This window comes from Halalkalibacter nanhaiisediminis (assembly GCF_007830185.1).
In the GTDB taxonomy this organism is placed as follows: domain Bacteria; phylum Bacillota; class Bacilli; order Bacillales; family Bacillaceae_D; genus Halalkalibacter; species Halalkalibacter nanhaiisediminis.
Genome location: NZ_VLKZ01000002.1, coordinates 57,672 through 288,357 on the forward strand (window position 1 = coordinate 57,672; position 230,686 = coordinate 288,357).

Here is a 230,686-nt window from a genome sequence, read left to right on the forward strand (position 1 = left end):
AAAGGTCGTCTTGGGCGAAAATGGCATTCGCGTTCTGGTACAAGCATTTCGATGAGTATCATATTGCGTCCGAATCTTCCACCGCATCAAGCTCCGCAGTTGACATTACTAACAGCTGTCGCAGTTGTTCGAGCTATTAAGCAAGAAGTGGGGATCCATTGTCAGATCAAATGGCCAAATGATATTTTAATTAATGGCAAGAAGCTTGTTGGAATTTTAACGGAAATGCAAGCTGAGACGGACCGAGTTCAATCGGTTATTATTGGAATTGGCATTAATGTAAATCAACAAGCTAATGAAATGGCACCTGATATTCGCGAAATCGCCACATCTCTAGCGATTGAAAAAGGAGAAGGAATAGAGCGGGCTCGGCTTATCGCAGCGATATTTCAAGAATTTGAACAATTATATGATCTCTATTTAGAATCTGGATTTTCAGCAATACGGCCGCTATGGGAAGCAGAAGCAATCAGCGTAGGTACATATTTGTATGCGAGAACGATGCACGAGGTCATTTTTGGCTATGCGAAGGGAATTACAGACGAAGGCATTCTGTTACTCGTCGATGAAAATGGGAAAACTCATCATATTTATTCAGCAGATATCGAAATTGCTACCCAACCGTAAGTGATTTCTGTTATACTTTTTTTGTAATGGGCGGTATCCAATTAATTGGAGCTGCACCGAATCTTTAAAAAGTAAATGAATAACAGATCTGCCTTGATCTATATCGGACTAGGACAGAGGGATTTCAAAACACAGACGTCAATTTCTATCATTTTCATGTAGAGAAATTGAATATTTTCGTATGCACATCCTTCTTTTCATTTTGAAAGAGGGATTTTTATGTCGAATCAGAAAGAAACTGCGAATTCTATCTGAGTGTGTAATGAAGCCCTCCTCTAAAATAAGGGGGAAATGAAGTGAAGACAACATCAGGTTTACTAAGGATGAAACAAAAGAAAGAAAAGATCACGATGATGACTGCTTATGATGCGCCAGCAGCGCGATTGGTGGAGGAAGCTGGTATGGATATGATTCTTGTCGGCGATTCGCTGGGCATGGTCGTACTTGGATATGACTCTACGATCCCTGTTACGGTTGACGATATGATTATGCACACAAAAGCTGTTCGTCGCGGTGCGAAAGATACGTTTATCGTCTGTGATCTACCATTTCTTTCTTACCATACGGATTTAAAAGAAACGTTTCATTATGCGAAACGAATCATGCAAGAGGCAGGAGCAAATGCTGTGAAGCTAGAAGGTGCTGGTGAAGTCGTTGAGACGATTGCCAAACTGACCTCAGCTGGTGTTCCAGTTATGGGCCATTTAGGCTTAACACCTCAATCGGTAGCTGTGCTAGGTGGGTACCGTGTTCAAGGGAGGAATGCCAGCGAAGCGAAGCAATTGATTGCCGATGCGAAGGCGCTAGAAGCAGCAGGAGTGTTCGCGATTGTCGTAGAATGTGTACCTGAACAAGTCGGGGCCCTACTAGCTGAATCCTGTCAAGTTCCGATAATTGGTATTGGGGCGGGTGTTGATACAGATGGACAGGTGCTTGTTTATCATGATGTTCTTGGTTATGGCGACGTTCATGTACCAAAGTTTGTTAAAAGCTATGCACATTTATCTCCTATTATTTTAGAAGCAATGAAATCATATGTAAAAGAAGTAAAAGAGCGTGAATTCCCTGCACCAGAACATCAATTTACAATGGATGAAAAGGAACTAAAGGGCTTATACGGGGGAGAGAGCTCATGAAAATAATTGAAACGATTCAAGCGATTCGAAAAGAAGTCAAGCAAGCAAAAAAGGAAGACAAGTCAATTGGCTTCGTACCAACGATGGGCTATTTACATGAAGGGCATTTAAGCTTGATTTCAGAAGCTAGAAAAAAACATGATCTAGTTATTATCAGTATTTTCGTGAACCCTCTACAATTTGGACCGAACGAAGATTTTGAACGCTATCCACGTGATTTTGAGCGTGATGAAAGGCTTGCTCGAAAGGCAGGAGCAGATGTGATTTTTTATCCATCTGTAACGGAGATGTATCCGAAAGAAACACCAATGACCATCCGCGTGACAAAGGGTGTAGATGTTTTATGTGGGGCGAGTCGACCTGGTCATTTTGACGGGGTTGCTACAGTTGTCATGAAGCTGTTTCAACTTGTTCAGCCTGATGAAGCGTTTTTTGGCCAGAAAGACGCCCAGCAAGTAGCAATCATCATGAATATGGTTGAAACCTTTGATATACCAGTAACAATTGTAGCTTGTCCAACGATACGTGAGGAAGATGGACTAGCAAAAAGCTCAAGAAATGTCTATTTGACGGAGGATGAACGTGAGGAAGCCCCGTTTTTATATGAAACATTGCAATATGGTGTGAAGCTTATTCGATCTGGTGAGTATAATCGGCAAACGGTCATTCACAAAATGCTTGCAAAATTAGAAGGGGGCAGTGGGACTGTTGATTATTTAGACATCTTTTTGTACCCTAGCTTAGAAAAAGTCGAAGAGCTATCAGGGCAAATCATTTTGGCGATTGCCTATCAGTATAAGCATGCTCGTTTAATCGACAATCTTATCATGAAGGTAGATCAGTAAAGAGGAGGAGTCGAATATGTTTCGAACAATGATGAAAGCGAAAATTCACCGGGCGCGTGTGACAGAATCAAACTTAAATTATGTAGGTAGCATTACGATAGATGAAGATATTATGGATGCCGTTGATATTGCAGAAAATGAAAAGGTGCAAATTGTTAATAATAACAATGGTGCCCGTTTTGAAACATATGTCATTAAAGGGCCTCGCGGAAGCAACGTATTTTGCCTAAACGGGGCGGCTGCAAGACTTGTACAAGAAGGCGATGTTGTCATTGTTATTTCTTACGCATTAGTTGCTGAGGAAAAGGTAAAAGATCACCATCCAAAAGTGGCGATCATGGACGAAAATAATCAAATTGTTGAAATGTTACGTACTGAGCCAGCTTCTACCGTCTTGTAGTTTGCATATTCCCCTCCTTCTCGTTAAACACTTTGATTAAGGTGTAAACCTGGAGGAGGGGTTTTTTTGAATGATTGGCTTACGTCATGGCATGCCATTTATCAAAAGACAAAAACACAATGGCCACTAATGACTGCTCATAATCAAGAAAAGCATTTACGTTATTTAGAAGAGATAGCTGGAGTTCTTATTGACCAGTGGAGTGAATTAGATGAGATGCTTAATCATCTTAGAGTAGATAAGGAGCAACTTGATTCATTGGTTGATTATCACTCCGTTGGGACGGTTTATTATCAATTAGAGATGTTTGGCCAAGCCGCTGATTTGTTAGCTACAGAAAAAACAATTGGTGTGCAAGACGAGTTACGTCAATTGTATGTAGGATTTGCTTGTTTATTTTCCAATCGCTTACAAAAAGCGAAGGAAACATTTTTATATCTGATTCAAGTTAGTCAACATTTCTATATAAAACACTTTGCATTTGTCGGTCTCGGCTGTGTTCATACTCGTCTCATGCGGATAGAGGATGCAATTGAGGCATTCGAAAATGCAAAGCGACTTACCACAACGAACGATGTCGTGTATAATTTAGGCGTATGTTATTTTGCGATCGAAGCTTTTCATCTTGCCGAGCCTTATTTGGTCGATTATTTAAGACAGGTTCCAGATGACGGACAAGCGTTATTTTTACTTGGCTGCTGTCAATGGGAAAATGGAGCGATCGATGCGGCATGGACATCGTGGCTGACAAGTGTGAACTTACTCGATTCTGTACATGCTTTGCTCGCTTTAGCGTATGTATGCGAATGGCATGGACATCATCAGGCTGCGATTCACTGTTACAAGCGAATCCAAACAAAAGATCACGATCAAGGAAATATTCTTCACGCAATAGCATGGAATTATGCATTATTAGAAGATAAAACAAATGCAATCAAAACGTTTCGTGAGGCTCTCAGGATTGATCCAAGGAATGTTAATATCCAAAAATCCCTTTTCTGGTTAAGCGAATATTGGCCAGAGCTTTATGCGGAGTTACGTGTTTAATTAGTGTTGTTTGAATAATAGAGGTGGAAGTATGAGTTTAGGCTTGAATGAACGATATGTTGTTGTAGATGTTGAAACGACTGGTCACGCTGTTTCAAAAGGTGATCGAGTGATTCAAATAGGGGCAGTTGTCATTGAAGATGGCAAAATCATTGAATCCTTTTCTTCTTTTGTGAATCCTGGTAAGCCCATTCCAGCTTTTATTGAAGAATTGACAGGGATTACAGATGAAACGGTTGCTGATGCCCCTTCTTTTCATGAAATGATTCCAGTATTGCTAAATTTGCTAGAAGGTGGTGCCTTCGTAGCGCATAATGTGCATTTTGATCGTTCATTTTTAGCGAGTCAGTTAGAGCTTGAAGGATATGAGTTTCCAAAGATGCCTCTATTTGATACCGTAGAGTTAGCGCGAATTTTAATGCCGCAGCAAGAAAGCTACAAGCTGGGTCAGTTAGCTGAGCAATTGGGATTTGATCATGACAGGCCACATCAAGCTGATAGTGATGCGGAAGTAACAGCAACGTTATTTATCGCTTTATTACATAAATTAAAACAGTTACCATTGTTAACCTTACAGCAGCTTGCTTTAATGTCACGCAAATTTAAAAGTGACTTAGAGCCACTTTTGCAAACCTTTATCCAAGAAAAACTTGAAGCAGGCGTAGATGATACTAAGTCATACGATTGTTACAGGCAACTAGCGCTAAAGAAAAGTGAGCAAAAAGAAGAGGATGAGCGTAAACAGGCTGAGCAAGCTCTTACGTTTGCAGAATATGCTGATTCATTATTTGAGGACGGGAAAATGAAGTCAGCTTTTAATCACTACGAGCTTCGTCTCGGTCAACAGCAAATGATGAAAGAAGTAGATGAGGCTTTTCAAGAATCTGAGCATAAAATGATTGAAGCGGGGACAGGTACTGGAAAATCCCTAGCTTATTTAATCCCAGCCGCTTTTTATGCTCATTCAAAAAAGGAGTCTGTTGTCATTAGTACACAGACAATTCCATTACAGGAGCAGCTACTCGCGCGTGACTTACCATTGTTACAAAAAATGCTGCCTTTTAACGTCAAAGTGGCACTGCTTAAAGGAAGAAGTCATTACTTATGCTTGCGTAAGTTTGAACAGTCGCTCAAAACGATTGCCACAGATAGTTATGATGTCCTTTTGACAAAAGCTTTATTACTTATTTGGCTAACAGAAACGGATCACGGGGATATTGAAGAATTAAATCTGCCTTCTGGGGGACGAGGATTTTGGTATGAGGTTCAAAGCGATGCGGCATCGGACTTAGGGCGTTTCAGTCCATGGTTTTCTAGATGTTTTTACCACAGAGCAAGACGTAGAGCTCAAGAGGCTCACTTAATTATTACGAACCATGCTCTTTTGTGTACGGATCTTGTTCATGAGCAAAGGCTACTACCTGCTTATACCCATGCAGTTATAGATGAAGCGCATCATCTTGAAGAAACCGCTAGTGATCATTTAGGAGAACATACGGACTACCTTACTTTTTCTTATTTATTTCAACGTCTTGGTTTAAATCAAGAAGGCGGTGTGCTAGAACATTTGTATCGATTAGTAACAGATCACAATGTTGAAACACGAATCTCACCAAAACAATTAGATGAGCAGTGTCTTAAGACGAAAGAAGAAGTAGATGAGCTTTTTCGCATGCTGAATAGTTTTGTGATGCAAACAAGGAAAAAGAGTTCAACTGATATTGGCCGTATTAGCTATCGATACGAAAGCTATAATGAGAAAGGTTCAATATGGCAGGCGATTCTTGAATGTGCGATGCGTGTTCATATGCAGGCAAAAGACTTCATTGCAATATTTCGTGAGCTAGTACAGCCCTTAGTTGAGAAAAAGGACGAGTTGTCATATAGTGACCGTGGCTTTATTGCCGATGTAGAACGGATGATCCATTCACTATATGAACAAGAGCAAACACTATATCGTTTATTACTGGAATATGATCCGAATGTCGTCTATTGGATTGAAGTCGAGCCAAAGGGTGCTAAAAATGCAACGTACCTTTATAGTAAGCCAATTGATGTTTCAGATTTACTTGCTGATAAATTTTTTATGAAGAAAAAAAGTGTGATCTTAACGTCAGCGACCTTATCTGTCAACGGGACATTTACTTACCAAGAAAAACGCTTAGGTTTAACTGATTTCGGCGCCAAGCAGTGTGTGATCCCATCACCTTTTTCTTATCATGATCAAGTGAGGCTCCTTCTGCCATCAGATTTACCAAACATTAAAGACGTTTCAGATGATGAATTTGCAGTAGAGGTTGCGGTGAAATTATGGCGAATGGCAGAGATATCGAGTGGGAAAATGCTCGTTTTATTTACGTCCTACGAAATGTTGAAGCAAGTTTATCAGCATGTGAAAGATTTTAATGAGTTTGGTTCGTTGCACTTAATTGGCCAAGGGGTCACAAGTGGAAGCCGAGCGAAATTAATGAAAATGTTCAAACAAAGTGAGCATGCTATTTTGTTTGGGACAAGTAGCTTCTGGGAAGGGATTGATTTACCAGGCGATCAATTAAAGACACTTGTTATTGTTCGTCTGCCGTTTTCACCTCCTGATCAGCCGTTACTTGCCGCACAATATGAAAAGGCTAAGGAAGAAGGACGTAATCCATTCATGGAAATTTCTTTGCCACAAGCCATTATCAGGTTTAAGCAAGGCTTTGGCCGTTTAATTCGGACGACACAAGATAAGGGATGTGTGTTTGTGTTTGACCGACGCATTTCGACGACGCGTTATGGAAAACAGTTTATTCGTTCATTACCAGATGTTCCTGTCCATGAGGGAAAGCTTGAAACATTACTTGAGAAGTTTAACGATTACTTATAATCGATAACATAACCTATCGTCTCCTAACGTAAACTAAGCTGAGATTTCGAAGCTGGAGGGAATACGATATGCGTATAAGTCTAGTCGGACTAGTATGCTTTTTTGTTTTGGCAACAATGCTTGGCTGTGAAGTTCAAGAGGTAATGACGACAATCGAGGAGGAACAAGCTGAGCTCCATCTTCAATTGGATGATGATGAGATTGGTTTTGTGTTTCTTGACTTACCAAATGGTGAGGCGACCTATATTGATATACCCGAAAAAGAGTCGATTCTGATCGGTACTGGAGCAAAAGACTCATGGGAATCCTTACGTTTGCGCTTAAAAAAGCTTGCCATCACCTCAATAGACACGATCGTCCTACCGAGATTTGAATCTGAGTATAGTGCAAATACTGAGAAGCTTATTGCCCAATATAATGTCAAAACCGTTGTTGTACCAATTCAAGGCCAAAAACAGGCTCAAGAACTTTTACAAAAAGATAATGTAGAGATCATAAGCTGGAAAAATGATCAATCGTACGAACTGTCTGACCATTTTCAGGTAAAAACCGTTTCAAGTGAAGTGTCTCTAATACCGATGTTATCTTTTATGATTATGGTTCATGATACACACTCCTTTTTCTTTGCTGCAGAGGCGAGTGAGACGATCGAAGAAAAATGGTTGGAAAAGGGGCTACCTGCTGTTGAAGTGTTAAAGGTTGCTGAGTTCGGAACTGGAAATGGCACAACTGAATCGTTTTTAAGTAAAATCGATCCACAGGTCGCCATTCTTTTTTCAAAACAGAATGCAAAGCCTAGTAGTCAATTATTAGAACGCCTTCAAGAGACATGGATTGATACGTATGAAACGAGTCAAAATGGTTCTGTTATCATAAAAGCAAATAAAGATGATTATCAACTCGTTACAGTGCGATTTCAAGATTTGGATTCGTAGCAGTAAGTATGAAAAGGATGGTGAAATCGTGACGATTTTAGTCAAAGATGCAACAATTGTAACGATGAATAGAGATAAACCACTAATTAAACATGGATATGCTTTTGTGAAGGATGGTCAATTTGAACAGGTAACAGAAGGTGATCCGTCGGCTGAATGGCTATCTAAGGCAGAGCGCGTGATTTCGGCAAAGGGCAAATGGATGCTTCCTGGTTTAGTTAATACACATGGTCATACAGGCATGGCATTGCTTAGAGGACATTCTGATGATTTACCATTACACCGCTGGTTAGAAGAGAAAATGTGGCCATTTGAAGCGAAGCAAGACCAAAAAGCTGTCAAGGCAGGTCGTGCATTAGCCCTTGTTGAAATGATTCAGTCTGGGACAACGACTTTTTTAGAAATGTATCATCTTTTTATGGATGATTTTGCAGAAATGATTGAAAAAGTCGGAATGCGCGCAACATTAATGCGTTCGATGATTGGTTTATGTTCAAAGGAGGAACAGGAAACAAAGCTAAAAGAGGCTGTCTCCTTTGCAAAAACATGGCATAAACAAGCAAACGGGCGAATTCAGACGATGCTTGCTCCCCACGCACCGTATACGTGTCCACCTCCGTTTATTTCTCGGATTGTTGAGGAGGCAAAGCAATTAGACTTACCTGTTCATATGCACCTTGCGGAAACAAAAAAAGAAGTCGATGATCACAGGCAGCAATATGGCTTTCACCCGTTAGAGCATTTAGAACAAATAAATGTATTAAGTGCTGTACCGTGGTTGTTTGCTCATGGAGTCCATATGCCTAAAAGGGAAATCGAACGACTTTCTTTATATGATACGGCCATTAGCTATAATCCTAAGAGTAATTTAAAACTTGGCTCAGGCATTGCGCCAATCCATGACATGCATGAAAAAGGGATTACAATTGGATTTGGAACAGATAGTGTAGCCTCTAACAATACACTTGATTTATTTGAGGAAATGAGGCTCGGCAATTTGGTGCAAAAAGGCATTAATCAGGATTCAACGTTAATGCCAGCAGCTTTAACTCTAGAGTTTGCCACAATAAATGGAGCTAAAGCGTTACGATTTGCGGATATTGGAGAAATAAACATCGGTCAGCAAGCTGATTTTATTTTACTTGATGCGGACAAGGCTCACTTACAGCCTGATATTCACGTACAATCACATCTTGTATATGCCGCAAAAGGATCTGATGTGACTGATGTGTATGTACAAGGAAAGCCTTTAATGGAGCAATCAACACTGTTAACATTAGACGAAGAGAAAATACGCTTTGAAGCGAAAGAACAGTATCAACGTATCTGCAAGCTTACGTAGTGTAGAGGAAAATGTTCTGCACTGGGCTTGTGCAGAACATCGATTGAGGTGTGAGTAGGATTGATGTTAAATATCATTGTTATACAGCCTAATCTTTGCGTTCTAATTGGAAAACAGTAGGGAACATCGTTTGGTGAATCGAAAGTGGTAAAACTTGATGCCAAATGAAGCCATCTCTGCGAAGTAAAGCAACTTCCTCTTTATCTTGTTGAAACCTACAGGCAATATGATTAGTCTCGTTTGTGTGTAACAAAAGTACGCCTCCTTTCTTTTGGCGTACTTATAGTATCGCCCCAAGTGCTCTTATTATAATTAGTAATACTTGTTGATCAAGGAAGTACCTAATGTGAATGGAGGAATGATTGATGGATCAAAAAATGGAAGTATTATCAACTGTTCGTGTTCAAAAAGCTGCAGAACTTTATAAAATTGTTGACTCATTAAATCGGACATTAAAAGAGCAGGACTTAATGTTTGGACTTTCACTTGATGAGACAGACCAAGAAAAAATGGTCTTCACCATTTATCGGACGTAATCAAGATGAAGAAATGGCTTTTTATTTCACTCTTCGTTGTGGCTGTTATATTTATCAGTGCGAGTGTGTTCGCTTATCAAACGGTCCGAAGCCCATTATTGAACGGTTTTGAGCAAGCCGAGCAATTTGTAAGGGACCAAACCTTACTAGCAACAATAAGCGATATTGATTATTATCATGGAACAACTGCTTATTATGTGCTTCAAGGAGAGAATCAAGCTGGGGAAGAGACAATCGTTTGGATTCGAGATGACTTTGATTCTTATCATATAGAACTTAGCTCGGATGGTATTTCAGAAGATGAAGCGTTAGCGATTTGGCAAAACGAAGTAAATGATATTTCGCGATTGAAATCAATTCGGCTCGGTATTGAGCGAGGTATTCCTATCTATGAAGTCGTTTATACAACAGTACAAAACAGTAAAGGGTATTATTATATACGATTTGAAGATGGAGAATTTGTGAAAAGATATCAATTACGGGCAAATTAATTAAAAATGAACGAATAAATTTTTGTCTATTCAGAATTGACACTTGAATGATTAATGCACACACACTATAGTAGAATATATGAAAAGATTTTGGAGGGACAATAGTCATGAAACTAGCTAAGAGAGTATCGACACTAACACCATCTTCTACGCTTGCTATTACAGCAAAAGCGAAGGAGCTAAAAGAACAAGGGCATGATGTGATTGGTTTAGGAGCTGGTGAGCCAGACTTTAATACACCTCAGTACATAATTGATGCAGCTGTACGTTCTATGGAAGAGGGCCACACAAAATATACGCCATCTGCTGGTTTACCTAAGTTAAAAGAAGCGATTATTGGTAAATTCAAACAAGATCAAGGAATCACTTACACTCCTGCAGAAATTATTGTAGGATCTGGTGCTAAGCATATTCTTTACACATTATTTCAAGCGATTTTAGATGAAGGCGATGAAGTCATCATCCCAACGCCTTATTGGGTGAGCTATCCAGAGCAAGTGAAGCTTGCAGACGGAGAGCCAGTATATATTGAAGGTCTTGAAGCTAATGGCTTTAAAGTAACAGCTGAACAATTAGAATCAGCGATTAACGAGAAGACAAAAGCGTTCATTTTGAATTCACCAAGTAATCCTACAGGTGCAATGTATACAGATGAAGAGCTTCGCGAACTTGGTGAAGTGTGTATCAAGCATGATGTATTAATTGTGTCCGATGAAATTTATGAAAAGCTTGTCTACGAGGGAGCAACTCACACGTCAGTTGCAGAATTATCACCTGAGTTAAAAGCACAAACAATTGTCGTCAATGGTGTTTCGAAATCGCATTCAATGACTGGTTGGAGAATTGGGTATGCAGCTGGTAATGCAGAGATCATTAAAGCGATGACAAATCTTGCTAGCCATTCAACATCTAATCCAACGACAACAGCTCAATACGGTACAATTGCTGCTTACACAGTAGATGATGGTTCTGTTGAAACGATGCGTGCAGCGTTTGAAGAGCGCTTAAATGGTATCTTTGAAAAGCTTGTGTCTATTCCAGGTGTAACGTGCGTGAAACCTAAAGGTGCATTTTATTTGTTCCCGAATGTTAGCGAAGCTGTGAAATTAAATGGCTACGATAACGTCGATGCATGGGTAGAAGCTATTTTAGAAGAGGAAAAGGTTGCGCTTGTACCAGGATCAGGATTTGGCGCACCTGATAATGTTCGCCTTTCTTATGCAACATCATTTGAGGCATTAGAGGAAGCATTAACTCGAGTAGAGCGTTTTGTACGTGCAAAATTAAAATAATTGATTAAGACGTACGCTTGCTTGGCGTGCGTCTTTTTCTTGGCAGGAAAACGAGTTGGTATTGTCAAATGTTTCTGTGAATTCGGGATTTACGACATGGCGTTGACTTCAAAAAAAGCAGAAGGGTATAATGAATCATGTTATCGATAGGGTGATTTATTATACTTTCATAATGTTAAAAGGTGTGAAGGATTGATTGAAAAACCACTTCAGTACTGTATGGAGATGTTAGTACGTTTATCCAAGAGGAAATGGATTAGAGAGTGGTACTATGGTTTTTACAACTAAAGGGCGGTAAAAAGCCTAGTTTTTTATTGGAGGGAATAGAGTGAAAACAACGATTGCAAAAGTTGGTCAATTTGTAGACCAAGAAGTTACGATAGGCGCTTGGCTTGCTGGTAAGCGTTCAAGTGGGAAAATTGCTTTTTTACAATTGCGTGATGGAACAGGATTCATCCAAGGGGTTGTCGTCAAAGCTGAGGTCGGCGATGATATTTTCCAACAAGCGAAAAATGTAACACAAGAAAGCTCATTATACGTTACAGGTGTTGTTCGCGCCGAGGAACGTGCACCATCTGGATTTGAATTAACGGTGACAAAGGTCGAGGTTCTACACGTTGCCGTAGATTACCCAATTACACCGAAAGAACACGGCACCGAATTTTTAATGGATCATCGCCACTTATGGTTACGTTCGAAGCGTCAACACGCTGTCATGAAAATTAGAAATGAAATTATTCGTGCAACATATGAATTTTTCAATGATAATGACTTTGTGAAAGTGGATCCACCAATTTTAACAGGTAGTGCGCCAGAAGGTACATCTGAGCTTTTTGCAACTAAGTATTTTGATGAGGATGCCTATTTGTCACAAAGCGGTCAGTTATACATGGAAGCTGCTGCTATGGCGTTAGGACGTGTCTTTTCTTTTGGTCCAACCTTCCGTGCAGAAAAATCAAAAACACGTCGTCATTTAATTGAATTTTGGATGATCGAACCAGAAATGGCTTTCGTGGAATTTGAAGAAAACCTTGAAATCCAAGAACAGTTTGTCTCCTATATTGTCCAATCTGTCCTCAAAAATTGTGCACTTGAGCTAAAGACTCTTGGTCGAGATACATCTAAGCTTGAAAACATTAAAGCGCCATTCCCGCGCATTACGTATGATGATGCGATCACATTTTTACAAGAGAAGGGCTTCGGCGATATTTCTTGGGGTGATGACTTTGGAGCTCCACATGAAACAGCGATTGCTGAGCATTATGACAAGCCAGTGTTCATTACAAAATACCCAACGTCATTAAAACCATTTTATATGCAGCCTGATGAAAGTCGTGAGGAAGTCGTATTATGTGCAGACCTCATTGCTCCAGAAGGATATGGAGAAATTATTGGTGGTTCACAGCGTATTCATGATGATCACCTGTTAAAACAAAGAATTGAAGAACATAAATTATCGCAAGACGCATATCAATGGTATTTGGATTTACGAAAGTACGGATCTGTTCCACATTCTGGTTTTGGTTTAGGTCTTGAACGTACAGTCGCATGGATATCTGGTGTTGAACATGTTCGGGAAACCATTCCATTCCCGCGTCTGCTTAACCGCCTATATCCTTAATACATTTATTTCATAAAGGGTGACTCATAATCAAAGTTTTTGCCCACTAGTTTCCATGATGATGCAAAGGATTCTAGTTAGGTTTAAAACTATTTAGAGTCATCTTTTTCTATTTTGAACTGATGAAAAGAAAACGACGATTACACAGTTGCGTGTTATACTAATAGGTAGAGGTGTTTGAAGATGGAACAGGAACAGAAGCTATTACTTCAATGGACGACACAACGACAGCTATCGATCCCAACAATCCTTTTGAAGCATTACAAAGAGATTGGATTAAAAGAAGATGAACTTGTTGCTCTTCTGCATGTTCAATCTTTTATCGAACAAGGTAATGGATTTCCAACACCAGAGTTGTTAAGTGAGCGAATGACGCACACGCATAGTGATTGTGCTGATATGTTTGGTCGACTTGTTCGAAATCGCTTTTTATCATTAGAAAAAAAGTGGGATGAACAAGGCATTTTATATGAATATTTAACCCTTGAGCCATTATGGTTAAAATTAATTCAGCTTTTAAAAGGGGAAGAAGTGCAAGCGAAGGAACAAGAAAAGCATGTTCAGGAAGGGCAATTATTTAAGCGATTTGAAGAAGAATTTGCCCGGCCTCTTTCACCAATTGAAGCCGAAACGCTTTCGATGTGGCTTGACCAAGATCATCATTCCCCAGCTTTAATTATGGCAGCTCTTCGCGAAGCTGTTGTTTCAGCCAAATTAAATTTCCGATACATTGATCGCATTTTATTTGAATGGAAACGAAATGGTGTGAAAAGTCTCGATCAAGCTAAAGCACATGGTGAAAAGTTTCGAAAATATAATCAACCACAAAAAGTTGAACAAAAGCAGCGAGCCAGACGAGAATCATACCCTGGCTTTAGCTGGCTAGAACAGTCGTAAAGTATCTAAGGAGAGAGTTAGTAGCATGATGTCAAAGAAGCAAACAATGGAAGCACTCGATGTAATTGCTAGCATGTATCCAGATGCTGAGTGTGAGCTAACACATGAGAATCCGTTTGAGCTATTGATTGCTGTTGTATTATCAGCACAATGTACGGATGCGCTTGTCAATAAAGTAACACCAGGATTATTTGCCAAATATAAAAAACCAGAAGATTATGTAGTTGTTCCACTTGAAGAATTAGAGCAAGATATTCGTTCTATTGGTCTTTTTCGAAGTAAAGCGAAAAACATTAAAAAGCTTTCGCAATCGTTAATTGAGCTGCATAATGGAGAAGTACCAAAAACGAGAGAAGAACTCGTTGAACTAGCTGGGGTTGGACGAAAGACAGCGAATGTAGTGACCTCTGTAGCCTTTAACATACCAGCGATTGCTGTTGATACCCATGTTGAACGAGTTTCTAAAAGACTAGGTATTTGCAGGTGGAAAGATAGCGTCATGGAAGTGGAAAAAACATTAATGAAAAAAATTCCTGAAGAGCGTTGGTCAGATGCTCATCATCAGCTGATTTTTTTTGGTCGATATCATTGTAAGGCTCAGTCGCCGCGCTGTGAAACGTGTCCACTACTTGAAATGTGCCGTGAAGGGCAGAAGCGGATGAAAGCCAGAGTGAAAGGATGAATATTCACATTCCTGACTCATTTAGGTTTGCGCCGTTTTATCAGACAAAGACTGTTTTTATCGACATGACAGTTTGTTCTTTTCCAACGATATTACGGTATATTCCCTTTTATTATGAATTGACAGATGAGCTATCACCTTGGCAACAGAAACATTTATACGTTCCTTCCTTGTTTGATTTATGGAAGGACGAAGAACAAAAGCTCGCTGTTCATTATCGAAATCGTAATCCCCAAGCAGCAAAAGGTCTGATGATCGCTATGATTGCTGTTTATCTTAATACGCTTTTTTGGAGTCACGATAAACCAGTTCCTTCTTTAAGCAGAGCTACAATGCTTGAGGAACTTGAGTTTAAGCCGATCAACTGCGAGGAGAGATTATTCTTTCTCCTTGCAGCTCCAGAAAAATATGCAACGTACGTTCAACTGAAAGCGCTTTTTACAGAACAAGAAAAAATATTTGCAAAAATGCTTATATTAGAACAAAAAAGACGTCAAACAAATGATTAGGTGGTGGTAAGGATGGCTATTAAATATCTTGAAAAAGAAACTAAGGTAGTGGAGCTTACGGAAAAAGAGCTTGAAAGAGCGGAAATTGTTGAAGAAAAACGAAAAGGACACACCTTTCAAGTGGCATTTTGTGGTCATTTTTCTGCAGGGAAGTCGACAATTTTAAATCATTTACTTGGAGCAGAGATGCTGCCAACAAGTCCGATTCCAACGAGTGCCAATATTATTGGTATTCAAAACGGAGATCTTGGCTTAACTGTTCATTCGATAGATGGATCAGAGAAAAACTGGGAAGGTGAAATTCCTTGGGAACGAGTAAGAGAATGGGGGATGAATGGAGGAGAAATTGCTTCCCTTATGATCCAAGCACCTCTTCCATTTTTAGGTGAGGAAAGTGTGATCTATGACACACCTGGTGTTGATTCAACAGACCCAACGCATCAAGCAGTAACACTTGAAGCTTTATACACAACAGACTTTATCGTCTATGTGATGGATTATAATCATGTGCAATCTGAAACGAATTTAACGTTTTTAAAACAGCTATCAGATGAAAAGAAGCCACTTTATTTAATTATCAATCAAGTTGACAAGCATGATGAAAAGGAGCTTTCGTTTGAAGCATTTGATCAGTCAGTACGCGATACGTTCGCGTCTTGGGGCATTAACATTTTAAAGCTTTGCTATACAAGTATGAAAATGCGAGATCACAAGTTAAATCAACTTGCTGAATTTGAGCGAGATATGAAAGCGATGCTTTATCATGGAGCTGAGCTACTTCCTTATGCGAAACAACGCTTGCAGCAGGGCTATTATTTAAGTATTGTTCACCGTCTTATTGAGGATAAAGAAGATGAGATTGACGGCGTAAAAGAAAAAATGAAAGGAGAAGGACATGATCTTCTTCAACTGGATAAAAGGGAAGAAGTGGCTCAAGCATATGAACATGCTCTAAAAGCAAAGCACCTTTTTGAAGAGTCTTTCGAGACTGAGTGGAAGAAGGTTACAAAAGATGTGACAATTTTTCCTTATACTACGACAGAGCTTGCCAGAGTTTGGCTTGAAAGTATGGCACCTAATTTTAAAGTAGGATTGTTTTTTTCTAAAAAGAAAACGGCTGAGGAGCAAGAAAGAAGACTGAATCTTCTAATGGAGGAAGTGGAAGATAAAGTGAAAAGTCAGCTTGAATTTCATCTCCATCGTCTCTTTCAGTCTTATGATTTTACGTTGCTTACGAACAGAGAGCAAGTTGAGCAGGAAATCGAACAATTCCATTTAAAGCTAAAGCCTGCTTTCTTTATAGAAGCTGTTCAAACAGGACCTAAAAATCGTGAATATGTTTATACATATACGAAGGATCGTACGGCAGCTATAGTGAGAGATTTACGTCAAAAAGCTGCAACTATTATTACTTTAATGACAAAAGGGATGGAGGCTCATTGGGAGAAAAATCAAATCAAATTACAGCAAGAGCTCCAACAGCTACAGGAAATTGATACATATGTGCAAGAAATGAAAGAAATTGAGCAAATCTATTCAAATGTAACAGATCAATTTCTAGAAAAAGCACGTCAATTTCAAGATGCTGGTGGATATGAGCGTGTATTGATAGAATCGATGCAAAAGGAAATTCCAGTATTTGATCAAGTTTCGATATTTGCAGGGATTACGTTACCAACAGAAACAGTGATAGATACAAACTGGGATAATGATTTTTCGAAGTCAGATGACCAATTTGATGAAAAAGAGGCACAAGCTTGGGTCAAACGTTTATCTGAGTTGCTTGATCAATACCGTAATGATGAGCGCCTGCAACATGAACGAACTGAGTTAATAAAGAGAAAAGAAAGATTTGAACAGCAAACGTTTACAATTTCTCTATTTGGTGCATTTAGTGCTGGTAAATCTAGCTTTGCTAATGCTCTGCTTGGAGATGATGTTCTTCCTGTTTCGCCACACCCAACAACGGCAACAGTAAACACGGTTAAGCACTCAGAAGAAGGGCATCGCTCTCATACAGCTATTGTTAAAGTGAAGACAAGAGCTCAATTAGATCAAGAAATACAAGTTGTAGCCGAGCAACTGGACTTGAAGCTGACAATTGATAGCCTAGGAGGATGGAAAGCTGATCCGAAGTCAGCAACGACAAGCTGGCAAAAAACGTATCAAGCTTATTTAACAACGTTAAAGGATAGTTTGGCTACAACAACGAGAGAGCTAGGTTCAAGCTTCGAGGTTGAGCTTAACGAGCTTCAACCATTTGTTGCTAATGAACACAACGCTTGTTTAATTGAGCAAGTAACACTTTATTATGACTGTCCATTAACGGAAAAAGGAATTGTTTTAGTCGATACTCCTGGTGTGAATTCGATCCATGGACGCCATACAAATGTGGCTTTCAAGCAGCTGCGTGATTCGGATGCGATCTTTTATTTAAGTTACTATAATCATGCATTTTCGAAAGCGGATCAAACATTCCTTTCGCAAATGGCAAAGGTTAACGAAGGCTTCCGTACCGACAAGCTTTATTTCATTTTAAATGCAGCGGATTTAGCAAGCAGTGAACTTGAATTAAATGGCGTGAGAAAGCATGTCTATGACCAGCTTGTTCAATGTGGAATTGATCAGCCGAGACTTTATCCGTTATCAAGTAAAAAAGGTCTAAAAGGGAAACAAGCTGGAGAAGATGAGGATTTGTTATTTGTGACCTTTGAGCGTGCATTTTATGAGCAAACAATTTCAGAATTGAAACGTTTAAGCTATGAATTGCTCCGAGAAGAAGCAAAACGTTATGAATTAACGCTGGCAAATGGAGTGGAGTATGCTACAGGTGAAGAGTCAACAAAGCAAGAGAAGCGGATTAAATTAGAAGAAAACGTTCAGGCATGGAAAAGGAAAGTAAGTGAACTAAAACCTTTAACGGCTTATCAAATGAGCAGTCAAGAAGTGACTCAGCTGTTTTTATATTTACGTGAACGTATGCGTTATGTGTTAGGTGATCGTTTTCAAGATGCTGTCAATGTCACAACAGTAGTTGGCGCTAGTAAACGTGCTCAGCAACAAGCGTTATTGTCAGCATTAAAAGAATGGCGAAGTGAAGCCGAGCATTTCCTCCAACAGGAAATTCAAGCAACCTTTGTCCGAATTGAATTAGCGTTGTCCCGAGCAATTGATGAGTGGGTGGCAGAGACAGTTAATGCTATTCGCGAGGATTTCCCAGCATTCTCACATTCGTTTGAACAACCAGAGTATGGATTAAAAATGGATGTATCCAATCGTTTCCTACCTCTTGCACCAGAGGACTATGCAGCAACGTTCCAATCGCTTAAATCTTTCTTTGAACAACAGCAAGTAAGAAAATTGAAAAATGAGCTTGTTGAGAAGGGAACAGAACTCGCAAGTAGTAGCCTTAGAGAATTGGAAAAAAATACACTAGTACAATTAGAAACGGTCTTTGAAGATGTGATTCAAGTAGCGAAAGCGACATTTAATGAAGCACTTGAAAGAGAAATTGAGCGTTTTGATACGTTAATGGATCCAAAAAATCATCAAGCTCTTAAGCAAGAGTACAGTGAGATGCAAGAGCTTTTGCATTAAAAGGTATAAACAAACACCCCCCGATGACTGGATCGGGGGGTGTGATTATTATGCGTTATCTTCTTCTGATGTTTCTTCTTCGTCAGTGCCCGTATCAGGAGTCGGTTGTTCGCTGCCTTCATCATCATCTTCAGGTAACGTTCCTTCTCCATCAGTAGGGTTATTTCCATCCTCAACAGGAGGCTGTTCTGGCTCTAGCTCTTGTTCAGGTTCATCAACTTCTTCAAGAGGATCTGGCAACGTTTCTTCTTCCTCCATTACTTCACCAGCCACAACTTGGACTGTCGCTGGATCACTTCTTAAGTTTGCTGTTTCATCTGAAATCGCAATGACTGTAAAGACATAGCTTCTTCCTCGTTCTGGAGAACCGAAGACAAATTGCATGTCTTTTGTTCGATCAAGTGATTGTGCACTACCGCCATCAACACTAACCTGCAGTTCAAATGTAACATTGTCAGCACTCTCTTGTGGGTAGTTCCAGCTAAGAAGAATTTGATTTGCTGCTTCATTATAACTTCCCATAAAATTAGACGGAGATGCCAAGTTAATAAATTCTTCTGATACACGAGTAGGCTCATTTCCACGAACAAATAACTCATAGATAATTTCGCTTCGTGGAGTATAGGCACTTGGTAAGAGCCCAGTGGATCTTTCCACACCAACTTCTACGACTGAATTTGGTCTTGTGAAATCTGGCGTTTCTTTTCCTTCTGAGACTTTTCCAACGATTTCTTTAAAGATTTGCTGAGCAAGCTGTCGATCTTGGCCGCTCCTTAGATAGTTATTAGGACCATTTTCATTAAAACCTGTCCACACTGCAGCGGTATAGTTTGTCGTGTAGCCTGCAAACCATACATCGGGAACTTCTCCTTCAGGAATGCCAAGTGAAGTACGTACATCTTCAGGAAAGTTTGTCGTACCTGTTTTACCTGCCATTGGTAGTCCTGAAATATTTGCTGTAGTTCCAGTTCCATTAGTAACAGCTGTTTTAAGCATGTCTGTAATCATATAAGCCGTATAATCACTCATTGCTTGAGTAGATTCTGGCTCCATATTAATTTCGCGACCATCTGGAAAGACGATTTTACGAACTGTATAAGGTTTTGTATATGTTCCGTTATTACCAAATGCAGCATAGGCACCTGCTAAATGAAGCGTTGAAATACCATTTGTAAACCCGCCTAGCCCGAATGCTTCTGGCATTTGACCATCAGGGTATTCAATTGGAATTCCGAGACCTTCTGCAAACGCTTCTGCACGATCAACTCCGACCTCTTGCAGTGCTTTTATGGCTGTGACATTTCGTGAGCGAGCTAACGCAGTACGCATCGAAATTGCACCATTGTAAGAACGATCAAAGTTACGGATTGGCACACCAACTGAATAATTATGTGGCTCATCAACAATGATGCGACCGGTTGACCATTGTAAATACTCAATTGCTGGACCATAATCTAAAATAGGCTTAATTGTCGAACCAGGTTGTTTGCGAATATCTGTTGCAAAGTTGAATCCACGTTTGATATTTGTGTCTTGAAGTCCACTTCCAATAGCTTTAATTTGACCTGTTCTTGTATCAAGTAATGTTACCCCAGCTTGAAAGTCCTCGTTATCTGGATAATTTGAAATAAACTCATCCGTTTGTAGCACCTTTTCAACATGCTCTTGCGCTTCTACGTCAAGGGTTGTATAAACTTTTAAACCAGCGTTATATAAATCACTAACCGCGATACCTTCCAATTGCTCTAATTCAGCTAAAACTTGATCATAAAAAGCTTCGTAAGGGTATGATTCGCGTTCAGTTAACTCAATTTGATCTTCAAGTGGCACAGCCTTTGCAGCTGCAGCTTCTTCGCTCGTGATTTTTCCATGTCGTTCCATCAAATCTAGAACTAGGTTACGTCTACTTTCTGCAGCTTCAGGGTTTTTAGTTGGGTCGTAGAAGCTTGGACGACGTGGGATACCAGCAAGTAATGCAGCATCAGCAAGTGATAAGTCTTCAACAGACTTATTAAAATAAGTCTGAGAGGCTAATTCAATGCCGTAGACGCCAGAACCAAGATAAATTTGATTTAAATACATTTCAAGAATTTGGTCTTTCGAATATTGCTGCTCAAGCTTCACTGCCAAATATTGCTCTTGAACTTTTCTTGTTATCGCCTTTTCATGGTTCAAAAACAAATTTTTAACGAGCTGTTGAGTAATGGTACTGGCTCCTTCAGCCCCGAAACCTTCTGTAATATTGGCAGCGACGGCTCCAAACAGGCGGCGGATATCGATTCCAAAGTGCTCACGAAAACGAATGTCCTCAACAGAGATAAATGCATCTTCAACAACTTGAGGAACATCTTGAATGCTGACATTCACTCGGCGTTCTTCTGAATCAAGCTGGGAGACTAATTCATCATTTTGATCATACATTTGCGCTGCTTGAGAGAGAGTAAGCTTTTCTGCATCAAGAGGAGGTGCTCCAGAAATCATCACAAATGCTGTTATACCTCCTGCGATAATCGCAATGATCCCAAGTGTTACAATAGAAAGCAATATTTTTTTCCACAGGCCTTTTTTAGGTTTCTTATTTTTTGGTTTTGTTTTTTGGCGGGCTTGACGACGCCCTTGTCTTGTACTTGTTTCTTCTGACATCGTGTTTCTTCCTTTCTTCATCCACTATAATTTGTCTGAAAAATAGACGGCATCTACAATGTGCAAATAATCGATACGTGGATGATATCCTATTTTAATAGAATGACCAATTTTTTCAATATCTGATTTACGGATCGATTTTCGTGTCTCATCTTTTTGATTATAGAAATAAAGCAAGTGCAAAGCATCAAGTAAATAAATTTCATCTGTAAGTGAGAAACGAAGGATGACAAAAGCAATACCATCTTGTTTGAGAACTTGCCTCATATGCTCGATTTGATGTGCATGAAAATTACTTAGTGGAAACGACGTTTTATTTTTCGTTTCTTTTGCTTCAAAGTCAATGTAACGACCTCTGTACACACCATTATAATCGGTAGTCGATGCTTGTTTAAAGTAGGCTTCTTTAATGACAGCTGCGCTTCGTTTCGGATAATCAACTTGAACGATTTGGACTGGTGTTGGCTTTTTATGAATCACAGCGATAGCTTTCTCTAAATAATAGAGATTGGTTTCATTTAAATCTTCCTCTAATGTCATACCGCGATTGCTATACGTTAATTCTTTTTGTCGATTTGGCTTTTTGTTTGGTTCACGTCCTACATAACTTCGCCCATTTGGATAACGTATTGCCATTGCATTCACAAACCTTTCCAAACAAATTCATATGCGTGCATGGAATCTGTAAGAACTAGAAATAGTAAAGAAAGTAGATTCCATCATATTATCTTATCACAAACACACTAGGAAGAGATACTTCATTTTTATGGCAATTAATTGAAGAAGGAGCAAAATGCCAATGAAAGAATATCAATTATTAAATGAAATGAGAAACAAAACAATTCAAGCCAACAAAGATAATATTTCACGTACCGTAATGTATGAACAATTTTTTAAGGCCAACAAAGAAATTAAATGGTCCTTACTAGCAGGAATGGTGTCAAGAAATGCTGGCTGGAATATGACGGATTTAGAGAGCGAATGGTTTCAAACTTTGCTAAAAAAAAGAGAGCGTCAACTTTTGTTTCAAACATTCGAACGGGCAAATTGGACGATTTTTGCGGATGCTTACCCACAGTTGTTGTGGTATGAAGCTGAAAAACAGAGGAGGGAACCACGTTATCAGTACCTTGCTAAACTTGGTGTTAGTCAATTCATGCAAGATGAATGGAGATGTTTTTTTGAAAGAGGAGACGAGGATCGTTTATGTACAGCACTAATCATTAATGAGCAGTATATGCTTGAGCAAACGGTGATGAAATATCCTATATATCGAGACGAAGTATTTGGAACGTTTCGGTATTTCTTAGAGGAACATGCGCATATGAGTTATGTGTTGTTTCCTACGATTAACGGAAAAATATACGGATTGTATGTAAGGAATTTTAAGGATGTTCGTGCGCGTATTTGGTTAGGAAAACAGTTGCAGCGACTTCTTTTTCATCCTTCTATTTATGAGCTCATTTTCACATTTGCTTTGAAAACACCTCCTACTGGTTCGAGAAATGACTATTATCAATATATGGGCTGGGCAACTAGAAATACGAGTCCAGTACTTCGAAAAACGTATCCGATTGTACCGCATTCTTGGCACGTAAAAGAAGATTGGTCCATGCAAGAAAATAATGTCGAGGTACTATTTACACCTATTCGAGCAACAAAGCCAGTTGAACGGACGAATTGGTTAAAACGAAAGTATTATGAACTTTATATAACGATGAAGGTAAAGGAATGGTTTAGCACAATCTTAAACAGAGAGAAGGGTGTCTCAAAAGGTAAAGCCTAATCCTTTGAAACACCCTGACATTATTATTTCCTTTATTCAGCAGGCCGATTTGGTCCCCCTAATTTTTTATCACCCGTGTATTTTTTTTCTTCTTTTTGATGAGTGGTATTCGTTGCATTCGTTGCATTCGTTTTCTTTTGCTGAGATTGTGTACGATCATGCTCCATTGAATGATACCTCCTTTACGTTTCTCTTTCTAGTGTGTGATGTCGACTTTCTGTTTATGCGGATCGAGATCTAACTTTCTTCACTTTTTTTGTCAAAATACCGTTCTTTTTTTGAAAAATAAGGAAATGTCACTTTCTTTGGCGAATAGATTCTAGTTTTGTCACCAGTGAAGGGAAGACAGGTAGGGAGAACGAAATCGTTGAGACAACTTTAATTTTAGGGAGGGAATCAAAATGGAAAAGATATTAAAAACTAAGGAAGTTTCTGAACGATTAGGGGTTAATCCTACAACTGTGCAGCGCTGGGCGAAATACTTTGGACTTACTTGCGAAACGAATGAACATGGCCATTATTTGTTTACAGAGAGACATGTTGAAGTCATGACATTTGTTCAAGAGCAACTTCAAGAAGGAAAACGAATGAAGGAGATCGATCTTAGCCTTTTCCCAGAAGTCATTTTACAAGAGGGGAAAAAGGATCTACAAATGGTCGATACAATCAAATATGAAGTGAAGCTTGAGGAAGTGATGCAGCGTGTACAAGAGCTAGAGCATAGAATCTCTCAAAAAGCTGACGAGGTGGTGAGCTATCAACTTTTAAAACATCGCTCGGAGTTAGAAGACATGATTAAGATGATAAAAAATCTTGAAGGGCGTTTAACAGAAATGGAAAGAAAAATTGAATTACGAGAGCCTACAAAGGAAGAAGAGCTCCCGTTAGCTGTAGGGGGAGTACCAAAAAAGAAGTGGCGCTCCTTTATGCAGCTATTTTCCTTTTAAGTTTTGGGTTCATTTGCTAAGATGGGAGCGGAGGTGCACTAATGGACAACCAATCCCGTTCTGATTTAAGAAATTGGACAAATGAATTAAAACGATTAAATAAGGAAGCAGAAACATTTTATACAAAAATAGCAAGAAAAGAAGGATACGAACCCGATTTCTTTGGGAAAGTTAAACCTTTCGCTGATGAAGTAAAGGATATTCGCGATAAATGGCTCCCACTAGCGATGGCATTTGTTCAACAAGCAAAGCCATTGCATTTGCATCCGAGCCAGCTTCAGCAAACAGAAGAGAATTTAGAAATCGTAGCAATCAAATCGTTCTATCCAAAAACAAGTTTGAAACGGCAAATGGAAACATTTAAATCAGTGGATTACGTACTTGATCAAATCCTTCAAGCTATTGAAAGTGAACAATAAGACGAGTGCCACCCTTAGCTAGTCTGTATCTTACCTTAAAGCTAAGGGTAGGACCTCTAAGAAAAGATCAAATTCGATAATATTTAGCGCTAGCAGCCTAGCCGCTCGAGGTTGCTTCAGCCAGTAAATGGTTGCCAAAAATCCGGCAACACATTGACAGGCCTCCAGCACTTGTCACGGCTGAACGAGGCGCTTTCGCTTTTCTGGATGTCTAGCTCCAGCGCCTAGCCGCTCGAGGTTGCTTCAGCCAGTAAATGGTTGCCTAAAATCCGGCAACACATTGACAGGCCTCCAGTACTTGTCACGGCTGGTCAAGGCGCTTTCGCTTTTCTTATTAAGGAGATTGAAACTGTTCAAGTTTACGATGAGGTAATTGCCACTGATAATAAACAGATAACATCCTTAGGACAACAACTGCGACAAATAATATTCCAAGTCCGATCACACCTGAAACAAGATTAAGACCAATAACTAGACCTGCAATCATCGTCCAACCTATATAAATTTCCTTCCGCAGAAAAAGTGGCTTTCGGCCCGCAAGGACATCACGTACCATGCCTCCTCCTGTTCCTGTAAGGGCTGCAGCGACAATGACCGCACTAAGTGGATGTCCCATCTCGGTCGCATATAAGGCACCTTGTATCGCAAATGCAGCAAGACCCATCGCATCAAATAGAAGCCCGAATCTCATCCAACGGTTTACCCAAAGGCTGGGAAATAAAAAGGCAATTGTCATCACAATAATGGCAATCGTAAATAACGTACCTTGATCCCATAGGGCAGAGACAGGTACTCCTATGAGCAAGTTTCGAATCGCCCCTCCGCCAAAAGCAGTCACTAGACCTAAAATGTATACACCGATCAAGTCATAATCTTCTTCCATAGCGACAATAACACCACTTAATGCGAAAGCGATTGTTCCAATAATATTTAAAATATCCCACGTCATCACCAAGTCTCTCCTTCGTTTATCCTTTGGTGTTGAAATCATTTATTATCCATCAAAAAAGCGCAGACTCAAATGGTCCACGCTTCATTTGCATTAGCCGTTATCACGGAATGAAAAATAAATCATTGAGATCAGTGTCGCAAAAGACATGATTGCTAAAGCCGTAAGTAGCAAGCCAGATGGTTCTGCGTGCGCTGCTTCTTCAGCACCTTCAGCCGCACCAGCTGCTAGTACCTGAACTGGTACGAATAATAAAGTGAAAACACATGCTCCAATTAATGACATTAATTTACCCATAATCAACCCTCCTTACTGAAAACAACAGACATTAAAAAACAAAACATATAAATTGTCTGATGATACCAAATCTCTATCTTCTTTATTATAGATATCCGATAAAAAATAATCAATCCAAAAAATAGTCGATTCCAAGACTAAGTAACCGTATACATCATTTTATTATCCCACATGCCGTGGCATAGGGGTTCGCAAACGAAAAGGGTTGTGATAAGATAAACATATTGTACATTTTCTGACTGCAATGAACGTAATTAGAATCGTATTTAAATTGAATGAGTATGAAATGAAGGGATTAAATTATGGGAACCGTACATATCGAAGACATCATCATTGCTAACCAACGACTTAAAGACGTTGTCACACATACTCCACTACAAAAGAATCAAGTACTCTCAGAACGATATGACTGTAATGTCTATTTGAAAAGAGAAGACTTGCAAGTGGTTCGCTCATTTAAGATTCGTGGGGCATTTCATCAAATTTCTAGTTTAACGAATGAGGAGTTAAATAATGGAGTTGTTTGTGCTAGCGCGGGTAATCATGCGCAAGGCGTCGCATACTCTTGCCAAACGCTAAAAATAAAAGGCAAGATTTTTATGCCTTCAACAACACCTCGTCAGAAAGTAGATCAGGTTAAATTCTTTGGCAAAGAGTATGTAGAAGTCATTTTAACAGGTGACACATTTGACGATTCTTTTAATGAAGCAATGAGTTATTGTAATGAACATCAAATGGCATTTATTCATCCTTTTGATCAAGAAAAGATTGTAGCAGGTCAAGGGACTGTTGGGATGGAAATTATGAATGACATTGATGAAAATATTGATTATTTATTTTCTTCTATTGGTGGAGGTGGCCTCATTAGTGGAGTTGGCACGTATATTAAAAGTATTAGCCCTCGTACAAAAATTATTGGTTGTGAACCAAAAGGCGCCGCATCAATGAAAGAATCATTGCGCCAAGGAAAGGTTGTCGAGCTTGAAAAAATTGATAAGTTCGTAGATGGGGCAGCTGTTAAAAAGGTAGGGGAGCTTCCTTTTGAAATTTGTCAAAAGATTCTTGATGATATCGTTTTAGTTCCAGAGGGTAAAATTTGTACAACTATATTAGAATTATATAATCAAAATGCGATTGTGGCAGAACCAGCAGGAGCAATGTCCATCTCAGCACTTGATTTTTATAAAGAAGAGATTAAGGGGAAGACTGTGGTCTGTGTCGTAAGTGGGGGAAACAATGATATTGGTAGGATGCAGGAAATGAGAGAGCGTTCACTTATTTATGAAGGACTTCAATATTATTTTATCGTCCAATTCCCGCAACGCTCTGGTGCGTTAAGAGAATTTATTACGGATGTAGTAGGGCCAGATGATGACATTACTCGGTTTGAATACACAAAGAAAAACAATAAATCAAATGGACCTGTTTTAATTGGCATAGAATTAAAAAGTGTAGAGGACTACGAGCCACTCATTAATCGCTTAAAGAAAAAAGGATTCGATTATCAAGAAATAAATAAGGATGAGAATTTATTTAATTTACTTATTTAAAAGCTACCTTTTATAAGAGTGGATTTCATACATACTTATTTAAGGAGGCGGTTATGAGTGAGAGAAGAACAAAAAGGGATTTTACTTGAAAGTGGAACGAATGAACTAGAAGTAATTGTCTTCCAAGTTGGATCTGGCATATTTGGTATAAATGTTATGAAAGTGCGTGAGATTATTCAAGCACCATCTGTGACATCAATGCCTAATAGTCATCCGCATATCGAAGGAATTATTCGTCTGCGCGATGAGGTTCTGACTGTTGTCAATTTAACAAAAGTATTAGGCTTTCCTCCTTCTGAAAATCCAAATCAGGACAAGCTCATTGTATCAGAGTTGAATCAAATAAAAGTCGCTTTCCGTGTTCAAGGAGTATCACGGATTCATCGTATTTCATGGGAGCAAATCGAAAAGCCTACTGAGCTATCTCAAGGTTTAGAAAATGCGACTACTGGTGTCGTGAAAATGGATGAGCAAATGATTTTATTGCTTGATTTTGAGAAAATCGTGGTTGATATAAATCCAGATAAGGGCATTAATGTGAAGCAAGTTCAAACACTTGGGAGAAGAGAGCGTAGTAATAAGAAAATAGTTGTGGCTGAAGACTCAGCGATGCTGCGTAAGCTATTGCACGAAACATTAGCAGAGGCAGGATATGATCAAGTCACTTTTTTTGATGATGGGAAAGAAGCTTGGGCATATTTAGAATTTCTAAAACAAGATGAAAATCACAACATTGAGGATGAAGTTCAGTTGATCATTACTGACTTAGAAATGCCTAAAATGGACGGCCATCACTTAACAAAACGAATTAAAAGTGATGAACAATTACAATCACTACCAGTTGTGATCTTTTCTTCACTTATTACAGATGACCTTTATCACAAAGGAAAAGGTGTCGGTGCAGATGGACAAATCAGCAAACCTGAAATAGTCAAGTTAATCAAAATGATTGATAAGCTTGTTTTATGAGAGAAAGGAGAGGATACGAGTTATCCTCTCCTTTTTTTGCATAAAATCATGCATTATATTTCGATGAGAACTGTAATAACACCTTCATAATAACTTATCAGATAATTCGGATGAATAAAAATACATCTGTATACATTGACGGTAGCTGTTATTTTTTGTATGGTAGAACAGTGAGGTGAGTGAATTGTGTGATAAATTAAAGAAGGTTTCATTTGTATTCTTAGGGTTAGTTTTAACATCTTTTGGGCTGAAATTGCTCGGTGTGTATGACCTTACATTTGGTGGAACAGCAGGACTTGCGACAGTGTTAACATTTGCAAGCTCACTGTCGTGGGGTGTGCTGTTTTTCCTAGTAAACTTACCGTTTTTTTGGATGTCTGTGAAAAAGCTCGGTATGTGGTTTACGATTTCAAGTTTAATGTCGATAACCACAATTTCGATTATTCGTGATGGTCTCGCTTTTCTGCCTTTTATAACCCTTCCGATTTGGCTAGTACCCATTCTTGCGGGACTGTGTATCGGTTTTGGTGTAACACTCGTTCTTAATAATGGATCTTCACTTGGAGGGATTCATATTTTTGCTCTTTACCTTGATCAAAAATGGAGAATTAATCGCGGTTTGACAATTTTTATGAGTGATTTTCTGATCATTGTTTTTGCTGGTTTATTTGTAGGTTGGGGTAATGCGATGTTATCTGTATGTACAATTTTCATTGCTAGTTTAATTATTGGTCGATACAAAAAATCACCAATTAAAGTTCCAGATGCACAAGTAGTTGCCGAATCTATAAATGAAGCCTCATAATGTGAATGGTAAAAAGGAAGGTTACAATTGTGACCTTCCTTTTGTGTTTGTTTTTTCAACTCAAAGAGAAAAGTTTGGCAGTCAGTTTATTGCGATATAGCTTTGTTTTCATTTTGCAGAGGCCACAAACGTGCTATACTTTAGTTTATATGAATGAAATAGGAGTGATGAGATGCGTTTACAAAATAAAAAAGTGATGACCGTTCTAGACCATGATTTTGAAGATTTGGAGCTATGGTATCCAGTCATTAGGTTACAAGAGGAAGGAGCAACGGTTCACTTTATCGGAAACGAACGAAATCAAACGTACATAGGGAAATATGGAGTGCCTGCGACTTCTGATTTTGCGTTTGCAGATATTAAAGCAGATGATTATGACGGAATTCTTGTACCAGGGGGATGGGCACCAGATAAACTGAGACGTTATCCTGAAGTGCTTGAATATGTGAAGCAAATGGATCAAGCTAAAAAGCCGATTGGACAAATTTGTCATGCGGGTTGGGTGCTTATTTCTGCTAAGATTCTTCATGGAAGAACGGTAACGAGTACGCCGGGTATTCGAGATGATATGGAGAATGCAGGAGCAACATGGGTTGATGAAGCTGTTGTCGTAGATGAAAATCTTATCTCAAGCCGTCGTCCACCAGATTTAGCACCGTATGCTAAAGCATTTGCTGATGCTCTTGCAAAATAATCGAAGTTGAGCAAATAAAAGAATAGGTGACGTATCATGGAATTTCATTTTTTAGGAACTGGTTCAGGTGTGCCAGCAACAAAGCGAAATGTGAGTGGATTGGTTGTTCGCTTTTTACAAAAAAAGAGCACACAATGGCTTTTTGATTGTGGAGAGGCGACGCAGCACCAAATCCTGAATAGCCCAGTCACGTTATCGAAAATCGATCGAATTTTTATCAGTCATTTGCATGGAGACCATATATTTGGGTTACCTGGTCTTTTGTGCTCAAGATCGGCACAAGGAGCCAAGTCGAAGCTCACTATTTATGGTCCGGAAGGGATTCAGACATTTGTAGAAACGACATTATCTGTATCCCAATCTTATTTAGCATATGAGATTGAGTATGTCGTGACGCAAGAAGGCATGATCTATTCTGATAAGACGATAACAGTCCAAGCACTTCACGTCGATCATGTTATGCCAGGTTTTGCATATAAACTGATTGAAGCTGATCAACCTGGTACACTACAAGTCGACCTTCTAAAAGAAAAAGGAATCGAACCAGGGCCTATTTATCAACAGATAAAACGGGGAGAAGTGATTGAATTACCAGATGGTAGTTATTTAAACGGGGCAGAATTTATTGGTGAGGCAAAAAAAGGTCGGATTGTCGTCATTTCGGGTGATACCAGACCAATGGAAACAATGTGTGAATTTGCAAAAGATGCTGATTTGTTGATTCACGAAGCGACATTTAGGTCAGATAAAAAAAGCCATGCGGATCAATTTGGTCATTCTACGATTTGCGATGTGGCAAAGCTTGCTAAACAAGCAAACGTAAAATCCCTTATCCTTACTCATATTAGTTCTCGTTATGTAGATGTGGAAGAAGAGTTGAAAGCTGAAGCCGAGCCATTTTTTCCTAATACGCTCATAGCTTATGATTTTATGGTTCATGAGCTATAATGTATAAGGCTGTTTGATCGTGCGCAAAGTAATATCATTGCTTCACTTACATGAGGAGGAATGATCAATGGCAGAGCGTAAAATCGTTGCAGAATGGCTAGAGAAAGCAGAAGAAATAATTGAACAAGCAAAGCAGACGTTTGACAACTCACAGCGTGTTCAACCAGGAGATCCAGATGAATACATTGAAGCGCAAAGGCATCTTGAAGAGATGAGTATTGAACTGGATGTGATCATGCGTGCAGCCACGAAAGAGCAGCGAAACCAATTAAATCGAACACAACAGCAATTACGTCAATTACAAAATCATTTTATTTTACGACGCTAAAAAGTAAGCGAGTCCACTTTTATCATTTAGGTGAGACTCGCTTTTTATTTTAAAGGGATTAGTCTGTCGCTATGATTCTTCATACTATGCACTACTATCTAATTTCTGATACAATAATAGTTGATGAAATGAGGGACTTAATATGAAAGATATTACGATCAACGAAGTAGAAGAAATGCTCCGAGAACGACCACCACTTACTATTGTCTTTGTTCAGACTCCACTTTGTGGGACTTGTAAAATGGCTAAGCGAATGCTCGAAGTGATTGGCGTTTCTTTTGACTCGTTACCGATGTATTCTTTAAACATTAATCATGCTCCGTCTTTTGCACAAAAATGGAAGATTGAGAGTGTGCCATGCCTACTCTTGTTTCAAAAAGGTTTGGGTGTTGAACGTATTTACGCTTTTAGATCATTTGAATATTTGCATGGGGTGTTAAAGCCATATGCGGCTATTGCGTCAATGCATTCATCAATAGAAAAATAGAAAAGGGGTATTATTATGTCAATGGCTTATGAAGAATATATGCGTCAAGTTGTACTACCTATGCGTTCAGAATTAACAGAAGCAGGCTTTTCAGAATTAACAACAGCCGAAGAAGTTGAACAATATATGGAACAGGCTGAAGGAACGACACTTGTTGTTATCAATTCTGTTTGTGGTTGTGCTGCTGGTCTTGCTCGTCCGTCAGTCGTTACTTCATTACAGCACGATCACACACCAGATCATTTTGTAACCGTATTTGCTGGTCAAGATAAAGAGGCAACGGCGAAAATGCGTTCTTATTTCGAAGAGTATCCACCATCTTCACCATCAATGGTTTTACTAAAAGGTAAAGAAGTCGTTCACTTTATTCCAAGAGAGCATATAGAAGGTTCAACATCTGAAACGATTATTCGGAATCTTGCCTTAGCGTATAATGAACATTGCAGCAAATAAATCTAAAAAAAGAGGCTGACTCTAAAATAAGAGCCTGAACCACATTCTTGCTCACTCTCATACTTGAGGGCGTTAGCAGGGAATAATGGATCAGACCTTTATGAGTCAGTCTCTTCTTTTATTTTTTAGTATAAGCACAATACAGAGATTGCCGATATGTACGATGACAAAGCGACGTTAATCAATATGATGAGAGGATTAACGTCGTTATGATCAAAATGATTAAGGTCTAACGCCGTAGAAAACAACACGACCCATCGTTTCAATATTTGGATATCCGCCTTGCTTATAAATTTCAACAACGTGTTCTCTATTGTAAGGGACACGATTTATTTGGAGACGGTGTCTGCCTTCTTCAATCTCTGCAAGAAGATATGAAGCTAATGGATGACCATCGAATGGTAAGCCGACACTACCTGTATTTACGACATTTTTACCGTGCATAGAGCGGATAAATGGTTGATGAATATGGGCATATACGTAAAGATCAGCATCATCACGTCTCATAATCGTATCTTCAATTTCTTTTGTGTTATCAGGTAAGACAACATCAAATAAACTTGTAGGCGTTGCATGAAACGCGTGAACGATTGAATCAAGACCGTCTTCAAGTACAAGCTCTGTCGGTAAATTTTTTAAATACTCTAAGTCATCTTCATTTAAACGTTGTAATGCCCAATCGCGTTCTAGTTGCATGATTTCAAGAGCTTCATCAGAAACCTCACCTTTTTTTATACCGCGAGTAAGCCATTCATCAGCATTACCTTTAATTACATCACAATTGAGGCTTCGAACGATATCAAGTGCTCGTTTAGGCTCTGGACCACGGAAAGAAATGTCTCCTAAAACACAAATCTTATCTACCCGCTGTTGTGAAATATCGTGCAATACTGCTTCTAATGCAGTTGCGTTACCATGAATATCAGCTAAAAAAGCAATTCTCATCAATTAAAACCTCCTTTTTTCTTTATTATAACAGACAAGTGCAAAGGTTGCTGTTTCAATTTTATTAAATTGAATAACTATTCATGTTTTGTGTTAAACAGATGGCTAGATACATAGAATGTTCGTGCGGTTTGCGTCTTATTGGCACGAATGAAAGTCGTATGATAAGATCAAATAGAAGCTATAAATAGGAAACAAGTGATAGGAGGTATACAGATATGAACATTACATCAATTGAACCAACGCCAAGTCCAAATACCATGAAATTAACGCTAAGTGAAACTTTAGGTGGAGGTTCGAGAAGTAGCTATACAGAAAAAAATAAGAATGAGGCTCCGTCATACATACAAGCATTATTTGAGATTGAAGGAGTAAAAAGCGTATACCATGTAGCTGATTTTATTGCGATTGATCGTCATCCAAAAGTAGATTGGAAGGTGATTTTACCACAGGTTCGCGCTGTTTTTGGTGAAGACAGTGAGAACCAAGCAGAAGTGAATGCACAAATCAATGATCATTTTGGTGAGGTAAACGTTTCTGTACAAATGTTTAAAGGGATTCCAATGCAAATCAAGCTAACGGACGGTGAGCAAGAAAAGAGAGAAGGGCTACCAGAGCGATTTGTTGAAGCGATTGCGAAAGCGCAAAAGCCAGAAGATAATGTTGTAATGGAGCGTAAGTGGGTCGATAAGGGCGTGCGCTACGGTGAGCTTGAGGATGTGGCAAAAGAAGTAGCTGATGAAATTTCGGCTGCTTACACAAATGAACGTCTTGCTGGACTTGTCGCATTAGCTAATGGTAGGGAATCAGATGTTCAAGCAGCAGGGGCAGAGAGATTCATTGATGTTACCCTTGATATGCTTGATAAAGAGGACTGGCGTGAACGTTATGCGGTACTTGAACGACTTGATCCGAAAGAAAAAGACATTCCTGTACTTGAAAAAGCATTAGAGGATGAAAAAGCATCGATTCGTCGTTTGGCAACCGTTTATTTTGGAATGATCGAAACAGAAGCTGTCCTACCTTATTTATATAAGGCATTAAAAGATTCATCCGTAACTGTACGCCGAACCGCAGGTGATTGTTTATCTGATTTAGGAAACCCTGATGCGATTCCTGCGATGATCGAAGCATTAAAAGATAAAAATAAACTCGTTCGTTGGAGAGCGGCAATGTTTTTATATGAAGTCGGTGACGAACGAGCAATTGAAGCATTACGAGCTGCTGAATCAGACCCAGAATTTGAAGTAGCCCTTCAAGTGAAAATGGCCCTTGAGCGAATTGAAGGTGGGGAAGAGGCAAAAGGTTCAGTTTGGAAGCAAATGACTGAATCTCGTAAAAATGAAGAATAGAGGTATCATGATGACAAAGGAACAACTGATCCGGGAACTGCAAGAAAAAGGGATGACAGAAATGCTAGAATTGATTGAAGATGCCGAGACTGGTCACCTTCAAGAATTGGAGCTTGTAGAATCGATTGGGCTTGTTTATGGCCGAGAATTGAATGAAGCCCTTCTGAATGTCCTTAAGGAATTAGGTGTAACATTGATATATGTAACAGAGGAAGATGAGTAGTCTAATCATCTTTTAAGGAGGAAAGGTATTGCGTCCTGAGCCAACTCAGTCTCTATCACCGAAAGCACTGCCGGTGTGGAGACTCCATGCATTTTTTGAAAGTTTATTTGTGGCACTGATCCCTATTGGATATGGTGTCTTCCTTTATTTTTTTTCGATTCCTGTTTGGATTTTATGGGTGTTAATCGCATGCTACTTAGTTTATCTCATTTTAACAGTTGTCATTATTCCACCGATTCGTTGGAAGCGTTGGCGTTATGATGTATTAACAAATGAAATCGACCTTATGCATGGTGTCTTTGTTGTTAAGCGGACTCTCATTCCAATGACACGTGTACAACATGTTGATACGGAGCAAGGTCCATTGCTTAGGAAGTATAAATTAGCAGTCGTATCCATTTCGACAGCCGCCACGGTTCACCGGATTCCATCTTTAACTATCGAAGTGGCTGATGAATTAAGAGATCGTATTGCCGAACTTGCAACGGTGGCAGAAGATGAGTAATCTTAAACGTCTCCATGTAGCGGCGATTTTTGTTTCCTTTTTTAAAGCATTGAAGGATTTTCTGATCCCATTAATTATCAGTCTTTTCATCGGTGGAACGAGAGAAGCAGGCGGTTTTATTCGATTTGAATTTATTTGGATTGGTATTATTATTTTGATCTTTATAACAGGTATATTGCATTGGTTCTCGTTCCGTTATCGTATTGAAAATGAAGAGCTATACGTTCAACAAGGTATTTTTATTAAGAAAAAACGCTACATTCAACAGAAGCGTGTTCAAAGCATCGATATTTCTGCTGGACTCTTTCAACGGTTGTTTGGCCTGGTAAAGGTCAAAATTGAAACAGCTGGGGGAGGTGCGGAGCCAGAAGTCAGTCTAATTGCCATTAGTCGTGATGAGGCTGAAGATATCCGTTCAGAACTTTTACGTAAGAAAGTAGTTGAGCCATTAATCGATTCGCACGATGTAAAACAGGATTTAAGCGAGAAGGAATGGGTGGAAGAAGAGAAGGTAAAAGAAGCTGACTATACATGGAAATTAGATAAAAATCAACTATTTATTGCAGCTTTGACTTCAAGTGGTCTTGGTCTTGCTATATCAGCAGTGGCTGCGCTTTTTAGTCAGGTTGAACAATTTTTACCTGAAACGATTTATGAACAAGTATTTGGCTTCTTGTCAGGGTCAGGAGTATTGTTAGTCATTGTAATAGCTGTACTCATTGCATTGATTGGATGGCTCATGTCTTTTATTGGAACTGTCTTAAAATATGGCGGTTTTAAAATTGAGAAATATGGCGATGAATTAGTCATTTCAAGAGGTTTGGTTGAAACGAGGCAGTTGACGATTCATATTACTCGTGTGACAGCAGTAAGAATTGTTTCAAACGTTTTTCGGCAACCATTTGGCTATACAGCGGTGTATGTCGAAAGCGCTGGAGGTGGTTCAAATGATGAGCAACTTTCAACCGTATTATTGCCAATTGTGAAAAAAGCTGATTTAATCAAGCTGTTTACTGAAGTATTGCCTGATTATGCGACTGAGCACACTATAAAAGCTGTACCTAGAAGAGCGCTTATAAGATTTTTACTACGTGTAGCACTTATTCCTTTTGTTGCGTCGCTTTTCATTGGTATCTTTTTGACTCCTTTGGCTTATTACGGTTTTATCATTGCTCTGATTTGCCTCATACTCGGCTATTTTCAATATCGTGATGCAGGATCAGGCTTAAATCATACACATCTTTGGATTCGCTATAGGCAGGTAAGCCAACAGACTGTTATTTCTGCCCGCAATAAAATTCAAGCGGCTGAAGTTATGATTTCACCGATGCAAAAGAGAAATAGACTGGCAAGCTTCAAGTTTTCTGTTTTATCGAGTGTCGTCGGAAAATCATTTACAGTACTCGATCTTGAAAGACAACAAGCTGAACATATGAGGTTGTGGCTTTCAACAGAGTCGAAAAGAGAAGAGAAATAAGAAAAATCTGACCATAGTATGGCCAGATTTTTCTTGTGTTAAAAGATCAGAACGTATAAAATTCAATGAAGTCTAGCGCAAGCAGCCTAGCCGCCTTTGTTTATCTTATTACCTCGAAAACTCATTCGTATACGTAACAATTGCTCGTTTTCCTTGTTCGGTTGTAAATTCAAAACGGTCATAAATTTCATCATTAGAATGATCATGTAACGTACGATTAAAATGATGCTGAACCATTACAACTCCTTGCTTTCCTCTAAATGTTAGGAAATTAACACCTTGGAACGTATTATTCCCTTCAGCATTCAAAAGCTGGCCGAGTAAAGCGTTATGACAGTCAACAATGTTCTCATGTGTTAGCCCATGAGACTGAAGACTTTTCTCAAATGATTCTAGAGCAGCTGGTTCTAATTCATTTCGTAAAATGAAATAAGGGTCAAATTGTTTTTTATCGATTGAAAAAGCAGCGCCAATTTTAGGTGAGTAACGTTCACCATCTTTTGAAATAAACGTGCCAGCTTCTTCATAAAAACCAATGAATGATTTTCCATTATGAGTCCATTCAAATTCAAAAGGACAGCCTTCTAGTTCAAGGACTTCATTTTGTCCGTCGATGAGGATATATTGATTACGTTGTTTCTTAAATGTATACGTAACAACATGTTCTTGTTCTTGTTCATTCTCACGTATGTCAACACGCGCAGCATGATAATCATCCTGAAGAGTGAGATCTAACCCATGTATTGATACAAATGACGTTAGAGCATGTTGTTGTCGTTTCATTTTATTTTGCTCTTTGTCGAGCTCATTCCAACGTTGCATCGTAGCACGTGTGAGACTTTCTTTGTACGAACACTCGATTTCCTCATCAACAATTGATAATTTTGAACCATTGCATTCAATGATTTCATTTTCCGTATACTTTAATGACTCGAGCTCTATGATACTTCCTTCCTCTTTAAAAATAGGAAGTTCAGCAACAGCTTTAATTTCGATTTTTCCGCGCCAAGTTTTACGAGGGGGGGCGATTACTTCAATTAAAGTTCCAAAAAAACGTCCTTCCTGATTCTCGTCAATCATGACCATTTTTCCAATTAGAGATTGTGCTTGTTTGCGATCCATGAAAACCCTCACTTCTACATTCTCGGTGTCAAATCCATGCATCCGAGTTCATTATTACTATTATTATAGACAGGACTTGATTCATTTCGCAAGTATCGCAACTGGTATTAGTTTAAATTCGCTTTTTCTGAGAAGAAGTTGGTTCGTTTCTAGTTGGAAAGAAAAAGAATAGTGCTTTTTCATTCTAGGTTGAGAGTAGTAGCTCATGAAAGTTTTACTTACGTTTTGATAAGTAATCAAATATACCCATTGCACTTACACTTATGTCTACCTTAATGTGTTCATACACACGGTGACCTCGATCAACTCCTACGCGGTCAAGCTCTTCTAAAACTAGCAGGAATAATTGATCAGCTAAATCTTCATGCGTTCCCTCCTTTTGATGAATACTAGTCCCAACATCCATAAATAGTGGTAACCATTTTCTTATATGTGCATAAACGTTGGCTGGGTTGGTTGAAGTATTAAAATGGCTAAAATAAATCTTTTCTACTCCAAGTGCTTCAATTTGATTTAACGAGTTTAACATTGCTTCAGGATCAAATTGATTAGGTGAAGTAGAAGGGAGGACGAACTCATCATATCCATCAAGCGTTAGTGGTTCATAGCGAACACCGATTGTATCTCCCGTAAAAATCCCGTTTGATATCGGATCATAAATACTAAAGTGGTGAGCAGCATGGCCTGGTGTATCATAAAAGGTAAGTTTACACTCTTTTCCAATTTGTAACGTATCTAAGTTGTCCTTAATGATTATTCTTTCTTCAGGTATAGGTAAAATTGGATCAAATAATCTGTCAAATTGATCGCCGTATATCGCCTTGGCTCCTGCAATCAATCGAGAAGGATCAATTAGGTGACGAGCTCCTCGTCGATGTACAATCATTTTTGCGTTAGGACAATGTGTAAGTAGGAGACCTGCTCCACCAGCATGGTCGAGATGGATATGAGTGACAATAAGATATTTAATATCTGCTGGATCAATCTTTAATGACTCTAACCCTTTTAGCACATGGTCGACTGAAGGACTTGGACCACTTTCAATTAGCGTGTATTCCTCTTCATGCAAAACGTATGTACCAGTACGATCATCCATTCCTAGATCATACCCATCAATTAAACTAATTCTTGGAGAAATGGTTTTAATTGCAGCCATAATAGAACCCTCCCATTAATAATATATGAAAACCTTTACAAATAGTGTACGGTTGTATGAAGGTTGTGACAAGAAAAATATTTCTGGGAAGAGGGGAATGAGGAAAGGTAATCAATCAAAAAAATTGATTGATTACCTTTCATGCTTTTTATCGATTTAGGACGAGCTTTATTTCATTATAATTGTCTGTCATAGCGTAGGGCCTGGAGTTTAAGAAGATAATCCATTCGCTCTACTCTTAACTTTTCAAGCTGTTCGACATAGTCAATCAATGTCAATTCCATTTTTGACAAAGCAACATAAACATTTTCTTTTTGTTCTAATTGATGCTTCATAGAAAGTGATAAGAACGTATGAATAAGAGTAGGAATGTCTTCACGAAACATTCTTCTTACTGTATGCCGTTCTTCAAAATCTAGTAATTGAAAGTCATCTTGTAATTTATGAGCTTGGGCAATAATGCGTTGCAGACGATTCGATATGGCTGGATCGACAGTAAATTGCTTGACGGTATCAATATATCTTCTTGCTTCTTCCACAAATAATGTGACATCATTGGCGCTAGTTGTCTGTAAAAGCTGTTGCTGATTTGCGAGTAATTCCTTTGATGTTTGAGCTGAGCCGACACGTTCATTGGAATAAGCTAAATCAAGATGGTGGATCCTGTAAAACAGACTGTGTAGTAAAGGAGACTCGCGGATGGAGCGAGTTTGGGCTCGCCCATCCTTTATATAGCGAATAGAAGCTTCCTTGCATACACCCACACCGTCGATCGCTTTCATATATCTTCGATAGCAAGTGATCACCATTCGTTTGTTTATCGGAGAAGTGGAATGTTTTAGGTCCATCATGGTAACTGTGATAAATGTATGGCTTACTTTTACCTTAATGAACCATTCTTTTTGCTTTCTTTTAATCGTACGTTTTTTATTGTAAGATGGTGCATTTTTGACCATTCGAACGAGTAGTTCCTCCGTATCTTCAATTAGGTTTCTAGTCGTTCGATCACGAAGAATATGGTCATCAACAGGCTTTTTATGTGATGGTGTAAAAAAAAACTGGATTTTGTTCATCCATGATGCTTGCATGCTAACCCTCCAATCGACCAATCATTCTTCACTCTCGCTCTATTAATCGAGTAATTTTGTTTTCATTTCCTTATTTAATGTATCTAACTCAAGAATGAATTCTTTTCCACTTTGAACAATCCGCTCATTGGATTTCTCCGTAAGTTCAATTGCTTCAAAAACGTTATTATAGGCTTTTTTAAATGTTTCGATTGCAATAGCAGGCTCTTCTAATGTTTTTAACGTATCCTCTGTATTTTGCTTTAGAAGCTCAGCATTTGAGAGAAGCATTGATTCTGTTGCTTCGTTAACATTTTTTACAGCTTTGATCACTTTCTGTTGGTTAGAAAGGGCTAATTGAATAGAAGCTGAAACAGTGATCACATTTTTCGTCATAGTAATCGCATTGAAAATGGCTTCTTCTAGCTTATCGTTATTTTCAACGATTAAATCGACTGAAGCTAGTGATTGTTGTAAGACCATTACAGCTTGCGACATATTTTTAATCCGTGTAATGACTTTTAGTTGGCCTTTTTTGATTTCATTTGGATTATCTGCCCAGCGTTCTGACTTCATTTCTTGTTCAAGCATTTCATTTAATTGATTGCCATATTGAATTTGCTCATTTAAATTATTGATTCGTTCTTTGGCGACATCTTTGAGCTGATGAAGCATTAATGTGTCCTCTTGAAGTTTGTCTTTCCCACTGAGAAGCCCTTCAATAATATTTTCGACTTGTGCCTCAACCGTTTGGTATTTACGGGCATATTGTTCCATTGGATTACGTCTTAACACCTTGTTTAACCATTTCTTTGTTGTACTCTCTCTTAAGTGGCTCGGTTCTAGCTGACTGACCGTCTCTTTTAATTGAAGAAGCTGGCTAGGTAGTTGGTTGGACTGATCCTGCATCATTTCTTTTACAGGTCTTTTTAGTGCTTCTAATGATTCACCTGCTTCACGCTGCTCTTCTTCTCCTAAAGTTTCTAATGCTCGAAGTAATTTGGTAAGGTCTTCATCTTTTTTATATTGTTCAATCGCCTTCTCGTTTTTGTTTAGAACATCATTCATCCTAATTCCTCCTTCGTTACCCATTTATCTATTACCCGAATTATGTGTAAGCTATCTATATATACGGATTATCGAATACTTTTGTTTCATTTTTGTAGAATGGTGTCATTTCTATTATGATTGATTTTAGAGTGGAACACAATCATCCTGCAGAAGGAGTGAATAGCTTACCTAGTCAGTCTTAAGAAGGAAGAAAATTGTTTTAGCATAAAAATGATAGAATCACTAGGCATAAGGGGTTGTTTGTAAATGTGTTTAATTATCCTTGCGATCGATCAGCATCCTGACTATCCGTTCATCCTTTGTGGAAATAGAGATGAATTTCATCAAAGACCAACGAAACAAGCCGATTATTGGTCAGATGTAAAGCACATATTTGCAGGAAGAGATCTTGAAAAGGGAGGAACGTGGCTTGGTGTGACCACAACGGGAAAAATAGCCGCTGTAACAAATGTTCGAGACAAGATTGATATTGGTACCGATTTTCTCTCAAGGGGAGAGCTTGTCACAGATTTTTTAAAAGGAGATATCAGTCCTAAGCATTTCATAGAGGAGGTGAAAACAAAGGAACATGATTATCAAGGCTATAACGTCATTGTAGGTGAAAACAAAGACTTTCACTATTCATCTAATCGTGTGAGTGATTCTGTCAAACTTGATCAAGGATTTCATGTGATCAGCAACGCAAAGTTGAATACAAGTTGGCCGAAAGCAGAGCAATTGAAGAAAAATTTTACTGATAGTTTACGTAACGAGCTGTTTGAAGCAGAGTATATTGAAAAATGGCTCATGATTCTCCGTGATCAAACAACTTTCCCCGATGAAGAGCTTCCTCATACAGGAGTGGGGCTAGAGCTTGAAAGAATGCTTTCACCAATATTTATTAATGGAGAGCATTATGGGACGAGAGCATCAACGATTATTCTCCTCAGACGAGATGGTCAGATTCACTTTGTTGAACAAAGCTATGGACCTAATGCTGTTCTACAAGGGAGAAAGGATGAAATGATTCATTTAAAATAGCAAGTTCTACTATTTTTGATGAATATTTATGTTGAGATAAGTAGTAGTTATGCTCTTTTGTTTGTAATTGAGCCAGTGACGATTAAAAATATAGAATATCATATTGTCGAACGAGGCTTTCAGAAAGGGTGGATTATTGCCGAGCCATAAAAGGTCCGCATGCCAATTCGAAGAACAGAAAAAGTGTGGAAGGCTGATCTCATTTTATTGGCTGTTGGTTTTATAGGTCCAAAAGAACAAATCCTTAAAGAGCTCACTATAAAAACATCACCTCGATCAACCATTGAAGTAGAGTACGGGAAGAACGCATTAAATGTAGAGGATGTATTTGCGGCTAGGGATAATCATCGTCGGGAAAAGTCTTATCGTATGGGCAATTCATGAAGGAAGAGAAGCGTCGAGAGAATGTGATCGATATTTAATAGGTAGTACGAATTTACCATAGGATTACACAAGGTTGTAACGGTTTTGTAATAGTTTTTTCATAGATTTCATGAGAAACTAGAAGTAGATAGAAAATTGAAACTATGAAAGGGCGTATGAACGTGTTGCAGTGGATGAAACGTGGACTCGTCATTTCATCAGCTCTTTTATCGATTGGACTTTGCGTGCCAACAGATTTTGTAAGGGATGTGCACGCTGAACAGCCAGATAAAACGCAAGATGAAAAAACTGAGAATCCACTCATTTATAAAGTAAATCAAGAGAGTTACGAGCTTTTTCATGAAGTATTGCCTTCTAAAACGGACGATTACATTCATCGTAATGCGTCATCAGCTGATCTTATTAACCATTTTATTGTCAAACAAGCTCATGAACAAAGTATGAGAAAATTTGGTGATACGATAAGTGGAAAAATAAGCAATCCATTTGAGGAGTCCATTCTGCCTCTCTTACAAACAGTTATTAGAGAAACGACAAAAACGTTACCTGAAGAAGAATGGGCTCATCTAAAAGTTTCTACTAATCCAGCTGGTGGTCTTGGTGAGAAAATTTTGCATCTTTATAATGAAGAAAACGGAAAAGATATTTTTCGGTTTCACGTTCGCCGAGATCAGCCGCCAAAGCAAGGATATTACTTTAATTTTCATTATCATACCTATCTTGACCACTATGAAAACCATCATAATCTGGGAACCATCTATTGGGGAAAGGATATGCCGCCAAGATGGAATGGAGAGGACCGCGTATAAAGACGTGGTCTTTTCTATGTAAAAGTTGGTTAGTTCCTAGTCGGATAGAAAAATAGGACTTTTTTAACCTATGGAAGTTTGTTGAACGTAAGTCTTTTGGCGATGACAATGATCGTTTATCATGATAAGATAGACCTACTTTAAAATATGTATTCATTACTGGAGTTCTGTGCAAGAATTACCGTAATGAAAGTATATATATTACATTTGGAGTGGGAAGAATGATTAAACAATTAACTTTAGTAGGACTTGTGGCGACTATGTTTATAGGTGTTTGGGTTCTTGTTATTTTTCAATTTGATAATAGTCGATACGTTGATCCAATTTCTATAGAAAATAATCAAAGTGAAAGAGCCATTGATTTGCCAGAATCCATTACAAGTCAAGATGAAAATAGAACGGATATTTCAAACAATGAACCTGAATCGACTAAATCAACTGAACCACAATCTGAAACTAGGGTAGCAGTGGTTGAAGAAAAGGAAAGTGAAACAAAAAGAAGTCGAGTTGATGATGAACCAGTAAAAGAAGTTGATTTGCGGGATTATGATTTTAGTGATATCTCGACATCAGATGGGGTACCAATTGATGGTATTTTGACAAAACTTGAATTAGAGTAACAAGTTCACGATTTTTTCGTAAATACCTCTCTAAATGGATCTGTGAATTTGATAGGATAAAGATAGATTTGTTTTAAGGATTGACGGGAGGGATTTGCGTGGAATCGCAAACTGAACAAAAAAAGCGTCCTGCATGGTTAAAATGGACATTACGTGTTGTCCTAGGTTACGCGGCGCTACTAGCCGTTATTTTGGCTATTACAATTATTGTCATTTTAATAACATTTGCATTAATTGTGATTGATGGATTTACAGATTCTACTTCATTAGGAATGTTCTCTGAGACGTATCTTGTACCAATTTCAGAGTTCATGTGGAGCCTTTTTACATGGCTGATTCCTGGATTGTGATGGGTGTATGATGGAACAAGAAATAATCATAATTTTATCGGTGTTTTTTCTTTTTATTCTTACAGGGGTGTTTGGGGCAATAGGAATTTATAGTGTTCTTCATCACAACAAAAAGCGGGCAATTTGGAGCTTTAGCATTGGATTTCTTTTCATTTTAGTCTATTTATTAATTATGTTTTCATTTGGATTAATTTGATTGTAGACCATTAGGAGGTAAGTGCAGTGAAGAACGAGACATATGTTCGTGCATTTTATAAAACGGGTGTGTATGTGGCCGAGCTGATCGAAATGCAAGAAGAAAACCAGCGCGCATTAGTGAAAGTGCTAGCGGTTTTAAGGCATCCAACACAAGGGGATCTTCATAATCCAAAGATGACAAATGTTCCTTTTTTTCATCAGCGTAAGGCTTTGGCGCAGTTTGAGAAAACATGGGTGCCACTTTCTTCATTAAAATCTTATGACGAGCAGGTGCCTGATTACAAAACATCGCTCAAAAAAGCTTTAGAAAAGCAAATCAGTGAACTTGAGTCTCAAGACACAGATTGGTCAAGAGCTTGTTTAGAAAAATTAAAAGAATGTCAAAATGAGTACGGCCTTTAAAAGCCGTACTCATTTTCTTTTTGGTCGATCCCATTTAACCATAGTCTGACGCTCAAATCTAAGAGAAATAAATCATCAGCATCATCAAGCGAACAGCCAGTCAATGATTCAATTTTACGTAATCTATAGAGTAACGATTGTCTGTGTAAATTTAATTCACGTGCTGTCTGACTCACATTGCTGCGATTACGATGATATATAGTAAAAGTATGCAATAAATCAATTTGACGCTCGTTTGCATAGTGTAACAAGGAACTGAGGACTGACTCTGCCATTTCAATTAACTCTCTGTTCTGAACGATGCTTTCGATGACGCGATCGACTTTTGTATCAGCATAAATCGAAATAGACGCTGGACCTATTCGTTTACGCCCAATTTCAAGAGCCCTTTTGGCTTCTTGATAGCTACTATCAAAGCAGGAGTAGCCATATTGCTTAGCAATTCCCCACGTTAAAGATAATGAAGGATAAAGCAATTGCAGACGTTCTGCCAGTTTTGAAATATAGACACGAGCTTGCTCTGTTGCTTCGTAATGAGTAACTTCAAGGAAAATAATTAATTCATGCTGTTGATAGGTGACCATTGATTTTAATGCCATCGACTTAGCCATGCTTTCAGCCTCTTCTTCGATATAACGAATACATTCATGTAACCAGTGATCAAATGAAATAGAGAGATGTTCCATTGAACGAAAGCTTTTCTCAAGCTGTTCAGGTTTAGCGACAAGACTGATATAGGGAAGATTAATGTGATAGCCTAGTGATTTTGCTCTAGATAGCATGGCTTCTTTTGATGGAATAGAGTTACGTGATAGCTCCCAGACAAAATCATCACGCAAGCGCCATTCGGTTTCTTTAGCTGCTTGCTCATGAAGAAAATGGATCGCAACCGCAGTCGTCACGTGCTCAAGTAGCATCACCCACTCATTATGTTCTTGTTCACTAAACGGTTCTGCTCCAAAGCCTCCGACGATGATATACCCTTGAATATTTCCAGCAGAATGAATCTTTAATTGCAAGGCAAACCCACCCTCATAATGAAGCCAATCGAATATATGATCAAAGGATTGATAGATGCCGTCATCCTCAAGTTGTTTATGCAGAAACAATAACCATTTATCTTGCAAATCAGAATTAACATTTGGCGATTTGCCGAGAATAACGCCACGTTTATCCGCGATTAAAACATCACAATCAATCTCTTTTGATACATGGTTTGCCACAACATCAAGCGATTCTCCAGCGAGAATATATTCAAGCAAAGATTTGCGGATATTTTCAATTTTTTCAAGATACTCTCGTTTTTTATCATGTATTTCTTCAATGACAGCAGCTAAAATGTCTGAAAATCGGATCTTCCAATCGAGGGTTAAGAGAATAAATTGGTGTTGATTTGCTAGATGAAGGACTGAAGCGGGGATCGCTTTTATGTAAGGTCCAAGAGCAATTGCAAGCCCAGAAGCCCCTGATTGAATCACATCATTGACAAAGGACTCCAATTGATCTGGACTTTCGCTACATCCAACACCCGATGTTAAAACGAATTCATTTTCTTTGACAAATGATTCGACTGGTGTTTCGATGACTGATACCCATTCAACCTGTCGTTCTTCTACATATACTTCCCCAGTACAAACGTCAGCGTTTTTTAATAGATTTAATGCCAAGACATCCTTCATCAAAATTGTCAAGAAATCACCTCCTAATTTTTAAGCAAACTCTAATGAATATAAATAGATGTTTGTTTTATTGTAAAAGAAGCCTATTGATTCAGCAATACTAGTCAGAACATTTGTGAAATTTAGATGATGAAAGGTATTTATTTTTCATACAAAGTGATGAATGTTTTTATGGTTGTTTCAGAGTAGGATGAAGATAAGAACAGAAAGGGAGTGGTACCATGGTAAAAAACAAAAAAATAAACGAGGCAACAATGGCCGTCTGGTCTGGTGAGAGGGACTATCTAGCATTTGGAGCCACTCAAGTACCAGTCGTCCATAGTGTTGCTTATAGTTATGATGATATTGATGAATGGTATGAAGTCGCGATCGGAAAGCGTAAAGGTCATATTTATGGTCGGAATACGAATCCGACCGTGCAATCATTTGAAGATAAAGTAAAGGAACTAGAAGGAGCAGAGGCTGCAACAAGCTTTTCAACAGGAATGGCAGCTATATCAAATTCGCTGCTAACAATTCTAAAACCAGGAGATCGAATTGTTTCTATTAAAGATACGTACGGTGGAACAAATAAAATTTTCTCAGAGTTTTTACCACGTCTTAACATTGAAGTCACACTCGTTGAAACAGGTAACCATGAAGAAATGGAGTCTGAGATCGAAAAAGGATGTACGATTGTTTATTTAGAAACACCAACGAATCCAACAGTGAAAATTACCGATATTACACGAATCAGCAAAGCGGCTAAAGCAGTCGGTGCCTTAGTCTTCGTTGATAATACATTTGCCACACCAATTAATCAAAATCCGCTTCAATTAGGCGCAGACTTAGTGATTCACAGTGCAACGAAATTCCTCGGTGGCCATGCTGACGCGTTAGGTGGAGTCGTTTGTGGAGATTCAACGCTTGTGCATAGCATTTATCATTACCGTGAAATTAACGGAGCGACGTTAGATCCAATGGCTGCTTATCTACTACTAAGAGGTATGAAAACTTTGAAGCTACGAATCGAAAAGCAGCAGGAAAATGCATTAGCTGTTGCTAGGTATTTAGCAAAGCATGACAAGGTCGCAGAGGTTTTCTATCCAGGTCTCGAATCTCATAAAAATCACGAGATTGCAAAAGAACAAATGCGTGGTTTTGGGGGAATGCTTAGTTTCGCTTTAAAAGGGGAGCTTGAAGCTGTTAGACAATTCCTACCTCGCTTACAATTTGCGAATCGAGCAGCCAATCTAGGGTCTGTTGAAACGACGGTAGGGCCAGCAAGAACAACAAGTCATGTTGAAAATACGCCTGAAGAACGTGCTGCACTCGGGATCCCAGAAGGACTTGTCCGTTATTCAGCTGGAATTGAAGACATTGATGATTTACTAGCTGATTTAACTCAAGCACTTGATGCGATCGATAATTAAGTGATGACTATGAATACTTGGTATGAGCGACTCACAAAATGGAGAAGGCATCTTCATCGTTATCCAGAGCTGAGCTTTCAAGAGGTGCAGACGACAGCTTATATCATCGAGCAGTTAGCTGGATTACCTGGAGTAAAGGTAGAATACGGGGTTGATGTTCTCGGAATCAATACGGGTGTACTTGCGACAATCGGAACAGGTCAAAAGCCTGTAGTCGGGCTACGAGCTGATATTGATGCGCTACCGATAACAGAAGAGACCAATGCAGACTATCAATCTCTTCATTCAGGTGTGATGCATGCATGTGGCCATGACGGACACACGGCAATGCTTATTGGAGTCATACACCGGTTATCAGAGATGTATGAAGCAGGTCAAATTCGTGGCACGGTCAAATGTTTATTTCAACCAGCGGAAGAGACGGAAGATTCATACGGCAAAACGGGTGCCCAATATGTTCTTCAGTCAAATGCTCTTGATGATGTTGAATCGCTTATTGCGCTCCATCTTGATCCTGAAATCCCTCTTGGGGAAGTAAAGCTTAAGGCAGGAACAGTGATGGCGAATGTTGATACCTTCTCTATAACCATTAGCGGAACGGGAGGCCACGGGGCATATCCAGAGCAAACAGTCGATCCTATTTGGCTTTCGTCTATCGTTCTACCTGCTCTTTATAGTTTACCAGCTCGTAAAATCTCACCACTTGAGCCAGCGGTACTAAGTGTATGTGAAATCAAAGGGGGAGCATCCACAAATGTGATCCCTTCCACAGTTACCATTAGAGGGACGATGAGAACTTATTCTCAAGAGGCGAGAAAAAGTCTTGCTAATGAATTAGCACTAGTTTTAAGCACAGTAAAAGGATTGGGCGGATCTTATGAATTAAAGCTACATCACGGCGAGCCTGCTCTTTACAATGATCATACAATCGTATCCATTTTTGAAGAAGCTATTCGTGCTGTTGAACCAAATGTCATCATTCATAATGATTCATACGGTATGGGTGGCGAGGACTTTAGTCATCTAACGAAAAAGATTCCTGGTGCGATGATGTTTCTTGGTGCGAAAGATCTGACAAAACCGAACACGAGTTTACATCAACCACGTTTTACTATTGATGAAAAAGCACTTGTCCTTGGGATGGAAGCACTTATTTGTGCAACAGAAAAGATGCTTTTAAAAGGAGGGAATGTGAATGACACATAAGCTTGCCTTAATCGGTTTTGGAGGAGTTGGCCAAGGGTTTGTGAACATTCTTCGTGAAAAATTCGTTGAATTACACGTTAAGCATCAGCTGTCTTTTCAAGTCGTATCGATCTCTGACTTGTACAAAGGTTCTTTGCATCATCCTGATGGTCTTGATCTTGATTTAGTGATGGCCTCCATTCGTGAAACAGGAACGCTTGAACACTACCCTGATCAACCAGACTTAGTTCGAGGATTGTCGAGCTTAGAAACAATTGAGCAAACGAATGCACATTCGATTGTTGAAATGACATTTACTGATGTCTTGACAGGTCAACCGGCGATAGATCACTGCATAAGAGCATTTGCCAATAAGCGAAATGTCGTCATGACAAACAAAGGTCCTGTGGCACTTGCTTATGAAACATTATCAAAACAAGCGCGTGAGAATGGGGTGCGCTGGCTCTTTGAAGGAGCCGTCATGAGTGGTACACCAGCCTTACGCCTACCACAGACAACGCTTGTTGGAAATGAAATAACGGAGATAAAAGGGATTCTGAACGGTACGACTAATTATATGCTCATGAGAATGGAAGATGGATTGGATTATGAAACAGCGTTAGAAGAGGCTCAGAAATTAGGATATGCTGAAGCGGATCCAACTGCTGATGTAGAAGGATTCGACGTCATGTATAAAGTTTTAATCTTAGCAAATGTTGTACTCGGTTTTCCTTTGAAACCAGCTGATGTTCACCGTGAAGGCATATCGTCATTAACACCAACACAAATTGAAGAAGCAAAAGCCGAGCAGAAGCGGTGGAAACTGATCGGCTCGATTCAAAAAACAGGTGAAGGTGTGAAAGCTTCCGTTAGACCTGAAAAGCTTGCTTTAGATGATCCGCTTGCAGGTGTATCAGGTGCGATGAATGCGATAACGTACTCTTGTGATTTATCTGGCCCGATTACACTCGTTGGTGCAGGTGCAGGGATAAAGGAAACAGGTTTTGCAGTGTTAATTGATTTAATCCAGATCGAACGCGATTACCTTTAAGTAAATGGAGGGATGATCATGGCAAAGCAAATTATTCAAGAACGGATGCTTATTGGAGGACGTTGGATGGAAGGCAAGGATTCGATTTCTGTCTATGATCCAGGCACTGCTGAGTTAATTGCAACAGTACCAGCAGCAACAACTCAAGATGTCAAGTTAGCGATCTCCCAAGCGAAACACGGAGCAAAGCTAAGCAAGAATTTACCTGTTCATGAACGAATGAGAATTCTTCATGAGGCAGCTGCTTATATTGAGGAACAGAGTGATCTCTTTACTCGAACGATTGTCCTTGAAAGCAGTAAAACAATACGTGAAGCAAGAAAAGAAGTGAAAAGGTGTATTGAGACGTTACGTTTAAGTGCCGAGGAAGCGAGGAGAATTCAGGGAGAGACGCTTCCGTTTTCGCAAATGCCAGGGCATGAGAGTCGCGTAGGTTATGTCTATCGCTTTCCAATTGGAATTGTCGCAGCTATTACGCCATTTAATGATCCGTTAAATCTTGTTGCTCACAAAGTCGGACCAGCGATTGCTTGTGGAAATGCGGTTATTGTCAAGCCTGCTTCTCAAACGCCATTAAGCACACTTCGCTTAGCCGAAGCGTTCGAACATGCTGGTCTGCCAGCAGGAATTTTATCTGTTATCACAGGTCGTGGAGCTGACATTTGTGATCCATTAGTTGAACATGAAGATGTACGCTTTGTCTCTTTTACTGGTGGGTATGAAACTGGAAAGTCAATATCTCATAAGGCAGGTGCTAAGAAAATCGCGATGGAATTAGGTTCTAATTCTCCAACGATCGTACTGAAAGACGCCGATATCGAAGAAGCTATTTTATCCACTGTTTCTGGAGCTTTCGGAGTTGCAGGCCAAAATTGCATCGGAGTGCAGCGCATTTACGTTGAAAGCTCTGTTTATGAACATTTTTTAAATCGATTTATTTTTGAAACTAAGAAGCTAAAGGTCGGTCCTAAAACAGATGAGAGTACTGATGTCGGTCCAATGATATCAGAAAAAGAAGCAAAAAGAGTAGAGCAATGGATTGAGGAAGCGCGTGAGCTAGGAGCAACCATCTGCTATGGTGGCAGACGAACAAGAGCCTTTTTAGAGCCGACTGTCCTCACTGAGGTTCCACAAACAGCGACTATTGCCACACAAGAAGTATTTGGTCCAGTTGTCACCATTGAAACCGTTGATTCATTAGATGAAGCAATAGAACTCTCTAATAACACGGTATATGGCTTACATGCAGGTATTTTTACGGCTAATGTAGATCAAGCTTTTCATGCCGTTCATCATTTAGATTTTGGAGGTGTGATGGTAAATGATAGCAGTGATGTGCGAATTGACGGGATGCCATTTGGCGGTGTGAAGCGTTCTGGTGTAGGACGTGAGGGAGTCAAATACGCAATTGACTCGATGACAGAGCAGAAAGTTGTCGCATTTCGCTTAAAGCAATCTCTATTTTAAAAGATGAAAAGGATGAAAAGCAAAAGAAAGAGGGTGAAGCGATTGTTCGCATTACAAGAATACAAGCAAAGGTTAGAAGAGACAAAAAAGCGAATGGTCGATGTAGGTGTAGATGTGCTCCTTATCTCAAACCCATCAAACATGTATTATTTAACGAATTATTCCGCTTGGAGCTTTTATGTTCATCAAATGATGGTTGTCACGTTAGATGATGATCAACCACTTTGGATCGGCAGACAAATGGACGCGAGCGGCGTGGCGAAGACGACTTGGCTAGATGAGCATCATATTATTGCCTATCCTGATTATTTCGTACAGTCAACCGAGCGACATCCGATTGATTTTGTAGCAAATATTTTATCGGAAATTGGTCAAAGTAAAAGAGTAATAGGAATTGAAATGGATGTTCATTATTTTACTGGCTTGTGCTATGAACGGTTAAAACACGGATTACCTGATGCCAGGTTTAAGGACACTTCAAGCATTGTGAATGGTGTTCGTTTAATCAAATCAGACCAAGAAATCGAATATATGAAAAAAGCGGCTAAGATCGTGGAAAGAGCTATGAAAGCAGCTTATGATCGAGTTCATATTGGCGTAAGAGAATGTGATGTTGCTGCAGCTATTGCTCATGCTCAAATTCAAGGAACCCCAGATTTTGGTGGGGATTACACATCAATTGTGCCGATGCTACCAACAAATGAAAACACGTCATCTCCTCATTTAACTTGGACGGATCGACAGTATTGTGAAGGAGATTTTCTAACGATTGAAATTGCTGGTGCTTATAAACGTTATCATGCGCCGATGGCAAGAACAATGTCAGTAGGGCATGCACCTCATGAGGTTAAAGAACTTTCAAAAGTAGTTCAAGAAGGGATAGAAGCGACTCTTGAAATTATTGCTCCAGGCATAATGGCAGAGGAAGTGGAACGTAAATGGAATCAAACAATTGGCAGGTATGGTCATCATAAAAGCTCTAGACTTGGTTACTCTGTCGGTTTAAGTTTCCCCCCAGATTGGGGTGAGCATACCGTTAGTTTCCGACCTGGAGATAAAACGATTCTGAAGCCGAATATGACCTTTCATCTTATGCCAGGCATTTGGTATCAGGATTATGGGGTTGAAATTACAGAAACGATACGTCTTACAGACACTGGAGTTGAAACGTTAACGAATTTTCCGCGTGAGCTATATGAAAAGCCAATGCTTTCTATCATCCCTGAAGAATATACGTCTTAAAAGCCGCAAGCCCGCGGCTTTTTTCTTTTTTAATATAATAATAAGGAGATAAAAGACGTGACGTATTAGCAAGGTAGGTGTAAAATGACAAATAATGAGAGCGAGAAAGGAGTGTGCCAATGAAAGAAAAATCGCTTCTTTTTACATATAGCGTTGTCTTTTTTGTCATGATTATTTGGGGGTTAAACGTTGTAATGTTGAAATTACTTGTTGAACAATTTCCTCCAGCAACGATGACAGCCTTTCGCATTATGACGGCAGGTGTTGTTACAATTGGAATTGTGTTGTTAAGTAAGAAAATGAAAAAAATGACAAAAAAGCAGTGGTATTATACAGCGATGGGTACCCTGTTTGGTGTGGTTGGTCATCATACATTTTTAGCGCAAGGGTTAACATTAACAAATGCTTCAAATGCGGTTTTAATTTTAGCGCTTCTACCATTAACAACCTTTCTTTTTGCGGTTATCTTTTTAGGAGATCGCCTAACAAAATGGCGCTTATTCGGTGTTGGTCTTGCTTTTATAGGTGTTATGTTCATCCAAGGTGGTGGTGGAAACTGGTCGGTTCAGCTTGGTGAACTTTATGTTTTTATTGCGATGGTCGTGCAAGCGATTAGTTTTATCTATATTAAGAAAGTAACTCAAACACTTGATTCCAAACAAGTCACTGCGTTGATGTTGGTGATTGGTTCTGCTGGTCTTCTTGTTATTAGTTTTATTATGGAACCAGCGAGTGTTGGCCAGATGGTTGGAGCTCCATTCTTTATGTATGTTGTCTTTTTTGTTTCTGCTATTATCGCAACAGCCCTTGGACACTTTTTATTTAATGCAGCGATTCAGCGAATTGGTGCAGGACAGACAGCAATATTTAATAATTTTGTTCCTTTTTTTGGTTTAGTAAGCTCTGCCCTTTTTTTAGGAGAGCAAATTTATTGGTATCAATCACTTGGATTTGTCATCATTGTGCTTGGTGTCTTATTTGGAACAGGATATGCTGAACGAACATGGTTTAAAACAAATATCATTCATCAAAAAAGCATGTAGCCTCGGCCACATGCTTTTAAACGTTAGCTGACGAAAAAGTTCATCGTTGGATTAATGATTGTTTGAAGCTCTTGATGCTGCTCAGCTGTTAATGGAACGAGTGGCAAGCGAACAGAGCCTGCTTTGACGCCTTTCATTTCAAGTGCAGCTTTCACTGGCGTTGGGTTAGGAGCTGTGAATAAAGACTTCATCACAGGTACGAGCTGACGATGCTGCATTGCAGCTGCTTGTACTTGCCCTGCTTGAAAATTGCGAACCATTTGCTGCATCTCATTACCGACGATATGAGCGGCAACAGAGACAACACCAATACCACCAATTGCAAGAATAGGGAGCGCTAAACTGTCATCTCCGCTATAAAGAGAAAACCCTTCAGGAGCATGTTCGATAATCGCTGCCATTGCATCAAGGTCAGCACTTGCTTCTTTTGTTGCAACGATATTAGGGATTTGTGCAAGACGCAGAGTCGTCTCTACAGTCATGTTCACACCTGTGCGTCCTGGGATGTTATAAAGCATCACGGGAAGGCTCGTTGCCTCAGCAATCGTACTAAAATGAGCATAAAGGCCTTCTTGGGACGGCTTATTATAATAAGGAGTTACAAGCATAATGGCATCTACGCCAAGTTGCTCAGCTTGTTTCGTCAATTCAACTGATGCATATGTGTTGTTTGATCCAGTTCCAGCAATAACAGGTACTTGACCAGCTGCCGCTTCAACCACTGTTTGAAAAAGCAGCAACTTCTCATCTGTGGAAAGAGTTGGTGATTCTCCTGTTGTTCCTGCTACTACTAATGCATCAGATCCGTTTGAAATTAAATACTTTACAAGTTCTTTCGTTGCTTCTACATCCACTTGTCCATGCTGATTAAATGGTGTCACCATCGCTGTTACAATACGTCCAAAATTCATCCTATTCACCCTCAATTCTCTATATTTTCTCTGTGCGTTTGGGCTACTTTTGGGAGGCACAAAAAAACAACAATGAGGCCTCTACTCATTGTTGTATGGATAGCAAATGCTAAACCAAATCAATGTGAGATAGCCCTCCATATAGCAACGCAGCTATATGACAGTACTGTACTTATTTAGCACAGTCCCAGCTAATGGGAAATGAGGATCCATTAGCTTCGGCAAATACCCCTTTTAGCTTGGTTCAATAGAGCTCATTCTCCTCCCGCAAGCTTACTGATGACATTTGCACCTCTACCCTCACTTCAATGTATGAAGTAAGTTATTACGTGAATTTGTGTCTACCTTAACAGATGTTGGCTTTAATTGCAATGGTTTGGCTAAAATTTAGGCGATTTCATTCAATTTTTCTATTCTTCTGAATTCATTTGAAAGCAATTAAGCAGTTTATCGAGCTCCTGACTACATTTCACAGTAATCTCAGCTGTGAAACCATATTTTTCTGCAAAGTCTAACATTTGTTTTCGTTTAAGTTCGATTCTGTCACAATACATATTCTTCCACTCCATTATAATAATTTTAATCATAAAGACAACTTATATTGGGTAGATGAGAGTATTCTACAGAGCTGAAAAAATAAGCAATGTCTTTATACAATGTTAATATTATACCCATGTAAAAAAAGTTGAAAAGTGTTTCTACTAAAGTAGCCATAATTAGAATAAATCTGTAATAATTCGACAATTTTCACACGTAGAAAATGATGAATAAATGAAAGCAAAATGCCTTATTATTGTTAGATTGAAATAAAAGAACATGTCGCAAACTAAACGTAGGAGGTGATTCGAATTAAACAGCTACGTTTTTTATTGATCATGATGATCCTAATGAGTGGTTGTCAGGTCGATCAGAAGCAGACAATGGGTGCAAATAGTAATCGAAGTCAAGGTTTTAGTGGTTATGGAGTAGACAATGTACGGCAAATGGAAGGTCCTCTTTCTGATATGATGATTCCAGACCAAGCACCAAGTGGATTAACGGATGCAGCTAGATATTTAGACAAAACAGGTACGTCAATAAATGCCAAGCGTAATGTTAGTGAAAAGCATCACGGAAAGCGATATGTAGGGACAAAAATTTTAAATAATCGACTTGGTGTCATACGAGATAAGTATGTTCTCGGGGATAAACCGTATTTGGAAAAAAGACAAGATACGCACACGTTTGAACGGCAAGCAACACTGCCTTTAACAAAACAAATTGAGAGACGAGTGGAATCATTGGAACATGTTGCTGATGCGCATGTTATGACAGATGGAGACTTGATTGTAATAGGTGTCGAATCAAATGAATCAGATCGTAAAAAGCTCATTCAATCTATTCAAAAAGAAATAGAGGATATCGTTAATCCGACTAGCGTGTCCATTACAACAAATCGCAGAATTCTTAATCGAATGAAAGCAATCGAGCATCATGTGCATGTACCGTCGCCTTTTAAATCACAGGGTGGTACGATTGGTGAATTTGTTGATTTAGTGGATGATACAGTTTCTGGCCGTAAATAAAGAAAAAGGGGATGACTCATCGATTAAACGATAAGTCATCTTTTTTAAAAACATTAAATAAACGTTTTTTCTAATACATACCATACTCTTCCATAAGTGTAAGGTATTCGCGCTCCATTAATTTATGTGACATAATGGCATTTTCGTAATGCACTCTTGCGTTATCGATCTGTAAGGGATGTGTCGGGGATCTCATATCTCGAAAAATACGTTCTAGCGCATCAATTTCCATAAGAGTACTTAAGTGAACATTGTGGAAGCCTTCAAATGCTCGAGGTCTTTCAAGATTTATAAAGGCATCCCTTTCGTTTCTAATTGTAGTAAGAATGGATAGCACATCATTAAGATCAGAGGTTGAAAGCTCAGCTCGGTCAAAATAAGGGCTTAATTGCATCAATAAGGTTGCTGATTGATTTAAATAATAGCCAGCCTCATCTGCATAGTTTTCCAACTGCTCGCTTTTTTGGACACGTCGTTTATTTTGATCTGTATCATTTGTAAGTATTTTCATACCAGTGGATGTAGCAGATTGCTGTGCTTCTACATCTTCTACAATGTCAGCTTCAGAATCAGCTCCACAAGCTGTTATAATCACTAAAAGGACCGCTAACCATATTGACAATCTTATGTTCGCCATGTTTCTCAACCTCCGTTTAAGCATCTTCATGTTAGTATGAGAGATTAAGGAAAAAATATACATTAACCCCATGCTTTCTCCGTATAGATAGTAGAAAGGAGATAGGGGGACGTTCTATGATAGTGGTCATAATGGTTAGCGTCTTTTTCTTACTTTTTCTCAGTGTAATGATGCTCGGTAATCATCTTTCTCATCAATTCGAAAAAACACTGAACAAGCAAGCCGATCAAGAATTGGCAGATCGTAGTCTACATTTAAATGAAAAACAAGACGAGATGAAATAGAAAAAACGCGCCAATTGTGTGGCGCGCTTTTTTATTAAGCTTTTACTTTCCTTTGATTTACAATTGTTGGTAGATTGGGTGTTCTTACAGAAAAGTAACTGTGCAACATCATGCCAATCATAATTAAAAAGATGCCAAAGAATGCGAGAGAATTTGGCCATGGGCTTGAAAGTAAAAAGACCTCTCCAAGAATAACCCAAATAATTTGAATCGATAAAGTTGCTTCGACTGCAGCTAAATGCTCTGGTGAGTTGCGAACAAGGTCTGTCGCAAAGAAAAACAAAATGGTTGCAATAACACCTGAGCTTAAACCAACGAGTAGGCTTTGGATGACTTGATTCATACTTGGTAATCCGACTGTGGTCAATCCATAAATGGAAAGAACAAACCAATAAGGCAAGCTTGCTAAAGTCATCCCGAGTACACGTTGAAACGTATCAAGTCGATCACTGCAAAAAGCCATCATCTTTCGGTTTCCTAAAGGATAGGCAAAGCAAGCAACGATAACTGGTAAAAAACCAAGCAAAAGCATCGATAGTGAGACGGATTGAACATGTTGAAATTGAATAAGAACAATGCCAATTAATATAATCGAAGAAATAGCTAATGCTTTTAAGGGAATCTTTAGGCGATTCGACTCATGGTCCTTGCTTTTAAAAAAAGGTGTTAATAAGACACCAGCAATAATGGTGAATTGCCATGTTCCAGCAATAAGCCAGCCAGGACCATATGCTGCGGCAAATGTTAATGGCGCATAAAAAAGAACAAAACCAACAAAGCTCCAGATTAACCAAGGTTTTGGGTTACGCTTTAATTCCAGCCACAATTGAATAAAGTTCTTTCTCCATAGAACGAGGAAGAGGAGAAAGGGGACCATAAAGAAAAAGCGTAAAGATGAACTCCACACCCAGCTACCACCTGATAATTCCATTGAACGATTTAATACAAATGTAACGGCAAAAAAAAGTGATGAAAATGTTCCGAGCAAAATTGCTTTCATGATTGACTCACCTGTTTCGTTTAATCTTAATTTGGACCATTCTGAATGAAAACATTGGATTAGGACATCTCGTCTTAATAGGTGACGATCTTGGAAATAAGTCATATACATCGTATGTTATAGTAAAAAGAATGGAAATGAAAGCAAATTTTCTTAGTTGAGAAGGTATGGATGAAGAAGTTTGTTTAAATTCGTTATATAAAAGGTATAAAAATGGATGAAGTCTATTTTCAGATAAAGTCTTTTAAGTGTCCTAATTATTTGCGTAAAAAAGGCATAATTGATTAAAATAGTTGTAAACAGTAGTGGAGAGGACTTATAGACAGATGAAATTAATTGCGATCGATATGGATGGGACTTTACTAAGTGATGCAAGACAGGTAACCCTTGAGAATGCAAAGGCAGTCAAAGAAGCGCAAGAACAGGGAATTACAGTTGTAGTGGCAACGGGTAGAGACGAAAGAGAAGCACGAAAGCCACTAAGAGAGGCTGGTCTTACATTGCCAGTTATTAGTGTGAATGGAGCAGAAACACGTGATGAAAATGGGGGAGTACTTGCGAATTTCCCATTAGAGAAACAAGAGGTTTTTAACATCATAAATATTTTAAGAGAGCATGATGTTTATTTAGAATTGTACACAAATCATGGTGCTTACACAGATCATTATGAGCTAGGCATTCAAGTTGTCATTGATGTGTTAATCTCATCTGGCTCAAAGGACGATATTGAAACAATGCGCGCGATAGCTCGTGAACGTTTTGATACTGGTGCAGTGGTCCTAACGAAAAGTTATGAGGAACTGATCGAACAAGAAAATACGGTTTTAATGAAAGTCCTAGCTTTCTCTCAAAATGATGTCAATCGAGAGGCGGCAAAACAAGCTTTAATCAATCTTGGTGGTTTAGCGATTAGTGCCTCTGCATCAGATAATATTGAGATTACAAGCATTGAAGCACAAAAAGGGAAAGCAGTAGCAGCTTTTGCAAAAACAAAGAACATACCAATGGATGAAGTGATGGTCATTGGCGATAGCTTTAATGATATCTCAATGTTTGAAGTAGCTGCGATTAAAGTCGCAATGGGAAATGCCAATCCAGAAATTAAGGAATTAGCAAGTTTTGTTACGAAAACGAATGAAGAAGATGGAGTGGCTTTCGCGATTCAACAGTTACTAGCTAATAAGCTGGTATAAAGAACGAGGTGAAATGATGAGAGCATTTACAAGGCCAAAAATTGTTGTTAGTAAATGTTTAGGATTTGAAGCCTGTCGTCATAATGGTGCTCAAATTAATGAAGAAATCATGCCGATGCTAGAAAAGTATGTTGATTTTTTTCCCGTTTGTCCAGAAGTTGAAATTGGCTTAGGAACGCCAAGAGAGGCAATTAGATTAGTAGCAAATGGGGACGAAGATCAATTAATACAACCAAAGTCCAATAGAGATTTGACAACTACTATGAACCAATTTGCTGACCGTTTCTTAACTGAAGTAGAAGAAATTGATGGGTTTATTTTAAAAAATCGATCACCAAGCTGTGGCGTAACAGATGCAAAAGTGTACAATGGTGTTGAAAAAGCACCGGTCGTTCGTACTGGTAGTGGTACGTTCACGAAAAAGGTGGTTCAATTTTTTCCTGAAACGGCACTCGAAGATGAAGGTCGATTAAAGAACTTTATGATCCGTGAGCATTTTCTAACGAGAATTTTCACAATGGCTGAGTTTCGTGTGATCAAGAAAGATCCAAGTTCATCGAAGTTAATGGATTTCCATGCTCGAAATAAATATTTGTTTATGGCCTGTCATCAGGATACAATGCGAGAACTTGGTCGTATTACGGCAAATCACGAGAAGAAACCAATGACTGAAGTATTTGAACAGTATGAACAAGGACTAAGACAGTTGTTTGCAAGACCAGTATCGGTTGGTGATCATATTAATGTTTGTCAGCATGTATTTGGTTATTTTTCGAAGTATTTAACATCAGCTGAAAAAAAGCATTTTCTTCACCTGCTTGATCAATTACGAAAAAAGAAGATGCCTTTAAGCAGTATTCTTGGGGTTTTACGCTCTTGGTGCTATCGATTTGAAAATAAATACTTATTGCAGCAGAGTTATTTTGAACCTTATCCAGAGGGCTTAGTAGCCATAAGCGACTCAGGGAAAGGAAGAGAATTGTCTTAATCATTAAAATCATTATTTAAAAGAATGACTCATAAGGGTCTGACTTTAGTTCATATTAATAAACGCTTATTCTGCGTTTATTAGTACTGGCACTAGTGGTCAAACTCCTTACTTTGAGTCATTTTTTTTATGTTGAAAACAGGTTCTGTATAAACTTCAAAAAAGTTAAATATTGTATTAATACAATATTTAAAAAAATGTTGACTATTATAGTACAGTCGCATATACTATAAACAAGATAAAGAGAAGGAACATTCAACCAATTAAAATCGAAAGGGTGTTAAATGATGAAAAAAGCACAAACAAACAATGAGAACAATCCGATGGAAGTAAATGAAGAACCGTCAATTCTTGAATCAATTAACGATTACTATAGCCGTAACTAGTCAAAAGACGTTTCAAACATTTGAACAAAAGAAGTTCTTTGATTGTAAAGAACTTCTTTTGTTGCATACATGATCTGTTGTGATACAGGAGTAGTTAAAATAAAATTCAGAAGAAAATGACTTATTCAATGTAATGAATGAGTAGAAGACGAACTTATGTTTGATTTTCTGGTGAGAAATAATTCTTTATCACTTGCAATTTCAATTTAAATAAGGTATATTTATCTCATCGGTTGTCAATTTTATTAGTGAATAGCACTTTTCATTCACCTGGCGCGGCCAAGGAGCCGCAAGGATGAACGAGAGGTAGGGCTTTCATTGTTTGGAGATTGATACTCTAGATCCTTGTTTACCAATTATATGATTTGCTCATCAATATGCAACACTTGAAAAGAGTTCGGTATTCACATGTTATAAGGGATATTCACTCAATTGGTGGTTGATGTTCCTTATAATATGTGAATTTTTATTTACCTCAGATTGTAAATATGATTGGCATATTAAGTAAATAATTTTAAGATTGGGGTTTTAAGCATGACACAAACTGGTACAGTTAAATGGTTCAACGCAGAAAAAGGATTCGGTTTCATTGAAGTAGAAGGCGGAAACGACGTATTCGTACACTTCAGTGCTATTACTGGCGATGGTTTCAAATCTCTTGACGAAGGTCAATCAGTTGAATTTGAAATCGTTGATGGCGACCGTGGACCACAAGCAGCTAACGTTGTAAAACTTTAATTTGCTTAATATAAAGGCAGTGTCTCATTTGAGGCATTGCCTTTTTTGTGTTTACTAACTAAATAGATCATTCATGTTACATCTGTGAAAGAAGTAAAATACATCCACTAATGAAAATGAATGAGTATTCTAAAATGGCTAGAGAACCTGAACCTGATGGTACGGAATTAAAAAATAAAATCGAAATGATGAAGGAAGATAAAGATCAATATATGCGGGAAGCATTTATAAAGGTGTACGTTGAATACCCAGAAATCCTTGAAAAAGAAATCAATAACTTTATATAGTAGGACTTCCATATAAGTGTGAATATCCATTTCGCTCATTATATTTTTAAAGCTACTGAAATGAATCTTTGAAAATAATGATTATAGTTTTATATAATTATATTATGTTAACAAATTTTGAATTATTTATTCTCATAGTTAAAAAGGATTTGAAGTGAGTAGAAAAAAGCGTTATAATAAAAATATAGAAGATTGAAAATTCAAAATTATGTGAGAGGTGAACCCATTGGCTATCATTTTAGAAATAAAGAAACAACTTCAAAAAGAAGGTTGGAAAGAAAGTGACATCACCTCAGAAGTAATCTGTGATCGATTAAACAAGTTGGGTATTCCTTTTGTCGGTTACCACGGTTAGAGAAAATGAAGCTTTAAGTGAAAATATTTATGTAAGGGCTTACATTATGGTTATTTGTTTATCCAGTTTGCTTTGGCTTGAAAGTGAAAGGAAGGTGAACGAAATGAAGACAATCAATTTTAGCGATCTATCACTTGAAGTTACAAAAAAGCAATTACATTCAATGGTTGCGACAGTGTTAGAGGGTAATTACCAAATATTTTGGGGATTTAGTAAAGGGAAAATGATTCTTAATATTTATAATAAAGATGTTAATAATAAACTTACTTTTATAAGACATAAAGGTTTTCTTGAATTAGTAGATGTTCATATTTTAAGCCAACCCTTGATTCAAACATTAGATACATGTATAGATTTCTCGGTTAAGGTATATCAGAAATCAGTTGATAATAATAAGACAAAGAAAGACTTCATTTATCAAGAAATAGACGATTGTTTATTAGAATTGCACAGACAAAAGAAATTAAATAATGTAACAAATATAGAGAAGCTTAAAATGAAATTAGCTGAGCTGTATGAAGAATGGCAGGCTTGTCAATAAAAAGGGGAGAGAAGTAGTGAGTGTTCTGCTACTTCTTTTTATTTGTTAAAACGAGGCCATGTACTTTTTAAGGGTTGTCAGAATTATTTAAATTATTGTTGACGAATATTTAAGTTGCTTATATGATTACTATTAAGTTAACTGATTAGTCAGTAAGGTTAAAATGTTTAAGAAGCTTTGCTAAATCCAATCACGTTCTGAAGACAAAAAGGAGTAACATGAGTCACACGTACACAAATGAAGACGAATATATTGTAGAAACAACTGTTAAAGACCAAGAGTTAGTAAAAAAAAGAAGAGCTGAAATCATTGACGTTGCTGTCCAGATTTTTTCAGAAAAAGGCTATCATGCTACAACAACTAAGGAAATTGCAGATGCTGCTGGTATGAATGTTGGGACAATGTTTCAATATGTGAAAAATAAGCAGGATATTTTATATTTAGTTTGTTGCCATATTCATTCACTAATTGAACAAGCGTTATTTGCTGTTACAACTGATGATACAGACCCAATGAATATCATCTCAAATGATGTGAAGGCTCTGTATCAAGTAGTGGACCAAGTGTCAGATTATGTAGTTCTCATGTATCAAGAAACATCGTCATTAGACAAAGCGGCGAGAAGCTCTTTTCTAAGACGTGAACAACGATTATGTAACCATCTAGAAAAGCAAATTAGAAAAGGGATTGAAGTTGGTTCTTTTAAGGTAAAAAAAGAGTCTGTTTCCCTTATTGCAGAAGATATTCTTGTCCAAGCTCAAATGTGGGCTTTCCGCAGATGGTCTTTATCGAAAAGATTTAGTTTAGAAGAATATAGCCAAAAAAGAATAGCATTACTAAAAACTCTTTTACAGTAATATGTAAGAGTTTTTCATTACATATTTGCTGACTAACTAGTCAGTAAGAAGAGGTTTTTTCTAGAAAGATGTAATGAAGCTACAAAAATTAGAGGAGGCATTATGATGAAATTAATGACTGGTAATGAATATGTAGAGAGTTTGAGAGAATATAATCCTGATATTCAAGTAAAGGGAAAAAAGGTTACGAGTGTTGCAGATGAGCCACTATTTAAACCAGGTATTAATGCGATAGCTGTTACGTATGAGTTGGCCCATCAAAAGAAACATCAGGATATCATGCTTGCTACGTTAGCTGATGGAACAAGGGTTAATCGTTTGAATGCATTGGATTATAGCGCAGATGATTTGTTAAAAAAATTAGAAATGACTCGATTAATTTGTAAGTGGACAGGATGTGGGCAGCGTTATTTGATGCATGACGCGCTTAGTGCATTAGCTGAAATCACAGCAATGATGGATGCAGAGAAGAAAACGGATTATCATGCCGTATTCAATGATTATTTGACGCATGTCCAAAGATTTGACTTAACATGTGGAACGGCTGTGACTGATGCCAAAGGTGACAGAAGCAAGCGACCTCATGAGCAAGCGGATCGTGATTTGTATGTGCGTGTCACTGAAAAAAATGAAAAAGGAATTATTGTAAGTGGTGCAAAGGCGAATATTACAGGAGCTCCTTATGTGCATGAATTTATTGTATTACCAACACGTGCAATGAAAAAAGAAGATGTCGATTACGCCGTCTCATTCGCTGTGCCTGTTGATGCACCAGGTTTAAAAATGATCGCCAAGCCAGCGGGACGACCTGGTGATAGCGAAGCTCCGTTTAGCTCTAATTTTGGGCAGTCGACAGCGCTAGTTATTTTTAATAATGTCTTTATCCCATGGGACAAAGTCTTTTTATGTGGAGAATGGGAATACACCGGCAAATTAGCAGAGGCATTTGCCAATCATCATCGTCATTCCTGTATCGGTGCTCGTGCCGGGCTAGGAGATATGATTATTGGAGCATCGGCTCTTATGTCTGAATATAACGGTCTTCCTCCTGTTGAAGTCCCACATATTCGCAGAAACATGGGCGAATTAATCAGGATTACCGAAGGATTTTACGCAACTGGTGTCGCAGCTTCTGTTTATGGTCGTAAAACGGTAGCTGGGAATGTCGTACCTGATTCGGTTCAATCGAATATCGGAAAGCTCATGTTAGCAGAACAAGTTTATGACATTTTCCGGATTGCTCACGAAATTAGTGGAGGTATTGTCGTTACAGCGCCAACACCAGAAGATATTAGCGTAGAAGAATCAGGAGAGTTAATCGAGCGCTATTTAGTTGGCAAACATGGCACAACAGCAAATGAAAGAATCAATATGGCGCGTCTTCTTGAAGATTTAACGGCTTCTAAGGAAGGTGGATTCTATTCTGTTATTAGTCTTCATGGCGGCGGTTCACCAGAAGCTATGAGAATGTCTGCAGTCAGAAATTATGATCTTGAAAGCCAGAAGGTTCATATTTTAGAAAAGCTAAAATGCTTTGCGAAAGTTGAAGGTACTTGCAAGGATTGTGTGACATGTGTGAATGACGAACCTTGTGAAGAAACATGTGACTAAAAAATCTCTACAATTTCGAAAATGGAGGACTGATCATGCTAAAAGGAGATCAAACGGTATTTGTTTTAGTTGACGTACAAGGGAAATTAGCACGAATTGTTCATGAAAGCGAAAAGCTTGTTAAAAATCTAACAGACTTAATACAAGGATTACAGATTTTAAATATTCCAATCATTTGGGTTGAACAATATCCAGAAGGCTTGGGGCCAACACTTGAAGAAGTGTCACAACATTTAGAAGGAATGAAGCCAATTCCTAAATTGACATTTGATGCCTGTAAAAATGAATCCTTTATTCAAGCATTAAAGAAATCTGGCCGCACACAAATTCTTGTTGCTGGAATTGAAGGTCACATTTGTGTCCATCAAACATCAATGGGATTACATGATATGGGTTATGAAGTCCAAGTTGTGGCGGATGCAATATCTTCACGGACACTCGAAAATAAAGAGATAGGCCTTGCAAAAATGAAGGCAGCAGGAATGACGATAACGAGTGTTGAAACCGCTTTATTTGAGATCATGCATAGTGCTGAAGGTGAGCAGTTTAAGCAATTAATAAAATTATTGAAATAATATTTAAAGACTATATAATTTCACTTACCACAATAGAATGTGGTATAAGCTAAACCGCAAATCACCAAAATAAACATAAAATCATGTTAGTAAAAGTTTAAGCTTTCTTAAAAAAATGTATATACTAGTTGTAGCAGATCCATATATTTGCTGGATTACGACAAGGTACATAAAAGTTAAGAAAGAAAACGAGGTAGTAAAATGAAAGCACTTATTTTTGAAAAGTTTGGTGGACCAGAAGTATTGCAATATAAAGAGATCAGTACGCCATCTTATGGAACGAATGAAATACTAGTAAAAATGAAGGCAATTGGACTCAATTTTGCTGATATATATCGTAGGCGAGGAAATTATCATTTGTCAGGTAATCCCCCGTACATTTTAGGATATGAAGGTTCAGGTGTTGTTGAAGAAATAGGAAGTAACGTAACGGAAATAAAAGTCGGTGATCGAATCTCCTTCGCTGATGTGCCCTTTTCTAATGCAGAGTATGTCGTTGTTCCAAAGGATAAAGTAATTCCACTTCCAAATGAAATCTCATTTGAAACAGCAGCTTCTGTTCTGTTGCAAGGGTTAACGGCGCATTATTTGACGAAAGATAGTTATCAAGTAAACACTGGGGACACTGTGTTGATCCATGCAGCAGCTGGTGGGGTTGGTCAATTGTTAGTCCAAATTGTAAAATTCCTCGGTGGGAAGGTAATTGGGCTAACATCTTCTTTGCAAAAAGCAGAAATAGCCAAAAATGTAAGAGCAGACTACGTATTTTTATATGAAGAGGATTGGGTTACAAAAATTCTTGAAATGACCGACAGGCGTGGTGTTGATGTGGTGTATGAATCTGTCGGCTCCACTTTATCCTCAAGCTTTCAAGCAACAAAAATAGCTGGAACCGTTGTTTTTTACGGAATGGCAGGAGGAGACCCAGAGCCAGTTGATCCAAGAATGTTAATGGACACTTCGAAAACCATTACAGGAGGGGATCTTTGGAATGTTCTTACAACTCATGAAGAAAGAGTGAAACGTTCAAACGAGCTGTTTCATTGGATAACAAAGGGGCACATTCAGGTGAGCGAACCTGCTATTTTCCAATTAAGGGACGGGAAATTAGCCCATGAATTATTAGAAAGCCGAAAGAGCACAGGTAAGATTTTACTAATACCATAAAAATTACTTTTATTAACACCGTTCTCTTGTCCGAACGGTGTTAATCGTTTTTAAAGCATAAAATGAAACAAACTCATTGCGAGTATACTTGGTTACATACATAAATAATAAAAACCTACCAACAATAAGAATAATAAATGTTGGAGGGATATTGTAATGGCCGAGCTTCCTGAAATGGAAAGATATCGAACAGTTTTAACTCCTCATCTTACAGCAATTGAAATGACTCACATTGAGGTACACAGAGAAAAATCGATTAATATACCTGTTTCTAAGTTCATCTCCCACTTACAGGGTAACCATATAACCACAATAAATAGGAGAGCAAAGCATTTAATATTTGACTTACATTCTGGTGAGCATTTGCTCCTTCATTTAATGATTGGAGGCTGGCTGTTTTTAGGCGATTTCGGTATCCAACCTAAAAGCAAAGCACAAATTATTTTATCTTTCGGGGAGAGGAAGCTATACTTTGTTGGATTAAGACTTGGCTATCTCCATTTATTATCTACAGAAGAATTACATACGAAACTAGAAAAATTAGGTCCTGAGCCTTTAAATGACGCATTTCAGTTTCATGATTTTTATGAGCGGATCAGGAACAAGAGAGGGACATTAAAATCTATTCTAGTTGATCCGACGTTTATTGCAGGGATAGGCAGCTGTTATTCTGATGAAATATGCTTTGAGGCAAGACTAAAGCCAACGAGAAAAGCAAATGAATTAATGAATGCAGAGATAGAGACTCTTTTTCAAGCCATTAAGCCTGTTTTAATAAGAGCGATCGAGATAGGTGGATACATGGATTACCCGCTCTACGCAGGTGACGAGAAAACAGGTCAATACAATCATCATTTCCTCGTATATGAGCGCGAAAATGAATCATGTGATCGCTGTGGTCATAGGATTGAAATGCTCGAGGTCTCATCTCGTAAATCGTTTGCTTGTTCAGGTTGTCAGGTGTGATGAATCGACTAAATTTAAGAACCAGGCTCATTTTAAGGCTTGGTTCATTTTTAAATTTGAAAATTTGATCTCAGAACAGCAAAATGACTATTTTCAAGATCTCAATGATATGGGAACAGCATCGGATAGCTTAGTGGGAATAATGGAACGAATAACGATCACGAAACTTTTTCCAGGTATAAAAAAGCCTGAAGAGGTAATAGCAGAGATAGTGAATCTTTTTTTGTACAGCATGTTTACCAAATCTAACTAGTCCTATATAAATATCAAAATAATAGGAGGAGAAAAAATATATATATAAAAGGAAGAGGACAGTTAGTAAAACTTGATGAGGAATGGGTTGTTCTTATAAAAAAAGCAAGAAAGATTGGATTCACGCTTGATGAATTAAGAAAGTTTCTTTGAGGTGGGACCAAATGAAGATAACTGAAATAACTCCTTGTCCTACATAAATTCGATAACGTCTTATCATGTTTTTTTCTTCGTTGCCCAATTAGAACGAGTAGGGTATAAAGTTCCCTTTTTCTAATCAAATTTAAATTTCACGTACCATAATTTATATAGAAACTTAAAAACAAAACTACTAAACAATTCTGACACATTGTATACTTAAAGCAACATAAAAAAGTAAGGAGTTGGGGTACATATGAAATTTCTTATTGTAGGTGCAGGAGCTGTTGGCGGTTATTTTGGTGCACGTCTTCTTGAAAAAGGAGAAGATGTCACGTTCTTAGTACGTGCAAAACGTAAAGAACAGTTAGATCGTGATGGTCTTGTCATTGAAAGTGTGAATGGAAATACGATCGTTCAACCAAAAACCGTTATGGCTGGTGAGGATGAAACGTTTGATGTCATTTTAATTGGAACGAAAGCGTATCATCTTGATCAAGCAATTGAAGAAGTAAAGCCTTTCACAAATGAAAAAAGCGTGATTATTCCGATGTTAAATGGAATGGCTCATCTAAGGCAATTACAAAATGCATTTTCAAAGGAACAAGTAATCGGCGGACTATGCTTTATTGAATCCACTGTTACTACTGAGGGTGTGATTAAACAAACAAGTAAAGCGCACATCTTTATGTTTGGTGAATTAAATGGTGAATATACAGAGCGAATTCAGAAAATCGAGAAAGCCTTTTTAGATACAAATGCAATGGTTAAAGTAAGTAACTCGATTTTGGAAGACATGTGGCATAAATATTTATTTATTACGACAATGTCAGGTGTGACAACATTGTTCCATAAGCCTGTTGGTCCGATTCGCGAGTTGCCAGAAGGAGAGGAAGTTGTTAAAGGTTTAATCAAAGAGATAGCAGATGTTATGCGTGCTGAGGAAGCACCAATTGCTAGTCATGTAGAAGAAATTCAATTTAAACGTTTCCAAGAGCAAGGGTATAAAATGAAGTCGTCCATGCAGCGAGATATGGAAAAAGGAGCCGCTGTTGAAGTTGATCATTTACAAGGGTATTTATTAAAAAAAGCTCGACTCCATCAGATTGAGACACCGATTTTAAAAAGCATTTACGTGAACTTGAAACTCTATGAACAAGCTCTTTAATACGAAACAGCTGATCTTTTGATAAAAAGAGATCAGCTGTTTTCTTTCGAATAACGTGAGGATTTTTCTAGTGCAAATACCTAGAAAAACAAACAAACATTCGGTACAATGAGCGTAATCGATAATTGAGGTGGAACGGATGTTTAAACAAAGCTTACAGGATTTATTAACAGAATTACGTACAAATGAAGAATTTAAAGAGAGAATTGTTCATTGGCATGAAATTGAAGCGGTTCCTGCTGTCACAAAGCCTTTTCCAGAAGAAATAGACGTAAGAATTCAGCATGCATTTCAAAAAAGAGGGATCGGTGAACTATATATTCATCAATACGACGCTATTAAGTATGCGGCAAAAGGTGAAAGTTTTGTAGCAGTTACTCCAACAGCCTCTGGCAAAACCCTTTGCTATAACTTACCTGTACTGCAAAAAATTTTAGAAAATGAAGAAAATCGAGCGTTATATTTATTCCCAACAAAAGCATTAGCCCAAGATCAAAAAAGTGAATTAAATGAAATCATTAATGAAATCGGTATAGATGTGAAATGCTTCACGTATGATGGAGATACAGCACCAACGATTCGGCAAGCTGTTCGAAAAGCTGGACATGTAGTCATAACGAACCCAGATATGCTCCATTCTGCTATTTTACCTCATCATACAAAATGGGTTGCTTTCTTTGAAAATTTAAAATACATCGTGATCGATGAACTGCATACGTATCGAGGTGTGTTCGGCAGTCATGTGGCAAATGTGATTCGAAGATTAAAACGGATTGCTAATTATTATGGAAGCAATCCGACTTTTATTTGTACATCGGCTACGATTGCTAATCCACTAGAGTTAGCGGAAGAATTAACTGGTACTTCCATGCGTTTAATTGACAAAAACGGGGCACCGCGTGGAAAAAAACATTTTTTATTTTATAACCCACCATTACTGAATCAAGCGCTAAATATTCGCCAAAGTGCAACAGTTGAAGTCAACCAACTGGCAAAACGATTTTTAGAAAACCAGATTCAAACCATTGTCTTTGCTCGTAGTCGTGTTCGTGTTGAGATTATTTTAAGTCATTTACAAAACCTGACGAAAAAAGAATTAGGTCCAAAAACGATTCGCGGCTATCGTGGTGGTTATTTACCAAAACAGCGTCGTGAAATTGAACGTGGATTGAGACAAGGTGAGATTATCGGAGTAGTAAGTACAAATGCGCTTGAACTCGGTGTTGATATCGGTCAGCTTCAAGTATGTATCATGACAGGATACCCTGGGTCTGTCGCAAGTGCATGGCAGCAGGCTGGAAGAGCTGGGAGAAGGCAAAATGAATCAGTCATTATTATGGTAGCTAGTTCGACACCACTTGATCAATACATTGTTCAACATCCTGAGTATTTCTTCGAACGAAGTCCTGAATCTGCACGAATTAATCCTGACAACTTGATAATTCTTGTCGATCATTTAAAATGTGCTGCTTATGAATTGCCTTTTAAACGTGGTGAAACGTTTGATGGCGTCGATATCGAAGACATTTTAGAGTTCTTGACAGAAGAACAAGTCCTTCACGCTAGGGGAAATAAATGGTTTTGGATGAACGATGCCTTTCCTGCTCATGGAATCAGTCTTCGTTCAGCATCGCAGGAAAATGTCGTGATTATTGATCAAAGTGATGTCGCTAATCCAACAATTATTGGTGAAATGGATCGTTTTAGCGCAATGACACTTCTCCATGATGAAGCAATTTATTTACATCAAGGAATCCAATACCAAGTTGAATACCTTGACTGGGATGAAAAGAAGGCTTTTGTACGTGAGGTTGCTGTTGAATATTTTACTGATGCTAATCTTGCGGTTCAACTACGGGTATTAGAAGAAGATCAAACACGCGCTGAAGAAAACACAACTGTGAGTTACGGAGATGTCATGGTTAATGCTAAGGCGACTATTTTTAAAAAAATCCGTTTATCAACATTTGAAAATATCGGGTCTGGACCAATTCATTTACCTGAAGAAGAGCTTCATACCAATGCCATGTGGATAAGCTTTTCGGAAGAGCTCGTTGAACAATTCGGAGAAGGGCCATTTGATCAAGCGTTAACGGGCTTAGCCCAATTATTGCAGCAAGTTGCTCCCGTTTTTGTCATGTGTGATCGGAGTGACTTGCATGTTGTCCCGCAAGTGAAAGCAGAGCATTCTGAGCAACCGACGATTTTTCTCTATGATCGGTATCCTGGTGGAATTGGTTTAGCGAAAGAAGTATATCGACATTTACCGACAATTCTTGACCAAGTTTCGAAGCTCATCTCTTCTTGTCCTTGTCAAAATGGTTGTCCAGCATGCGTGGGCTCTACAGGTGAAACGGATACCAAATCACTAGTGAAACGCTTTATCCATCTTTTGCAAGAGAGAAGAGAGGTGTAATGAAGCGATGATGAAACAAAAACTTCTTCGTATGAAACAGCATATGGGGATAGAGAAAGAACAACAAAGTACCTTGTCACCTCCCCCTGTTGAAGAGATTAAAACGAATTCTAAAACGATTCCGTTTGAAGAAGAATGGCGAGCATATGATACCAATCCACTTTGGTTTGAAGAAGATTATACATTGATGCGAGAAAAAGAATATTCTCTCGACCATAAACATGGACGCTATTTATTCTCTGAATTATGTGAAGTAGTAAAGAGATGGCAGGATCATATTTATGAGCACCCACTTTCAGCAAAAGGACGTCGCGCTGAAGATTTGTTATTTTTCGATACGGAGACAACAGGTCTCAGTAGTGGGGTAGGCAATACGATTTTTATGCTAGGCTATTGCCAAATTCAAGAAGAACAAGTTCGCGTAAAGCAATATTTTTTGCCAGGTCCAGAAGCAGAAGTGGCTCTCTATCATCATTTTTTAACGGACGTAGGGAATACAGGTAATCTTGTCACATTCAATGGTAAAGCATTTGATTGGCCTCAAGTGAAGACACGTCATACGTTCGTTCGTGATCAAGTTCCAAAGCTGCCTAAGTTCGGTCATTTTGACTTGCTTCATGCATCAAGACGATTCTGGAAGAATACGCTACCTTCTTGTAAGTTGTCAATTGTCGAACAGGAGATTTTACAATTTGAGCGAATTGAGGATACACCTAGTTATATGGCACCTATGTTGTATTTTGATTTTTTACAGGAACAAGATCCAGATTTCGTGAAAGGGATTTTTCAACATCATGAGTGGGATGTTCTTTCTTTAATGACGCTATATACTCATCTTTCTTCATTGCTTCTTAACTCAGTTCACAGTACACAGTATTTGCAACGAAGAGAAGCATTTGAAATAGCTAGATGGTATGAAGCGATGGGTGAAAAAGAGCTTTCTCAAGGTTTATATGAACAACTCCTTAGAGAAGATGATGAGGTTGCCCATTTAAGTCAGTTTGCTTTTGCAAAAGCAAAGAAACAAAGCGGTGATTGGCGACTAGCTTTGTTTCTATTTGAAGAGCTTGTAGGTAAGAATCACTTTATTTTTGAAGCTGCCATTGAATGCGCGAAGATTTATGAACATCAATATAAAGATATAGAAAAAGCACTATACTTTACCGAGGTTGCTAGAGCAAATACTTCATCTTTAGCTCCTCACAAAAATGAAAAAAAACAGCAAATAGCTTTAGAACTTCAACAAAGGAAATTAAGACTTGAAAAGAAATATAATAAGAAATAATCAAGTTCTATTTCCTGGGTAAGCGCATAAAACTTTATTTTGTTACAATAACCAACAATTTTGTGAACCAATCGATATGAGCTTTATCATTTTCATAAAATGATTGTCATTTTGTGGTGAAAATATTACAATATGATCGATATTGAAAATAGAAAGAGTGAACAATAATGTATCGTGCTATTTTATTGTTGTTTTTTGTAATGATTGGGCTTACTTTGTTTGTCATGAGTGGAATTCGTGATGGTGCTATTGCTCTATTGTAGAAGGTAAACTTGAGTGAAATTTGTGGTTATAGCTGATAAATAGGTGAAACAACTAGTACATCAAGTCTTATACAGGCATAGGTTAATATTGACTCAATTATAAAAGGAGGAATTAACTTATGCATTGTAGACCACGACCAACTGTTTGTAAATTACCGACAACAACGCAAATGATGCCTGCACAAGTTGCGCCAACTCAACATAATATTGTCGAAAAAACGTGTGAGTATATTGTTCCAGAAGTGTTTCCATCTCATACAACGAACGTAACAAATCATGTTTATAAGCATGTAAAAAGCTTCCCACAGACACAATCATTTGAAGAGAATATTAGTCATCAGCAATTTGTCGATCCAACAGCTGGAAGACCACCAGTAGCAGGAGCGATGGCAGGCCCTGGAATGGGAGCACCAGTAGCGGGCGCAATGTACGGTCCACAAGCTGGAGCTATGTATGGTCCACAAGCTGGAGGTCCAGTAGCAGGAGCTATGTATGGTCCACAAGCTGGAGGTCCAGTAGCGGGCGCTATGGCACCACCACGACCAAATATGATGGGGCCAATGGGTGGTTATGGCATGCCCAATGCACCTGTGATGGGAGCAATGTCTCCAATGCATCATGGAAAACATCATAAGTCATGTGGTTGCAAGCGTTAAGAAGCGAGAGAAAAGCGAGCTGAATGAGTCCAGTTCGCTTTTTTTGAAGGTTTGAATTTTATAGTAAGATTGACATTCAACTCCTTCCGTTTAGAAAAGAGGTGATCGTGTGAAAACAATAGCTGTTTCAGGTTATAAAGCGCACGAGCTTGGTATTTTTGATCAAAAGCATAAAGGGATTTACTTTATAAAAAAAGCATTAGAACAACGTTTGCGGTCATTTGCTGAAGAGGGTCTCGAATGGGTCATTATAAGTGGTCAACTTGGTGTAGAGTTATGGGCAGCAGAAGTCGTATATTCTTTGAAAGAAAATTTCCCTCATTTACAATTGGCGATCTTAACACCTTTTTTAAAGCAAGAAGAAAAATGGCAAGAATCTACAAGGGACTATTATCTAGACATTCTTAACCAAGCTGATTTTGTTGATAGTATCACAAAACGTCCATATGATAGTCCTGCTCAGCTTAGACTTAAAAATGAATTTATTATTTCAAAAGCTGATGGCTTATTATTACTATATGATGAGGAAAAGCCAGGTTCTCCTACATATTATTTAGAAATTGCAAAAAAACGACAAATGACAGATGAATTTCCTATTTATACCATTACACCAACTGACCTTGATTTACTCGTTCAAGAAGAACAAGCTGATTTTTAAATTCCGAGAGTATGAAGAGTGTTAGGAAGACAGATAAAGCGAAAATATTATTAATTGAAATTGACAAGTTCACGATCTTTTGAAAAAATAGAGGAAAAGCTGTACGTACACGTCGCATAATAGAGGTGATGAAAATGAGTCAACAGGATATTCGATTTACAGCCAAAGAAATTCTTGAAAAAGATTTTAAAACAAGCATGAGAGGGTACAATCCAGATGAAGTGGATAAATTTCTAGATGCTATTATTCAAGATTATGAGGCTTTTCAAAACAAAGTAGCAAACCTTGAAAGAGAAAATGAGCAATTAAAGCGTGAAATGAAAAAGCTCTCTGAACGATCGCAAAGACAGACTCCGACACAAACAGTTGGAAGTACGAACTATGATATTCTTCAACGTTTATCGAACTTAGAGAAAAAAGTATTTGGAAGTAAACTTTACGAGTAGGGGATTTGCATATGGTTGATGTTTATATTGATGGGGCAAGTGCTGGAGATCCTGGACCATCTGGTGCGGGAGTATTCATCAATTATAAAAATGGGCAAGTCGAGAACCATTCGATTCCATTAGGAGAGATGTCCAATCATGAAGCAGAGTACGAGGCCTTAATCCATGCACTAGATTTATGTCTAGAGCGTCGATTAAGCATCGTCTCATTTCGAACAGATTCCAAACTAATTGATGAAGCAATTGAGAAGCGCTATGTCAAAAATAAACGATTCCAACCTTATTTAGAAAAAGCACTAAAAAGAACAGATCAATTTGATTTGTTTTTTATGAAGTGGATTCCGAGTAGTCAAAACAAAAGTGCAGATGCACTAGCAAGGCAAGCAATACAAAAAAATGGAAAATAATTATCTCCTTGAATTATATCATGATTCGAGGTATAATTATTTTTGTCGCTTAAGACAACTTTAAGCATTCAGGTGACCGCTGCACGCTTGTCGTGTAGAGGAAAGTCCATGCTCGCACGGGCTGAGATGCTCGTAGTGTTCGTGCCTAGCCAATTCATAAGCTAGGGTAGTCTGGTTTTGACTGGGCTAACGGCAAGGTAAGCACCTAAGTCGATTGATATGGTGTGAGGCCTTTGAAAGTGCCACAGTGACGTAGTCCGTTTGGAAACAAACGGAGTGGAACGCGGTAAACCCCTCGAGCGAGAAACCCAAAACATGGTAGGGGCATCTTCTTAACTGGAAATGAACAGGTGAGAAGAACAAGGGTATCCTTGTAGATAGATGGTTACCACTGGAGTACGAGGCTCATCACCGTTTGCAGTACAAAGGTACAGAACATGGCTTATCGAATGCTTAATGGATGAAATAAACTAAAAACATTTTATAGAAATCAGACCCAATTCTCCTTATAGAGAATTGGGTCTTTTTCTTGTAAATTGGAGCAAATGAAAAAAAAGTAGAACGGTGTAGACAAGCTATTAATATACCTTTACTGAAAGCCCTTTCATATTAAAACCCTTTATTCCTAAACGCTTTAAAGCGATAAAATTTCTTGTTTACTTTCCAATAATATTGTTTTAAGATAATACTAAACTATTAGAAAAATAAAAAGGGGTATTGTTATGAAAAAAACATTGAAATATTGGATTGGGATTGGAGCTATTGGTTTGGCTTTAACTGCATGTGGAACGGAAGAATCCGCATCGCCTGCTGAAGAAAATGAGCCTGCACCTTCGGAAGAAACAACTCAGTTTAAAATTGGGGCTACGCAAATTGTTGAGCACCCATCGCTTGACCTAGCCTATGAAGGATTCCAACAAGCTCTTGAAGATGCTGGACTTGATGTGAACTATGATTTCCAAAGTGCGCAAGGTGATCAAAATAACACAAGTGCCATTGCAAACAACTTTGTTGCCGATCAAGTCGATCTTATTTTTGCTAACTCGACACCGAGTGCTCTAGGTGCGTTGCAAGCAACGAGTGACATTCCGATCCTATTTACTTCTGTAACAGATGCAGTTGGATCAGGATTAGTCACAGCAATGGATCAACCAGGAGAAAACATTACTGGTGTAGTTGATTTACACCCTGAAACAATCGAAAATACCGTTAGCTTTATTGATCAATATTTTCCAGACTCAAGTGTAGGACTTATTTACAATGCTGGTGAGTCAAATTCGGTTGCTCAAATGGAAGCAATTGAAGCTGCTGCCGAGGGAACGAGCTTAACTCTTATGACAAGAACTGTAGCTACATCAGCTGAAGTACAACAAGCCGCAGCATCACTAGTCAGCGAAGTAGATGTCTTATACATTTTCACAGATAATACAGTTGTTTCAGCATTTGCAACAGTTGTAGCCGCTGCAAATGATCAACAAATTCCATTGATTGTCGGAGAACCCAATTCATTAGCAGCAGGTGGGTTTGCAACTTATGGTATTGACTATCACTCAATTGGTTACCGTACTGGGGAAATGGCTGTTGAAGTATTGACTGGTGAGAAAACAACGACAGAAATTCCGGTTGAGTATCCAGCAGAAATGCAGTTATTTATTAATAAAGAGGCTGCTGAAGCTCAAGGAGTGGAATGGAATTCTGAATGGGACGAAATTGCTGAATTTTACGAAGCTGAAGAAGCTGAATAAAGAAATAGGGACCGACCTGTCACTAACGGCAAGTCGGTTTCCATGTTTTAAAAAAGTGTTTACAAGTAATGCCTAAATAGTTTATCTAGCTACTACAAGTTTGGTAGGTGTTTTGGCATTTTTATGGGAGGGTTCATATGTTTTTATCAATTTTTAGCGCAATTGAATCAGGAATTATTTACGCTATTATGGCGCTTGGTGTTTATTTAACGTTTCGGATTTTGGACTTTCCCGATTTAACAGTGGATGGTAGTTTTGTAACAGGTGCTGCAGTGGCTGCGGTGTCAATTGTTAATGGCATTAATCCTTTTGTCGCAACGGCTTTTGCTGTGATCGCAGGTTTTATTGCTGGTTGCTTTACGGGACTGCTTCATACAAAAGGAAAAATCAATCCACTTTTAGCTGGGATTCTCATGATGATTGCCCTTTATTCGATTAATTTACGAATTATGGGTAGACCGAATATTCCATTACTAAATGAATCAACTGTTTTTAATCAAATTGCTGGTTGGTGGGAAATGATCGGTGTTGACCGAGCATTTAATGGCATGCTGCAAATGATGGGACTTGCTCAAGTACCACGTACATGGGCGATTTTGATTGTTATGGCTATTTTGACGATAGCTATCAAATATGCAACTGATTATTTCTTGAAAACTGAAGCTGGCTTGGCCTTGCGTGCAACAGGGGATAATCAAAAAATGATTCGCAGTTTTTCAGCGAACACGGACTCATATATTATTTTCGGCTTAGGTCTTTCTAATGGTTTAGTTGCCTTATCGGGTGCTTTAATTGCTCAGCTAGGTGGTTTTGCTGATGCTGGTATGGGAATTGGTTTAATTATCATTGGTCTAGCATCTGTTATTATTGGTGAAGCTCTTTTTGGAACGAAAACTATTTTCAGAACGACATTAGCCGTTATTGCTGGAGCGATTATTTACCGTATCGTCGTCACATTGGCATTGAGAGTTGATTTTCTTGAAGCTGGAGATATGAGGTTGATTACAGCTGTTCTTGTTATCGCAGCATTAGTATCACCAAAAATCATCGATGCTCGGAAAGAAAAGATTAGAAGAAGACATAAACGTGCTGCTGGAAAAGGAGGGAATCAACATGCTTCATCTACGTGATATTTCACTAACATTTAACGAAGGAACTCCTGATGAGAAAAAAGCATTGCAAAACACGAATCTCTCTTTAAACAAAGGCGATTTTGTCACGATTATTGGAAGTAATGGAGCTGGGAAATCGACATTAATGAACATTATTTCAGGCTCTCTTACACCAGATGTTGGCGATGTACTTATTGATCAAAAAGAGGTAACGTACTTACCAGAATACAAACGTTCTCAATTAATTGGCCGTGTATTTCAAGATCCAATGGCAGGAACAGCACCAACAATGACAATTGAGGAAAACCTCGCTATTGCTTATTCAAGAAATAAAAAGCGTACGTTTAAAGTCGGCGTAACAAAGAAACGGAAGGATATGTTTCGAACTCATTTAGAATCGTTAAATCTTGGTTTAGAGAATCGATTAACAGCGAAGGTTGGCTTATTATCTGGTGGTGAGAGGCAAGCCCTTTCCCTCTTAATGGCTACCTTTACTGAACCGAAAATCCTTTTGTTAGATGAGCATACAGCTGCACTTGATCCATCTCGAGCTGAGTTAATTACAAATTTAACTCATGATATAGTTGAAAAATTTCAGCTAACAACGCTTATGGTTACACATAATATGCAACAGGCGCTCGATCTTGGAAATCGGTTAATTATGATGGATAAAGGTCAAATTATTTTAGATGTAGACAGCGACAAGAAGAGTCAATTGACAATCGAGAAGCTCCTGCAAGAGTTTCAACGTATTCGCGGTAAGCAAATGGAAAGTGATCGAGCAGTACTTGGTTAATATAACGGGGTATCTCTAAAACTTTTAGAGATACCCTATTTCTTATGTCAGAAGATGTTGTTTGCCAGCCTATTTACTCGTATAATGAAAGATACATGTCCGTTGATAAGGAGTTTATTCATAATGGAAAAAGTAACGTTAATTGCAACAGCAACAATGGGTTTAGAAGCAATTGTTGCACGAGAAGTGAAAGATTTAGGATACGAAGATGTACAGGTGGAAAATGGAAAAGTCACGTTCACAGCTGACGTATCAGCTATTCCACGTGCGAATCTTTGGTTACGTACTGCAGACCGAGTGAAAATCAAGATTGGGGAATTTAAGGCTTATACATTTGATGAGCTCTTTGAAAAAACGAAAGCTCTTCCTTGGCCTGATTTCATTCCTGTTCATGCTGAGTTTCCTGTTATCGGGAGATCAGTAAAGTCAAAATTATTTAGTGTCTCTGATTGTCAGGCGATCGTGAAAAAAGCAGTTGTTGAAAGCATGAAAAAACGCTATAAGAGAGGCTGGTTTGATGAAGATGGTCCATTCTATCGAATCGAAGTAGCTCTTCATAATGATGTTGCCACATTGACAATTGATTCAAGTGGAACAGGTCTTCACAAACGTGGATATCGCTATTTACATAATGAAGCGCCATTAAAAGAAACGTTAGCTGCGGCATTAATTAAGCTTACCCCATGGAAACCAGATCGCCCATTTGCTGATCCGTTCTGTGGATCTGGAACCATTCCGATTGAAGCTGCGATGATCGGTCAAAATATTGCACCCGGCTTTAATCGTGAATTCGTATCTGAGGACTGGCACTGGATTGGCAAAGAGCGTTGGAATAAAGCGCGACAAGAAGTAGAAGATTTAGCAAACTATGATCAGCCTCTTGATATTTTAGGCTCAGATATCGATCACCGAAGTGTAGAACTAGCCCAAAATAATGCCATGGAAGCTGGTTTTGGTGATATGATTACATTTAAACAAATGCAAGTGAAGGATTTCCGTCACCGCGGTGAATATGGCATTCTAATTGGCAACCCACCATACGGGGAAAGACTTGGTGAACGTGCCGAAGTTGAACAAATGTATCGAGATATGGGAGAGACATTCAAGCTATTAGATACATGGTCTGTTTACATGCTCACCTCTCATGAAGGCTTTGAAGAGCTTTACGGGAAGAAAGCAACGAAAAAGCGGAAGCTGTATAATGGGAATTTGAAGACAGATTATTATCAATTCTTTGGACCAAGGCCTCCGAGGAAAGAGTAAGATCGTACAAGTTTAAATCATACTTGGTTTGAGTTCAGTCATACCGACATTGACATAGCAGTTGCATGGTGACATGGTTAAAGTTATAAAAGTAAATGTTAGAGATAATAAATATGTTTATTTAATATTGATTGAAGATATCATTCACGAGAGACTTAAAGCAGCTATTCATTGGATCATTGAAGTCAGAATCTGATAGAGAATGGGGATTTAAATTACTTGTAGGTAATGTTGACCGAGTTGACCTCGCTAATTATATGGAAAGTTGGAAACAGGGACAGAAGAGATAGAATTAGATCACTGGTTAGACATGGTGAATATGTTAAAATGAAAGGCTCATTAATTTGGCTAAGAAACTGGCTAAGTTAGTGAGCCTTTTATTTGAAATATTATTTTCATCGCAAATAAATGATCATAATATTATTATGTAAACTAATTTGATTCACCCGCATATTTTTCTTATTGACTGGATAAACTTAACATGAACGGTAACAGCTAAAGGAGGAACTAGTATGGCTAATCAGGAACATTTTCAATCTGGATATAATGATCTTAAACAAGTCGAAATGGCGATAAAATCTGCAGAGCATATGGTCGGACAAGCGACTCGTAGCATGGATGAAGAACAGTTGCAAGCTGCTACAAATGCATTACAAGATGCAAAAGAAAAATTGAATAAAGCTGTTGCTTATCAAACGGGAGTTGACGACATGTTTTTAGAAATGTCATCAGAGTTGATCGAAAAAGCCGATCATCAATTAAAAGAAGCGAAGAATAACGAATAGAAAAAAAGATTGGCTTACACTGCATTTTTTCGAGTGTAAGCCAGTCTTTTTTTATTTTGCATCTGGGTGATCTAGCTGTTCAAATACAGGATTTGAAAAGTCCAAATATCCTAAATCCTCCTTATAATCAATTGTCATTCCATCCATATACCAAAAATCATCTTCCGTTATGAAAAATGTGACTCCGTTTTTCTCAATTTTATAAGAAGAGGTGGTTGGTTCGTCCTTCATGACACCTACTGAGAATCCTCCAGATCCAATTCCGCCTACACGAACATAAAGGCGCAGGGTATCTCCTTTTGAAAGAGGTATTTCTTCTATATATAAAGCTGCCGCTGAATCAGTGATTGTTACGTTCAATTTGCATTCCTCCTTATTCACTTCACACAATAGCATAGCATTCAACGTATTTCTAGGTAAATGATTTTTATAAGAAATAAATCATCCGTTATTCATAAAAATAAAAATGTGAATCAATTGATTATTTTGGATGCTCTCGATATGATTACATTAGCATGACTATGACTAAAGAGGTGGATATTTAGAATGACAGAACGAATACAGCAAATCGAATCTGAATTTAGACAATTTGTGAAGAAAATTGAAGATTATAAGCAAGCACTTGCTGTTCTTGCATGGGATTCACGTACAGGAGCACCAAAGAAAGGAATTGTGCAGCGCTCTGAAGTCATTGGAACGCTATCATCTGAAGTATTTGCCCTTTCGACAGCAGAAGAAATGGCAAGTTTTTTAGGAGAGTTACGTGAAGAGAGTGTCTATAATAACCTTTCAGAAATTACGCAAAAGACAGTTGATGAATGTCATAAAGACTTTGAGCGTAACGTCAAAATCCCTAAAGACGAATTTAAAGAATACGTGATGCTGCAATCACAATCAGAAGCATTATGGGAAGAAGCAAAAGAAAAAGCAGACTTCGAAATGTTCCGTCCGAATCTTGAAAAGCTAGTTGCATTTAAAAAGAAGTTTGTTGGCTACTGGGGCTATGAGAAGCATCCTTATAACACCCTTTTAGATGATTATGAGCCTGGCGTATTTGTGGAGACAATTGATAAAGTATTTGGCGAGTTGCGCGATCAATTAATTCCACTTGTCAAAGGGGTAACAGAATCAACGCATCAGCCAAAAACAGATTTCTTGTTCAAAACGTTCCCGAAAGAAAATCAAAAAGCGCTCAACTTAGATATTTTAACCGAGATTGGCTATGACTTTGAGGCAGGCCGTCTAGATGAAACGGTGCATCCATTTGCAATCGGCATTAATCCAAATGATGTTCGCGTGACGACAAAATACAATGAAAACGATTTTCGTGTTGCGATCTTTGGTACAATCCATGAATGTGGGCATGCTCTGTATGAACAAAATATCTCACAAGATTTAATTGGTACACCGCTTTGTGACGGCACATCGATGGGTATTCATGAGTCTCAATCACTTTTCTGGGAGAAATTCGTCGGTCAAAATGTTGGTTTTTGGGAGCGAAATTATGATTTAATGAAAAAGCATTCAAGTGGTCAGTTTGATAATGTATCATTAGAAGATTTTTATTTTGCGATCAATGAGTCAAAACCATCATTAATTCGTATTGAAAGTGATGAACTCACGTATTGTCTACATATCATCATTCGTTATGAGCTGGAAAAAGCCCTTATGGAAGATAAAATTACAGTAAAAGAACTGCCACAAGCCTGGAATGATAAGATGGAAGAATATTTAGGTATTCGACCGTCGCATGATGGTGAAGGTGTTCTTCAAGATGTTCACTGGTCATTTGGTGCTTTTGGCTATTTCCCGTCTTATGCACTAGGATACATTTATGCTGCTCAAATCAAAGAAGCCATGCTAGCTGATCTGCCTTATTTTGACGAGCTTGTTCGTAACGGTGACTTTGCTCCGATTCGTGAATGGTTAACCACACATGTGCATCAATATGGAAAAATGAAGCAACCTGGAGAGATTATTAAAAATATTACAGGTGGTGGGATTGATTCCAAACCGCTCGTGCGTTATTTGGAAGAAAAGTATCGTCGTCTTTACAAGTTTTAAGTTCAACATCTACTACCAAGAGAAGAAGAGCCCATCACTCTTCTTCTCTTTACTGTTTATAAACAAAGAAAAACAACTTAAATCACCATTTCTTTTTATGATGTTTAACATAGAATGGAAAATATAGGATGAAAAACATTAGCAGAGCAATGACTTCTAAAAAGAGAATATACCACGGATAAGGTCCAAGAACATCCAAAATACTTGGATTTTCTGGCTTTCGAGCAAGAAACATGTAGTTTGCCCCTGTAGCGATGTTAACTAAAAAGGCAACTAACGCAAATATATTTAACGCTACAAATGATTTTATCATTGAGCGCAAGGTAATCGTCATCCGCTCCACCCATACCATATGTAAGATCGCTAAAATAATCGCAAAATGCGCAATAAAGAAATGCAGAAAGCGGTAATGTGGAAAGGTATAGTACAATTCAGGTGTCACAATCGCTTGAAATGCGCCAGCAAGACCGAAGAAATAGACAATCTCAAAGATGAAGCGCTGCTTGATTAAAAGCATAATCACGCAAAGGTATAAACTAATCGTACATAGCTGAAGAGGCAAGTTAAATCTAAGATCCCATTGCCCCACATATATACTCCAAATGATTAAACTAACCTCAGATAAAAATAAGGCAGCTACAAGTGCCCATCTTCCGTATGTTTTCATCAACGGATGCTTCCGAAAACGATACTGGAACCATAGAAGAATTAAAAATAAAAAAATCGTGATCAAATGAACTGGTGAAAGAAAAAGCGCTGTTTCTACATAGGATTCACGGGCAAAGATTGAATTCACTAAGTACCCTCCTCAATGTCTTACCGTATCACACGTTTAAGCGAGCGAAGATCTTCATCAACCCCACCAAATAATTGCTCAACTCTTTCACGCGCGTCCTCTACTCCTTTGTTTTAAATAGTGGGAGCTAATTTTTCTAACATAAAATCTAGGATTTGCTCGGCTGCAATATAACCTAATTCTTCCCCGCGTTCAACCTCATAATAATACTGTAAATCGTCCATCATTAATTTCTTTTCTTCCTTTGTAAAATGAATATGCATCATATAAACTCTCCCTTTTACGAATAAGTAAGCTGCTCAATTGCTTGTTCTCTCGCACGGTCTTGAACGTGAGCGTATACTTGCGTTGTGGCAATGGACTCGTGCCCAAGTAAGCTTTGAATCGTTAACACGTCAACGCCATTTTCAATCAAAGCTGTTGCAAATGTATGCCTAAGCTTATGAGCAGTGATTTGTTTGTTTTGAAGCGATGCAATGGTTTGTGAAGCTCGTTTTATTTGTCGTTGAATCATTTTCTGTAACGCATTTAAGCTAACAGACTTTATATAGGAACCTTTTTTGAAATCATAACCTATAAATAAGGCATCATCAGGATATTGTGGGCGGGCGTCTTTTGGCAATGAACGTAAATAGTCTTCGATCATATTGATTGTTTCTGTTGCAAGAGGGATCGTCCGTTCTTTATTCCCTTTTCCGCGAACGGATAATGTTCTTCGCTCAACATTCACTTGCTTAAGTTTCAAGGAAGAGAGCTCAGAAATACGTAGTCCTGTAGAAATCAATAAATAAAAGACTAGGAAATCACGTGAGTTTAATTTTTCTTGATACATCTTTTGGCGAAGACTGACATGATGATCCTCGGTTGCTCGAATAGCATTGAGTAACTGTTTTACTTCTTTTTGTGTTAAATAGACAGGTTCTCTTTTACCGAGTTTCGGTCGTTCCACGCCAACAACTGGATTCGTTGCTGTTAATCCTTCTTTTATCAAATAATCGAAAAGAGACTGGAGAGCTGACAATTTTCGATTAATGGTTCTTGGTTCATTTTCAACCTCTAAGGCTAGATACGATATGTAATGCTGAATCCCTGCTTTTTCAAGCTGTAAAAAATCTACTAATTGTATGGAAGAAGCTGAGAATGCCGGATCGTCTGTGTGACGCTTGACATACGAAAAGAAAAAATAGAAATCATAAATGTAACGCTGAATCGTAGATGGTGAATAACCAAGTGACATTCGGCTTACTAAATAGTCTTGTATAAAAGAAGGAAGTTCATTCGCTTTTTTATATGTAGAAAAAAGCTGAGCTTTATGTGTAGAAGTTGTATTTTCAATGCTTGTTTGAATGTGGTTTAATTTTGCAAATAACGACATATGATTCACCTCTCTATTAGTTTAACGCAAAATTAACGTTCTGTGAAATTGATATTTCACGGAACGTTAAAAGGTAGAGAAAAATAAGTGAAGTTGTATTGTTTGATTTACCCATTTGGCTGTAATACAATACCACAATAATACTTAGTAACACGAAATGTATCCTTCATTTATAAGGGATAAAAGTTTAATAGGAGGGTAAATATGAACACGAATCAAACGAACAATAAAAGTAAAAAACAAATTAGCGATATTCCTTTATCCGTTTTAGATCTTTCTCCAATCATTGAAGGGGGAACGATAAAAGAATCATTTAAAAACACACTTGATCTTGCTCAGTATGTTGAAAAATGGGGATACAATCGCTTTTGGTTAGCCGAACACCATAATATGCCTGGCATTGCTAGTTCAGCAACGTCTGTGTTGATAGCTCACGTTGCAGGAGGGACTTCGAAAATTCGTGTTGGTTCTGGTGGGATTATGTTACCAAACCATGCTCCATTAGTAATCGCTGAACAATTCGGTACACTGGAAACACTTTATCCTGGGCGTATTGATCTTGGTCTTGGACGAGCACCTGGAACGGATCAAAATACTGTTATTGCTCTACGAAGAGATGCACGCGCAGGTCAAGATTTTCCTGAAGACTTAGCAGAATTAAAATCATTTTTTGCCCCACTTTCAGAATCCATGTATCGTGGTTTAGTTCGTGCGGTTCCTGGCGAAGATTTAAATATTCCTATTTGGTTACTTGGTTCAAGTGGATTTAGTGCTCAATTAGCTGGCGAACTCGGTTTACCTTTTGCTTTTGCCAGTCATTTTTCGCCAGATAATACTTTAGGAGCCTTGCAAGTGTATCGTGACCATTTCAAACCTTCGGAAGTGTTAGATAAGCCATATGCAATGGTGGGAGTAAATGTCATTGCTGCAGAGACAGATGAAAAAGCACAATGGTTAGCTACTTCTTTCCAGCAGCAATTTTTAAATCTCGTTCGCGGACGTCCAGGCCAGTTGCAGCCACCAGTAGAAAGCATGAATGAGCTTTGGACAGAGGGTGAGCGACATGCTGTTGAGCAACAGCTTCGTTCTTCCATTGTTGGAAACCCCGAAACGGTAAAAGGAAAATTACAAGCCTTTTTAGATGCTACGCAAGCAGATGAATTTATGATTAATACACATGTATACGATCATCAAGAACGTTTGAAGTCGTATGAGCTAGTAAGTGAACTGGTTAAAGAAAAATAAACAAGAAAAGGAGCTGACAGATAAAAATCAGCTCCTTTTGCTATTCTAGACAAGATCCAATAAATGAATTAAAGCAAAACCTAATACAGACAATAAAATCGAACCAATAAGCGCTGCAGCAAATGTCCGTAATCCAAGTTGTCTAAACGTAGTCATATTGACACTTAAACCAAGACCAGCCATCGCCATTGCAATTAAGACATAAGAGAGTGAAACAAGCAGCTCTGCGATCGTTGACGGAATCAACTCAAATGAATGCACGGCACTCATTATTAGAAACCCGACGATAAACCAAGGAACTGGAATCAACCTCCATGTACCCTTTTCATCGGAACTATTTTTCTGTAATTCAGTGTGGTTGATCCATATTCCTATCACAATCGCTACTGGTACGAGCAATGCCACTCGTGTTAATTTAACAATAACGGCCGTATCAACCGCTTGATTACCTCCTGGTGCAGCCGCTGCAATTACATGCGCTAATTCATGTAAAGTTGCCCCTGAAAAAATTCCATACCCATTTGCTGAGAGACCAATAAAGGGGAACATAAGCGTATACATGATGGTAAACATTGTTCCAAGTATCGCAACAGTTGCGGCTCCTATGGCAATTTCCTCATCTTTCGCTTTTATTTGTGGTGCGATAGCTACAACAGCTGCAGCCCCGCAAATGGCGGTCCCACATGCTGTTAAAATCCCAAGCCTTTTCTCTACTTTAAATAGTTTTGTTAATAAAAACACTACAATCAACGTAAAAAAGAGACTAACACTCGCAATGATAAACACATCTGCGCCAGCTTGAAAAATAGCAAAAAGATCAAGCCGCATACCCAGTAAAATGATTCCAACTCGTAAAAGCTTTTTACTAGAAAAATTGGTCCCTGGTGCTAGTTGATTAGGTAGGCCGATCGAAGCCCTCCATATCATCCCGATCATAATAGCAAGAACTAATTCACCAGTTATATTCAGAAAAGGGAGGTCAGCCAAGTACTTTGCTATAATAGCTATTCCCAGTGTAAGCATGATTCCAAGGGTGAAATATAGATAATTTTTGTATCTGTCTTCCATTGCTCATCACTCCGTACATGTGTCATTTCTCGTTGTTTTCTTTTTTACTATAATGACGATTCAACAATAAGTAAAATACATATTTGTAATCATAATCATTTGAAAAACTTATGATAAAATAAAAGAAGCATGGAAGGAGACAAACTCGTCATGATTGATCATTTGAAAATTTTTGTAACAGTAGTTGAACAACGTCATTTTTCAAGGGCAGCGAGCTTACTGAATCTTTCGCAACCAAATGTAAGCTTACATATACGAAATCTTGAAAACGAGCTAGATACGACTCTTTTTATTCGCTCACCTAAAAAAGTAACGGTCACAGAAGCAGGAGAAATTCTTTATATCCGCGCCAAAAAAATGTTAGAGCTTTACGAAGAAGCAAAGCAGGAGCTTAATGCCCAAAAACATACCGTTCAAGGAACATTAAAAGTTGGAGCAAGCTTTACAATCGGAGAGTATATCTTACCAAGAATGCTAGGGGCATTTGCTCAAGAATATCCACTAGTAAAAGTAGAAGTAATGGTAGGCAATACGGAAGAAATTATTGAGAAGGCACGTTTAAACGAGCTTGATATTGGCCTGATAGAGGGGGAAGTGACACAAAAAGAAGTGAAAGCAGAACCCTTTATGCAAGATGAAATGATTATTATAGCTCCTCTTACTCATCCTTTGGCGCAACTACGTACGGTTAAGCCTGATATGCTACAAGATCAAGTCTGGATTTGGCGAGAAAGCGGTTCAGGAACGCGCGCTTATAGTGATCAATTAATGGCTAATTTACAGCTTAATGTAGCACATTTCTTTATCTTTAGTAGTAGTCAAGGAATAAAGGAAGCCGTCTCAGCAGGGCTAGGGATTGCGATGATTTCTAAATTAACTGTTCGTAAAGAATTGGAAGCAGGCGACATCAAGCGAATAAATATCCAGAATCGTACCTTTACGAGAAACCTTTCGATTATACAAGGAAATGAAGGATTTCACTCAAATGCACGTGAGCTATTCATTGATAAGATTTTGAATGCGGAAGAGAGAGGCACTTAATAAAACAAATTACAAGAAGAGTTGGCATAAAACTTACTTGTTTATATTGTGCAGGATTTAGCCATAAAAGAGTCGAAAGAGTGTCTATTAAGAAAGCGGATACAAGATTTCGCAATCATGAAGGAGGAACTAAAAAATGAGAGAAGTTGTTATTGTTAGTGCCGTACGCACACCAGTTGGAACGTTTGGAGGAGCATTATCGTCTGTATCGGCGGTAGATTTAGGAGTGGTCGCAACAAAAGAAGCGATCGCTCGTGCTGGGATACAGCCAGAGCAAATCGATGAAGTATTAATCGGAAATATTTTATCAGCAGGGTTAGGCCAAAACGTCGCTCGACAAGTGGCGATCTATGCAGGACTTCCACAAACGACGCCTGCACTTGCTATTAATAAACTCTGTGGATCAGGCTTACGGACAGTGAGTATGGGAGCTCAGTTTATCGCATTAGGTGATGCGGATGTCATTTTAGCTGGTGGAATTGAAAGCATGAGTAATGCTCCGTACGTACTACCTAAAGCACGCTGGGGACAACGTATGGGTAACGGGGAGTTAATTGATATGATGATTTATGATGCTTTAACGGATAAATTTAATGATTATCATATGGGAATGACTGCAGAAAATATTGCTGAGAAATGGGAGTTAACTCGCGAAATGCAGGACGAATTTGCATTACGTAGTCAACAAAGAGCAGAAGCAGCCCAAAAAGAAGGGCGTTTCCAAGCTGAAATCGTTCCTGTTGAGATTCCTCAACGAAAAGGCGAACCAATTATTGTCGATACAGATGAACATCCAAAACACAGAATGACAATGGAAAAACTATCCAAATTGAGACCAGCTTTTAAAAATGACGGGACCGTAACGGCTGGAAATGCTTCAGGCATTAATGATGGTGCTGCTATGGTTGTTTTAATGGCCAAGGAAAAAGCTGAAGAGCTTGGCATTACACCACTTGCAACGATTAAATCATACGGAAATGCAGCATTGGATCCAAGCATTATGGGCTATGGACCTGTGCCAGCTACTAAGAAGGCACTTGAACGTGCTGGGATGACTGTTAAAGATTTAGATCTTATTGAAGCGAATGAAGCATTCGCAGCACAGTCTCTTGCTGTTGTAAAAGATTTAGGTCTAGATCCTGATAAAGTAAACGTGAACGGAGGAGCAATTGCACTAGGTCACCCCGTAGGTGCGTCAGGAACACGCGTTCTAGTTACGCTTTTATATGAAATGGAGCGACGGGATGCCAAGCACGGACTAGCAACGCTTTGTATTGGTGGAGGTCAAGGAACAGCCTTAATTGTTGAACGTCCATAAGTAAGAGAAATAGTAAAGTACATACATGTCAAATGTCTAGTTGTATTAGCTTTTGTCATGATGTGAGGAGGATTTCAATTGAGACTACAGGATAAAGTAGCGATTATTACAGGAGCAGGTCAAGGAATTGGTCAAGCAACTGCATTGAAGTTTGCAGCTGAGGGAGCCAAGGTTGTGATTTCTGATATGAATGAAGCAGCTATAGAGGATACGGTTGCTGCTGTAAAAGAGAAGGGTGCTGAAGCTATTGGACTGCTTGTCAATGTAACCAAACGAGCAGACGTGAAACAACTAATGAAGAAGACGGTCGAAACCTTTGGTCGCATTGATATCGTTATAAACAATGCTGGCATTACAGCAGATGCGCAGTTGTTGAAAATGACAGATGAAGAGTGGGATCGCGTTATTGATGTAAATTTAAAAGGCGTATTTCTTGTATCTCAAGAAGCAGCAGCAATCATGAAGATGCAAAATAGCGGTGTGATTTTAAATGCCTCTTCTGTTGTTGGTTCATACGGTAATTTTGGGCAAACGAACTATGCTGCCACGAAATGGGGAGTAAACGGGATGACGAAAACATGGGCGAAGGAATTAGGGCGTTACAATATTCGTGTGAACGCTATTGCTCCAGGTTTTATCCTTACCCCCATGACAGAAAAAATGCCTGAAAAGGTCTTAACAATCATGAAAGATAAAGCCGTTTTAAAGGACCTTGGAACTCCAGAAGACATCGCTAACGGATATGCCTTTCTTGCATCTGATGAAGCGAGGTTTATCACTGGGACGATTTTAAGTATTGATGGTGGCGTAGTTTTGTAATGGTTGAATTGAGACTAGCTTTATAAAAAGCTTGTTTTTCACCTGAAACACAAGTTAAACGGAGCAAAATTTCCGCATGAGTCAAATATAGAGATCAAATCCCCCAAAAAGGGTAAACTAATTAAAACAGGCTATTTCATTGCATATAGCCTGTTTTATTATTCTAACACAACGAACTACCTACCTCTAAATGTTTATAAATTTACGAAAAAGGGTATAAGATTCTGTTAAGAAAGTATAATTGATTGGAAGTGAAAAAGAGAATGATCACGTTTCAAAATGTATCAAAAGCTTACCCAGATGGGACACAAGCTGTTCAGCAATTTAATTTAACAGTAGCAGAAGGAGAATTTTTTGTCTTAATTGGTCCATCTGGCTGTGGGAAAACAACGACGCTGAAAATGGTGAATCGTCTTATTGAACCAACTGATGGAACCATTGAAATGAATGGAAAACCTATTTCATCAATAAATATCCACGAACTGCGTTGGAACATTGGCTATGTTCTTCAACAAATTGCGCTATTTCCTAATATGACAGTGGCAGAAAATATTTCAGTCGTGCCTGAAATGATGAAATGGTCAAAAGAATTGATAGAAGCACGTGTCAATGAATTACTAGAAATGGTTGGACTTGAACCATCACAATTTCGCGAGCGGAAACCTTCTGAGCTCTCAGGTGGTCAACAACAGCGAATTGGTGTTGCGAGAGCACTAGCTGCCAATCCTGACATTTTATTAATGGACGAGCCTTTTAGTGCATTAGACCCGATTAGTAGAGAACAGCTTCAAGAAGATATTATAAATCTCAAAAAAAACATTAAGAAAACCATCATTTTTGTCACTCATGACATGGATGAAGCATTAAAGCTTGGAGACCGTATTTGTATGATGAGAGAGGGTAAAATTGTCCAAGTAGGCACACCAGAAGAACTCCTTTCAAGTCCGAAAGATGAGTTTGTTGCGACTTTTATCGGTGATCGCAAGCATACGATTGTTGATAAGTCAACCGTAAACATGGTGATGAAATCAATTGACAATGTTCAAGCTGAAATAAATGAACAGTCAGCTATTATCCCTATAACAGCCACACTTGATGAAGCTTTTATACAACTTTCTACATCAGAGGATACAATTCTTTATGTAGAAGACGAACAGCAAATTGTTGGGACAGTTTCGTACAAAGAATTAGCCCAACTTGCTGTTAAAGGAGGAGTGAATTAATGGAAGGAATCCAACGTTTGATTGATTTATTTCTCCTCAGACAAGACTTAGTGTGGTCTTCTTTATGGCAGCATTTGCAATTATCCCTTATTTCTTTATTAATTGCCGTTTTTATCGCGGTTCCATTAGGTGTCATTCTTTCTCGTAAAAAACGTTTTGCAGAGTTTATTATTGGTGTTACTGCTGTTTTGCAGACCATTCCAAGCCTTGCTCTACTTGGGTTTATGATTCTTTTTGTTGGTATCGGAACAACACCTGCGATTATTGCATTAACAGCCTATGCCCTTTTACCTATATTGCGTAATACATATACAGGAATTAATGAAGTGGATCCAGCTATCCGAGAAGCAGCAACAGGGATGGGGATGAACTCGATTAGACGTTTGCTAAAAGTTGAGCTTCCTATCGCTATGCCTACTGTTATGGCTGGTGTAAGGACATCAATGGTGCTTATTGTTGGAACAGCCACTCTTGCTGCACTCATCGGGGCAGGTGGTCTCGGTGATTTAATCATGATTGGCATCCAGCGTGCAAACAATGAGTATATTTTACTAGGTGCCATTCCAGCCGCTTTACTTGCTCTTTTCTTTGATTTCATCCTTCGAGTAACTCAAAATAAGACAAGAGGATCATCGTACAAACCAATTATTGCTCTTGTCACACTTGCAATAGCTTTCATAATTGTTCCTCCTTTATTTGCAGAAGATGATGGCTATGATCTTGTGATTGGTGGGAAATTAAATGCCGAACCAGAAATTGTCGCAAATATGTACAAGCATTTAATTGAAGAAGAGACAGACCTACGGGTAGATGTTCAAGCAGGACTTGGTGGAACGGATATTGTCTTTAATGCTCTTCGCGTCGGTGATATTGACATGTACCTTGAATTTTCCGGGACTATTTTAGGGGGCATTTTGAATGTTGAAGATTTTAGTTATGAACCGAGAGAGGCCTATGAGCAAGCTCGTGATCTGATTTATGAAGCAGAGCAATTCGTCTTTCTAGAACCGATGGCCTACCAAAATACATATGCGATTGCGGTGACAAATGAATTTGCTGAAGAAACGGGCGTCGAGACGATCTCAGACTTACGACCATTTCGCGATCAACTTACAGCAGGTTTCACGTTTGAATTCATTGATCGACAAGATGGTTATGCTGGCTTTGAAGAGTTGTATGGCTTCCGCTTTGCAGATGTGCAAACGATGGACGCGTCTCTTCGTGCTCGTGCTCTTGTTTCAGAAGATGTTCAAGTGATTGATGCCTATTCAACAGATTCTCAATTAGTCAAATATAACCTGAAAGTATTAGAGGATGATCAACAGTTATTTCCTCCTTATCAAGGAGCGCCACTTGTACGAGAAGAAACACTTATCCGTTATCCAGAGCTTGAAAGCATTCTTGAACAACTAGCAGGTCAAGTAACAGAAGAAGAAATTCAACGTCTTAATTATCTTGTCGATTATGAAGATCAAAGTGCAGAAGCAGTTGCACGCGACTATTTAGAAGAACATGGCTATATTCATTAACTACACTTAACGGTTAATTTTCATGAAATAAAGGAATAAATGATTAAAAAGGAGAAGTACACTATATAGAGATTATCAAAGGAGTTGTTTTTAGGCATGAGTATTCAGAATCCATCAGATGAGCAAATAAAAGAATTATTACAGAAAAGTAAACGAATTGCAGTTGTTGGATTATCAGCTAACCCTGAGCGAACGTCTTATATGGTGTCTGAGGCAATGCAGAAAGCTGGTTATGAAATTATTCCTGTCAATCCAGCTATTGATGAAGCACTTGGCGTCAAGTCTGTTGCTTCTCTTAAAGACATTCAAGGAGATATTGATATTGTCAACGTCTTTAGACGAAGCGAGTTTCTTCCTGAAATTGCTCGCGAATCAGTAGAAGTTGGAGCAAAGGCATTTTGGGCTCAACTCGGTGTCGAAAATGAAGAGGCTTATAACTATTTAAAAGAAAATAATGTGACAACGATTATGGATCGTTGCATTAAAGTGGAACATGCTAAATGGAAATAACATTTCTTGCGTACCTCTATTGATAAAGGGGTACGCTTTTTCATATATTGAATCTTTGTGAAAATGCAGGATAATCGAAAAGAGGTTGCGAATACTGAAATAATCGCTACAATAGAAAAAGCAAGGAAAAGGCACGATGGAAACATTTGTTCGTTTATGCTACAATGAGCGTAGCATGTTGAAAGGAGCACCAATTTTGGCAAAGAAACAGCACTTGGATTATAACGATGATGCAATACAAGTACTAGAAGGTCTTGAAGCCGTTCGAAAACGACCTGGTATGTATATTGGGAGTACGGATAGTCGTGGACTTCATCATCTAGTCTATGAAATTGTTGATAATTCCGTTGATGAGGCGTTAGCTGGATACGGAAACTACATAAATGTGACCGTGCACCGTGATAACAGCATCTCCGTTTCTGATGAAGGACGTGGGATGCCAACAGGTATGCACAAATCAGGGAAACCTACTCCTGAAGTGATTTTAACGGTTCTTCACGCAGGAGGTAAGTTTGGCCAAGGAGGCTATGCAACAAGCGGTGGACTTCACGGTGTTGGGGCCTCTGTTGTAAATGCCTTATCAGAATGGCTTGTTGTTGAAATTAAGCGGGATGGTCAAATTTTTAAGCAACGATTTGAAAATGGTGGAAAGCCTGTTACTACTCTTGAATACGTCGGAAAAACGAAGAAAACTGGAACGACGATTCATTTTAAACCTGACACGACTATTTTTAGCACGACAACGTATAACGTTGAAACGCTAACAGAACGTTTACGTGAAGCCGCTTTCTTGTTAAAGGGGTTAAAAATTGCGCTTGTTGACCTTCGTGGAGACGGGTCTCGTGAAGAATTTCATTTCGAGAATGGAATTGAGGCGTTTGTTGAATATTTAAACGAAGATAAAGAAACGATTAGTCCAGTTGTTTTCTTTTCAGGGGAACAAAATGATATTGAAGTTGAATTTGCGTTTCAATTTAATGATGGCTATACAGAGAATGTTCTGTCCTTCGTTAACAATGTCCGAACAAAGGACGGGGGGACACATGAACTAGGAGCTAAGGCTGGTATGACTCGGGCTTTTAATGAATATGCTCGAAAAGTGAAGTTACTTAAGGAAAAAGACAAGAACTTAGATGGATCTGATATTCGTGAAGGCTTTACCTCTATTATCTCAGTTCGTGTTCCCGAAGCGAAATTACAATTTGAAGGTCAAACAAAAGGCAAGCTAGGTACTTCAGAAGCTCGCTCAGCCGTTGATGGACTTATCTCTGAAAAGTTATCCTATTTTTTCGAGGAAAACCCAGAAGTCAGTACGATGTTAATTAAAAAAGCAGTCAAAGCAGCGCAAGCTCGTGAAGCAGCAAGAAAAGCTCGTGAAGACGCTCGTAATGGAAAAAAAAGCAAGCGGAAAGATGTCTTGTTGAGTGGTAAGCTAACACCAGCTCAATCAAAAAATCCGCAGCGCAACGAATTGTATTTAGTGGAGGGGGATTCAGCAGGAGGATCTGCCAAACAAGGGCGTGATCGTAAATTCCAAGCGGTCTTACCATTACGAGGAAAAGTCATCAATACGGAAAAAGCGAAATTAGATGACATCATGAAGAACGAAGAAATCCGGACGATTATTTATACGATTGGAGCAGGAGTTGGTGCAGACTTCGCATTAGAGGATGTCAACTATGACAAAATCGTCATCATGACCGATGCGGATACCGATGGTGCACATATTCAAGTTCTATTACTGACATTTTTCTATCGCTATATGCGTCCTCTTTTCGATGCAGGTAAAATTTATATTGCCCTTCCACCACTTTACAAAGTAAGTAAAGGATCTGGAAAAAAAGAGGTAGTTGAATATGCCTGGGATGAGCGAGAATTAGCAAGCGTTACAAAGAAAGTTGGACGTGGGTATACCCTTCAGCGTTATAAGGGTCTTGGGGAAATGAATGCAATTCAGCTTTGGGAAACGACGATGGACCCAGAAACAAGAACGCTTATCCGTGTCAAATTAGACGATGCAGCACGAGCTGAAAAACGTGTCACTACTTTAATGGGTGATAAAGTCGAACCGAGACGAAAGTGGATTGAAGCTAATGTTGCTTTTGGTCTTGATGAAGAATCAAACATCTTAGAAAACGAAAATTTAGCAGTTGTTGAGGAGGAGTAAGCTTGGCACAAACAGAGCGTTACTTAGACCTTCCTTTAGAAGATGTCATAGGTGACCGATTTGGTCGCTATAGTAAATATATTATTCAAGAACGGGCCCTACCTGACGCAAGAGACGGTTTGAAGCCTGTTCAACGACGGATTTTGTATGCCATGTATAAAGATGGCAATACAGCAGATAAACCTTTCCGAAAGTCAGCGAAAACGGTTGGTAATGTCATCGGGAATTATCATCCACACGGTGATTCGTCTGTCTATGAAGCAATGATTCGTATGAGTCAGGAATGGAAGGTACGTAATCTGCTAGTTGATATGCACGGAAATAATGGATCGATTGATGGAGATCCTCCAGCAGCCATGCGTTATACAGAAGCACGTCTGTCATCTATTGCCGCGCAGCTTCTACGCGATATTGATCGAGATACAGTTGAGTTCATTCCAAACTTTGATGATTCAGAAGAAGAACCTGTCGTCTTTCCAGCGATGTTTCCTAACCTACTCGTCAATGGATCAACAGGAATTTCGGCTGGTTATGCAACTGATATTCCACCACATCATTTAGGGGAAATCATAGATGGTGTGATCATGCAAATGGAGAAGCCTAACACGACCCTTGATGACCTTCTGCAAGTCATTCAAGGACCTGATTTTCCAACAGGTGGTATCGTTCAAGGACTTGATGGGATTCGTCAAGCTTACCGAACAGGAAAAGGGAAAGTCATCGTTCGAGCAAAAACAGAAATCGAAGAACTACGCGGTGGTCGAAAGCAAATTACGATTCATGAGATTCCATATGAAATCGTGAAATCAAATCTTGTCAAGAAAATGGATGAGCTTCGTTTTGATAAAAAAGTAGACGGCATTGCTGAAGTCCGTGATGATACGGATAGAACTGGCTTACGTATCGTTGTGGAACTGAAAAAAGAAGCAGATGCACAAGCCATTTTACACTATTTATTTAAAAATACGGATCTACAAGTTACATATAACTTTAATATGGTCGCTATTCACAACAAAGCTCCTAAATTAATGGGGCTTCAAGCTTTGATTCAAGCGTATATTGACCATCAGAAAATTGTTTTCACAAGACGGGCAAATTACGATCTAAAAAAAGCGCAAGATCGTCAACACATTGTTAAAGGACTTATTAAGGCCATTTCCATTCTCGATGAAGTAATCGCAACAATTCGTTCATCGACAGATAAAAAGGATGCCAAAAATAATCTGATTGAGCGTTATCAATTCACTGAAGAACAAGCTGAAGCGATCGTTACTTTGCAGCTTTACCGTTTAACAAATACGGACATTACTACATTAGAAGAGGAAGCAGCTGAACTTGAACGTCGTATCCATGAGCTAGAGGCAATCCTCGAGAGCGAAAAGAAGCTTATTAAAGTCATCAAAAATGACTTACTTAGTATCAAAAAGCAATTCGCAGATCCAAGACGAACAGTGATTAAAGCAGAAATTGAAGAAATTAAAATCAATATGGACGTTTTGATCGCTTCAGAAGATGTTATGGTTACTGTAACAAAAGAAGGATACGTTAAACGGACAAGCATCCGCTCCTATACAGCTTCAAATGGAGAGCTACCTGGAATGAAAGAAGGAGACTATCTCCTTGGCTATTATCCAGCAAATACAATCAATACAATCCTCTTGTTCACAAAATTAGGGAACTATTTATATATTCCTATTCATCAATTACCAGATATTCGCTGGAAAGATAATGGGCAGCATGTAGCTAACCTAGTAAGCGGACTTGATCGAGAGGATGAGATTATTTCAGCTATGCCGATCGTTGAATTTAAAGAGGATGAATCACTGCTCTTTATTACAAAAGAAGGGATGGCAAAACGCTCACAACTTTCTTTATATCAAGCACAGCGTTTCTCTAAACCATTAATGGCTGTTAAATTAAAAGAAAATGATGAAGTTATTAGTATTATGAAAACAGATGGGAACCAAGAGTTATTTCTTGCCACTAATTTTGGTTATGGACTGTGGTTTAGTGAGGAAGAAGTCAGCCTTGTTGGTCAGCGAGCAGCAGGTGTGAAAGCTATTAATTTAAAAGAAGGCGACTCCGTGATTGATGCATCTACATTCTCACTAGATGAAAAGATCGAATTTATTATCGTCACACACCGAGGCGGAGTCAAAAAAATCTCGATTACAGAGTTTGAAAAGTCATCTCGTGCAAAGCGTGGCTTAGTTATGTTAAGAGAACTCAAGTCAAATCCTCATCGAGTAGTGGCATGCAAACGCTTGTTAAAACCAAAAGAAATGTTCATTATCATAACTGAAAAAGACAAAGAAATCATTTTAGATAGCAGCGCATATCGCAATAGTGACCGCTACAGCAATGGTTCGTTTATTGTCGATACAGCAGCAGAAGGTTCGATCAATCAAGTAAGACGTACTGTAGAGAAAGAATTGAACGATGATGAGTCTTAAGCACTCATCATCGTTTTATTTTAAACTTTACAACTGTTAAAAAGGGGTTAGCTAAAATTAACTTAAAAAGAAATACAATAAGTAAACCATAATAACGTTATGTAAACTGTTGTTTATAGAGAACTTAGAGCGAGGTGCAGCATGAAGGGAACAACTCATATTATAGGCGGATTAGCCGCAGCAGCAATAACAACTCATACATTCAATGTACCTGTACAAGAGCCAATCATTTTCTATACGGCTGCATTATTTGGTTCAGTTATTCCAGATATATGTCATCCAAAATCAATGGTTGGACGAATGATCCCAATCATATCTATTAGTTTAGGCCGAATTTTTGGTCATAGAACAATAACACATAGTCTTTTATTCGTATTAGTAACTATGTGGCTATTAAGTCTAGTTACATTTCAAAATGCAGCAGACATCCAAACTGGACTCGTCGCAGGTATCATTAGCCATATTATATTAGATGCTATGACACCACGAGGAGTGAAACTATTATATCCAATCCAAACAAGCTTTCGATTTCCATTTTCTTCACAGACAGGATCAGTAATTGGAGAGACAGCTGTATGTTTGGTCTTATTAGGGGTTGTGGTGATGATGTATATTTAAATTTATTGATCATTTGTTATAAAGAACTAAATTGTATGTTTAAGTTTTAATAATTGGTGCTATAAGACATATCGTAATTTAGACATTCCTACGATTTAAACTTTAAGAATGATCTAATCGGACAGAATCATTAATAATTACTACGATCTATACGAAATAAAATTTTACTAACACTTAAAGACATTTTATATTTTAATTAGCTCAATAAAAACTTTTCCGTCTCAAAATTAAGAGTAAACTCATAATACGAGACGGATTTATTTTATTTTCATTTGGTTCCGATAATATATATTATGTAAACTAGGATTAATTTGCGTCATGATTAGAGTTATCCCCTAAAGTTCCTATAATATCTGTACTTTGGAACTTAATCACCTCAAGTTCCTTATAATTTTAGTCTTTTTTCTTGTGAACGATAATTCTCCTTTTGAACGATAATGGTTTATATTTTTACGGATAATGAATTATCGTCTAATCTAATTGATTTAGGAGGTTTTTGACTTGCATCTAAAAGCTGTTGTGCTGCCGCCAATTCCTGTTTGGCTATATGGAAAATGACTTTCTGTCTTTCTAAGAATGCTCTAACGAACCCCCTTTTTCTAGTTCACTGAAGAAAACCTATAAGCATTTCCATAATAAAAAGCCTTGTATCATGATTACAAGGCTACATTTCCACACTATATTCTTTAATCATCACCACGATTTCATTAATTTCATATTTTTGATTAACGACATCTATAACAAAATCCTTAGCTTGCTTTTGACTCATGTTAAATTGAAAACCGTTGTAGGCAAGGAATTGAATCAATGCCAAAAAGGCCGTTCGTTTGTTTGCGTTATGAAAGGTATGATTTTTTACTCATGACTCAAACAAAGCTCTCTCTTTTCAGAAAATGCTTGGGTAAGCCTCTTCACTAAAAGCGGATTGTTTTGGTCGAGTAATGGCGGAATTAAGAAGATCCGGCAATTTGACACCTTTATTGTTCATTAAATTAATAGCAATCACTTCTTGTTCGGTTAAATAACGCATTAACGGTCTACCAACCCTTTAATGGTTTCATCATACTGTTTCATGTTCTTATCTAGAATATCAAAGAAATCGTCACTAACACCTTTTGGCAAATGTACTTTTTGACTTTTGCGAATCACAATTGTACCATCTTGTTCCTCAATAAAAACGTCATCACCGTGCGCTACACCAAGACGTTTTAATAATTTTGCTGGAAACGTCATGCCTAAACTATTTCCGATTTTCGTTACTTTACGTTCCATTTTTTTCACCACCATTCTTCTTGAAAAAAACAAGCTAATTGTTCCGTTGTTTTATTCATTTCTAACCCCTTCTAAATTGCGCGTTGTCGTTCAGTTGCTGGTTCAAAAAGATTAAGGAAGCCAAAAGTCGGGAAAGAATCCCCAAGTTCCTCACAGAAAGAGAGATTGGACATCTTAGGGAAGCTTGTAAAATGTCAATGGAGAAATCGCTTTTACATGTAAACAGGCTCCTTATTAAAAATCACTTCTTCCCCATTCTCTAGTTTATAGATGAATTCTTGCTTTTCTTTATTGGCCACCATTAAGAAGTTCCAGGCAAATAAGCTGTCTGTGCAAAATTAGACCTTTACTGAGCCACGGAAACCTCTTGCAGCATAGTAGGAATCTGCGCCATTGTGGTACACAAACACAGTGTCGTAACGACAATCACAAAAGATGGCCCCGCCAAGTTTTCTAATATTAACAGGAGTTTGCACCCAACTCGACGTTTTCATATCGAATTTTTCAAGTTTTTGCAGCTCCCGGTATTGTTCTTCCGTTAACAGTTCAATGCCCATGGCAGCTGCCATATCAATAGCATTATTTTCTGGTTTATGTTTTTTCCTTGACTCTAGCGCTTCACGGTCGTAACAAACACTTCTTCGACCTTTAGGACTTTCCGCTGAACAATCATAAAAAATGTATTCGCCTGTCTTTTTATCATGGCCAATAACATCTGGTTCACCGCCCGTAGCTTCCATCTCATTAAGTGACCACAGTTTTTCGGTATTAGCTTCGAGCTTAGCTTGTACTTTAGCCCATTCAAGACCTTTATGTCGATTCATATTTTTCTCAAAACGGGCTTCCAAAATTCTAAGTAGTTCTTCACGTTGTTCTAGAGACAACTCATTATTTTTCTTTGTCATATTAGTTTCCCCCTTGTTTTTTACTCTTAATTGAGTAAGGACTAAACTGCTCCGTTATTATAAAAACTAATGTGCTGCCCTCCTAGGATAACCGCACTAGTTTGTTGGTCATTATATTTATCTTCTAGAAAATTATGTACTAACGATTCGGTAACTATCGAACTTTTTGTAGATGCGTCGATATAGAATAAGTGAAAAAAGTTATTTGCCCTTTTATTTAAGAAGATTTAGTTGCCATGAAACTCCGAAACGATCATTTAGCCAACCAAATTTTTTGCTGAAGCCATAATCATTTAATGGCATAAGTGCTTGTCCACCTTCGTTTAGTTTCTGATAAAGTTGCTCTATCTCCTCCTCAGTATCACAAACAATATAAATTGAGAACGAAGGTGTAAAAGAGAACTCATGCTTCACATTACTATCAATGCACATAAACTCTTGCCCTTTTAAGGTAAAAGTTGCTTGCATTACAGTTCCTTCATCTCCAGATTCATTAGCTCCATATCGAACTATGTTTGTAATTTCTGAATCCTCAATTAAAGATGTATAAAATTTCATTGCCTCTTCTGCTTTACCTTCTTGAAACATTAAGAATGGTATTACCTTTTTCATTAAAAACCTACTCCTTTCACTTTATAATCTCTTAAGGATCATTCAACCCGTAATATATTATCCCTTTCTCACTTTACTACTTCTTTACTTACAGGCTTATAGCTTATTAAGGGCGTTTAGGATCCAAGTTTCTTTTTCGGTTTTATTCGTTACCATCATTATTTTGTGGATATGACATAATATCCTTCTCTCTGCTCGCTCATCTTTGGTGTTTCATCAACACTTTTTACAACTGCAATCATGGCATAATGTTCATCGTTTCTATCGTCTATCGAAATTTCACAAGGACTATTGCCACTTATCCCTACATTCGCTAATGTATACAGATGATCATCTTCTAAAAGATATTGCGTGATATCCAAAAGGACTTTCAAATGAGAGTATCCGAACCAATTATTAATAATTCGATATAACACAATATTAATATCAGCTATGAGTTCAATTATATACCTTAGAGCTATTTTTAGTTACTTCCATTTCATCATTTAAATCATTTATCAGACCGTTGTATTGTTCTTTTTCTTCTTTTTCACTTTTTAATTCTTTGTTTCCTTGTTTCCTTGTCTAAATTCACTTTTATCTTGATTAAATTGTTCTGTTACCATTTTCATTATTGCGTGTTCATCTTCCTGCTTAGTCAGTCACCCCTGTGTAACAAAATCATATAAACCTATAAATGAAAGTGAGTTATCTCCGAGAAACATACTAAATATATCGTATTCCGTAGAGCAGAACTTCCTATAAGCTCCTATACGAAAATGATCTTCTTCTGTGATTGATAACATTTTCAAGAAATAACGAGGTATCCTAAATAAAAACAGTAATATGTATAAAGCAACCCCACTGCGTGTCATTATCCAATTATTCAATTCAAAAAGTAACGATGTCATTATTAAGCTATTAGATTTTTCACACGCGAAAATAGCACGCTAACCAACCAAACGGGCATAATTCTTTACTATTTAATTTATATAAAAAAAGAGAAAAACTTACGGACACTAATAACACTGCACAGGAAAATGCCCGTTTAGTCACCACGGCAGCGCTACTAGTCAATTTCATCATGAAGATTTCCATTAAGTTATGTCTTCAAACATCATTTATTTTATAGTGTTTAAAACTGTACTTTTAAGCTATGAGTTTCGGCATTAATACTCTCAAAGCACTTAAACAACCTTTAAATAATAATTGGATATAAAAAAACCGCACCTCAAATTGTTAGACTTAACTAAAATTAGAGGTGCAGTTCAGTATTCTTTTTTCAGTTGAGACAAACACTTTATTAGAGATTTGCCTACAGTCTAAAAGGTTTCTCTAATAATCAAATGTACCTTTTATAATCTAACTTATTTTGACGCTGGGGCCAAATTAGCTTCAGGTGTCGTTACCTTGTCATAGAAATCTACAAATTTGTCACGATCAGCACTATCACGGTATGCCATAGCGACACGTGGATGTTCATTAAGAGCACCAGAGATCATGTAAGGAATGATATAGCCCCACTCCCACTTTTGACGCATTTCTAACATATGTTTTTCAATTACGCCAAGTACAGGCTTAATTTCGTAGCTTGGTTTTTGTATGTAGCTAACGAGAAGCTCTGTGTTACAGTTACCAGCTGCACGCCCCATGCCATAGACAGACGAGTCAAGGAAGGTAACCCCATTTTGTAAAGCAGTTAATGTATTGGCGAATGCTAACTGCATGTTGTTATGCGTATGAATACCGAGCTGTTTGTTAGGAATCATCGACTTGAACTTTTTCACTTGATGCTCAATTCCAGCAGGATCTAAGCTTCCAAAAGAGTCAACGATATATACAACATCTACAGGACTTTCTTTCAGAAGTTCAAACGCTTCAATAAGCTGATGTTCAGGTACACTAGATAAAGCCATAATGTTAAGTGAAGTCTCATACCCCAAATCATGAAACATCTGTACAAGCTCTAATCCTTTATCCACTTCACGGATATAACATGCCACTCGAATCATATCTAAAACACTTTCCTCACGTGGCAGGATGTCATTTGGATCTACACGTCCAATATCTACTAGAGCTGATAGCTTCGTGAACTTTTTCTCAGGAATGATTTCTTTAAGGAAGTTATCGTCAAGAAATCTCCATGGATTGGGCTCAGTAGCGTTAAGTAGCTTAGCTGAATTTTTGTAGCCGATTTCCATGTATTCCACACCAGCAGCACTTAGTCCATTATACAAGTCCTGAACGAATTCGACACTGAAATCCCAATTGTTAACTAAACCTCCATCACGAATGGTGCAATCTAAAATTTTATTGCGATGTTCCATAGTAGTAACTTCCCCCAATTTATTCTGCTTATTAGCAAACTTATTTTTCAACTATCATGCTTTCGTGCTTTTATGCTTTTATGTACTAAAATGTCTTGTTCTTTTTATATCATGATTCATTCTCAGGTGTCAAATTTTTTTCGAAAATCGATAAAATCCACCAAAATTTAAGTTGTTTTTTTACTATCTTCAACTGATATTAGGAATCATTTTATTATCATTTCCTTTAATTAAATTCGCTTGCGTTATACTTTTTCAACAAAATTGATCGAACGAATTGTCTGCATTCTGAAGATAAGGAAGACCTTTCAGGGTGAATTAAGTCTCCAAATGGTGTGTCACGAACAAATTTGACTTCCCCTTCAAATTTTTTCCCTAAAACAGCATCGTATCCAGAAAATTTTACAAAAGTGGTATTATGTTCAGTGTTTTCGAAATCAATTACACTAAATACGTGATGTTGTTCTTGTTCCATTTTGTATGCCTCCTCATCTAGTGTATACCTATATCAAAAGCTGTTTAAGAGAATATGTCAAGTCAATACATAATATAAGAAGGTTACATGAAGAAAAATGAAGCGTCTTACAAAAAAGAGCTATTCCAGTTAAGGAATAAGCTCTTTTTTGTAAAGGGAAATAGATTAATGATGCGCAAGTGCCAATAGCTCGCTTTCTGTTACCCATTTGTGATTTTTAATTTCTTCTCCACTAGTAGTTAAAGTGAAATCAATCATATATACCGTTGTTTGTTCAGCTGAATCAATTTCAGCAGTTACACCCTGCATTCCTTCCATATGATCAGCATCAAGTGTTACTTCCCATCCAGGCTCTAATGTTTCTTCACCAGGATCAATTAATTCTTCATGAATGACCCATTTGTGATTTTCTATTCTCTCTCCACCAGTTGTAGGTGTGTATGAAACAGCATAAGCGGTTGTGTCATAAGCACCAACGATTGTCGCTTCTGCTCCCTCCATTCCTTCCATGTGACCTCTTTCGATAATCGCTTGACTGCCAACTTCAAAAGTTGGATTCTCTGCCTCTCTCAAATTATTTGGAACCTCACCTGAGCTAGAATGGTCCATATCAGAATGATCCATTTCGGAACCATCCATATCAGAATGGTCCATTTCCATGTTCTCTTCAGTATTAGTATCCATGTGCATATTTTCTCCTGTACTCATTTCCTCATTATCACTACCACACGCAGATAATATAATTGCTGAGACTAAAGAGACCATTCCTATCACGATTCTTTTCTTTTTCATCTACTATCACCTCATCTTTTATTTTAAGAACTTTCATTATCGAGTGTTTATAAATAAGATTTGCCTACATGATAACCACCTATAACTTAGTTCTTAATTGATGAAACATCATTATCGTTTACATTAAACGATAAATGTCTAGAAAGTATGAAGATTGGTAAAAAGATTTCATTTTATCATACGAAATATTTTTTAATAAAAAGTTGATATTCTACAAAATGACATATAAAAGTATTCTAAAAAAACTTTAATTTCTCTATTTCGTGATTTTTATAGCTTTTATACTTAAAAATTGTTATACTACTCATTATTTTATTAAGGAGATAAAGATGAATAAGTTAAGCTATAAGGATCAAATTTTTATTAGTTTTATGTTGTTCTCAATGTTTTTTGGGGCAGGTAATTTGATTTTCCCAACATTTTTAGGGCGTTCTTCAGGTGATGAATTATGGTTGTCTCTTTTGGGCTTTATCATTACAGCTGTAGGTTTACCTATTCTGGGAGTTATTACGGTTGCAAGGGCAGGTAGTTTTCATACGCTCGCTACTCGTGTTCATCCTTGGTTCGCTCTTATTTTTCCATTTTTAATTTATGTTTCAATCGGACCTGGTTTAGCGATTCCGAGAGCTGGAACAATTGCTTTTGAGATGGGACTAAAGCCTTTTTTACCGACATCATTTTCGGATTTACCTATTATGCTGTTACTTTACACAATCGTTTTCTTTTCAATTGCGCTTTGGTTTAGTTTATCACCGTCAAAACTTGTTGATCGGTTTGGCAAGTTGTTGACACCACTCTTATTAACATTAATTATGGTTATATTTATAAAAAGTATCATTTCCCCGCTTGGGACATTCACATCTGCTACTGAAACTTATCAAAACAATCCTTTCTTTCAAGGATTTTTAGATGGCTACTTAACAATGGATGCCCTTGCTTCCCTTGTGTTTGGAATTGTCGTAGCTAATACGATTCGTGCTAAAGGGGTAAATGATTCAAAACTAATATCGAAATATATGATATTTGCAGGGGGAGGAGCAGGCATTTTACTCGCAACGATTTATGGCATTTTAGCTTATCTTGGGGCGACTAGTGCATCAATTGGTCAAGCTGAAAACGGAGCACAAGCATTGACAATCATTATGAATTCATTGTTTGGTCAAAGTGGGATTCTTTTATTAGGTGTCTTATTTACTCTAGCTTGCTTATGTGTTTCGATTGGTTTAATTATTTCTTGTAGTCAATATTTTTCAAATTTATTTGGATTTTTATCTTACAAAGGGTGGGCAATACTTCTATCTCTTATTAGCCTAGTTATTGCAAATTTAGGATTGACCCATATTTTGGCTATATCAGTTCCTATTTTAGGTGCCATATATCCATTAGCAGTTGTTTTAATCACACTAGGTTTGCTAAACCGTTACGTGAATAACACCATGTACCTTACGACTATTCTTTTTACTGGGGTATTTAGTATTCTAGATACATTGACTCATCTCTTATCACTAAACTCTCTAAAGACGCTATTAGGGCAGCTTCCTCTTAATCCAGAAGGCGTTGGTTGGATAATTCCAGCGCTTATTGGAGTAATTCTAGGCTACTTGATCAGCCACTTTAAAAAAACAGAAATAGTAAAAAACTGATTTAACCCGTTTATATAAAACAAAGTAAGCAGGTAGCTGAGACACCTCTTAGCTACCTGCTTTTAATTCAAAATATGTAGCGGTAAGCTGTACTTTTAGGTGTACATATTTATAAATAGAATAAGTTGTAGACAACAAAGAACTCTATCCGTATAATTAACAATAATTTCATATTAATGATTACAGGTGTTGTACGCACAATTTGAGTGTATAGCTTAAAAGGGAAGATCGGTGAAATTCCGAGACGGTTCCCGCCACTGTGATTCGGAGTAACCTGCATGTTGTCACTGTTTTTAAAATGGGAAGGCGCAGGAAGCTATGAAGATGAGTCAGGATACCTGCCTGTATAATGAAACACAAAATAACCTACGGGAGATAGGGAGGTGTGTGCCGAGAATATAATAAAAGTATGCATTATTTTTAGCTACTTCTCACTTAAGTAATTTTTATTATTCTGTGCATTCAAACTCTTTATGTTTGAATGCTCTTTTTTTATTATTCAATTATTTAAATTGGAGGAAAAGACATGAAGAAACAATCACTATTGCTTTTACTTATATCTGTATTTGCAATCACAAGTTATTTTTGGATGAATTCGTATCAGCCTGCTTATGCTATGCACATTATGGAAGGATTTCTACCTGTTGGCTGGGCTCTTTTTTGGTGGGCATTAACCATTCCTTTTCTTTTTGTTGGTTTCCGCTCTATCCAAAAAAAATTAAAGGAAAATCCTCAACTTAAAACGTTGCTAGCACTGTCTGGGGCTTTTGCTTTTATTTTATCTGCTTTAAAAATTCCATCAGTAACAGGCAGTACGTCCCATCCTACAGGCGTAGGGTTAGGAACGATTCTTTTTGGACCAGCAGTAATGACTGTCTTAGGAACGATCGTTCTGTTATTTCAATCATTATTATTAGCTCATGGTGGTTTAACGACGCTTGGTGCCAACGCCTTTTCAATGGCTGTCGCAGGACCTATGATAACGTATGTTGTATTTAAAGCGGCTCAATCTATTAAACTATCTTTTTCCATTTCTGTATTTTTAGCAGCTTTTATTGGTGGGCTAGCTACTTATGTTGTGACTTCCTTACAATTAGCACTTGCATTTCCAGCAGAAATTGGTGGCGTACTGGCTTCATTTGTAAAATTTTCAAGTGTTTTTGCATTAACTCAAATTCCACTATCAATTAGTGAAGGGCTTTTAACTGTTATTGTGATGAATGTCATCCGAAATTATCATTTAGCTGAACTTAGCGTATTAAATTTACCTACTACTAAGGAGGCTCATAAAGCATGAAAAATATCGTGTTGTTCATTTTTGTTATCTTACTAGCAGTCACTCCATTATTTCTTCAGAAAGATGCTGCATTTGAAGGAGCAGACGGACAAGCTGAAGAAGTTATTGGAGAAATCGCACCAACATATGAACCTTGGTTTCATACGATTTGGGAGCCTCCAAGTGGAGAAATTGAAAGCTTACTTTTTTCCATTCAAGCAGCAATTGGTGCTATTGTAATTGGATATGTTATTGGTTACGGCCGTGCTAGAAAAAAATATTCATCTAACACGGAAAGAAAATAATCTTATGCTACAAATTGATAAGTATGCGATCATGAATGGATGGCATCATATCCATCCTTTAGAAAAAATAATCTTTTCATTCTCTTTTTTACTTTTCACAATCCTAACGAAGAGCATCATAATCGCACTCATTACGTTTTTCGTTATGAGTGTGAGTATCCTATATGGAGCAAAAATTCCGCTCCGTTATTATGTAAAGCTACTTACACTCCCACTCATTTTTCTGTTGACGAGCTTATTAGTGATGATAATGTCAATTGTACCAATTGAAAGTAACATACAAGGTTTTCTTTGGCAAATTGAACTAGGAGAATGGCAACTATTCGTTAGCCCAAATGGTTTATATCAGGCAGTTCAGATCTTTTTTACTGTGATGGCAAGTGTTAGCTGTATGTATTTTTTTATATTAACGACACCTATTCATCAAATTACTTGGTTGCTACAAAAATTGAAACTACCTACTCTATTTATTGAATTACTAGTGTTTATCTACCGCTTCATTTTTGTACTTTTTGAGAAAATGACTGAAATCTATTTAGCACAGTCTAGTAGACTAGGCTATCAAAAGTACCGACTTTGGCTCACATCACTAGGACAACTCATAGTATCGCTACTTATAAAATCTATGCAATCTGCCAAGGAGTTGCAAATCGCACTAGATAGTCGTGCTGGTGAAGAAGGGCTACATGAGATCGAATTAACTCATACATATAAGAAAAAACATTGGATAGGAATTAGCATTTCAAATGTTTTTCTTTTCGCTATCTTCAATCTGTTAGAGATAGTAATCAAGGTTTAATGAAAGGAGTCATAAGAAATGAATATACCAATCCTCACCTTTGAAAAGGTTTCTTATAAATATTCGGATGGAACTGTTGCATTAAAAGACATTACATTAAATATCGAAAAGGGAAAGAAAATTGCTTTATTAGGGAACAATGGTGCGGGAAAGTCAACGCTTTTTTTACTTTTTAATGGAATTCTAAAAGCCACAAATGGTCAAATCAAATATAAAGGGAACGATCTATCCTATAAACGACATGAGCTTCGCCAATTACGTAAGCAGGTCGGGATCGTTTTTCAAAATCCTGATGCTCAGCTCTTTTCTTCGAGCGTTCATGAGGATATTAAATTCGGTCCTAATAATCTAGGACTCTCCCGTGAGGAAGTGGAACAAGCTGTTAATCAAGCAATGGCATTAACAGATACGGAATCGTTAAAAGATAAGCCTCCCCATTTTTTAAGCATTGGTCAAAAAAAGCGGGTCGCTATTGCAGGCATTGTAGCGATGAATCCTGAGTTAATGGTCTTAGACGAACCGACAGCAGGGCTTGATCCTTATTATGCAAGAAAGATTATGGATGTACTAGAGGATGTACGTAAAAAAGATCAAACCGTCATTCTCTCAACTCACGATGTGAATCTTGCCTTTGAGTGGGCAGATGAGGTTATTTTAATGAACAATGGTCAAATTGCTGCAAAAGGAAATCCAATAGACGTTTTTAAAAATGTTGATGTTATCACACATTGCCATCTAGAACAGCCATGGGTTATGGAAGTATATGAAAAATTTCGTCAAACAACGGTTTCTAACCATACAACCTATCCTAGAACAAAAAATGAGCTATTTGAAATCATGTTTTAAATTTTAAGCAGATGCGAAAATGATAACTGTAATAATTAGGAGCATAACAAAAAGACTGTTAATTAATTGATACCGTCTTTTTGTTGTTGCTTTTAAAGTATTTAAAAAAGGCACTTCACCCTTATCATTTCCTTTTGATTTCTTCATATTTTTAAAACCATTCAGGATATGCTTTTTTAAATTGAACTGGTTTGAATTGGTCTCCCTCTTTCTTCACAACAATATGCCTCGTACTTCCTTCTGCACAAATGTCTCCTTCTCCATTGACAATTTGAAAGCCATACGCCGTTTTCAATCCTTGATTAAGATCAATCCATGCTTTCTCAAATATCTGGTCAACTAGCTTGATTGACTTTTTGTATGTAATGACTACATTATAGACAGGGCCATAATACCCTGCCTCTTCCATATTAAGATAGTTGTACCCGACTTCTTCAATCAACTGTATTCTATCTAGCCCAAGTCATTTTATGTAGTTTCCGTGATAAATAATCTCCATCATATCCGTGTCTGCGTATGAAATTTGAATTTCCTTCGTTGCTACATAGAACATGTCTATACTTACCTAAATCCTTTCAACTATCCTCTTTCTCTCTCTACTCTTATTAGACGAATCAAAATGGAAAGTGCATGTCAGACACTTTTTACCTTTTAAAAGTATAGGTTCAAAATTTCCACATTATTTTTGAGGCTTCCACAAAATAATGGCACCAAAATAGTGATGATCATACAAATATATACCATTTTCAAATCGTACAAAATCACGAAGCGCTTCTTCTACGTCAGATTCTTTATACGTTGCTGTAAGAATTTTACTAGCATTTTTACTAATTAATTCTTCATAACTAGAAAATTGATACGTTCTTTTTAAAGGAATGATTTTACATTCTGCATATATTCCTAATTCATATAATAGGTTAAGCAAATCAATATAATCTCGACGTGGAAATTTTATATCATAACCGTAATGTTCGTGAAGCTTGGTATAATGAGGTTGGATAGGCCCTGTCGTCATCCCAAGGACTGCTAATCTATTCGCATGTTGATTAATTAGAGATAATGCCTTTTTAATTTCATACATGCGATAGAAGCAATTTATTCCAAAAACAACATCATAATTTTTTTCGAGTTTCACTTCCTCCCATTTCTCATGCAAAAACTCTACATTATCTAATTTACGCGTTTTTGTCGCATCTTTTAAATATTCGAGTACAGCCAACGAACTATCTACAACAGTTAGCTGCTTTGTACGTTCGGCTAATGGAAACGTATAATTCCCCCAACCAGGTCCTATTTCTAAAACATGATCTTCAGAAGAAAAAAGGGAAGATATTTCTTTAAATATTTCTTTTGCATATGGATCAGGAACGTCTTTATGCTTCCTTTCTGTTATTAGACGTTTCCAAAAATCCTCTTCGCATTCATCATTAACCATTCTTTGAGGAAGCTTGCCCTCCAAATCTTTCATTCCTTCTTGCCATTTTTCTTCATAACTCATAAAGGAGTTAACCTGTAATTTCATTAATTTCGACCTCTTTCTTTGTTTGGCCTTTCCGTTTAACTAACTCGCAAATTTTTATAGATGGTAAGAAACGATCTCGATCTGTATGATCACTTTAACATAAATACTCAGTATAGTAGTCTTGTCTATTAACTTTCATGAAAAAATAATAAGGTCTTTTGGGAAGATTATGATAATCAGTCCAAAAGACCAGATTTATCGGCATAAGTCATTTCTTAATTAAGCAGAATTTTCTTGCTGCTGTTCTTGATTTTCTGATTCTGAAGGTTGATTACTCTTACCAATTAGTATGAGGTATAGAAGAAGACCTGCTCCAATTCCCCAGATTGGTCCTTGAACCGCCGTCAACATTCCAATCGCCAGGGCTAAACCTCTTGATGTATTATCAGTAACCATCGACATGGCCACATATGCACATGCAAAACCTGTCAACAAAAGAGTCAACGAGAGAGCGACTGGTAGTAAAGGAGCCATGATTCCAATCATAGGTGTTAAAAATGCAAGAGGAAAAGCCAACCAATACCAATTAATCGTCCCAGTAAAGATAGAATCTAGCGCTTTTTTACTCGATTTGTACCGTTCAATGATATAAACTTGAACCCCTGTCCATATCGGTCCGTGAAGAGGAATTAACACACCAGCTGTAAATAATTGACCTAAGTTACGAAAAACGAGGGCAAAATGTGTCCGTGTATGATTAACATCAATTTTTTCATCTGGACGTGCTTTATCTGCGCCTTTTAAAAGGGTATCAGCCACTAAAAGATCTCCAAAAACGAGAATGTAAATCATAATAGATATTGGGATAGCAGCTATAAACATTGAGAATGTTGGCATTCCCACTCCCCATGGAGAGATCGTTGCTAACATTTCACCATATTGTGGAATAAAAATACCCCATTCAATGTCAAAGGTTAGCTCACCACTGATTAATCCTGCGATTGCTGCAAATGCAAATCCTGCAAGTATCGCATTTGATGTAACAATTAATTTTATTTTTGAATTCGGAAGTTTTTTAAATGGAATGGAGAACATAATTGTCAGAACCACGATCCAAGCAGTAATAAGTGTAATCGGTAATGTCTGAACTCGAGTTAGTTCGGACTGAAAAGCAGCAATCGCCGCTCCCATTATAATTCCTGCTTTGAGAGGTACAGGAATAATGCTATTAAATTTCGCTCCTAAACCTGTCAAACCAAAAAACAAGAATAAAGCACAAACAATAAATGTAATGGCTATCATTGCTTGCACAGCTTCGGTTCCAGGTGCGTAATTCCCTAAAAAGACTAAAGTAAGTGGCAAACTTGGTGTAATCCAACCTGCTGTATATGCATCACCAAATAAAAAAGTTTGAGTCCATACCCAAAATAAATGAATGGCAACAATTGACCAAGCTACTTCAAAAGAAATATCAAAATATTGCATCATAAGCGGAGCAAGTGCTCCTCCAGTAGCTAGAGATAGAACACCACCTTGCAAGACTTCTGGCCATGAAATACCAACATGAACACCAGGTAATCGTAAAACAAAGGGTCCCCACTTAATTCCAGGTTGAATCTCTCCGTATTTCCTTTTTTTAGCCACTTTCATCCCTCTCTTTACAATCGTTTTTTCTTCATCTTTTAATGCTTTTTCCATGGTTTATTATAAATTGTAAATTATAACTTTCACCTCCTTTATTAGAAAGCGCTTTCGTCATAATCTACGTACAAAATAGTAGGTAGATACATAAAGTTTATAAAGTTTTCCAGCTTGCGTCAATAAATAATTTTAATTTTCTGACTTTTAAACGGTGTTAAAAGTAAAGTTAGAAAATATAAAAATCCTGTATTTACGACTTTATACAGGATTCAGTAACTATTTTTCTATTATTACAGTTGCTCAGTTATTTTTCTATATAACTGGTCATACTCTTCAATAAGCTTTAAATCAAGTTCTGTAATTCCATTTGCACGCCATGATGAGAGTTTTAACGTTATGACAACATAATCAATTGAAATAAAAGGATGATGATTTTCTTTTTCAGATAACTCAGCGATTTTATTCACAAATGAAATTCCATCTAAATATGATCGAAAACGATATTTTTTAAGAAGCCATTTTTCTTCCTCTATTTTCCATCCGTCCATTTCTTCTAACTTTTTATGTACAATAAGAAGGTCGAGTTTCTCTGTTTTCATTCTTAATCCCTCCATTATTTTAAAAATGATACTAATCAGCAACTTCTCTCGTTAACATGTCAAAAATAGAGCTCACTCCACGCCACCAGTTTTTATCTTCTGCATATTTTCGATTGATCCATTGGATAGGGTCAGTCCCCTCTGGTCGATCTTTACTTAAATTCACGATGGTTCTTGCTGCTATTTGGCTCGAATTTAAAATGTCCGTATTATAATCCTCCCAACTGTGAAACACATTAAAAGGGTTGTTAGCAATTTCAACTGCGTTTTGATTAGACCGTGGAACATAACTTTGTTCTTGTCCAGTAATCGCAAACAGTAGAAATGGATGAATATTAAATTCCTTAGCGACAGAAAGGATTGTTGAAAAGTATGGTTCATCAGCTAATAGTGAATCTCTGTTATTGAGCCAATTCCTTAAACTCGTTTCATTAACTTGCTCGTATTGCAAATAGCCAGTTAGATCATTAGGCGGCCCATTATATTCTTTCATTTCTCCTGAATTTGTATCTTTTAATCCTTCTTCTATTTGCAATTCTTCTTTAAAAAGGTGTGAACTTATCTCCTTATTCCCTACTATGTATACACTGCCAACAATCATGATAGTCACTAATGTCAAATGGGATTTTTTCCATTTTTTACCCCGAGGCTCTACTTCATTTCGAACAGAATCATTCAATGGATTTAAAATAGTCATAGGACTAGGTGAATCAATATCATCAGTAGCTGCTATTTCACTATTAATATTATATGAACTTTCTATAAGCTTTTTAATATATGTTTCTACTTCTTCTATTTCCCCAGCTAGCTTATCGGTTAACCAAAGTGGCAGATGGTTAACTATGTCATTTTCATCTACTAGTTCTATACTTACTTCTACAATATCTTGCACATTAATAGAAAACGACGTAGAGGATAGCTTTTGCTGCAGGAGCCTGTTACGAATTTTTGTTTTTGTTTCTTGGTCATAGTTTGGTAGTGCTGCATCAATCATTTTGTGAAGGGCATCTGCTAGTATACGTGCTTTTTGTTGCGACAAAAAGTCTGGGTTTTTCTTATAAATATATTGCTGCACTGTAAGGATAGTATTAGCATTCATAATTTCTGTTCTCTTAATTTGTTCAAAGATAGAATCCATTTTGCTACCAACCATTCTATTATAAATGAATACATGAACTATTAGTCCAATTTTGACCTTAAACAACATGTTTACATTGTAAATATCGGTAATAATTAAACTAACTTTCAATTATACGTTTTAACGATTGTAGCCATTTAACAACCTGTACATATAAATATAAAAAGGAGTGATGAGAATGAGCGGTTTTATATTTTTAATGTTAGCTGGAATTCTTGCTGGTTTTGCACTAATTAATATTACCTTACCAGCATTTTTAACTAGTTTGGGACCAGTTGCAACTGGAATTGCAATTTTAGCTATTTCGCTTTTTTCTTTCGTTCTTATTGTAAAAGGTATAATAGCCCTTTTAAAAAAGTGTTAATTGTATAGACCACATTGTAAATAAACACAGCCATGGATTAATTCTATTGACTGTGTTTGATATACATAAATCAGTTCATTATTCGGATAAAGTTTGTTATAAAATTTTTAGAATACTTCTTTGTTGCATACATGTATCATACTTTTATTTTTTAAAATCTGTATTGAGTTAAAAAAAATAAAAACCAAACGGCATGGTTTTGTTCATCTGCAGCTGCTCTTCTAAATGATTGTTGAATAGTAGGGTCCGTTGTTTTATCTGCAATTTCTAGGTAAAAGTCAACGGTTTCTTGTTCGTCTTTAAAAGATGCTAGTGATCCAGAGTTGAAATCTGGTGCACACTCTTCTGTTATTTGTGGTGTTGGTTGACTTCCAGTTAGTGAAGTATAAATTCGAGAAAATTCATGATAATGTCTTATTTCATCATTTCTTATTTCCATTATTTGATTCCTTGCCACTTGTGTCTGAGCCATTCTTGCTAATTGTTCGTAGCATGCAATCGCAGAATACTCACCATTTATTGCTTTAATGATATCTTGAATAATCGTATTTTCTGGACGGACATAATAATCGTAATATTGCATTTCCTCTCACCTCTTTTAAGTCTTTCTTGCAATATATGATAGTGAATAGGCACATGATAATTGTCCAATAAAAATTTTTAACGATTTATGTTTGTTTATCTATTTTTGATAAGGATATGGTATATTATTAGATTTTGTTCAAGTTATTTTTTAAAATAAATACGGTATGTGAAATTATTTATTTGTTGTCATTTTTATCTATCCTTAATCCAAAAGATTTCTTAATAACTGGCCTAGCATAGCTTTAATTTTCATTAAAACTCCTTTTCATATTCGATTAGAATAAGTTTATCGTTGACTTGTAGCTCTCCTATTTTTTGATAGCCTATTCGTTCATAGAAATATCGATTTCTCACATTATCCTTTGGGGTGTTTAAGCTCCATTTTTGCGCTTCTGGGAATTGATGTTCTACTAGCCGCATAATTTCAGAGCCATATCCTCTATTTTGAAAATGTTCTTTTAGGAAAATGCGGAACAGTCCCATATGAGTACTGGTTATTTTCCAGATGTTTATACCACCTGCTAATTCTCCTTCAATGAAGATTGTATAGTGAAAAGATTCATTTATCCGTTGAATAAATGAATCATGTGATTCAGTTGCTGGACTTGACTCGTAATCTTTGTATCTTTGTAAATCAGCTTGAAAAACCTCTTTTTGAATCTTTAGCAATTCTGACACTTCACCCTTGGTTGTTCTTTGTATCCTTATATCCATAACATTCACCCCAAATGTTATTTCAACTATTATATGATTTCATTTTCATTATGGTTATATTTAAATATGATCCAGCATTATAAAAATCATGTATAATTATCTCGTACAAAAAATACCACCGTTTCATTTAAATGAGACGGTGGTATTTTTAATATATGTTGTACATGAATTATTAGCTTGTTGCAGGTTGAGACTTTTGATTTTCTTCTCGTATTTTTCTAATATTTACACGAATTAGTAGTGAGATGACAAGGGCAACTACAAAGGCTGCTGTAAAAATATACATTGTCAGCGAATAGCTGTTTGTTGCTTCTTGTATTCTCGATACGACTATTGGCCCCACTAGTCCTGCAGCTGCCCATGCTGTAAGAATATAACCATGAATTGCACCAAGCTGCTTTGTCCCAAAAAGATCACCAATATAGGCAGGAATAGATGCAAACCCTCCGCCGTAGCATGATAAAATAATAAAAATCAATAACTGGAAAACAAACGCATTCGTTACGTTAGGTAAAAGAACAAAAGCAACGGTTTGAATAGCAAAAAATGCTGTATATACATTTGGCCTTCCAATATAATCAGAAATCGATGCCCATCCAATTCTTCCTAGACCATTAAATAATCCCATAATCCCTACCATAGTTGCGGCCGTTACTGCAGAAAGTCCTGCGACATCTTGTGCCATCGGTGAGGCGACAGCAATAATCGCAATTCCACAAGTGACATTAATAAATAGCATTGCCCAGAGTGCCCAAAAACGAATCGTCTTAATAGCTTCATTTGCTGTTAGCTGTGAAAGATCTTCAGAATGTTTTTTCTCGTTCTTTTCTTTCATCTCCGCTTCTTTTTCCTTCATGCCTGATGGTAACCAGCCTTTTGGAGGTGGAGCAAGATAAAACGAAGAAGAAATCATCAGTACGAAATAAATAGATCCTAAAAGATAAAATGTATTAGAAATTCCCACACTGCTGATTAAAGACGCAATGACTGGACTTGCTATTAATGAAGCAAAACCAAATCCCATAATAGCTAATCCTGTCGCAAGTCCCCTACGGTCTGGAAACCATTTTACAAGTGAAGATACTGGTGTTATGTACCCAATACCCAGACCTATACCACCAAGAACTCCGTAAAAAAAGTATAATAAATAAAGAGAGCCTATACTGTCGGCAAATCCCGAACCAATCATTCCAAGACCAAAACAAATTGATGCAATCATTCCAGCTCTTTTTGGTCCATACTTCTCAACAAAGTGGCCCATAAATGCCGCGGATAATCCAAGAAATAATATGGCTATACTAAACGTTATTGATATCTCACTTAATCCCCAGTTATGTTTTTCACTCAATGGATTGGTAAATACACTCCAGGAATATACCGAACCAATTGATATATGAATACCAACTGCAGCCGCAGCAATTAACCAGCGGTTTTTCGTTTTAGCCATTGAAAATCCCCCTTATATAATTCTGACTATTCAGAAATTAATTCAAATGGTTGTTGAAGTGACGAAATAAATCCTTCATTAACAATTGTGCCAGCGTGGTATATGCTACGCTGGCACAATTAAGAATTTTACTCTATAGACCTTATTTATTTATTTTTCTTGAACATCATTGAAAGTGGTATGGATAACAGCGTCACTCCAGCTACAACAAGCATCCAACTGTTTCCACCTTTACTTGTTGAAGGTGGTTTTTTTTGAGAAGATGAGGTTACTTCTTTCGTACTATCATCAGCCGTAATGTCTGATCCTTCCATACTTTCATGTAGTTGCTCTGTTTGGTTTTCAGGCCTTTGTGTTGTTCGTTCTAGATCATCTTGCTTTTCACCAAGGCCTTTTAAAAATGTAGTAGCAACAGCTATTGATCTTTTGAATTCTGGATCATTTAAGGACTTAAGCAAAGTCATGTAACCTGCTTTTTCTTCAGATTCGCTAAGCTCAGCAACTCTTGCTATACCTGTATTCAATTTGAGAATCATTGGCTCAAGTTGTTGCACATTCAGCGTTCCTAGTGTGCCAAACATTAGCAGGAGGTTCTTGATTGAATTAGCTGTTTCAGGCTTATCAGCTGTTTTAACAAGGATGTCTAATACTTTATCACCTTGTCCAAACATTCCGTTAAGTAAAGTCAAGACGCCTTTATCTTGCATGTGTTTTAAAATCTCAAACGTTTCTTCGATGACTTCCTTATTTTCCAACAAGGTGTTTTCAATACTTTCTAAATCTCTTTTTCGTTTTTCTTCCTCACTGAGCTCAATTCGATGGATTACTTTCGTCGCTTTAGCCATTTTACTTCGACTCCTTTTTCACTAGATCTCCAGGGAAAATGTAGTCTTTACGAGCCCATTTTTTCTCAACCTGTACACCCAATTGAGGCTGAGGATTTCCAAAGCGATGGTTAATGTCAGGTAACGGACTATCGCCTTTTGCTCTTAGAATTTCCATCTTAGCACTTACTTCTTTATATGCAGGTGTGTCTGTGTCTTTATCTGCGTGACTGCTCGTTAAATAGTTGATTGCTCCTTCACCAGTATCATTCATTGGTAGGTAGACTTCTTTCCCCCTGACTCGATCTGTGATTAAACATTCCACTTTTACATTTCCAAATGGTGAAGTTAGACGAACGAGCGTACCATCTTCAAGACCTCGCTCACTAGCAAGCTCTGGTGATACCTCAAGGAACACATTTGGTATTTTAGATGTAATACCTTTTGATTTATACGTCATATTCCCTTCATGGAAGTGTTCAAGCAAACGTCCATTGTTAACGTGAATGTCATACTCTTCATCAAATTCTAATGGCTTTGTCCATTTAACTGGAAATAAACGAGCTTTCCCATCAGGAAAAGGAAATTTATCAATAAAGAGTAATGGTGAATCTGTACCATCTTTGGCCACAGGCCATTGCAAGCTCTTATAACCCTCTAGTCGTTCATACGAAACACCAGAGTAAAGCGGAGCTAGTGAAGCTGCTTCTGCCATGATTTCACTAGGATGAGAATAGCTCCATCCAGCATTAAGACGATTGGCAACTTCCATAATAATTTCCCAATCAGGCTTTGAATCTCCAAGTGGCTCAAGAGCTTGGTACAAGCGTTGAACTCGTCGCTCTGTATTTGTAAATGTTCCTTCTTTTTCAAGACTTGGAGCAGCTGGAAGGACCACATCAGCAAATTCAGCTGTTTTCGATAAGAAAATATCCTGCACCACAAAGAAATCTAGCTTCTCAAATGCTTCATGCACATAGTTAATATTTGAATCAACTAAGCCCATATCTTCCCCTTTTAAATACATCACTTTCAGGTTTCCTTCGTGAACAGCCGAAATCATCTCATGATTGTTAAGACCAGGCTCTTTCGGTATTGTAACTCCCCAGTTTTTCTCATATTTCGAACGGACCTCATCATCTGTTACTTTCTCGTATCCTGGGAAGCGATCTGGCATACTACCAAAATCACTAGCACCTTGTACATTGTTATGCCCACGTAACGGATAGCTTCCAGCTCCAGGTTTGCCGTAGTTACCTGTAATGAGGAGTAGATTGGAAATAGCGGTACTTGTATCACTACCACCAAGATGCTGAGTGACACCCATTGCCCATAAAACCGATACAGTATTTGAGTTAGAAATATCTTCTGCAATTTTAATGAGCACATCTTTTTTAATACCAGTTGCCTCTTCTGCATATTCCAATGTAAATGGCTCGAGGCTTTTAATATAATCATCTAATCCATTTACACGATTATTTAAGAAGCTCTCATCTGCCCAGCCTTGATCGACGATATACTTTGTAACAGCTGAAAGCCAAACAATATCACTTCCTGGTGAAGGTTGAATAAAAATATCTGAACGATCAGCCATCTCATTCTTTCTAAGGTCTGCGACAATTAGTTTTTGACCTTTTAGCTTATGAGAACGTTTTACTCTAGTTGCTAAAACAGGATGCGATTCTGATGTGTTTGAGCCAATGATGATGACAAGCTCTGCCATTTCAATATCTGTGATCGATCCAGAATCCCCTCCATATCCGACTGTTCTAAAAAGCCCCAGCGTAGCTGGAGTTTGACAGTATCTTGAACAATTATCAACATTATTTGTTCCAATCACGCCTCTAGCAAGCTTCTGCATTAAATAGGATTCTTCGTTCGTACATTTTGAAGAACTAATAAATGCTAATGCATCTGGACCATACTCTTTTTTCGTTTCGGTAAATTTCCGAGTAATTAGTTCAAGTGCTTCTTCCCATTCCGCTTCACGGAAAGAATCTCCTTCACGGATTAACGGCTTTGTTAAGCGTTCCTCGCTATTAACATAATCCCAACCGAACTTCCCTTTTACACAGGTTGAAATTCCATTAGCTGGTGCTTCAACTTGAGGCTCTACTTTAAGGATTTTTCGGTCTTTTGTCCACACATCAAAACTACAACCTACACCACAATACGTACAGACAGTTTTCGTCTTTTTAATTCGATCTTCTCGCATTGCTGCTTCCATATCAGAAATCGCGAGGATTGATCCATATCCAGTTTCAACATTTTTTGTGAGTTCAATCATTGGGCGGAGAGTTTCTTTATTTATGCCCGTGAGATAACCAGCTTCTCCTTCCATACCTTTTTCCATCATGGCATTACAAGGACAAACCGTTGAACAGTGTCCACATGAGACACAGGAGGACTCATTTATCGGAGTATCTTTATCCCAAATGACTCGAGGTTTTTCACGTTCCCAATCAATCGTTAACGTTTCCGTTACTTGGACATCCTGACATGCTTCAACACAACGTCCACAAAGAATACACTGATCTGGATCATAACGATAAAATGGATTAGAGTTATCAATTTCATAAGGTTTATGCTCAAAGGGAATACTTTGGTGGTTGATTTTCATTTCTTTTACGGTGTTATGTACTTCACAGCCACCGTTATTGAAGTCACAAACGGTACAGTAAAGCTCGTGGTTATTTAATATTCGGTCCATTCCAATGATTTGTGCTTCTTTTACATGAGGCGAATCACTATCAATGACATCACCATCTTTAATTTGCGTAGAACAGGAACGAACCAACTCCCCATTCACGCTCACTATACAGGTATCGCATGTTTCAATTGCACCAAGACTAGGATGATAACAAACATTGGGAACTTCTTGATTGCTTTCTGTCAGAACTTGAAGAACGCTCTTGTCTTCTGCTAAAGTTACGTCTGCACCATTTACTTTAATTTTCATATTATCGGACAAGATTGACTCTCCTCTCTTATATTGAAATGTCAAAAAACTGTTAAAAGATTCAGTTTTTTGTTTTATACCCTTAACATTCGGATTTTAAACAATCTACTATTCGAGCTCTTTTATTAACAACTAGATAATATATAATTTAAAAAATCACTAACAAAATTAAACCAGCTATTCAAAATAAATTGAACAGCTTGTTTAAACTCAATCTGATTGTCTACGGATTATCAACTTTTACTATAAATTCTTAAGACAATAGGAAGAAGAAAGGTTAAACAAGCAATTAGAGTGACGCCAACTGCTCCTCTGTAATTTTTCTGATGCCAAAGCCTTGGAGCAAGACTCCCAATATAAATGCTAGCCCACATCGAAATCACTAAAAGTAATGCCATTTTCGCAAATTCTATCATAAAATTATTTTATCTCCCTTCGATGGCTGGACCTACTTGGTCACCATGACGACGTATTTTAAAATTAATATTTAATTCATATTCGATATCTTTAACATGCTCTTCCCAGTGATAATCTTGCCATTCTTTTAATGTCGAAAAGTATGATTTAAAATCATTGTTAATTTCAAAGCAATCGATTTCCCATTCATAAAGAGTCTTATTAAGTAAATTAGATGACTGTTCTTTAAGTTGATTTTGAATTGCTTCTTCTAATTTTTTTCTGTTTTTTGGTGTGGTGTAATCTACTAGAGACTGAACACTAATCAAATCACCTTCCATTGCTATATCGAAAGTGACTAAAATTCGATCGTTTTTTCGTTCCACTTTCATTTTGGTTTGATCTTGAGCATTCATACTAATTGATAAATTTAATTTATTATCAGATGGATCAGAAAAATCCCAAGTTGTTCTCGTAAACTCACCACGAAGCATGTTAAGAACACGTGTTTCTGCACCGTTTAAGTAACCTGTTAGAAGATCACCTTTATAAACAGCACTACCAAAAAATTCAACAGGAACTTCACCAACTCTATGAATGTGTCCTGCCTCTTGGTTCCCTACAAACAGTTGGTCTGCTTCTGAATAGTAGTTCTCAGAAGGCAAACTTGCAGTCCCAGTTTTAATATCGGGTCTTGGCGCTGTTTGCATGGTAATAGCTCCTGTGCCTGGGCTTTCAATCTCCATGGTAAAGTTATGAAATCGAGAATTTTTTGGTAACATCGCCCCCATATTATTTGGATCTGTTTCCAATTCAAACCATAAACTGATATCAGTTTCTGTTGTAGGTTTAATATTATTTATATATGTTTGTGCCTTACCTCTTGTTGTCATAACATGAAATGAACGTCGAAATTCACGATTACGAACAACTTCTCCCATAATTGGTATTATTCCATTACGAGCAAGATCTTCCCCAATGATAAAAGCTTTTGCGTGGGAGACGTTTAGCCTACGCGCTATAAAGCTTTGACTTACAAGTAAAGCAGAAGTAATATTTGATCCTTCGACAGTATGTACAGCAAGGGATTTACTTCCTGAGCTACTTCCTCCCCCACTAGTCCCACCCCCTACAGGTTTTGGTACAGCCAAAGCAAAAGTGAATAAATAATCATTTCTTGGTCCAGGATCAACACCAATAGCGATCACAAATGCCATATTTTCAGGGTCTAGTCTATCCCAGCAGCCACTTAAAATAGGAAGCAATAAAACAATGACTAATGCTAATCTGAAAAAAGGTGGTATATGTTTCACGTTGTCCTCCTTTTCTTTCTTAATATACCGACTCCCCAAGTTAATAATGGTAAACAAATCGAAAAGATTGAACCGTATACTCGAAGAAAATCTTGGTCCCAATTAACTGCAGACATTTCACTTGTTGGTAATATCGCAAAACTATAAATGCAAATCATTAATGGGAAAATGAGAGGCTGATGTGTAGGCAACTTCAGCATTTGTGAAAGAGTAACAGTACTGCAATAAACAGCTATAGAAAGTTTGATTACCGTACATATTAACCAAACAATTAGAAATATACTTTCGACCCTTTGAATCCATCGTCCAAAAATAATAATTCGACTGATTTCTAATAAAGGAAAGTTGACTCTTATAGCGGTCGGATAAGGAAAGATAAAAAGGTATGCTATAATGGTACATAATAAGATGAGAAAAGAAATCGTTATACACCACCATGCAGCTTTAGCCCATTCTTCTTGTTTTCGCATTCTCGGTATAAGGAAACCAAATACAAGAAACTCTGAAAATAGAGAGCTTTTTACGACTCCACTTGAAATTACTTGTGACTTACCAGTTCCCCAAAAAGGTACTAATGCATTTGGTTCTGAATGGGTTAATACACCTCCAAATAATAATATGGCTAAACTTGAAACAACTAACCCAATCGTAATCCAAGAAATGCGCCCTAGCACCTCTATTCCAGAGTGAGCGACTACAGAAGCAGGTATAAGAAGAGACAATAAAATGAAGCTTAGCGGGGTTCTCGGTATAATATCAGTTGCTAGCACTTCCGAAAATTCACGTAAAATCATAAACGCTACCATAAAGAAAAAGCTAAAATAAGAAAGATTGATTAGGCTCCCAAGGTATGGACCCATTATCTCTTCGGTTGCTGTAATAAGAGATGAACCAGGTTTGGCATTGGTCATTACTCCTTTTATTCCCCACCAACACAACGGGCAAAAAAGTGCTGCGATAAGAATAATCATCCAAGCTGCCGTCCCCCCGATTTCCACCATCGCTCTAGGTAATGGGAGGAATATTTTTGTTATAATAAAAATAATGCCGACAGAAGCCACCTCATGAATGCCAATATGATGCTTTTTCACTTCTACTCCTCCTGAAAATTCCAAATGTTTTACCGTTTATCTTGTATTTTTTTTCTTAGCTTAGGGCGAATCGAGAGCGGGCGATATTTTTGTTTTTTTATTGCTTTTCTAATCACCTTGTCCTCACTTTTTCGATCTAGTGCTTTTTGAGAAAGTACAGGCACACCAAATGTACGGCTTGAAACCCTAAAAGAGATGAGAGTGATCCATACTAGAACAATTCCTACTAAACCTAAAATAGAGGCAGCAATTAAATAAACAAAACGAAGAATACGTGTCGCAAACTGCATGTTATAGTTAGGAATCGAATAGGACGCTAAAGCTGTAATGGCTGTAATAATAACAACTATCGGACTGACAAGGTTGGCTTGAACTGCAGCTTGACCGAGAATTAACGCTCCAACAATTCCTATGGTTGGACCAATTACACTCGGGATGCGAACACCTGCTTCTCGGATCAATTCAAACATGCACTCGAGCATAACCGTCTCTGCAGCCACTGGAAGCGGAACCGTCTCACGAGTTGCTGCAATAGCAAGAATAAGAGTAGTTGGAATCATTTCTTGATGATAGTTTGCGATAGCTACATATACGGCAGGTAAATATAATGATAAAAAGTATCCAACTATTCGAACAATCCGTAGAAAAGAACTATATGGCCAGCGAAGATATGAGTCCTCTGCGGTTTGCAGGAATACGAAAAATTGTGCAGGAACGATTAAGGCAAATGGTGAATTATTAACAATAATACTTACATAACCGTCTGCAAGCTGCGCCGAAACCCGGTCTGGGCGTTCTGTGCTTAATATGCTCGGATAGATCGCATTGGGATGATCTTCGATAAGCTGTTCAATCATTCCACTATCCCCAATGTAATCATAATCTATAGTAGCGATTCTCTTACGTACTTCTCCAACAAGATCACTATTCGCAATCGATTTTAAATAAACGATAGCAATATCAGTTCGTGAGAGATTTCCAACAGAACCTAATTCAATCATGAGATCTGGTGTTCTAAGTCTACGCCTGATCATTGACAAATTGGTTTGAATATCTTCTGTAAAAGCTTCCTGTGAACCCCGAATGACAACCTCTGTTTTCGGGTTTTCTATGGATCTTTTTTCCCAACCTTTTACTTCAACAATGATCGAGACATTTAATCCCTCTGCTAACACTGCTGCAGAACCCATTAAAATATCATTAACAATCTGGCCTAGCTTTTCTTTTTTAGATGTCTGACCCTTCGTTAAAATCTGCTCTTTTAGCAAATCTGCACTAATTTGATCTATTTGCTCATCCATTGTCATTAATGGTGTTAAAACTGTTTGATTTAGATGTTCCCAGTTTACTTGTCCGTCTACATATAAAATGGCACCTTTTATCGCTAACTGACCAATCGTAATTTCTCGGATAATGACTCCTGTATTTTTTGGAATAGAAAAATGATTTTTAAACCAGTTGATATTTGTCTTTAAGTCAGATGATAAAAAACCATAATCTTTAATTAGGTTGTCTACTTTGGGCATACTTGTTAATGTTTCATTTTCACTTCTCTCTTCCTTAGAATTTTCTCCCCAACTTCCTAAAGAGAAAAAATCTTCGTCCTTGGATAGATCTGGTATAAGGTATTTTTTGAATTTTTTCCATTTACTCATATATTCAATCTCCTGTTATGAAAGCCATTATCAATGAATGCTTAAGATTTACAATTCATTTCAAAGGTAGTATTTACCTTTACTAATTTGTTATGCTGATTAGTAAGCAAACAACAATTCTTTATAACAAAAAAGACCCGCTTCTATTATAAATAGAAACGAGTCTTAATAAATTTATTGTCATGTTGTCTTTATGGTAAAACTGAAGCTCCCATCAAGTAGCGATCCACTTCACGAGCTACTTCTCGACCTTCATTGATCGCCCAAACAATTAAACTTTGGCCACGTCTAGCGTCTCCTGCGGCGAATACACCTTCCACATTTGTTCTGTACTCACCATATTTTGCATCAATTTTTTGATTTGTACTGTTAACACCGAATTGAGATAATAGTGGCATCTCTGTACCTTCAAATCCAATTGCAATAAAGACGAATTGTGCTGGCCATACTTTTTCTGATCCTGGTATTTCTTTAAAGTAAAACTTGCCATTTTCATCTTTTAATTTTTCCATTTGAATCGTATGCAATTCTTTCAAGTTGCCATTTTCATCAGCGACCATTTTCTTAGTTTGAATCGAGTATTGACGCGGATCTTCTCCGTGCTTTGCTTCCGCTTCCTCATAAGCATACTCAAGCGTAAATACTTGAGGGTATGCTGGCCACATATTATCTGCAGCACGCTCTGTAGGTAATTGAGGATGTTTACCAAATTGAACGACACTATTAGCATTTTGACGAAGTGCAGTAGCGACACAGTCTGCACCTGTATCACCGCCACCAATAACGATAACATCTTTACCTTTCGTATCAATAAACTTACCATCTTTAAAATTAGAGTCTAATAAGCTTTTAGTAGAGGTTGTTAAATAGTCCATTGCAAAGTGAATGCCTTTTGCTTCTCTTCCTTCAATGACTAGATCACGTTGCTTCTGTGCACCTGTACATAAAATAACAGAATCATACTGACTTTTCAGCTCTTCTGCTGTAATGTCTTTTCCGATCTCTGTATTTGTAATAAAATCAATACCTTCTTGAGTTAATAAGTTAATACGGCGTTCTACGATTTCTTTTTCTAATTTCATGTTAGGAATACCGTATGTTAAAAGTCCACCAGCACGGTCTGCACGTTCATAAACCGTTACATTGTGTCCAGCTTGATTAAGTTGATCAGCAGCTGCCAAACCTGCAGGGCCTGAACCAACAATCGCAATTTTCTTTCCAGTACGCTTCACTGGAATACGTGGTTCAATCCAGCCATTTTCAAAACCTTTATCAATAATCGTTCGCTCAATACTTTTAATTGCTACGGCAGGGTCAGAAATTGCAACCGTACAGGAGCCTTCACAAGGGGCTGGACAAACACGCCCCGTGAATTCTGGAAAATTATTAGTTTTTAGCAACCGCTCAAGAGCTTCTTTCCATCTTCCGCGGTAAACTAAATCATTCCATTCTGGAATTAAGTTATGGATCGGACAGCCAGTTGTTACTCCATTTATTTCTGTACCCATATGACAGAAAGGAGTAGCACAGTCCATACATCTTGCTCCTTGTCTACTTAACGCTTCATCCGATAAAGGAGCTGAATATTCTTTCCAATCACTTAAACGTTCGAGAGGATTCCGTTCTTTTGACTTTTCACGAGAATACTCCATAAATCCTGTTGCTTTCCCCATATTCCTCTCTCCTTTCTTATTGCGAAACTGTTTCTAATTGTTTTTTAGCTTGTTTCTCTTGTGTTGAATTTGCTTGAAAAGCACTCATAATTGCTTGTTCATTTGATAATCCAGCCTGCTTTTGATCTTGGATAAGTTCTACCATTCGCTTATAATCGTGTGGGATTACTTTAACAAATTTCTTTGCCATCTCATCCCAATTTTTCAACACATAATCTGCTTTTGCACTCTCTGTGTATTTGAAATGATTTGAAATTAATTGTTTCACTTCATTCACTTCTTGCTTATCTTCAAGTGATTCAAATCCAATCATTTCTGTATTGCACAAAGCTTTAAATTCCTCTTCATTATCAGCAAGAATGTAGGCCATTCCTCCTGACATACCTGCGCCGAAATTTTTACCAACTTCTCCCAATACAACAACCCGTCCACCAGTCATGTACTCGCAGCCATGGTCACCGATACCTTCAACGACCACATCAGCACCACTGTTACGAACTGCAAAACGTTCTCCAGCCTTACCGTTAATATACGCTTGACCGCTTGTAGCACCATATAAAGCAACGTTTCCTGCAATAACATTTTCACTAGAGACGAAAGTAGAAACAGATGGTGTCTTTACAACGAGCTTACCACCTGATAATCCTTTTCCAAGATAATCATTTACATCTCCTGTTAAGTAAAGAGACATTCCTTTAGGAACAAATGCACCAAAGCTTTGACCAGCTGAACCGATGAAACGAAGATTAATCGTATCTTCAGGTAAGCCTTCTTCTCCGTAACGTTTCGATACTTCACTTCCAACAATTGTTCCAGTAACACGGTTCACATTCGTGATTGGTAGTGTCAGATCAACAGCTTTCTGCTCCATTAAAGCTTGTTGTACAGCAGGAAGGATCTCTTGCATGTCTAGAGATTCATTGATTTTATGATTTTGCGGTGTTTTAAATGTACGGAATCCTTTTGGTTGATAAAGTAATGTTGACAGGTCTAAATGCTTTGCTTTCCAGTGCTGTTTTGCACGTTCACTTACTTGTAACACATCTGTACGACCTACCATTTCTTCAACCGTTTTGAAGCCTAATTCCGCCATGATTTCACGAACTTCTTGCGCAATAAATTTCATATAGTTAACGACATGATCGGCATTACCCGTGAACTTATCACGAAGCTCTGGATTTTGTGTCGCAACTCCTACTGGACATGTATCTAAATGACATGCACGCATCATAATGCATCCTAAAACAATTAACGGCGCTGTTGCAAAACCAAATTCTTCTGCTCCAAAAATCGCTGCCATTACGACATCTTTACCAGTCATCAACTTTCCATCTGTTTCTAAAACAACACGATCTCTCAAACCATTTAGCATTAATGTTTGGTGTGCCTCAGCAAGTCCAAGCTCCCAAGGTAGTCCTGTATGCTTAATACTTGTTTTAGGAGATGCTCCTGTTCCACCATCGTAACCACTAATCACAATAAGATCAGCAGAACCTTTAGCTACACCAGCAGCAATCGTACCAACACCCGCTTTTGATACTAGCTTTACACTAATTCGCGCATCGCGATTTGCATTTTTCAAATCATGAATCAATTGTGCCAAATCTTCAATTGAATAAATGTCATGGTGTGGAGGAGGTGAAATCAATCCAACACCTGGAGTTGATCCACGGACATCAGCAACCCACGGATATACTTTGTTACCAGGAAGCTGTCCACCTTCACCAGGTTTTGCCCCTTGTGCCATTTTAATCTGTAATTCGTCTGCGTTTACAAGATAATGACCTTTTACTCCGAAACGACCTGATGCAATTTGCTTAATACCACTGCGACGGTTATCACCATTTTCATCAGGGATATAGCGTTTCGCATCTTCTCCACCTTCACCACTGTTGCTCTTACCACCTAAACGATTCATTGCGATTGCTAATGTTTCATGTGCTTCTTTGCTCAATGAACCAAACGACATTGCACCAGATTTAAAGCGACGAACAATTGAATCAACTGATTCTACATCTTCAATCGGTACAGATTGACGTGATTTATCAAACGAGAATAAATTACGCAAAAATCCGATTCTCTCTTCATTTGCTGCTTGCGAGAATTCCTTAAATAATTTGTAATCGCCTTTACGAGTAGCCCATTGAAGTGTATGAATTGTCTTTGGATTAAAAGCGTGATGTTCACCTGTTTTTCTCCATTGGAAATCACTTCCAGAATCTAAAGGTTGATTCAAATAGTCAGCATAAGCGGTTTTGTGACGAATCTTCGTTTCTTCGCCGATAGTGTCTAATTCAATACCACCAATCTGAGAAGCTGTTCCAGTAAAGTAACGATCAATGACGTTTGCACTAATCCCAACTGCTTCAAAAATTTGAGCTCCACGATAGCTTTGTACAGTGGAAATACCCATTTTCGACATGACCTTTACTACGCCTTCAGCAACTGCTTTAACGTACTTGTTAACAGTATCTTGATAACTAACTGAAAGGCTACCATCATTAATAGCTTGCTTATATGTTTCAAAAACAAGGTAAGGGTTAATCGCGTCAACACCATAGCCAATTAACGCTGCAAATTGATGAACTTCTCTTGCTTCTCCTGTTTCTACAATGATGCTGACCTTTGTACGATTTCCTTGTCGAACAAGATACTGATGTAGTGCACTTGCAGCAAGTAACATAGGAATCGCTACTTCATTTTCGCTCATCTTACGGTCTGATAAAATAAGTAGACTTGCACCTTCTTTAATTGCTTCTTCAGCTTTTTGACAAACTTGATCAAGTCCAGCTTGTAAATCATCAGAGAATAATGTTTCAATCACTTTACTTGTAAAGTCTTTTTTCACATTTTGTTTCACCTGCTCTAACTGACCGTTCGTTAGGATTGGTGTTTCAAGTTGAATTCGACGGCAATTTTCTGCATTAGGGTGAAGTAAGTTCCCCTCAGCTCCGAGTAAAGTCATTGTTGACGTAACAATTTGTTCACGGATCGAATCAATTGGCGGATTTGTTACTTGCGCAAATAATTGCTTAAAGTAATTGAACAATGATTGCGGGCGCTCTGATAATACAGCAAGAGGAATATCGTTACCCATTGATCCAAGTGGGTCTTTACCTTCTGTGATCATTGGAAGCAAATATTTATGAATATCTTCATATGTGTAACCGAATGCTTTTTGACGAAGAGATAGATCATTAAATATCAGTTCTGAGCTTTCTTTCTCTCCATCATTCAATCTTACAAGTTGCTCATCAAGCCACTTCTGGTACGGTTCGGCACTAGCCATTTCTGTTTTGATTTCTTCGTCTGAAATAATGCGCCCTTCTTCTAAATTGATTAAAAGCATTTTCCCAGGACTTAAACGATCTTTATATAATACATTCTCTGGCTCAATGTCGACTACTCCGACTTCAGATGAGAAAACAATGTAATCATCTTTTGTTACGTAATAACGTGCTGGACGTAATCCATTACGGTCTAAAATAGCACCGATTTGTTTACCATCTGTAAAAGAAATTGCCGTTGGACCATCCCATGGTTCCATTAAACAACTGTGATATTCATAAAAAGCTTTCTTTTCTTTTGTCATATGTGGATTTTCTGTCCATGGCTCAGGAATAAGCATCATCGCTGCATGAGCAGGCTTTCGACCAGAAAGCACTAAGAATTCAAAAGCATTATCCAAAGTAGATGAGTCACTTCCGTCTGTATCTAAGATTGGCAACGTCTTTTGCAAATCTTCCCCAAAAGCATCAGATACAAATTGTTGTTCACGTGCTTTCATCCAATTAATATTTCCTCTTAAAGTATTGATCTCGCCATTGTGAATTAAATAGCGGTTTGGATGCGCTCGTTCCCAACTTGGGAATGTATTTGTGCTAAAACGAGAATGCACTAATGAAAAAGCCGAAACAAACAATTCATTTTGCAAATCAAGATAAAAGGCATCAACCTGCTCTGGCGTTAATAAACCTTTATAGACGATTGTTTTGCTTGATAGACTTGCAAAATAAAAACGATACTCACGTTCACTGGCCCAATGTTCAGCTTGCTTTCTAATAACAAATAATTTTCGTTCAAATGCTAAATCATCATTTATTTCTTCATTTGCACCGATAAATACTTGTCGAATAGTCGGACAGGTTTGTTTCCCGACCATTCCTAATTTTTCGACATCAACAGGCACAGTTCTCCATCCAAGAATTTTCTGTCCCTCTTGTTCAATCAATTTATTTAAATTAGCTTCTATTTCTTTTTGTTCGTTAGTATCATTTGAAAAGAAAAGCATCCCTACACCATATCGCCCTTTATTAGGTAAATTCATCTCTGGGCACTCTAGGCGGAAAAATTCATCTGGAATTTGCACCATTAAACCTGCACCATCACCTGTAAGTGGATCACTCCCCTGTCCACCACGATGATCTAATTTACAAAGCATGTTTAATCCTTTTTTTACAATGTCATGTGTTGCATATCCTTTTAAATGAGCATATAAGCCGATTCCACATGCATCATGTTCAAATTCAGGACGATAAAGACCTTGCGCTTTTGGTATTTGATTATATGTCATCTTTCTCTCCCCGTTTCTCTTTTTTTCTTCCCGATATCTATTTTAAAATCTATGCTACATTTAAACAATATAAGGTTTAGAATGAATCAATCTGTTTTTGAGATGAATTGTTTCATCAAGAGAGCCTTAATGACAGGAAGTTCAGCATATAATAAAAGAAATGCATATACATACCTATACATATTTATTCGTATTTTATTCACCGAAAAACTTTTTGTTATTTCTGAAAATCATCTAATTTTGAGAAGAAATCTGAAAGAAAGTCATGGAATACTTTTTCTGTAGGGAGCAATTGTCTTTCATTAGGAATAATAACACCAACAGTTCGTGTAACTTGAGGCTCGACTACTGGTATTTTCACTGTCGATCGTGGCAACCCATCAATTAAAGTTATTTCTGGAATAAGCGTAACACCAAGACCAGCTGATACTAATCCTTTAATTGCATCAATATCCTCTCCTTCAAATGATACGTTAGGTTGGAAACCAAGCTGTTGACATGCATCAACAATGACTTCACGTAAAATAAATCCTTTAGGGAATAATACAAATGATTCATTTCGAAACTCATTAAGCTTTAACGAGGTTTTATTTGAAAATGGATGGCTAAATGGCAGCAGCGCGACAAGTTTTTCGGTAAATAATGTTGTACCTTCTACTTTTTTCTCATGCCTAGGTACAGGACCAAGTAACGCCAAATCTATCTCACCTTTTATAACATCATCAATTAGATTATGGTAAGATCCTTGCTTCAGATGATATTTAACTTCAGGATAAGATTCACGAAAAGCAGATATAGCAGTTGGCAAAGTGTAGGCAGCTAAACTACTGGGAAATCCAATCCGAATGGTACCTCGTTCAGGATCTAAATACTCTTCAACCTCTCGCTTTGCATTATCAATTACTTTTATTGCCTGTTTCATTTTGTTTAGAAAAACACGACCAATCGGCGTTAATTTAACATTTCGGCCTTCTCGAATAAATAAATCGACACCTAATTCTGCTTCTAGATTAAAGATTTGCCTGCTTACAGCAGATTGTGCAACATGTAACTCTTGCGCAGCTTCTGTCACATGCTCTCTCTTGGCCACTTCAATGAAGTACTGAATCTGTCTTATCTCCATATATATCAAACCTTCCTATTTCATCTAATATCGGCATGAATATCATCTTATTTTTAGATTGATTAGATTATTACAAAGTATTAAAATACACCTTAGTAGAAAATCTAACAACTTTTTTGTCAGATTTTCTAACAATAAATAAATTTAATTATTTTCAACAAAATTAATTAAATTAAAGGGGATTAACTAATATGAGTACAACTTTAGTTAAACAAGACTCATTGCTAGAAGCAAAAAAATATGTAAATAAAGTATACGAAACAGTCATTAAAAGAAACCCTAATGAAAGTGAATTTCATCAAGCAGTGAAAGAAATTTTCGATTCGCTTGTCCCAGTTTTTGCAAAGCATCCAAAATATATGGAAAACGGCATCCTTGAAAGAATCTCTGAGCCAGAACGAATTATTTCTTTCAGAGTTCCTTGGGTAGATGATCAAGGAAAAGTACAAGTAAACCGTGGCTTCCGTGTTCAGTTTAACAGTAATCTCGGGCCATATAAAGGCGGATTAAGATTCCATCCTTCTGTTAACGCTAGTATCATTAAATTCTTAGGTTTTGAACAAATTTTCAAAAACTCACTTACTGGCCAACCAATTGGTGGCGGTAAAGGTGGATCGGATTTTGATCCAAAAGGAAAATCAGACGGTGAAGTAATGAGATTTACTCAAAGTTTTATGACAGAGCTTTCAAAGTACATTGGGCCAGATGTTGACGTCCCTGCTGGTGACATCGGTGTAGGTGCAAGAGAAATCGGATTTATGTTTGGACAGTATAAAAAAATCCGCGGCGGCTTCGAAGCAGGTATCCTAACTGGTAAAGGTGTTGGCTACGGCGGAAGTTTAGCTAGAACAGAAGCAACAGGCTACGGCACTGTATATTTCGTTGAAGAAATGTTAAAAGACAAAGGACTTGGCTTCAATGGTAGCACAGTTGTTGTATCTGGTTCTGGTAATGTTTCAATCTACGCAATCGAAAAAGCAACTCAATTAGGTGCTAAAGTTGTTGCTTGTAGTGATTCGAATGGATATATTTATGATGAAAATGGAATCAATCTTGACACAGTTAAGAGACTGAAAGAAGTTGAAAGAAAGAGAATTTCTGAATATGTTATTGAACATCCACACGCAACTTATTCAGATAAAGGATTTGAAATTTGGCAGATCCCTTGTGATATCGCTCTTCCATGCGCGACACAAAATGAAATTGATGCAGTATCAGCTCAGTTATTAGTAGCAAATGGAGTCAAAGCAGTTGGTGAAGGTGCAAACATGCCTTCTTCACTAGAAGCAATTGATGTATTCCTTCATAATAACGTTCTATTTGGTCCAGCAAAAGCAGTAAATGCTGGAGGAGTAGCAGTTTCTGCTTTAGAAATGGCTCAAAACAGCATGAGACTTTCTTGGACTTTTGAAGAAGTTGATGCAAAATTACACGAAATTATGAAAGATATTTATCGCAACAGTGTTGCAGCTGCAAAAGAATATGGTCACCCAGGAAACTTAGTTGTAGGTGCTAATATCGCAGGATTCACAAAAGTTGCTGATGCAATGATGACACAAGGTATCGTTTAATTTTACCTATCGGTGAAGATTTTAGTATAACCTAAAATCTTCACCCTTTTTATTCTCTAAATTTGCTCTTAACTCGTTTGATAGTCTATTTTCTTTTGCTTCGTTACCTGCTAATTTTTCACATAGATATAGTCCTAAATCAATCGACGAACTTCCCCTTCTTGCAGTAATAATTTCTCCTTCAATTAAAATACGATAATCAACGACCAAATAATACTTTTTCAAGTTCTCAAAAAGCATTTGGATGTGTGGTTGCCTTTTTCCCATTCAAAAATTCCGCTGTACCAAATGATAAAGAGCCCGTACAAACTGAAGCTTTTACTTTACAGTTTTCATCTATTTGTAACCATGAAATAAATTTAACTTTAAATTCCTCTTTTTTACTCCTCTTTAAAGTATACAATATTTTCGAACTTTTTTACTAATTGAGTAGATTTTAAGTCATTTGGGGTATATAAAATATAGCTATTTTATTAATAAAAAAGGAGAGATAACATGACAGCTTCTGTTAAAGCATTTGTATTTGATGTATATGGAACATTATTTGATGTTTATTCGGTAAAAGAAAAGGCTGATGAACTATATAATGGGAAAGGGTATGAAATCAGTATGCTATGGAGGCAAAAGCAGCTGGAATATTCTTTTCTACGTCAATTAATGGGAAAATACGATACGTTCTCAAATATAACACGAGATTCGTTAAGGTATACTCTATACTACTTAAATATACAATCTGACTCTGAGAAAGAACAGCTATTAATTGATGCCTACAAGCACCTCTCATTATTCCCTGAAGTGAAAGATGTACTAACCCAGCTGAAACATAAAAAGCTTGCTGTTTTCTCAAATGGATCTAGAGACATGTTAGATCCTCTTATTGAATATTCTAGTTTAAGACAACTATTTGATAAAATAATAAGCGTCGATGATATCAAGCAATATAAACCCACTCCTGCATCCTATGGACATGCGTTACATACGTTAGGATTAGAGCGGGAAGAGATTCTATTTATGTCTTCGAATGGCTGGGATATTTCAGGAGCAAGGAATTTTGGTTTTAAAACAGCATGGATCAATCGCAAAAAGCTCCCACTAGAAGAGTTAGATGTAAATCCTCACCATATCTATTCAGATTTATCACACATATTGGAGTGGGTGAATTAACAAAGTTGTAAGAATAAATAAAAAGAAGATTGTATCAGTTCAATACACCCTTCTTCCAAAGACGACGAATCTTTCTCGCATAATCAAATTACTCTCTCTTATGCACGGCGAAATACCCAGCTATTTAAGTAAAAAAACAGTGTAGGTAATCCACCAAAACTAATAAATCGTTTCGCTGTATGTTTTATTTTTTTATCTTCATGAACTTTCCTATCTGCTAAATAAATAGCGATAAGACCTCTATTAATTAGTTTGTGGAACTGCCAGTCAGGTAAGCTTCTTATACTTTCGTCAGCTTTTTCTTTTATATGTCTTATCCTTTGAACCATCATTTCTTCATTATCATAATAAAAAATGAAATTAAGATCATTTGCCTCTCGATCTTCTTCTTGATCAATAAAATAATCAAGTAAAATATGAAGACCCTGAACCCATGGGAAGTAACCATTTTTGAGAAGAGTCACCTGTTCTTTTTCCATTTTTCCATTAGACGCATAGGCGACCATACAAAAAATCCCTAAAGTAGACCCTGAGCACGCAGAAAATTCGTACCAGGTCATTTCAGGTAACTCATGCTTATGCTGTTCAAACCAATTTTCAAGTAATTCTACTCGTTTATCATTTTCAACATGTTTAAATACCTGCAAATTACAATAATAATTTGCTAGTTGAAGCATTGCATCTTTGACATCTTTATAGCCTGGCAATTCATTAAGGACATCCTGACACTCCATAACAAGGGAAACTAAATATCCCTCATCATCTTGATCATTCCGATGCCGATAGTAGTTTTCAGGCTTTTCCCCAGGAGTTAAAGCATGAAGCATCGATAAATGAAGGGCGCGAAAGTCTTCTTGGTCTATAGAAGTACTTCTATCACATAAATTATCTAAATAATCACTAATTGTTTGATATGCAACAATAAACCGAATGACTTTTTTACGCTCTTTTCTTGCTAGTAACCCATACACGGCTCCACCCTCACAGTGAAATGCTTTATCGTTAATACTAGCAAGCGCTTGTTGGCGCAATTCTTCGTTAGGGATACTCTTTGCTTTTTCTTTCCATTTATCTAAGTATTGATAAACGTCAGGATGCACATCTTTGTATATTTTATATAACAATGTCCATGGTTTAGTTGGAACTTTCAATTTACACCCTCCTAACGAAACTGTTATTCACTTATAAAACTAGCTTTCCTCATAACTGTGATTAAATACCCTAAATGATGCATATGCTAATATATTTCAACATAATCAAATAATTACCTTTTTTATCCATGCTTATTTTGTGGGATTATTCATCCTTTTATCAACCTTAAATAAAAAACCTCGGCTCTTTTTTAGAAGAGACGAGGTTACCTACCATAAATTCGAAAATTATTCTTCCCTGATTGCTTAGCTTGATACATAGCGATATCTGCTTCTCTAATCAAAGATTCGCCATTTTTATCTTCATCTAAGAAGAAACTAATGCCAATACTTGGAGTAACATGAACATTTTCATTTTTAAATTCAATTGGTAAACTTAATATTTCAAGTATTTTTTTCGCTTTTGTTACCACTGTGTCCTCCTCACTATCAACTAAGAGAACTGTAAATTCATCCCCTGCTAAACGAGCCACTGTATCGTTTATTCGGACACAGCTTGTTAATTTCTGTGCGACACTAATTAATACAATATCTCCCGCTTCATGACCATATGTATCATTCACTTGTTTAAATCCATCTAAATCAATAAACATTACAGCAGCTGTGTTTGTCTTTGTATTGGCTTGTTTTAATGCCTTTTCAAGACGTTGTTCAAATAAGCGACGATTCGGAAGTCCTGTTAATGAATCATGATAAGCTAATTGATGTGTCACATTTTCTATCTTTTTTCGTTCTGTTATATCTTGAAATATAACTTGAACATAGGCTTCACCATTAATTGTAATAGGTAATCCCATTATTTCAACATCAATAATTTCGTTATCCAAGCGAATCATTTTTTCCTCTAAAAGTCCAACATGTGTGTTAATTTGATGCATTGTTTTCCAACGTTCTTTAACAATTTCATGATAATCTGGATGAATAAAAGTTAAGAAGTTTTTACCTATTACATCCTTTTTTGAGTTAGCACCTAAAACTTTCATTCCTGCTGGATTAATATAACTAAACTCTCCGTATTGATGAATCCCTATGGCTACAGGAGATAGTTCAACTAATTTTCGATAACGCTCTTCGCTTTCCTGTAACTTTATAGATGATCGCCGGTCGATATGACGACTTATTAAGATAAACAATTGAATAATAAATATCGTAATCCCGATGCTAAGGGCTAAAGCATTACTCCCTACATGATCATGTGTTCCACTAAAATCATGATTAGGTTCTATTACAAAGCTTGTTGCCTTCATTCCCGTGTAATGCATACCAGAAATAGCAATACCTAATAAAATGGCAATAACTATTTTCAACCAGGTTTTGTCAAACGTATGATTATCTCTAAATTTAACAAATGTTTGAATAGCTACGATGGAAGAAATGAGAGCAACAAGAATAGAGATCGACACCCAAAAAGGATCGTACTGTATATCAGCTTGTATAATCATCGATTCCATCCCTATATAGTGCATGAGTAAAATACCAGCCGCTAAAACGGTACCACTTATGATCAGTAACTCCTGACTAACAAATCGACTTAACATATAAAATGCAAGCCCTGACGTAAGAATAGGCAAAATCATGGTGACGATAACTAAAAGTGTATGATACCGAACATCTATATTTATATCGTAAGCTAGCATCCCTACAAAATGCATTGCCCATATGCCACTACCCATTGCGATGGAAGCACTAACAAACCAGTATTTTCCTATAATAAACCTTTTTGAGAAACGATATCTGCTTATTAAATCGAGTGCTGTATAGGAAGAAAATATAGCTAGAATGATCGAGAATACAACCAATGTCATATTATGGGTACCATGTGTATGAATGATATTTAACATGATAAATGCTCCTTACTTTTTGTATTGCTACTATACTATAGATTAAGAACAACAGAGATAATTCACCGTCCCTAATAGATATTAAAGGTTACTAATATCACTTAAGAATGTTTTAAAATGTACGATCATCTATTGACGTCATCGCACAAATAAGTGAATTCAAATCACATAATGATTATTGTACTTTCTCTTAGAAACAAAACAGCACTTATCGCTTTTCATTTGAAATTTGTAACATCCCTTATTATTTTTTGAGTAGCAGTTAATCCTTGATAATGGATTGGAGCAGCAGTTGTTTCAACATCTATGCATTTAAGATCTAATCGAATAATTTTACTCATATAAGGATCTAACGTAATACCTAATTGCTCAACCTGGTGGATCCGTTCTTTCAACCTTATATGGTCATTTTTTGGAATGAATTCATAAAAAGACTTACCTAAAATATCTTTTGAAGATTTAGCTCCCAAAAGTTTAATACCTGCTCGATTAATATACAGAATGTCCCTATTTTGATGAACGACAATAGCATCTGGACTATTTTCAACTAATTGTCGGTATCTTTCTTCACTTTCCCTCACTTCTTCCTCAAGTTGTTTACGTTCTGTAATATCTACACATGAAGCAATGACCTCTACTACCTGTCCACCTCGAGTAATAGGTCTGAGTGCTGCTAAATAATAGATTCCATTTATTTCTCCTTCATATGTGATGTTCTCTCCTGCCCAAGCCCTTTTATAATATACTAATTTCTCACTCGCTTTTTCATAAGAAAATAAGTCAAATAAACTTTTACCAAACATCGTTTGCGGAGAAAGCCCCATACGGTATAGTAATTCTCCATCAGCTAAAGTATGAATAAATTGTCCATCTTCTTCCTGATATTTAAATGTCATTCCTTGTTGTAACCGGATCGTATCTTGAAAATTTTGTCTAGCAATTCTTAAGGCCTCTTCCATCCACATCTGGTCATTTCTTTGTTCAGAAATACCATATTTAGCAAGTGTGTTTTCAATTTTGGGAAACATTTTTTCTAAATCTTCAAATACTAAGGGCTTACTAATGAAATATCCTTGAGCGTCATGACAAAGTTGCTCCTGGAGAAACAACAATTGTTCCTGCGTTTCTACACCTTCTGCAATAACACGAAGATGGAGGTTCTTAGCCATCGAGATGATTGTCTGAACAATCGTTGCATCACTTGCATCTTTTAAACAATCCCGAACGAATGATTGATCGATCTTCAACTTATCAATAGGGAATTTTTTTAAGTAAGCAAGCGAACTATAGCCCGTCCCAAAATCATCAATGCTAATTTTTACGCCTAACTTTTTTAAATCGCTTAGAATCTTAATCGATCTTCCAACATCCATCGTCACGCTCTCTGTAATTTCTAATTCTAAATAGGCTGGGTTAAGTTTTGTTTCCTTCAGAACCTCACAAACCATTTCAACTAAATTCGGTTGGTAAAACTGACGAGCAGACAGGTTGACCGAAACAACTAGTGGAGGAAAACCCTTTTCTTGCCACTTCATAGTCTGTTTACAAGCTGTATGAAGGACCCATTCCCCAATAGGAACAATCAGCCCTGTCTCTTCTGCTAGTGGAATGAATTCTGCTGGTGAGATAAATCCTAGATGAGGGTGATTCCATCGAATCAAAGCTTCAATACCATATATTTTTCCTGATTGTAAGTCGATTTGAGGTTGATAGTGTAAAATAAATTCATTGCGCTCTAACGCTTTATGCAATTTTGTTTCCATTTCTAGCGAGGTAGGTGTCTTAGATTTAATAGTTTCTGAGTAAAATCTATAGGTGTTTTTCCCTTCTCGTTTTGCCTGATACATCGCAATATCCGCAAATTTAACGAACTCCTGTGCAGAAGTATTAGACCCTACATGATTGGCTAAACAAATTCCAATACTAGGAGATATATAGATTTCATGCCCTTCTAAATCAAAAGGATCGTTCAACTGGTGAATGATTTTTTCTGCTAGTTCCTTCACTTCTACTTCGTTTGTATGAGGAATGAGTAAGATAAATTCGTCTCCTGAATGACGGAAAACCACCCCTTTTGTCGCACATGCCTCTAGCCTATTTGACACTTTTTGTAACAATAGATCACCAGTCAAGTGGCCTAGAGAGTCATTTATCATTTTAAAGCGGTCCAAATCTAGGAATAAGATTGCCATATTACTAGATTGTAATAATTCCTCTGTTAATACTTCATAGAGATGACGGCGATTGGGTAACCCTGTAAGTTCATCATGATAAGCCAAATGCTTAGTATGCTTTTCTGCTATTTTACTTTCTGTTATATCGCGACCTATCACTATAAGCCCTTTACGTTTCCCATCATGATTAAAAAGTGGCACTTTAATGAAATCAAAAACCTTTGCCAGACCATCAGGTTGTGGAATGACCGCTTCCTCGCGTGAGACGGTTTTAGATTCCCATACTTTTTTATCTGATTCAACACAATTTAAAAGGACATCCTTATAAAAGGGCGAACAATTAGCTAATTCATCATCCGTTTTCCCTTGATAAGATATATGCTCAAGTTGAAAAAGACGAAGAGAGAATGGATTTGTTTGAATCCACCTTCCTTCCCCATCTTTGAAACAAATAAAATCAGGCATTTCCTGAATTAGAGCACTTAATTGTTGTATATTTTCTTCAGCATGATGTTGATCCATTATAAAACTCCCAACAGTCGTGGTCTAGTAAAAAACAAAAAAACTATTCCCAAAATGAAATAGTTTCAACTTTACCATTCTTTGGAAACTCTATTTCTATAGCTCTAAAAACATTTACAATTGTTGCTTCTTACTATATTAATAGTGTTTCGTATTATGTACTAAGAACATACATTTATTATTATGTTAATTGTCAAAAAAGTCAAAGGTTAATCATTCTATTAACAAATAAAATAGACAGGTTGATGCTATAGTACTATTCAGAAGTAAGCCAATCTTTATTCTTTGTCACTGTAAAAAATATGCTGCGTTCGTAATTCATCATCGATTGTTAAAATACCAAAAGAATAAAAAGGAGATTTCCGTTTATCCGTCGCTGATCCAGGGTTAAAAAGCAAAGTCTTCTTTGCATATTTCACGTAAGGAATATGCGAATGACCAAAAATGATACAATCAAGAAACTCTTCAAATGCTTCTAACGCTCTTTTTTCTGTTGTTTTCTTTTCTCCATGCCCGTGAACAATGCCAATCTTAAATCCTGAGATGGTCATAATCTTTTTATCAGGCATCACTTGCTTTATTTCCTCACCATCAACATTCCCATACACACCATCAACTGGAGCGTATTGTTTTAGTTCTTCATACACCGCAAGAGTTTGCCAGTCTCCAGCATGGATAATCCGATCAGCCGTTTCTAATTCTTTGACCAGACGAGAAGGAAGCTGACGGGCTTTCTTTGGAATATGCGTATCTGACAAAACAATAATTTTCATCAAGGTCCCTCCCTTCTTTTTATTTATAAAGGGCGCTACCGTTAATCTTCGGTGCGTCCTTTCATTATGTATATTCTTTCGTTGTGGCATTTCTATGTTTTTTATTATTTAAGCTATAATTTGCTCATTTCCTCTTCTTCATTTAAGACTACTTCAACTAAAATTGTCGGTTGTTCATTTAAATCGATTTCCTTTTGTAATTGATGGAGTCTTACAACTGGTCGATGAGGATTAGATTGTATTCTAGTAACAATCCCTTTACCAATATTTAATTGAACATTCGTACCAGGAGGATAGCTAATAATTCCTTTACTGAAGGCTACGACAATATGGTGACCATATTTCTTATCTGAGAGGGTCATAATCTTCTCAAGAGCAACGTGTGGTAATAAGCCTTCAAGCGAGATAAAATTATCATAATCATTAGCGATACTACAGATTTGTGCCAATTCTAATACTTGATCTTGTGCAAGCTTTCTAGGAAAACCTTCTCCATCTAATGTTTCATGATGTTGATAAGCAATATGAGCCGACATTAAACTAATTTCCCTATTAGCTCTAATAATATTAAACCCGGATTCAGGATGATCTTCTCTAATAGATGTTTTTACTTTTCCAATATCATGTAACAAGCAACCGATACCAAGATCGTTAAGCTGTGAGTTCGTGTATCCTAATTTTTTACCTATTTGTAAGGCAATAAGCGTAACATTCACCATATGAGCAAATGGGATCAATGCACGATCAACTGCTGTTGTTGGAATAAGAACAATGGCATTACGTTGCTTTACTTCCTCGATTAACTTTTTGACAGCTTTTTGGATCTCTAGTAAAGGTAAAAATTCATCTTTTGCTGCGGCCTCGAATGCTTGTTCAACAATGGAAATCATATCAATCCAAGTAGGCATATCCATCATTTCATCTAGAGAAATTCCCTTTGATTTTACATCATCTACAAATAAATATTTAACCCCAATTTGATCAAGCTTCTCTAAATACTTTAGGTGAACTTTACTCCCAACTCCTAATAAAATTCGCCTTTTTGAATCATAAACTGGTTTCGCCAGTTCCATCATACTCTCCTGGTAATCATTTATGTGAACCATTCTCATATTTTATCACCTTCTTAATAAATAAAATAAAAGGGAGTGAACTCAAAGACTGAGTCAACTCCCTTTTTTAGTCTTCAATTATAATAAATTATACAATATTACGATATTGAATGATAGCCTAATTGACTAAGGAAACACTATGATATTTCTACTAGCAAACAGAATCAGTTGGTTTTGGATTTTTAAGGCCAAATAATGGACGAATAAATAATGCAAGTAATGTTCCAAGCATTGCCATAACCATCCAAACCCAGCCGTGAAGACTAAATGAGGCAATACCACCGAAGTAAGCACCTATATTACAGCCAAATGCAAGACGAGCCCCGTATCCCATCAGTAATCCACCAATAATTGAAGCACCTGCAACACCAAGTTTCATTCTTTTTGGTTTAAACGTTCCTTGAACAGCTGCAGAAATAAACGCTCCTAAAATGATTCCGAAATTCAGAACACTTGTAGAATCAGCTAAAACAGTTTGGCTTAATGCTTCTCCGTTCGCACCAGTGAAATAACCCCAGCTAGTTACATCAATACCAACTGCCATTAATGCCTTTCCACCCCATAAGGCGAAAGCTGATGTTATGCCCCACGGAGTACCACGGACTGCTAATACTAAAGCATTTAAAAGCGCTAAAATGATAGCTGCTGCAAATAAAGGCCATGCTCCGCGAAATACTTTTTTCCATCCTGCAGTTGTCGCAAGTGGTTTCATCATTGGAGGATTTTTCTTTTTCGCAATTTGAACGGTAATCCAATAAATGACAGCAAATAGTACCATTTGAACAAGCCAACCACCAAAATAGCCAAGACCAGTGGATTCAGCAAGAGAGATTGGTGGAAGAGACGGTGTATCTTCCATCCAAAATGTGAAATGATAGGCACCAATAACAGAACCCCCAATAAAAGCAAGAAGAGTTAAAATCATTGAGGATGCTCCGCCACCAACAGAATAAAGGGTCCCTGAAGCACATCCATTACCAAGTTGCATCCCAATCCCAAAAATAAATGAGCCAACTAACACACTCATTCCCACTGGGAAAACATATCCTTGAGGAGTCACCCCTGTAAAACTAAAACCAGTACCTAAAATGATGGCAAATAACGTGGTCGCAATTGCAAGCATCAGCATATGTGCCTGCAATCCTTGTACGTTTCCGACTGACATTAATCGTCTAAAAGCAGATGTAAATCCAAAACGGGCATGAAGTAATGTAGCCCCAAGCGCAAGACCAATGATAAATAGAACACCTTGCACGATGTCTATCACTGTGACAATCGAGATAAATAGAATAATAGCAGCAAGAATTCCAAGTATCGTATAAGGCTTTTGCATTGGACTAAGCTTTGTCACAACAGTCGTCGATTTACGATCCCATTGAGATGTTGTATCCATAGTTGTTTCTGCCAACGTAAACACTCCTTTTCTGATCATATTTGTTGGATTAGGACCTAAGTGATACTAAACCAAATTATGATGATTGTAAACAGATTTGCTTAATGTTTAAATAAAATTTCAATTCAATGCAAATGCACAACAAAAATTCCATTAAATGAATTTTTTACTGTTAGATTAGTGATTTATTAATCAATCATCAGCTATCCATGCAACCAAGAAAAAAGCGACTTTAATTAGCCGCTTCACAAAAAAATTTTATTTATATAAGCTCTCCAATTTTTTCCAAACTAGGTAGATCTTTAAAATGATGAACTTGAATCTCACCATTATTACCAATATACGATGGGATGGTCCAAATTTTTTTATCCTCAGCTTCTTGAATATCTTCCTCTACTTGTTGCACGTAATTAGGATCGACTAATGCATTTTTAAAAATTTCTTTAGATAACCCTACCTCTTCAGCGATCTGACTTAATACATCTCTATCTTCAATGTTTTCATCCTTATTCCAAATCGCTTGGAAAATTCGTTTATGATACGCTTCAAAGCAGCCATTGTCTTTTGCGAATTTGGCTCCGATATGAGCTAAACGTGTATTTCTTTTCTCAGAAGGAGGTTTGATGGTGACTGCTTTACGTTTAGCTAACTCTTTTAAATACTGTTTTGCTTCTTCCATATAACCTGTAGGCTTTTCAGGAGGATTCGCATTTACTGGCATTCGCCAAGTCTTCCATTCAATTTCAACATTATTCCCTTTAAAATCATCTATTAAGCTTACTTCCGTATAACAAAATGGACAATTATAATCGAAAAAAATTTCTAGTTTTCTCATGTTGAGCTCCTTAGATTGAAGAATGTTTTTATCTGCTAGTTGACTATTGAAAATGTATATTGTCCCAAGATAAGCTCAAAATTATTTCAACTTGCATGATTAGAAATATTTCTTCTGATGCCTGTAATTACGATAGGGATGCTTTTAAATAACATTCCTAAGTTAAATGAATACTCTTCAATTGAAAATGACGGTTTTGCTGGTTGACCGGGCTTTGGTTCCCGTCTGCCCCTTTTGAAAATAATCAAGCCGTTTAGGAACGATTCAAGCTTGTTGTTGTTGATAGGCAGAATTTCTTCTTCCCCAAGGGCCTGTTCGTACTCTTCCTCGGTGTCATAGTCATAGCTATCTATCTCTTTAGTAAGCATCATTTGTACTTCTTCTCTCGTTACATCAATATCACCAAGTTTAAAGATCTCAACCATATCGTTGTCCTTAATGTCTAGTGCGTATCTTAGTCTTATTAGTATATCGTTGTTAGTCATGTATAAACTCCTTTTTTGTATTGCTCATTCCCTATATTTGTTACCATTTACCAATAAATTTAGCATTTATTTTGCCAAGGGAATTTCTATCGTGACAACAGTTCCTTCCTCGATCTGTGATGTTATTCTTATATCTCCATCATGTGCATGGATAATTTCTTTCACAATAGACAAGCCGAGTCCTGTTCCCCCAATTTTTCTCAGGTCGGAATTGTCAACCCGATAAAACTTCGTAAATAGATGAGGAATTGCTTCTTTCGGAATTCCAATACCACGGTCCCTTATTGTTACCTGTAACATTTCAGCCTTAGAAGAGACCGTTATATGAATTCTACCGCCATCAGGAGAATATTTAATCGCATTGCTAAGCAAATTAGCCATTACCTGTGCAAGCTTTTCCCTGTCAGCTTCCACTTTCGTCTGTCCCGTCATTACTTCAAGAAGTATTGGATGCGTATTGGCGTTGTGTTGGAAAATATCACTTGCTTCCTGAATAATCTCTACTACATCTTCCGTTGTTTTGTGGTAAATTTGTTTCCCAGCTTCCATTTTCTGTACATCAAGAAAGTCATTAATTAAAGCTGTCAGACGCTTTGCTTCCTGATAGATTGTTTTCAGGTAGGTTTTTTTACGTTCTTCGGATAACTCTTTGTAGATCATTCTTTCTGTAAAGCCTAGAACACTAGCTAATGGCGTACGTAATTCATGGCTTACGGTACTAACAAATTCCGATTTCATCCTATCCACTTCATAATCTTGTGTCATATCTCGGAATACCAAGATGTATCCGTAGGAAAGGTCTTGTCGTGATACTTTTTCCTTATACATTTTAAAGACACATCTTTCATGCCTTTGATACAACTCAAATATTAAGGCATCATCAGCAAACTCTTTCTCACTAAAAGTAGTGAATAAATCTGATCGCAGTTTTTCTTTGTCGACTGCCATTTCAACCAGGACTGTTGTCCATTCTTCAAACGATAATTGCAACAGCCGATTAGGCGTTGGGAAGTTCATTAAGGAACTCATTTTGGTGTTGGCCTGAAGTACACTACCTCTTTCATCCACTAATAGGACACCCTCCTGTATGGTGTTTAGAATGTCCTGGTAAAAAAGGCGATTCTCTTCCGAATCCTCATACAAATCAACTTTTTCCAAAGCCATACTGACCTGCATGGCCAATGCTTCCCCTGTTTCAATTTCTCTTTCAGTAAAAGGTGCATCATATCTTGTGAACTGTATGTAAGCCGCTATTATACCATTAGATGTAAGGACGGGTATAAATAAATCAAAGGCTGCCATATCTTCCGAATGGTAGGTTGCCTCCATGCGACTGCATTTTCTATCCACCTTAAATGCTTTTTGTACATCCAATAATTGTTGGAGGAATACATTATTCTCTTCTAATCTTAATTGTTCTACCGAATTCTTTGGTAGACCAATAGAAGCAGCTGTTTTTTTTTCATTAAGCATCATCATGATGCCCACTTTTGCCCCTAATACTTTCCCCATATTACGGACAACATTTTCTAACAGACGCTCTCTGCTTAACGTCTCTGCCATATCATGAATAAACTTATTCCTTACCTCAAGTTGCTCATTACTTTCTTCAATTATTGAGATATTTTCTTCTAATTGTACTTGTTGTGCTTGAAGTTCGTCTTGTTGTGCTTGAAGTTCATCCTGCTGTGCAAGTAGTTCTTCATTTTGCGCTATCAACTCTTCTTCTTTGTATTGTAACGTATTAACCATCGTATGGAGCGCGTTGGTTAATACACCTATCTCATCCGAGCTTTTCTGATAAGAAGGCAGTACTGTTATTTTCCCATTAGTAATATCATCTGCAGCCTCTGAAAGTTCTCGCAACGGTCTTCCCACCTGTTTTATAAGCACCCAAGTTATGATGAACAGTAGGGAAATCACAAACAGAAAATACAAGGAAAATAAAAGCTGATTGACTTGTATTTTATCTGACATGAGGTCCACATTGTTTTCTATTTCCTGGTCTACTTCATACCGGTAATCTTTCATATAATCCATAAAATCAAAGATTCTATTGGACGCTCCCTGGTTAAACACATAGTCCTGAAGCTCATTCATGTTTCCCTGTTCATATAAAACCTCAATTTTCGGAAGATATATATCAAAAAAGAATTGATGAAAATCCGTTACTTCACTTACAAACTGTTCGTCATTCTTGTTTTGCTCCATCTTCGCAAGGCTATCAATATCATTTTCGATTTCATCTTTATACCCTTCCGCTTTTTCTAACATCTTGCGGTTAGAAAATGCCACATACCCACGATAATTCAGAAACGAACTATTAATATTATCATCAATATCTTGTATTAGCTTCTCCTTATCTTCCAGCGCTCCATTCCTTTTCTTGAACTCTTCAGATAGGGAATACTCATACACCAACAGTGTTATAATCCCAGTGACCAAAACCAGAAAAAATATACCATTTATCGTTAAAAATTTTGCAGATATACTATTTTTCCACTTCATTTAGCATTGCCTCTACTTTTCCTGCCAGCTCCATCGGACTGAACGGCTTGGACATAAATCCTGAAGCTCCCGAGGCAACGACCTCCTCACGAACGGATTGTTGACTTTTAGCTGTAAGAATAAGGACTGGTGGAACAGGTTTCAGCCCCATCGTTTTCATTTTTGTTAACACTTCTAATCCTGTGTATACAGGCATCATATAATCGAGGATGACCAGATCATAAGTATTCCCCGCCATCAAAATATCCATCGCTTCTTTTCCGCTACTTGCCTCAACTATCTGGTGTCCTTCATCTTCCAGTGTATCTGTTATGAGCATGCGAAGAACACTCTCGTCCTCAGCAAGTAATATATTTGCCATATTTGACCCCTCCATTTATCATTTGTTTCCAGATTATTGGGATACTCCTTTTCGTTGCATTTCTCCCCAACCTCTCTTCTTCCTTAATACATCCAAGATGCCTTGACATCTCCAGATTATGGTTAAAGGTCTGTACCAGAAGGTTTCTGTAAGAGAATAGAAGAATAAAACAACAATATGCCTTGCTTTAGGGTATCGTTTGAGACTCCACTCTTCCATCAAAACAGCCAACATGGAATAGATAGAACCATAGATGACAAAAAGCAAGAATAGGAGCAACGCTATTTCTTCATTCATACCACCAAGAAAAAAAGAGAGGATTATATATAAATATCCTGTTAATTCCACAACTGGACCCAAAAACTCTATAAAGATAAAATATGGCATGGATACCATACCAATGGATCCATATTTAGGATTGAACGCCATTGAGCGGTGCATCCACAAACTTTCAAATAGCCCCCTGTGCCATCGATTCCGCTGTCTTTTTAAAAAGGTCATTTCTTCCGGAGCTTCTGTCCAGCATACTGGATCTGCAACATATACAATTTTCTTGTTGGACTTCTTTTCCTTTATATACCGGTGCAGCCTTACGACCAATTCCATATCCTCTCCTACGGTATGAGAATAGCCCCCTGCATCCATTACCCACTTTTTAGAGAAAACCCCAAAGGCACCTGATACAATCAATAAAAGATTGTGTCTGCTTAACCCGATTCTCCCCACTAAAAATGCGCGCAAATATTCAATAACCTGCATGATGACTAGTGGATTTGAGGAAAGGCCCACCTTCATGATGGATCCGTTTTCGATAGCAGAACCGTTTGCGATTCTTACACTTCCACCTGTGGCAATAACGTCTCCATCAGAATCTATGATAGGCTTCATTACTTTTAAGAAAGCGTCCCTCTCCAGAATAGAATCGCCGTCCACTGAACAGAAATAGGGATAGGTGCATAAGTTAATTCCAACGTTTAGTGCATCCGACTTCCCACCATTCTCCTTATCTATCACAAATAAATAATCATAAATAGAAGACTGGTAGATACCTTTTACTTCTTTTGTCTTCAACTTTTGTTTTACTATTTTCTTTATTTTTTTCAATTGAAATTCCTCGATGAGCTTTTCCATCGTATCATCTTTTGAACCGTCATTAATTACAATGATTTCATACTGCGGATATTCTATGCTAAGTAGAGAACGAACAGATGGAACAATCCCAAGTGATTCATTGTAGGCCGGCACCAATATAGATAACGGTTTAGAATAACTTACATCCAATAGGTCCTCATATGGCTCTGTATTGTCCAGCTGATAGTTCTTCCTAACTTGGAACAGAGAAACCAGCAACATAAAAAGATAAAAAAGAATGACAAATCCCATATAAGCTATAACAAACCAACCAATTCCCTGTAATAGCAAATAAACAAAATTACCGTCCACGAATTTGCCCTCCTCTCTGCAACCATTCTTCCGCCATGTCTCTTGCAAAGCGGTCTGCTGAAGTTTCAAGGACCTGATGGAGATGGTTTGCCCCTCCTTCAATGGATAAGATGTATTTGGCAGCGTTATTTCTGACATCATAATTTGTGTCACTAAGAAACTCTGTCAAAATAAGAAGGCTCTCCTTACGGTTGGTTCTGCCAAGTAATTTACTAAGCATTAATCGCTCTTCCCATGAGCTCTCTTTGAGATCTACATGCCCAATCCATTCTAGGACCTTTGAATACCCTAATTCATTCAGTGCTTTTAGAATTCTTATTTTCTTTTCTCCTGAAGAAATCCGAAGTATGTCCTCAAGAAAGGGCATAAACTCCCTTTTCCCCTCAATCCCTATCATATCTAGCACTGGAAGCTGAATGTATTCAGGGAAGGCATCAAAATTTGTAACCATCTCCTGAAACTGTCTCTCTGTCATTACTCCCAATAAAGACCTATACATAAATTCCGATAGACGCCAATTTGATTCTTTTACTAATTCCTCCCAGTGATTTGTTTGAAACCGCACTAGGATTTTTAATAATTGTCTTCTTTCTTCCTGAGACAGAGTTCTCTTCTCATAAGTATTAAGAAGATAAGGCACCATGCTTTTTAGTTGGAAATCCTCAATTGCATACAAACTATTCATCCTAATGCTCCAACGACGATGAAGAACGTTCCGCTTATATTTCTCCATAAAATGAGTGTTTGCAAAAAGCGTAATTCGCTCCTGCACTTCATCCCCTTGGACGACATCTGCAAAATCGCTAAACAGTTCTTCCATTGCTTTCCACTGTTTCCCGCTCCATTCCTGTTCAAGAATGTCCTGGTTTTGCCTGTATAAGTATTCAAAAACTTTAGCCCTTAATTCTTCTTTATGTTGGTCAATTTTTTGACGTAGGCTGTTCTGTATCATTTTGGTGACAAGCATATAGATAAATAAAATCGATAGCAAAATAAAAAAAGAAAGAATGATAACCAGTACAATAGAAACAAGACTACTAATCAATGTCACATCCCCCGCTTTATCAGGTGCTGAAGTCTTGCTTCCACTTCAAGAAGCTTAAAAGGTTTTGTTACATAGTCATCCGCTCCAAGCTGTAACGCTTTTTGTATGTCCCTTTCGCTTTTCCTAGAAGTTAACATCATCACTCTAAACTGGTCATGACGTCTTTCCGAACGAAGTCTTTGTAACACTTCCAGTCCGTCCATTTTCGGCATCATTCCATCAAGAATGACCACATAGCGATCCTGACTCAGTAGCCACTCCGATTGCAAAAAGCTTTTTCCATCCGGGAATGTTTCTATTTCAATGATTCTATTCGCAGGAAGGGACAGCTTTCCTATCACTTCAGAAAGCATCATTCTTACAATCTCATCATCATCGACAATAGCTACCTTAACTTTCTGTGTAACAACCTCCTGGCCTCCCTCATATACCTCCACTCTTGCCTTTCCTTTCTTTTTCGCTCCATAAAGGGCCTTGTCTGCACGCTCCATTACTCTTTCCAATGCCAAGCCACCCTCTGTTACTTGTACAACTCCTCCTGAAAAGGAACAAGTAAAAGATACTTGATCTGCTTGAAAATTCAATTTCATAAAACCATTCAGTAGCCGTTCAACCAGCTTTTTTGCTTGTTCTATAGCGATATTTGGCAGCAACATAGCAAACTCATCGCCTCCATATCTGGCAAATACATCACCTGAGCGCATATTTTGTTTCATGTACGATGCTAGCTGCTTCAACACCTCATCACCAACCACATGCCCGTAAGTATCATTTACTTGTTTAAAATAATCGAGATCAATGACTCCTACACTAAACGGCTCTTTGACTCCTGTAAGAATTGACTGCTGTTTCGCAAAAAACGACTGGAAGTACTTCCGGTTATACGCCTTTGTGAGCTCATCCATCAACAACAAATCGTCATATTGCTTTTTTCTCCCCACTTGCCTCGAGACCCTTACTTCAAACTCCTCCAGATCCAAAGGTTTGGACATAAAATCATCGGCTCCCGCACGGTAAGCGTCTAATCTGCTTTCCCTACTTGGATTGTCACCAATTACCATAACTGGTGTCAACATTTGCTGACCGCTTGCTTGGAGTCTCCCTAATAACGGAAGCCCTTTTTCATCTTTTAGCCCTGCGTCCATTATCAAACAATCCGGTTTCACGTCATAGAAGGTATCGATGGTCTTTTCAACGTCTGTACTGACCAATACATGGAAAGCCTTCCTCTCCAGGTACTCTTTAAATTCTACAAGTAGAGCTGGATCACGATCTGCGATGACGATCCTTGGTTGATCTTTTGTTTGTTCTGTATGTGCGCCTACCTTTTTGCAATACACGATAACTTCCTGCAAAAAGGATTGGCATTCTCCCAACTGCCACGTACTCTTTTCAACCACGTTTATCTTTTCATATAGCGCTTCTGTTAAATCTCCCAACTCATCCAGCCCGACTGTCCTAGCTGTTCCTTTTATAGAGTGAACAAACCGATATACTTCTTCATGGGGAATATCGCTAGCTTGAACTTCCCACTGATCTATTTGATTTAAAATGGTAGCAATTAATTTCGTTTTATATTTATCCAACACAGCACAACCTTCCGATGAGACGCTCAAGATGAATAGCCTCTAAACTACATACTTTATATTAATTATAAAGAGGAATGATTATGATGTCATGGATAAATTTTTAGAATCACCGATTTGTATCAATTCAAGGAAGCAACTAAAAAAAGACACCACTCGTTTATATAAGTGGCGCCTTTTTATGAAATATCAAAGCCTTTATTTACGTATGAACCTAACAACACTCTCAACATGACTGATGAGCGGGAACATATCGACCTTTTTTACAAATTTAAAGTCTTGCAAAAAACACTTGTTTATTATCCTTTTACTAGAGTTTTTAGCTTGCTTTCTAGTTGTTTATGGTTTTCCTCAACATTTAGAACTTTTGCAGACCAGTCCCAACTATGGATATTTATGCTCACTTAACCGTTGATATGGAAGAAAAAGCTTCCCACCAGTTCAGTGAACTTATGAAAAACTTGTTCTAAACTATTTAATAAAATGTGGTCAAAATGTGGTCATGCACCATATTTGTTATAAAGAAAGCTATTCTCAGATATTAAAAATGGTTACTCGCATACAAGAACTTCCCTCGAAAACGTTCCTTTTTTCGCAACGCATCGATCAACGATCTCAAAGCCAGCCTCTTGAATCGCTGAATCCATAGGCTCTATCGTAACGACAACGAGTTTTTTGGAAAAGCGACGAGCGCTTTGAATCATTTCTAGCTTTTCTTGCACTGTTATGACAGAACAAAGATTATAAGGCATGTCGACAATCGCTACATCATACTTACCAGTTACGTTTCGTATATCTCTTAAAGCGACTTCTGTTTGAAAGCCAAAGTGAGCTATATTTTCTCTCGCCCCCAGGAGCACAAGTGGGTTTAAATCGCTACCAACAATGTCTATGCCCATCGACAGTGCCTCAATCAGAACTGTCCCAATCCCGCAGCAAGGATCAATCGCTTTTATCCCTAATGGATTTGGAATAGCAATATTTACCACAGCTCTTGCTACACGAGTGCTCAGTGCCGTTGAGTATTGTTGCGGCTTGCTTTGGTGCCTTAACCAAATGGCTTCACTCTTGAAATATTGACCCAATATCCAACCATTTTTGCCTTTCATGATGGCAAACAACAATTCAGGATTAACGAGATCGACCTTTCCCTTGATCAGTAATCCAATTTTACGCTCAATCGAACGTCTCTCTTCAAAACCTACTTTTTCACTTACATCCAATTCATCATTTTTCATAAAAATCACTCTAAACGTAGATCCTACAATATGTAACTTCTTAACTTGTCTCGCAATATCCTCTACTGTATTTTCTTTATACAACACATCAATTCGTTCTTTAATAAACGGGCTTCGACTTGGATCGATTCGTAATGAACTTTCCAATATACTAGATTCCGTATCAAATCCAAATAATGAGCGCATTTCTAATCGACATAAAGAAAGTTCATCCTCATGACAGGAATAGGTGTATAAATAATTTATTGGTTTCACATTAAATTCATCCAAGTTATCTTTCATCCTTTACTAAGCTATTTATTCTCATTTGATCATTATATATGAAAAATCATTCTTTTACCGTGTATGCTTTCATAAAAATAGGCGCACCCCGATTAGAGGAATGCGCTTATAAAGAAATGAACTTGGATTACTCGAATAGTAGCTTAGTAGGACTAGCGAAAGCTTTCTCAATTCCTAATGCTATTTCTAGATCAATTGCATGTTCTTGTTCAGTAGCCACAACTTCTCTGGTTTTTTTGAGAAGAGTCATACAAACCGAGTGCTTCAAGTTGGTGGATACGTTGCAAATAGCGATGAATGGCGTCGTATTCAACTTGTAAATCTTGTCGTACATCTCATCATTATCCATAGAAATAGATACAAGAGCAACTTGTGTAGTAGAAATCCCATTTAAATATTTAATAAGTTTGCTTAGAACGATTCCTGTTGAAATGACAGATTTTTTTGAAGAAAACAAAAAAACTTAAAAGACTAAATGTCAATCAAGAAACTTACTTTCATCTGTCTAACTACATAATTAGTTTTCAAGGTCATCATATGCATAACCAATTAAAAAATTCATCATACTCATTTCGTTTTCAGCTTTTAAAGCTCTCTGCTAAAATTAGTTTGCAAAAAGTAAAAGCCAGCATTTAACTGGCTCCTACTCATTTCTTCACTCTATCTCGTTGTTATTCCTTTTACATAATTTGCTTCACGTTTTTCTAAGAAGGCTGAAATTCCTTCTTTGCCCTCTTCACTACTTGCTCTTTGTGCAATGTATTCAGTCTCCATAGCCATTTGAGATTCAAGGCTCTCTCGGTCAGAATGATAAAATAATTTTTTCGTTGCTCCAAAAGCATTCATTGGTCCGCTCGCTAACTTTTCTGCCAAATCCTTCACCACAGGCATTAATTCATCTTCAGATACAACCTGATTAACGATTCCCCATTCATTTGCTTCTTCTGCGTTTAATAATCGATTCGTATACATTAACTCAAATGCTCGTTTCACCCCTACAATACGTGGCAGAAAATAACTTCCTGATCCATCTGGCGTTAAACCAATCTTATTGTAAGCCATTACAAATTTTGAATTAGGTGTAGCATATGTAAGGTCACATGCACATGCAAGGCTCATGCCTGCACCTGCCGCTACTCCATTGACCGCACCAATAAAAGGTTTATTCATTCTAGCAAAAAGAGAAATTGCTTGATGTAAATAACCTGTTACACTTTTTAAAAGCGAGCTAATATCTTCCCCTTCATTTGCAAAACTCTTTAAATCTCCGCCAACTGAAAACTTATTATCTGCTCCAGTAATAACGACTGCACGTACTTTCTCACTTTCCGAACAAAAGATTGCAACATCTAATAACTCTTTTGCCATATCTAAATCTAGTGCATTTCCTACCTCTGGACGGTTTAATGTAATGAATCCTACATAATTTTCAATTGATAAAAGTACACGGTTATTTTCCAACGTTATCTTCCCCCTTGTATCTAAAAGAATTTATAACATTTCTACCTCATTTGTATTCTCTAGCCATAAACCACTATCCTGCCTTAATTGTTCATAAAATGACGAAAAAGTAAAAATAGTCGAATAATGAAGAAAAAATCCATGCGATTCCACAAAGAAAATAATTAAAATTCCTATCATACAGAATATATAAAATGAGGTGAACATTATGCTAGCACATGCTTTTGAAGCATTAACTGAAGTATTGCATAGTTTATTTGATGAAGAGCCGAAACCCGTCTTACATGTAGGGGAAGTCATCATTTGTTGGACTTATTTAGCTTTATTAGAAGAAGCCGTCTCTTTAGAACAACTCGGCCTTCATACAACTGTAAATCCAGCGTTGAAAGAAATTGTTCACAAAACAATGGATGGTGCAAGCTCACAAGCAAGCAGACTAAAAGAATTCCTCCAAAATGAAGGTGTTTCCCTTCCACCAGTTTCAGAACCAAAGCCGATATCAGATCCAAGTTCAATCCCCTTAGGAGCAAAAATGACAGATGCTGAAATTGCAAATGCTGTCAACCTAAAGCTAGCATCCGCGATCACAATGTGCGCAACGCGACTTCGAACGGTTGTTGAGGGATAAGTGTCAGCTATAAAGCATGATGTATTTCAAGCTATCTCTAACCTAGAAATATGAATAGCCAAGACCGCCTGTAAAAGATTTACCTGCAAATAAATACTAATAATGTACCAGTTTCCAATCTAAAAAGGCACTGAGATTTTAATCTCAGATGCCTTTTTTAAAAATAACTGTTTACACATCACACTCAACTTCAACTCCAAAATGATCAGAAACAATAGCCTTATTCAATCCATTAAAGATAACATTCGATCTATCGACATTAACTAGAGAATTCGCAAAGATGTAATCAATTCTCAAATTCTGCTTATTCTCATCCCAACCAGCAATTTTTCCTTTTACAGTCGTACCTTCATCTTTTTCTTTTGCTAAATAGTAGGTATCATAAAGACCTTTAGCCATCAAATAGTCATAACCTTCATCTTTAATTTGAGCGCTATTATTGAAATCACCCATTAGAAAATACGTTTCGTCTCTTTGTACATATGAGTACAACGCATCTACTTGTTTTTTAAATGGTTCTTCTTTATCTTCCCACCAACCAAGATGACAAGAATAGAAGGAGAATAGCTTATTGTTGAAGCGGATCGTTGCACCGACAATTCTTCTTGTTTTCCAGTTATTTGTATCTTCAGATTGAGTAATGAAAAAACTGTGTTCTTTTTCGATCTTGTGCTTTGTTAAAATAGCAAGGCCTTCTTCATAGATTTCAAATCCGATATGAGAAAAGCCCCATACATAATCATAGTCTTCTACGCCGAGCTCTTTAAGTTCATTTAGTAATATGAGTAAGTAATTGTCTTTCTTAACTTCTCCTTCAACCTTTTCTCCATTTATAGACTGGCTAACTTCTTGGAGGGCGATCACATCATACGATTTTTCTTTGATGGTTTTCGCTAAAATTTTGATTTTATCTAGTTGATTCACTTCTTGCCATGAGTGACAATTTAATGTCAATAGTTTCATATATTACGCTCCTAAGTGGTCTTGAATATCAGATTTTAATACGTCTGCTTTCGGACCGTAAATGGCTTGTACCCCTTTATCTTTGAGAATTAAGCCTAATGCGCCGTTTTTCTTCCACTCTTGTTCAAGAGCGACAGCGGAAACATCTTTTATTGTTACACGTAGACGAGTCATACACGCATCAACTTCTTCAATGTTTTCTTTACCACCGAGTAATCCAATAATCGTCGTTGCTAAACTTCCATCGTTCTCGTTAGATGCAGCCTTTTTATCACCTTGTGCGCTTGTACCAGTATCTTCTTCAATATAGTTCCCAAATCGACCAGGAGTAGCAAATTTAAACTTTTTGATCATAAAATTAGCAACTGTGAAGTTTAAAACGAAAAATACTAAACAAGCAACGATAAAATTAACAATATCTATCCACAAACCTGCTCTAATAATCATCGGTGTTCTTGTTAAAAACTCAAGGAATCCAAATGAATGAACACGTATATGAACTAAATCAACAACCGCAAAAGCAAGCCCAGTCATAATGGCATAGACAATATAAAGAACAGGAGCTACAAACATGAACATAAATTCAATTGGTTCTGTTACCCCTGTTAAAAATACTGCTAGTCCAGCAGAGAAGAACATTGATTTGTACTTGGTACGCTTATCTTTATCAACATTACGGTACATCGCTAATGCAATACCAATTAATGCTGGACTTGAAAGGATCATTTGACCAACTTTAAAACGTGCAGGTGTCACTTCATTTAATAATTGATTGTAAGCCGTCATATCACCCGCTGCACGTAAATTATTCAAATCAGCAACCCACGCTAACCATAACGGGTCTTGTCCTGCAACAATTTGACCAGCACTTGTACCAGTTAAAATTGTATACGTTCCACCAAGTGCAGTATAATTCATTGGAACTGTTAACATATGATGCAAACCAAAAGGTAGTAATAATCGTTCTACCGCACCAAAAATAAATGGAGCAATGAATGGAGCTGTCTCTCTTGATGTAGCAATCCAACGACCGAAATCATTCAACGAACTTTGAATAAATGGCCAGACGATTGCTAAAATTACAGCGGTTACAATTGACCATACAATGACAACAAATGGGACAAAACGTTTCCCATTAAAGAAAGATAGGGATTGTGGTAGTTTACTATAATTGTAGTATTTATTAAATAAAGTAGCCCCAAGGAAACCTGAGATAATCCCAACAAATACCCCCATATTTAAAGCTGGGGCACCAAGTACTCCTGTAAAATAATCTTGAACAGCTAATTCACTGCCAAACAAGGATGTAACCGTTGCTTCAGGATCACCTAGCATATCATTATTGATACCAAATATGGCACCAGTGATACGATTAATTAAGATAAATGCAATTAACGCGGCAAAAGCTCCACCAGCACGTTCTTTTGCCCAAGATCCCCCAATTGCTACTGCGAATAATATATGGAGATTACTAATCAGTGCCCAACCAATTTGTTCGATGACTGAAGCGCTTGTTTGTACCAAAGCAAGATCGGCTTCCATCATTCCTATTAACTTACCAAGAGAGATCATAATCCCAGCAGCTGGCATAACAGCGACAACGACAATTAAGGCTTTACCGAATTTTTGCCAAAAATCAAAAGAAGTGATTTTCATATTCTTACCCCTTTAACTGTTTTAATGATATTTTAAGTGAGCAAACGTTTGCATGAAATGATAAAAAATTATGTTAATTTATATACTCTAGCTTCATAAGGCTCTAACAAGATAACATTATTATCGTCTTCAGCAGCAACTTGATAATTGTTTATACATAAATCCTTTGTCTTATTCTTCAAATCTTTTGGCATTTCAAAAAGAGCTTCTTCTTCAAATAGGTTCGTGATGATTAAAAACATCTCATTGCCCAATGTTCTTGTATAAGCATAAATCTTCTCATGATTTTTTAAAATGAGATCATAGCTTCCATAAACCAAAGCAGATTGTTCTTTTCTAAGTTTAATCAGTTTTTTATAATAATGATAAATCGAATCGGGATCTTTCATAGCTTGTTGAACATTAATTTCTATATAATTCGAATTAACTTTCAACCATGGTTTTCCTTGAGTAAAACCGGCATTTTTACCGTTTGTCCACTGCATAGGAGTGCGTGAATTATCTCGACCATTTTTCCAAATCATCTCCATGATTTCTTCGTGCGACTTTCCATCTTCAATTTCATTGTAATATAAATTTTTTATGGCGACATCATTATAATCATCAATCGAATTAAACTTTACATTCGTCATGCCAATTTCTTGACCTTGATAAATAAACGGGGTTCCCTGCATTAAGAAATACATTGTAGCAAGAGCTTTTGCAGATTTATCACGGTATGTCTCACTATTGCCCCATGTCGAAACGGAACGAGGTTGGTCATGATTTTCAAGAAATATTGCATTCCATCCCATACCATCTAATCCTTTTTGCCATCTCGTTAACGTTTCTTTCAAAGCTGCAAGATCTAATCCTCCATCTGCACTTTTTCCCCAAAGGTCTAAATGTTCAAATTGGAAAATCATATCAAAACAGCCTTCTTCAGCACCAACCCATTTATCTGCTTGCTCGACCTTTACGCCGTTAGCTTCACCTACTGTCATTACATCATACAGATCAAATGTTTCTCGTTTCAGTTCCTCAAGAAATAGATGAATGCCTTCTTGATTCATATGCCCATCAAATGAAGGAACATACTTCTTCTTCTTTGGATTAGGCAAGTCAGGAAAACCATCTACCTTTTTAATATGGGAAATCGCATCTACTCTAAAACCATCAATTCCCTTATCTAACCACCAGTTAACCATTTCGTATAAGTCTTTGCGAACGTTTTCATTTTCCCAATTTAAATCTGGTTGTCTACGAGAAAATACGTGCATAAAATATTCCTTTGTCACCGTGTCATATTCCCAAGCAGAACCCCCGAAGATGGATTCCCAGTTATTCGGTTCTTGACCATTTCTACCAGAGTGCCAAATATAATAATCCCTATATGGGTTGTCTTTTGATGAACGAGATTCAATAAACCAAGGATGCTCGTCAGACGTATGATTGATCACTAGATCCAAAATGAGTTTCATATTTCGACTATGTACTTCCTCAAGTAGTTGGTCAAAATCAGCCATCGTTCCAAAATCAGCCATAATCCCTTTATAATCACTAATATCGTAACCGTTATCATCATTTGGCGAAGTGAAAATTGGACAAATCCAAATAACATCTATACCTAGATCTTTTAAATAATCCAGTTTCGTAATGACTCCTTGGATATCACCAATCCCGTCACCATTTGAATCCATAAAGCTACGTGGATAGATTTGATAAGCTACTGCTTCCTTCCACCATCTTTTTTTCATAAATATCTTCCTCCCTATCTATTACTAAAATATCACAGTTTTTAAGTTTGTGCAATCGGTTGCATAAACTTTTAGTTTTTTAAAAAGTTTATAAATGACACGAGGAATACTTTTTTATCATCGATCAAAAAAGCCTTTATTACGTCATATAGGCACGTAATAAAGGCTTACTAGCATTTAACAAATATCTTGCTAACATTGTAATAAACTACTTAAAATTACTAATTTATCAGTTAAGCTTTAATCTGAGAAACTTTATTCACTTTTAGATGTAATGATTCATTCATAAAATGTTCAACCTCACTAAAGAAACTAGACTTTTCCTCATTGTATTCTCTAGTCATAGACAACCATCCTGCCTAATCAGTTTACAAAAATGGTGGACATGCAACTATAACCGAAAAAATCGAGTGAAAAAATCACTACGATTTCACACTCGATTTACAATATGAATGAAATTCTCAACTTTAAATGGATTAAATCACACACGTTCTTCTTGCTTATTACATGTTTGTCTTTTAATGAATCTGTGTGGGATGATTATCTTTCTTTCACCAGAAGTCGGATGATGAATCTTATTTATTAAGCAATCAGTTGCTTCAAATCCTAAATCATAAATATGAATATCTACTGTACTCATTGGTGGAGACGATAATTCAGAAATCATCACATTATTAAAGCTAACAATAGACATGTCATGCGGAACTTGAACACCCATATCCGCAAGCATTCTCAATACACCAAATGTCATAATATCATCAGAGACTACAAGAGCCGTCGGGCGGTTCACAAGCGACATGAGCTCAATAATCGCGTTTTGTCCACCCTCTTTTACTTCCTCATGATGCACAATAAATTCTTCACGTATTGGAATATTAACGTTGGTTAACGCTTGCTCGTACCCTTTCATATGGTCAATTGTCACCACATAATCTAAATGACCACCAATAAAACCGATTCGTTCATGTCCTAGTAATAGCAGATACTCTGTAACTGTTTTTGCAGCTTTAAAGTTATCATTATTAACAAAGGTAACTCGGTCTTCATCTATCTTATATGGTCTGCCGATTAGAACAAACGGAAAGCCCTCTTCAATTAAAAATGGCATGATTTTATCGTTGATTCGAGAATAAAGCAGTAAAATTCCATCTACACGACCTCCGTAGACCATATTCTTCACTTCTTGAAGAATTTCGTCTTCTGTTTGTCCTGTCGATAAATAAAGACCATATCCTTCTTGATAAGCCTTCATACTTATCCCACGAATAACCTCTGGAAAAAAAGGATTTTGAAAAGCGATTTTAGCAGAGTTCGGCATAATAATTCCAATTGTTTTCGTGCTCTTATTCGCAAGACTTCTTGCATTAAAATTAGGATGATAACCTAACTCATTCATCGCTTCCCTAACACGTTCTTTTGTTTTTTCGCTAATACGAGAGCTATTAGCGATCACACGAGATACCGTGGACGGTGCTACATTCGCCATCTTAGCAACATCTTTTATCGTGGCCGCCATCGGTATCCACCTCCTGTATGCTTCGTTATTTTTGAATGGTTATATGTTTTTTAGACACACGTTTGCATTATATATGAAGCAAGAATTATTCATTAATTATTAATTTACTATTATTTATAAAATTAGTCTAACTTTTATCCCGAGCTATGTCTCTTTTCTTTTTTAAAAAGATGTAAACAATTCTAATAAGCCAGTGTGTCCTGAAACACACTGGCTACTTATTAAAGAAAAATGTCTCGTTCAATTAACGATAATTAATAAATTGCACATCAATCGACAAATCCGCACCGCGAATCGCTGCAATGATCGCTTGTAAATCGTCTCGATTTTTACCAGTGACACGAACTTGATCATCTTGGATTTGACTTTTCACTTTTACACCACTATTTTTAATGATCGTATTGATTTTTTTCGCTGATTCTTTATCAATTCCTTGAATTAACTTGGCACGTTGACGAACGGTTCCACCTGAGGCACCTTCAATCTTTCCGTAATCAAGGCTTTTGATTGATACATCGCGTTTAATTAGTTTGCTGAGTAATACATCTTTTAATTGCTCTAGCTTGTATTCATCATCAGAGACTAACACGATTTCTTCTTTATCAAGAGTTAAGCTGCTCTTGCTGCCTTTAAAGTCATAACGAGTTTGGATTTCCTTTGTTGCCATTGTCACAGCGTTTGTAACTTCTGAAAAATCAACCTTTGAAACAATATCAAATGAACTTTCTTTTGCCATTATATACCTCCAACTTATCGTTTCTTTTATTATAGAAAAAGCCTTTTACTAATTCAAGAGATGACACCAACATTCACTTTAACAGACCAAAATCATAACATTGTCGTTTTCGCTGAAATGGATTTAAAAAAACTAAAACCTGAAAGCTCAAGAGTGATTTTATCTTTTAAGAGGATATTTCTATGTACATGAACAGAGATATTATCAATTTTAAACTCATTAAAGTTTTGTGGTTTGTTTGGTTTTTTTGGTGAAGTCATAAATTCCTCATACCCACCACAGCAGGCATTCATTGACACCGCTTCAACTGTTAAATGACTTCCCTTTGATTCAATCCACTTTTTAACGTTATCATTTAATTCAATATCCAATGCCATTTTCACTCCTTTCTTAACATAGATTAATGGGTTGAAATATTACTATCTGTGATATTAACTTGATCAGCTGGAGTTTGATCTTGCTCTTTTCTATCGTTTGTGATCAATAGATTAATACCGATAAATAGTACAATAGCAAGCCATAGCCACCATTTTTTCCAGATCGGTGTTTTCTTCATCTAGGTATCATTCCTTTTTTGATATGTATCTTCTATGGGTATCATTTTATCATAATTTATTGTCATTATTATGTATTATGCTTATTGTAAGCAGCATACGCAAATAAAAAAACAGAACCAATGACGCACTAAATGCGTATTGATTCTGTCTATTAATTACATAAGCACACTTTTTTCAATTTGCTTCATTTCAAAGAAGTAGCCCTTTTTCTCTATAAGTTCATCAAACGTGCCTGATTCAATAATCTCTCCATTTTCCATAACAATAATTTGATCCATCCTCTCTAAACCTGTTAAGCGATGACTAACGAGGATAACAGTATCATCTTTCGCTTGTTCGAAAAGATGTCCGAAGATAAATTGTTCTGTTAAGGCGTCCACTGATGATGTCGGCTCATCCATCAACCATACATGTGAGCCTTTTAGCATCGCACGCGCAATCGCTAAACGTTGCTTTTCCCCGCCTGAAAGATTTTCACCTTTTTCCAATACTTGATCATCTAGAGAAAATCTCTCAAGCTTCACTTTCATCAAAGCCTCTTTCATTTCTTCATCCGTTAGTTCATCTTTTGCTAAAAGCAGGTTTTCCCGAATCGTTCCATAGAAAAAGTGATTTTCCTGTAAGATGACATTTGTTTCTGTCCAAATGCTTTCTTTAGCAATATCGTCGGTGGACATTCTAGCTAAACGAATCTCGCCTTGATCAGCTAATTGAATCTTTAACAGAAGCTGTAACAATGTCGATTTGCTTGAACCACTAGGTCCGACTATCGCTGCTTTTGATCCAGCTGGTAAATTCAATGAAATCTCTTTTAATGTTAATCTACTCTCATTTGGAAAAGAAAACGTGACATCTTTCATTTCTATTGAAAAAGACTTTCCATCTGGTATGGTTAAAGATGGTTCTTCTTTAACCAATTCTCCTTCTTCACGAACAACAGAATAAAGACGTGTCGCCGCTCTTCTGCTATCTTCAAAATGTCCTGGTAAAATCGCCATTGGTGTGGCATTTTCAAATACAGTCAGTGAAATCATGACGAGCATCGCTAAAAATAATCCGTCTAGTTGATCACCAATTACTAAATAAGCTCCTAATGCAAGAACAAACCAAGAAACGATGAGTGAAACTGCTGTGTTCATTGAAAAATTAAACATCGCCTGAATACCTTCTCGCTCTTGTTCTTTTATATACGAATCAGAGGATTGCATTAACTGTTTTTCTTTTACTTCGATCTTTTGATAAATCTTCAAATCACGATAACCGTATAAAAACTCGGTCACTTCTGTTGATAATGCGCCTCTTCCTTCTCTTACTTTGCTCTCGATTTTTCTTTGGCTTAGTGCAAACCATGCAGGAATGATAAACCCTGTCAAAATAAGCCCGACAAGTAAGACGAGCGCAATATACATAGAAAAAAAGGAAGTAAAGGCGATCGTACTTAGAAAGACGATCACAAGGACAATCGGTGGATAATAGACTCTTAGGAAAAAATGTTGCAAGCTTTCTACATCCCCAACTATCCGCGCAAGTAAGTCTCCGCTACGATACTTTTGAAAAATATTCGGCGCTAATGGCTCGAGTTTTTCAAAAAAGGAAACACGTAAATTGCTTAAAATGGTGAATGTTGCTCTATGGGAAAAATAACGTTCCCCGTAACGACTTACAGCTCTTACGATACTAAAAGTCTTTAATAACGCAATCATCACTGTTAACGCATATAAAGGAGGCATCAGGGCCCCTTTTGAAATCAAGTAGCCGCTTGAAGCAAAGAGACCGACTGCCGCTATTCCCGTTAGAAAACCTAAAATGATGGAAATAAGAATATCCTTTTTTTCGACCATCATTAGCTTAATCACAGTAACTAGATCTTTCATGACGCATCGCCTCCTTGCTGAACAGTCACCATATTACGATATTCTGGAACCGATTCAATCAATTCCGCGTGAGTACCTTGTGCAACCATCTCCCCGTTTTCTAAGAACATAATCTTATCAGCTTTTTTGATTGTATGCAGACGGTGTGCAACAGTGATCACAGTTGAGGACTTGGATAACTCTTTCATTGATGCTTGCAAAATCTGTTCTGTATAAAGATCAAGTCCAGTTGTCGGTTCATCAAAAAGAATCACAGATGGTCGTTTTAGAAACGCTCTTGCTATTGCAATCCGCTGCTTTTCTCCTCCAGATAGACCTCTCCCTGCTTCCCCAATAACTGTGTCAAATCCGTTTTCTAATGATTGAATCATATCAATAATTCCAGCTTTTTTTGCCGCTTCTTCAATTTCTTCACGGCTAGCGTCTGCTTTTCCCCCAATTGCAATATTTTCTGCAATAGTTCCTGAAAAAAGATAAGGCTGTTGCGAGATATAACTCAATTGATTAAACCAATCGTTTTCTTTGTAATCAGACAATGGACGACCATCGACGATTAGTTCTCCTTCCGTTGGCGGAACTAGACCTGCAATAAGGTGCAACAGTGTCGTTTTTCCTGCCCCACTACGTCCAACAATCGCGATTTGCTTATATGGTCGAATATCCGCATGAATATTTTTCAAAGCAAAACCATCTTCTCTGTATCGAAATCCTGTATGACGTAATAAAATTGTTGGTGGAGTTGTTGTTGAAGCTAAACTTGCTTCTCCCCACTCAACCGCTTTTTCTGTTTCCTCTAATTCCTCTGTCACTTTTTTAGCTGCTGCCATACTACCTCGACCAGTATGAAATGCACTTCCTAATTCTTTCAAAGATAAATAGAATTCAGGTGCAAGAACAAGGACGAAGAAAGCCGCAAAAAATGTCACACTTTGGAAAACAACAAGACGTAGCCCTACTTCAAGAGCAATTAACCCAATACTCAGCATTGAAATAAACTCGAGCATTAATGAAGATAGAAAAGCTATCTTTAATACTTCCATCGTTGCTTCACGAAATCCGATACTACTGCTATGAATGGATTCTTTTTGCTGCTTAGCACGTCCGAATAATTTAAGTGTTGTAAGTCCCTGTAATGTATCGAGGAAACGCCCAGAAAAGGCTGTTAGCTTCTCAAGCTGCTCTTCTGATTTCTTTTTTGTTTTCTCCCCGAAAATGATCATAAATAACGGGATGAAGGGGGCAGTGACCAACATAATCAAGCCCGTATATACATGTTGTGTAAAAACAGCTATAAGAATCATTATTGGGACGATCGATGTTTGGATCATCTGAGGAATATATTTGCTAAAATAACTATCAATCTCATCGACAGCGTCCATCATCACACTTACTTTTTGACCTGATTGCCCTGTTAATGATGCTTGTACGGGATTACGTGAAAATTTCGTTAACAAGGCGATACGAAAATCCCTCTTGACCTTTGATGCCATTTTCACTCCTGCACGCCCATTTAAATACGTAAATAGAGCTCTTGCAAAAAGAACAAGCAATAACCCAATTAAATATGGAATAATCTCCGCCAACGTGTGCCCCTTTAAGAAGACACGATCGACAATCGTCACAAAGAAATAAGCTTGGCCGATAATGATCGCGCCAGTCATTATTCCTGAAAAATAAAGAAATCGTTTCGTAGCTTTATGTTCGTTTGCAATCTTTTTTAATTCTTTCATTTGTGATTAGCTCCCAACCTAAAATAGCGATAGTCGAAACCATAAGTTAGTGAAACACTTCACATAATTATAAACGATTTATCAAAAAAATACTCGTTTTGAGATTGACTGTTTTATGACATTTCTCTAATTAAATATCTTTTAAACCTTTCCCTTTTCTGATTCATATGATGACTGTGAAGAGTATCGAAAATAAAGTAAGAGATTTAAAGGAGAGAAATAAAATGGTAAAAATAACATTAAGCATTGCGAAACAATTAATTGAAGCGGCAGAATATAAAGCAAAGACTCTCGGTGTTTCTCAAGTTATTTCTATCGTTGATGAAGGAGGTAATTTAGTTGCTTTAACTAGAATGGACGGTGCCTGGCTTGCTAGCATTGATATTGCTCAAAATAAGGCTTGGACAGCTGTTTCATTGCAAATGCCGACATCAGCCTTAGCTAAAATAGCCCTGCCAACCGGAGAATTATTTGGTATTAATACAACAAATCAAGGACGTGTCGTTGTGTTGGGCGGTGGTATTCCTCTTAGACAAAATGGAAACGTTGTGGGAGCTGTAGGTGTTAGTGGCAGTACAATTATCAACGATGTAAAAGTCGCAAAAGCGGCTGTTCAAGCATTTGAACATTTATACGGATTCAACGTCCAACCATTTCCACATCAAGCTTATTACTATTAAAAATGGGTAGAGAAGACTCCCTTTTCATAGGAAAGTTGAGACTCCTCTACATTATTTACTCCTTTAAGCCACACCATTCAACTAACGTCAACGCAATAATTTCTGCTGCTTCTATCATCTTATCAATCTCGATATACTCATTTGGAAAGTGAGCCATTTTCGTTACTCCAGGACCAAATACAATCGATGGTGTTTCGCCGACAGTTGTGAGTAGCCCCCCGTCTGTTCCCCATGGCGAGGCTTCAATCACTGGATCATCCTTTAAAACAGTCCGATAGCTCTTTGTAAGGATCTTCATTAAATCATGCTCTACATCAATCGATCCTGGAAGCCATCGTGCCCCGTACCACTCAAGTATATGAGGATGATCTTGAAACCATGGATCAACATTCTTTAGATTTTTTAACCAATTTTCCATTTCGACTTTTGCCTCTTCGATGGTTTCATCAGGGGATATTCCCATTCTTCCTTCCATTGTGACTAAGTCTGCAACGGAGGATGGCCAGTCTCCTCCTGTTATTTTTCCAATGTTTATTGGGATCGGAATTGGAATATTTCGATAAAGAGGATCTATCATTCTTTCATTCCTTATTTCCTCAAGTTTTCTAATATGCTCAATGACTAAATAACTTTTTTCAATTGCACTAACACCTTCATAACGTGTGCCGCCATGTGCCGCTCTACCTTTGACATGAATTTTAAACCATTGTGATCCTTGCTGCTTAGGAAAAATCTTCAAATTTGTTGGCTCAGGAATAATCGCTGCATCAGCCTGGTATCCTCTGAGTATCGCTGCTAGTGTACCAGATCCCCCACTCTCTTCTTCTATCACACTTTGAAAAATCACATCTCCTTTAAGTCGGATTCCGATTTCTTGCAGCGCTTTTATCGCCATTAGTAAAGCGACATTTCCACCCTTCATATCTGTTACACCACGCCCATACATCTTTCCGTCGACTACTTTCCCACTAAAAGGATCATCTTGCCACTGCGTTCGATCTCCAGCTGGGACGACATCAATATGCCCATTCAAAATAATTGACCGTCCTCCACCAGCTCCACGTAAAACCCCCACAACATTCGAGCTCCCCTTAAAATCATGTCGAGACGAAGCAAAATATGGATGATTAATTAATTGCTCTCCTTCTGGCTGCCAACTATCCACAATAAGACCGATATCATGTAATGCTTTAATAACAATGTGTTGGGCTTGAGCTTCATTGCCTTGCGTACTAGCTACCTGAACCAATTGTTGTAATAGGGAGATACCATATTCACGGTTAGTAGAAAGCCATTGCTTAATCCGCTCTTGTAAACCTTCCATCGCCTCTTCCCTCCTCTACATTAGCATGCAATGTTCTTACTAATAAACAGTTTCCACGTTTTCAGATATTAAGAGTTTTGCTCCTGTTTTTTCGATCACCTCTTCAACAGTAAATGGAGCCATGACTTCTGTTAAAATTAACCCTCCCTCCGTTACTTCAATAATAGCCATATCTGTTATGATCATATTTACACACCTTTCTGCAGTAAGAGGAAGGGTACAGGTTGGTACAATTTTAGGTTCTCCGTTTTTGTTCAAATGGCTCAAAAGAACAATCACCCTTTTCGCTTTTCTTGCAAGCTCCATCGCCCCACCAATACCAGGTACTCTTTTACCTGGTATAATCCAGTTCGCTAAATCACCTTTTTCACTGACTTCTAGCCCTCCTAAAATGGTAATATCTAAGAGCCCTGCCCGAATGATGCTAAAAGCGGTTGTACTATCAAAATAAGATGCACCAGGTACAATCGTGACAGGATATCCAGCTGCATTACACAACATAGGGTTCTCTTTTCCTTTTTCAGGTGATGCCCCCATACCTAAAACTCCATTTTCTGAATGGAACATGACATTATGATCTCGAGAAAGATGATTAGAAACTAAAGAAGGAATACCAATGCCAAGATTGACGATCATTCCATCCTTTATTTCTTTGGCTGCTCTTCTTGCCATTCGGTTTCGCACATCTATTCCCAAGCCCATTTCCAGTCCACTCCTTCACTCTGAATCACCATATTAACAAAAACACCTGGTGTAACAATCGCATTAGGATCAAGCTGCCCGACTGGGACAATTTCCTCGACCTCTGCAATCGTAATTTTTCCTGCCATCGCTACTAACGGATTCGTGTTACGAGCACTTGTATCATAAATAAGATTTCCAAACGTATCCGCTTTTTTTGCATGTACAATCGAAACATCAGCCGTTAAAGCTGTTTCGATTACATATTCTTCACCCTTCACATATACTTTTTCTTTCCCTTCCTCAACCATCGAACCAATTCCGACATCAACTAAGATGCCCCCAAGACCAACTCCACCTGCACGAATACGTTCAGCTAATGTCCCTTGCGGTGAAAACTCGACATCCATTTTCCCTTCCACCATCAACTTTCCAGCGACAGGATTAGAGCCAATATGTGAAGTAATTAACTTCTTTACCCGACCTTGACTGACTACTTTACCAATCCCGATAGTAGGAAATGCTGTATCATTCGCTATTAACGTTAAATCTCTAATATCTTTTTTAATCATACCTTTTATAAGTGTCGGAGGATTTCCGATTCCACCAAATCCCCCACACATTAATACGCAGCCATTATGAATGTGCATCAGTGCCTCATCTAAAGTACCGACTTTATTCATCGTCCTTCTCACCTCGGTTCTGAGGAATTAATTGACCTTGCACGTCTTGTATCGTTTCTTCAAACAAGGTAACAAGATGATCGATTTCATCTCTCGTAATGACAAGCGGAGGTGCAATCATTACAGCATCTCCGTCACCCCCATTACTCCCTGCAGCTGCTGGGTAAACGAGAAGACCTTTTTCCATTGCCGTATCAATAACAAGTTTTGTTACTCCGACATTTTTAGTAAAAGGAACCTTTGTCGTTTTATCAGCGACAAATTCAACACCAATCATTAATCCTTTTCCACGAACGTCTCCAACCATTTGATATTTAAATTGAATCTGTTTAAGTTTTTGTAATAAATATTCGCCATGTTTCGCTGATTTTTTCACTAGCTGATGTTTTTCAATATAGTTAAGGACTTCCAAAGCTACTGCTGCAGATTGTGGATTTGCACTGTATGTGTGTCCACTCATAATCGATTTTGATCCTTGTAAAATGGGTTCCATTACGCTTTCACTTGCAAGCGTTGCGGCTATTGGTGTATAACCTGCACTCATTCCTTTCCCGAGCGCGATTATATCGGGTTTCACTCCCCAATGGTCGATCCCAAACATTTTCCCCGTTCGCCCAAGACCAGTCATCACTTCATCTGTAATAAATAAAATGTGATGATGATCACAGATCTCTTTTATTTTTTCATAATAGCTAGTTGGTGGAATGATCACAGCTCCTGCAGCACCAACAATCGGTTCTGCCATAAAAGCAGCGATATGTTCAGATCCAATTCGACGAATGACCGTATCTAGTTCATTTGCACACATTAATTGACAACTTGGGTATGTTTGCTGAAATGGACAACGATAACAATACGGCGCCGAGACACTTGGGTATTGTTCTAATAATGGGATGAACCGTTTTCGTCTTTCAACATGTCCAGATAGAGAAAGAGCTCCTAATGTGATACCGTGATAGCTGGACCAGCGTGAGAGGATTTTATTTTTTGTTGAGAACCCTTTTTCCTGCCAATGTTGAATGGCCGTTTTCATAGCTGTTTCGGTAGCCTCTGAACCACTATTCACAAAAAAAGAATAATAGTCTTGATTTGCATGAACGAGCTTATTTAGTTTGTCAGCAAGCTTTTCAGCAGGAGCAGAAGTAAATTGAGAGCGATAAACAAATGAAATATGCTGGGCTTGTTCTGTCATTGAGTTCATAATTTCAGGAACAGCGTGGCCAATGCTAGCCACAACTGCCCCTGACGATCCATCTAAATATTTCTTCCCTTTATTATCGAAAATATATATACCTTGCCCATGGCTAACAGTTGGATAATGATCATCCATATTCGGTTTGATTAATAATGATCGTTTCACCTTTAAAGCCTCCTTGGAAGCCATGTTATGAATCTTCCTTATTGGATCAAGAGCCTATGAAATAAGGAAAACTGCCTTCAATATGACAACAGCTTTCCTTTTCGTTATGCTAATCATACCTAAAATAATTCCGCTTTAAGAGCCGCGGTTGCTTCATCAGAATTTTAAACGTTGTACTACTTCCAATTTTTAATGTGTCAATAAGTAGAAGTTGATCCTCAAGGCTTTGGATCGTATTCTCCGCTTGATATTCCATTCCGCACAAATCACATTTCACTCCTGGCGTTTCTTTTATTTCAATCGCTCTTGATCCATCAGGCAGCTCCCAATAGACAGTACTAGACACTTCTTTAGCACCTTGTTCCCCGCACCATTCACACCTCATTTTTGCCCTCCTGTTCAAATTGTTTCAATTGGGCTTTAAATTTCTTTTCTTTTAATTGATCTCGCTGTTCCCTCTTATCCTTTAAAGTTGCGTGTGCAGGATCACTTTTAAAGTTAGCTCTTCGACTGTAGCGTAACAGCGACTCAGGAATGAGATTAGATTGTTCACTATTTAATAACGACGCTACGCCATTCTTGGAATTTTCACTATCATAATTAGGATATATATCTTTAAAATAATCGTCGGCACGCCCTGAAATATAATGTTCTGGTTCAGGATAGGTCGTAATCACTCCTTCAAAGTTACGAAGAACTATTTTTTCTGGACTATGTGAAAGAACATAATTCGGTTGTAAGGCGATTTTCCCGCCTCCACCAGGAGCATCGATTACATAAGTGGGTACTGCATAGCCAGAAGTATGCCCCCGTAATCCCTCAATAATTTCTAATCCTTTTGATACAGGGGCACGGAAATGACCAATCCCTTCTGATAAATCACATTGATAAATATAATAAGGTCTAACACGAATTTTGACTAAATCATGCATTAACTTCTTCGTGATCGCAACACTGTCGTTAATCCCTGCTAATATGACAGATTGATTCCCTACTGGAACACCAGCATCGATCAGCATCTCACAGGCACGTTTTGCTTCTTCTGTAATTTCAATCGACGTATTAAAATGGGTATTTAGCCAGACTGGATGATATTTTTTTAAGATCGTACAAAGATTTTCTGTAATTCGTTGTGGAAAGACAACGGGAGCTCGTGTACCAATGCGAATAATTTCTACATGAGGAATGTCTCGTAAGTTTTTTAATATATATTCAAGAATGTTGTCATTAATTAATAAGCCATCGCCACCTGAAATTAATACATCGCGTACGTCAGTCGCCTGGCGGATATAGTTTATTGCTCCATCTAATTGTTTTTTGGGAACACCCATTCCAATTTGTCCTGAGAAACGTCGGCGTGTACAGTAACGGCAATACATCGAACATTGATTCGTTACAAGGAACAAGACACGATCAGGGTAACGGTGGGTTAAGCCAGGAACTGGAGAATCTTCATCTTCATCAAGTGGGTCTTCCAGATCATATTTGGTTTTCTGGATTTCTTTTCCTATAGGAACTGACTGCATGCGGATCGGACAGCGTTCATCATCTGGATTCATTAATGATGCGTAGTAAGGGGTAATGTTAAGTGGAATCGTTTTTGTGGAAATTTTTACTCCTTCTTCCTCGTCAGGAGTAAGGTTTATCACTTTTTTTAAATCATCAAGTGTGCGAATGGTATTGGTAAGCTGCCAAATCCAATCATTCCACTTTTCCTCGGGTACATCTTTCCATAACTCAATGTCTTTCCAGTGACGCTTTGGTTTATACAAGTCATGTAACATATGAATTCCCCTTTCTGTCAATATTTCTAAGTGTTACAGGTTCAAAAAGAGGGAGAAGTTTAATTTTATAGAGATCTTCCTACTCATTCATACGGGTAAATCTTTTGTCCATACATTCATATCCTCCATTTTGTCAAAAATATAACAATTATTTATCATTCTCCCTCCGTACTCATAGCCTAGCTGATAAAGAGCAGCATTCATCCCGTACGAAAGTGCCCTTGCAATTGAAAAGACACATGTAATTCCTTGCTGTTTTAAGTCAGCTTCTAGAAAGCTTAGAATTTTCTTCATTAAACCGTACTTTCTATGCTCTGGCAATGTCGCGCAATCCGTTAATTCTGCATGGTTAAACGTTTTATTTATATCAGCTGAGGCTGCACTTACAATTTGCTTATTGTGTTCAACGAGATAAAAAATGTTGCCACTGTTCATTTGATAATGAATATATTCAGGCTGGTTCATCGGTGTTGGATATAGTTTGAAAATATGATCGTAAAGTGAGGAAAGCTGGACTACATCCTCTTTGGTTGCTCTTCTAAAATGATAAGTAGATGGAGGCGTAGTCAAAAATGACTGCCTATCTTTTTCTAAAATAGATATCAAAATGTCATTTTCCTGCACCCAGTAATGACTAGTTCGACGTTTGGTCTCTTTATAAAAGACCATCGCATAGCAATCTATTCCATTAAAATAACTTTTAAAAATAGCTTCTAATTCAAGTCCTTTTGATAATAATTCCTGCCAATGTTGTGGCCTAGTTTTAATAATGATTTTCGTAAAAGAATATTTCTCGACATATTTATTAATAGCACGTAACAAATCATCGATATTTCCACTAAAATCATTAACAAGAAGACGTTCGTTCGAATAATCAAAAAAGAGTTGAGCTTCAAATTCGGGCTGTTTAATTGTTTTTGCTTCATAACCAAAATTCATCTCTTCACTCCTCTCCTTAGTATATTTTGCAATTAAGAAAATGTGCCCACGTGACGTGAGTACTTGACGTTGGCCTTTAGCAAAGTTTCTTTCTCTCGTGACCGTGGGTACTTGCCTACAGGATGCAGGTACTTGGCGTTATCCACTCGACGTGGGTGAATTTAGCGAAGATACATTGATTTTACGGACGTGGACGCGAGCGCCTTTAGCAAAATTTCCTCACCTATCACAGCGATCAAGCAAAGTTTTATACAAAAAGTACGTGCTTATTAACTCACAAGTACTTTTCCACGTATCACTGGACGTTTTCTATCACTTCACCAATTGTTTTTACAATAAAATTTAAATCTGTTTCTTCAAGGCATAGTGGTGGTGCCAATGTCAATATATTGTTAAAGCCAGCAACTGTTGCACCGTTCTTCCCAATGATCAATCCTTTTTCTTTACAATTGGCGATGATTTTATTTAAAATACTTACCTCAATGGGCTCTTTTGTCTCCTTATTTTTCACGAGTTCAATTCCAATTAGTAGACCTTTTCCACGGACGTCACCTATATATGGATGCTGTTGCAACTGTTCTTGTAGTTCACTTAGTAATTGGGAACCGACGTCGAGAGAACGATTAAACAATTTTTCTTTCTCCATAATCTCAATGTTTTTTAATGCTAGTGCACAAGACGCTGGACTTCCACCAAATGTATTGACATGACGGAAATAATCATATTCTTCAGTACCTTTAAACGCTTCATAAATGTCCCTTCGTACAGCCGTGGCAGATAGAGGTAGATAAGCACTGGTAATTCCTTTCGCCATTGTAATAATGTCTGGCTTCACTCCGTAATGCATAAAACCGAACGGCTTACCTGTTCTGCCAAAACCACAAATGACTTCATCTACTATAAGAAGTGCACCATGTTCCTCGCAAATTTCTTTCACTGCCTTCAAATAGCCATCAGGAGGAATAAGAATACCGCCACCTGTAATAATCGGTTCCATGATCACACCAGCAATTGTCTCACTTAATTCCCATGTCATCACACGTTCAATCTCTTGAACTGAGTCTAACTGTCTTGTTGGTACATCATGATCTTCTGGCCGACGGTAAGAATCTGGTGGGGCAACTTGAATAAAACCAGGCGCAAGAGGCTCATATTTATGCTTTCTTTGCGCTTGACCTGTAGCTGATAATGCGCCAAATGAATTGCCATGATAAGCCCTGTACCTGGAAATGAACTTATGTCGTTGATGTTCTCCCTTTTGTTGATGATATTGTCTAGCTATTTTAAAAGCTGTTTCATTAGCTTCAGAACCACTATTTGAGAAAAAGATGACATACTCATCGCCTAGTAGTTCATTTAATTTTTCACCTAAATGAATGGCAGGAAGATGACTGTGCGTAAGCGGATAATAAGCCATCTCTTTTAACTGCTCATATGCAGCCTCTGCCAATTCTGTTCTTCCATATCCGACATTTACACACCAAAGACCTGACATGCCATCCAAATAATGATTTCCGTCGATATCTGTAATCCAAGCACCCTTACCACTTGCCACTACCATTGTTCCTTGAGGGTTATACGGCTTCATAGAATGCCAAATATACTTTTCATCTTTTTCAAAAGCTTCGTGTTGTTGCTCGGTATGTGTCACATGACCCCTCCTACTTAAGCTTTCTTATTTGCATAATTACTACGTGCCTATCCAATTATCCATTATTTATTATTCTTCTATTATTATATGTGGCACAATTTAAGGTATATGACTAATCAATAAACAGGTTTACATATAAAAACCCAACTCGGCTTGAGTCGGGTTAGCCGCCAAAAAGAGGCAACAACTTTTCTAAACTTAACTTGGCTTGACGATCAACTTTTCAATCTCTTCTAACAAACTTTGCTTGATTTGATCAACCTTTGCAAAATCCATCGCTCCAATATAATAGGCTTCTAATTGATCACGCAGGCCTTTTGCTTCTTTCAAATACGAAATAGCCTCTTTCATTTTATCTTTATAAGCACTGGTTGTTCGTTCAATATCTTCAGCAAATGTCTCATCTGTTCCTGGGGTCACGCATCTTTCATAAATATCAACGATTTCATCTGTTTCTCGTACAGGGAAATACTCATGAGGTGCTGTACTATCAAAAATGGCGATATTTTTCTCTCGCACAATGACCATATCTAGACTATGTGGATCAAAGCCACAATGGTACACTTCTACATCAAAACCTCTTTCTTCTCCTTCAGCTGCAATCTTTTTCAACATTGTCGACTTACCCGTTCCTGCTCTTCCCTTTAGAAAGTAACGTTTATTTAGATCCTCGGTTAGATTTTGAATAAAATCTACAGCACCATTAGGCGTTGCTGCACCTAGAAAACGGTGTTTCACAACAGCCTTTTTATCAAGAGAATCATCATTGTAAAAAAAAGAAATCATTTCTGCGGTCAATCTATTGGCTTCTTCAAAATCCATATTGCTTATATAAATATCCTCGATATCATCGTGCGCTCTTAACGCAGCCGCAAATGTGTCATAAGCTCTCTCAAATGTGGCAGAAATGGTCTCATTAAGTCTAAGAATCTCTTCTTTATAATGAGAAAGCTTTTCTGAATTCCATGCTATCCCTAGATTTACATATTCTTCGATTACACCAGGTGCTTTGGGTTCAATGACATGAGGTGCTGTCCCATCAACAATCCCAATTTGAAATTCAGGAATGATCATACCGTCAATTGAGTTATTATCAGATGAACAGTGTAAATACTCAATATCGAGGCCTTTACCTTCCATTTTCTCACCAATTGATTTCATTAACGATGACTTTCCAGTTCCAGGTCCTCCTTTTAAAATAAAAAGACGCTCCAAACCTTCTAATGCAGAATCATACAGATTATAAAAACCTTTCGCTGTATTTCCTCCTGCATAATAGTTGCGCACCTTCCCTTTCATGAAACCACCCTTTCATTCCTTTTCCTAAAACATATGTAGACTTTCTTACAAGGGTGAATGCCTATTTTCAATATATTCAAAAAAACGCTCACTTCTTAATAAATTAGAAGTGAGCGTTTATTCAACATGTTGCTGCCAATTGATCGCTTGAAGCTTGAAGATAATTTTTCCAAAATGAAGTCTCTTGTGTAATCTGTTGTTCCTGTTGTTTTTCAATTTCATCTCGTCTCAACTCTTCAAATTCTTTTAGGCGCTCTGCTGTCGTGTTCTTTCCTAAAATGGCGTTAACGAGCACATTTGCTAATACATGAGCGTCTTTCATCGCTGAATTAATACCAATCGCACCAGTCGGGGTCATAGTATGCGCTGCATCACCAATCATGACTAATCCATCTTGTACCCATGTTTTTAAACGAGAGCTTTCTACTTTTAAACAAACAAAGTCTTTCCATGATTGAAGGTACTGCAAAGCGATCTCTCTCAGTTGTGGAAAGCTTTCCAAAAGAGGTTCGAGAAATGGCTTTAATGAATTCTTAGTTAATGACGAGAATGAACCTTCGTCAATATTCCAACCAATTTGAATAAACCCGCCAGCTTGTGTAAATAATGCAAGCTGATGACCATTAACTAATGCCATTCGTGTCGTTGGCTCCCACCCTTGTGGAGCTGGAATTTTCGTCCACAATACATCATAACCATGCTTCGTAATTGTGACAGGTATGTTAGCAAGCTTTCTCACTGTAGAATAACGACCATCTGCCCCGACGATTACAGAACTATTCACGATAATCTCTTTTCCATCTTTTTTAGCTTTCACACCTATATAGCAACCTTTTTTATCACGAAGTAATTCCGTGACCGTTGTATTTAATAGAAAATGATAATGCTCATGGTGTTCTGATTCAGAAACAAGTGTATTTAATAAATGAGCTTGGGGAACATGAATCCCCACATGTCCTTGATCAGATGTAGGTGTAATGGTTTTTACAACCACGTTCCCGTTAAAAAACTCCACCTTCTCCATTTTCAGAATCCCTTGTTCTGCAATTTTTTCAAATAACCTATAATTCTTTAACAGGCTTTCCGTTTCAGCATTGATATGTTCTCCCCTAAATTTCCTTCCTGTTAGTGTAGCTCGCTCAATGATGACAGTTGAAATTCCCTTTTGGGCAAGGATATAGCCAAGGAAAGCACCTGCAGGACCACCGCCGACAATACAAACATCCGTTTGTAAATTCATCTACTCCACCTTCTCTTATTCCTTACTTTTCACCTATCACTCTGTTTAACTAATAATAGCTGTTGCAGCGTCGTACAAATGCCCTGACTTATTGATTTTTGTTTGTAAATATTTTTTATTATGATCTGATATATCTCCCCATAATGGAACATGAATATCGGCATCGATACCATAATTACGTATGGAAGCTAGTTTTCTTGGGTTATTCGTGATTAGACTAACTGGCTTCGTCCGTAATGATTTTAGAACTCGAATCGCTTCTTCATATGAGCGCATATCATCTTCAAAACCTAAGCTATGGTTAGCTTCTACTGTATCTAAGCCCTCTTGCTGCAAAAGATACGCTAACGATTTTGAAAAAAGCCCGATTCCACGACCTTCATGATCAGCTAGATAAAAGAGCGCGCCACTACCATGTTCTGCAATCATCTTCATTGATTGATGTAATTGAAAACCACAATCGCATCGCTTACTTCCAAATATATCGCCAGTATGACAAATACTATGAAATCTGATTAACGAATGATCAGATTCTGCAAAATCACCATAAACTAAAACCGATGATTGCTGCAGTGAAGCAAGATTCGCTTCAGGCAAAGCTTCTAACAATTCTTCTTTATCAGATGGTAAATCCTTAAGGTTTAACCATGTATACCATTTAAATGTTATCTCTTGTTCTCCAAGCTTTACTGGTAGTTTAATTGGACCAACAAGCGCAAGATCAGGACTGCCTTGTTGCTTAATAATGTCTATTTTTTGTTTAAGAATCTGCTTCACTTGTACATCCATTTGTCTTCTCTCCCTCTTCTAATCAATGGGCACAATTCTAACTCTATATAAAAATAAAATCATTTCATTTGTTTGAGCAAAAAAAATATTTAATTCTGTCAAACTAGAAACTAACAAATTTTTCTTAGAATAAAAAACCAGCTTTAAATATTTTCTATATGATAAAAAGTTATTTAAAGAGTAACAAATTCGACATTGTAGGTCAATAAAATTTTTGTTATTATGAAAATAAGTTTTCTATAAAGAATATTTCGAGGTGACAAAAATGGATATAGGTTCTACAATTCGTTCAATACGAAAAAGAAAAAAAATAACAATTGCCCAAATGAGTGAAGGTACAGGCCTCTCTAAAGGGTTTATTAGTAATGTAGAAAATAACAACACTTCCCCTTCAATTAGTACATTAGAAACGATTTCTAATTTCCTAAATATACCTTTACCTTACCTTTTATTAAAGAAGAACGATCGGATGCAAGTGGTTAGAAAAAACGAACGAACATACACTACCTATACGGATCGAAATATGAAGGTGGAAAATTTAATATCAAAAGATGGATTACGAGTAATGAACGTTGAGCTTGCTCCAGGGGCTTCAACAGGACTTGAACCACATTCTCATGAAGGAGAAGAATGTCATGTCATTGTGAAAGGAACCATTCTTGCTGAGCAATGTGAAGAGTCAATGATATTAGAAGAGGGAGACTCCTTTAGTTGGAATGCCAGTGTCCCTCATTTCGTGAAAAACATTGGAGATGAACCTGCTGTTATTTTAATTGCGGTTTATTCAGAATCAGAGGATACCGACTTATAGAGAAATCAAAAGAAAGGTTTTTAATGATGAACATAACCAGTTTTGGCAACGGAGAACCGATCATATTTTTACATGGGTTGGTTGGGAATCAACATGTTTTCAAAATGGAAGTGAAGCAATTAAGTGAGAAATATAAAACGATCTCATATGATTATTTGGGGCATGGTTCTGATCTCGGGGAAGAGGTTGTCTTTACGATTGAAAACTTAGTCAGTCAACTGTACAAAGTATATGAATCAGAGCAAATCAAAAAGGCTCATATATGCGCCTTAAGCTTTGGGTGTTATATTGCTCATGCATTTGCAGAAAAATATCCTGATAAGGTGATAAGCATTTGTAATATCGGCGGACATTATAATAATCTTTCCTTCTTATTCGATCAATTTACGCAATCTTTCCAAGAGCCAATAAACGACTACCCCACATGGCTAAAGAAGTATGCTGAAAGGGTCAAGCCAAACACAAAAGAAATGCCGAACCCTTACAATGAAAAATCAAAAGACATTTTCTTAACATACGGTGCTCTTCTTCATCCATCTATTATCAAGCAATCGCTTAAAATCAGACTTCACTTTGATTTAAAGGCAGTGTTAAAGACATATAAAAAACCTTTACTTTGGATTAGCGGCGAATATGATTCTTTATATCGCACTTGTACGTATGATCTAAAAGAAATCATCCCACATGTAAACTATGTAGAAATACCTGATGCAGGTCATCTTGTGAATCTAAATCAAAGTGCTTTATTTCTTAAAGAGTATGAACGATTTTTATCTCGTCTTGTAAATAGAAAAGATAAGGATATTGCTTAGATTTGCAGAAAAAACTTTATATCAAAATTCAGGCTAAGGATTTTCTCTTAGCCTTTTTGTTTATATTCGTATATAAATTTATTCACAAATGCCTAAGAGCTGAAGTAGGAAGAAATGATGATGCATAATTATCCAGCAAATCCAATAATGTATGGTAGTAATCTACAGGTGCAGCAACCCCAAGCAATGGATCCTTCTACTCCCCACTGTCTTTAATGATTATTCTTTTTAAATTAAAAACGAAGATATTTATTGCAAAAAACCGCTAAGAAAACGTCATACGAAAGCTGTAATCTTTTGTTGCTATTTCTTAGACTTCATACAAAAAAAGAGCCACCTATTGTAGCCCTCTAAGTAATAATTATTAACTTTTAGATTGAGTTTTTAATAAATCCCGAATTTCCGTTAACAATACTTCTTCTTTCGTTAAAGCTGGTGCTTTCACTTCTTCTTTTTTCTCTTCTTTTCTTTTGAACTTATTGAATAACTTAATAAATAAAAATATAGAGAAGGCAATGAGTACAAAATCAACGATTGATTGTATAAATACGCCGTAATGAATGACAGCATCCCCGAATACGATTTGCAAACTTCCAAAATCAATACCACCGATGATTAACCCGACTAATGGCATGATCATGTCCTCAACTAGAGACGATACGATTTGATTAAATGCCGTCCCTAAAACGACGGCAATTGCTAAATCAAATACATTGCCTCTCATAGCAAATTCTTTAAATTCTTTTAACATGTCTAATCCCCCCATACGATAAGAAAATCATACTACATGTGAAAAGAACAAATCAAATATCCTTATAACAATGCATCGGCCTCGACAATTTCCACTGTTAAATGTTCATTTGCTGATAAATCAATTTCGTAAGGTGATATTTCTTGCTGCTCTTCGTCACTAAAAATCCTTATCACTGGTCTTCCGACTGCGTTAAAATTATATTGAGAGACGATTCCTGTTCTTCCATCATTCAATTTAACAGTCAACCCTTGAGGATAGATCGCTATACAATTACTAAACAACTCTACCTGTTTGCTTTCGAATTGTGTTCCACTACCAGCATAAAGTAACTCTAGACCTTTATGTGGTAGCATTGACGATCTGTAGACTCTATGAGTAGTAACTGCATCAAATACATCCGCTACACTTATTATTTTTGCATATTTATGAATTTCTTCATCCTTTAACCCTCTTGGATAACCTGTCCCATCGATTCTTTCATGATGTTGAAGCGCACAATGAGCTACAGGTAATGGGATTTCATGAATCTTTCTAAGTAGCTCAAAGCCTAATTCACTATGAGCCTTCACTTGCTCAAATTCTTCTTTTGTTAGCTTTCCTGGTTTATTTAAGATTTGAGGTGAAATATACATTTTCCCAAGGTCATGTAACATTGCCCCTAATCCAATTTCTTCAATATTTTTAAGTGGTAATCCATTCTCAAGTGCTAACTGACAAGTATAAATCGTTACATTTAGGCTGTGAGTATAGACGTAGTTTTCATGGATCTTTGTTGATGCTAATAAATTAAGCGCCATTTGGTTTCCATTAAGACAACTCAATATATCTCTAAAGATTTTTTGGAAACTTCGAATGGCTCTTCCAGATTTCATCATTCCTTGAATATTTGAGTTAGCTGTACTTAAACCAGCAATTGTATCCAATCCATCTGTAATGACATTTACCGCTTCAGCACGCAATGTTTCAGGGATAGCTTCGACTATTTCAATTCCCTCAGATACTTCATCCTCTATGTATATTGTGAAAATACTATACTCTTCCAATTTATTGATCAAATTGGTTGTCAGCTCTGTCCCCTGATTCAAAAGTACTCTTCCATTTTCATGATAGAGTGATTTTCCTAATTTAACTCCTGGCTGGCATCTATCTAACGTAATTAATCGCATTCTTTATTGATCTCCTCTTTCAATACGTATAAACCTTTAGTCTTAATTTAGAATACTTGCAAAATGATCTTAAGTAAACCTTGTTCATGTCAAAAGAACTCTAATTTTGTAGAAAATAGTACATATTTCTCAATTATTTGTATTAGAAAGAAAAAATAAGTTCACTTATCATTACTAAAGAATTATATAGAAAAAGAACTGCGCTAACGCAGTCCTTTAGTCATTCTATGCTTTTGCAAACCCACCTCGTTGTCATCTTCAAGATGGTCGCTTTTAAGCAATTGATTCATTCATTTGCTATTTAAATACTCCACTCTCTTTTAACATATGTATAGCGTTTTTCAAAACCTCTTCACTTTGAGCTAGAGAAATACGTAAATACCCTTCACCTTCTGTACCAAATGCAATTCCAGGTGTTGTCACAATACCTGCTTCGTTCATTAACTTGTACGCAAACTCGGTAGACGTAAAAGGCGTTGGAACCTTAGCCCATAAAAACATAGATGCCTTTGGTGAATGAACATTCCAACCAAGACTACGTAACCCATCTACTAAAATATCTCTTCGCTTCTTATAGATGTCCCGCAAATCATCACTGAAACTAGAGGACATACTTAAAGCGCGAATCGCGGCATTCTGAATTGGTAAGAAAACACCGTAATCAAGATTTGATTTTAACCGATTCAATCCTTCAATCACTGTACTATTTCCAACAACATAACCTATGCGCGCACCTGCCATATTAAAGCTTTTCGAAAGTGAATTAAATTCAATCCCAATCTCTTTGGCTCCGTCTATTTCTAAAAAACTTATTGGCTTCTCTTCGTAATATAATTCAGAATAAGCAAAATCATGAAGAACGACAATATGATACTTTCTAGCAAATTGAACGACCTTTTCAAAGAAATCCTTTGTTGCTAACGCTGGTACAGGGTTACCAGGAAAATTTAAAATCATCATTTTTGCTTTTTTACGAATATCTTCTGGAATAAGCTCTAGATCTGGTAGAAATTCATGCTCTTCTTGAAGTGGCATATAATAAGACGTTGCCTCGGCTAAAGCAATACCAGCAGCATAAGCTGTATAGCCAGGATTAGGGACAAGAACGACATCACCTGGGTTAGTAAGAACTAATGGCAAATGGACAAGCCCGTCCTGCGACCCCATAAGCATTAAAGCCTCATTTTCAGGAGATAGATGAACATGATATTGCCGATCATAATATCCAGATATCGCTTGAAGTAGCTCTGATGTTCCAACCAAAGAATAACGATAAAGCGAAGGATCTTTTGCACTATTAGATAGCTCTTCCATCACCACATCTGGTGGAGGTAAATCAGGACTACCAATACTCAAATCGATCATACTGTGACCTTCTTGAATTTTTTGTTTTTTATAAGCAGCTAACTCGTTAAAAATACTCGTTTGAAATGAATTCATTTTCTTAGAAAGCGTTATTGCCATACTATTTACCCCTTTTGCTATTACTTAATATTTCTATCTATTATTATATCAATAATAGGGTAATTTTGGAGTCCAATCTTTCAATTGATACCTAGCTAAATTCCTTTGGTATTTTTTTAATGATCATTAATACTAGCACCACTAATGCGATTTTTCCAAACAGTGGATAGAGAAAAGTAAGCAATGAGCTGTATCCAACCTGACTAATGATGACAGAAATAAGAAGAATTAGGGTAATCATAACCATTCGTGGAACATTAACGTATTGTAACAACTGTCTTTCTAATCCAAATAAATTGCCTATGACCGATGTAAACACCTCTCCGAATATGACAGTGATATAGATGAAATAAAAAGCAAAAAAAGTTGTTTTCATCACTTCTGCCATCGGTATGTCGTAACTCGCAACATTTGGAAGAGTCGAAAGAGAAATGTGGCTAGTTAATAAAATAAGTGTTAATAAAGCCCCACCAAGCACTCCTCCTCTTATTAACACAACTTCATCTTTCACTTCTTTTGCTAAAGGAACTAGAACAGCTGCTGCTAATGTGAGATTAAAAGCTGCATAGGATAAAGCTGAAACAATCCAATGAACTGTACGAGGAGTTTCGATGACTATGAATTGAAATTCATGAATATGTAATGATTGAGCAGCAATCATTACACTAAATAAAATCAACATTGGAACAACTACGACATTTACTCTAAAAAGCCCTTTAATACCATATAACATGACAAATATTGTTAATATGATCGTTAGTATCATTCCTAGCTGCTTTGATAAACCCAGTTGTTCTTCAAAAATAGCTCCTGCACCCGAAAGCATAACCGATGTTATTCCGAGTAGAACGATTAGCATTAATAGATTAACAAATCTGCCTATAAAACGGCCAAAGAGAAAAATAGTGAGTTCTTGATATGAATTTGCGTCTATTCTTTTTGATAAAATCATCATTTTTGTGCCCAGAAGTATAAATAGTAATCCAGCTATTGAGATGCCAGCTATACCAAAAAGCCCATATTGAGTGAAAAACTCTACAATTTCTCTTCCTGTTGCAAACCCTGCTCCAACTACCGTTCCAACATAAACGGCTGCTACTTGAATTGAGAGAATCCAGCCTCGTCCCATTGACTACACCTTCTTTTAGAAACAGTCACTTCTCTTATTTATATGAAACAAGTTTCGGAAAAGAAGAGATTGTATGAAAAAAGGCGAGCATGTTTATTTTGCTCGCCTTTTTTCATATAAGATTTTTCATTTAGATGACTTATTATTAAACACACACATTTTCCAAGGTGCTTTACATTCTTTCTATTTTATTGCCTGATGGACTTTTAACTGCTTACCTTTTATTGTCGTTGTCTTCATCGTTTTTAAAACAATTGGTCCTTTACCATTTAATATTTCAACATAAGAAACATTGTCTTGAATGGTAATGATTCCAATATCATCAGCTGTTATTCCTTCAATTTTTGCAATCGTCCCGACAAAATCTACAGCTCGAATCTTCTTTTTCTTTCCACCATTAAAATAAAGCTTCATAATATCTTTATTTAATTGCTCACTTTTATCTTTTTTGATTTCAGGTTCAACATTCATTTTTTCTTGAAAAGCGTTTTTTCTCCTTGCCACTTCTACCTTTGATGGAGTAGTCATTTTAGGGATTTGAAAGCCTATATATGCCTCTATATCTGGTATGAATTTCCCTTCATCTGACGTTATAAAAGTGATGGCTTTACCTGTTTTCCCAGCACGTCCAGTTCTACCTGTTCGATGGACATAGCTTTCTTTTTCAAGTGGTAGATCATAATTGATCACAAGGGTAATATTATCAATATCAATCCCTCTTGCCGCCACATCTGTCGCTACTAAATAACGAAACTTCCCTCTTTTAAAATCATCCATGACCGCAAATCGATCTTCTTGAACGAGACCTCCGTGAATTTTATCACAAGAATAATTCAAACGATGTAACTGTCTAAACAGTTGGTCTACCTGCTCCTGTGTCCGACAAAAAATCATACAACTATCTGGATTCTCAATGATTGTAATATCTTTAAGAAGAGAAAATTTATCTTCTTCACTTACTTCTATAAGAGAGTGATCAATTTTATTTTTTGTTTTCTCTGTCATTTTGATTTCGATTTCAATTAGATCTTTCATATATTTATGTGAGAGGGCTTCAACATCTTCTGGCAATGTAGCAGAAAATAGCATCGTTATTCTATTAGTAGGTAGTTGTTGAATAATCGCTTCTACTTGATCAATGAACCCCATATTAAGCATTTCATCTGCTTCATCAATGATAAAATAGGTTAAACGATCTAAAGACAGCGTTCCTTTTTCGATATGATCTAACACTCTTCCTGGAGTGCCCACGACGACATGTGTTTTCTGCTTTAATTGTAATTTTTGTCGATCAAAAGATTGTTTTCCGAATATGGCCGTTGCTTTAATTCGTTTAAATCTCCCAATATTCGTTATATCATCTCTTACTTGTGCAGCTAGTTCCCTCGTTGGCGTAAGGATTAACGCTTGAGGCTTGTTTTCTTCCCACTTGATCATCTCACAAATCGGTATCCCAAAAGATGCCGTCTTCCCACTTCCCGTTTGTGATTTCACAACAAGATCTTTCTTTTTCAATGCTACTGGAATGACTTTACTTTGTACTTCTGTTGGTATGGCATAATGTAAATGATCAAGCGCTCTTACGATGTCCTCACTTAAGTGATAATTTTTGAAACTTCCGTTGCTCATGTAGTAACCTCATTTATTTCGAATTAGTTGGCTCGTTTATCAAACATTTTAAACTGTATTATAGCTACAGCATTTCTTATTATACTTGAATTACATAGTTAATGGGAAACATCATGTAAATCAATATAAGCGTACACATTTTACTCGTTGACCTATTTGATAGTCGTTTATCTCTTTCTATTTGTCTAGAAATTGAATTAAAGCTTGATACGTTTCTTCGGGTGCTTCTTCTGGCAAAAAATGACCGCATGTAAATGCTTGTCCAATCACGTTTTCCGCTCGCTTGCGCCACAGTTTTAACACATCATATAGTTGCCCAACAGTTCCTTTACTGCCCCAAAGTACTTGAACTGGCTGTTTTGTTTTCACATGTAAATCCTGTTCATCATGTTCAAGATCTATTGATGCTCCTGCACGATAATCTTCACGTCAACGACCCACCACTTAACGACCTTGCGGACTGTTTGAAGTGGGGGCTTACGTCTGTCGGAGTTCGACAGTGCTTCTACCCTCGTAGAGAGCAACTACGCTTATTCCTACCCAGTAGTGCGAACGAGCCATGCTCTCCTACCTTAGCGTGATGGAACATAAGGACGGTTGACTTCGCCCCTACCGCAAGAGTTATACTCCTATGGTACCTACACCAATATGTTCAATTCCCTTACGGTGTAGATTCATTGCACCAATACGGTCATCGTTTGATTGATATTGGCAATTTTTACACTTGAAAATGTGTAGCTTTTTATTGCGATTTGCTTTTTCAATGTGTCCACATTTAGGGCAAGTTTGAGAAGTGTATTTGGGGTCTACTACAATGACCTTCTGTCCATTCAATTCAGCTTTATACTCAAGCATTTGACGGAACTGGTAGAAAGCCCAAGACACAGAAACATAGCGATTTTTCACTCGCACTTTTTCTGTTGCAGAACGAACACCTGTTAAATCTTCTAAAACAAACATTGTACCTCTAGGGTATTGATCAACGAGTGCCTTTGTCATTTGATGGTTTACATCAGTGACATAACGGTTTTCTCTTGAACCGATTTGTTTTAGTTTCTTACGAGCAGATGGTGTTTGTCGCATTTGTAACTGCTTGCGAGTGGCTTTACATGCACCACGCTTATGCTTCACAACATTTCCGTTGTAAAAAGTGGTTTTACCTTGACTATCATAAGTAGTCGCAAGAAAGTTAATGCCTACATCAACACCAACGATAGTGCTTACATTTTCAAAAACGATCTTTTGATACTCTTTTGTCATGGGGATGTGTAAGAACCACTTCTTGTGCTTATTCACTAATTTAGCAGTACCGAATTTCCAAGTGCCATTGAAGTATTTCTTCATAGCCTTTCGCTCATAGTTTAGCTTTAACCGACCATCAAGTGTATTCACGCTAAATTGATTTTGGGTTAGAGAGTAATCACGATTCCACACAAGATTATATTCTGGACGTTTACATTCAATCAAAGACCATTCATGCCCATTCGATTTAGCTGACTTGTAACGAGCGATGACGGTTTTCATCACAGATTGAGCCATTTGACTTTTTAGATCAAATAGATTGCGTAATGGTTTATAATACAAGTCATTCAGTTTTACTTGATTTAGATTTTTCGTTTCGAATATGTGTTTCGATAACCAGTTACAAGCCTTACGATAAGCATTAGTTGTTATTTTTAGACTTTCAGTTTGATTGTCAGACACATAGATTTGTATTTTTGCAGTAAGTGTAGCCGTTATTTCCACCACCTTTCACCAACTAAATGATACCAAATTTTTAGTGAAAGGTTAGTAACTGAAATAGAGAAAGGAGGGGCAAGGTGGCAGCTTCAGATACTTAATTACGATTTTAACGTACCATACCGTATCTGACGGCAATTCCTCCCCCACTTATCGTTGCACACGATTGAAGTGGGGGAGGAATTGCCGATTTTAGATGAAGAATGAATAATGTCTGTTCTTGAGAAATAACGAATATATTCTTCCATTAATGGCTCAGAAATGGCTCCAGGCGTTTTACACCAAGATTGAAATATATGTTTGAAAAAAACGTTAGGTTCAGCATGAATTAGCTTCTCAGGCATGGGTGATGGCTGAATTAAAAAGAACCAATGATAGTACTTCTTAGCAAACTCCATATTAGTCATATTGTACATCGCGTGTGTCGGTGCTATATCAAGTAAGGTGCAACTTTTTACCTGTTCTGGATAATCCAAAGCCATTCGATGAGCAACTCGTGCACCTCGATCATGCCCTACTACATCAAAGCTATCAAAACCAAGTTCTCTCATGACATGAACCTGATCAAATGCCATTTCTCTTTTCGAATAAGTGGAATGGTCAACTGCTCCTATAGGACAGGAACTGTCTCCATATCCTCTCAAGTCTGTCAATACGACAGTATATGTTTCTGAGAGCTTCGGGGCAACTTTATGCCACATTTTATGAGTTTGCGGATAGCCGTGAAGAAATAAAACAGGCTTCCCATTACCCGCTATTTTAACGTTTATCTTCACATCTTCAACTTGTATCGTTGTATGTTTAAAATTTCCTAACAAAATGATCACTCCTTTTCAACTATGTTCTTTCAATATTCGAATTATTTAAGGAATAGTCGTTTTGATGTTCATTAAGTTTAGGAGGATGTTTCATATCAGTTCGTTTAAAAGTCGCTTGAACTTGAAGATCATTCCAAGGAGATCGTTGAATTAAACCACGATTTTTATTATAAATAGATGTGACAACTTCATTTATTTCATACACAGGAGAGAGGCAGCAATCAACAGATTCACTGAATACTATCCATTCAGCAAAAGTGCGAGATTGAAACAGATTACACATCTCTTCGTATGCAATGTTTCCCTCTTCTGCTTTTTCAACATGCCAAGCAAGCCACTCCTCTTTATCAATTGCCAAGCAAAAGTTAGCCCAAAATTTTGATTCCAGCGCACCAAGACTGATATATCGACTATCTTTTGTTTTATACAAATGGTATGAGATCACGCTGCCATCTAATCCTGATATGCCGCGACCCTCTGGATACTGTACATGCGTCGTTAATAGCGAAATAACTGCGTCCATAATCGCAAAATCAATAAAGCCACCTTCCCCCGTTTTTTCTCGTTTGAACAGCGCTGCTAAAATCGCTTCCGACGCCGCCATCCCCCCAATTAGATCGGCAAAGGTCAATGAGGGATGAACAGGTTTACCATTCCCATCTTTCATCTGTGAAAGCAAACCGCTTAGTGCCATATAATTTATATCATGACTTCCTAGTTTACTTAGTGGTCCTGATTGTCCATACCCAGTTAGCGAGCAATAAATTAATTCGGGATTTGATTTTTTAAGCTCATTAAACCCGAGACCAAGGCTATCCATTATACCAGGACGAAAACTCTCAACAACTACATCAGCTGATACTAATAAGTCCTTAAGCTGCTCTTTGTCTATTTCATCTTTTAAATCAAAGGATAGGCTTCGTTTATTTCGATTGTTTGCTTGAAAAACGTTTCCATCAGCTAACGTTCTTGCGGGGTCGCCTTCAGGTCGTTCAATTTTAATCACTTCTGCTCCGAAATCGGACAATCTTAAAGTGGCAAACGGTCCTGGAAGGTACTGAGTAAAGTCAAACACTTTAATACCTTGAAGCATCATTGTGACCAACCTCCATCTCTTTTAAATGAGGACGCAAAACTATACGTTGTACTAAACAAACGCTCAATCATCATATGAATATTTATATTATGTTATCTCTTCTTCGACCAAGTTTTTTTAATTGAAGTAATCGTATTCAATAGTTGCTTTCATTTTAGACAAATCATAACAATCCATCAATGTTTTTTTAGATTTAAAATCACGTTATTCTTATTTAAAAATGATACAACGCTAGGATAAGACATCCTAGCGTTGTATCATTTTTAAACAGACTCTTTAAAGATTTTTTTATTTAATTTATGATAATGCTTTTTACCTGTTTTTGATTTGATCAGTTCTCCATCTATTAAAGTAATTGGACATTGCTTGCATGTCTTACACTTACCAAGGCACCCTTTTTGTTTAATATCTAACTCTGGATAAGATGCTTTTAAGTTTTTGTATATTTTTTTCGTTTTAAACTTATTATCTCCACAAAAATAAATTTTTTTCATTTTTTCATTCACCCCAAAAAAAATCTAGTTGTAAATAATAATCATTATCACTATTTCTATATTATCAGAGTTACAGCAATTCGTGAAGTCATAAAAATAAAGAATGTTCAAATAAAAAAATATAGTTGATAATTGATCGTCTATTTATTGCCATCAATCTAAGAAATTCATCGATTGTTTTCCAACTATTGCTTTCATGAAATGAGCAGAAATGGCAATTCTATAATAAGGATGCATTAATATGTGTCTTATCATTTCTAAGGGGGAGATCTCATGTCTAAAAAAGACGGCGGCACAAAACAAAAATCAAAAAAGAAACCGAAGCATAAGACAAGTAGTTCAGCAAATGGTCAAAATGGTTATCATTAAACACAAATAAGGTTAGATCTCTATTGGATCTAACCTTATTTTTAAAACATTTTCATCACAGTCATTAAATTTAATGATTGTGATCATGCCATCCTTTTAATGAATTGGTAATTTCAAATCCTGCTTGCGGGACATAAAAATATTTAATCCAGACACCGTCTAAAAATTCTTCACGAGAATCAAGTAATACATCTATGTCCTTATCTGTTTTGACGATTTCATCATGTTCAGTTGGTGTATCAAGAACGACGTCATAGTGCGCGTGATCACCGTGCATATGTGTAATGATGACGCGGATCATCTTTCCTTGTCCTTCTTCACTTTCTAACATTTGTTTTAAAACCTTCGCTGCATTTTTGTTAATTTTGCAATTCATGTTTGACTTCCTCCTCTTTTCATCACTTAACATATACACCTCTTAATATAGATTGTCCAATAAAATGCTTAAGAAACATACATTTAGTGAGCAACACCAACCACTTTCGTTGTGAGGACGTAAGAGCAAATATCTTTTTTTATTTAGCTTATTGAACCTACTGTCTTTCATATTTCTTAAGACTTACTGGTAAGAATGAAGAGTATTAACATAACTTGCCATCTCATCAATCGTCCATTGCGGAACTAAAATCCCCCCAACAATCGCGATACTTGAAATATCTTTTAACCATTCTATCTTTACGTCTTCTTTTGAACTAACCCGATAAACCGTGTCATTCACGCTTGAACAGACTTCAAATACACTAGTAGATGCCCCGCCTCCATCATCTACGACAAGAACAATGTCAGCTTCTTTTGAAAGTTGACTTGCCTCATCTTGTCTTTTGAAAGAATCTCTACAAACGGTTTCAACTATTTTGATTTCAATTTCATTCTCATTTAATTTAGAAACGACAGCTTTCCATAAAACTGTATTTCCCGTTACAGAACCAACACAGGCCCACTTATTTTCTGCATTAAAATTAATATGATTAATATCTTCCGGTTTTTCAACTGTGACGCATGTTCGACCATATGCTTTTGCAACACTTTGTGCATCCAAGCAATGATGATCATCTTTTCGACCAAAAGCAATTAGATTATATCCCTCTGAAGTTAATTCCTCTAATGTAGAGTTGTATCTTGAAATAAACGGACATTGCAGATCTTCTATATCGACATTTTTAGTCAATAGTTCCTCTTTCACTGGTTTTTCAATACCATGAAAACCAAGTACAACATCGTCCCCGCTTTTGATCATAGACGGATTATCAATAACTGATACATTAACAAGATTAGGATATTCTTCGAAAAGTTCAGAGTCTTCTTTTTCAATTCTTCTTAACGTATCCCATTCACGCGCTTGTGCTGATGTACTTACTCTATGGAAGACGTTAACCTTCTCTCTAGTCTTTGCTATCCGGTTCATTCCATTATATGCTCGTTTAATCCCTACACAAAATCCACTTTTGGCTGTTTTAATTTCCAAAACAAACCCTCCTCTTAATATGACGGTTTAGTGCTTCACCGTATCAATTTTTTTTAAATAACAAACTAATCAAATTCCAGTAAACATGATATTGTGACCATACTATCATTAATACGACTCTAATCCATGAAATCACACTCAGTTAATCATTAACAATAAACTCCCGACACCTTTTAAAGGGGACACATATGCCAGCATCTAATAATTCTTTTGTGTATGCTTCTTTAGGATCATTGAAAAGATTATTAGTTCTTTTCATCTCAATAAGCCTTCCTTGTTGCATAACGCCGACACGATCAGAAATCGAACGTACAATGTCCAAATCATGCGTGATTAAAAGAATGCTAATGCCTATTTCTTTGTTAAGACTCCTTAATAAATGAATGATCTGGTTTTCTGTAATCGCATCTAAGGATGACGTTGCTTCATCTGCTACTAACAATTGCGGTTGTAAGGCTAATGATCTTGCAATCGCCACCCGTTGTTTTTGTCCTCCCGATAATTCACTCGGATGACGTTTCGTTAATGAAATAGGAAGTTTAACTATTTCCATTAGGTTTAATAATTTATTTCTTTTACTTTCCAAAGGAATGCGATTGATAACCAATGGTTCAAAAATTAATTCCTCAACGGTCATCCGAGGATTAAGAGAACGATCTGGATTTTGAAAAATCATTTGAACCTTTCGATGATAGTCAAAAGCTTTTGGTGGATGAAAAATATTGATCTCATTAAAATAGATACTGCCCTTATTAGGTTTCTCGAGCGTCATAATCAGACGAGCCAATGTAGACTTACCAGATCCACTTTCACCAACAAGAGCTATTATTTCACCTTTATTCACTGTAAAGTCAATATGGTTAATTGCCGTAATTGTTTTCCTTCTATGTTTATACAGTTTACTTACTTGGCTCACTTGAAGCATTTGCGCCCTCCTTTTCAATAACCTCTGGTTTCAAGTAATTTTTTTGTATAAAAATGATCAGGATGATTAAAGACTTTCCACACAGGTGCTTGCTCGACAATTTGCCCACCCTTTAACACAGCGACTGTATGTGCTATTTTAGATACTACAGTCATATCATGAGTAATAAATATCATTGAAAGGTCAAATTGCTTTGCTTTTTCTTGAAGCAACTCGATGACCTTTTGTCTCGTTATTGCATCCAATGAACTTGTTGGTTCATCAGCAATTAGTAACTTAGGCTCACAAGCGACCGCCATTGCAATGACAACTCGCGTACACATGCCCCCACTTAATTCGTGAGGATGCATAGTTAAGATGTGAGGAGCCAGTCCAACATCATGCAATAAAGACTTTGTTCTTTCACGTGCAGCTTGTTTATTCATTCCTAGATGATGTATTAACACCTCATCGATTTGTTCACCAATTTTCAGTACAGGATTTAGCGCCTGTTTCGAATCTTGAAAGATAATTGAAATGTCAATCCATCTTTTTTGATTTCGTTTCTTCGTTTCTAGATCCATTAAACTTTCACCTTGAAAATAAATGGCTCCCTTTATCTCAGCATTAGGTACCATACCTAAAATAGCTTTTGCTAATGTTGTCTTACCCGACCCAGACTCACCAATTAAGGTTAGAATCTCTCCCTTATAGAGTGTAAGTGAAATATCATTAAGAGCTGGTTCAAATTGATATTGATTCTTTTGATGAATTCTTTTTTCTAAGTAGCGTACTTGTAGATTTGTAACTTGTAGAAGAACATTTGGGTTATTTTCTTGCTTGGTTATCTCTTTGTATAGCAACTCATTTTTTCGATTAGCTTGTTTTTTAATCCCTCTCCATTGCTTATAAGGCTCACTTTCTCCTTTATATCCAAGAAAAGAAAAACATAATGTCAACAAGATAATACATAGTGTTGGAGGAAGGACCCACCACTGCCAAGCTGAGCTAATGAAAATGCTATCTGATTGAAAAGCATAATGTAGCATCATCCCCCAACTAAGTTCTGTTACATCACCTAAGCCTAAAAAAGAAAGACTAGCTTCGGCAACAATGGCTGACTTTGCTGTTGTAATAAATTTCACGCTCGCCAATGGATGGATATTTGGAAGGATATGCTTATATAAAATATAAAGTTGCTTAGCTCCAAACATTTGTGCAGCCTTTACATACTCTCTTTCTTGCAATGATAATACTTGAGAGCGAATGATTCTTGCATACGCAGGCCATGATAATAAGCTGAGTACCAAAATGACATTCCATAAGTCAGATCCAGAAAAAGCGACGACGATAATGACGATTAATAACTGAGGAATCGTTAAAAGCATGTTGCAAAGACCCATTAAATAAGGATCTAATCGACGGTTATATCCAGAAAGTAAACCGATTACAACACTAATCATCGTACTAATAATCGCAACCACTGCTCCAACTAGGAGAGACGTTCTCGTACTATGAATTAATTGACTGAATAAGTCCTGCCCTAAATCATTTGTTCCTAAAATAAATTCCTCATTAGGAGGAGAAAGCGACGGACCATCATAGGAACTAGGATCATGGGTACTTATGACAGGAGCAAAGATTGCTACAGCAAGAAAAATAAGTAAGCCAATGGTTCCAACATATCTATGCATAGTCCTTCATTTCCTTTCTCCGAATACGAGGATCAAGCATTGGATAGAGCAGATCAGTTAACAAATTAATCAAAACAATAGTCGCTGTAAAGACTAAAAAAAGTCCATGCATCAAAGGATAATCTCTCGTTGTAATTGCGGTGTACATCAAGTTCCCCATTCCAGGATATGAAAATACAGTTTCAACCAGAATTGCACCAGTAAACAAAAAAGCAATCCGCAAGCTAATACTTGTCACAACTGGAAGTAGAGCATTTCTTAACGTGTGATAAAAAAGGATACGCGTCGTTGTAAGCCCTTTAGCTTCCGCTGTAAAAATATAAGGATCTCTTAGAACTGTTAACATAGATCCTCGTATTAATAGATAAATACTAGGAGTGTTGACTAATGTCAAAGTAAGTACTGGCAGCGTCGCATGGTAGAGAATATCTCCTACATTTCTAAGTAATCCAATTATTCCATCACCGTAATCTGCAAAGGCAGTCGCATTCCCACTCAACGGAAACCAATCCCATTGAATGCTAAAAATCAGCAATAATATCGTTGCTAATACAAATGTTGGGATCGCACCTATACTAATAAGGGTTGAGTATAAGACAGAGTCTCCTCTAGTCCCTTGAAACCAAGCAGATATTACTCCAAGAAACATGCCGATGAAAACAGATAGGAGAATCGAAACCCCCACTAAAAGAAAAGTCCATTGCGCGTGGGAAAAAATGATCTCACTGACTGATGTTTTAAAATGAATAGATGTTCCTAAATCTAAGTTGAACACACCAGAAATAAAATGGACGAATTGCATGTAGAGAGGTTGGTCCAATTGGTAATAGGCCAACAATTGTTGTTTCTGCTCTTCACTCATCATAAGCATCATCGAATCTTCTCCGCCACCTTCAAGGTAAGCAGTAGGTCCGCCTGGCATTAGCCTAGGGAGTAAAAAATTAAGCGTGATGATTAGAAAAAACAAGACGAGATGATAGATTAGCTTTCTACTCTTCATTTGGCAAAAACGCCGCCTTGTTTTCCCAAGACGTTATACCATTGGCAATTCCGCCCCAAGTATTGAACCAACCATTAAAATATTCTTCATCATACATCCAATAAAATGGACGATGGTAGATTACGAGAGTTGGAACCTCTTCAGCCAACACATCTTGAAGTTGATCAACGACTTCCTTCCTCTGGTCAAAATCAGCTATCATCAGTTGTTTCTCAGCAAGACTTTTAAATTGTTCATTCTCTAAAACGGATCCACGGGAAGCCTTTGCATTGTATTCTGTACCCATGAACCAACGGCGCAAGAAATCAGGATCTCCACTTACACCAATATGACTCGTAATGGCCATATCATAATTACTTTCACTCATTGAAGCAGTAAAAGTAGCAATATCTACTTTGTGAATATTCACTTTAATCCCTGCCTGTTTCAACATATCTTGAATGAGTTGCGCATCTCGTTCATCTGTTGAGACCATTAAATTAAATTCGAGACTTTCCCCGCCACTCGTTTCTCTGATACCGTCCTGATTACGATCGACATATCCAAGTTTATCTAGCATTTTCATTGCGTTATCTAAATCAAAATCGTATTGCTTTGTATTAGGATTGTACCAAGGTGATCCTGGAGGAATGATTCCAGCACTTCCAACCACACCATTACCCCCTAACACTCTATCGGCAATGGTAGCTCGATCAAGCGCATAAGCAATCGCTTGTCGTAGTTCTTTCTTCCCAAGAAAATCATTCTCCATATTAAATACCACCCGTACAATGCTGCCATGCGGATCACTTTCCATTACTTGAAATCCTACATTTTTCAATTCCTGCATGTCGTGATAATTGTTTGTCCAAATTGCATCAATATCATTATTTTTAAGAGCTAATGCCCTGTTACCAACCATAATATAAGAAATTTCATCTACTTCTGGTTTCCCCTTAAAATAATTTGCGTTGGCTTGAAATAGATACTGGCCTGATTCTTGATTATAGCTTTTCAGAATATAGGGACCCGTTCCGACCACAGCCCCGTCTTCTCGAAACGATTTAGGATCTTCAACATTGGACCAAATATGCTCAGGAATAATAGGAACTATCCCCATCACTTCTTCAACAAATGGAGAATAAGGCTTGTCCAAATGAAAAACAACTGTCGCTTCATCTTTTACTTCAACAGCGTTTATCATACTAATATCTCCCCAAAGAAACGCATGCTGAGATAAATAACGAATTGTAAATTCAACATCGGAAGCAGTTAATGGCTCGCCGTCGTGCCAGTTCACTCCTTCATTAAGATGAACCGTATAGGTTAATCCATCATCAGAAATTTCCCAATTTTTAGCTAACCATGGAACGACACCCTGTTCATTTTTCCAAGTCAAAGTATCATAAAGGTAACTGACTCTTAAAAATCCTGCTGGACCTGATGTATTAAAAGCAAATGGAGAAGGAAAGCCTGCATCTGTCGGCCAACCAAGACGTAAAGTTTTCACCTCATCTTGTTCTTGGTCAACTGCTTGATCTACAGAATCAGCATTCGAATTTACATCTGACACCGTCTGCGAATTACAACCGATAAGTAACGTACTGAATAGTAAGTAAAATAAACTATGAGTTATAAAATTGAATCTTTTTTTCATACACACTCTACTCCTCTCTGCAAAAATAATCTCATTTTCAAAGTGACTAGATATTTTTTAACTATAAATTTTTTCACAAATTACTAAATTATGATTCAGCTTTTCGCATAAAAAAAGGCATTTCTAACGATTCAAATGAAAGAATGTTAGAAATGCCTTAGTATATGAGAATATTCCTCAACACGTATGCCACCTCAACACCTCCCTATCCCCCGTAGGTTAAACAGTGCAATCGAAGTAGGCAGGTCTCCTGGCTTAAGGATCATGATTCATACCCACCTTCCCAACTCGAAAGTTAGTGGTATCTCGGATATGAATTACTCTTTTACAGTGGCGGGACCGCGTCGGACTTTCACCGAACTTCCCTTTTAAGCCTTGATTAATACGATAATCAAGGCACCTACTTGCAACAATATCTAATTAGTCTTTTTAAATATATATGAATAACTAATAAGTGTCAAAAACTTATTTTAAACCACTCATTTGACAAATATTCTACTGAAAAAATTTTTGACTCTATTTAACCCGTACGTTCATCATTCTCTGCAGAGTTTAACAATAAACGCTTATCGTAAATTGGCGTGATGTCTTTCTTTTTCAGTAAATACTGCAAATGTTGAATCGGCATAGAACCATATCCTTTTTCATTACCAAGAGTAAATTGAACAATATTTCCCTTCTGTCCAATAATCGTTAACATTTCTGCCGAATTAAAGTGACTTGTAATCCCTTGAGAAATTTGATAATTCATTCCTTTTTCAATTAACATGATCATTTCTCCTTTTGATAGTCTATCCTAAGTATTCCTAAAAAGAATTTCATACATACATAATTATTACCAATTAAGAGAAAAGAGGTTTCTCTTTAGCTGAATTAATACACTTATTGTAAATGTGAACACATTACACTTTTCTTACTATTTACATAGGTAGGAAAACAAGTGAAGTTAAAAACCATGTTAAGTTTCCTAACATACCCAAAGACATTTATAAATAACAGATGCTAATGTAAGACGTGAGGATAAAATGTAACAAACCAATATCTAAAGAAAACAGAGTATTCATATTGAGAGAAGAGAATATTTACCACAATATTGAACATTTTGAGGAGGAGCATATGTACGCAGATTCATTAACGTTAATAACAAAAAATGCATTAAATCAACTAAAAAGAATGGAAGAAAGTATTCCGAAATATCTGGTCTCTTCTGGATTGGCTGGTGCATATATCGGTTTAGCCGTTGTTCTAGTCATGATCATTGGCGGTCAGTTATCTCAAGCTTCTTCTCCTTATACGAGTCTTTTTATGGGAGCTGCATTTGGCCTTGCCCTTACACTTGTCATATTTGCTGGAGCAGACTTGTTTACAGGTAATAATATGTTCTTTACGGTCAGTACACTAGCTGGTGCAACAAGTATAAAGGACACAATTAAAAATTGGTTTTGGTGTTATACAGGGAATTTTCTTGGAGCCTTTCTTTTTTGCTTAATCATTTTTGGCTCTGGTATTTTTGCAACAATTACCCCTGATCATATATTGATGACAATTGCTAGTACAAAAATGAATTTAAGCTATTCAGAGGCATTTTTTCGGGGCATCCTTTGTAACTGGATCGTCTGTTTAGCGATATGGATGGGCCTTCGAACAAAAAGTGAACCTGTCAAACTGATCATCATTTATGCTTGTTTATTTGCTTTCTTTGTATCTGGATTTGAACATAGTATCGCAAACATGAGTGTGCTAACCCTTTCATTATTGCTACCACACCCTGAAACAATTACAGTTGCAGGATTCGCTCAAAATTTAGTTCCTGTAACACTTGGTAACATTGTAGGTGGGGCTGTATTTGTAGGAATGATTTATACACTTCTCAGTAACAATAATAAACAACACTCTAAAGAAGTGAGAACAATTAAGGCTTCTTAATAGAAAGGTTGTTCATTATATATACATAAGATATAAAAGGAGAGAGACATGATGGAAAGAACTCAAGTTACATCAGAAATTTTAAAGGCGAAAAGAAAGTTAAATTTAACATGGGGAGATATTGCCGAAGCAATTGAACGCTCTGAATCTTGGACAGCTACTGCTCTACTTGGACAAGCTACCCTTTCGACTGAAGAGGCAGAAAAAGTAGGATCTTTATTAGATCTTTCTGAAGAAATCGTTGAGACGTTAACTCTTGTCCCTTATCGAGGTACAACGGTTCAAATGCCTCCTACTGATCCATTAATCTATCGTTTTTATGAAATTTTACTTGTCTACGGACCAGCAATTAAAGAATTAATCCACGAAAAATTTGGCGATGGCATCATGTCCGCCATTGATTATGAAATGGATATTAAAAAATTAGAAGATCCAAAAGGTGATCGAGTGATCGTGACATTAAACGGTAAGTTTCTACCTTATAAAAAATGGTAAGCAATTAGTTGGAAGTAAAACGACCAATCTCGATTATATACTTGTCGAGATTGGTCGTTTGTTTTACATTCTACATATATCTTTTTAATTTTGTCCTGTACTTACTGGTAAAATCACTTCTACAGTTGTCCCTTTATTCTTCTCACTTTTTATCATTATTTTTCCATTATGATTTTCAATAATGCGAAAGCTAACCATTAATCCAAGTCCAGTGCCTTTTTCTTTCGTTGAGTAAAAAGGTTCACCTAAACGCTCCACTCTCTCTTGTTCCATCCCTATTCCATTATCAATAAAATAAATACTAACATGATGGTCATCTTTAGCAGTCACTTTAACGGTAATATTTCCCCCGTTAGGCATCGATTCAATGGCATTTTTAAGAATATTGACAAAGACTTGCTTTAACTGATTTTCTTCACACCATATATTTGGTAGATCAGCATCATACTCAGTATTAATTTGAACGTTATTTAAATGAGCTTGAGCTTCAAATAAATTAATAATCATCTGGCAGATAACTCTCACATCTTTATATTCATTTTTTTCAGCTTGTGGCTTTGATAATACAAGTAATTCTCCAATGATCAGTTTAATTCGATCGATTTCAGATAGCATAATTTCGAAATAATGCTTATCCTCATATTTCGGTTCTAGAAATTGTAAAAAGCCTTGGATGCTTGTTAGCGGATTTCTAATTTCATGTGCTACACCAGCTGCTAATTCTCCAACAGCAGAAAGCTTACTCGATTTTCTAATAATATCCTCTGCCAATTTACGTTCCGTTATATCATTGGACACAGATAGAACATGAACTTCCTTGCCATCAGCTAAAACAAGAGGGATTTTAGTCGTTTGAACCCATATCACATTTCCAGCCTTGTCAAGCAATTTCTCTTCTGCAATGAAGATTCCCTGTGATTTCTCCATTACAAATCGGTCTTCCTCTTCATGCCTAGCAAGCTGTTCAACATCAGAATTAAAATCCGCTTCAGCTTTCCATAACATTTCTTCGACAGACACTCCGTAAAACATTGCAGTGGAACGATTAGCTAATGTATATTGCCCTTGACTATTTTTCGCGAAAATAAAATTAGGACTCGTATCAATCACTTTTCGTAAAAATTCCTTTTGATACACTAAGAGTTTTTCTTTCGCTTCGATTTTTTCATTAGCTTCTTCAATATATTCAGCCATATCATTAAATCGTTTCGATAACAGTCCTATTTCTGTGTGATCAATATGCTTTCGATTAATACGTTCACTATAATTACCTTTTGCTACTTGACCCACAGATTCATATAATTTTCTTAGCGGCTTAATCATTTGTCTCGCATAAAGAGCTGTGAAAATGGTTAAGAAGAAAAATAAAAGCAGTGAAAAAATAAGTAAGGAGTTTTGAAACGACTGAAAATAAACATCCGTATCAGATACGGGTACCTGTGCAATCACACCCCAATCAAGGGCAGGAATGTATTGAAACGAAGCAAGCATGCGAACACCTTGCGTATTAGTTATTTCATCATAGCCAGATTGTTGATTTAATACCATTTGAACAACTTTATTTGTACTAACATCCTCACCAATTCGATCTGGATGAGAAATTAATCTCCCATAGCGATCGATAATAAAAGCATACCCATCTCCAAGTTCAATGTTTTGGATAATCGATTTTATGAGAGGGTTATCTTCTAATCGAATGGTTAAATTGGCTACGCGTGTCACTTCTCCTCGATCGTCAAGAATTGGAATAGCAACCACTAAAATATAACGATTTGTTGTTGCCGATATCACTTCACTAATATAAACCTCTTTTGTTTCAATAGCCGTTTGAACATATTTTCTATCCTGCAAGCTTTGATTTCGCAGGTACTCTAGATCTTCAGGATAATACCCAATTACAATCCCTTTTGAATCTACAATTGTTCCGCTATCAATATACGGAGATAAGTTTATGACTTCTTCCAATTGATTGTTAAGCTGGTCTATATTTTGATCTCTAAAATAATCATTTGATTGTATATAACTGCCAAGTTCTCTTAAATCATTTGTTATATTTTGAATTTGGTCGTTTAACCTTAAAACGGTCTCATCGGTCATTTTTTTGTATTTTTCAGCTGCTATTTCTGGTAACGTAATTTGTGATTTAAAAAAGATTAACCCTAATAAAGTAAGCATGATAAGTAAATTGATAATGAATATTTTCCAAAAAAGTGATGATTTTAACGTTCTCAAAACAGCACATCCTATAAAACATAATTAGATCTTTTCTTTTAATCTCGTCCCATTAACTCTAACATTTGTTTATTTTATCACTTATCATCAATGTCGTTCCACTCAAAGTCAACTCTCCTTGGATGGAATTGATATAATTTTAAATCGATACGATTGTTGTATTACATTTTATCCCATCAGCTAATAACATAGATTTTGAAAAACTTAATGTTCATCATTTTTTATTGTCATTTCTCCTCTTGACTTAACGACTCTATACCACAGAAGATGATATTTTCCAATCATCGAATGTAGAATTCCCACGACCTGCCTAGCCCCTCATGCACTACAAGCTAAAGTAGCAATTTGACCATATGCCATTACTTTTCTTAATAGTATCATTTGAATAATATCAATTACTTTTGATGTAAATGTTCTCATGAATCCTCCGGCAGTATTTATTATTCTATATGATTTTAACGAATTCATACCACGTTCAGTACATGAAATTTTTTTAAGATGTAGTTAAATAGAAAACCGTGACTCCATTTAGCCACGGCTTTAACCATCTTACTATTTTTTTGCTAATTCTATAAGATTCTCTAATTCAGGAACAAATCCTTTGACAGCTTGATCTTCGACTACCGTAACTGGAACTCCCATATAACCAAACTTTTCTACTTCTTGTTGATATACCTCACTCGTCATTACATCTCTAACTTCAAATGGAATTCCTTCACGAGTTAGCATTTGTTTAACCATGTTGCATTCAATACAGTCCTGAGTGGAATAAACAATAACTTGCTTGTTCATTTGTAAGGTGCCCCCCTTATTTTTTGTTCCTTTGTCTAATCATTCTACCATATCACTCTAGTAAAAACTAAAATGAAACACTTCAAGTATTCATTGAGGAAAAACCCCCAGCTGTTGTGATTATACAATAGGCTGGGGGTTTCAACTGATTCGGTCAATTTACATTATGGATACTATCTGTAATAAGTAATAGTCATTTTTTGATAATATTTTATTTTATTTCCTCTGCAGACGTTTGCACTTGAGCTTGATATTGGGGTGGTGCAGTAACTTTGGTAAATAGATTTCCTCCTAATTGTGAAGCATGTCCAAGCAATGCACCTAACACCAAACCAATTACACTACCTGTAAAATCTAATCCCGTTGCAAAAAAAGTAGCACAGCCTATAAACGTTCCAGGAATAAATCCTAAAAATGACAACTTCGCCTGCCAACACATGAACATAGCAAGGACTCCAAGAGAAATTCCTAACCCAATGGCATCCCCTACCGATGGTGAAATAAGACCAGAGAATTGTATAATAAGAAAGCCATAGACGACCCCACTAAAATTACAAAGGAGTGAATCTCTTAAGCCTTTTACTCCTCCTCCAGCAGCGAAGTAACTCGCCCATGCCAAAAATGCTGCAAATGTTACTAATTGTCCAATTATACTTACAGAAGTCCAAATCCCTGCTAATATCCCGACACTTAAACCAATTGCAATAAGAGCTGGCATCACAACACCCCATCATCAAATTTTTAAATCTCCTCATATATAAGAAAGCGCTTACAATATAGATTATGTTAATTATCCCCACCTTTCTAAAGCCACCGCAATAATTGACTTTATTTTTAGAATTATTAAATAAATTATAGAATGGACAAATTTGAATGTATATGTGGATATATCCAAAAAGATAATCATTTTTTGGTTTGATTTTTGTATAAATGATTTTCGAGAGGCAATTGTATATCTAAATATACTAAAAACCTTGATCAGTCTTAAACTAATCAAGGTTAAATACATTCTAAATAGTGTTAAATCTTAAATTTCGATGTCTACTCCAATACTATCGACTCTTCCCACTTCTCTTATGTATGCTGCTACAGCTTGATGTTCTGCATTTGCCACATATGCATCAAGTGCTGCTTTATCTTCGAAACGAACCATTAAAACGACTTGATATTCTTTGCTTTTCTCTGCAAAATTAAGACCCGCCTGAAGATCAACAATTCCAGCAAGATGATTTTTTAATGCTTTAAAACGATCAACGACTTCCTGTAATTGCTTCTGAGTCGTTTCTTCTGAAAATTTAACTAATACTGTGCGATTAATCATGTGAGTGCCTCTTTTCTTTCTCAATTTTTCCACAAAATTTATTTTAACGAACTATTTTATTAGATGCAACAGATTTCATTAACATAACAAGTCAGTTAATTGGATATCTCCACTAACTTATAGTATTATATGGACAGATTTTGATAAGTGTTTATATTAAAAAAACACTTATCAAAAAATCAAATTGACGAGGTGATTGTATAATGAAAGCAGTTGGATTATACAAATATTTACCAATAGAAAATCAAGAAAGTTTAGTTGATTTAGACATTGAAAGACCGACTCCTACTAGTCGAGATATTCTTGTTAAAGTAAAGGCAATTGCTGTGAATCCAGTCGACACAAAAGTACGTAAACCAAAGGAAAAAGTCGAATCAGAACCACAAATTTTAGGATGGGATGTAGCTGGAATCGTCGAAGAAATCGGTCCAGACTGCACTTTATTTCAGCCTGGTGATGAAGTATTTTATGCAGGAAGTATCACTCGTCAAGGTGGTAACAGTGAATTTCATCTTGTCGATGAACGCATCGTTGGTAAAAAACCAGCATCATTAGATTTTGCAGACGCTGCTGCATTACCACTTACCTCGATTACGGCATGGGAATCATTATTCGAGCGTCTCGGAATTAACATTGATGATTCAAATAACCAAAAGAAGAGTATCTTAATTATTGGTGCTGCAGGTGGAGTTGGTTCAATTGCGACACAATTAGCAAAGCTAGCAAACCTAACCGTAATCGGTACTGCTTCAAGACCTGAATCAGTGAAATGGGCAAAAGAGCATGGTGCAGATTTTGTCATTAATCATTTTGAGTCATTCGTTCCCCAATTGAAAGAAATTGGTCACGAGCATGTTGACTACATACTTTGCTTAAATACAACCGAAAAACATTGGAATAACATGGCTGAAGCAATCGCTCCTCAAGGAAAGATTTGTTCAATTGAAGAAACAGACGAGTTAATCGATATAACACTATTAAAAAACAAAAGTGTAACGTTCGTTTGGGAATTAATGTTTACAAGATCAATGTTCCAAACAGATGATATGATAGAACAACATCACTTGTTAAACAAAGTTAGTGAATCAATTGATCAAAAGAGAATCAAAACAACTGTAAGAGAAGTGCTATCTCCAATTAACGCAGAAAACTTGAGAAAAGCTCACGCTACCTTGGAAGCAGGGAGAACGATTGGAAAAATTGTACTAAAAGATTTTTAAATGCTTAAAAACCGTTGAGAAGAATATTCTCAACGGTTTTTTCAACGATAACGTTCCTCTTTAAATGGATTGGCAGTCATTGAGTATCCGAGTTCCTCCCAGAAACCTTCCTCATCCTCTTTCATAAATCGGATTCCCGAAGCCCATTTTGTACCTTTCCATAAATAGAAAGAGGCTGGCGGAATCAAACGTAAAGGATACCCGTGCTTTGGAGTAATATCTTGCCAATCACGTTGTATGTCTTTCCAACGATAAATGAACAAAGCATCGTCTCCAAGTAAAGCTTCTAGTGGTAAATTGGCCGAATAACCGTATCGATCTCCATTATAATAACCGTAGATTTTTACATACTTTACGCCTTCATTAAGTTGTACCAATTCCACTAACTCACGCAAGGCTATACCTTCAAACGTACTACCAAATTTTGACCAGGTTGTTACACAATGCATATCAATTGTTGATATTGTCTTTGGTAATTTCATGATGTCTGAATATGATAGAGTAATTTCCTCCTTTACTTCTCCAAACAATGTAAAATTCCACGTATTTTCATCAAATTCATATATATCGCCTTGATGTAAAATAGGCCAATTCTCCGTTTCAAATTGACCTGGTGGCAGGTGATTCCCCATTTAGCTTCATCCTTTAAATGTATTTTTACAATGAAATCCTTATATAAATCATACCTAATTGTCTACAGTGATGCAAACAACCGCAACTCAAATGGAACCATGATGCCTTTATTGCACCATGGTTCTTAACAATTATAAATTAAACTTTCTCACTGTAGCTTGTAATTCTTCTGCCATTCTTGAAAGTGTTTCAGCAGATGCAGATATTTCTTCCATTGTAGCCATTTGTTCCTCAGCTGAAGCAGCTACATTTTGTGAATATGCAGATGCATTTTCAGCAATCGTTGAAGCTTCATCAATCGATTGAACCATCGTAACTGTACTTAACGATATTTGTTTGATTGAGGTCGACACTTCCTCAATTTGTTTGAGAATATCACTGATCGACTCTGAAATAGCAGTAAACTCTGAACCAGCCTCAGTTGCATATACAAGACCTTCTTTTACGCTCTCGTTACCTTCACTCATTGCTGTAACCGAGCGCTGAATATCTTGTTGAATGTCATGAATAAGTTGACTAATTTTACTTGCAGAGTCATTTGATTCAACAGCTAATTTACGTACCTCATCCGCTACAACTGCGAAGCCTTTTCCGTGCTCTCCAGCTCTTGCAGCTTCAATTGCCGCATTTAACGATAGTAAATTCGTTTGATCAGAAACTGCCGTAATCAGAGAAATAATATTGCCAATTTCTTTTGATTTTCCTTCTAAACTCATAATCACATTTGAAATCTGATCTGTTTTATTGTTTATTTCATTCATTTGGCTTACAGTTTTGTCGATGACAACTAAACCATTTTTAGATTTTTGTTGTGTCAACGTTGTTGATTCTGTAACCGACTGCACATTCTTTGCAATTTGGTCCATACCTTTTGAAATATTACTAGCAATCTCATTTGCGGTATTTGTACTTTCAACTTGCTTCTCAGCCCCACTAGCAACTGATTGAATCGATTCTGTAATCTGATCAGCGGCTCTTACAGATTCACTAGCACCCGCATTTAATTGTTCGGATGATGCCGCAACCTGATCTGAGCTTATTGCAATATTACTAAGAATTTCTTTTAAATTATCGGTCATTTGATTAAACGATTGATTTAAATCACGAATCTCGTCTTTACTTTTTACATTAACTCGCTCGGCAGCGAGATTACCAGAAGCGACCTCTCTTGCTAATGCACTCATTTTCATAATCGGTCTTGAAATTGTATTCGATACTACTATTCCACCAGCAATCGCAATGACAAAAGCTAATACACTGACAATCATAACAACTCTTAATGCAGCTTCTGACGTTTGAATAGTAGTTGCCTCATTTTCTTCAAGTATGTCCTCAAGCCAATCTTTTAATTGACTCGAAGCATCACGCATATCTCGACTTATCGGAACAATATTTTGATTCGTCATTAAAATAGCTTGTTCCTTATCAGTCGGAACAAGAGTAATAACTCGTTCTACTTCATTGATAAAAGATTCATTTAAAACGGTTACATCATCAAACCGCGTAATCGTTTCTTGTAACGTTGCTAACCCTTTAGCTTCTTCAATTAATCGTTGAATCTCGCTATTATTAAAGCGTAAATCATGAAGAAACGTTTCATTCTCGTACAATAAATAACCTCTCAGATCACTTGTTTGCCTTCCAATTAATGAATCGATCTCTTGATTAATCGATCTTAATTCTGATACGGTATCTAACAAATATGTATAAGATTCCTGAGTACTTTTTAAATTCGCAAATGAGATAAAACTCGCTATCCCAAAAATAAATGCAGTTAGTAAAAAGCTTCCTATCAATTTTTTTCTTATTGTCAGTCTCATCCTTTAACGTTTCCTCCATTTCATAATCTAGATGTCGGCATACTTTTGTACTATATAGCAAATTCCGACAAATCTCAAGTTATACTTTTCTTACTCTATTACTTAAGTTGTAATTAGTTATAATTGTTATTTATTTGGTTCCGCCCATATAAAAAAACAGCTCAATAATTTGAGCTGCTATCATCATTTAATTGGTATTTTTACTTTTTAAATACCAAACAAAGACCAATATCGCACATAAGATTAACATGAATAAGCCAATGAATATATTTCTATACATTATCTCTGGAATCATCCCTTTTTGCATCGTTAATAAAATCCCTGTCAACGTGACTCCAAGTGCCCCACCAAAAAATTGAATTAATTGAGCCATCCCCATTCCTGTTCCAATTTCATCAGTTACTAAAATTCTCGTCACTTCATTTGATACACTAGCATTTATACAGGAAAATCCGATACTCATAAACACATAAATAAAAAGAATTGAATACGTGAAAATCGTTGATGTAAATGCAAATAATAATGTCGCAATGACAAGAAATGACTGTCCAAAAATGATTAAAGGTATATTACCGTAGCGATCAATGAAACTCCCAATAAACTGAGCTGTAATCGCTGATACTATAGCTCCAGGAAAGATTAGCATTCCCACCTCTGCTGGCTCTTTATGAAAAACAACTGACAAGATGATGGGCATTAAAAATAATGTTGCGAAATGAATCAAAAATGCTATAAATCCAATGAAAATCAATTTCATATATTGCTTATTTTTAAGAAGTTTTGGTTGAATAAAAGGGGCATCTATTTTATGAAAATGATTCCACGAAAGTACAATAAAAACGATACTACATATTAGAATTAGATAAGAAAAAGTTGATAGAAACAACAAAAGTCCTGTTACACTTAAACCAGTAAGGACTCCCCCAATAATATCAAACTTTCCTTTTTCAGTTTCTTCTTTGGGTAGAAGCTTTTGAAACAACGGTATGAATAAAACCACAAAACCCGTAACGACGAAAAGAAAATTCCAACCTAAATATTGTGTAATTAACCCGCCTATCACTGGGCCTAACCCAAACCCTAAAGACGCAGCTGAGGAAATAAAAGCCATTGCTTTCCCCCTTCTAGCTTGAGGAATATAACGCCCTGCTAGAACCATTGCAAGGCCTGGGACTGCGCCTGCACCAGCAGCTTGAAAAATACGAGCTCCTAGTAAAACATAAAAATCATTTGCAAGAAAACCTATGACTGAGGCTACTCCAAGTATGAATAAACCAATGATAAGAAGCTTTGAAATAGGAATAAAGTCAGATAGTCGACTAAATGTTAATGTCGCAATGGCAAAAACGATGGAATAACCTGAAACAATCCAAGATGCTGTTGAAGACGTTAATGAAAGGTCCGTCAGAATGCTAGGCAGTGCTATATTAAACATTGTCGTATTCATGACAACTAACCAAACTGTAAAACTCCAAATAAGAATGATTTTGTTTTCTTGAAATTTTTCTGTATCACTGTTTTTGGAAGCCTCTATAGAAATGGATGACATATGACCCCACCTAATTTTTAAAATGGTTAATTTTTGAATCTTTCACTTTATCATAATCCTTAATCTGTCTTATGAAAAGAAAAAAACTTCGCTATCCGAAGTTTTTTATCATCTATAGGTTTCATATAAAAAATTGCTTACCTTTCTTTAAACATTAATAAAAGCGTAGCCTATCACAGCTACGCTAAATTTAATAACTTATTCTATAACAAACTCAAAGTTTGCAATGAGTTTAACGTCTTTCCCTACCAACACACCGCCTGTTTCAAGAGCAGCATTCCATGTTAAGCCATATGCTTCACGGTTAATTTTCCCTTCTACATCAAAGCCCGCTACTGTACTTCCATCCATAGGATTCTTAGAAGTTCCGTTATATTCTACGGTAAAGACTTCCGTTTTAGTTACATCTTTAATTGTGACCTCTGCAGTCATTTCATATTCTTCATCAGAAACTTTTTTAATAGAAGCACTTTCGATTTTAATGTTTGGATAGCTCTCTACATCAAAGAAATCTGCCGAACGCAAGTGACCATCACGATCTTCATTGTTTGTATCGATAGACGCTGCATCCACTATTATATTCACTTTAAGTCCTTCTAAATTATTAATATCTCCATTAACATCTACATCAAAATCTTTAAACTCACCTTTCGTTTTTGAAACCATCATGTGTTTAACTTGAAATGTTACTCCGCTGTGTACTTTGTCTAATTTAAAAATTGTCATCTTTCATCTACCTCCAGAATAGTTTTGTAGTTTTGTATATATTTTGGTACAGAAAACTCATACAATTTTCACTAATTAAGTTAAATTAACTTTATAATATTTATTAAATTACGTCAAGTATTAAACTTATCTTTTGTAAGTGTATTTTTTATTTAATTATTTTATATCGAAATGACCGAAAGCTAATTTCGCATAAAAACTTAAAATATCTCTCCCCTTTTATTCAACATTTTCTCCCAGAATCCCTCTTTGTTCTTTATCTTTACTTAAAGTTAATCATTACTAAAATGTAGACGTCATGCTGTTAGTACTTACTACACTTTTTCACATATTGCATCCAAATGTACAATCGGACAGTCTATATCAGTTGTTTCATCCATTAAAGGAGACTCTTTATATTTGCATAGCTATCAACTCTCTACCTTTTTTGATATAGAACAGATGAAGTCAAATTCATAAAAAAATTTTTAAAAATTTAATAATTTTTATAAAACAGGGTTGTTTTTATTCATCTGTTATAATACAATACAGTTAATAAAACATTTGGAGGGATAAACAATGACACCTACACCAGAATATTTCAGAAAGTTAGATCCGAAAATTTGTACAGATTGCGGCAATAAAATTGATGAAATGCACGAATCATATATTAACCAATGTGACAAGTGCTTGAGGCATACTGATCACATATAAAGATTGAATACTGTTTTATAACAGAATTCAAAAGAATTAATAAAATAGATATAATGAAACGGGCATAGGCCGACTCTTTTATCAGAATACTTCAAAGAGTCGGCCTTTTTGTGTTATTCTTATACTATTAAAGAAGAAAGGATGATTTTAATGACAATACATACAGCAGATATTTGTGATGATCATTTTGACAAAATAAAAGTGGCAGACTCGATTTTTTCTCAATACGGGAAAAAGAAAGCGTTTCATGGACCGATTTATACAGTAAAGGTATTCGAAGACAATGTTCTTGTAAAAAAAGCTTTAGAAACGATTCCCGAAGGTAGTGTATTAGTTGTCGATGGAGGCGGTTCACGCAAACGTGCGCTCATGGGGGACAATCTTGTTGATATTGCCGTGAAACGAAAGCTAGCTGGCATTGTTATTTACGGTTGCATAAGAGATAGTTCGCAAGTAAATGAAATGGAAATGGGCATTTTTGCTCTCGGAACAAACCCACTTAAAAGCATCAAACAAGGAAAAGGCCAAGAGAACATTCCTGTTCAATTTGCTGGAGTAAGTTTTGAACCAGGGTCTTATCTTTATGCAGATGAAGATGGTATCTTAATTTCAGAAAATCAACTTTATTAACTTTAGTTGAAGCAGCCGATTAGACATAAAGATTGATCTGGATATATAATTTAAAAAAGAAAGAAGTCGTTATATATTTAGGAGGCAATAATGACACTTAAAATTAAAGTATATTCAGATTATGTTTGACCATTTTGTTTCTTAGCGGAGTTTCCGCTTAACGAAGCCATTAAAGGAAAAGATGTAGAAATTGAATGGATGCCATTCGAATTACGCCCTTATCCGAATGAAACATTGAAACCTGAAGGTGATTACCTTCAAAATGCTTGGAAGCAATCGATTTACCCAATGGCTGAACGAATGGGCATTAAAATCGTTCTTCCAAAAGTATCTCCTCAACCGTATACTCATTTAGCATTTGAAGGGTTTCAGTATGCTAAAGAGCACGGTAAAGGTAATGAGTACAACCATCGTATTCTGAGTGCCTTTTTTCAAGAGGAACAGGATATCGGAGACATTGATGTCTTAACATCATTAGCTACTGAAGTCGGTTTGAATAAACAAGAATACCGAGAAGCTTTAGTAACTCGAAAATACAAAGAAGCTCATCAAAAAGCACTCGATCATTCCTATCAAGAAGCAAACATCACTGCCGTTCCGACTTTTATAATAGGTGAAACAAAAGTTGCAGGAATGCGCTCTAAGGAAAGCTTGGAAAAAATCATCAAAGACGAGACACAAAAGCAAAAACCAATTGAATCAATGGATGGCATGTCTTGTGGAATTGACGGTTGTTAATTCACTTCAGTTTGATTAATAAAAGGAACAGGATTAAATGAATGTTGATCCTGTTCCTTTTTTAATTCGATCGCTTGTTTACATTTAATTTCTTGTTTTTTCATTTACATAAGCATAGATAATATCTTTTAATATTATTCGATGACCTTTTAGTTCATTCATCAACCATCCTTCTGACTTGTCTAGTAGCACAGGGTTTTAATATTGAATTTTCCCATTAATGATGACAGAGATAGGCAAACCTTCATCACCAATTGAATCGTCCATATGCTCGACTGTTACAGGCGTATTTTCGACTTTCGGAATGATACTTACTTCTCCGATTAATTCAAGCAAAGCATAATCTACACCTGATATTTTGAATACCCTTTACTTTTTAAGATCGAAAGCAATTACAAAACTGATAATTTCGACTCTTCTTAATAATCTTCATGTATCGTTCCATTTTTAATTAGCAGTGTTGGCTCCCCTAAAAAGAAATGGTCGCCCCAGTGATTCAATGTTAAATATGCAAATAAAATATACAGGCCAACAAGAATAGCAAGGGCATATAAAGTAGGAACATATTCAGTACTGATTAATGGTTCTGAAGCAATTCCAACAATAATAATTGCGACTAAATTATATGGGGTCATTTGAATAATTGTTGATTTTCCCATTAAACTTATAATGGCAATTGTCATTAAATAGATCGTTAATATTTTTACAATTAAACTCATCAAATCACCACTATTATTTTGATGAGTGCTTTGCTAAGTTAAATTGTAAAGTTCCCGTATTAAGTTTATTTCATTCCATGTGTTGTTGATTAACATATAAATGCTCCTCAAGTTTATTTTTGAACAACCCTCCACTTACAACTTGAAGAGGGAGTTTTCTCACTTGTTTTAGATAAATAAGTACATCATTCCTTTCAATCATTTAGCCGTTACCACATGCTTTAGCGCATTGGTCATTTGCACAATTTGTATGCCTAATCGTTGAATTCTAGCCGCAACCTCAGTATCTATTACTTCATTCCTATTATTAAAATGTTCCCTGTGTGCATAAACATATTCTGGAGTAATATATGACTTAAAGTATCCTGCAATTGGTTTTAACTGATTTTCAACGACTAAATAATGTTGATATGTTCCCCCAGTTGCCGCAAATCCAATCACTTTATTGCGCAATGCTGAAACAGGTAACAAATCAAATAAATTCTTTAACACACCTGTTAAAGAAGCTTGAAAAATCGGAGTGGCAATTATATAACAGTCTGCCGATTCAATCATTTCAATCATTTTTTTCGTATCAGCATTGTACTCCGTTATCGGCCTTCCATCACAAAATTCCATGTTGAATTGGGTTAAATCTAGTATTTCTGTAGTAATAGTCGGATCATAGTTTTGCGCCTCCTTTAATACAGCTTCAACGATTGAAATTGGTTTGACTCCGATAATCGTCCCTGATATTCCTAACAGTTTCAAGATGGAACACCTGCTTTCGTATTGGTTAATTCTACAATTCGATCATACAGATGATGATTTAAACGGCTTAAAAAAGGTCGTCTTTTTACTTTTTGAAACATATCGAGTGTGAAACTTTGGCTTAGATAATGAGATTCTATTTCCTTTGAATTAATAAAAACCTGACTGTGAAGGAATATCATACTTTTAATTGAATGACGAGGACTACTAACCGCTAATAAAGCATCATTTTCATATGCCCAAATTTTATACATCCATGGTTCTGCAGTTGTTTTTTTATTAGCAGATATCGCAATAATATCTGCGCCTTGTTTAGATAAAATGCGGTACGATTCAGGAAATTCAGCATCTTCTCCAGTGAGGACGCCGACTCTTGCGAATGGTAATTGTACAGTTAAAAAAGAGCCTTTTGATGAAGCATTATTCGAATGTACTTGGATGTAATGCGATAGGATTCCTTGAGGTCCAATCACAAAACAAACCTTCTGGCCGTCTTCAATCGTCACCACAATATGAGAATCAAATTGTTGAGCTGCCTCTATTAAAAAATTAGTTAATTCAAAATGATTGTTACATGAAAGCTCTGGTAGAACAAAAAGTCTATTTTTTATCTTTGTATTCATTGTCCGTAAATAATACGTGATCTGTTCTTTCGATTCCTTTAAGGACAATTTAGAGTCAATCGCTAACGAACTTACTACAAACGCTTCAGTTAACAAGACAGATCTAGTCTCTCCTTCTTTCCATAAATATGGATGTAATAAAATTTCATGATAAGCTTGTGGTTTTCGTTTAGATACTATCTCAGCTTTTATATTGTTCGGTAATTGATATTCACCGTAGACAATACCTTCACCTGAGACGAGCTGCTCTATCACTTCGCCAGTTGGACTAATGATTCCACTACCACCTGTAAATTGAGCTCCTCTCTCCATCCCCCATCGATTGGACGCCACCCAATACAGTCCATTTTCCTTCGCTCTAAGACGCCAAGTATTGCTAGGTGGATTGTTTTGTGTTCCTACCCAATTGGTAGGAAATGCAACGATATCTGCTCCGTTCAATGCTGCCAATCTCGTTGGTTCAAAGTACATAGCATCCATACAGATTAATAGAGCAATTCGACCAATTGAAGTTTGAAACACAGGAATTTCTTCTTTTCCTTCTCGCGCCCATCTTGGATCCGCAGCAAACAAATGCGTTTTGCGATAACGTCCGACAACTCCTTTAGGTCCTATTAAAACAGCTGAATTGTAATAAGAACCCGTTGGATCATCTACCTCCGGTAACCCAAATACGATATAGCAGGAGTACTTTGCTGTAACCTTTAATAGAAGATCGGTTGATTTACCTGGTATTGTTTCTACATAGGGAGCTATTTCTTGACGGTTTTCCCATACATATCCGCTTGTTGCCATTTCAGGAAAAACGATTAGTTTAGCACCATTTTCTGCAGCTTCGATCGCTTTTTCAAGCATTTTATCACGATTTCTTTGAACTTCACCTAGAATAGGTTCAAATTGCACGGCAGCTACTTTATAAGACTGTTTAATTGTTTTCATTTACATTTCCACCACCATTGATTCTTCAGTAAAGTCAACAAACACTTCTTTTTCTTCTAAAGATGTAATAACAACTTGCATTTCTTTCGTTAATCGACCGATAACATTAGCCGTGATCCCTTCATCTTCAAACTGTTGAATAACCTGTTGCTCTACCTCTGGATTAACGGTTAGAATAAAGCCATAACCTGGATAAATCTGTAGCCATGTTTCCAAATCGATGGAATCTGGAATCGGAATCAAACTTAAGTCCACTTCCGCTCCACATTGGGAATTTTCCGCAAGCATCGCTAACGTACCAAGTATACCTGCATTGCTTATATCTCTTGCAGCTTGAACGAAATCTAATTCAGCTAGTAACGGAATAATATTAAGCTTTCTAACCATTTCATCAGTATCAAGGAAACTGGTACTATCCCACTGAAGATAGTCCTTATAACGACCTCCGTTAAGATCAATCGCTACGATGACAGATTGACCAGGTTTTCCATTTGTTGCACGTAACAGTTTAGATGTTTTTCCTAAGATAGCTGTTGCTACTCCTGATGCTTCCTCTGGAAAGAAATGGCCACCAACCATTGGTACACCTAGCTTTCTACATCCTTCTGCCATTCCTTCGGCGATAAGCACAGAGGTTGCTTCATCAGGAGCACTAAGCAAATTAACAACAGCAATTGGCTTTCCGCCCATCGCGTAAATATCACTTACACTGACGAGAACAGCACAGTACCCACTCCAAAAAGGCTCTTTCTCAGCTAATTGCGGAAGAATGCCATCACATGACAGCAATAAGTATTCATCACCGTTTTTAATAATGGCCGCATCATCTCCAATCGGATCTACTGTCGCACCAAAATTCCAAACATCCGCAAATGCTTTCAGGGGTGGATGAATTGCTTTTTTTCGATTAAAGGCATTGGAAGTCCTCAATCGTTCAATAAGAAGCTTTAGATTCACCATACGAAACCCTCCATTACCAGAAAACTTAATTAAATTAAAAAGATATTCGCAAAAAGAGGCAGTTGTGCCATCCTTTTTGCGAACTGGTTAAAATTTTGTACTAGAGTTCATTTCATCCTAGAAATTTAGACAACTGCTAGGTTCTTTTTAAAAGGAGATAAGCCTGCTTTAGTAAGAATCTTTCGTACACTATCTTCATTCCCACCAATTGGACGAATATGAACCCCTTTCATACCTTCTATCTTTTTAAGTTTGTTAATAATATCTGTAGCAATTTGTAGCCCTTCTTCCTCTGAGTCATTCATCGCAAGCCTCTTTTTCACCCATTCCGGAACAACGATTCCTGGTATTTGGATGGCTTTATCAACATGTGCAGCATCCCGAAGCGGCAAAATACTTGCCATGATCGTAACTCTTTCATGTAACCCGCGACGACGAGCCTCCTCCATCCATTCTTCTATTAAATCAATATCAAAGACTAATTGTGTTCGAACAAAGTTGGCCCCGGCTTCTACCTTTGATTCTAAACTATCAATCAGTTCTGGAATCGGTTTACCAGCAATATTTTCAACGGTACCAATTGTCATTTGCGGAGGTTCTTCCATTAAAGTTCCATCAAACAATTTTCCTTCTTCTATGAAAGTCTTTACATATCTAACAAGCTCCATCGTTCTAAGATCGTAGACTTCCTTTGCTTCAGGCTCTGTCCCTACTTTGGCAGGATAACCACCAAGAATAGTGATATTTTTAATCCCTAATGCGGCAAGTCCAAGCAAATCGCTTTGAATCCCCATTCTATTACGATCGCGAAGATTGATTTGGACGATCGGGTTAACACCAATTTGACGAATGAAAAAGGCACAGACAGTAGGTGACATTCTCGCTACGGCAAGAAGGTTATCACTAATGTCAACAGCATCTACCAATCCGCGGTAGCTTGCTGCTTGCTCAATAATTGGATATGGGTTCCAGTCTCGTGGAGGAACTAACTCTGCAGTAACAGTAAAGTGGTTTGTTGGATCAACCTCATTCCCTAAATAGATTGACATCTGTTTTCCTCCTTATTTTTAAAATCGTAGAATATGAAACTAAATTTGGAATGTACTTAAAATAAAAGCTCCACTATTATGGTATTCAATTAAACAATCTTGTAAATCGAGTGGATGACAAGGAATTGTCCCTTCAATTAAATCCTCTTCACGTATACCGTGTAATCCAAGACCAAAACGACAAACATAGACTTTACCGCCTTCTTTTATAAACTTTTCAATCCCTTCATTAATATTTAATTCACCACCGAATCCTGCCGTACCCGTTGTCGGAAACCCTCTTGTTGCTGTAGCGTTCATAGCTCCAGTCCCATAAAAATAAATCGCTGTTTCAAACCCTTTTCTCTGGGCACGAATCGCTTGTAAAACAGCTACATATGATAATGATGATTCATGTGCAATACCGTGAACCAAAGCTAAAAATTTATCACCCTCATTCGCTTTATAATCAGGAAATACTTTCGTTTCACCATAAATTTTGCTACCAGTTGGTAAAGATGGATGTGGAATTTCATTCATAGATTTGATCTCATTTTCAGTAAAGTTTGCCATAGTTAAAACCTCCATATAGTTATATTATTTATGGTTAAAAGAGCTTTTGCCCCTATTGCCATCTAACTAAAATACTGCTCCTCTGCATTTCCCCAGAAGACACGTTCTTTGATTTCATCTGACACGTTAACTCCTTGAATTTTCCAAAACTCACTTTCGAAATCGCTCCAAGGTTCATCACAACCAAATAAGAAGCGGTCGACTCCTACTCCTGTTTTATCAATTTCTTGCAAGAGCTTACGCGGCCCAAAACCAATTGCCCAGCTTGAATCAACATAGATTTGATAGCCACCTTCTATTAAATCTTTCCAATGGGTAATCAATCGAATATGCCCACTAGTACCTCCACCCATATGAACAAGATGGATTTTATTTTCTTTTCCATATCGTTTAATGAGCTCAAAATATTCGGTAATGTCAGAGCTTCCTCCAGAACCAGTATGAAAATGTATCGGAATGTCCCTTTCTCTCGCTTCTTTTAAAATTTTTTCGTGAAGTTGCAACGTTTCCAGATCCCATTTTTTCGGATTAGGAGTACCCCCAAGTAAGTAACTCATTTTCAGGGCACGGATTCCAGGTTCATCAAGCATGCGAAAAGCTGTTTCATTTCTCTCTGCATTCTGTGCTAACCCTGAAACCCATAGCGCTCCCGCTATGCGGCCCTTTCCTTCTCTTGCCATTTGAACTATTAATTGATTATGAGAAAATGGTTGCTCTTGTTTAGGGACACCGTAGTTTGGCATGACTAGACTTTTTTCAATTCCTCGCGCATTCATAAAAGAAAGTAATTCCTCAGTCGTCTCAGGAGCGGGGTCCATTGGAGAAATCAATTCTTTTGATTCATAAAAAGCCCATGGTTCAAGATAACCCACATGACTATGAGCACTTATCACCTTACGACCAAACGCCATTTTAGTTGGTGAACCTTGGTGTTCGTTTGAGCTTACATATCTAGGCATGTTGTCTTGCTTTATGAAATTCATGACAACTTACCTCCATCATTTGATGTTGGAATCCGTTAAGAGTAAACAACTCTTCAACTTGTTCCCAACCTAACTTTTCGAATAATCTGATATTCTCAGCTTGAACTGTCGCTAAAAACCGTCTTGCATGTCGCTGCCTAACTTCTTCAACTGCAGAGCGAATTAAGTAAACACCTATTCCTTTCACTCGATAGTTCATTTGAACAGCAAGTCTACCACCCCACCAAACTCCAAGGTTTTGATGATCTTCATAACAACGAACAGTACCAACAAGCTGCTGTTTTTTTACAGAATAAGCGTTAATATAGATGGCATGTTTATCATGCTCATCAGCATCTGTTTCTTGAAACAATTGTTGTTCTTCCACAAATACTAGTTTTCTTAGAGCGAATGATTCTTGGATTTCTTGATCTGTTGTGGCGACTTTAATTACGTAATTCCTCAGCATAGTCTATCCCCTCCTTATCAATCACCTTCTCAAAGAATGGTAGTGCAGAACACGCTCCGCATTTCGCGCAGCCAGCTTCACTTTTTGTTGATGACAGATTTTCTGTTTCTAATATGTTAGACACACGACCGTAAATCGTTGTCATCAATTCACTAGATGGAGGCTCAGCAAATTCGAGCATCGTTCCTTGAAGCGGACGAAGAGGTACAACAAATGGATAAACACCTAATTTCGCTGCTTTTTCACAACCGTCAATGGTTTTCTCAAGATCTTCTCCTAAACCGATAATCACGTAGGTGCTTACTTGATTTCTCCCAAAAACAGACACTGCTTTTTTAAATGCTTTAAAATAGGTTTCAAGTGTTATTTCAGATTTAGAAGGCATCACTTTCCTACGAACATCTTCATCAAATGATTCTACGTGCAGTCCAATCGTATTTGCTCCAGCATCTTTTAAAACTTGATATAACGTATCATCTTCTGGTGGCTCACATTGGACTTGAATAGGTAAATCACTCACTTCTCGAATTGCCTTTACACACTCAGCTAAATAAAGAGCTCCTCTGTCAGTTTCATTAGGAGTACCTGTCGTTAATGTAATGTGCTTAATATGATCGAGCTTTTCTGCTGCTTTAACGACTTCAGCAAGCTGTTTAGGTTTTTTTCGAGCAATCGTATTTCCACTTTCTAAAGACTGACCAATTGCGCAAAACTGGCATCGCTTTTCTTTTGACCAACGAATACAGGTTTGAATAACTGTACTTGCAAGAACATCTGCACCATGCAGAACAGCTATTTTGTTATAAGGAATTCCGTCTTTTGTAGTTAAGTCGTAAAATTTGGGTCTTTTAACAGCTTCTAAAAAAGTGGCAATTGGAGATCTGAGCTCCTCATGTTTCAGCGAGAGGGTTGAAGACTCTTGAACCAACGAATAAGGAGAATGTTTTGCTGGTTCATTTAAAACTGGGATCATAACAGGTTTACCATTTAATATAAAAGCTCGATCATCTGTAGGTCCTGCACCACCTTTTCTCCCGCCTATCGTCAGGCCAGTCGTTTGCATGCCTTTATTGTGTAAATCGACTAATAACGTTTCTACTGAATATAGAGAGCTCACTTTTTTCTTCGTTACATCCAACTCATTCATTCGTTAAACCCCCTCAATGATAATGTTAGATAATCTTACTTTATTCACCTCTCAAATTGATTTTTTTAATAAAATTGACATGAACATCTCTTCAAAACGAATATTACATGGAATTTTATATGATGTAACGGACCACTCATTCAACAATTTTGCCAACCACTCAGCTAATTAAATAACGCTATTTCAGCTTTCTTTCCTTTAAAACGTTGATTTATAAGGATTTTTCACTCTTTTACATTCAATAAAATGATTTATATTCAAACAATTTTAACGTTAGGTTATCTTACATAGTTTTTCGTATGAATGAATTGAGGGGGTTAAGTGATGGAATGGAAACCAGATAAGGTTAATGATCTTCCTTTATATAAGCAAATTTCTAATTATCTCGAATCTTGCATTTTAAATGGAGAATGGCCATCAGGGAGTCGCCTTCCTTCAGAACGAAATTTAGCCAAAACATTTCGCGTCAATAGAAGTACAATAAATTCTGCCTTTGAGGAGCTTAAATCAAGTGGGCTTGTCCAAAGTATTGTTGGAGTTGGAACAGTTGTCAGTAAAAATGTATGGGAAAATGATCAGAATCGAACACCCAACTGGGATCGATTTGTAAAAGAAGGTTTCTATTTATCTAATAATCCAATTAATCAAATGATTTATCAGCTTATCCAAACTGAGGAGAAAATTATCAACTTTGGTATTGGAGAATTGCATGCCGATTTACTTCCAATGAAACTCATGGAAAATGTGCATCGTTCAATGAAATTAGACGGGGATTTAGGGTACCAACATATTCAAGGGAATATAAAATTACGTGAAGTTATCTCAACGCATATGAAACAATATCGAAATATTACAGCATCTGCTTCTTCTATACTCATTACATCTGGTGCCCAACAGGCCATTCATTTAATTATTCAATGTCTGCTATGTCCTGGTGACTCAGTTGCTAATGAAAATCCATCCTATGCATATTCTTTACCTATTTTCCATTCTGATGGATTGAATACACATTTTTTAGACGTTCAAGACGAGGGGATTGACCCAGAACAAATTATCGATTTATACAAAAAACATCGCATCAAAATGATTTTTTTGAACCCTATTCATCAAAATCCAACTGGTACAACCTTAAATCTCGAGAGAAGAAAAAAGGTTATGGAAATTTGCAATAAATATGGTATCGCAATCATAGAAGATGATCCGTATAGTCTATTAACGTACGATGATGAAAAAATGTATTCATTAAAATCGATGGATACAAACGGTCTCGTCCTTTATATTAGTTCTTTATCGAAAATTATTTCATCAGGCCTAAGAATCGGCTGGATTTCGGGACCTCAACCAGTCATTCAACGTTTAGCAGATGTCAAACAACAAATTGATTTTGGTCATTCTAATTTTTCTCAGTGGTATGCGACAGCATTGCTAGAATCCCCTTATTTTAATGAACATATCATAGAATTACGTAGAGGATTAAAAAATAAAAGAGATTTAATCGTGGAAGCATTTAAACATGAATTGCATCAAGACATTCGATTTATTGTACCAAATGGAGGCATTCATTTATGGTGTGAAAGTAATCATAAGACTATCAATGATCAGCTTCTTTTTAATGATGCGATTAAAAGAGGTGTTATATTTGCACCTGGTAATACATTAGGTTCTCAACATAATTTTTTCAGATTCACATACAGCCGACCAGAAATGAACACAATAGCAAATGGGATCCATAGGTTTGCAGAAGCATTGAAAGCATCAATAAAAAAATAAAAATACATACGTTCAAATAACTCTAATCAGTCATTTGAACGTATGTTGCTAATTTACTTATGGTTTTAGTACCACTTTAATACAATCATCTTGATGATCATTAAAAATTTTATACGCATGACTGGCATCCGTTAAAGATACTTTGTGGGTAATAATTTCCTTCGGGTCAAATTCTTTATTTACAATTTTTTCATATAACATTGGCATAATTGGAATCACTGGTGCTTGTCCCATTTTCAACGTAATATTTCTAGAGAAAAAGGCTCCTAAAGGAAAATTATTATAGTTCCCCCCGTATACTCCTGTAATCTGCACAGTTCCAAATTTCCTTACTGCTTTTGTTGCTATTTGTAGGGGACCAATCGTTCCACCTTGCAGTTTTAATTTTTGCTCCACAAATTCTAGTGGTGATTTTTTCCCGTCCATACCAACACAATCGATAATAACATCGGCACCACCCTGTGTGATTTCTTTTAGATGTTCACCCATATCAGGATATTGGGTAAAGTCAAACACTTCGACATTATTCATTTTCTTAGCATGATTTAAACGATAATCGATGTGATCGATCGCAATGACTCGTTTGGCCCCTTTCATCCATGAAAATTTCTGAGCCATCAATCCAACTGGCCCACATCCAAGGACAATAACCGTATCATCCTTTTTCACCCCAGCATGCTCAACACTCCAATAAGCCGTCGGAATGACATCTGATAAAAAGAGAAGGGATTCATCTTCTAACTCGCATGATTCAGGAACAAGAAATGGTGTGAAATTTCCAAAAGGCACTTTGAGATATTCTGCTTGACCACCTGGATGATTACCAAACTTTTCCGTATACCCAAAATAGCCACCTGAATCATAATGAGGATTGGAATTGTCACATTGACTTGTCAGATCGTGCTCACAATAAATACAATGTCCGCACGCGACATTAAATGGAACAACGACACGATCACCCTTTTTAACCTTTGTCACTTCAGGACCAACTTCTTCAACAATCCCCATCGGTTCATGTCCGATAATATATCCTTTTGGTAATGGCATGTTTCCTTGATATAAATGAAGATCTGAACCGCAAATGGTCGTTGACGTTATTTTGACAATAACATCATCCTTCTTTTCCAATTTTGCATCTGTAACCTCTTTTACCATTACATTATTCGGTCCTTGATATGTTACTGCTTTCATGCTTCCACTCCCAATCCTTATTTTAATCAATTGAATGATTACTTGTGTATTGACATCAATCATCTAAAGTATTTCCCAAAACAAATGACTATCATCCATACACAACTATAAAAATTTATTACTATCCTGTTGAATTCGGAGTTAAGTAAGAAAGCACGTGATTCATCTACCCTTTATGAATAAAACGATAGACAATGTACACATTAAGTGAGGTAAATACTTGTTCTCATTATTAAGGAGGAATGTTTAAGTGGGCGTTTTAAGTGAAATTTCGCAACATGAACCAATACAATTTCGTGATGTTCTTCATATCACTGGTTATCTAAATAGTGCTCAAGGCACTCTAGCTGCAAATGAGGTTTTTATGACTAAGATAGTTGATCAAGATTTCAAAACATTTGCAGAAGACATTTTACAAAAGGGACTAATGACCGAAATCCAAATACTACAAAGCCTTCTTCAAACAAATGGATTAGTATTACCGCCTGCACCACCATCTGTTTCTGTAAATAACCTCCCTCCTAACTTAACTTTAAATGATGCACAAATTGCTGCTGATTTTTCTGAAAAAATTTCATCATCTTTATTAGTTTGCAGTCAAATAGTAGGTGAATCATGTCATGAAGATATTGGAAATATATTTGAGCGATTCCACATGAGTAAAGCACAGGTCGGGGCACGATTAGTACAATTAATGAAACAAAAAGGTTGGCTTGTTCGACCTACGTTATATTTATAATATAAAATCCATCAAAAAAGAGGTCGAACATCTCTTTTTTTGATGGATTCTAAAGAGAACAAAGTGATTTGAACGACTATAGGTTTTTCTTTAAAATAAGAAGCTCTAACGGATTCATCGCTATTGTTTTTCTCTTTGTCTCATTCATTGAAGGTAGCTCTCTTTTATAATTACTAATAAGCTGCTCCCATGTCCCAGATTTCTTCATTGTAATCTTAACAGGCCTTTTCATCGGGTTAATAAAAATCACAAATTCCTCACTATCCCCTATTAATGAATACCCAAACAGAGGGTCTGGTGTTTTTAACACCTGCAAGCGTTTCTGAATTTCTTGAACTGATGATAATCGAAATACGTTATATTGTTTTCGTAGAGATATAAGAGCTTTAATCCATTGAATATTTTTATCTTCCTCTACTCGTCTATTCCAATCTAATTGATTAATTTCATCTCCAGAGATATAACTGTTTTCATCTCCTTTTTTTGTTCTAAACCATTCTTGACCAGCGTGTAAAAATGGGATGCCTTGACTGATAATCGTTAAGCCTGTAGCAATTTGGTGCATCCTTTTACGAGTTTGCTCGTTCTCTCCAGCATTTGATAATTCTAGTCTGTCCCAAAGTGTATGGTTATCGTGACATTCCACATAATTGACAGATTGAGTTGGCCGCTTAAATAATTGAACACCACAGTTTTCAAGACATGATCCTGAAACAAGCTGCGCGAGATGCTCAATAAACCTTCCTTCTCCATTTACAAATCCAAGATCATATAAGTCAAATAAGTTCCCTTTTAGAAAATCGCGAAAACGATCGTTAAAGAAACTTATACCCTCTAATTGATGTGATTGAGAAATCGTCGCTTTCTTTTCAGCTGGTAATGGGGTGTCTAGCTCCCAGCCTTCGCCTAATAATAAAATTGGCTCTTTTTCCTGATCACAGCGTTTTTTTATTTCTTTCATTGTCTCTATATCGATTATTCCCATTAGATCAAAGCGAAAGCCATCGACCCTGTACTCCTTTAACCAATAATCGATGCAATCTAAAATAAATTTTCGAACCATCTTTCGTTCTGTTGCTAAGTCATTACCGACACCTGTTCCATTACTCGGAAAACCGTCTTCTTTGTAACGAAAATAATAACCTGGGACAAGTGTCTCAAACGCAGATGATTGTTGATCAAAAACGTGATTAAATACGACGTCAAGAATAACTAATAAACCTTCACTGTGGAACGCTTGAATCATTTGTTTGCATTCTAACACTCTACTAATAGGTACAGTTGCATCCGTCGCATAACTACCTTCAGGAACTTGATAATACAATGGATCATATCCCCAGTTATAACGATCGTTAGGTTGTAATTCATCAATCCTAGCAAAATCATTAATTGGCAACAACTGGACATGAGTACAGCCAAGCTCTTTTATATACGAAAGGCCTGTTGAATACCCCGAATCCGTTTTTGTTCCAATCTCTGTTAAACCTAAGTACTTTCCTTTATTTTTCACACCACTGCTTTGTGATATCGTCGCATCTCGAACATGCAATTCGTAGATAATCGCATCTTTAACATGTTCAACTTTAGGTTTTTGATCGTTACGAAATTGATCAGGATCAGTCGATTTTAGATCTATCACAACACTACGACCACTATTAGCTGTCATTGATTTTGCATTTGGATCATTTACTCTTTGCGACTGGTTGTTTATTGTAACCTCAAAATCGTATAACGCCCCGTTCCAATCTCCTTCAACCGTTGTCATCCATACTCCAGCTTCTTTGCGATCCATAACATATCGATCGTTATTAAGATGTAAGACCATCCTTGTTGCTGTTGGTGCCCAAACAGAAAATATCGTTTTAAATTCAGAATAATCAGGCCCGAGTGAAACAGTACTTGCATCATACATCTTATCAAACCACGGTGTACGAACAATAGCTCCTGAATAAATAGGCATCTGTTTATCCCCCCACTTTAAATACATATCAAAACCTAATGGGAGTTCCTCTTCTAAAGTTAAAATCGCTTTATTATTGGATTGTATTTCTTTAACCTTGCATTGAATGACACGCCCCTGCCATTCAATTATTGGCGTTAATTCTTTGAAAGCTGTCAGCCCTTCCATATTCACGGTTAAAACCTTCACATCATCTATCCAAACAATGGACTTTTCCATTGTTAAATTCCTCATTTCTCAGCTGATTATTTGGTATTTAATTTCTCAAGCTACCAATTGCAATATAAAAGATTTCCAAATGCACGTGCATTCAATTTCTTATTCTATGCAGATGACACATCATTCAACATTTAAAATTTTACCATTTTTACTATCTTTAATCCAATTAATGGCTATTCCAAAACAAAATTTGAAAATTTTAGATAAAAACCAAAATAAAAACAGGTTATTTGTTGGATCAATTCCCCAAATAACCTGTATCTATTCAAAAAATACCTTTAAAAATCTTATCCTTGTAAAGCTCGTTTCACTAAGTCTTTAAGCGGAGTTGGTTCTCCAATTAAATTTGTTAAATCATTTGATGTTTTAGCTGTTTCACCGTGAGCAATCGTATGATAAATGCCAGCAGAAAGCTCAGCAATCGGTTCAGGTAAACCTACATTTTTTAAATATTCTTTTGCTTCATCATATGATACTGAGCGATGAACGACATTTTTGCCAGACACTTCAGAAAGAATCTCAGCTAGTTCATCAAATGTCCAAGGTTGTGGATTCACTAAATTATAGGATTTGTTCTCATGACCGTCTTCTAAAAGAACGGTAGCTGCAGCCTTTGCGAGATCTTCACGAGATACAGCATTTAATTTTCCATTCCCTGCATTCGTTACAACTTCTCCCGCTGCTACAGAACCTGCAATTCCTGGATTTACGAAAACATCCGTATAAAGGGCATTGCGAAGGAAAGTATAAGGAAGGTCTGATGATCGAATAGCATATTCTGTCGCCATATGAACAGTTGCTAATGGAATTTGAGACTCTTCTCCAAAAGCATATCCAGTGTAAGCAATATGTTTTACTCCTGCATCTCTTGCCGCTTGAACAACCGTGGCATGTTGACGAATACGAAATGTATTATCAGAGTCTGGACTTGAGACGAAAAGGATCTTAGAAGCACCTTTAAAAGATTTCTTCATAGAATCCAAATCTAAGTAATCTCCATAACGAACTTCAACTCCACGATCAACAAGTCCTGAGGCTTTTTCAACATTACGAACACTTGCGATAATTTCATTTGCAGGTAACTTTTTAAGTAATAGTTCTATAACTTGATTCCCTAAAAATCCAGTAGCACCAGTGACAACGATTGACATAAAAATCCCTTCCTTCATCTCATATTCTTTTTATACATAATTATCAAGAGGTTATAGTATAACCAAATTGGTTACAACAAATCCAAAAATGCAGTTTCATTAGAACCATATTGGTTACACCGATAATGAAAAAATTAGCTCTTTAGAGAGCCAGTTTTCTCGCTTAATTCTTCTACTAACTGTTTCAATGTAACTTGAGCTAATTCATGTTCCAAGGCATACTGAGCTTGAAGCATTTTCATTCTAAAAACAGATTCAATATTTGCTCCGACTGGACATTTCGGATTCGGATGTTCATGAAAATTAAAAAGGTCACCTTTTTCCACGACTTCGACAGCTCGATAGACATCAAGTAGCGTAATTTCTTCAAGACCTTTAAGTAAATATGCTCCTCCAGCCCCAGCGCGAACATTAATTAACCCAGCTTTTTTTAACTGTCCAATAATTCTGCGAATGACAACTGGATTTGTCTTAACACTTCCAGCTATAAAATCTGATGTACATAGCTCTGGACTTAACGCAATCAAAGATAGCGTATGAACAGCAATTGAAAATCGGCTACTAATTTTTTTCATACAATTCACCTCTTGATGTAACCATTATAGTTTCACCATAA

General features: G+C 37.1%; 218 protein-coding genes, 1 other RNA gene, 2 pseudogenes and 3 riboswitches (1 of these 224 running past the window's edge). Of the genes and pseudogenes, 101 read left to right on the forward strand and 120 right to left on the reverse strand.

Annotated features, from left to right (window positions below; genetic code table 11):
* The 8 genes from IQ10_RS02940 to IQ10_RS02975 all read left to right on the forward strand — a co-directional run.
* A protein-coding gene (locus IQ10_RS02940; RefSeq protein WP_144449000.1) for a biotin--[acetyl-CoA-carboxylase] ligase crosses the window boundary here: on the forward strand, positions 1-627 show its 3' portion. 351 nt of this gene lie to the left of the window's left edge; 627 of the gene's 978 nt are visible here — the last part of the coding sequence; its start codon lies beyond the left edge, outside the window; its stop codon occupies positions 625-627.
* 296 nt (positions 628-923) lie between these two features.
* The gene (panB, locus tag IQ10_RS02945) at positions 924-1,763 is read left to right on the forward strand and encodes a 3-methyl-2-oxobutanoate hydroxymethyltransferase (RefSeq protein WP_144449001.1); all 840 of its coding nucleotides are present in this window, start codon (positions 924-926) and stop codon (positions 1,761-1,763) included.
* Positions 1,760-2,608, forward strand: coding sequence for a pantoate--beta-alanine ligase (panC, locus tag IQ10_RS02950; RefSeq protein WP_144449002.1), 849 nt, complete (start codon positions 1,760-1,762; stop codon positions 2,606-2,608). Before panB ends, panC begins: the two co-directional genes overlap by 4 nt.
* A 16-nt stretch (positions 2,609-2,624) precedes the next feature.
* Positions 2,625-3,008, forward strand: a complete 384-nt coding sequence (panD, locus tag IQ10_RS02955) for an aspartate 1-decarboxylase (RefSeq protein ID WP_144449003.1) — start codon at positions 2,625-2,627, stop codon at positions 3,006-3,008.
* A gap of 66 nt (positions 3,009-3,074) precedes the next feature.
* The gene (locus IQ10_RS02960) at positions 3,075-4,055 is read left to right on the forward strand and encodes a tetratricopeptide repeat protein (RefSeq protein ID WP_144449004.1); all 981 of its coding nucleotides are present in this window, start codon (positions 3,075-3,077) and stop codon (positions 4,053-4,055) included.
* 31 nt (positions 4,056-4,086) lie between these two features.
* Positions 4,087-6,921 (forward strand): ATP-dependent DNA helicase DinG, encoded by a 2,835-nt coding sequence (gene dinG, locus IQ10_RS02965; protein ID WP_242009700.1) that lies wholly within the window; start codon positions 4,087-4,089, stop codon positions 6,919-6,921.
* 68 nt (positions 6,922-6,989) lie between these two features.
* Complete coding sequence (locus IQ10_RS02970; RefSeq protein WP_144449005.1) at positions 6,990-7,856, forward strand: ComEC/Rec2 family competence protein; 867 nt, start codon at positions 6,990-6,992, stop codon at positions 7,854-7,856.
* Positions 7,857-7,884: 28 nt separating this feature from the next.
* Positions 7,885-9,198: an amidohydrolase gene (locus IQ10_RS02975; RefSeq protein WP_144449006.1), complete on the forward strand. Its 1,314-nt coding sequence runs from the start codon at positions 7,885-7,887 to the stop codon at positions 9,196-9,198.
* 88 nt (positions 9,199-9,286) lie between these two features.
* Here the strand turns inward: IQ10_RS02975 and IQ10_RS17945 are convergent, their stop codons facing one another.
* Positions 9,287-9,451, reverse strand: a complete 165-nt coding sequence (locus IQ10_RS17945; protein ID WP_158639970.1) for a hypothetical protein — start codon at positions 9,449-9,451, stop codon at positions 9,287-9,289.
* A 112-nt stretch (positions 9,452-9,563) separates the two neighbouring features.
* Between IQ10_RS17945 and IQ10_RS02980 the strand changes: the two genes are divergently transcribed.
* The 8 genes from IQ10_RS02980 to IQ10_RS03015 all read left to right on the forward strand — a co-directional run bounded on the left by IQ10_RS02980 (position 9,564) and on the right by IQ10_RS03015 (position 18,823).
* Entirely contained in the window at positions 9,564-9,734 is a 171-nt protein-coding gene (locus IQ10_RS02980) for a YpmA family protein (RefSeq protein ID WP_144449007.1), read from the forward strand.
* A 5-nt stretch (positions 9,735-9,739) separates the two neighbouring features.
* A complete protein-coding gene (locus IQ10_RS02985) occupies positions 9,740-10,225 on the forward strand; it encodes a cell wall elongation regulator TseB-like domain-containing protein (RefSeq protein ID WP_144449008.1) in 486 nt (161 codons plus the stop codon).
* Between the two features lie 107 nt (positions 10,226-10,332).
* A complete protein-coding gene (locus tag IQ10_RS02990; protein ID WP_144449009.1) occupies positions 10,333-11,517 on the forward strand; it encodes a pyridoxal phosphate-dependent aminotransferase in 1,185 nt (394 codons plus the stop codon).
* A 328-nt stretch (positions 11,518-11,845) separates the two neighbouring features.
* Entirely contained in the window at positions 11,846-13,138 is a 1,293-nt protein-coding gene (gene asnS / locus IQ10_RS02995; protein ID WP_144449010.1) for an asparagine--tRNA ligase, read from the forward strand.
* Positions 13,139-13,321: 183 nt separating this feature from the next.
* Positions 13,322-14,035, forward strand: coding sequence for a DnaD domain-containing protein (locus IQ10_RS03000; RefSeq protein WP_144449011.1), 714 nt, complete (start codon positions 13,322-13,324; stop codon positions 14,033-14,035).
* Positions 14,036-14,060: 25 nt separating this feature from the next.
* Positions 14,061-14,717, forward strand: a complete 657-nt coding sequence (gene nth, locus IQ10_RS03005; protein WP_144449012.1) for an endonuclease III — start codon at positions 14,061-14,063, stop codon at positions 14,715-14,717.
* On the forward strand, positions 14,714-15,226 hold the full coding sequence (locus IQ10_RS03010) for a YpoC family protein (protein WP_144449013.1): 513 nt from the start codon (positions 14,714-14,716) through the stop codon (positions 15,224-15,226). Before nth ends, IQ10_RS03010 begins: the two co-directional genes overlap by 4 nt.
* 12 nt (positions 15,227-15,238) lie before the next feature.
* The gene (locus tag IQ10_RS03015) at positions 15,239-18,823 is read left to right on the forward strand and encodes a dynamin family protein (protein WP_144449014.1); all 3,585 of its coding nucleotides are present in this window, start codon (positions 15,239-15,241) and stop codon (positions 18,821-18,823) included.
* A 48-nt stretch (positions 18,824-18,871) separates the two neighbouring features.
* Here the strand turns inward: IQ10_RS03015 and IQ10_RS03020 are convergent, their stop codons facing one another.
* Both IQ10_RS03020 and recU read right to left on the reverse strand, forming a co-directional pair.
* The gene (locus tag IQ10_RS03020; protein WP_144449015.1) at positions 18,872-21,466 is read right to left on the reverse strand and encodes a transglycosylase domain-containing protein; all 2,595 of its coding nucleotides are present in this window, start codon (positions 21,464-21,466) and stop codon (positions 18,872-18,874) included.
* 24 nt (positions 21,467-21,490) lie between these two features.
* A complete protein-coding gene (gene recU, locus IQ10_RS03025; RefSeq protein WP_144449016.1) occupies positions 21,491-22,102 on the reverse strand; it encodes a Holliday junction resolvase RecU in 612 nt (203 codons plus the stop codon).
* Between the two features lie 163 nt (positions 22,103-22,265).
* Between recU and IQ10_RS03030 the strand changes: the two genes are divergently transcribed.
* Positions 22,266-23,252 carry a DUF2515 family protein gene (locus IQ10_RS03030; RefSeq protein ID WP_158639971.1) on the forward strand — a complete coding sequence of 329 codons (987 nt, stop codon included), beginning with the start codon at positions 22,266-22,268 and terminating at the stop codon, positions 23,250-23,252.
* A gap of 32 nt (positions 23,253-23,284) precedes the next feature.
* On the opposite strand, the gene IQ10_RS18515 is transcribed toward IQ10_RS03030, so the two are convergent.
* The gene (locus IQ10_RS18515) at positions 23,285-23,419 is read right to left on the reverse strand and encodes a hypothetical protein (RefSeq protein WP_277877933.1); all 135 of its coding nucleotides are present in this window, start codon (positions 23,417-23,419) and stop codon (positions 23,285-23,287) included.
* Positions 23,420-23,653: 234 nt separating this feature from the next.
* On the opposite strand from IQ10_RS18515, the gene racA reads away from it, so the two are divergent.
* Both racA and IQ10_RS03040 read left to right on the forward strand, forming a co-directional pair.
* Entirely contained in the window at positions 23,654-24,199 is a 546-nt protein-coding gene (gene racA / locus IQ10_RS03035) for a chromosome-anchoring protein RacA (protein WP_144449018.1), read from the forward strand.
* Between the two features lie 41 nt (positions 24,200-24,240).
* Complete coding sequence (locus tag IQ10_RS03040) at positions 24,241-24,618, forward strand: YppE family protein (RefSeq protein WP_144449019.1); 378 nt, start codon at positions 24,241-24,243, stop codon at positions 24,616-24,618.
* A gap of 334 nt (positions 24,619-24,952) precedes the next feature.
* Here IQ10_RS03040 and IQ10_RS03045 read toward each other — a convergent pair whose 3' ends face one another.
* Positions 24,953-25,567 (reverse strand): trimeric intracellular cation channel family protein, encoded by a 615-nt coding sequence (locus IQ10_RS03045; protein WP_144449020.1) that lies wholly within the window; start codon positions 25,565-25,567, stop codon positions 24,953-24,955.
* Between the two features lie 93 nt (positions 25,568-25,660).
* Positions 25,661-25,864 carry a hypothetical protein gene (locus IQ10_RS03050; RefSeq protein ID WP_144449021.1) on the reverse strand — a complete coding sequence of 68 codons (204 nt, stop codon included), beginning with the start codon at positions 25,862-25,864 and terminating at the stop codon, positions 25,661-25,663.
* A 302-nt stretch (positions 25,865-26,166) separates the two neighbouring features.
* Between IQ10_RS03050 and ilvA the strand changes: the two genes are divergently transcribed.
* The 8 genes from ilvA to IQ10_RS03090 all read left to right on the forward strand — a co-directional run bounded on the left by ilvA (position 26,167) and on the right by IQ10_RS03090 (position 32,098).
* On the forward strand, positions 26,167-27,414 hold the full coding sequence (gene ilvA / locus IQ10_RS03055) for a threonine ammonia-lyase IlvA (RefSeq protein ID WP_144449022.1): 1,248 nt from the start codon (positions 26,167-26,169) through the stop codon (positions 27,412-27,414).
* A 57-nt stretch (positions 27,415-27,471) separates the two neighbouring features.
* Positions 27,472-28,383, forward strand: coding sequence for a chemotaxis protein (locus IQ10_RS03060; RefSeq protein ID WP_144449023.1), 912 nt, complete (start codon positions 27,472-27,474; stop codon positions 28,381-28,383).
* A gap of 184 nt (positions 28,384-28,567) precedes the next feature.
* On the forward strand, positions 28,568-29,188 hold the full coding sequence (locus IQ10_RS03065) for a YitT family protein (protein WP_158639972.1): 621 nt from the start codon (positions 28,568-28,570) through the stop codon (positions 29,186-29,188).
* Between the two features lie 172 nt (positions 29,189-29,360).
* On the forward strand, positions 29,361-29,882 hold the full coding sequence (locus IQ10_RS03070) for a type 1 glutamine amidotransferase domain-containing protein (protein WP_144449025.1): 522 nt from the start codon (positions 29,361-29,363) through the stop codon (positions 29,880-29,882).
* A gap of 36 nt (positions 29,883-29,918) precedes the next feature.
* The gene (gene rnz / locus IQ10_RS03075; RefSeq protein ID WP_144449026.1) at positions 29,919-30,830 is read left to right on the forward strand and encodes a ribonuclease Z; all 912 of its coding nucleotides are present in this window, start codon (positions 29,919-29,921) and stop codon (positions 30,828-30,830) included.
* 67 nt (positions 30,831-30,897) lie between these two features.
* A complete protein-coding gene (locus IQ10_RS03080; RefSeq protein WP_144449027.1) occupies positions 30,898-31,158 on the forward strand; it encodes a DUF2524 family protein in 261 nt (86 codons plus the stop codon).
* Between the two features lie 142 nt (positions 31,159-31,300).
* Positions 31,301-31,645, forward strand: coding sequence for a thioredoxin family protein (locus tag IQ10_RS03085; RefSeq protein WP_144449028.1), 345 nt, complete (start codon positions 31,301-31,303; stop codon positions 31,643-31,645).
* A 15-nt stretch (positions 31,646-31,660) separates the two neighbouring features.
* Positions 31,661-32,098 (forward strand): BrxA/BrxB family bacilliredoxin, encoded by a 438-nt coding sequence (locus tag IQ10_RS03090; RefSeq protein ID WP_144449029.1) that lies wholly within the window; start codon positions 31,661-31,663, stop codon positions 32,096-32,098.
* Positions 32,099-32,320: 222 nt separating this feature from the next.
* Here IQ10_RS03090 and IQ10_RS03095 read toward each other — a convergent pair whose 3' ends face one another.
* On the reverse strand, positions 32,321-33,043 hold the full coding sequence (locus tag IQ10_RS03095; protein ID WP_144449030.1) for a metallophosphoesterase family protein: 723 nt from the start codon (positions 33,041-33,043) through the stop codon (positions 32,321-32,323).
* Positions 33,044-33,261: 218 nt separating this feature from the next.
* Here IQ10_RS03095 and IQ10_RS03100 point away from each other — a divergent pair, with 218 nt between their 5' ends.
* From IQ10_RS03100 to IQ10_RS03115, 4 genes are read left to right on the forward strand one after another with little or no spacing between them, the layout of a single operon-like run.
* Entirely contained in the window at positions 33,262-34,395 is a 1,134-nt protein-coding gene (locus IQ10_RS03100; protein ID WP_144449031.1) for a conserved virulence factor C family protein, read from the forward strand.
* 10 nt (positions 34,396-34,405) lie between these two features.
* Entirely contained in the window at positions 34,406-34,618 is a 213-nt protein-coding gene (locus IQ10_RS03105) for a hypothetical protein (RefSeq protein ID WP_144449032.1), read from the forward strand.
* Between the two features lie 28 nt (positions 34,619-34,646).
* Positions 34,647-35,123 carry a PH domain-containing protein gene (locus IQ10_RS03110; protein WP_144449033.1) on the forward strand — a complete coding sequence of 159 codons (477 nt, stop codon included), beginning with the start codon at positions 34,647-34,649 and terminating at the stop codon, positions 35,121-35,123.
* Entirely contained in the window at positions 35,116-36,600 is a 1,485-nt protein-coding gene (locus IQ10_RS03115) for a PH domain-containing protein (RefSeq protein WP_144449034.1), read from the forward strand. The genes IQ10_RS03110 and IQ10_RS03115 overlap by 8 nt, the downstream gene beginning before the upstream one ends.
* Before the next feature lie 108 nt (positions 36,601-36,708).
* On the opposite strand, the gene IQ10_RS03120 is transcribed toward IQ10_RS03115, so the two are convergent.
* The 4 genes from IQ10_RS03120 to IQ10_RS03135 all read right to left on the reverse strand — a co-directional run bounded on the left by IQ10_RS03120 (position 36,709) and on the right by IQ10_RS03135 (position 41,013).
* Positions 36,709-37,722, reverse strand: a complete 1,014-nt coding sequence (locus IQ10_RS03120) for a DUF2777 family protein (protein ID WP_158639973.1) — start codon at positions 37,720-37,722, stop codon at positions 36,709-36,711.
* 214 nt (positions 37,723-37,936) lie between these two features.
* Positions 37,937-38,878 (reverse strand): MBL fold metallo-hydrolase, encoded by a 942-nt coding sequence (locus IQ10_RS03125; protein WP_144449036.1) that lies wholly within the window; start codon positions 38,876-38,878, stop codon positions 37,937-37,939.
* A gap of 176 nt (positions 38,879-39,054) precedes the next feature.
* Positions 39,055-39,966, reverse strand: coding sequence for a hypothetical protein (locus tag IQ10_RS03130; protein ID WP_242009702.1), 912 nt, complete (start codon positions 39,964-39,966; stop codon positions 39,055-39,057).
* Positions 39,967-40,008: 42 nt separating this feature from the next.
* The gene (locus IQ10_RS03135) at positions 40,009-41,013 is read right to left on the reverse strand and encodes a toxic anion resistance protein (RefSeq protein ID WP_242009704.1); all 1,005 of its coding nucleotides are present in this window, start codon (positions 41,011-41,013) and stop codon (positions 40,009-40,011) included.
* A 249-nt stretch (positions 41,014-41,262) separates the two neighbouring features.
* Between IQ10_RS03135 and IQ10_RS03140 the strand changes: the two genes are divergently transcribed.
* The 6 genes from IQ10_RS03140 (at position 41,263) to kapB (ending at position 44,799) form a co-directional block, all read left to right on the forward strand.
* On the forward strand, positions 41,263-42,036 hold the full coding sequence (locus tag IQ10_RS03140) for an NRDE family protein (RefSeq protein WP_144449038.1): 774 nt from the start codon (positions 41,263-41,265) through the stop codon (positions 42,034-42,036).
* 159 nt (positions 42,037-42,195) lie between these two features.
* On the forward strand, positions 42,196-42,420 hold the full coding sequence (locus tag IQ10_RS03145) for a hypothetical protein (RefSeq protein WP_144449039.1): 225 nt from the start codon (positions 42,196-42,198) through the stop codon (positions 42,418-42,420).
* Positions 42,421-42,575: 155 nt separating this feature from the next.
* Positions 42,576-43,229 carry a YpjP family protein gene (locus IQ10_RS03150; RefSeq protein ID WP_242009749.1) on the forward strand — a complete coding sequence of 218 codons (654 nt, stop codon included), beginning with the start codon at positions 42,576-42,578 and terminating at the stop codon, positions 43,227-43,229.
* A 221-nt stretch (positions 43,230-43,450) separates the two neighbouring features.
* Positions 43,451-43,849: a hypothetical protein gene (locus IQ10_RS03155; protein WP_144449041.1), complete on the forward strand. Its 399-nt coding sequence runs from the start codon at positions 43,451-43,453 to the stop codon at positions 43,847-43,849.
* Positions 43,850-43,947: 98 nt separating this feature from the next.
* Entirely contained in the window at positions 43,948-44,199 is a 252-nt protein-coding gene (locus IQ10_RS03160) for a hypothetical protein (RefSeq protein WP_144449042.1), read from the forward strand.
* 222 nt (positions 44,200-44,421) lie between these two features.
* Positions 44,422-44,799: a kinase-associated lipoprotein KapB gene (gene kapB / locus IQ10_RS03170; protein WP_242009706.1), complete on the forward strand. Its 378-nt coding sequence runs from the start codon at positions 44,422-44,424 to the stop codon at positions 44,797-44,799.
* On the opposite strand, the gene IQ10_RS03175 is transcribed toward kapB, so the two are convergent.
* Positions 44,796-46,490, reverse strand: coding sequence for a PucR family transcriptional regulator (locus tag IQ10_RS03175; protein WP_144449044.1), 1,695 nt, complete (start codon positions 46,488-46,490; stop codon positions 44,796-44,798). The two genes, kapB and IQ10_RS03175, sit on opposite strands and share 4 nt — an antisense overlap.
* Positions 46,491-46,699: 209 nt before the next feature.
* On the opposite strand from IQ10_RS03175, the gene IQ10_RS03180 reads away from it, so the two are divergent.
* From IQ10_RS03180 to IQ10_RS03205, 6 genes are all read left to right on the forward strand, one after another.
* Positions 46,700-47,890, forward strand: a complete 1,191-nt coding sequence (locus tag IQ10_RS03180; protein ID WP_144449045.1) for a cystathionine gamma-synthase family protein — start codon at positions 46,700-46,702, stop codon at positions 47,888-47,890.
* A gap of 9 nt (positions 47,891-47,899) precedes the next feature.
* Positions 47,900-49,096 (forward strand): M20 metallopeptidase family protein, encoded by a 1,197-nt coding sequence (locus IQ10_RS03185; RefSeq protein ID WP_158639974.1) that lies wholly within the window; start codon positions 47,900-47,902, stop codon positions 49,094-49,096.
* Entirely contained in the window at positions 49,086-50,126 is a 1,041-nt protein-coding gene (locus IQ10_RS03190) for a homoserine dehydrogenase (RefSeq protein ID WP_144449047.1), read from the forward strand. The genes IQ10_RS03185 and IQ10_RS03190 overlap by 11 nt, the downstream gene beginning before the upstream one ends.
* Positions 50,127-50,144: 18 nt before the next feature.
* Positions 50,145-51,593, forward strand: coding sequence for an aldehyde dehydrogenase family protein (locus IQ10_RS03195; protein WP_144449048.1), 1,449 nt, complete (start codon positions 50,145-50,147; stop codon positions 51,591-51,593).
* A gap of 42 nt (positions 51,594-51,635) precedes the next feature.
* Positions 51,636-52,835 carry a M24 family metallopeptidase gene (locus tag IQ10_RS03200; RefSeq protein WP_242009708.1) on the forward strand — a complete coding sequence of 400 codons (1,200 nt, stop codon included), beginning with the start codon at positions 51,636-51,638 and terminating at the stop codon, positions 52,833-52,835.
* Positions 52,836-52,954: 119 nt separating this feature from the next.
* The gene (locus IQ10_RS03205; RefSeq protein ID WP_144449050.1) at positions 52,955-53,878 is read left to right on the forward strand and encodes a DMT family transporter; all 924 of its coding nucleotides are present in this window, start codon (positions 52,955-52,957) and stop codon (positions 53,876-53,878) included.
* A 23-nt stretch (positions 53,879-53,901) separates the two neighbouring features.
* Here IQ10_RS03205 and dapA read toward each other — a convergent pair whose 3' ends face one another.
* Together dapA and IQ10_RS03215 are read right to left on the reverse strand one after the other, a co-directional pair.
* A complete protein-coding gene (gene dapA / locus IQ10_RS03210) occupies positions 53,902-54,789 on the reverse strand; it encodes a 4-hydroxy-tetrahydrodipicolinate synthase (RefSeq protein WP_144449051.1) in 888 nt (295 codons plus the stop codon).
* Positions 54,790-54,911: 122 nt separating this feature from the next.
* Positions 54,912-55,094: riboswitch (Lysine riboswitch) on the reverse strand.
* Positions 55,095-55,199: 105 nt separating this feature from the next.
* Positions 55,200-55,376, reverse strand: coding sequence for an aspartyl-phosphate phosphatase Spo0E family protein (locus tag IQ10_RS03215; RefSeq protein ID WP_367613649.1), 177 nt, complete (start codon positions 55,374-55,376; stop codon positions 55,200-55,202).
* Between the two features lie 300 nt (positions 55,377-55,676).
* On the opposite strand from IQ10_RS03215, the gene IQ10_RS03220 reads away from it, so the two are divergent.
* Entirely contained in the window at positions 55,677-56,354 is a 678-nt protein-coding gene (locus IQ10_RS03220; protein ID WP_158639975.1) for a YhcN/YlaJ family sporulation lipoprotein, read from the forward strand.
* A gap of 70 nt (positions 56,355-56,424) precedes the next feature.
* On the opposite strand, the gene IQ10_RS03225 is transcribed toward IQ10_RS03220, so the two are convergent.
* A complete protein-coding gene (locus IQ10_RS03225; RefSeq protein ID WP_144449054.1) occupies positions 56,425-56,991 on the reverse strand; it encodes a hypothetical protein in 567 nt (188 codons plus the stop codon).
* 116 nt (positions 56,992-57,107) lie between these two features.
* Between IQ10_RS03225 and IQ10_RS17950 the strand changes: the two genes are divergently transcribed.
* Positions 57,108-57,275 (forward strand): hypothetical protein, encoded by a 168-nt coding sequence (locus tag IQ10_RS17950; protein ID WP_158639976.1) that lies wholly within the window; start codon positions 57,108-57,110, stop codon positions 57,273-57,275.
* A gap of 34 nt (positions 57,276-57,309) precedes the next feature.
* On the opposite strand, the gene IQ10_RS03230 is transcribed toward IQ10_RS17950, so the two are convergent.
* Entirely contained in the window at positions 57,310-58,275 is a 966-nt protein-coding gene (locus IQ10_RS03230; protein ID WP_144449055.1) for a DMT family transporter, read from the reverse strand.
* A 326-nt stretch (positions 58,276-58,601) separates the two neighbouring features.
* Between IQ10_RS03230 and IQ10_RS03235 the strand changes: the two genes are divergently transcribed.
* From IQ10_RS03235 to IQ10_RS03345, 25 genes are all read left to right on the forward strand, one after another.
* Positions 58,602-59,468 carry a Cof-type HAD-IIB family hydrolase gene (locus tag IQ10_RS03235; RefSeq protein WP_144449056.1) on the forward strand — a complete coding sequence of 289 codons (867 nt, stop codon included), beginning with the start codon at positions 58,602-58,604 and terminating at the stop codon, positions 59,466-59,468.
* A 16-nt stretch (positions 59,469-59,484) separates the two neighbouring features.
* Complete coding sequence (locus IQ10_RS03240) at positions 59,485-60,456, forward strand: YbgA family protein (protein WP_144449057.1); 972 nt, start codon at positions 59,485-59,487, stop codon at positions 60,454-60,456.
* Between the two features lie 920 nt (positions 60,457-61,376).
* Entirely contained in the window at positions 61,377-61,580 is a 204-nt protein-coding gene (gene cspD / locus IQ10_RS03245) for a cold-shock protein CspD (RefSeq protein WP_144449058.1), read from the forward strand.
* Positions 61,581-61,714: 134 nt separating this feature from the next.
* Entirely contained in the window at positions 61,715-61,867 is a 153-nt protein-coding gene (locus tag IQ10_RS17955; RefSeq protein WP_158639977.1) for a hypothetical protein, read from the forward strand.
* 226 nt (positions 61,868-62,093) lie between these two features.
* Positions 62,094-62,222 (forward strand): hypothetical protein, encoded by a 129-nt coding sequence (locus IQ10_RS18520; protein ID WP_277877934.1) that lies wholly within the window; start codon positions 62,094-62,096, stop codon positions 62,220-62,222.
* 103 nt (positions 62,223-62,325) lie between these two features.
* Positions 62,326-62,763: a hypothetical protein gene (locus tag IQ10_RS03250; protein WP_144449059.1), complete on the forward strand. Its 438-nt coding sequence runs from the start codon at positions 62,326-62,328 to the stop codon at positions 62,761-62,763.
* A gap of 218 nt (positions 62,764-62,981) precedes the next feature.
* The gene (locus IQ10_RS03255; RefSeq protein ID WP_144449060.1) at positions 62,982-63,620 is read left to right on the forward strand and encodes a TetR/AcrR family transcriptional regulator; all 639 of its coding nucleotides are present in this window, start codon (positions 62,982-62,984) and stop codon (positions 63,618-63,620) included.
* Positions 63,621-63,725: 105 nt separating this feature from the next.
* Entirely contained in the window at positions 63,726-65,231 is a 1,506-nt protein-coding gene (locus IQ10_RS03260; protein ID WP_158639978.1) for a 4-hydroxyphenylacetate 3-hydroxylase family protein, read from the forward strand.
* 35 nt (positions 65,232-65,266) lie between these two features.
* The gene (locus IQ10_RS03265; protein ID WP_144449062.1) at positions 65,267-65,806 is read left to right on the forward strand and encodes a hydrolase; all 540 of its coding nucleotides are present in this window, start codon (positions 65,267-65,269) and stop codon (positions 65,804-65,806) included.
* Positions 65,807-66,007: 201 nt separating this feature from the next.
* Positions 66,008-66,973, forward strand: a complete 966-nt coding sequence (locus IQ10_RS03270) for a quinone oxidoreductase family protein (protein WP_144449063.1) — start codon at positions 66,008-66,010, stop codon at positions 66,971-66,973.
* A 156-nt stretch (positions 66,974-67,129) separates the two neighbouring features.
* Positions 67,130-67,939: an Fpg/Nei family DNA glycosylase gene (locus tag IQ10_RS03275; protein ID WP_144449064.1), complete on the forward strand. Its 810-nt coding sequence runs from the start codon at positions 67,130-67,132 to the stop codon at positions 67,937-67,939.
* Positions 67,940-68,236: 297 nt separating this feature from the next.
* A complete protein-coding gene (locus IQ10_RS18525; RefSeq protein ID WP_144449421.1) occupies positions 68,237-68,344 on the forward strand; it encodes an anti-repressor SinI family protein in 108 nt (35 codons plus the stop codon).
* A 241-nt stretch (positions 68,345-68,585) separates the two neighbouring features.
* Entirely contained in the window at positions 68,586-69,497 is a 912-nt protein-coding gene (locus IQ10_RS03285; protein WP_144449065.1) for a ketopantoate reductase family protein, read from the forward strand.
* 139 nt (positions 69,498-69,636) lie between these two features.
* Positions 69,637-71,913 carry a DEAD/DEAH box helicase gene (locus IQ10_RS03290; protein ID WP_144449066.1) on the forward strand — a complete coding sequence of 759 codons (2,277 nt, stop codon included), beginning with the start codon at positions 69,637-69,639 and terminating at the stop codon, positions 71,911-71,913.
* A 7-nt stretch (positions 71,914-71,920) separates the two neighbouring features.
* Positions 71,921-73,198, forward strand: coding sequence for a ribonuclease H-like domain-containing protein (locus IQ10_RS03295; protein WP_144449067.1), 1,278 nt, complete (start codon positions 71,921-71,923; stop codon positions 73,196-73,198).
* Positions 73,199-73,580: 382 nt separating this feature from the next.
* Entirely contained in the window at positions 73,581-74,117 is a 537-nt protein-coding gene (locus tag IQ10_RS03300) for a spore coat protein (protein ID WP_144449068.1), read from the forward strand.
* A 109-nt stretch (positions 74,118-74,226) separates the two neighbouring features.
* Positions 74,227-74,775 carry an SLOG family protein gene (locus IQ10_RS03305; RefSeq protein ID WP_144449069.1) on the forward strand — a complete coding sequence of 183 codons (549 nt, stop codon included), beginning with the start codon at positions 74,227-74,229 and terminating at the stop codon, positions 74,773-74,775.
* Positions 74,776-74,909: 134 nt separating this feature from the next.
* On the forward strand, positions 74,910-75,221 hold the full coding sequence (gpsB, locus tag IQ10_RS03310) for a cell division regulator GpsB (protein ID WP_144449070.1): 312 nt from the start codon (positions 74,910-74,912) through the stop codon (positions 75,219-75,221).
* An 11-nt stretch (positions 75,222-75,232) separates the two neighbouring features.
* Entirely contained in the window at positions 75,233-75,628 is a 396-nt protein-coding gene (locus IQ10_RS03315) for a reverse transcriptase-like protein (RefSeq protein ID WP_144449071.1), read from the forward strand.
* A gap of 64 nt (positions 75,629-75,692) precedes the next feature.
* Positions 75,693-76,078, forward strand: an RNA gene (gene rnpB, locus IQ10_RS03320) — RNase P RNA component class B.
* Positions 76,079-76,350: 272 nt separating this feature from the next.
* Positions 76,351-77,373 (forward strand): ABC transporter substrate-binding protein, encoded by a 1,023-nt coding sequence (locus IQ10_RS03325; protein ID WP_144449072.1) that lies wholly within the window; start codon positions 76,351-76,353, stop codon positions 77,371-77,373.
* A gap of 137 nt (positions 77,374-77,510) precedes the next feature.
* The gene (locus tag IQ10_RS03330; protein ID WP_144449073.1) at positions 77,511-78,503 is read left to right on the forward strand and encodes an ABC transporter permease; all 993 of its coding nucleotides are present in this window, start codon (positions 77,511-77,513) and stop codon (positions 78,501-78,503) included.
* Complete coding sequence (locus IQ10_RS03335) at positions 78,487-79,281, forward strand: ABC transporter ATP-binding protein (protein ID WP_144449074.1); 795 nt, start codon at positions 78,487-78,489, stop codon at positions 79,279-79,281. Before IQ10_RS03330 ends, IQ10_RS03335 begins: the two co-directional genes overlap by 17 nt.
* A 123-nt stretch (positions 79,282-79,404) precedes the next feature.
* Positions 79,405-80,544, forward strand: coding sequence for a THUMP domain-containing class I SAM-dependent RNA methyltransferase (locus IQ10_RS03340; RefSeq protein ID WP_144449075.1), 1,140 nt, complete (start codon positions 79,405-79,407; stop codon positions 80,542-80,544).
* A gap of 512 nt (positions 80,545-81,056) precedes the next feature.
* Positions 81,057-81,329: a DUF2564 family protein gene (locus IQ10_RS03345; protein WP_144449076.1), complete on the forward strand. Its 273-nt coding sequence runs from the start codon at positions 81,057-81,059 to the stop codon at positions 81,327-81,329.
* Positions 81,330-81,380: 51 nt separating this feature from the next.
* Here IQ10_RS03345 and IQ10_RS03350 read toward each other — a convergent pair whose 3' ends face one another.
* Entirely contained in the window at positions 81,381-81,689 is a 309-nt protein-coding gene (locus tag IQ10_RS03350) for a HesB/YadR/YfhF family protein (protein WP_144449077.1), read from the reverse strand.
* 186 nt (positions 81,690-81,875) lie between these two features.
* On the opposite strand from IQ10_RS03350, the gene IQ10_RS03355 reads away from it, so the two are divergent.
* A complete protein-coding gene (locus IQ10_RS03355; RefSeq protein ID WP_144449078.1) occupies positions 81,876-83,393 on the forward strand; it encodes a carboxypeptidase M32 in 1,518 nt (505 codons plus the stop codon).
* Between the two features lie 82 nt (positions 83,394-83,475).
* Here the strand turns inward: IQ10_RS03355 and IQ10_RS03360 are convergent, their stop codons facing one another.
* The 3 genes from IQ10_RS03360 to IQ10_RS03370 all read right to left on the reverse strand — a co-directional run bounded on the left by IQ10_RS03360 (position 83,476) and on the right by IQ10_RS03370 (position 85,564).
* The gene (locus IQ10_RS03360; RefSeq protein ID WP_242009709.1) at positions 83,476-84,189 is read right to left on the reverse strand and encodes a YwaF family protein; all 714 of its coding nucleotides are present in this window, start codon (positions 84,187-84,189) and stop codon (positions 83,476-83,478) included.
* Between the two features lie 113 nt (positions 84,190-84,302).
* Positions 84,303-84,455, reverse strand: a complete 153-nt coding sequence (locus IQ10_RS18125; RefSeq protein WP_242009712.1) for a DUF2164 family protein — start codon at positions 84,453-84,455, stop codon at positions 84,303-84,305.
* 14 nt (positions 84,456-84,469) lie between these two features.
* The gene (locus IQ10_RS03370) at positions 84,470-85,564 is read right to left on the reverse strand and encodes a tyrosine-type recombinase/integrase (RefSeq protein ID WP_144449079.1); all 1,095 of its coding nucleotides are present in this window, start codon (positions 85,562-85,564) and stop codon (positions 84,470-84,472) included.
* Positions 85,565-85,768: 204 nt separating this feature from the next.
* On the opposite strand from IQ10_RS03370, the gene IQ10_RS03375 reads away from it, so the two are divergent.
* Positions 85,769-86,809 carry an LLM class flavin-dependent oxidoreductase gene (locus tag IQ10_RS03375; RefSeq protein ID WP_144449080.1) on the forward strand — a complete coding sequence of 347 codons (1,041 nt, stop codon included), beginning with the start codon at positions 85,769-85,771 and terminating at the stop codon, positions 86,807-86,809.
* A gap of 45 nt (positions 86,810-86,854) precedes the next feature.
* Here IQ10_RS03375 and IQ10_RS03380 read toward each other — a convergent pair whose 3' ends face one another.
* Positions 86,855-87,877 carry a YeiH family protein gene (locus tag IQ10_RS03380; protein WP_144449081.1) on the reverse strand — a complete coding sequence of 341 codons (1,023 nt, stop codon included), beginning with the start codon at positions 87,875-87,877 and terminating at the stop codon, positions 86,855-86,857.
* A 150-nt stretch (positions 87,878-88,027) separates the two neighbouring features.
* Here IQ10_RS03380 and IQ10_RS03385 point away from each other — a divergent pair, with 150 nt between their 5' ends.
* The 9 genes from IQ10_RS03385 to IQ10_RS03425 all read left to right on the forward strand — a co-directional run bounded on the left by IQ10_RS03385 (position 88,028) and on the right by IQ10_RS03425 (position 99,555).
* Positions 88,028-88,918, forward strand: coding sequence for a LysR family transcriptional regulator (locus IQ10_RS03385; protein WP_144449082.1), 891 nt, complete (start codon positions 88,028-88,030; stop codon positions 88,916-88,918).
* Positions 88,919-89,054: 136 nt separating this feature from the next.
* Complete coding sequence (locus IQ10_RS03390) at positions 89,055-90,236, forward strand: acetyl-CoA C-acetyltransferase (protein ID WP_144449083.1); 1,182 nt, start codon at positions 89,055-89,057, stop codon at positions 90,234-90,236.
* A gap of 78 nt (positions 90,237-90,314) precedes the next feature.
* The gene (gene fabG, locus IQ10_RS03395; protein WP_144449084.1) at positions 90,315-91,055 is read left to right on the forward strand and encodes a 3-oxoacyl-[acyl-carrier-protein] reductase; all 741 of its coding nucleotides are present in this window, start codon (positions 90,315-90,317) and stop codon (positions 91,053-91,055) included.
* 263 nt (positions 91,056-91,318) lie between these two features.
* Positions 91,319-92,278: an ABC transporter ATP-binding protein gene (locus tag IQ10_RS03400; RefSeq protein WP_144449085.1), complete on the forward strand. Its 960-nt coding sequence runs from the start codon at positions 91,319-91,321 to the stop codon at positions 92,276-92,278.
* A complete protein-coding gene (locus tag IQ10_RS03405) occupies positions 92,278-93,807 on the forward strand; it encodes an ABC transporter permease/substrate-binding protein (RefSeq protein WP_144449086.1) in 1,530 nt (509 codons plus the stop codon). Before IQ10_RS03400 ends, IQ10_RS03405 begins: the two co-directional genes overlap by 1 nt.
* Positions 93,808-93,903: 96 nt before the next feature.
* Positions 93,904-94,317, forward strand: a complete 414-nt coding sequence (locus IQ10_RS03410; protein ID WP_144449087.1) for a CoA-binding protein — start codon at positions 93,904-93,906, stop codon at positions 94,315-94,317.
* A gap of 175 nt (positions 94,318-94,492) precedes the next feature.
* A complete protein-coding gene (gene parE / locus IQ10_RS03415; protein ID WP_206751986.1) occupies positions 94,493-96,484 on the forward strand; it encodes a DNA topoisomerase IV subunit B in 1,992 nt (663 codons plus the stop codon).
* A 2-nt stretch (positions 96,485-96,486) separates the two neighbouring features.
* A complete protein-coding gene (parC, locus tag IQ10_RS03420; protein ID WP_144449088.1) occupies positions 96,487-98,937 on the forward strand; it encodes a DNA topoisomerase IV subunit A in 2,451 nt (816 codons plus the stop codon).
* Between the two features lie 141 nt (positions 98,938-99,078).
* Positions 99,079-99,555 (forward strand): metal-dependent hydrolase, encoded by a 477-nt coding sequence (locus IQ10_RS03425; protein ID WP_144449089.1) that lies wholly within the window; start codon positions 99,079-99,081, stop codon positions 99,553-99,555.
* A 664-nt stretch (positions 99,556-100,219) separates the two neighbouring features.
* Here IQ10_RS03425 and IQ10_RS18690 read toward each other — a convergent pair.
* The 8 genes and pseudogenes from IQ10_RS18690 to IQ10_RS03470 form a co-directional block, all read right to left on the reverse strand.
* Positions 100,220-100,402, reverse strand: a pseudogene (locus IQ10_RS18690) (type II toxin-antitoxin system death-on-curing family toxin); the annotation flags it as partial.
* Positions 100,403-100,584: 182 nt separating this feature from the next.
* On the reverse strand, positions 100,585-100,827 hold the full coding sequence (locus IQ10_RS03435; RefSeq protein ID WP_367613650.1) for an AbrB/MazE/SpoVT family DNA-binding domain-containing protein: 243 nt from the start codon (positions 100,825-100,827) through the stop codon (positions 100,585-100,587).
* A gap of 338 nt (positions 100,828-101,165) precedes the next feature.
* Positions 101,166-101,732, reverse strand: a complete 567-nt coding sequence (locus tag IQ10_RS03445) for a DUF4256 domain-containing protein (protein WP_144449091.1) — start codon at positions 101,730-101,732, stop codon at positions 101,166-101,168.
* Between the two features lie 213 nt (positions 101,733-101,945).
* Positions 101,946-102,344, reverse strand: a complete 399-nt coding sequence (locus IQ10_RS03450) for a VOC family protein (RefSeq protein WP_144449092.1) — start codon at positions 102,342-102,344, stop codon at positions 101,946-101,948.
* Between the two features lie 158 nt (positions 102,345-102,502).
* The gene (locus tag IQ10_RS03455; protein WP_144449093.1) at positions 102,503-102,718 is read right to left on the reverse strand and encodes a hypothetical protein; all 216 of its coding nucleotides are present in this window, start codon (positions 102,716-102,718) and stop codon (positions 102,503-102,505) included.
* Between the two features lie 972 nt (positions 102,719-103,690).
* Positions 103,691-104,650, reverse strand: a complete 960-nt coding sequence (locus tag IQ10_RS03460) for an aldolase catalytic domain-containing protein (protein ID WP_144449094.1) — start codon at positions 104,648-104,650, stop codon at positions 103,691-103,693.
* Positions 104,651-104,876: 226 nt separating this feature from the next.
* Positions 104,877-105,125 carry a hypothetical protein gene (locus tag IQ10_RS03465; RefSeq protein WP_144449095.1) on the reverse strand — a complete coding sequence of 83 codons (249 nt, stop codon included), beginning with the start codon at positions 105,123-105,125 and terminating at the stop codon, positions 104,877-104,879.
* A 165-nt stretch (positions 105,126-105,290) separates the two neighbouring features.
* Entirely contained in the window at positions 105,291-105,917 is a 627-nt protein-coding gene (locus tag IQ10_RS03470; RefSeq protein WP_144449096.1) for a YdhK family protein, read from the reverse strand.
* 329 nt (positions 105,918-106,246) lie between these two features.
* Here IQ10_RS03470 and brnQ point away from each other — a divergent pair, with 329 nt between their 5' ends.
* The 5 genes from brnQ (at position 106,247) to IQ10_RS03495 (ending at position 110,786) form a co-directional block, all read left to right on the forward strand.
* Complete coding sequence (brnQ, locus tag IQ10_RS03475; protein ID WP_144449097.1) at positions 106,247-107,560, forward strand: branched-chain amino acid transport system II carrier protein; 1,314 nt, start codon at positions 106,247-106,249, stop codon at positions 107,558-107,560.
* 167 nt (positions 107,561-107,727) lie between these two features.
* A riboswitch (cobalamin riboswitch) is annotated at positions 107,728-107,920 on the forward strand.
* Between the two features lie 166 nt (positions 107,921-108,086).
* Complete coding sequence (locus tag IQ10_RS03480; RefSeq protein WP_144449098.1) at positions 108,087-108,857, forward strand: energy-coupling factor ABC transporter permease; 771 nt, start codon at positions 108,087-108,089, stop codon at positions 108,855-108,857.
* The gene (locus tag IQ10_RS03485; protein ID WP_144449099.1) at positions 108,854-109,141 is read left to right on the forward strand and encodes an energy-coupling factor ABC transporter substrate-binding protein; all 288 of its coding nucleotides are present in this window, start codon (positions 108,854-108,856) and stop codon (positions 109,139-109,141) included. The genes IQ10_RS03480 and IQ10_RS03485 overlap by 4 nt, the downstream gene beginning before the upstream one ends.
* Positions 109,142-109,172: 31 nt before the next feature.
* Positions 109,173-109,940: a cobalt ECF transporter T component CbiQ gene (cbiQ, locus tag IQ10_RS03490; RefSeq protein WP_242009755.1), complete on the forward strand. Its 768-nt coding sequence runs from the start codon at positions 109,173-109,175 to the stop codon at positions 109,938-109,940.
* Between the two features lie 18 nt (positions 109,941-109,958).
* A complete protein-coding gene (locus IQ10_RS03495; RefSeq protein WP_144449101.1) occupies positions 109,959-110,786 on the forward strand; it encodes an energy-coupling factor ABC transporter ATP-binding protein in 828 nt (275 codons plus the stop codon).
* A 151-nt stretch (positions 110,787-110,937) separates the two neighbouring features.
* Here the strand turns inward: IQ10_RS03495 and IQ10_RS03500 are convergent, their stop codons facing one another.
* From IQ10_RS03500 to IQ10_RS03520, 5 genes are all read right to left on the reverse strand, one after another.
* Positions 110,938-111,228: an acyl-CoA thioesterase gene (locus IQ10_RS03500; protein ID WP_242009713.1), complete on the reverse strand. Its 291-nt coding sequence runs from the start codon at positions 111,226-111,228 to the stop codon at positions 110,938-110,940.
* Positions 111,229-111,465: 237 nt separating this feature from the next.
* On the reverse strand, positions 111,466-112,308 hold the full coding sequence (locus tag IQ10_RS03505; RefSeq protein ID WP_144449102.1) for a class I SAM-dependent methyltransferase: 843 nt from the start codon (positions 112,306-112,308) through the stop codon (positions 111,466-111,468).
* A gap of 219 nt (positions 112,309-112,527) precedes the next feature.
* Entirely contained in the window at positions 112,528-113,892 is a 1,365-nt protein-coding gene (locus IQ10_RS03510; RefSeq protein WP_144449103.1) for a hypothetical protein, read from the reverse strand.
* A gap of 287 nt (positions 113,893-114,179) precedes the next feature.
* Positions 114,180-114,488: a 4a-hydroxytetrahydrobiopterin dehydratase gene (locus tag IQ10_RS03515; protein WP_144449104.1), complete on the reverse strand. Its 309-nt coding sequence runs from the start codon at positions 114,486-114,488 to the stop codon at positions 114,180-114,182.
* Between the two features lie 31 nt (positions 114,489-114,519).
* Positions 114,520-115,626 carry a hypothetical protein gene (locus IQ10_RS03520; protein ID WP_144449105.1) on the reverse strand — a complete coding sequence of 369 codons (1,107 nt, stop codon included), beginning with the start codon at positions 115,624-115,626 and terminating at the stop codon, positions 114,520-114,522.
* Positions 115,627-115,804: 178 nt separating this feature from the next.
* Between IQ10_RS03520 and IQ10_RS03525 the strand changes: the two genes are divergently transcribed.
* Positions 115,805-115,990: a hypothetical protein gene (locus IQ10_RS03525; RefSeq protein ID WP_144449106.1), complete on the forward strand. Its 186-nt coding sequence runs from the start codon at positions 115,805-115,807 to the stop codon at positions 115,988-115,990.
* A gap of 151 nt (positions 115,991-116,141) precedes the next feature.
* On the opposite strand, the gene IQ10_RS03530 is transcribed toward IQ10_RS03525, so the two are convergent.
* The 11 genes and pseudogenes from IQ10_RS03530 to gltC all read right to left on the reverse strand — a co-directional run bounded on the left by IQ10_RS03530 (position 116,142) and on the right by gltC (position 134,343).
* Complete coding sequence (locus tag IQ10_RS03530) at positions 116,142-116,573, reverse strand: ferritin-like domain-containing protein (protein WP_144449107.1); 432 nt, start codon at positions 116,571-116,573, stop codon at positions 116,142-116,144.
* A gap of 254 nt (positions 116,574-116,827) precedes the next feature.
* Positions 116,828-117,289, reverse strand: a complete 462-nt coding sequence (locus tag IQ10_RS03535; protein WP_144449108.1) for a GNAT family N-acetyltransferase — start codon at positions 117,287-117,289, stop codon at positions 116,828-116,830.
* A gap of 172 nt (positions 117,290-117,461) precedes the next feature.
* Positions 117,462-118,736, reverse strand: coding sequence for an L-lactate MFS transporter (locus IQ10_RS03540; RefSeq protein WP_144449109.1), 1,275 nt, complete (start codon positions 118,734-118,736; stop codon positions 117,462-117,464).
* Positions 118,737-119,071: 335 nt separating this feature from the next.
* Positions 119,072-119,581: pseudogene (locus tag IQ10_RS03545) on the reverse strand (helical membrane plugin domain-containing protein); the annotation flags it as partial.
* A gap of 1 nt (position 119,582) precedes the next feature.
* Positions 119,583-122,519 (reverse strand): formate dehydrogenase subunit alpha, encoded by a 2,937-nt coding sequence (fdhF, locus tag IQ10_RS03550; RefSeq protein WP_144449424.1) that lies wholly within the window; start codon positions 122,517-122,519, stop codon positions 119,583-119,585.
* Between the two features lie 425 nt (positions 122,520-122,944).
* Positions 122,945-124,228, reverse strand: coding sequence for a Ger(x)C family spore germination protein (locus IQ10_RS03555; protein WP_158639980.1), 1,284 nt, complete (start codon positions 124,226-124,228; stop codon positions 122,945-122,947).
* Positions 124,225-125,319, reverse strand: a complete 1,095-nt coding sequence (locus tag IQ10_RS03560; RefSeq protein WP_158639981.1) for a GerAB/ArcD/ProY family transporter — start codon at positions 125,317-125,319, stop codon at positions 124,225-124,227. Before IQ10_RS03560 ends, IQ10_RS03555 begins: the two co-directional genes overlap by 4 nt.
* 29 nt (positions 125,320-125,348) lie before the next feature.
* The gene (locus IQ10_RS03565) at positions 125,349-126,974 is read right to left on the reverse strand and encodes a spore germination protein (RefSeq protein WP_144449113.1); all 1,626 of its coding nucleotides are present in this window, start codon (positions 126,972-126,974) and stop codon (positions 125,349-125,351) included.
* A 191-nt stretch (positions 126,975-127,165) separates the two neighbouring features.
* Complete coding sequence (gene gltD / locus IQ10_RS03570) at positions 127,166-128,647, reverse strand: glutamate synthase small subunit (RefSeq protein WP_144449114.1); 1,482 nt, start codon at positions 128,645-128,647, stop codon at positions 127,166-127,168.
* Positions 128,648-128,663: 16 nt separating this feature from the next.
* Positions 128,664-133,220 (reverse strand): glutamate synthase large subunit, encoded by a 4,557-nt coding sequence (gene gltB / locus IQ10_RS03575; RefSeq protein ID WP_144449115.1) that lies wholly within the window; start codon positions 133,218-133,220, stop codon positions 128,664-128,666.
* Between the two features lie 217 nt (positions 133,221-133,437).
* The gene (gene gltC, locus IQ10_RS03580) at positions 133,438-134,343 is read right to left on the reverse strand and encodes a glutamate biosynthesis transcriptional regulator GltC (protein ID WP_144449116.1); all 906 of its coding nucleotides are present in this window, start codon (positions 134,341-134,343) and stop codon (positions 133,438-133,440) included.
* 191 nt (positions 134,344-134,534) lie between these two features.
* On the opposite strand from gltC, the gene gdhA reads away from it, so the two are divergent.
* Entirely contained in the window at positions 134,535-135,914 is a 1,380-nt protein-coding gene (gene gdhA / locus IQ10_RS03585) for an NADP-specific glutamate dehydrogenase (RefSeq protein ID WP_144449117.1), read from the forward strand.
* 21 nt (positions 135,915-135,935) lie between these two features.
* Here the strand turns inward: gdhA and IQ10_RS03590 are convergent, their stop codons facing one another.
* Entirely contained in the window at positions 135,936-136,181 is a 246-nt protein-coding gene (locus IQ10_RS03590) for a type 1 glutamine amidotransferase family protein (RefSeq protein ID WP_199757375.1), read from the reverse strand.
* A 228-nt stretch (positions 136,182-136,409) separates the two neighbouring features.
* On the opposite strand from IQ10_RS03590, the gene IQ10_RS03595 reads away from it, so the two are divergent.
* Positions 136,410-137,078, forward strand: a complete 669-nt coding sequence (locus IQ10_RS03595; protein ID WP_144449118.1) for a haloacid dehalogenase type II — start codon at positions 136,410-136,412, stop codon at positions 137,076-137,078.
* Between the two features lie 98 nt (positions 137,079-137,176).
* Here the strand turns inward: IQ10_RS03595 and IQ10_RS03600 are convergent, their stop codons facing one another.
* The 15 genes from IQ10_RS03600 to IQ10_RS03670 form a co-directional block, all read right to left on the reverse strand.
* Positions 137,177-138,229, reverse strand: a complete 1,053-nt coding sequence (locus tag IQ10_RS03600; protein WP_144449119.1) for a tetraprenyl-beta-curcumene synthase family protein — start codon at positions 138,227-138,229, stop codon at positions 137,177-137,179.
* A 206-nt stretch (positions 138,230-138,435) separates the two neighbouring features.
* A complete protein-coding gene (locus IQ10_RS03605; RefSeq protein ID WP_144449120.1) occupies positions 138,436-140,070 on the reverse strand; it encodes a diguanylate cyclase domain-containing protein in 1,635 nt (544 codons plus the stop codon).
* Between the two features lie 218 nt (positions 140,071-140,288).
* Positions 140,289-142,766, reverse strand: coding sequence for an EAL domain-containing protein (locus IQ10_RS03610; protein WP_144449121.1), 2,478 nt, complete (start codon positions 142,764-142,766; stop codon positions 140,289-140,291).
* A gap of 278 nt (positions 142,767-143,044) precedes the next feature.
* Positions 143,045-143,539 (reverse strand): metallophosphoesterase family protein, encoded by a 495-nt coding sequence (locus IQ10_RS03615; RefSeq protein WP_144449122.1) that lies wholly within the window; start codon positions 143,537-143,539, stop codon positions 143,045-143,047.
* A 113-nt stretch (positions 143,540-143,652) separates the two neighbouring features.
* Positions 143,653-144,612, reverse strand: coding sequence for an HD-GYP domain-containing protein (locus IQ10_RS03620; protein WP_242009715.1), 960 nt, complete (start codon positions 144,610-144,612; stop codon positions 143,653-143,655).
* 190 nt (positions 144,613-144,802) lie between these two features.
* Complete coding sequence (locus tag IQ10_RS03625; protein WP_144449425.1) at positions 144,803-146,044, reverse strand: YeeE/YedE family protein; 1,242 nt, start codon at positions 146,042-146,044, stop codon at positions 144,803-144,805.
* Positions 146,045-146,306: 262 nt separating this feature from the next.
* The gene (locus IQ10_RS03630; RefSeq protein ID WP_144449124.1) at positions 146,307-146,879 is read right to left on the reverse strand and encodes a DsbA family oxidoreductase; all 573 of its coding nucleotides are present in this window, start codon (positions 146,877-146,879) and stop codon (positions 146,307-146,309) included.
* A gap of 86 nt (positions 146,880-146,965) precedes the next feature.
* The gene (locus IQ10_RS03635; protein WP_242009717.1) at positions 146,966-147,364 is read right to left on the reverse strand and encodes a DUF1456 family protein; all 399 of its coding nucleotides are present in this window, start codon (positions 147,362-147,364) and stop codon (positions 146,966-146,968) included.
* A gap of 66 nt (positions 147,365-147,430) precedes the next feature.
* Entirely contained in the window at positions 147,431-149,872 is a 2,442-nt protein-coding gene (locus IQ10_RS03640) for an ATP-binding protein (protein WP_144449125.1), read from the reverse strand.
* Positions 149,856-150,233: a response regulator transcription factor gene (locus tag IQ10_RS03645; protein ID WP_144449126.1), complete on the reverse strand. Its 378-nt coding sequence runs from the start codon at positions 150,231-150,233 to the stop codon at positions 149,856-149,858. The genes IQ10_RS03640 and IQ10_RS03645 overlap by 17 nt, the downstream gene beginning before the upstream one ends.
* Before the next feature lie 33 nt (positions 150,234-150,266).
* Positions 150,267-151,616, reverse strand: coding sequence for a glycosyltransferase family 2 protein (locus tag IQ10_RS03650; protein ID WP_144449426.1), 1,350 nt, complete (start codon positions 151,614-151,616; stop codon positions 150,267-150,269).
* A 49-nt stretch (positions 151,617-151,665) separates the two neighbouring features.
* On the reverse strand, positions 151,666-152,721 hold the full coding sequence (locus IQ10_RS03655; RefSeq protein WP_144449127.1) for a HEAT repeat domain-containing protein: 1,056 nt from the start codon (positions 152,719-152,721) through the stop codon (positions 151,666-151,668).
* Positions 152,722-152,723: 2 nt separating this feature from the next.
* Entirely contained in the window at positions 152,724-154,307 is a 1,584-nt protein-coding gene (locus IQ10_RS03660) for a GGDEF domain-containing response regulator (protein WP_144449128.1), read from the reverse strand.
* Between the two features lie 551 nt (positions 154,308-154,858).
* On the reverse strand, positions 154,859-155,815 hold the full coding sequence (locus IQ10_RS03665) for a TRM11 family SAM-dependent methyltransferase (RefSeq protein WP_242009718.1): 957 nt from the start codon (positions 155,813-155,815) through the stop codon (positions 154,859-154,861).
* 672 nt (positions 155,816-156,487) lie between these two features.
* Positions 156,488-157,288 (reverse strand): enoyl-CoA hydratase/isomerase family protein, encoded by an 801-nt coding sequence (locus IQ10_RS03670; protein WP_144449130.1) that lies wholly within the window; start codon positions 157,286-157,288, stop codon positions 156,488-156,490.
* A gap of 208 nt (positions 157,289-157,496) precedes the next feature.
* Between IQ10_RS03670 and IQ10_RS03675 the strand changes: the two genes are divergently transcribed.
* Entirely contained in the window at positions 157,497-157,916 is a 420-nt protein-coding gene (locus tag IQ10_RS03675; RefSeq protein ID WP_144449131.1) for a hypothetical protein, read from the forward strand.
* A gap of 171 nt (positions 157,917-158,087) precedes the next feature.
* On the opposite strand, the gene IQ10_RS03680 is transcribed toward IQ10_RS03675, so the two are convergent.
* The 9 genes from IQ10_RS03680 to cydD form a co-directional block, all read right to left on the reverse strand.
* Positions 158,088-158,879, reverse strand: a complete 792-nt coding sequence (locus IQ10_RS03680) for an endonuclease/exonuclease/phosphatase family protein (RefSeq protein ID WP_144449132.1) — start codon at positions 158,877-158,879, stop codon at positions 158,088-158,090.
* A gap of 3 nt (positions 158,880-158,882) precedes the next feature.
* Positions 158,883-160,535 carry a PTS transporter subunit IIBC gene (locus tag IQ10_RS03685; protein WP_144449133.1) on the reverse strand — a complete coding sequence of 551 codons (1,653 nt, stop codon included), beginning with the start codon at positions 160,533-160,535 and terminating at the stop codon, positions 158,883-158,885.
* Positions 160,536-160,603: 68 nt separating this feature from the next.
* Entirely contained in the window at positions 160,604-162,271 is a 1,668-nt protein-coding gene (locus IQ10_RS03690) for a glycoside hydrolase family 13 protein (RefSeq protein ID WP_144449134.1), read from the reverse strand.
* A 481-nt stretch (positions 162,272-162,752) separates the two neighbouring features.
* Positions 162,753-163,787 carry a LacI family DNA-binding transcriptional regulator gene (locus IQ10_RS03695; protein WP_144449135.1) on the reverse strand — a complete coding sequence of 345 codons (1,035 nt, stop codon included), beginning with the start codon at positions 163,785-163,787 and terminating at the stop codon, positions 162,753-162,755.
* Positions 163,788-164,031: 244 nt separating this feature from the next.
* Positions 164,032-164,523 (reverse strand): YajQ family cyclic di-GMP-binding protein, encoded by a 492-nt coding sequence (locus tag IQ10_RS03700; RefSeq protein ID WP_144449136.1) that lies wholly within the window; start codon positions 164,521-164,523, stop codon positions 164,032-164,034.
* Between the two features lie 92 nt (positions 164,524-164,615).
* On the reverse strand, positions 164,616-164,900 hold the full coding sequence (locus IQ10_RS03705) for a CC/Se motif family (seleno)protein (RefSeq protein ID WP_144449137.1): 285 nt from the start codon (positions 164,898-164,900) through the stop codon (positions 164,616-164,618).
* A gap of 23 nt (positions 164,901-164,923) precedes the next feature.
* Positions 164,924-165,079, reverse strand: coding sequence for a hypothetical protein (locus IQ10_RS17960; protein ID WP_158639982.1), 156 nt, complete (start codon positions 165,077-165,079; stop codon positions 164,924-164,926).
* Positions 165,080-165,235: 156 nt separating this feature from the next.
* On the reverse strand, positions 165,236-166,954 hold the full coding sequence (gene cydC, locus IQ10_RS03710) for a thiol reductant ABC exporter subunit CydC (RefSeq protein WP_144449138.1): 1,719 nt from the start codon (positions 166,952-166,954) through the stop codon (positions 165,236-165,238).
* On the reverse strand, positions 166,951-168,684 hold the full coding sequence (gene cydD, locus IQ10_RS03715; RefSeq protein WP_144449139.1) for a thiol reductant ABC exporter subunit CydD: 1,734 nt from the start codon (positions 168,682-168,684) through the stop codon (positions 166,951-166,953). Before cydD ends, cydC begins: the two co-directional genes overlap by 4 nt.
* Positions 168,685-168,908: 224 nt before the next feature.
* Here cydD and IQ10_RS03720 point away from each other — a divergent pair, with 224 nt between their 5' ends.
* Entirely contained in the window at positions 168,909-169,364 is a 456-nt protein-coding gene (locus tag IQ10_RS03720; protein ID WP_144449140.1) for a GlcG/HbpS family heme-binding protein, read from the forward strand.
* 55 nt (positions 169,365-169,419) lie between these two features.
* On the opposite strand, the gene IQ10_RS03725 is transcribed toward IQ10_RS03720, so the two are convergent.
* The 11 genes from IQ10_RS03725 to IQ10_RS03775 form a co-directional block, all read right to left on the reverse strand.
* Positions 169,420-170,688, reverse strand: coding sequence for a peptidase (locus IQ10_RS03725; RefSeq protein WP_144449141.1), 1,269 nt, complete (start codon positions 170,686-170,688; stop codon positions 169,420-169,422).
* Between the two features lie 39 nt (positions 170,689-170,727).
* Entirely contained in the window at positions 170,728-171,390 is a 663-nt protein-coding gene (locus IQ10_RS03730) for a 3-oxoacid CoA-transferase subunit B (protein ID WP_144449142.1), read from the reverse strand.
* The gene (locus tag IQ10_RS03735) at positions 171,375-172,052 is read right to left on the reverse strand and encodes a CoA transferase subunit A (RefSeq protein ID WP_144449143.1); all 678 of its coding nucleotides are present in this window, start codon (positions 172,050-172,052) and stop codon (positions 171,375-171,377) included. The genes IQ10_RS03730 and IQ10_RS03735 overlap by 16 nt, the downstream gene beginning before the upstream one ends.
* The gene (locus tag IQ10_RS03740) at positions 172,045-173,412 is read right to left on the reverse strand and encodes an aspartate aminotransferase family protein (RefSeq protein ID WP_144449144.1); all 1,368 of its coding nucleotides are present in this window, start codon (positions 173,410-173,412) and stop codon (positions 172,045-172,047) included. The genes IQ10_RS03735 and IQ10_RS03740 overlap by 8 nt, the downstream gene beginning before the upstream one ends.
* A 109-nt stretch (positions 173,413-173,521) precedes the next feature.
* Positions 173,522-173,797 carry a YokU family protein gene (locus IQ10_RS03745; RefSeq protein ID WP_144449145.1) on the reverse strand — a complete coding sequence of 92 codons (276 nt, stop codon included), beginning with the start codon at positions 173,795-173,797 and terminating at the stop codon, positions 173,522-173,524.
* Positions 173,787-175,196: a lysine 2,3-aminomutase gene (kamA, locus tag IQ10_RS03750; RefSeq protein ID WP_144449146.1), complete on the reverse strand. Its 1,410-nt coding sequence runs from the start codon at positions 175,194-175,196 to the stop codon at positions 173,787-173,789. Before kamA ends, IQ10_RS03745 begins: the two co-directional genes overlap by 11 nt.
* Before the next feature lie 87 nt (positions 175,197-175,283).
* Positions 175,284-176,135, reverse strand: a complete 852-nt coding sequence (ablB, locus tag IQ10_RS03755; RefSeq protein WP_144449147.1) for a putative beta-lysine N-acetyltransferase — start codon at positions 176,133-176,135, stop codon at positions 175,284-175,286.
* A 295-nt stretch (positions 176,136-176,430) separates the two neighbouring features.
* Positions 176,431-177,786: an aspartate aminotransferase family protein gene (locus IQ10_RS03760; RefSeq protein ID WP_144449148.1), complete on the reverse strand. Its 1,356-nt coding sequence runs from the start codon at positions 177,784-177,786 to the stop codon at positions 176,431-176,433.
* Between the two features lie 198 nt (positions 177,787-177,984).
* Entirely contained in the window at positions 177,985-179,085 is a 1,101-nt protein-coding gene (locus IQ10_RS03765) for a PRK06851 family protein (protein WP_144449149.1), read from the reverse strand.
* Positions 179,086-179,206: 121 nt separating this feature from the next.
* Positions 179,207-180,325, reverse strand: a complete 1,119-nt coding sequence (locus IQ10_RS03770; RefSeq protein WP_144449150.1) for an FAD-dependent monooxygenase — start codon at positions 180,323-180,325, stop codon at positions 179,207-179,209.
* A 45-nt stretch (positions 180,326-180,370) separates the two neighbouring features.
* Entirely contained in the window at positions 180,371-181,114 is a 744-nt protein-coding gene (locus IQ10_RS03775; RefSeq protein ID WP_144449151.1) for a GTP cyclohydrolase II, read from the reverse strand.
* A 265-nt stretch (positions 181,115-181,379) separates the two neighbouring features.
* On the opposite strand from IQ10_RS03775, the gene IQ10_RS03780 reads away from it, so the two are divergent.
* Entirely contained in the window at positions 181,380-181,925 is a 546-nt protein-coding gene (locus IQ10_RS03780; RefSeq protein ID WP_144449152.1) for a helix-turn-helix domain-containing protein, read from the forward strand.
* A 26-nt stretch (positions 181,926-181,951) separates the two neighbouring features.
* Positions 181,952-182,737: an alpha/beta fold hydrolase gene (locus IQ10_RS03785; RefSeq protein WP_144449153.1), complete on the forward strand. Its 786-nt coding sequence runs from the start codon at positions 181,952-181,954 to the stop codon at positions 182,735-182,737.
* A gap of 364 nt (positions 182,738-183,101) precedes the next feature.
* On the opposite strand, the gene mscL is transcribed toward IQ10_RS03785, so the two are convergent.
* From mscL to IQ10_RS03870, 17 genes are all read right to left on the reverse strand, one after another.
* Positions 183,102-183,488, reverse strand: coding sequence for a large conductance mechanosensitive channel protein MscL (mscL, locus tag IQ10_RS03790; protein ID WP_144449154.1), 387 nt, complete (start codon positions 183,486-183,488; stop codon positions 183,102-183,104).
* 62 nt (positions 183,489-183,550) lie between these two features.
* Complete coding sequence (locus IQ10_RS03795) at positions 183,551-184,657, reverse strand: HD-GYP domain-containing protein (protein ID WP_144449155.1); 1,107 nt, start codon at positions 184,655-184,657, stop codon at positions 183,551-183,553.
* A 297-nt stretch (positions 184,658-184,954) separates the two neighbouring features.
* Positions 184,955-186,121 (reverse strand): LL-diaminopimelate aminotransferase, encoded by a 1,167-nt coding sequence (locus IQ10_RS03800; RefSeq protein ID WP_144449156.1) that lies wholly within the window; start codon positions 186,119-186,121, stop codon positions 184,955-184,957.
* 91 nt (positions 186,122-186,212) lie between these two features.
* Positions 186,213-187,250 (reverse strand): YkvI family membrane protein, encoded by a 1,038-nt coding sequence (locus IQ10_RS03805; protein ID WP_144449157.1) that lies wholly within the window; start codon positions 187,248-187,250, stop codon positions 186,213-186,215.
* Positions 187,251-187,433: 183 nt separating this feature from the next.
* On the reverse strand, positions 187,434-188,879 hold the full coding sequence (locus IQ10_RS03810) for a DEAD/DEAH box helicase (protein WP_144449158.1): 1,446 nt from the start codon (positions 188,877-188,879) through the stop codon (positions 187,434-187,436).
* A 177-nt stretch (positions 188,880-189,056) separates the two neighbouring features.
* On the reverse strand, positions 189,057-189,248 hold the full coding sequence (locus tag IQ10_RS03815; RefSeq protein ID WP_199757376.1) for an alpha/beta fold hydrolase: 192 nt from the start codon (positions 189,246-189,248) through the stop codon (positions 189,057-189,059).
* A 252-nt stretch (positions 189,249-189,500) separates the two neighbouring features.
* On the reverse strand, positions 189,501-190,628 hold the full coding sequence (locus tag IQ10_RS03820) for an RNA-guided endonuclease TnpB family protein (protein ID WP_437177654.1): 1,128 nt from the start codon (positions 190,626-190,628) through the stop codon (positions 189,501-189,503).
* A gap of 92 nt (positions 190,629-190,720) precedes the next feature.
* Positions 190,721-191,437 (reverse strand): alpha/beta fold hydrolase, encoded by a 717-nt coding sequence (locus IQ10_RS03825; RefSeq protein WP_144449159.1) that lies wholly within the window; start codon positions 191,435-191,437, stop codon positions 190,721-190,723.
* A 19-nt stretch (positions 191,438-191,456) separates the two neighbouring features.
* The gene (locus IQ10_RS03830; protein ID WP_144449160.1) at positions 191,457-192,533 is read right to left on the reverse strand and encodes a CaiB/BaiF CoA transferase family protein; all 1,077 of its coding nucleotides are present in this window, start codon (positions 192,531-192,533) and stop codon (positions 191,457-191,459) included.
* 263 nt (positions 192,534-192,796) lie between these two features.
* The gene (locus IQ10_RS03835; protein WP_144449161.1) at positions 192,797-193,027 is read right to left on the reverse strand and encodes a DUF1450 domain-containing protein; all 231 of its coding nucleotides are present in this window, start codon (positions 193,025-193,027) and stop codon (positions 192,797-192,799) included.
* A gap of 439 nt (positions 193,028-193,466) precedes the next feature.
* On the reverse strand, positions 193,467-193,772 hold the full coding sequence (locus tag IQ10_RS03840) for an MBL fold metallo-hydrolase (protein ID WP_144449162.1): 306 nt from the start codon (positions 193,770-193,772) through the stop codon (positions 193,467-193,469).
* Positions 193,773-193,955: 183 nt separating this feature from the next.
* Positions 193,956-194,861 (reverse strand): hypothetical protein, encoded by a 906-nt coding sequence (locus IQ10_RS03845; protein ID WP_144449163.1) that lies wholly within the window; start codon positions 194,859-194,861, stop codon positions 193,956-193,958.
* A gap of 142 nt (positions 194,862-195,003) precedes the next feature.
* Entirely contained in the window at positions 195,004-195,786 is a 783-nt protein-coding gene (locus IQ10_RS03850; RefSeq protein WP_144449164.1) for an ABC transporter ATP-binding protein, read from the reverse strand.
* 14 nt (positions 195,787-195,800) lie between these two features.
* Positions 195,801-197,459 (reverse strand): dipeptide/oligopeptide/nickel ABC transporter permease/ATP-binding protein, encoded by a 1,659-nt coding sequence (locus tag IQ10_RS03855; protein ID WP_144449165.1) that lies wholly within the window; start codon positions 197,457-197,459, stop codon positions 195,801-195,803.
* On the reverse strand, positions 197,452-198,459 hold the full coding sequence (locus tag IQ10_RS03860) for an ABC transporter permease (RefSeq protein WP_144449166.1): 1,008 nt from the start codon (positions 198,457-198,459) through the stop codon (positions 197,452-197,454). The genes IQ10_RS03855 and IQ10_RS03860 overlap by 8 nt, the downstream gene beginning before the upstream one ends.
* On the reverse strand, positions 198,449-200,095 hold the full coding sequence (locus IQ10_RS03865; RefSeq protein ID WP_144449167.1) for an ABC transporter substrate-binding protein: 1,647 nt from the start codon (positions 200,093-200,095) through the stop codon (positions 198,449-198,451). The genes IQ10_RS03860 and IQ10_RS03865 overlap by 11 nt, the downstream gene beginning before the upstream one ends.
* A gap of 223 nt (positions 200,096-200,318) precedes the next feature.
* Positions 200,319-200,514, reverse strand: a riboswitch (cobalamin riboswitch).
* Between the two features lie 101 nt (positions 200,515-200,615).
* Positions 200,616-200,864 (reverse strand): hypothetical protein, encoded by a 249-nt coding sequence (locus IQ10_RS03870; RefSeq protein WP_144449168.1) that lies wholly within the window; start codon positions 200,862-200,864, stop codon positions 200,616-200,618.
* A gap of 347 nt (positions 200,865-201,211) precedes the next feature.
* On the opposite strand from IQ10_RS03870, the gene IQ10_RS03875 reads away from it, so the two are divergent.
* The gene (locus IQ10_RS03875) at positions 201,212-202,021 is read left to right on the forward strand and encodes a formate/nitrite transporter family protein (protein WP_144449169.1); all 810 of its coding nucleotides are present in this window, start codon (positions 201,212-201,214) and stop codon (positions 202,019-202,021) included.
* Positions 202,022-202,072: 51 nt separating this feature from the next.
* Positions 202,073-202,516, forward strand: coding sequence for a cyanase (cynS, locus tag IQ10_RS03880; RefSeq protein WP_144449170.1), 444 nt, complete (start codon positions 202,073-202,075; stop codon positions 202,514-202,516).
* A gap of 84 nt (positions 202,517-202,600) precedes the next feature.
* On the opposite strand, the gene IQ10_RS03885 is transcribed toward cynS, so the two are convergent.
* From IQ10_RS03885 to IQ10_RS03905, 4 genes are all read right to left on the reverse strand, one after another.
* Positions 202,601-204,748, reverse strand: a complete 2,148-nt coding sequence (locus tag IQ10_RS03885; protein ID WP_144449171.1) for an ATP-binding protein — start codon at positions 204,746-204,748, stop codon at positions 202,601-202,603.
* 552 nt (positions 204,749-205,300) lie between these two features.
* Positions 205,301-205,540 carry a glutaredoxin family protein gene (locus IQ10_RS03895; RefSeq protein WP_144449172.1) on the reverse strand — a complete coding sequence of 80 codons (240 nt, stop codon included), beginning with the start codon at positions 205,538-205,540 and terminating at the stop codon, positions 205,301-205,303.
* 211 nt (positions 205,541-205,751) lie between these two features.
* A complete protein-coding gene (locus IQ10_RS03900; RefSeq protein WP_144449173.1) occupies positions 205,752-206,258 on the reverse strand; it encodes a DUF1097 domain-containing protein in 507 nt (168 codons plus the stop codon).
* 309 nt (positions 206,259-206,567) lie between these two features.
* Complete coding sequence (locus IQ10_RS03905; RefSeq protein WP_144449174.1) at positions 206,568-206,861, reverse strand: Dabb family protein; 294 nt, start codon at positions 206,859-206,861, stop codon at positions 206,568-206,570.
* A 203-nt stretch (positions 206,862-207,064) separates the two neighbouring features.
* Between IQ10_RS03905 and IQ10_RS03910 the strand changes: the two genes are divergently transcribed.
* Positions 207,065-208,081 carry a zinc-binding alcohol dehydrogenase family protein gene (locus tag IQ10_RS03910; RefSeq protein ID WP_144449175.1) on the forward strand — a complete coding sequence of 339 codons (1,017 nt, stop codon included), beginning with the start codon at positions 207,065-207,067 and terminating at the stop codon, positions 208,079-208,081.
* 41 nt (positions 208,082-208,122) lie between these two features.
* Here the strand turns inward: IQ10_RS03910 and IQ10_RS03915 are convergent, their stop codons facing one another.
* The 4 genes from IQ10_RS03915 to IQ10_RS03930 all read right to left on the reverse strand — a co-directional run bounded on the left by IQ10_RS03915 (position 208,123) and on the right by IQ10_RS03930 (position 212,809).
* Entirely contained in the window at positions 208,123-208,713 is a 591-nt protein-coding gene (locus tag IQ10_RS03915; RefSeq protein ID WP_144449176.1) for a molybdopterin-dependent oxidoreductase, read from the reverse strand.
* Between the two features lie 132 nt (positions 208,714-208,845).
* Positions 208,846-210,534 carry a methyl-accepting chemotaxis protein gene (locus IQ10_RS03920; protein ID WP_144449177.1) on the reverse strand — a complete coding sequence of 563 codons (1,689 nt, stop codon included), beginning with the start codon at positions 210,532-210,534 and terminating at the stop codon, positions 208,846-208,848.
* A 187-nt stretch (positions 210,535-210,721) separates the two neighbouring features.
* Positions 210,722-212,083 carry an MFS transporter gene (locus tag IQ10_RS03925; RefSeq protein ID WP_144449178.1) on the reverse strand — a complete coding sequence of 454 codons (1,362 nt, stop codon included), beginning with the start codon at positions 212,081-212,083 and terminating at the stop codon, positions 210,722-210,724.
* A gap of 198 nt (positions 212,084-212,281) precedes the next feature.
* Positions 212,282-212,809, reverse strand: a complete 528-nt coding sequence (locus IQ10_RS03930; protein WP_144449179.1) for a YceI family protein — start codon at positions 212,807-212,809, stop codon at positions 212,282-212,284.
* Between the two features lie 558 nt (positions 212,810-213,367).
* On the opposite strand from IQ10_RS03930, the gene yhfH reads away from it, so the two are divergent.
* The 3 genes from yhfH to IQ10_RS03945 all read left to right on the forward strand — a co-directional run bounded on the left by yhfH (position 213,368) and on the right by IQ10_RS03945 (position 214,870).
* Entirely contained in the window at positions 213,368-213,502 is a 135-nt protein-coding gene (gene yhfH, locus IQ10_RS03935; RefSeq protein WP_144449180.1) for a protein YhfH, read from the forward strand.
* A 150-nt stretch (positions 213,503-213,652) separates the two neighbouring features.
* Positions 213,653-214,132, forward strand: a complete 480-nt coding sequence (gene rraA, locus IQ10_RS03940) for a ribonuclease E activity regulator RraA (RefSeq protein ID WP_144449181.1) — start codon at positions 213,653-213,655, stop codon at positions 214,130-214,132.
* A gap of 90 nt (positions 214,133-214,222) precedes the next feature.
* Positions 214,223-214,870, forward strand: coding sequence for a DsbA family oxidoreductase (locus tag IQ10_RS03945; protein ID WP_144449182.1), 648 nt, complete (start codon positions 214,223-214,225; stop codon positions 214,868-214,870).
* Positions 214,871-215,068: 198 nt separating this feature from the next.
* On the opposite strand, the gene IQ10_RS18315 is transcribed toward IQ10_RS03945, so the two are convergent.
* The 10 genes from IQ10_RS18315 to IQ10_RS03990 form a co-directional block, all read right to left on the reverse strand.
* Positions 215,069-215,206, reverse strand: a complete 138-nt coding sequence (locus tag IQ10_RS18315; RefSeq protein ID WP_242009721.1) for a DUF421 domain-containing protein — start codon at positions 215,204-215,206, stop codon at positions 215,069-215,071.
* Positions 215,207-215,289: 83 nt separating this feature from the next.
* On the reverse strand, positions 215,290-215,589 hold the full coding sequence (locus IQ10_RS18320; RefSeq protein ID WP_242009722.1) for a DUF421 domain-containing protein: 300 nt from the start codon (positions 215,587-215,589) through the stop codon (positions 215,290-215,292).
* Between the two features lie 198 nt (positions 215,590-215,787).
* Entirely contained in the window at positions 215,788-216,339 is a 552-nt protein-coding gene (locus tag IQ10_RS03955) for an NADPH-dependent FMN reductase (protein WP_144449183.1), read from the reverse strand.
* Entirely contained in the window at positions 216,336-217,901 is a 1,566-nt protein-coding gene (locus IQ10_RS03960; RefSeq protein ID WP_144449184.1) for a nitrilase-related carbon-nitrogen hydrolase, read from the reverse strand. Before IQ10_RS03960 ends, IQ10_RS03955 begins: the two co-directional genes overlap by 4 nt.
* The gene (locus IQ10_RS03965) at positions 217,902-218,861 is read right to left on the reverse strand and encodes an AIR synthase related protein (RefSeq protein ID WP_144449185.1); all 960 of its coding nucleotides are present in this window, start codon (positions 218,859-218,861) and stop codon (positions 217,902-217,904) included. It abuts the gene before it with no gap.
* A gap of 125 nt (positions 218,862-218,986) precedes the next feature.
* Positions 218,987-219,910, reverse strand: a complete 924-nt coding sequence (locus IQ10_RS03970) for a methylenetetrahydrofolate reductase (protein ID WP_144449186.1) — start codon at positions 219,908-219,910, stop codon at positions 218,987-218,989.
* Positions 219,911-219,949: 39 nt separating this feature from the next.
* On the reverse strand, positions 219,950-220,462 hold the full coding sequence (locus tag IQ10_RS03975) for an MSMEG_0572/Sll0783 family nitrogen starvation response protein (RefSeq protein ID WP_144449187.1): 513 nt from the start codon (positions 220,460-220,462) through the stop codon (positions 219,950-219,952).
* 62 nt (positions 220,463-220,524) lie between these two features.
* On the reverse strand, positions 220,525-221,445 hold the full coding sequence (locus IQ10_RS03980) for an amidohydrolase family protein (protein ID WP_242009724.1): 921 nt from the start codon (positions 221,443-221,445) through the stop codon (positions 220,525-220,527).
* Positions 221,414-221,893, reverse strand: coding sequence for an MSMEG_0567/Sll0786 family nitrogen starvation N-acetyltransferase (locus IQ10_RS03985; protein ID WP_242009726.1), 480 nt, complete (start codon positions 221,891-221,893; stop codon positions 221,414-221,416). The genes IQ10_RS03980 and IQ10_RS03985 overlap by 32 nt, the downstream gene beginning before the upstream one ends.
* Positions 221,871-223,040, reverse strand: coding sequence for an MSMEG_0568 family radical SAM protein (locus tag IQ10_RS03990; RefSeq protein WP_144449188.1), 1,170 nt, complete (start codon positions 223,038-223,040; stop codon positions 221,871-221,873). The genes IQ10_RS03985 and IQ10_RS03990 overlap by 23 nt, the downstream gene beginning before the upstream one ends.
* A 324-nt stretch (positions 223,041-223,364) precedes the next feature.
* On the opposite strand from IQ10_RS03990, the gene pdxR reads away from it, so the two are divergent.
* Positions 223,365-224,810, forward strand: coding sequence for a MocR-like pyridoxine biosynthesis transcription factor PdxR (pdxR, locus tag IQ10_RS03995; RefSeq protein WP_144449189.1), 1,446 nt, complete (start codon positions 223,365-223,367; stop codon positions 224,808-224,810).
* 57 nt (positions 224,811-224,867) lie between these two features.
* On the opposite strand, the gene IQ10_RS04000 is transcribed toward pdxR, so the two are convergent.
* Entirely contained in the window at positions 224,868-226,001 is a 1,134-nt protein-coding gene (locus tag IQ10_RS04000; RefSeq protein ID WP_144449190.1) for a zinc-dependent alcohol dehydrogenase, read from the reverse strand.
* 250 nt (positions 226,002-226,251) lie between these two features.
* Between IQ10_RS04000 and IQ10_RS04005 the strand changes: the two genes are divergently transcribed.
* Positions 226,252-226,740: a DUF3231 family protein gene (locus IQ10_RS04005; protein ID WP_144449191.1), complete on the forward strand. Its 489-nt coding sequence runs from the start codon at positions 226,252-226,254 to the stop codon at positions 226,738-226,740.
* 76 nt (positions 226,741-226,816) lie between these two features.
* On the opposite strand, the gene pulA is transcribed toward IQ10_RS04005, so the two are convergent.
* From pulA to IQ10_RS04020, 3 genes are all read right to left on the reverse strand, one after another.
* Positions 226,817-228,919 (reverse strand): type I pullulanase, encoded by a 2,103-nt coding sequence (gene pulA / locus IQ10_RS04010; protein ID WP_158639983.1) that lies wholly within the window; start codon positions 228,917-228,919, stop codon positions 226,817-226,819.
* Between the two features lie 287 nt (positions 228,920-229,206).
* Positions 229,207-230,070 (reverse strand): SDR family oxidoreductase, encoded by an 864-nt coding sequence (locus IQ10_RS04015; protein WP_144449193.1) that lies wholly within the window; start codon positions 230,068-230,070, stop codon positions 229,207-229,209.
* A gap of 134 nt (positions 230,071-230,204) precedes the next feature.
* Positions 230,205-230,645, reverse strand: coding sequence for an Rrf2 family transcriptional regulator (locus IQ10_RS04020; RefSeq protein ID WP_144449194.1), 441 nt, complete (start codon positions 230,643-230,645; stop codon positions 230,205-230,207).
* Positions 230,646-230,686: the final 41 nt, after the last annotated feature.

Coding starts and splice junctions, on each gene's coding strand:
- IQ10_RS03255 (WP_144449060.1), top strand. CDS start 62,982: ATGAGTCACACGTACACAAATGAAGACGAATATATTGTAGAAACAACT.
- gltC (WP_144449116.1), bottom strand. CDS start 134,343: ATGGAGATAAGACAGATTCAGTACTTCATTGAAGTGGCCAAGAGAGAG.
- recU (WP_144449016.1), bottom strand. CDS start 22,102: ATGGCAATACGTTATCCAAATGGGCGAAGTTATGTAGGACGTGAACCA.
- IQ10_RS03140 (WP_144449038.1), top strand. CDS start 41,263: ATGTGTTTAATTATCCTTGCGATCGATCAGCATCCTGACTATCCGTTC.
- IQ10_RS03090 (WP_144449029.1), top strand. CDS start 31,661: ATGTCAATGGCTTATGAAGAATATATGCGTCAAGTTGTACTACCTATG.
- IQ10_RS03920 (WP_144449177.1), bottom strand. CDS start 210,534: ATGAGACTGACAATAAGAAAAAAATTGATAGGAAGCTTTTTACTAACT.
- cydC (WP_144449138.1), bottom strand. CDS start 166,954: ATGAAAGATCTAGTTACTGTGATTAAGCTAATGATGGTCGAAAAAAAG.
- IQ10_RS03595 (WP_144449118.1), top strand. CDS start 136,410: ATGACAGCTTCTGTTAAAGCATTTGTATTTGATGTATATGGAACATTA.
- panD (WP_144449003.1), top strand. CDS start 2,625: ATGTTTCGAACAATGATGAAAGCGAAAATTCACCGGGCGCGTGTGACA.
- IQ10_RS04000 (WP_144449190.1), bottom strand. CDS start 226,001: ATGAAAGCAGTAACATATCAAGGACCGAATAATGTAATGGTAAAAGAG.
- IQ10_RS03690 (WP_144449134.1), bottom strand. CDS start 162,271: ATGAAAAAAAGATGGTGGAAGGAAGCAGTAGCTTATCAAATCTATCCA.
- IQ10_RS03445 (WP_144449091.1), bottom strand. CDS start 101,732: ATGACAAAGAAAAATAATGAGTTGTCTCTAGAACAACGTGAAGAACTA.
- IQ10_RS02985 (WP_144449008.1), top strand. CDS start 9,740: ATGAAGAAATGGCTTTTTATTTCACTCTTCGTTGTGGCTGTTATATTT.
- gltD (WP_144449114.1), bottom strand. CDS start 128,647: ATGGGGAAAGCAACAGGATTTATGGAGTATTCTCGTGAAAAGTCAAAA.
- IQ10_RS03565 (WP_144449113.1), bottom strand. CDS start 126,974: ATGAGTAAATGGAAAAAATTCAAAAAATACCTTATACCAGATCTATCC.
- IQ10_RS03520 (WP_144449105.1), bottom strand. CDS start 115,626: ATGGATTCTATCTTTGAACAAATTAAGAGAACAGAAATTATGAATGCT.
- IQ10_RS03685 (WP_144449133.1), bottom strand. CDS start 160,535: ATGAAAATCACTTCTTTTGATTTTTGGCAAAAATTCGGTAAAGCCTTA.
- IQ10_RS03525 (WP_144449106.1), top strand. CDS start 115,805: ATGAGCGGTTTTATATTTTTAATGTTAGCTGGAATTCTTGCTGGTTTT.
- IQ10_RS03300 (WP_144449068.1), top strand. CDS start 73,581: ATGCATTGTAGACCACGACCAACTGTTTGTAAATTACCGACAACAACG.
- IQ10_RS03505 (WP_144449102.1), bottom strand. CDS start 112,308: ATGAAATTACAGGTTAACTCCTTTATGAGTTATGAAGAAAAATGGCAA.
- IQ10_RS03345 (WP_144449076.1), top strand. CDS start 81,057: ATGGCTAATCAGGAACATTTTCAATCTGGATATAATGATCTTAAACAA.
- IQ10_RS03115 (WP_144449034.1), top strand. CDS start 35,116: ATGAGTAATCTTAAACGTCTCCATGTAGCGGCGATTTTTGTTTCCTTT.
- IQ10_RS18515 (WP_277877933.1), bottom strand. CDS start 23,419: ATGGAGCATGATCGTACACAATCTCAGCAAAAGAAAACGAATGCAACG.
- IQ10_RS03080 (WP_144449027.1), top strand. CDS start 30,898: ATGGCAGAGCGTAAAATCGTTGCAGAATGGCTAGAGAAAGCAGAAGAA.
- IQ10_RS03435 (WP_367613650.1), bottom strand. CDS start 100,827: ATGGAACGTAAAGTAACGAAAATCGGAAATAGTTTAGGCATGACGTTT.
- IQ10_RS03630 (WP_144449124.1), bottom strand. CDS start 146,879: ATGAGAAAACTAGAAATTTTTTTCGATTATAATTGTCCATTTTGTTAT.
- IQ10_RS03230 (WP_144449055.1), bottom strand. CDS start 58,275: ATGAAAGCAATTTTGCTCGGAACATTTTCATCACTTTTTTTTGCCGTT.
- IQ10_RS03480 (WP_144449098.1), top strand. CDS start 108,087: ATGAAGAAACAATCACTATTGCTTTTACTTATATCTGTATTTGCAATC.
- IQ10_RS03390 (WP_144449083.1), top strand. CDS start 89,055: ATGAGAGAAGTTGTTATTGTTAGTGCCGTACGCACACCAGTTGGAACG.
- IQ10_RS03470 (WP_144449096.1), bottom strand. CDS start 105,917: ATGAAAAAGAAAAGAATCGTGATAGGAATGGTCTCTTTAGTCTCAGCA.
- IQ10_RS17955 (WP_158639977.1), top strand. CDS start 61,715: ATGGCTAGAGAACCTGAACCTGATGGTACGGAATTAAAAAATAAAATC.
- IQ10_RS03605 (WP_144449120.1), bottom strand. CDS start 140,070: ATGTTAAATATCATTCATACACATGGTACCCATAATATGACATTGGTT.
- IQ10_RS03085 (WP_144449028.1), top strand. CDS start 31,301: ATGAAAGATATTACGATCAACGAAGTAGAAGAAATGCTCCGAGAACGA.
- IQ10_RS03015 (WP_144449014.1), top strand. CDS start 15,239: ATGGCTATTAAATATCTTGAAAAAGAAACTAAGGTAGTGGAGCTTACG.
- IQ10_RS03195 (WP_144449048.1), top strand. CDS start 50,145: ATGGCAAAGCAAATTATTCAAGAACGGATGCTTATTGGAGGACGTTGG.
- rraA (WP_144449181.1), top strand. CDS start 213,653: ATGACAATACATACAGCAGATATTTGTGATGATCATTTTGACAAAATA.
- IQ10_RS03295 (WP_144449067.1), top strand. CDS start 71,921: ATGATGAAACAAAAACTTCTTCGTATGAAACAGCATATGGGGATAGAG.
- IQ10_RS03915 (WP_144449176.1), bottom strand. CDS start 208,713: ATGGGGAATCACCTGCCACCAGGTCAATTTGAAACGGAGAATTGGCCT.
- IQ10_RS03270 (WP_144449063.1), top strand. CDS start 66,008: ATGAAAGCACTTATTTTTGAAAAGTTTGGTGGACCAGAAGTATTGCAA.
- IQ10_RS03795 (WP_144449155.1), bottom strand. CDS start 184,657: ATGCGATTAATTACGTTAGATAGATGCCAGCCAGGAGTTAAATTAGGA.
- IQ10_RS03330 (WP_144449073.1), top strand. CDS start 77,511: ATGTTTTTATCAATTTTTAGCGCAATTGAATCAGGAATTATTTACGCT.
- rnz (WP_144449026.1), top strand. CDS start 29,919: ATGGAATTTCATTTTTTAGGAACTGGTTCAGGTGTGCCAGCAACAAAG.
- IQ10_RS03645 (WP_144449126.1), bottom strand. CDS start 150,233: ATGGCAAATATATTACTTGCTGAGGACGAGAGTGTTCTTCGCATGCTC.
- IQ10_RS03095 (WP_144449030.1), bottom strand. CDS start 33,043: ATGAGAATTGCTTTTTTAGCTGATATTCATGGTAACGCAACTGCATTA.
- IQ10_RS03465 (WP_144449095.1), bottom strand. CDS start 105,125: ATGGAACAAGAACAACATCACGTATTTAGTGTAATTGATTTCGAAAAC.
- parE (WP_206751986.1), top strand. CDS start 94,493: ATGTTGAAAGGAGCACCAATTTTGGCAAAGAAACAGCACTTGGATTAT.
- IQ10_RS03810 (WP_144449158.1), bottom strand. CDS start 188,879: ATGAGCAACGGAAGTTTCAAAAATTATCACTTAAGTGAGGACATCGTA.
- cbiQ (WP_242009755.1), top strand. CDS start 109,173: ATGAATGGATGGCATCATATCCATCCTTTAGAAAAAATAATCTTTTCA.
- IQ10_RS03340 (WP_144449075.1), top strand. CDS start 79,405: ATGGAAAAAGTAACGTTAATTGCAACAGCAACAATGGGTTTAGAAGCA.
- IQ10_RS03275 (WP_144449064.1), top strand. CDS start 67,130: ATGGCCGAGCTTCCTGAAATGGAAAGATATCGAACAGTTTTAACTCCT.
- dinG (WP_242009700.1), top strand. CDS start 4,087: ATGAGTTTAGGCTTGAATGAACGATATGTTGTTGTAGATGTTGAAACG.
- IQ10_RS17950 (WP_158639976.1), top strand. CDS start 57,108: ATGATAGTGGTCATAATGGTTAGCGTCTTTTTCTTACTTTTTCTCAGT.
- IQ10_RS03640 (WP_144449125.1), bottom strand. CDS start 149,872: ATGAAGTGGAAAAATAGTATATCTGCAAAATTTTTAACGATAAATGGT.
- IQ10_RS18320 (WP_242009722.1), bottom strand. CDS start 215,589: ATGAGTTTAATTGTAAAAATATTAACGATCTATTTAATGACAATTGCC.
- IQ10_RS03840 (WP_144449162.1), bottom strand. CDS start 193,772: ATGAATTGCAAAATTAACAAAAATGCAGCGAAGGTTTTAAAACAAATG.
- IQ10_RS03900 (WP_144449173.1), bottom strand. CDS start 206,258: ATGCCAGCTCTTATTGCAATTGGTTTAAGTGTCGGGATATTAGCAGGG.
- IQ10_RS03735 (WP_144449143.1), bottom strand. CDS start 172,052: ATGAATAAAGTCGGTACTTTAGATGAGGCACTGATGCACATTCATAAT.
- IQ10_RS03220 (WP_158639975.1), top strand. CDS start 55,677: ATGAGTGGTTGTCAGGTCGATCAGAAGCAGACAATGGGTGCAAATAGT.
- IQ10_RS03370 (WP_144449079.1), bottom strand. CDS start 85,564: ATGTCGTTATTTGCAAAATTAAACCACATTCAAACAAGCATTGAAAAT.
- panC (WP_144449002.1), top strand. CDS start 1,760: ATGAAAATAATTGAAACGATTCAAGCGATTCGAAAAGAAGTCAAGCAA.
- IQ10_RS03130 (WP_242009702.1), bottom strand. CDS start 39,966: ATGCAAGCATCATGGATGAACAAAATCCAGTTTTTTTTTACACCATCA.
- IQ10_RS03615 (WP_144449122.1), bottom strand. CDS start 143,539: ATGAAAATTATTGTTTTGTCAGATACGCATATTCCAAAGAAAGCCCGT.
- ablB (WP_144449147.1), bottom strand. CDS start 176,135: ATGAATTTTGGTTATGAAGCAAAAACAATTAAACAGCCCGAATTTGAA.
- IQ10_RS03180 (WP_144449045.1), top strand. CDS start 46,700: ATGGTAAAAAACAAAAAAATAAACGAGGCAACAATGGCCGTCTGGTCT.
- IQ10_RS03355 (WP_144449078.1), top strand. CDS start 81,876: ATGACAGAACGAATACAGCAAATCGAATCTGAATTTAGACAATTTGTG.
- IQ10_RS03785 (WP_144449153.1), top strand. CDS start 181,952: ATGAACATAACCAGTTTTGGCAACGGAGAACCGATCATATTTTTACAT.
- IQ10_RS03805 (WP_144449157.1), bottom strand. CDS start 187,250: ATGGGACGAGGCTGGATTCTCTCAATTCAAGTAGCAGCCGTTTATGTT.
- IQ10_RS03070 (WP_144449025.1), top strand. CDS start 29,361: ATGCGTTTACAAAATAAAAAAGTGATGACCGTTCTAGACCATGATTTT.
- IQ10_RS03800 (WP_144449156.1), bottom strand. CDS start 186,121: ATGGCAATAACGCTTTCTAAGAAAATGAATTCATTTCAAACGAGTATT.
- IQ10_RS03910 (WP_144449175.1), top strand. CDS start 207,065: ATGAAAGCAGTTGGATTATACAAATATTTACCAATAGAAAATCAAGAA.
- IQ10_RS03450 (WP_144449092.1), bottom strand. CDS start 102,344: ATGAAAAAGGTAATACCATTCTTAATGTTTCAAGAAGGTAAAGCAGAA.
- IQ10_RS03770 (WP_144449150.1), bottom strand. CDS start 180,325: ATGAATTTACAAACGGATGTTTGTATTGTCGGCGGTGGTCCTGCAGGT.
- IQ10_RS03775 (WP_144449151.1), bottom strand. CDS start 181,114: ATGGATGTACAAGTGAAGCAGATTCTTAAACAAAAAATAGACATTATT.
- pdxR (WP_144449189.1), top strand. CDS start 223,365: ATGGAATGGAAACCAGATAAGGTTAATGATCTTCCTTTATATAAGCAA.
- IQ10_RS03265 (WP_144449062.1), top strand. CDS start 65,267: ATGCTAAAAGGAGATCAAACGGTATTTGTTTTAGTTGACGTACAAGGG.
- IQ10_RS03865 (WP_144449167.1), bottom strand. CDS start 200,095: ATGAAAAAAAGATTCAATTTTATAACTCATAGTTTATTTTACTTACTA.
- IQ10_RS03020 (WP_144449015.1), bottom strand. CDS start 21,466: ATGTCAGAAGAAACAAGTACAAGACAAGGGCGTCGTCAAGCCCGCCAA.
- IQ10_RS03980 (WP_242009724.1), bottom strand. CDS start 221,445: ATGAATTTCATAAAGCAAGACAACATGCCTAGATATGTAAGCTCAAAC.
- IQ10_RS03850 (WP_144449164.1), bottom strand. CDS start 195,786: ATGCTTCAAGTGAGCCAAGTAAGTAAACTGTATAAACATAGAAGGAAA.
- IQ10_RS03705 (WP_144449137.1), bottom strand. CDS start 164,900: ATGGCATTGGATATTGAATTAAATGATAACGTTAAAAAGTGGATTGAA.
- IQ10_RS03960 (WP_144449184.1), bottom strand. CDS start 217,901: ATGAAAACAATTAAACAGTCTTATAAAGTAGCTGCCGTGCAATTTGAA.
- IQ10_RS03150 (WP_242009749.1), top strand. CDS start 42,576: ATGAACGTGTTGCAGTGGATGAAACGTGGACTCGTCATTTCATCAGCT.
- IQ10_RS03835 (WP_144449161.1), bottom strand. CDS start 193,027: ATGAAAAAAATTTATTTTTGTGGAGATAATAAGTTTAAAACGAAAAAA.
- cspD (WP_144449058.1), top strand. CDS start 61,377: ATGACACAAACTGGTACAGTTAAATGGTTCAACGCAGAAAAAGGATTC.
- IQ10_RS04020 (WP_144449194.1), bottom strand. CDS start 230,645: ATGAAAAAAATTAGTAGCCGATTTTCAATTGCTGTTCATACGCTATCT.
- IQ10_RS03780 (WP_144449152.1), top strand. CDS start 181,380: ATGGATATAGGTTCTACAATTCGTTCAATACGAAAAAGAAAAAAAATA.
- IQ10_RS03205 (WP_144449050.1), top strand. CDS start 52,955: ATGAAAGAAAAATCGCTTCTTTTTACATATAGCGTTGTCTTTTTTGTC.
- IQ10_RS03990 (WP_144449188.1), bottom strand. CDS start 223,040: ATGAATGAGTTGGATGTAACGAAGAAAAAAGTGAGCTCTCTATATTCA.
- IQ10_RS03215 (WP_367613649.1), bottom strand. CDS start 55,376: ATGATTAAAATTATTATAATGGAGTGGAAGAATATGTATTGTGACAGA.
- IQ10_RS03540 (WP_144449109.1), bottom strand. CDS start 118,736: ATGGCTAAAACGAAAAACCGCTGGTTAATTGCTGCGGCTGCAGTTGGT.
- IQ10_RS03100 (WP_144449031.1), top strand. CDS start 33,262: ATGAACATTACATCAATTGAACCAACGCCAAGTCCAAATACCATGAAA.
- IQ10_RS02980 (WP_144449007.1), top strand. CDS start 9,564: ATGGATCAAAAAATGGAAGTATTATCAACTGTTCGTGTTCAAAAAGCT.
- cydD (WP_144449139.1), bottom strand. CDS start 168,684: ATGAAAGAATTAAAAAAGATTGCAAACGAACATAAAGCTACGAAACGA.
- IQ10_RS03375 (WP_144449080.1), top strand. CDS start 85,769: ATGAACACGAATCAAACGAACAATAAAAGTAAAAAACAAATTAGCGAT.
- IQ10_RS03045 (WP_144449020.1), bottom strand. CDS start 25,567: ATGACGTGGGATATTTTAAATATTATTGGAACAATCGCTTTCGCATTA.
- IQ10_RS03400 (WP_144449085.1), top strand. CDS start 91,319: ATGATCACGTTTCAAAATGTATCAAAAGCTTACCCAGATGGGACACAA.
- IQ10_RS03050 (WP_144449021.1), bottom strand. CDS start 25,864: ATGGGTAAATTAATGTCATTAATTGGAGCATGTGTTTTCACTTTATTA.
- IQ10_RS03985 (WP_242009726.1), bottom strand. CDS start 221,893: ATGCTGAGGAATTACGTAATTAAAGTCGCCACAACAGATCAAGAAATC.
- IQ10_RS03155 (WP_144449041.1), top strand. CDS start 43,451: ATGATTAAACAATTAACTTTAGTAGGACTTGTGGCGACTATGTTTATA.
- IQ10_RS03145 (WP_144449039.1), top strand. CDS start 42,196: ATGCCAATTCGAAGAACAGAAAAAGTGTGGAAGGCTGATCTCATTTTA.
- IQ10_RS03125 (WP_144449036.1), bottom strand. CDS start 38,878: ATGGCTGCAATTAAAACCATTTCTCCAAGAATTAGTTTAATTGATGGG.
- IQ10_RS03250 (WP_144449059.1), top strand. CDS start 62,326: ATGAAGACAATCAATTTTAGCGATCTATCACTTGAAGTTACAAAAAAG.
- IQ10_RS03695 (WP_144449135.1), bottom strand. CDS start 163,787: ATGGCGGCCACGATAAAAGATGTTGCTAAGATGGCGAATGTAGCACCG.
- IQ10_RS03225 (WP_144449054.1), bottom strand. CDS start 56,991: ATGGCGAACATAAGATTGTCAATATGGTTAGCGGTCCTTTTAGTGATT.
- IQ10_RS03120 (WP_158639973.1), bottom strand. CDS start 37,722: ATGGATCGCAAACAAGCACAATCTCTAATTGGAAAAATGGTCATGATT.
- IQ10_RS03010 (WP_144449013.1), top strand. CDS start 14,714: ATGAATATTCACATTCCTGACTCATTTAGGTTTGCGCCGTTTTATCAG.
- cynS (WP_144449170.1), top strand. CDS start 202,073: ATGGAAAGAACTCAAGTTACATCAGAAATTTTAAAGGCGAAAAGAAAG.
- IQ10_RS03135 (WP_242009704.1), bottom strand. CDS start 41,013: ATGAATGATGTTCTAAACAAAAACGAGAAGGCGATTGAACAATATAAA.
- IQ10_RS03385 (WP_144449082.1), top strand. CDS start 88,028: ATGATTGATCATTTGAAAATTTTTGTAACAGTAGTTGAACAACGTCAT.
- IQ10_RS03930 (WP_144449179.1), bottom strand. CDS start 212,809: ATGACAATTTTTAAATTAGACAAAGTACACAGCGGAGTAACATTTCAA.
- IQ10_RS03830 (WP_144449160.1), bottom strand. CDS start 192,533: ATGATGCTTCAAGGTATTAAAGTGTTTGACTTTACTCAGTACCTTCCA.
- IQ10_RS03870 (WP_144449168.1), bottom strand. CDS start 200,864: ATGTTAATTGAAAAAGGAATGAATTATCAAATTTCTCAAGGGATTACA.
- IQ10_RS04015 (WP_144449193.1), bottom strand. CDS start 230,070: ATGTCAATCGTTGTCACTGGTGCTACTGGATTTTTAGGGAATCAAGTT.
- IQ10_RS02990 (WP_144449009.1), top strand. CDS start 10,333: ATGAAACTAGCTAAGAGAGTATCGACACTAACACCATCTTCTACGCTT.
- IQ10_RS17960 (WP_158639982.1), bottom strand. CDS start 165,079: ATGAAGAAAACACCGATCTGGAAAAAATGGTGGCTATGGCTTGCTATT.
- IQ10_RS03860 (WP_144449166.1), bottom strand. CDS start 198,459: ATGAAGAGTAGAAAGCTAATCTATCATCTCGTCTTGTTTTTTCTAATC.
- IQ10_RS02970 (WP_144449005.1), top strand. CDS start 6,990: ATGCGTATAAGTCTAGTCGGACTAGTATGCTTTTTTGTTTTGGCAACA.
- IQ10_RS03700 (WP_144449136.1), bottom strand. CDS start 164,523: ATGGCAAAAGAAAGTTCATTTGATATTGTTTCAAAGGTTGATTTTTCA.
- IQ10_RS03285 (WP_144449065.1), top strand. CDS start 68,586: ATGAAATTTCTTATTGTAGGTGCAGGAGCTGTTGGCGGTTATTTTGGT.
- IQ10_RS03590 (WP_199757375.1), bottom strand. CDS start 136,181: ATGGGAAAAAGGCAACCACACATCCAAATGCTTTTTGAGAACTTGAAA.
- IQ10_RS03260 (WP_158639978.1), top strand. CDS start 63,726: ATGAAATTAATGACTGGTAATGAATATGTAGAGAGTTTGAGAGAATAT.
- IQ10_RS03000 (WP_144449011.1), top strand. CDS start 13,322: ATGGAACAGGAACAGAAGCTATTACTTCAATGGACGACACAACGACAG.
- IQ10_RS03105 (WP_144449032.1), top strand. CDS start 34,406: ATGACAAAGGAACAACTGATCCGGGAACTGCAAGAAAAAGGGATGACA.
- IQ10_RS03875 (WP_144449169.1), top strand. CDS start 201,212: ATGTACGCAGATTCATTAACGTTAATAACAAAAAATGCATTAAATCAA.
- gdhA (WP_144449117.1), top strand. CDS start 134,535: ATGAGTACAACTTTAGTTAAACAAGACTCATTGCTAGAAGCAAAAAAA.
- IQ10_RS03925 (WP_144449178.1), bottom strand. CDS start 212,083: ATGTCATCCATTTCTATAGAGGCTTCCAAAAACAGTGATACAGAAAAA.
- IQ10_RS03495 (WP_144449101.1), top strand. CDS start 109,959: ATGAATATACCAATCCTCACCTTTGAAAAGGTTTCTTATAAATATTCG.
- pulA (WP_158639983.1), bottom strand. CDS start 228,919: ATGGAAAAGTCCATTGTTTGGATAGATGATGTGAAGGTTTTAACCGTG.
- IQ10_RS03650 (WP_144449426.1), bottom strand. CDS start 151,616: ATGGGATTTGTCATTCTTTTTTATCTTTTTATGTTGCTGGTTTCTCTG.
- IQ10_RS03425 (WP_144449089.1), top strand. CDS start 99,079: ATGAAGGGAACAACTCATATTATAGGCGGATTAGCCGCAGCAGCAATA.
- IQ10_RS03530 (WP_144449107.1), bottom strand. CDS start 116,573: ATGCAATATTACGATTATTATGTCCGTCCAGAAAATACGATTATTCAA.
- IQ10_RS03460 (WP_144449094.1), bottom strand. CDS start 104,650: ATGGAACATCGCAATAAAATTTTAGATTGCACCATTCGTGATGGAGGT.
- IQ10_RS18125 (WP_242009712.1), bottom strand. CDS start 84,455: ATGATGCATATTCATTTTACAAAGGAAGAAAAGAAATTAATGATGGAC.
- IQ10_RS03290 (WP_144449066.1), top strand. CDS start 69,637: ATGTTTAAACAAAGCTTACAGGATTTATTAACAGAATTACGTACAAAT.
- nth (WP_144449012.1), top strand. CDS start 14,061: ATGATGTCAAAGAAGCAAACAATGGAAGCACTCGATGTAATTGCTAGC.
- fdhF (WP_144449424.1), bottom strand. CDS start 122,519: ATGAAAATTAAAGTAAATGGTGCAGACGTAACTTTAGCAGAAGACAAG.
- brnQ (WP_144449097.1), top strand. CDS start 106,247: ATGAATAAGTTAAGCTATAAGGATCAAATTTTTATTAGTTTTATGTTG.
- IQ10_RS03895 (WP_144449172.1), bottom strand. CDS start 205,540: ATGAACAAGCAAGTTATTGTTTATTCCACTCAGGACTGTATTGAATGC.
- IQ10_RS03725 (WP_144449141.1), bottom strand. CDS start 170,688: ATGGAAGGTTTACAAGAGCGGATTAAGCAATGGCTTTCTACTAACCGT.
- IQ10_RS03610 (WP_144449121.1), bottom strand. CDS start 142,766: ATGGATCAACATCATGCTGAAGAAAATATACAACAATTAAGTGCTCTA.
- IQ10_RS03030 (WP_158639971.1), top strand. CDS start 22,266: ATGAAAGAATATCAATTATTAAATGAAATGAGAAACAAAACAATTCAA.
- IQ10_RS03620 (WP_242009715.1), bottom strand. CDS start 144,612: ATGGAACTGGCGAAACCAGTTTATGATTCAAAAAGGCGAATTTTATTA.
- IQ10_RS03335 (WP_144449074.1), top strand. CDS start 78,487: ATGCTTCATCTACGTGATATTTCACTAACATTTAACGAAGGAACTCCT.
- dapA (WP_144449051.1), bottom strand. CDS start 54,789: ATGAATTTTGGACGTATTGTAACAGCGATGGTGACACCATTTAATCAG.
- IQ10_RS03965 (WP_144449185.1), bottom strand. CDS start 218,861: ATGGTGAATCTAAAGCTTCTTATTGAACGATTGAGGACTTCCAATGCC.
- IQ10_RS03040 (WP_144449019.1), top strand. CDS start 24,241: ATGGACAACCAATCCCGTTCTGATTTAAGAAATTGGACAAATGAATTA.
- IQ10_RS03720 (WP_144449140.1), top strand. CDS start 168,909: ATGGTAAAAATAACATTAAGCATTGCGAAACAATTAATTGAAGCGGCA.
- IQ10_RS03745 (WP_144449145.1), bottom strand. CDS start 173,797: ATGAGGTGTGAATGGTGCGGGGAACAAGGTGCTAAAGAAGTGTCTAGT.
- IQ10_RS03905 (WP_144449174.1), bottom strand. CDS start 206,861: ATGATTAATCGCACAGTATTAGTTAAATTTTCAGAAGAAACGACTCAG.
- IQ10_RS03635 (WP_242009717.1), bottom strand. CDS start 147,364: ATGACTAACAACGATATACTAATAAGACTAAGATACGCACTAGACATT.
- IQ10_RS03970 (WP_144449186.1), bottom strand. CDS start 219,910: ATGTCAATCTATTTAGGGAATGAGGTTGATCCAACAAACCACTTTACT.
- IQ10_RS03680 (WP_144449132.1), bottom strand. CDS start 158,879: ATGAAACTATTGACATTAAATTGTCACTCATGGCAAGAAGTGAATCAA.
- IQ10_RS03190 (WP_144449047.1), top strand. CDS start 49,086: ATGACACATAAGCTTGCCTTAATCGGTTTTGGAGGAGTTGGCCAAGGG.
- IQ10_RS03855 (WP_144449165.1), bottom strand. CDS start 197,459: ATGCATAGATATGTTGGAACCATTGGCTTACTTATTTTTCTTGCTGTA.
- gltB (WP_144449115.1), bottom strand. CDS start 133,220: ATGACATATAATCAAATACCAAAAGCGCAAGGTCTTTATCGTCCTGAA.
- IQ10_RS03380 (WP_144449081.1), bottom strand. CDS start 87,877: ATGGAAGACAGATACAAAAATTATCTATATTTCACCCTTGGAATCATG.
- racA (WP_144449018.1), top strand. CDS start 23,654: ATGGAAAAGATATTAAAAACTAAGGAAGTTTCTGAACGATTAGGGGTT.
- IQ10_RS03515 (WP_144449104.1), bottom strand. CDS start 114,488: ATGAAAACAGAGAAACTCGACCTTCTTATTGTACATAAAAAGTTAGAA.
- IQ10_RS03240 (WP_144449057.1), top strand. CDS start 59,485: ATGAGAGCATTTACAAGGCCAAAAATTGTTGTTAGTAAATGTTTAGGA.
- kamA (WP_144449146.1), bottom strand. CDS start 175,196: ATGTTACATGACTTGTATAAACCAAAGCGTCACTGGAAAGACATTGAG.
- IQ10_RS03485 (WP_144449099.1), top strand. CDS start 108,854: ATGAAAAATATCGTGTTGTTCATTTTTGTTATCTTACTAGCAGTCACT.
- IQ10_RS03625 (WP_144449425.1), bottom strand. CDS start 146,044: ATGGATACAACATCTCAATGGGATCGTAAATCGACGACTGTTGTGACA.
- yhfH (WP_144449180.1), top strand. CDS start 213,368: ATGACACCTACACCAGAATATTTCAGAAAGTTAGATCCGAAAATTTGT.
- IQ10_RS03535 (WP_144449108.1), bottom strand. CDS start 117,289: ATGGATATAAGGATACAAAGAACAACCAAGGGTGAAGTGTCAGAATTG.
- IQ10_RS03235 (WP_144449056.1), top strand. CDS start 58,602: ATGAAATTAATTGCGATCGATATGGATGGGACTTTACTAAGTGATGCA.
- IQ10_RS03730 (WP_144449142.1), bottom strand. CDS start 171,390: ATGGGCTTGGGAATAGATGTGCGAAACCGAATGGCAAGAAGAGCAGCC.
- ilvA (WP_144449022.1), top strand. CDS start 26,167: ATGGGAACCGTACATATCGAAGACATCATCATTGCTAACCAACGACTT.
- IQ10_RS03410 (WP_144449087.1), top strand. CDS start 93,904: ATGAGTATTCAGAATCCATCAGATGAGCAAATAAAAGAATTATTACAG.
- mscL (WP_144449154.1), bottom strand. CDS start 183,488: ATGTTAAAAGAATTTAAAGAATTTGCTATGAGAGGCAATGTATTTGAT.
- IQ10_RS03325 (WP_144449072.1), top strand. CDS start 76,351: ATGAAAAAAACATTGAAATATTGGATTGGGATTGGAGCTATTGGTTTG.
- IQ10_RS03315 (WP_144449071.1), top strand. CDS start 75,233: ATGGTTGATGTTTATATTGATGGGGCAAGTGCTGGAGATCCTGGACCA.
- IQ10_RS03675 (WP_144449131.1), top strand. CDS start 157,497: ATGCTAGCACATGCTTTTGAAGCATTAACTGAAGTATTGCATAGTTTA.
- IQ10_RS03765 (WP_144449149.1), bottom strand. CDS start 179,085: ATGAAAGGGAAGGTGCGCAACTATTATGCAGGAGGAAATACAGCGAAA.
- IQ10_RS03405 (WP_144449086.1), top strand. CDS start 92,278: ATGGAAGGAATCCAACGTTTGATTGATTTATTTCTCCTCAGACAAGAC.
- IQ10_RS03975 (WP_144449187.1), bottom strand. CDS start 220,462: ATGGCAAACTTTACTGAAAATGAGATCAAATCTATGAATGAAATTCCA.
- IQ10_RS03185 (WP_158639974.1), top strand. CDS start 47,900: ATGAATACTTGGTATGAGCGACTCACAAAATGGAGAAGGCATCTTCAT.
- gpsB (WP_144449070.1), top strand. CDS start 74,910: ATGAGTCAACAGGATATTCGATTTACAGCCAAAGAAATTCTTGAAAAA.